The sequence below is a fragment of the Cupriavidus sp. 86D6 genome, from assembly GCF_057815095.1.
Genome location: NZ_JBYPSB010000008.1, coordinates 1 through 188429, shown reverse-complemented (window position 1 = coordinate 188429; position 188429 = coordinate 1). Strand labels below are relative to the sequence as shown.

171 protein-coding genes, 2 tRNA genes and 1 pseudogene are annotated in these 188429 nt (G+C 65.6%); 102 read left to right on the top strand and 72 right to left on the bottom strand.

What is annotated here, in order from left to right:
• Positions 1–528: 528 nt before the first annotated feature.
• The 10 genes from AC3G88_RS19520 to AC3G88_RS19475 all read left to right on the top strand — a co-directional run bounded on the left by AC3G88_RS19520 (position 529) and on the right by AC3G88_RS19475 (position 10647).
• Entirely contained in the window at positions 529–1467 is a 939-nt protein-coding gene (locus AC3G88_RS19520; RefSeq protein WP_488773336.1) for an intradiol ring-cleavage dioxygenase, read from the top strand.
• Positions 1468–1522: 55 nt separating this feature from the next.
• Positions 1523–2272 carry an SDR family NAD(P)-dependent oxidoreductase gene (locus tag AC3G88_RS19515; protein ID WP_488773337.1) on the top strand — a complete coding sequence of 250 codons (750 nt, stop codon included), beginning with the start codon at positions 1523–1525 and terminating at the stop codon, positions 2270–2272.
• 38 nt (positions 2273–2310) lie between these two features.
• Positions 2311–3195: a beta-keto acid cleavage family enzyme gene (locus AC3G88_RS19510; RefSeq protein WP_488773338.1), complete on the top strand. Its 885-nt coding sequence runs from the start codon at positions 2311–2313 to the stop codon at positions 3193–3195.
• A 47-nt stretch (positions 3196–3242) separates the two neighbouring features.
• Positions 3243–4220: a quinone oxidoreductase family protein gene (locus AC3G88_RS19505; protein WP_153948875.1), complete on the top strand. Its 978-nt coding sequence runs from the start codon at positions 3243–3245 to the stop codon at positions 4218–4220.
• Entirely contained in the window at positions 4217–4567 is a 351-nt protein-coding gene (locus tag AC3G88_RS19500) for a cupin domain-containing protein (protein WP_153948874.1), read from the top strand. Before AC3G88_RS19505 ends, AC3G88_RS19500 begins: the two co-directional genes overlap by 4 nt.
• A 91-nt stretch (positions 4568–4658) precedes the next feature.
• Positions 4659–5759 carry a porin gene (locus AC3G88_RS19495; RefSeq protein ID WP_488773339.1) on the top strand — a complete coding sequence of 367 codons (1101 nt, stop codon included), beginning with the start codon at positions 4659–4661 and terminating at the stop codon, positions 5757–5759.
• Between the two features lie 33 nt (positions 5760–5792).
• Positions 5793–6791, top strand: coding sequence for a tripartite tricarboxylate transporter substrate binding protein (locus AC3G88_RS19490; protein WP_488893785.1), 999 nt, complete (start codon positions 5793–5795; stop codon positions 6789–6791).
• A 65-nt stretch (positions 6792–6856) separates the two neighbouring features.
• Positions 6857–7894 carry a LacI family DNA-binding transcriptional regulator gene (locus tag AC3G88_RS19485; protein ID WP_153948871.1) on the top strand — a complete coding sequence of 346 codons (1038 nt, stop codon included), beginning with the start codon at positions 6857–6859 and terminating at the stop codon, positions 7892–7894.
• Positions 7895–8448: 554 nt separating this feature from the next.
• Positions 8449–8574, top strand: a complete 126-nt coding sequence (locus tag AC3G88_RS19480) for a hypothetical protein (protein WP_488893784.1) — start codon at positions 8449–8451, stop codon at positions 8572–8574.
• Positions 8575–8625: 51 nt separating this feature from the next.
• Positions 8626–10647: an FUSC family protein gene (locus AC3G88_RS19475; protein WP_488773341.1), complete on the top strand. Its 2022-nt coding sequence runs from the start codon at positions 8626–8628 to the stop codon at positions 10645–10647.
• Positions 10648–10761: 114 nt separating this feature from the next.
• Here the strand turns inward: AC3G88_RS19475 and AC3G88_RS19470 are convergent, their stop codons facing one another.
• From AC3G88_RS19470 to AC3G88_RS19460, 3 genes are all read right to left on the bottom strand, one after another.
• On the bottom strand, positions 10762–11796 hold the full coding sequence (locus tag AC3G88_RS19470) for an MBL fold metallo-hydrolase (RefSeq protein ID WP_488773342.1): 1035 nt from the start codon (positions 11794–11796) through the stop codon (positions 10762–10764).
• Positions 11797–11880: 84 nt separating this feature from the next.
• On the bottom strand, positions 11881–12603 hold the full coding sequence (locus AC3G88_RS19465; protein WP_488773343.1) for a nitroreductase: 723 nt from the start codon (positions 12601–12603) through the stop codon (positions 11881–11883).
• A gap of 3 nt (positions 12604–12606) precedes the next feature.
• Positions 12607–13155, bottom strand: a complete 549-nt coding sequence (locus tag AC3G88_RS19460; RefSeq protein WP_488773344.1) for a 4-hydroxylaminobenzoate lyase — start codon at positions 13153–13155, stop codon at positions 12607–12609.
• Positions 13156–13268: 113 nt separating this feature from the next.
• On the opposite strand from AC3G88_RS19460, the gene AC3G88_RS19455 reads away from it, so the two are divergent.
• Entirely contained in the window at positions 13269–14249 is a 981-nt protein-coding gene (locus AC3G88_RS19455; RefSeq protein ID WP_488773345.1) for a LysR family transcriptional regulator, read from the top strand.
• A 35-nt stretch (positions 14250–14284) separates the two neighbouring features.
• Here the strand turns inward: AC3G88_RS19455 and AC3G88_RS19450 are convergent.
• Positions 14285–14653: pseudogene (locus AC3G88_RS19450) on the bottom strand (type 1 glutamine amidotransferase family protein); the annotation flags it as partial.
• 394 nt (positions 14654–15047) lie between these two features.
• On the opposite strand from AC3G88_RS19450, the gene AC3G88_RS19445 reads away from it, so the two are divergent.
• On the top strand, positions 15048–16115 hold the full coding sequence (locus AC3G88_RS19445; protein ID WP_488893783.1) for an SGNH/GDSL hydrolase family protein: 1068 nt from the start codon (positions 15048–15050) through the stop codon (positions 16113–16115).
• 17 nt (positions 16116–16132) lie between these two features.
• Here AC3G88_RS19445 and AC3G88_RS19440 read toward each other — a convergent pair whose 3' ends face one another.
• The 7 genes from AC3G88_RS19440 to AC3G88_RS19410 all read right to left on the bottom strand — a co-directional run bounded on the left by AC3G88_RS19440 (position 16133) and on the right by AC3G88_RS19410 (position 22205).
• Positions 16133–16864 carry an amino acid ABC transporter ATP-binding protein gene (locus tag AC3G88_RS19440; RefSeq protein ID WP_488773347.1) on the bottom strand — a complete coding sequence of 244 codons (732 nt, stop codon included), beginning with the start codon at positions 16862–16864 and terminating at the stop codon, positions 16133–16135.
• The gene (locus tag AC3G88_RS19435) at positions 16845–17501 is read right to left on the bottom strand and encodes an amino acid ABC transporter permease (RefSeq protein ID WP_488773348.1); all 657 of its coding nucleotides are present in this window, start codon (positions 17499–17501) and stop codon (positions 16845–16847) included. The genes AC3G88_RS19440 and AC3G88_RS19435 overlap by 20 nt, the downstream gene beginning before the upstream one ends.
• On the bottom strand, positions 17498–18166 hold the full coding sequence (locus AC3G88_RS19430) for an amino acid ABC transporter permease (protein WP_488773349.1): 669 nt from the start codon (positions 18164–18166) through the stop codon (positions 17498–17500). Before AC3G88_RS19430 ends, AC3G88_RS19435 begins: the two co-directional genes overlap by 4 nt.
• A 22-nt stretch (positions 18167–18188) precedes the next feature.
• Positions 18189–18950 (bottom strand): transporter substrate-binding domain-containing protein, encoded by a 762-nt coding sequence (locus tag AC3G88_RS19425; RefSeq protein WP_488893787.1) that lies wholly within the window; start codon positions 18948–18950, stop codon positions 18189–18191.
• Between the two features lie 56 nt (positions 18951–19006).
• On the bottom strand, positions 19007–19789 hold the full coding sequence (locus AC3G88_RS19420) for a GntR family transcriptional regulator (RefSeq protein ID WP_488773350.1): 783 nt from the start codon (positions 19787–19789) through the stop codon (positions 19007–19009).
• A 309-nt stretch (positions 19790–20098) separates the two neighbouring features.
• The gene (locus AC3G88_RS19415) at positions 20099–21100 is read right to left on the bottom strand and encodes a Bug family tripartite tricarboxylate transporter substrate binding protein (RefSeq protein ID WP_488773351.1); all 1002 of its coding nucleotides are present in this window, start codon (positions 21098–21100) and stop codon (positions 20099–20101) included.
• A 10-nt stretch (positions 21101–21110) separates the two neighbouring features.
• Positions 21111–22205 (bottom strand): porin, encoded by a 1095-nt coding sequence (locus AC3G88_RS19410; RefSeq protein WP_488893782.1) that lies wholly within the window; start codon positions 22203–22205, stop codon positions 21111–21113.
• Between the two features lie 470 nt (positions 22206–22675).
• Between AC3G88_RS19410 and AC3G88_RS19405 the strand changes: the two genes are divergently transcribed.
• The 17 genes from AC3G88_RS19405 (at position 22676) to AC3G88_RS19325 (ending at position 40747) form a co-directional block, all read left to right on the top strand.
• Positions 22676–23557, top strand: coding sequence for an alpha/beta fold hydrolase (locus tag AC3G88_RS19405; protein ID WP_488773353.1), 882 nt, complete (start codon positions 22676–22678; stop codon positions 23555–23557).
• A 221-nt stretch (positions 23558–23778) separates the two neighbouring features.
• Complete coding sequence (locus tag AC3G88_RS19400; RefSeq protein WP_488773354.1) at positions 23779–24084, top strand: recombinase-like helix-turn-helix domain-containing protein; 306 nt, start codon at positions 23779–23781, stop codon at positions 24082–24084.
• A gap of 33 nt (positions 24085–24117) precedes the next feature.
• On the top strand, positions 24118–25173 hold the full coding sequence (locus tag AC3G88_RS19395) for an aromatic ring-hydroxylating dioxygenase subunit alpha (protein WP_488773355.1): 1056 nt from the start codon (positions 24118–24120) through the stop codon (positions 25171–25173).
• A complete protein-coding gene (locus tag AC3G88_RS19390; RefSeq protein WP_488773356.1) occupies positions 25166–25936 on the top strand; it encodes an SDR family oxidoreductase in 771 nt (256 codons plus the stop codon). Before AC3G88_RS19395 ends, AC3G88_RS19390 begins: the two co-directional genes overlap by 8 nt.
• Before the next feature lie 24 nt (positions 25937–25960).
• Positions 25961–26497 (top strand): cupin domain-containing protein, encoded by a 537-nt coding sequence (locus tag AC3G88_RS19385; protein ID WP_488773357.1) that lies wholly within the window; start codon positions 25961–25963, stop codon positions 26495–26497.
• 19 nt (positions 26498–26516) lie between these two features.
• Positions 26517–27377 carry an IclR family transcriptional regulator gene (locus tag AC3G88_RS19380; RefSeq protein ID WP_488773358.1) on the top strand — a complete coding sequence of 287 codons (861 nt, stop codon included), beginning with the start codon at positions 26517–26519 and terminating at the stop codon, positions 27375–27377.
• A gap of 16 nt (positions 27378–27393) precedes the next feature.
• Positions 27394–28197, top strand: coding sequence for an SDR family oxidoreductase (locus AC3G88_RS19375; RefSeq protein WP_488773359.1), 804 nt, complete (start codon positions 27394–27396; stop codon positions 28195–28197).
• The gene (locus AC3G88_RS19370) at positions 28190–29887 is read left to right on the top strand and encodes a thiamine pyrophosphate-binding protein (RefSeq protein ID WP_488773360.1); all 1698 of its coding nucleotides are present in this window, start codon (positions 28190–28192) and stop codon (positions 29885–29887) included. Before AC3G88_RS19375 ends, AC3G88_RS19370 begins: the two co-directional genes overlap by 8 nt.
• Positions 29888–29899: 12 nt before the next feature.
• Complete coding sequence (locus tag AC3G88_RS19365; protein WP_488773470.1) at positions 29900–30706, top strand: aspartate dehydrogenase; 807 nt, start codon at positions 29900–29902, stop codon at positions 30704–30706.
• Between the two features lie 15 nt (positions 30707–30721).
• Positions 30722–32197 (top strand): aldehyde dehydrogenase, encoded by a 1476-nt coding sequence (locus AC3G88_RS19360; RefSeq protein WP_488773361.1) that lies wholly within the window; start codon positions 30722–30724, stop codon positions 32195–32197.
• 42 nt (positions 32198–32239) lie between these two features.
• Positions 32240–33205: a VOC family protein gene (locus AC3G88_RS19355; RefSeq protein ID WP_488773362.1), complete on the top strand. Its 966-nt coding sequence runs from the start codon at positions 32240–32242 to the stop codon at positions 33203–33205.
• Between the two features lie 34 nt (positions 33206–33239).
• On the top strand, positions 33240–34196 hold the full coding sequence (locus tag AC3G88_RS19350) for a PDR/VanB family oxidoreductase (protein ID WP_400391972.1): 957 nt from the start codon (positions 33240–33242) through the stop codon (positions 34194–34196).
• Between the two features lie 284 nt (positions 34197–34480).
• Complete coding sequence (locus tag AC3G88_RS19345; protein ID WP_488773471.1) at positions 34481–35788, top strand: MFS transporter; 1308 nt, start codon at positions 34481–34483, stop codon at positions 35786–35788.
• A gap of 336 nt (positions 35789–36124) precedes the next feature.
• A complete protein-coding gene (locus AC3G88_RS19340; RefSeq protein ID WP_488773363.1) occupies positions 36125–36946 on the top strand; it encodes an IclR family transcriptional regulator in 822 nt (273 codons plus the stop codon).
• Positions 36947–36995: 49 nt separating this feature from the next.
• Positions 36996–38006, top strand: coding sequence for a tripartite tricarboxylate transporter substrate binding protein (locus tag AC3G88_RS19335; RefSeq protein ID WP_488773364.1), 1011 nt, complete (start codon positions 36996–36998; stop codon positions 38004–38006).
• Between the two features lie 133 nt (positions 38007–38139).
• The gene (locus AC3G88_RS19330) at positions 38140–38580 is read left to right on the top strand and encodes a (2Fe-2S)-binding protein (RefSeq protein ID WP_488773365.1); all 441 of its coding nucleotides are present in this window, start codon (positions 38140–38142) and stop codon (positions 38578–38580) included.
• Positions 38564–40747 (top strand): xanthine dehydrogenase family protein molybdopterin-binding subunit, encoded by a 2184-nt coding sequence (locus AC3G88_RS19325; RefSeq protein WP_488773366.1) that lies wholly within the window; start codon positions 38564–38566, stop codon positions 40745–40747. The genes AC3G88_RS19330 and AC3G88_RS19325 overlap by 17 nt, the downstream gene beginning before the upstream one ends.
• 52 nt (positions 40748–40799) lie before the next feature.
• Here AC3G88_RS19325 and AC3G88_RS19320 read toward each other — a convergent pair whose 3' ends face one another.
• The 4 genes from AC3G88_RS19320 to AC3G88_RS19305 form a co-directional block, all read right to left on the bottom strand.
• Positions 40800–41648: an IclR family transcriptional regulator gene (locus AC3G88_RS19320; RefSeq protein WP_488773367.1), complete on the bottom strand. Its 849-nt coding sequence runs from the start codon at positions 41646–41648 to the stop codon at positions 40800–40802.
• Positions 41649–41677: 29 nt separating this feature from the next.
• Positions 41678–42808 carry an FAD-dependent monooxygenase gene (locus AC3G88_RS19315; RefSeq protein WP_488773368.1) on the bottom strand — a complete coding sequence of 377 codons (1131 nt, stop codon included), beginning with the start codon at positions 42806–42808 and terminating at the stop codon, positions 41678–41680.
• A gap of 158 nt (positions 42809–42966) precedes the next feature.
• Positions 42967–44349: an amidohydrolase family protein gene (locus AC3G88_RS19310; protein WP_488893786.1), complete on the bottom strand. Its 1383-nt coding sequence runs from the start codon at positions 44347–44349 to the stop codon at positions 42967–42969.
• The gene (locus AC3G88_RS19305) at positions 44350–45711 is read right to left on the bottom strand and encodes a nucleobase:cation symporter-2 family protein (protein WP_488773370.1); all 1362 of its coding nucleotides are present in this window, start codon (positions 45709–45711) and stop codon (positions 44350–44352) included.
• A gap of 211 nt (positions 45712–45922) precedes the next feature.
• On the opposite strand from AC3G88_RS19305, the gene AC3G88_RS19300 reads away from it, so the two are divergent.
• Positions 45923–46876: an AraC family transcriptional regulator gene (locus AC3G88_RS19300; protein ID WP_488773371.1), complete on the top strand. Its 954-nt coding sequence runs from the start codon at positions 45923–45925 to the stop codon at positions 46874–46876.
• Between the two features lie 100 nt (positions 46877–46976).
• On the opposite strand, the gene AC3G88_RS19295 is transcribed toward AC3G88_RS19300, so the two are convergent.
• Genes AC3G88_RS19295 through AC3G88_RS19275 form a run of 5 tightly spaced genes read right to left on the bottom strand, consistent with a single transcriptional unit; the run spans position 46977 to position 52327 of the window.
• Positions 46977–48050, bottom strand: coding sequence for a CobW family GTP-binding protein (locus tag AC3G88_RS19295; protein ID WP_488773372.1), 1074 nt, complete (start codon positions 48048–48050; stop codon positions 46977–46979).
• Positions 48047–48673: a UbiX family flavin prenyltransferase gene (locus tag AC3G88_RS19290; RefSeq protein ID WP_488773373.1), complete on the bottom strand. Its 627-nt coding sequence runs from the start codon at positions 48671–48673 to the stop codon at positions 48047–48049. The genes AC3G88_RS19295 and AC3G88_RS19290 overlap by 4 nt, the downstream gene beginning before the upstream one ends.
• The gene (locus AC3G88_RS19285; RefSeq protein WP_488773374.1) at positions 48670–50955 is read right to left on the bottom strand and encodes a xanthine dehydrogenase family protein molybdopterin-binding subunit; all 2286 of its coding nucleotides are present in this window, start codon (positions 50953–50955) and stop codon (positions 48670–48672) included. The genes AC3G88_RS19290 and AC3G88_RS19285 overlap by 4 nt, the downstream gene beginning before the upstream one ends.
• A complete protein-coding gene (locus AC3G88_RS19280; protein ID WP_488893781.1) occupies positions 50952–51467 on the bottom strand; it encodes a (2Fe-2S)-binding protein in 516 nt (171 codons plus the stop codon). Before AC3G88_RS19280 ends, AC3G88_RS19285 begins: the two co-directional genes overlap by 4 nt.
• Complete coding sequence (locus AC3G88_RS19275) at positions 51467–52327, bottom strand: FAD binding domain-containing protein (RefSeq protein ID WP_488773376.1); 861 nt, start codon at positions 52325–52327, stop codon at positions 51467–51469. Before AC3G88_RS19275 ends, AC3G88_RS19280 begins: the two co-directional genes overlap by 1 nt.
• Positions 52328–52517: 190 nt before the next feature.
• On the opposite strand from AC3G88_RS19275, the gene AC3G88_RS19270 reads away from it, so the two are divergent.
• Positions 52518–53417, top strand: a complete 900-nt coding sequence (locus AC3G88_RS19270; protein ID WP_488773377.1) for a LysR family transcriptional regulator — start codon at positions 52518–52520, stop codon at positions 53415–53417.
• A gap of 78 nt (positions 53418–53495) precedes the next feature.
• On the opposite strand, the gene AC3G88_RS19265 is transcribed toward AC3G88_RS19270, so the two are convergent.
• The 4 genes from AC3G88_RS19265 to AC3G88_RS19250 all read right to left on the bottom strand — a co-directional run bounded on the left by AC3G88_RS19265 (position 53496) and on the right by AC3G88_RS19250 (position 58532).
• Complete coding sequence (locus AC3G88_RS19265) at positions 53496–54884, bottom strand: nucleobase:cation symporter-2 family protein (protein ID WP_488773378.1); 1389 nt, start codon at positions 54882–54884, stop codon at positions 53496–53498.
• Between the two features lie 218 nt (positions 54885–55102).
• Positions 55103–56542, bottom strand: coding sequence for a UbiD family decarboxylase (locus AC3G88_RS19260; RefSeq protein WP_488773380.1), 1440 nt, complete (start codon positions 56540–56542; stop codon positions 55103–55105).
• Between the two features lie 123 nt (positions 56543–56665).
• The gene (locus tag AC3G88_RS19255; RefSeq protein WP_488893780.1) at positions 56666–57589 is read right to left on the bottom strand and encodes an amidohydrolase family protein; all 924 of its coding nucleotides are present in this window, start codon (positions 57587–57589) and stop codon (positions 56666–56668) included.
• Positions 57590–57629: 40 nt separating this feature from the next.
• Positions 57630–58532, bottom strand: a complete 903-nt coding sequence (locus AC3G88_RS19250; protein ID WP_488773382.1) for an amidohydrolase family protein — start codon at positions 58530–58532, stop codon at positions 57630–57632.
• A gap of 387 nt (positions 58533–58919) precedes the next feature.
• Between AC3G88_RS19250 and AC3G88_RS19245 the strand changes: the two genes are divergently transcribed.
• From AC3G88_RS19245 to AC3G88_RS19220, 6 genes are all read left to right on the top strand, one after another.
• On the top strand, positions 58920–59753 hold the full coding sequence (locus AC3G88_RS19245) for a p-hydroxycinnamoyl CoA hydratase/lyase (protein ID WP_153948269.1): 834 nt from the start codon (positions 58920–58922) through the stop codon (positions 59751–59753).
• A gap of 61 nt (positions 59754–59814) precedes the next feature.
• Positions 59815–61266: an aldehyde dehydrogenase gene (locus AC3G88_RS19240; protein ID WP_488773383.1), complete on the top strand. Its 1452-nt coding sequence runs from the start codon at positions 59815–59817 to the stop codon at positions 61264–61266.
• 61 nt (positions 61267–61327) lie between these two features.
• Positions 61328–63238: a feruloyl-CoA synthase gene (locus AC3G88_RS19235; protein WP_488893779.1), complete on the top strand. Its 1911-nt coding sequence runs from the start codon at positions 61328–61330 to the stop codon at positions 63236–63238.
• Positions 63239–63285: 47 nt separating this feature from the next.
• A complete protein-coding gene (locus AC3G88_RS19230) occupies positions 63286–64389 on the top strand; it encodes a porin (RefSeq protein ID WP_488773385.1) in 1104 nt (367 codons plus the stop codon).
• Between the two features lie 89 nt (positions 64390–64478).
• Positions 64479–65468, top strand: coding sequence for a tripartite tricarboxylate transporter substrate-binding protein (locus tag AC3G88_RS19225; RefSeq protein WP_488893778.1), 990 nt, complete (start codon positions 64479–64481; stop codon positions 65466–65468).
• Positions 65469–65487: 19 nt separating this feature from the next.
• Positions 65488–66348 (top strand): amidohydrolase family protein, encoded by an 861-nt coding sequence (locus AC3G88_RS19220; protein WP_488773387.1) that lies wholly within the window; start codon positions 65488–65490, stop codon positions 66346–66348.
• 138 nt (positions 66349–66486) lie between these two features.
• Here AC3G88_RS19220 and AC3G88_RS19215 read toward each other — a convergent pair whose 3' ends face one another.
• The 9 genes from AC3G88_RS19215 to AC3G88_RS19175 all read right to left on the bottom strand — a co-directional run bounded on the left by AC3G88_RS19215 (position 66487) and on the right by AC3G88_RS19175 (position 76333).
• Entirely contained in the window at positions 66487–67824 is a 1338-nt protein-coding gene (locus AC3G88_RS19215) for an MFS transporter (protein ID WP_488773388.1), read from the bottom strand.
• Between the two features lie 80 nt (positions 67825–67904).
• Positions 67905–68843 carry a PDR/VanB family oxidoreductase gene (locus AC3G88_RS19210; protein WP_488773472.1) on the bottom strand — a complete coding sequence of 313 codons (939 nt, stop codon included), beginning with the start codon at positions 68841–68843 and terminating at the stop codon, positions 67905–67907.
• Complete coding sequence (locus AC3G88_RS19205) at positions 68843–69907, bottom strand: Rieske 2Fe-2S domain-containing protein (protein WP_488773389.1); 1065 nt, start codon at positions 69905–69907, stop codon at positions 68843–68845. Before AC3G88_RS19205 ends, AC3G88_RS19210 begins: the two co-directional genes overlap by 1 nt.
• A 78-nt stretch (positions 69908–69985) precedes the next feature.
• On the bottom strand, positions 69986–70762 hold the full coding sequence (locus AC3G88_RS19200) for a GntR family transcriptional regulator (RefSeq protein WP_488773390.1): 777 nt from the start codon (positions 70760–70762) through the stop codon (positions 69986–69988).
• 253 nt (positions 70763–71015) lie between these two features.
• Entirely contained in the window at positions 71016–71519 is a 504-nt protein-coding gene (locus AC3G88_RS19195) for a MarR family winged helix-turn-helix transcriptional regulator (protein ID WP_488773391.1), read from the bottom strand.
• Positions 71520–71764: 245 nt separating this feature from the next.
• On the bottom strand, positions 71765–72268 hold the full coding sequence (locus AC3G88_RS19190; protein WP_487523920.1) for a hypothetical protein: 504 nt from the start codon (positions 72266–72268) through the stop codon (positions 71765–71767).
• 232 nt (positions 72269–72500) lie between these two features.
• On the bottom strand, positions 72501–72947 hold the full coding sequence (locus AC3G88_RS19185; protein ID WP_488773392.1) for a GNAT family N-acetyltransferase: 447 nt from the start codon (positions 72945–72947) through the stop codon (positions 72501–72503).
• 441 nt (positions 72948–73388) lie between these two features.
• The gene (locus tag AC3G88_RS19180; protein ID WP_488773393.1) at positions 73389–76064 is read right to left on the bottom strand and encodes an excinuclease ABC subunit UvrA; all 2676 of its coding nucleotides are present in this window, start codon (positions 76062–76064) and stop codon (positions 73389–73391) included.
• 47 nt (positions 76065–76111) lie between these two features.
• A complete protein-coding gene (locus AC3G88_RS19175; RefSeq protein ID WP_488773394.1) occupies positions 76112–76333 on the bottom strand; it encodes a hypothetical protein in 222 nt (73 codons plus the stop codon).
• Positions 76334–76577: 244 nt separating this feature from the next.
• Between AC3G88_RS19175 and AC3G88_RS19170 the strand changes: the two genes are divergently transcribed.
• Entirely contained in the window at positions 76578–77447 is an 870-nt protein-coding gene (locus AC3G88_RS19170; RefSeq protein WP_153948281.1) for a DUF72 domain-containing protein, read from the top strand.
• Between the two features lie 290 nt (positions 77448–77737).
• Positions 77738–78655, top strand: coding sequence for a manganese catalase family protein (locus AC3G88_RS19165; RefSeq protein ID WP_488773395.1), 918 nt, complete (start codon positions 77738–77740; stop codon positions 78653–78655).
• A 221-nt stretch (positions 78656–78876) separates the two neighbouring features.
• Here the strand turns inward: AC3G88_RS19165 and AC3G88_RS19160 are convergent, their stop codons facing one another.
• The 4 genes from AC3G88_RS19160 to AC3G88_RS19145 all read right to left on the bottom strand — a co-directional run bounded on the left by AC3G88_RS19160 (position 78877) and on the right by AC3G88_RS19145 (position 81907).
• The gene (locus tag AC3G88_RS19160) at positions 78877–79422 is read right to left on the bottom strand and encodes a DUF4142 domain-containing protein (protein ID WP_488893777.1); all 546 of its coding nucleotides are present in this window, start codon (positions 79420–79422) and stop codon (positions 78877–78879) included.
• A 100-nt stretch (positions 79423–79522) separates the two neighbouring features.
• Entirely contained in the window at positions 79523–79708 is a 186-nt protein-coding gene (locus AC3G88_RS19155; RefSeq protein WP_153948283.1) for a hypothetical protein, read from the bottom strand.
• 58 nt (positions 79709–79766) lie between these two features.
• Complete coding sequence (locus AC3G88_RS19150; RefSeq protein WP_488773397.1) at positions 79767–80231, bottom strand: hemerythrin domain-containing protein; 465 nt, start codon at positions 80229–80231, stop codon at positions 79767–79769.
• Between the two features lie 359 nt (positions 80232–80590).
• The gene (locus AC3G88_RS19145) at positions 80591–81907 is read right to left on the bottom strand and encodes an Nramp family divalent metal transporter (protein ID WP_488773398.1); all 1317 of its coding nucleotides are present in this window, start codon (positions 81905–81907) and stop codon (positions 80591–80593) included.
• Here AC3G88_RS19145 and AC3G88_RS19140 point away from each other — a divergent pair.
• The 4 genes from AC3G88_RS19140 (at position 81906) to AC3G88_RS19125 (ending at position 85409) form a co-directional block, all read left to right on the top strand.
• Complete coding sequence (locus AC3G88_RS19140) at positions 81906–83969, top strand: RecQ family ATP-dependent DNA helicase (RefSeq protein ID WP_488893776.1); 2064 nt, start codon at positions 81906–81908, stop codon at positions 83967–83969. The two genes, AC3G88_RS19145 and AC3G88_RS19140, sit on opposite strands and share 2 nt — an antisense overlap.
• A 178-nt stretch (positions 83970–84147) precedes the next feature.
• Positions 84148–84582, top strand: coding sequence for a BON domain-containing protein (locus tag AC3G88_RS19135; protein ID WP_488773400.1), 435 nt, complete (start codon positions 84148–84150; stop codon positions 84580–84582).
• A 343-nt stretch (positions 84583–84925) separates the two neighbouring features.
• A complete protein-coding gene (locus tag AC3G88_RS19130) occupies positions 84926–85126 on the top strand; it encodes a hypothetical protein (protein ID WP_488773401.1) in 201 nt (66 codons plus the stop codon).
• 1 nt (position 85127) lies between these two features.
• Positions 85128–85409: a hypothetical protein gene (locus tag AC3G88_RS19125; RefSeq protein WP_488773402.1), complete on the top strand. Its 282-nt coding sequence runs from the start codon at positions 85128–85130 to the stop codon at positions 85407–85409.
• Between the two features lie 46 nt (positions 85410–85455).
• Here AC3G88_RS19125 and AC3G88_RS19120 read toward each other — a convergent pair whose 3' ends face one another.
• The gene (locus AC3G88_RS19120) at positions 85456–85692 is read right to left on the bottom strand and encodes a hypothetical protein (RefSeq protein ID WP_488773403.1); all 237 of its coding nucleotides are present in this window, start codon (positions 85690–85692) and stop codon (positions 85456–85458) included.
• A gap of 108 nt (positions 85693–85800) precedes the next feature.
• On the bottom strand, positions 85801–86970 hold the full coding sequence (locus AC3G88_RS19115) for a zinc-dependent alcohol dehydrogenase (RefSeq protein WP_488773473.1): 1170 nt from the start codon (positions 86968–86970) through the stop codon (positions 85801–85803).
• 535 nt (positions 86971–87505) lie between these two features.
• Here AC3G88_RS19115 and AC3G88_RS19110 point away from each other — a divergent pair.
• Positions 87506–89800 carry an FdhF/YdeP family oxidoreductase gene (locus AC3G88_RS19110; RefSeq protein WP_488773404.1) on the top strand — a complete coding sequence of 765 codons (2295 nt, stop codon included), beginning with the start codon at positions 87506–87508 and terminating at the stop codon, positions 89798–89800.
• A gap of 311 nt (positions 89801–90111) precedes the next feature.
• Here the strand turns inward: AC3G88_RS19110 and AC3G88_RS19105 are convergent, their stop codons facing one another.
• Positions 90112–90321 (bottom strand): hypothetical protein, encoded by a 210-nt coding sequence (locus tag AC3G88_RS19105; protein WP_488773405.1) that lies wholly within the window; start codon positions 90319–90321, stop codon positions 90112–90114.
• Positions 90322–90382: 61 nt separating this feature from the next.
• On the opposite strand from AC3G88_RS19105, the gene AC3G88_RS19100 reads away from it, so the two are divergent.
• The 3 genes from AC3G88_RS19100 to AC3G88_RS19090 all read left to right on the top strand — a co-directional run bounded on the left by AC3G88_RS19100 (position 90383) and on the right by AC3G88_RS19090 (position 96025).
• Positions 90383–93661 (top strand): autotransporter outer membrane beta-barrel domain-containing protein, encoded by a 3279-nt coding sequence (locus tag AC3G88_RS19100; RefSeq protein ID WP_488893775.1) that lies wholly within the window; start codon positions 90383–90385, stop codon positions 93659–93661.
• 63 nt (positions 93662–93724) lie between these two features.
• Positions 93725–94420, top strand: coding sequence for an HD-GYP domain-containing protein (locus AC3G88_RS19095; protein ID WP_488893774.1), 696 nt, complete (start codon positions 93725–93727; stop codon positions 94418–94420).
• A 159-nt stretch (positions 94421–94579) separates the two neighbouring features.
• Positions 94580–96025 (top strand): DUF1254 domain-containing protein, encoded by a 1446-nt coding sequence (locus tag AC3G88_RS19090; RefSeq protein ID WP_488773408.1) that lies wholly within the window; start codon positions 94580–94582, stop codon positions 96023–96025.
• A 107-nt stretch (positions 96026–96132) separates the two neighbouring features.
• Here AC3G88_RS19090 and AC3G88_RS19085 read toward each other — a convergent pair whose 3' ends face one another.
• From AC3G88_RS19085 to AC3G88_RS19070, 4 genes are all read right to left on the bottom strand, one after another.
• Positions 96133–97287, bottom strand: a complete 1155-nt coding sequence (locus AC3G88_RS19085; RefSeq protein WP_488773474.1) for a DUF3300 domain-containing protein — start codon at positions 97285–97287, stop codon at positions 96133–96135.
• Positions 97288–97292: 5 nt separating this feature from the next.
• Positions 97293–98201: a DUF2950 domain-containing protein gene (locus AC3G88_RS19080; protein WP_488773409.1), complete on the bottom strand. Its 909-nt coding sequence runs from the start codon at positions 98199–98201 to the stop codon at positions 97293–97295.
• Between the two features lie 153 nt (positions 98202–98354).
• A complete protein-coding gene (locus tag AC3G88_RS19075) occupies positions 98355–99590 on the bottom strand; it encodes an NADH:flavin oxidoreductase/NADH oxidase family protein (RefSeq protein WP_488773410.1) in 1236 nt (411 codons plus the stop codon).
• Between the two features lie 151 nt (positions 99591–99741).
• Entirely contained in the window at positions 99742–100572 is an 831-nt protein-coding gene (locus AC3G88_RS19070; RefSeq protein ID WP_153948297.1) for an alpha/beta fold hydrolase, read from the bottom strand.
• Between the two features lie 254 nt (positions 100573–100826).
• Between AC3G88_RS19070 and AC3G88_RS19065 the strand changes: the two genes are divergently transcribed.
• A complete protein-coding gene (locus AC3G88_RS19065; protein WP_488773411.1) occupies positions 100827–102131 on the top strand; it encodes an MFS transporter in 1305 nt (434 codons plus the stop codon).
• A gap of 43 nt (positions 102132–102174) precedes the next feature.
• On the opposite strand, the gene AC3G88_RS19060 is transcribed toward AC3G88_RS19065, so the two are convergent.
• The 5 genes from AC3G88_RS19060 to AC3G88_RS19040 form a co-directional block, all read right to left on the bottom strand.
• Complete coding sequence (locus AC3G88_RS19060) at positions 102175–102954, bottom strand: DUF2894 domain-containing protein (RefSeq protein WP_488773412.1); 780 nt, start codon at positions 102952–102954, stop codon at positions 102175–102177.
• A complete protein-coding gene (locus AC3G88_RS19055) occupies positions 102947–103612 on the bottom strand; it encodes an OmpA family protein (RefSeq protein ID WP_488893773.1) in 666 nt (221 codons plus the stop codon). The genes AC3G88_RS19060 and AC3G88_RS19055 overlap by 8 nt, the downstream gene beginning before the upstream one ends.
• On the bottom strand, positions 103609–106224 hold the full coding sequence (locus AC3G88_RS19050; protein WP_488773414.1) for a DUF802 domain-containing protein: 2616 nt from the start codon (positions 106222–106224) through the stop codon (positions 103609–103611). The genes AC3G88_RS19055 and AC3G88_RS19050 overlap by 4 nt, the downstream gene beginning before the upstream one ends.
• Before the next feature lie 6 nt (positions 106225–106230).
• Positions 106231–106929 carry a DUF3348 domain-containing protein gene (locus AC3G88_RS19045; protein WP_488773475.1) on the bottom strand — a complete coding sequence of 233 codons (699 nt, stop codon included), beginning with the start codon at positions 106927–106929 and terminating at the stop codon, positions 106231–106233.
• 218 nt (positions 106930–107147) lie between these two features.
• Complete coding sequence (locus AC3G88_RS19040; RefSeq protein ID WP_488773415.1) at positions 107148–107876, bottom strand: IclR family transcriptional regulator; 729 nt, start codon at positions 107874–107876, stop codon at positions 107148–107150.
• 222 nt (positions 107877–108098) lie between these two features.
• Here AC3G88_RS19040 and AC3G88_RS19035 point away from each other — a divergent pair, with 222 nt between their 5' ends.
• The 7 genes from AC3G88_RS19035 (at position 108099) to AC3G88_RS19005 (ending at position 114663) form a co-directional block, all read left to right on the top strand.
• A complete protein-coding gene (locus AC3G88_RS19035) occupies positions 108099–109022 on the top strand; it encodes a tripartite tricarboxylate transporter substrate binding protein (RefSeq protein WP_488773416.1) in 924 nt (307 codons plus the stop codon).
• 48 nt (positions 109023–109070) lie between these two features.
• Positions 109071–109769 (top strand): RraA family protein, encoded by a 699-nt coding sequence (locus AC3G88_RS19030; RefSeq protein ID WP_488773417.1) that lies wholly within the window; start codon positions 109071–109073, stop codon positions 109767–109769.
• Positions 109766–110710, top strand: a complete 945-nt coding sequence (locus AC3G88_RS19025; RefSeq protein ID WP_488773418.1) for a hydroxyacid dehydrogenase — start codon at positions 109766–109768, stop codon at positions 110708–110710. The genes AC3G88_RS19030 and AC3G88_RS19025 overlap by 4 nt, the downstream gene beginning before the upstream one ends.
• Before the next feature lie 126 nt (positions 110711–110836).
• Entirely contained in the window at positions 110837–111841 is a 1005-nt protein-coding gene (locus tag AC3G88_RS19020; RefSeq protein WP_488773419.1) for a Bug family tripartite tricarboxylate transporter substrate binding protein, read from the top strand.
• Positions 111842–111850: 9 nt separating this feature from the next.
• Complete coding sequence (locus AC3G88_RS19015) at positions 111851–112774, top strand: SMP-30/gluconolactonase/LRE family protein (RefSeq protein ID WP_488773420.1); 924 nt, start codon at positions 111851–111853, stop codon at positions 112772–112774.
• Positions 112771–113628, top strand: a complete 858-nt coding sequence (locus AC3G88_RS19010; RefSeq protein ID WP_488773421.1) for an amidohydrolase family protein — start codon at positions 112771–112773, stop codon at positions 113626–113628. The genes AC3G88_RS19015 and AC3G88_RS19010 overlap by 4 nt, the downstream gene beginning before the upstream one ends.
• A gap of 27 nt (positions 113629–113655) precedes the next feature.
• Positions 113656–114663 (top strand): Bug family tripartite tricarboxylate transporter substrate binding protein, encoded by a 1008-nt coding sequence (locus AC3G88_RS19005; RefSeq protein WP_488893772.1) that lies wholly within the window; start codon positions 113656–113658, stop codon positions 114661–114663.
• Between the two features lie 39 nt (positions 114664–114702).
• Here AC3G88_RS19005 and AC3G88_RS19000 read toward each other — a convergent pair whose 3' ends face one another.
• Positions 114703–116265 (bottom strand): serine hydrolase, encoded by a 1563-nt coding sequence (locus tag AC3G88_RS19000; RefSeq protein WP_488773423.1) that lies wholly within the window; start codon positions 116263–116265, stop codon positions 114703–114705.
• Between the two features lie 305 nt (positions 116266–116570).
• On the opposite strand from AC3G88_RS19000, the gene AC3G88_RS18995 reads away from it, so the two are divergent.
• From AC3G88_RS18995 to AC3G88_RS18980, 4 genes are all read left to right on the top strand, one after another.
• On the top strand, positions 116571–117716 hold the full coding sequence (locus AC3G88_RS18995) for a DUF4382 domain-containing protein (RefSeq protein ID WP_488773476.1): 1146 nt from the start codon (positions 116571–116573) through the stop codon (positions 117714–117716).
• 28 nt (positions 117717–117744) lie between these two features.
• Positions 117745–117906, top strand: a complete 162-nt coding sequence (locus AC3G88_RS18990; RefSeq protein ID WP_488893788.1) for a hypothetical protein — start codon at positions 117745–117747, stop codon at positions 117904–117906.
• A gap of 373 nt (positions 117907–118279) precedes the next feature.
• Positions 118280–118873 (top strand): tetratricopeptide repeat protein, encoded by a 594-nt coding sequence (locus AC3G88_RS18985; protein ID WP_488773424.1) that lies wholly within the window; start codon positions 118280–118282, stop codon positions 118871–118873.
• A gap of 65 nt (positions 118874–118938) precedes the next feature.
• On the top strand, positions 118939–119766 hold the full coding sequence (locus AC3G88_RS18980) for a CsgG/HfaB family protein (protein WP_488773425.1): 828 nt from the start codon (positions 118939–118941) through the stop codon (positions 119764–119766).
• 61 nt (positions 119767–119827) lie between these two features.
• On the opposite strand, the gene AC3G88_RS18975 is transcribed toward AC3G88_RS18980, so the two are convergent.
• Positions 119828–120562 carry an ABC transporter substrate-binding protein gene (locus AC3G88_RS18975; protein WP_488773426.1) on the bottom strand — a complete coding sequence of 245 codons (735 nt, stop codon included), beginning with the start codon at positions 120560–120562 and terminating at the stop codon, positions 119828–119830.
• A gap of 258 nt (positions 120563–120820) precedes the next feature.
• Here AC3G88_RS18975 and AC3G88_RS18970 point away from each other — a divergent pair, with 258 nt between their 5' ends.
• Positions 120821–121198, top strand: a complete 378-nt coding sequence (locus AC3G88_RS18970) for a hypothetical protein (RefSeq protein WP_488773427.1) — start codon at positions 120821–120823, stop codon at positions 121196–121198.
• Here AC3G88_RS18970 and AC3G88_RS18965 read toward each other — a convergent pair.
• Positions 121192–121779, bottom strand: a complete 588-nt coding sequence (locus tag AC3G88_RS18965; protein WP_488773428.1) for a histidine phosphatase family protein — start codon at positions 121777–121779, stop codon at positions 121192–121194. The genes AC3G88_RS18970 and AC3G88_RS18965 overlap by 7 nt on opposite strands.
• Before the next feature lie 254 nt (positions 121780–122033).
• Here AC3G88_RS18965 and AC3G88_RS18960 point away from each other — a divergent pair, with 254 nt between their 5' ends.
• From AC3G88_RS18960 to AC3G88_RS18940, 5 genes are all read left to right on the top strand, one after another.
• On the top strand, positions 122034–122258 hold the full coding sequence (locus AC3G88_RS18960) for a CbtB domain-containing protein (RefSeq protein ID WP_488773429.1): 225 nt from the start codon (positions 122034–122036) through the stop codon (positions 122256–122258).
• Between the two features lie 12 nt (positions 122259–122270).
• Complete coding sequence (locus tag AC3G88_RS18955) at positions 122271–123008, top strand: CbtA family protein (RefSeq protein ID WP_488773430.1); 738 nt, start codon at positions 122271–122273, stop codon at positions 123006–123008.
• Between the two features lie 127 nt (positions 123009–123135).
• Complete coding sequence (ydfG, locus tag AC3G88_RS18950) at positions 123136–123891, top strand: bifunctional NADP-dependent 3-hydroxy acid dehydrogenase/3-hydroxypropionate dehydrogenase YdfG (RefSeq protein ID WP_153948318.1); 756 nt, start codon at positions 123136–123138, stop codon at positions 123889–123891.
• Positions 123892–124009: 118 nt separating this feature from the next.
• Positions 124010–125092: a catalase family peroxidase gene (locus AC3G88_RS18945; RefSeq protein WP_488773431.1), complete on the top strand. Its 1083-nt coding sequence runs from the start codon at positions 124010–124012 to the stop codon at positions 125090–125092.
• Positions 125093–125104: 12 nt separating this feature from the next.
• The gene (locus AC3G88_RS18940) at positions 125105–125656 is read left to right on the top strand and encodes a cytochrome b (RefSeq protein ID WP_488773432.1); all 552 of its coding nucleotides are present in this window, start codon (positions 125105–125107) and stop codon (positions 125654–125656) included.
• A 36-nt stretch (positions 125657–125692) separates the two neighbouring features.
• Here the strand turns inward: AC3G88_RS18940 and AC3G88_RS18935 are convergent, their stop codons facing one another.
• A complete protein-coding gene (locus AC3G88_RS18935) occupies positions 125693–126442 on the bottom strand; it encodes a creatininase family protein (protein WP_488773433.1) in 750 nt (249 codons plus the stop codon).
• A 57-nt stretch (positions 126443–126499) separates the two neighbouring features.
• Positions 126500–127786, bottom strand: a complete 1287-nt coding sequence (locus AC3G88_RS18930; RefSeq protein WP_488773434.1) for an MFS transporter — start codon at positions 127784–127786, stop codon at positions 126500–126502.
• Between the two features lie 163 nt (positions 127787–127949).
• On the opposite strand from AC3G88_RS18930, the gene AC3G88_RS18925 reads away from it, so the two are divergent.
• Positions 127950–128867 (top strand): LysR family transcriptional regulator, encoded by a 918-nt coding sequence (locus tag AC3G88_RS18925; protein WP_488773435.1) that lies wholly within the window; start codon positions 127950–127952, stop codon positions 128865–128867.
• Positions 128868–128903: 36 nt separating this feature from the next.
• Here AC3G88_RS18925 and AC3G88_RS18920 read toward each other — a convergent pair whose 3' ends face one another.
• Positions 128904–132032: an efflux RND transporter permease subunit gene (locus AC3G88_RS18920; RefSeq protein ID WP_488773436.1), complete on the bottom strand. Its 3129-nt coding sequence runs from the start codon at positions 132030–132032 to the stop codon at positions 128904–128906.
• 408 nt (positions 132033–132440) lie between these two features.
• On the opposite strand from AC3G88_RS18920, the gene AC3G88_RS18915 reads away from it, so the two are divergent.
• The 6 genes from AC3G88_RS18915 to AC3G88_RS18890 all read left to right on the top strand — a co-directional run bounded on the left by AC3G88_RS18915 (position 132441) and on the right by AC3G88_RS18890 (position 139968).
• Positions 132441–133745: a dicarboxylate/amino acid:cation symporter gene (locus tag AC3G88_RS18915; RefSeq protein ID WP_488773437.1), complete on the top strand. Its 1305-nt coding sequence runs from the start codon at positions 132441–132443 to the stop codon at positions 133743–133745.
• 4 nt (positions 133746–133749) lie between these two features.
• Positions 133750–134664, top strand: a complete 915-nt coding sequence (locus AC3G88_RS18910) for an amino acid ABC transporter substrate-binding protein (protein WP_488773438.1) — start codon at positions 133750–133752, stop codon at positions 134662–134664.
• A 327-nt stretch (positions 134665–134991) separates the two neighbouring features.
• The gene (locus AC3G88_RS18905) at positions 134992–137304 is read left to right on the top strand and encodes an FdhF/YdeP family oxidoreductase (RefSeq protein WP_400396113.1); all 2313 of its coding nucleotides are present in this window, start codon (positions 134992–134994) and stop codon (positions 137302–137304) included.
• 22 nt (positions 137305–137326) lie between these two features.
• The gene (gene fdhD, locus AC3G88_RS18900; RefSeq protein WP_488773439.1) at positions 137327–138157 is read left to right on the top strand and encodes a formate dehydrogenase accessory sulfurtransferase FdhD; all 831 of its coding nucleotides are present in this window, start codon (positions 137327–137329) and stop codon (positions 138155–138157) included.
• Positions 138158–138208: 51 nt separating this feature from the next.
• A complete protein-coding gene (locus AC3G88_RS18895) occupies positions 138209–139645 on the top strand; it encodes an aminotransferase-like domain-containing protein (RefSeq protein ID WP_488773440.1) in 1437 nt (478 codons plus the stop codon).
• On the top strand, positions 139642–139968 hold the full coding sequence (locus AC3G88_RS18890) for an ArsR family transcriptional regulator (protein ID WP_488773441.1): 327 nt from the start codon (positions 139642–139644) through the stop codon (positions 139966–139968). Before AC3G88_RS18895 ends, AC3G88_RS18890 begins: the two co-directional genes overlap by 4 nt.
• A 55-nt stretch (positions 139969–140023) precedes the next feature.
• Here the strand turns inward: AC3G88_RS18890 and AC3G88_RS18885 are convergent, their stop codons facing one another.
• Genes AC3G88_RS18885 through wrbA form a run of 3 tightly spaced genes read right to left on the bottom strand, consistent with a single transcriptional unit; the run spans position 140024 to position 142454 of the window.
• The gene (locus AC3G88_RS18885) at positions 140024–141448 is read right to left on the bottom strand and encodes an FAD-binding oxidoreductase (RefSeq protein WP_488773477.1); all 1425 of its coding nucleotides are present in this window, start codon (positions 141446–141448) and stop codon (positions 140024–140026) included.
• A gap of 14 nt (positions 141449–141462) precedes the next feature.
• Positions 141463–141861, bottom strand: coding sequence for a DUF2069 domain-containing protein (locus tag AC3G88_RS18880; protein ID WP_488773442.1), 399 nt, complete (start codon positions 141859–141861; stop codon positions 141463–141465).
• A complete protein-coding gene (wrbA, locus tag AC3G88_RS18875) occupies positions 141858–142454 on the bottom strand; it encodes an NAD(P)H:quinone oxidoreductase (RefSeq protein ID WP_488773443.1) in 597 nt (198 codons plus the stop codon). Before wrbA ends, AC3G88_RS18880 begins: the two co-directional genes overlap by 4 nt.
• 282 nt (positions 142455–142736) lie before the next feature.
• On the opposite strand from wrbA, the gene AC3G88_RS18870 reads away from it, so the two are divergent.
• The gene (locus AC3G88_RS18870; protein ID WP_488773444.1) at positions 142737–144068 is read left to right on the top strand and encodes a YihY family inner membrane protein; all 1332 of its coding nucleotides are present in this window, start codon (positions 142737–142739) and stop codon (positions 144066–144068) included.
• A gap of 34 nt (positions 144069–144102) precedes the next feature.
• Here AC3G88_RS18870 and AC3G88_RS18865 read toward each other — a convergent pair whose 3' ends face one another.
• Genes AC3G88_RS18865 through AC3G88_RS18855 form a run of 3 tightly spaced genes read right to left on the bottom strand, consistent with a single transcriptional unit; the run spans position 144103 to position 146582 of the window.
• Positions 144103–144420, bottom strand: coding sequence for an Mpo1-like protein (locus AC3G88_RS18865; protein WP_488773445.1), 318 nt, complete (start codon positions 144418–144420; stop codon positions 144103–144105).
• A gap of 36 nt (positions 144421–144456) precedes the next feature.
• A complete protein-coding gene (locus AC3G88_RS18860) occupies positions 144457–145272 on the bottom strand; it encodes an alpha/beta fold hydrolase (protein ID WP_488773446.1) in 816 nt (271 codons plus the stop codon).
• Positions 145272–146582 (bottom strand): O-acetylhomoserine aminocarboxypropyltransferase, encoded by a 1311-nt coding sequence (locus AC3G88_RS18855; protein WP_488893771.1) that lies wholly within the window; start codon positions 146580–146582, stop codon positions 145272–145274. The genes AC3G88_RS18860 and AC3G88_RS18855 overlap by 1 nt, the downstream gene beginning before the upstream one ends.
• 234 nt (positions 146583–146816) lie before the next feature.
• Between AC3G88_RS18855 and AC3G88_RS18850 the strand changes: the two genes are divergently transcribed.
• The 5 genes from AC3G88_RS18850 to AC3G88_RS18830 all read left to right on the top strand — a co-directional run bounded on the left by AC3G88_RS18850 (position 146817) and on the right by AC3G88_RS18830 (position 152551).
• Complete coding sequence (locus AC3G88_RS18850; RefSeq protein WP_092595912.1) at positions 146817–147272, top strand: CBS domain-containing protein; 456 nt, start codon at positions 146817–146819, stop codon at positions 147270–147272.
• Positions 147273–147432: 160 nt separating this feature from the next.
• A complete protein-coding gene (locus tag AC3G88_RS18845) occupies positions 147433–149337 on the top strand; it encodes an MFS transporter (protein WP_488893770.1) in 1905 nt (634 codons plus the stop codon).
• A 2-nt stretch (positions 149338–149339) separates the two neighbouring features.
• The gene (locus AC3G88_RS18840; RefSeq protein ID WP_488773449.1) at positions 149340–150116 is read left to right on the top strand and encodes a glutathione S-transferase family protein; all 777 of its coding nucleotides are present in this window, start codon (positions 149340–149342) and stop codon (positions 150114–150116) included.
• A 120-nt stretch (positions 150117–150236) separates the two neighbouring features.
• Positions 150237–151340, top strand: coding sequence for a chorismate synthase (gene aroC, locus AC3G88_RS18835; protein ID WP_153948339.1), 1104 nt, complete (start codon positions 150237–150239; stop codon positions 151338–151340).
• Positions 151286–152551, top strand: a complete 1266-nt coding sequence (locus tag AC3G88_RS18830; RefSeq protein ID WP_488893769.1) for an MFS transporter — start codon at positions 151286–151288, stop codon at positions 152549–152551. The genes aroC and AC3G88_RS18830 overlap by 55 nt, the downstream gene beginning before the upstream one ends.
• Here the strand turns inward: AC3G88_RS18830 and AC3G88_RS18825 are convergent.
• Both AC3G88_RS18825 and AC3G88_RS18820 read right to left on the bottom strand, forming a co-directional pair.
• Positions 152548–153651 carry an NAD(P)/FAD-dependent oxidoreductase gene (locus AC3G88_RS18825; protein WP_488773451.1) on the bottom strand — a complete coding sequence of 368 codons (1104 nt, stop codon included), beginning with the start codon at positions 153649–153651 and terminating at the stop codon, positions 152548–152550. The genes AC3G88_RS18830 and AC3G88_RS18825 overlap by 4 nt on opposite strands.
• A 39-nt stretch (positions 153652–153690) precedes the next feature.
• Complete coding sequence (locus AC3G88_RS18820; RefSeq protein ID WP_488773452.1) at positions 153691–154392, bottom strand: FadR/GntR family transcriptional regulator; 702 nt, start codon at positions 154390–154392, stop codon at positions 153691–153693.
• A gap of 301 nt (positions 154393–154693) precedes the next feature.
• Here AC3G88_RS18820 and AC3G88_RS18815 point away from each other — a divergent pair, with 301 nt between their 5' ends.
• The gene (locus AC3G88_RS18815) at positions 154694–155659 is read left to right on the top strand and encodes a flagellar brake protein (protein WP_488773453.1); all 966 of its coding nucleotides are present in this window, start codon (positions 154694–154696) and stop codon (positions 155657–155659) included.
• A 71-nt stretch (positions 155660–155730) separates the two neighbouring features.
• Here AC3G88_RS18815 and AC3G88_RS18810 read toward each other — a convergent pair whose 3' ends face one another.
• Positions 155731–157410, bottom strand: a complete 1680-nt coding sequence (locus AC3G88_RS18810; protein ID WP_153948345.1) for an electron transfer flavoprotein-ubiquinone oxidoreductase — start codon at positions 157408–157410, stop codon at positions 155731–155733.
• Between the two features lie 433 nt (positions 157411–157843).
• On the opposite strand from AC3G88_RS18810, the gene AC3G88_RS18805 reads away from it, so the two are divergent.
• The 5 genes from AC3G88_RS18805 to AC3G88_RS18785 all read left to right on the top strand — a co-directional run bounded on the left by AC3G88_RS18805 (position 157844) and on the right by AC3G88_RS18785 (position 162108).
• Positions 157844–158629: an SDR family oxidoreductase gene (locus tag AC3G88_RS18805; RefSeq protein WP_488773454.1), complete on the top strand. Its 786-nt coding sequence runs from the start codon at positions 157844–157846 to the stop codon at positions 158627–158629.
• Positions 158630–158737: 108 nt separating this feature from the next.
• The gene (locus AC3G88_RS18800) at positions 158738–159337 is read left to right on the top strand and encodes a TRAP transporter small permease (RefSeq protein WP_488773455.1); all 600 of its coding nucleotides are present in this window, start codon (positions 158738–158740) and stop codon (positions 159335–159337) included.
• Complete coding sequence (locus AC3G88_RS18795) at positions 159334–160638, top strand: TRAP transporter large permease (protein WP_194946531.1); 1305 nt, start codon at positions 159334–159336, stop codon at positions 160636–160638. Before AC3G88_RS18800 ends, AC3G88_RS18795 begins: the two co-directional genes overlap by 4 nt.
• A gap of 40 nt (positions 160639–160678) precedes the next feature.
• On the top strand, positions 160679–161707 hold the full coding sequence (locus tag AC3G88_RS18790) for a DctP family TRAP transporter solute-binding subunit (protein WP_488773456.1): 1029 nt from the start codon (positions 160679–160681) through the stop codon (positions 161705–161707).
• Positions 161707–162108, top strand: a complete 402-nt coding sequence (locus AC3G88_RS18785; protein WP_488773457.1) for an acyl-CoA thioesterase — start codon at positions 161707–161709, stop codon at positions 162106–162108. Before AC3G88_RS18790 ends, AC3G88_RS18785 begins: the two co-directional genes overlap by 1 nt.
• A gap of 241 nt (positions 162109–162349) precedes the next feature.
• Here the strand turns inward: AC3G88_RS18785 and AC3G88_RS18780 are convergent, their stop codons facing one another.
• Positions 162350–162895, bottom strand: coding sequence for a PAS and helix-turn-helix domain-containing protein (locus AC3G88_RS18780; protein ID WP_153948350.1), 546 nt, complete (start codon positions 162893–162895; stop codon positions 162350–162352).
• A gap of 157 nt (positions 162896–163052) precedes the next feature.
• Here AC3G88_RS18780 and AC3G88_RS18775 point away from each other — a divergent pair, with 157 nt between their 5' ends.
• Complete coding sequence (locus AC3G88_RS18775; RefSeq protein ID WP_488773458.1) at positions 163053–163751, top strand: CoA transferase subunit A; 699 nt, start codon at positions 163053–163055, stop codon at positions 163749–163751.
• 11 nt (positions 163752–163762) lie between these two features.
• Positions 163763–164401, top strand: a complete 639-nt coding sequence (locus AC3G88_RS18770; protein WP_153948352.1) for a CoA transferase subunit B — start codon at positions 163763–163765, stop codon at positions 164399–164401.
• Positions 164402–164542: 141 nt separating this feature from the next.
• Here AC3G88_RS18770 and AC3G88_RS18765 read toward each other — a convergent pair whose 3' ends face one another.
• Together AC3G88_RS18765 and AC3G88_RS18760 are read right to left on the bottom strand one after the other, a co-directional pair.
• Positions 164543–165025: a DUF411 domain-containing protein gene (locus tag AC3G88_RS18765; protein ID WP_487523869.1), complete on the bottom strand. Its 483-nt coding sequence runs from the start codon at positions 165023–165025 to the stop codon at positions 164543–164545.
• A 10-nt stretch (positions 165026–165035) separates the two neighbouring features.
• Positions 165036–165812 carry a 3-hydroxybutyrate dehydrogenase gene (locus tag AC3G88_RS18760; RefSeq protein WP_153948354.1) on the bottom strand — a complete coding sequence of 259 codons (777 nt, stop codon included), beginning with the start codon at positions 165810–165812 and terminating at the stop codon, positions 165036–165038.
• Between the two features lie 180 nt (positions 165813–165992).
• On the opposite strand from AC3G88_RS18760, the gene AC3G88_RS18755 reads away from it, so the two are divergent.
• The 16 genes from AC3G88_RS18755 (at position 165993) to AC3G88_RS18680 (ending at position 179414) form a co-directional block, all read left to right on the top strand.
• The gene (locus AC3G88_RS18755; protein WP_488773459.1) at positions 165993–166874 is read left to right on the top strand and encodes an alpha/beta fold hydrolase; all 882 of its coding nucleotides are present in this window, start codon (positions 165993–165995) and stop codon (positions 166872–166874) included.
• A gap of 27 nt (positions 166875–166901) precedes the next feature.
• The gene (locus AC3G88_RS18750; RefSeq protein WP_153948356.1) at positions 166902–167264 is read left to right on the top strand and encodes a RidA family protein; all 363 of its coding nucleotides are present in this window, start codon (positions 166902–166904) and stop codon (positions 167262–167264) included.
• A 15-nt stretch (positions 167265–167279) separates the two neighbouring features.
• Positions 167280–169511: a RelA/SpoT family protein gene (locus tag AC3G88_RS18745; RefSeq protein WP_153948357.1), complete on the top strand. Its 2232-nt coding sequence runs from the start codon at positions 167280–167282 to the stop codon at positions 169509–169511.
• A gap of 21 nt (positions 169512–169532) precedes the next feature.
• A tRNA-Val gene (locus AC3G88_RS18740) sits at positions 169533–169609 on the top strand.
• Positions 169610–169957: 348 nt separating this feature from the next.
• A complete protein-coding gene (gene thrS / locus AC3G88_RS18735; protein WP_488773478.1) occupies positions 169958–171865 on the top strand; it encodes a threonine--tRNA ligase in 1908 nt (635 codons plus the stop codon).
• A 47-nt stretch (positions 171866–171912) separates the two neighbouring features.
• Positions 171913–172434 (top strand): translation initiation factor IF-3, encoded by a 522-nt coding sequence (gene infC, locus AC3G88_RS18730; RefSeq protein ID WP_092595869.1) that lies wholly within the window; start codon positions 171913–171915, stop codon positions 172432–172434.
• A gap of 180 nt (positions 172435–172614) precedes the next feature.
• Complete coding sequence (gene rpmI / locus AC3G88_RS18725; protein ID WP_006575466.1) at positions 172615–172812, top strand: 50S ribosomal protein L35; 198 nt, start codon at positions 172615–172617, stop codon at positions 172810–172812.
• A 28-nt stretch (positions 172813–172840) separates the two neighbouring features.
• Positions 172841–173197 carry a 50S ribosomal protein L20 gene (gene rplT, locus AC3G88_RS18720; RefSeq protein ID WP_092595867.1) on the top strand — a complete coding sequence of 119 codons (357 nt, stop codon included), beginning with the start codon at positions 172841–172843 and terminating at the stop codon, positions 173195–173197.
• A gap of 253 nt (positions 173198–173450) precedes the next feature.
• Complete coding sequence (gene pheS, locus AC3G88_RS18715) at positions 173451–174476, top strand: phenylalanine--tRNA ligase subunit alpha (RefSeq protein WP_194946536.1); 1026 nt, start codon at positions 173451–173453, stop codon at positions 174474–174476.
• Positions 174477–174542: 66 nt separating this feature from the next.
• Complete coding sequence (gene pheT / locus AC3G88_RS18710; RefSeq protein ID WP_488773460.1) at positions 174543–176990, top strand: phenylalanine--tRNA ligase subunit beta; 2448 nt, start codon at positions 174543–174545, stop codon at positions 176988–176990.
• A 75-nt stretch (positions 176991–177065) separates the two neighbouring features.
• Positions 177066–177482 carry an integration host factor subunit alpha gene (locus AC3G88_RS18705; RefSeq protein WP_066738541.1) on the top strand — a complete coding sequence of 139 codons (417 nt, stop codon included), beginning with the start codon at positions 177066–177068 and terminating at the stop codon, positions 177480–177482.
• A 196-nt stretch (positions 177483–177678) separates the two neighbouring features.
• Entirely contained in the window at positions 177679–178116 is a 438-nt protein-coding gene (locus AC3G88_RS18700; protein ID WP_488773461.1) for a MerR family transcriptional regulator, read from the top strand.
• Positions 178117–178172: 56 nt separating this feature from the next.
• Positions 178173–178249, top strand: a tRNA-Pro gene (locus tag AC3G88_RS18695).
• A gap of 247 nt (positions 178250–178496) precedes the next feature.
• Entirely contained in the window at positions 178497–178643 is a 147-nt protein-coding gene (locus AC3G88_RS18690) for a hypothetical protein (protein ID WP_488773462.1), read from the top strand.
• Between the two features lie 188 nt (positions 178644–178831).
• Positions 178832–179254, top strand: coding sequence for a PH domain-containing protein (locus AC3G88_RS18685; RefSeq protein WP_488773463.1), 423 nt, complete (start codon positions 178832–178834; stop codon positions 179252–179254).
• Positions 179255–179315: 61 nt separating this feature from the next.
• Positions 179316–179414 carry a DNA methyltransferase gene (locus AC3G88_RS18680; RefSeq protein WP_488773464.1) on the top strand — a complete coding sequence of 33 codons (99 nt, stop codon included), beginning with the start codon at positions 179316–179318 and terminating at the stop codon, positions 179412–179414.
• Positions 179415–179444: 30 nt separating this feature from the next.
• Here AC3G88_RS18680 and AC3G88_RS18675 read toward each other — a convergent pair whose 3' ends face one another.
• From AC3G88_RS18675 to AC3G88_RS18655, 5 genes are all read right to left on the bottom strand, one after another.
• The gene (locus AC3G88_RS18675) at positions 179445–179870 is read right to left on the bottom strand and encodes a hypothetical protein (protein WP_488773465.1); all 426 of its coding nucleotides are present in this window, start codon (positions 179868–179870) and stop codon (positions 179445–179447) included.
• A gap of 564 nt (positions 179871–180434) precedes the next feature.
• Positions 180435–181670, bottom strand: a complete 1236-nt coding sequence (locus AC3G88_RS18670) for an alginate O-acetyltransferase AlgX-related protein (RefSeq protein WP_488773466.1) — start codon at positions 181668–181670, stop codon at positions 180435–180437.
• A 79-nt stretch (positions 181671–181749) separates the two neighbouring features.
• A complete protein-coding gene (locus AC3G88_RS18665; RefSeq protein ID WP_488893768.1) occupies positions 181750–183198 on the bottom strand; it encodes an MBOAT family O-acyltransferase in 1449 nt (482 codons plus the stop codon).
• Between the two features lie 224 nt (positions 183199–183422).
• Positions 183423–183569, bottom strand: a complete 147-nt coding sequence (locus AC3G88_RS18660) for a hypothetical protein (protein WP_488773468.1) — start codon at positions 183567–183569, stop codon at positions 183423–183425.
• 620 nt (positions 183570–184189) lie between these two features.
• Entirely contained in the window at positions 184190–188404 is a 4215-nt protein-coding gene (locus tag AC3G88_RS18655) for an autotransporter domain-containing protein (protein WP_488893767.1), read from the bottom strand.
• Positions 188405–188429 lie beyond the last annotated feature (25 nt).

Genomic DNA, 188429 nt, shown 5'->3' with positions numbered 1-188429 from the left:
TAAATGTAGTTCGGAAGAGGGACGCAGCCAAGCTCCGGAACGGTAGTGTTTACCCTTGCTCACGTCTTTCCAAGGGGAACCTCAGGGGGCGTGCTGGGACATGGCCACCGGCATCTTGGACGCCATACCGGGCCAGTGCCACACTGCTGGCCGATGGCCGCTCGAGATTGGCTGCGCCGCCAGCGACTTTGTGCCGCGCGCCCCGTGGGCCCTTGATGAATATGGCCGCCTAAGGGGGTGTAACAACCTCCGACAGGCTGCGGCACGCCGGATCGTCAGCTAGCAGGTCGCGGTTATCGGCATGACACACTTTTCTCTTCAGCTTTCGAACAACGGTCCGCGTGACTGGCGTAATCCTGCCGAGACCTCGATCAGCACTAGGGATTGTCCGGATGCTCCCGTAAGTGTTTGATTTCCATGAACTGTCATCCTGAATCGGATGGCTCGCCACATGCTCCTGCGGTTGTCCCCCTTGCCCTCAGACCGAATTCGACCATAATGCAAACGTTTGCATAAACGGGAGACGGTATGGAGACACATCACCTCGCTACGAAGGCAGAGTCCTTGCGTACGGTTGCGCTAATCGAGGGAGAGGATTCCGTGACAAAGGTCGTTCTGGAGGCTATGGCAGGGACAGAAGACCCGCGTCTGCGTAGAGTGATGGCCGCGTTGGTATCGCATTTGCACGCCTTTTTGCGCGAGGTTCGGCCCTCCGACGAGGAGTTCGAACGAGCGCTCGCATTCGTTGCCGCATTGGGCCAATCCACCCATGCGACAAACAATGAGGTAGTGCTGGCCGCCGATGTGCTCGGCTTGTCGACTCTGGTCACCACCATTAACAACAGCACCCACGATGGTCGTACCCCCGGTGCATTGCTGGGACCGTTCTATCGTGCCAATGCCCCGCGCTACGACTGCGGCGACTGCGTTGTCCAGGACGATCCTCCCGGCTTACCGCTGTTCGTCAGCGGTAAGGTGCGCGCGACGGATGGCTCGACGCTGGCCGGAGCGATGGTGGAGGTCTGGCAAGCCTCGCCTGTCGGCCTTTATGACAACCAGGATCCCCAGCAGCCCGACCGCAACTTGCGGGGCGTGTTTCATACGGACGCCAGCGGCAACTATCATTTCCGAACTGTCCGCCCGGCAGGCTACCCGGTTCCTACCGATGGGCCCGTCGGCACACTGCTTGCCGCCCAGAAGCGCCATCCATATCGCCCCGCGCATATCCATTTCATCGTCGCTGCACCTGGATACCGCACCCTAGTGACACAGGTCTTCGCCGACGACTCCGACATCCTGGAAACCGACGTTACGTTCGGCGTCCATCGCCAGTTGGTCGGCGCCTTCAGGCTGGTGGAAACAGGCTTGAGTCCATGGGGAGGGCTGCCGGCCCCGTTCTACACGCTGCAGTTCGACTTTACGCTCGAACCGGGCGAGCAGACGTTTCCCACACCTCCCATTGACTGAATCATCCCCACCAACTCACAAATGGGGCCATCTCGGCCACTCACTATCCCAAACCATGACTATTTCCAATCTCTCTGGCAAGGTTGCCGTCATCATCGGAGGAACCGGCGGCATTGGCTTTGCTGCTGGCCGCGCGCTGGCCAACGTGGGCGCCAGCGTCGTACTGACCGGGCGTGACGCCGAACGCACGGCAAAGACGGTCGAAGACCTCCCGGCTGGCAATCATATGGCCGCGCGTGCCGAAGTGGCCGATAGCGCCTCGCTGCAGGCGCTGGCCGCCGATGTGCTGCACCACTACGGCCGCGTGGACATCCTCGTTAACACGTCGGGCTTCACGCGCGCCATTCCCCACGCCGATCTCGATGCGCTGGACGACGCCCTGATCGACCAACTGTTCGCGGTCAACTGGCGCGGCCAGTTCGCGGCAATCCGGGCCTTCGCGCCGGCATTGCGGGCCGGCGGCGAAGGGCTGGTTGTCAACGTCGGATCGATTGCGGGGCGTACGGGGCAGGGCAGCAACGTGGCCTACTGCGCCGCCAAGGCCGGCCTCGACGTGATGGCGATGTCGCTGGGCCGGGCGCTGGCCCCCGAGATTCGCGTGCTCAATGTGTCGCCGGGCGTGGTCGACACGGGCTTCGTGCCGGGTCGCGACAGCTCGTTTAACGATCGGGCCGCCAAGACCACGCCGCTGCGGCGCATCGGGCATGCGCAGGACGTGGCGGACGCCATCGTCGCGTGCGCCACGTCGCTGCGGTTTGCCACCGGCACCACCATTGTGGTCGATGGCGGACGCCAGCTCGGCTGATCTTTTTTCCTTACGTGTTTTCCTTTTTCCAATCATCCATGCACGCCAGAAAGACCATCATCACCTGCGCGGTGACCGGCAATATCGTCACCCCAGAACAGCACCCCGGGCTGCCGGTGACACCGGCGCAGATTGCGGAAGCCGCGCTCGAAGCCGCGGAAGCCGGTGCCGCTGCCGCGCACATTCACGTGCGCGATCCGGCCACCGGGCGGCCGTCGATGGAACTCGACTACTACGCCGACGTCATCGACCGCATCCGCGTCCGCAATCGCAGCCTGATCATCAACCTCACCACCGGGCCGGGTGGGCGCTTCGTGCCCGACGAGAACGAGCCGCGCGTGGCCGCGCTCGGCACCACGCTGCTGCATCCGCTCAAGCGCGTGGCGCATATTGCCGCCTTGCGGCCGGACGTCTGCTCGCTGGACCTCAACACCATGAATTCGGGTGCAGACGTGGTCATCAACACGCCCACGAACGTACGCAAGATGGCCGAGGTGATCCGCAGCGCAGGTGTCATGCCCGAACTGGAGATTTTCGACTCCGGAGACCTGAACATGGCGCTCGACTTCATGCGCGACGGCGTGCTGGACGGCCCCGGCCTCTGGACCTTCGTGCTGGGCGTGAAGTACGGCTTTGCCGCCACGCCGGAGACGATCTTCTATGCCCGCAACATGCTGCCGACCGGCGCGCAATGGTCTGCGTTCGGTATTGGCCGCGCGGAATTCCCGATCGTCGCGCAGGCGTGGCTGGCGGGTGGCCACGTCCGCGTTGGCCTGGAAGACAACATCTATCTGGAAAAGGGCGTGCTGGCACCAAGCAACGCCGCGCTGGTGGCCAAGGCGCGCGACATCGTCAAGTCGCTGGGCGGCGAAATCGCGTCCGCGTCCGACGCCCGTGCGCAGCTTGGCCTGCGTGAAGCCTGAGGCCTGAGCCCTTCCGTATTCAATTTTCTATTGTCACGACATTTATCATGAATACCATTCAGGTTCACCAGAAAGCCCCGACCATCGACGCGCTGGAACTGTCGCTGATTGGCATGCCACGCCCGGAGGCCGGCGTCGGCCAGTGCATTGTTGAAGTGGCCAGCGCGGGGGTGAATCCCAGCGACGTGAAAGCCACGCTTGGCCTGATGCCGCATGCCGTGTGGCCGCGCACGCCGGGCCGCGACTATGCCGGCGTGGTCGTCGACGGACCGAGCCAATGGCTCGGGCAACAGGTTTGGGGCAGTGGCGGCGAGCTCGGTATCCGTCGCGATGGCACGCATGCCAAGTACTTGCGCATCGGTGTGGAGGCAGTTCGTGCCAAGCCGCCAGCGGTGTCGCTGATCGAAGCCGGCGCGGTGGGCGTACCCTTCATCACGGCATATGAAGGCCTGCGGCGCGCTGGCATGCCCAAGGCGGGCGATGTGGTGCTGGTGGGCGGCGGCAATGGCAAGGTAGGGCAGGCGACGATCCAGATTGCCACCGCGTTGGGCGCGCGCGTCTTCGCCGTGGAGCGCGGATCGGAACCGTATCGCGGTCACGCCAGCGGCCCGGTGCGCATGATCGATGCTAGCCGCGAAACCATTTCCACGGTGGTTCGGGACGAGACCGGAGGCCATGGCGCCGATATCGTCTATAACACCGTAGGCAGCCCGTATTTCGAGCAGGCCAACCTTGCCATGGCCATCGGCGCCACGCAGATCTTCATCTCGACCATCGAGAAGCCGGTGCCGTTCGACATCTTTGCGTTCTACCGCGGCCAGCACACCTACGTGGGCGTCGACACCCTGGCGATGGACAGCCAGGCCTGTGCCGCGATCCTGGATGCGCTCGCGCCGATGTTCGCCGCCGGCCAGCTCAAGCCGTTCCCGGTGTTGCCTGACTATACGTACACGCTGGCCAACGCCAAGGACGCCTACCGCGCCGTGCTGCAGGGCGCCACCGAACGCGTGGTGCTGACGCCATGAATACGACCCGATTCGACCAGGCGCCGGCCTACTACCCGGCCAACCACGAGGGCATGCACTGCCTGCGCCTCCAGGGGCACGAGGCGGGTCCTTCCGAAGCCCTGTGGCTGGGCGTCTCGGTGATCCTGCCAGGTGGTCACACGTCGCTGGACGCGTCACTCGTCGAAAAGCACTACGTCGTGCTGCAGGGCGAGGTCTGCATCCGGACCCCGTCGGAGAGCGTCACCCTGCGGCGCTTCGATTCCGTGCGGCTGGCGCCCGGAGAAGCCCGCCAAGTCAGTAATCCATCCAATCTTCCGGCCATGCTGCTGCTGGCCATGCCGTATCCCCCGCCCGTGGCACCGTAATTTTTTGATCCGGTTTTGCAAACGTTTGCAAAGCATCCATAACAACGAGGAGGAGACCCCCACGATGCGAAAGACCTTCAGGCGACACCGCATGGTCCCGCCAGCCCTGGTACTGGTGTCCGCCGGCATAACTGCCGGGACAACCGCCCCCGCAATGGCCGAAGATGGCGTGACGATCTACGGACGGCTCAACACGGCTTTCGAATATTCGCGCGCCAGCACGGCCACCGATGGCACCAGGCTTGGCAGCACGGCGCGGGTGACTAACAACCGGTCGGTGTTCGGCTTTCGGGGAGAAGAGGGCTTGGGCGGCTCGCTCAAGGCCGTCTGGCAGATCGAAAGCAACGTTTCGCTGGATACCGGGCAGGGGCAAATCGCCGGCCGCAATTCGCGGGTCGGCCTGCAGGGAGACTACGGCCTGGTATTCATGGGGCACTGGCAGACGCCCTATACCGAATCGACGGCGGGCTACGACCCCTACTACCCGACCACTGCCGGCTACATGGCGCTAATCGGCAACGGGTCGACGTCCAGCTCGGACAACGTGCAGGACACAAGTTCCTTCGACCGCCGCCAGAAGAACATCGTGCAGTACCGGTCGCCGCAGTTCTGGGGTGCCAGCCTGTGGCTGGGCTGGGGGCTGCCGGAGGAAAAGAACGCCGTTCTGCGCAATCCCGCGCTCTATTCGGCTGCGCTGGTTTACGACCAGGGGCCGCTCAGTGCAACGTTCGCCTACGAAATGCACCAGCACTATCAAGCTGCCGGGCGCAACGACAACGCACTGAAGGTGGCACTGGCTTACCAGTTACTTCCCGGCACCCGTCTGGCGGCGGTCTACGAACACCTGCACTACCGTACCGACACGGGGGACCTGCAGCGCAACGGCTACTACGCGTCGCTGGTGCAGAAGCTGGGGCCGGGCAGCGTGCGCGTGGGCGTTGCGTTCGCGCCCAACGGCACTGGATCGTCCACGGACACCATCGGCTTCTTCCGGAGCGGCCCGGAAACCGGTGCCACGCAGTTCACCGTGGGGTACGACTACCCGTTGTCCAAACGCACGACGCTTTACGCGTACTACAGCCGTATCAACAACAGGAAGAACGCGATCTACGACTTTGCCATCAACGAGCTTGGCGTCAGCGCCGGTGCCGATCCGCAAACCTTTGCGCTTGGCATGCGGCATTTTTTCTGACGCTGGCCCGGACATTGTTGCGAGGAGACCATCATGATTCGACAGTTTTTCAGCACCGTTGCCGTTCGCCCCATTGCCGCACTGGCGCTCGCGGTGGCTGCCGCCATGCCGATGCAGACGAGCGCCCAATCGCAGTTTCCGGCCAAGCCGATCCGTCTGGTCGTGCCGTTTTCGGCTGGTAGCGCCACCGATATCCTGGCGCGCATCATCGGCGCCAAGATGGGCGAGTCCGGCCCATGGCAGGTCGTGGTCGATAACCGGCCGGGCGCAGGCGGCACGCTGGGTGCCACCACGGTGGCAAAGGCTGTACCTGATGGCTATACGCTTGTCCTGGTGTCCGTGGGGCATGCCATCAATGCCACCTTGTACCCGAAGCTGAGCTATGACACGCTGAAGGACTTTGCCCCGGTATCGCTGGTGGCTTCGGTACCGAACGTGCTGGTGGTCAATGCTGCCAGTCCGTACAGGTCGGTGCGCGACATCGTTGCGGCGGCCAAGGCCAGGCCAGGCGCCTTGAACTTCGATTCTGCCGGGTCGGGCAGCTCCACGCACCTGAGCGGCGAGATGTTCAAGATGCAGGCAAAGATCGACATTGTGCATATCCCGTACAAGGGAACTGGCGAGGCCTTGACCGATGTGATGGCCGGGCGGGGCGACATGATGTTTGCGCCCAGCGTGTCGGCGATGCCGTTTGTCAGGCAAGGCAAGCTCCGCGCACTGGACGTCACCACGGCCAAGCGCGCTGGTGTGCTGCCCGATATCCCCACCGTGGCGGAATCGGGGCTGCCTGACTACGCCTTCGACTCGTGGTTCGGCGTGCTGGCGCCGGCGTCGACCCCGAAGGAGATCGTCAACGCCCTCAATGCCGAAATTGGCAAGGCGCTAGCCGCTCCCGACGTGCGGGAGCGGCTGGCCGCGCAGGGTGCGGAGCCACGGGCCAGCACCCCGCAGGAATTTGCCAGCTATATCCAGGCCGAGGTCGTCAGGCTGGCTCCGGTGGTCAGGCAATCCGGGGTGCGCGCGGGAGAGTGACGTAAGCCTGCCGGCAGACGCTAGAATGGCGCATCTCAATGATCCAGCCTGGCGTCCGCCGTTCCATGTCCGATAGAAAGCGCGTGACTATCAAAGACCTTGCCGCAGAGGTGGATGTGCATTACTCCACGGTGTCGCGGGTGATGAATCCCGCGACGCGTCACCTCGTCGGCGAAGAGGTGGCGACGCGCATCCTCAAGTTGGCCGAGGCGCGCGGCTTCCGCCCGAACCGCATTGCCGCGGGACTGCGCACGCAGCGCTCGGGGATGGTTGGCGTGATTCTGCCCGATATCGCCAATCCGGTGTTTCCGCCCATCCTGGCGGGCATCGAGTCGGTGCTGGCCCGGATGGGCTATGTGCCGATCGTGGTAAATGCCGGCATCGAGCGCACGCGGCAGCGCTTTGTGGTCGACCAGTTGTTGGCGCGCCAGGTGGAGGGGCTGATCCTGGCAACCGCCGAGCGCGACGACCCTTTGCTTGAGTACTGCGTGAAGGTGGGCATCCCCGTGGTCATGGTGAATCGCGGCGAACACACGGGCCGCGCCTCGTGCGTGGTCAGTGACAGTGCGCTCGCAATGGCGTTGACGGTCGATCACCTGGTCTCGCTTGGCCATCGCTGCATTGGGCACATCGCTGGTCCGGCTAGTACTTCCACCGGCGAGTCGCGCCGCGAGGGTTTCCTGCGAGCGGTCAAGCACCATCGACTCCGGCGTAGCGAATATGGTGTGGTTGAGGCCGAAAGCTATGCGCGCGAAGCGGGTCGCAAGGCTTGCGCCCAGTTGTTCGATGCGCTGCCCGGCTTGACCGCTATCGCCGCTGGCAATGACCTCGTTGCCATGGGTTGCTACGACTACCTGCGAGAGCAGGGTATCCGCTGTCCGGACGACGTATCGATCGTCGGCCACAACGACATGCCTTTCGTCGATGCGCTGACGCCTCCACTCACTACCGTCCGTATTCCAGTGCATGACATGGGTGAGCAGGCGGCAGAATTGCTACTTCGGCGGATCGCCAGACCGCTGACGGCCAGTGTCGTGATCGAACTGCGTCCAGAACTTGTGGTGCGGGGGTCTACAAAAGCACCTCGGGCAGCAGCGAGCTAATTGCTAGTAAAGCGAACTATCCTCTTTCGTCAAACTTGGGTGGGCCTTTGAGGCTGAAGGGCATTCACCGCGTAACGCGATCCGTACACCGACGGCGCCTGAGTGCAATACCGATTGCAGAAATAGGAACGGCGTCAACCCAAACGTTGACGCCGTTTTTCTTATGCCGGTTGCGGATACCGTGCAGCCATTCAGGTTTCGCACGATGCGATGCCCCTCCCTGCACAGTTGCGCCGCCGTGTCGCCCCGGCCGGTCCAGAGCGTGGACATCACCGCGTACTCGGTTCGGACGCCAAACCGATCCTGGCGAACATGAGGCACGAATTCTGGATTAATTGTTCGGCGTTTCCAAAAATAGCAATGGCTTCTTGTCGCCAACCCCATGTCGCATTCCCGGGAAAAACCCTAGGATGCCCCACTAGATTGCTGCTGCCCGCCAGCACGACCTGTGTCCGCGATGGGTCTTCCTGCCGACGCCTTCACGCGAAGGCGTCGACGGCGTTTGATGACCCTGTCGCGCGATCGAACCCTTCACATTGCAAGAGGAACGCACAGTGAAAATTGAAGACATCCGTCGCAACGCCTTTGCCATGCCGGTCCACAATCCAGCCGGCTCTGACGTCACCCCAATCGAACACCCTGTTGCTCGCGCCGGCAATCGTGAGGTCCGGGCGGCATGAACGCGAGGATATGCGGCATGTACGCCTGGCCGCACTACTTCTGAATCCGTGATGAATGTTCCACGATTAATATCCCTCGACCTGAAGGCGCTGGCCCGCTTGCCGTCGGACCCTGCATGGTCCGGGTGGATATTTGCCATCCGTACCACGGCAGCCTCGCTGATCGCGCTTTACATCGCCTTCCTGATGAACCTGGACGATCCGAAGTGGGCGGCGATGACCGTATGGATCGTGGCGCAGCCCCATCGGGGCATGACACTCTCGAAAAGCCAGTACCGGATCGTCGGGACGGTAATCGGGGCCGTGGTGGCGGTTGCACTCACCGCGCTCTTCGCGCAGACGCCTGAGTTGTTCCTGCTGACGCTGGCAGCGTGGATTGGCATCTGCACCGCCGTGGCGACCTCCCTGCGGAACTTCCGGTCCTATGCCGGCGTGCTTGCCGGCTACACAGCCGCTATCGTTGGAATGGGTGCTGGCACTGCGCCACTGCACGCATTCGATATCGCCGTCGCCCGGTGCCTGTACATCATTCTGGGCATTGTGGTGGAGGCGGCGCTGACCAGTTGCTTCGCGATTGGTGAGCCGGATCGCGACCTGCGCAACCGGTTTGACCGCTACGTGGCGCAAGCCTCCGGCATGTGTGCCAGATTGCTGCGCCGGGATCAGGATGGCGAGGCGATGCACCGGCTCTTTGCCGGGGCGATGGTGCTCGATACCGCAGCGGAGTTCTCCGCGGCGGCGTCGTCCACGGCCAGGCGAAAGCTCGGGCACTTCCGCGAGCTGGCCGTGTCCGTGCTCGCGCAATTGGCCGCTGCGCAGACGCTGGGCGAGCAGTTGGCTCGGCATCCCGAGATCGACAACGGGCTGGTGGAGGACACCGCGTGTCTGCTCGATCGCGTGACCAAGGCGCCGGATGGCCTGCAGACGGACATTGCCGCAATGCAGTGGCGGGTTGACCAGGCGCTGCAGCGCGAGGGCTCGCGGACCGATGGCGACGCCGCGCCGCAACTGATGGTGCTGAATCGGATCCGCCTGCTGCTGGCCGCCCTGCAGGACGTGACGACGCGTGCCGCGCAGGTCGACCAGCCCGAGGTGGGGGCGTCGCGCCAGCGCCTGACCTATCACATCGACGCTGTCCTGGCATGGAGAAACGGCATGCGGGCCTTCGCCGCAGTGCTGGCTGCCTCGGCGTTCTGGATCTTCAGTGCGTGGCCGTCCGGTGCAGGCTTCGTGACGATTTCGGGGGTGGTGAGTGCGTTGTTTGCGACCCGACCAAACGCCGTGGGTGTCTCACTTGCCTTTCTCAAAGGAGCGGTGTGCGCGGCGCTGGTGGCGGCGTTGTGCAACTTTGCGTTGTTGCCTGCAATCTCGGGGTTCGTACCGTTTGCCTGCGTGGTGGGGTGCTGCATGGTCGCCGCGGGGGTGGCGATGTGCAATCCGCGCATCGCCGCGATCGGCAATGGCGCGGCGGTCTTCTTTTGGAACTTCATTTCCCCGCTCAATGGTGCGCGTATCGCGGATGCGGCATTCCTCAACGGGGCGGTCGCCACCCTGATCGGCATTGCCTTTGGCGCCGCCGCGTTCTCGATCCTGTTGCCCGCGGACCCGGATGCCGTGCGACGGCGGCTACGGCGTGCCGCCTACCAGGACCTGATCCAGATCGCCGACCGCCGCAGGGGATGGCGCGCCAAAGCATGGCTTGGTCGGACTGCGGACCGGTTGAACCGCCTGACGGCGGTGGGCAGCACCGATGGCGCCGTCGGGGAAGCCGACGTTCGTGGCCATATCGCCGCCTGGGCAATTGGCTACAGTTTGCTGGCCATGCAGGAGTTGGCCAATACCAGCGGCACCGTGCGCCGTCTCCTGGCGGTGGTGCAGCGGCACATTCAACAAGGGGATCTGGATCGCGTGGTGCGTGTCTGCCGGTCGGCGGCAAGTCGACTGCAGGGCAGGGGCAGTGGACTAAGCGATGACAGACGCGAACGGCTGACAACGGCCATCCTGCTGCATTCCATTGCGGACCGGGCCAGTACGCACGGCGCGTTCCTGCAGGGCCAGGCGCCGGCGCACTGAGCCTCGAAACGGCAGTCACGCGCACTGGCGATCGGATCATTCTGCCATCGACGCACTTGCTCAGGAACGCTACCCCAAGACACCGAGCGGGGACCAACCGCTTGACAGCAGAGGCTAGATATCGGCCTGCAGTCCTGCGTAGACCATTCTCGTAAATTGATCGCCATTGAAGACGAAGTTTCCCCATTTGGCATCGAAGTCTGCTGTTGGCTTGGCTGCGACGATCTCCTCTAGCGTCTTTCCGGCCTTCTTGAGCGCCGCTACGTTGTTGCGCACAGTCACCAGCATGTCGCGAAACTCGATGAGCTGAGCCCGCGTGCCTACGGCCCCATGCCCAGGAATGACGATCGTGTGGGAGGTCGTCCGGGCTACCGCCTTGCTGGCCCATTTGATCGCGCCGTCGATGCTGCCCCCATCTTCGTTGTCAATATACGGATATAACCCGTTCCAGAAAGTGTCGCCCAGCACCAGCACGTCGGCGTTCCTGAAGTAGACCCATAGATCCCCGTCCGTATGACCTTGGCCAAAATTCTCCACTTCGATCATGGCGCCGCCAAAGTTGAACGTCATCCCGTCGTCGATCAACAGCGTTGGGCGTGCTGATTGTTGGACCGGGTCAAACGTCCAGTTCCAGGCATTCACATGTGTTCTTTCGGTAAGGTGCTTATAGGTATTCCTATGCGCCACGATCGTGGCACCTGCCTCATGCATCCAAGCATTGCCATCCGTGTGGTCCCAGTGCCAATGCGTATTCACTACGTACCTGAGCGGGCGTGGTCCGATTTCCTTGATGGCTTCCTGGAGCTTTTCCTGTGACTTGCTGATGCCGGCATCGACCAGGAAATTGCCCTCCCGAGTCGCGAGCACAGTGATGTTGCCGCCGGAGCCCATCAGCACGGTGATATTGCCACGCACCGGCTTCCTGACGAGATCCTTGTCGGCGCGGCGCAAATATCTTGCGCCAGCCCCCGTATGAAAATAGTCGTCAGCCGTCACCTTGGCATCGGCGACGATCTGTTGGGTGAAATCGGAGGCCGATGCAGCGGTGGGGGCGAACGCAGCGGCGGCAAAGCTGATCCCTGTCAGCAAAAGGCTGAGCAGAGTGTTCACGTTGGATCGGAACGTCTTGAACTTGAAAAGGGTGGTCATCTTGATACGTGTTGTGCAGTGTCGCCATCCATGTGTGGCGGAGCGGCGTCTGTTCGGACGAACATTGGGATAGCCGCGATGGGATTACCGACCGGCAGTGCCGGGAAAGCCCAATAGGCGCGCGAAGTCCCCCACGCGTGCGCGTGGCATCCTCGTCTGATTGACCTCGGCTTCGGTGTCACCGAAGCCCAACGCCATACCGAAAGCAGTGACTTCCTCGGTAGGCATATTCAAGTACGATGCAATCTGCTCGTGGAACGGTGCGAAGGCGACCTGGGGACATGTGTCAATGCCCCGCGCCTTCGCGGCAATCATGAGGTTCTGCGCGAAAAGCCCGATATCGATCCAACTGTGCGGCTTCAGTCTGCGGTCGATGCTGATGATGAGACCCACCGGAGCGCCGAAGAACGAGAAATTCTTTTCGGTCTGGCGCGAGCGCGCCGCCGTGTCGTTGCGATCGATACCAAGCGACGCGTAGTAGCGTGCGCCGAAATCAATTAGTCTCGTGCGAAAAAGGTCAGGCAAGGGCTCAGGAAAGTGAGCGGGAGCGGGAGCCAACCCGCCCCTGTGAGCCGCGACCAGGATGTCGGCAAGTTCGTCCTTGACGGTACCTGTAACCACGTACACGCGCCAAGGCTGAATGTTGGCTCCGCTCGGCGCGGCGGCCGCTTCCTGCAGGATCTGCTCGACCACGTCCTGGCGCACGGGCTCTGGCTTGAACGCACGGACTGACCGCCGCGAGGTGACTACTGAGGCGACACATTGCGTGATCGCGTCCTGGGACCATTTACTAATCGTCTGGACCATGACTCACTCCTGCGGGGCTTCGTGATAGGAAATGCGCCCGGAAGGCAGGAAGAACAACGCGATCACTGCACCCCCTTTTGCTTCGGGGTAGTGATGGCTCCCAGGAGCGGGGGCGGTCCAGCCACCCGTACACCAGCCATTCGGACCGTTGAGTGCCGCGCCAGCATTCAAAGGCACGACCATGTTGAACTCCCCATATGGATGGCCGTGGTATTGCCCGCGGAACCGACCGTCCAGATGTCCCTGGGCATTGCCAGTGCTGTCCATATACACCGCAGTGATGCTGAAGTGCAGCGTGCGCTCGGAGGGCTCCGCGATGCGACTACGGCGATAGGTTGGGCCTTCAATATCGATGTTGGCCGCCCAGCCATCCTCCACACCCTTGCGCACCAGGGAAGACAACGTTCGGTACAGCTGGCTGGCAGGTCCGTATTTCCGGTTGAGCCAGCTTTCCACCTCGGTGCCGGTCGTGAGGTCCTTCACTTCCTCAAGGAAGGGGATGCATCGCTCGATCAATGCTTCGCGATCGCTGTCCAGTGTTTCTGAAGTCATGGTTCGCTTCCTGTCCAATAGTGGAAGCCATAATGCGCCGCCAGTGAATGGAATGGAATTGATGTCTGTGCATCTGCATAATGAAGGCAATTCAATGAGCGAGCGACACCATTATGAGCATTGGACGTACGGATCTGAACCTTCTGAAGGTTTTCGAGGCCGTCTATGAGGAGCGGAATCTGATCCTGGCCGGCAAGCGTCTGCACCTCACGCAATCTGCGGTAAGCCATGCGCTACGCAGGCTTCGCGAACTGGTGGGTGACGAGCTTTTCATACGGAGGGGCAAGGGCATGGTGCCTACCGGGCGTGCCCTGTCGATGGCGCCAACGTTGCTGGATTCGATTCGCCGTATCGAGAACGCCTTGGGCACGGAGCCGTTTTCTCCAGGCCAGTCCAGGCGTAGGTTTGTCATAGCGGCGAACGACCACGTTACGGAAGTAGTCGTAGCGCCACTTTCGCGGGAGTTGCAGAAGTCGGCGCCCGGCGTGGACCTCGTCATTCGGCCGTCGACACGACTGGATCTCGCGGAGCAGATCGACTTGGGGCGTATCGATATCGCCATCGGCATCTTCTCCCAGGTTCCACATCGCCTGAACTCGTGCGAGCTGATGTCCCAGGGTGAGTCGATCTTGATGTGCAAAGGACATCCGGCCTCACGAAGAAAGCTCAGACTCGAGGATCTGGCGACGTACCCGCTTGTCACGCTGTCAGTGGGCGGGCAGGAGGAAGGGGCGGTGGGGGGATTCATCGTCGAGCGCGGGTTGGCTCGCCAGTCCGAGATGTTCGATCGACGAGCATTGGAGGAGGCGCTCCTTGCGTCCGGTGCGACGCCGCGGCTGAGAGTCACGGTCCCACACGCGCTCGCCATTCCGGCCATGCTTCGCCAGACGGACATGCTGTCGATCGTGCCGGCGTCGCTCGCCTTGGCACTCGCAGATCGTGGGGGCCTGACTCGTCGCGCACCACCTTACCCATCACGCACGGAAATCATGCGCGCGGTCTGGCATGGCCGTGACGATGACGATGTGGGGCATGCCTGGCTGCGCGAGATGATTGTGAAGATTGCGCAGACTTCAGAAGCAGCGCTGAAGTAGGCAGAAGGCGGCCGCCTGGACCGGGTCGTCGCTCGCTTGCCGTCGAGCAGGCCAGCGTCTGCCAGTACGAAGACACCGGTGCAGAGGCCGGCGGTTCGGCGCGAGCCCTCCGACGCCGCGCGGACGAAGGTCAGTTCCGCAGAGGTGCTGGCGCGCTGGGTTGGATTGACAATGCCACTGATCATCCAGGTATCGGCGTCGGTGGCGCGGTGGACGGGTTCGGTCTTGACGGAGACGCCGAGCGATGCATGGACATCTCCACCCTGCATCGAATAGACGGTCGTGCTCAGCAAGCGTGCGGCCGCTTGGCGGCTCCTTCTTCGCCAAGTTGGGCCGCCAATAACAGTGGCTTCCTTGGGTATGCAAGGCGTGCTCCGGGCAACGCCGCGTTCACGGCGGCCCACGATGGTGTCCCCAGAGCAATCGGCGGCGGCCTGCTGATTCCAAAGTGTGAAGCCTAATCAGATTTAGTTAGGCCACTAGTCGGATATCCGATTCCGTCCTCTGGCGGAGTTTCTCGTCGACTTCCTCCGTGTAATTTTTACGAAAACGGAGAAATCAATGAAAAGACGCTATGTGGCATTTGCAACGATTTTGCTAATTGTCTTCCTTTCGGGATGCGGAGGAGGTGGCGGCGAAACTCCGACACCGGTCGCGAGCGGCGGCGGGTCCCCGCCATCAGAGCCGAGTGGACCCGCCGCGCCCCCCAGGCCCTCCTCGCCGTCACCGTTGACAGATCTGGAGGCCACGAAGGCTTTGCTCAAGGCGGCCATGTCGGCTGGCGGAGCGCCCGCCACGATGGCATCGCCTCCCATCGTTACGCCGGGCATTGCCAATATGCCGTCCAGCATCAAGGACAGCAGGCTGGTGCCGCCGGACAGCCCAGCGCTGCGATACATCGGCGCAGTAAAACAAGCAGGGCCCGACTATCCGGACGACCAACTGGTCAAGAACACAGCGGTGAACTACGGCGTGCTCGGTCCCGACTCCAACATCTATTACATCGAGTTCGTGACCGACGCTCCCACCTTCGAGATCATGGTTAAAGGAAACGTGGAGGCTTCCGCGCACCGGCTTCTCGTGGATGGCGCGTACGCCACGACCTCGGCCGTCGCTTATCCTGACGATGGCAACCTGTACCTCACGCGAGTCGACTTCCAAGGAGGTCGGAAGTCGAGGAACATTCGGATCGAGACGCCCAACATGCGATTCGGCGGGCTACGGATTGCCCCGGGCGACTCCATCTCAGCCCCGCCCGCTGAGCCGAGGCTGCGCGCAGTCATTTTGGGTGACTCGATCACGGAAGGGATGGCCGGGCAAGGATATAGCTTTGACAACTACGCCACCCGGCTTGGATATCTGATGGGCTGGAAGGACATGTATCAGTCCGGTGTCGGCGCTACGGGATACCTGGAGGCCCCCGACGGCAAACTTAAACTACGCGATCGACTTTCCACCGACGTCCTGCCATTCAGCCCACATGTGCTGGTTATCGCGGCCGGCACTAATGACACCGGTCATCCGAAGGCCGAGTTGCAAGCCGAGGCGACAGCTCTCTTTGATGCCGTGGAAAAGCAACTGCCGTTCACTGTTGTTTTTGTTCTAGGCCCCTGGTCACCAGGTTCCACATTTATCGATCAACGGGATGCCATCAAGGCGGCGGTTGGAAGTCGCGTCAATTTTCACTTCATCGACAATGTCGGCGAGCGCTGGCAGACCGGCACGGGGAATGCTGGCGATCTGAATGGAGATGGCAATGGCGACATCTATGTGTCTGAGGATGGCACGCATCCCACACCCGCCGGCCATGTGTATCTAGCAGGCAAGGTCGCCGATGCGGTGATGAAAGTTGTGAAAGGGTTCTGACATCCTAATCTGGCGTGTCAGGCCTCCACCATCCCCAGGAACTGCTGGAGTTCCGACGTTTGGGGACGGTTAAAGACCTCCTCCGGGGCACCGATTTCGTGGACCTTCCCCTGGTGCATGAACACCACGCGGTCGCACACCTCGCGCGCAAAGCGCATCTCGTGCGTCACCATCAGCAAGGTCATGCCGTCGGCGGCCAGGCCCCGCACCACCTGCAGCACCTCGTTGACGAGTTCGGGGTCCAGCGCGGACGTGATCTCGTCGCATAGCAGTGCGGTGGGTTGCATGGCCAACGCGCGGGCGATGGCAACCCGTTGCTGCTGCCCGCCGGACAACTGGTCAGGATAGGCGTCGAATTTTGCGGACAGTCCCACGCGCGCCAGGTTCAGTTCGGCGAGTTCCCGGGCCTTGGCCTCTGGCACGCCCTTGACGATCATTGGCGACAGCATCACGTTGCGCCCGGCGCTCAGGTGGGGGAACAGATTGAACTGCTGGAAGATCATGCCCACCTTCAGCCGTAGCGCGCGCAGCTGCAGTTCGCTGTCGGCCAGATGAGCGCCTGCTACGGTGATGGCCCCGGCATCGATGCGCTCCAGCCCGTTGATGCAACGCAGAAGGGTGCTCTTGCCCGAACCGCTCTTGCCGATGATGGCAATGACCTCGCCGGGTTCCACGGAAAGCGAGATACCTTTCAGGACCTCGTTGCTGCCAAACGACTTGCGGACCTGATCAATGGCGATGAGCGGCATGAAATTTCCTCTCCAGCATCTTGCTGTATTGCGAAAGCGGCCAGCACAGCGCGAAATACATCAGCGCGACGGCTGCATAGACGGTAAACGGTTGGAACGTGGCGTTCACGATCATCGTGCCCGCCTTGGAAAGCTCGGTAAAACCGATGATGGATGCAAGGGCCGTTCCCTTGATGACCTGGACCCCGAAGCCAACGGTGGGGGCCACGGCTATCCGAAGCGCCTGCGGCAGGATTACGTGGCGCATCTGCTGCACGTAGCCCATGGCCAGGCTGCCGGAGGCCTCCCACTGACCGCGCGGGATGGCTTCCACACAGCCGCGCCAGATCTCGGCCAGGAAGGCCGAGGTCCACAGCGTCAACGCCAGCCCCGCAGCCAGCCAGGCCGGCACTTCGATGCCGAACAGCGCAAGTCCGAAGAACGCCAGGAACAGCTGCATCAGCAGCGGCGTGCCCTGGAACAGCTCGATATAGCCCTGTGTCAGCCGCCTTGCCCACGGCCGCTTGCCTGTGCGCAGCAACAGCACGAGCAGGCCCACGATGCCGCCGCCTACGAAGGCGACCAACGACAGCAACACGGTCCAGCGCGCCGCCAGCAGCAGGTTACGGACGATATCCCACAACGAAAACTCGATCATCCCACCCTCCGGACGAATAGCTGCCGGCCGATGCCGCGCAGCAACTGCCGCAGGGCAATCGCAAGCAGCAGGTAGATGCAGGTGGTGACCAGATACACCTCGAACGCGCGGAAGTTGCGGCCCTGTATGAAATTGGCCGCGTACGTCAGGTCCTGGGCGGCAATCTGCGAGCACACCGCGGACCCCAGCATCACGATCACCACCTGGCTCGAGAGCGCGGGCCAGATCTTCTGCAAGGCCGGGCGCAGCACCACATGGCGGAACACCTGGAACGGTGACATGGCAAGACTGGCCCCCGCCTCGAACTGTCCGCGCGGCGTTGCTGCCAGGCCGGCGCGCACGATCTCGGTTCCATAGGCGCCCAGATTGATGACCATGGCCAGCGACGCCGCCACCATTTCCGGCAGATGCACACCGAGGCTGGGCAGCCCGAAGAAGATAAAGAACAGCTGGATCAGAAACGGCGTGTTCCGGATCAGCTCCACATAGGTGCCGACGACTGCGCGCAGCCAGGCTAGGCCCTGGGTCTTGGCCCAGGCGCCCGCCACGGCGACGGCCACGCCAAGCACCCCGCCGGTGAGCGTCAGCTGCGCCGTGACGGCGATGCCTTTCACCAGCACGTCGGTGTAGTCCAGCACCGAAACGAAATCGAACGCGTAAGCCATGCTATTACCCGGGCGGCGCGTGTCAGAGCTGGGCCGGCAGCGGACGCAGCAGCCACTTGATCGACAGCGTATTGAGCGAGCCGTCCTTCTTGGCTTCGGCGAGGATGGCGTTGACCTTGTCCTGCAAGGGTTTTTCGCCCTTGTTCATGCCGATGAAGCACGGCGAATTCTTGATCAGGAACTTGGTCTCCGGCGCCTTGGGCGGGTGCTTGGCGATCAGCGACGAAGCTACCACGTTGCCGGTGGCAATCAGCTGCACCTGTCCGGACAGAAAGGCCGAAATCGTGGCGTTGTTGTCTTCGTAACGCTTGATGTTCGCGCTGGCCGGCGCGATCTTGCTCAATTCCAGATCTTCGACCGCACCACGCGTGACGCCAACGGTCTTGCCCGCCAGGTCAGCCGCACTTTTCACGGGAAGGTCCGCCGGTCCGAACACGCCGTTGAAGAAGGGCGCGTAGGCCTCCGAGAAGTCGAGCACTTTTTCGCGCTCAGGGTTCTTGCCCATGCTCGAGATTACAAGATCCACCTTGCGCGTCTGCAGATACGGCACGCGGTTGGTGCTGGTTACCGGGACCAACTGGAGCTTGACGCCCATCTTCCTGGCCATCAGCGCGGCCACGTCGATATCGAGGCCCTGCGGCGTCATGTCGGCCCCCACCGAGCCGAACGGCGGGAAATCCTGTGGCACGGCCACGCGCAGCACGCCGGCCTTGGTAATGTCGGCGAGCGTATCGGCCTGCGCGGGCAGCGGGGCCACGCAGAGGGCGGCCAGCAATGCGCACATCACGCCACGACGGGAAGACTTGGATTGGGACAGGGCTTGGAACATCGCGTGTTTCCTCAGTTTCGGGATGGGGATGGGGATGGGGATGACATTGGCTGTGCCGCGGAAACCTCCGCGGCGGGCGTTGTGGCGTGGGGCGTGCGCGTGGGATCGACCGGGGCCAGCGCCTGCCGCAGGTGCGCAAGCGGGTCGGCGGGCCCCACGGCATCAAGGCTGGTATGCACTTCGCCAAGATGTTCGGCCATCAGCCGCGCGGCCAGCGCGCCATTGCCCGCGGCCAACGCATTGACGATGTCTTCGTGCTGGCTGCAGGAGCGGTCGGCATCGGCGGCGGACTGATTGCGGCTGGCCACCAGCGTCGTGCGTGCCGTCAGGTCACGCAGCGTGTCGACAAGCAGGCCATAGCCCAGCGAGGCGCATAGACAAACGTGAAAATCGCCCAGCAGAAAGCTGCGCATGCTGGCGTCGTCGCCCTGGAGCGCAGCCTTCTCGCGTGCGATATGCACCTTGAGCGTGTGGATGGCCTGGGCGCCGGGCGGGCGCTCCGGCCCGATCTCGCGCAGCAAGCCGGTTTCGATAATGCGCCGGGCGTCGAACGCCGCGCGAATGTCGTCGGCACCCGGTTCCACCAGGAACCAGCCGCGCCGGGCGCTGACGGTCACCATGCCGCGCGCCGCCAGGCGCGACAGCGCCTCGCGCACCAGCGTGCGGCTCACGCCGAACAGCGTGGCGAGCTCCTGCTCACCCAGGCGCGAGCCGGGCAGCAGCTTCTGGCCAAGCATCGCCTCGGTGATGCGATTGGCAATATCGGCGGGAGAGTTTTCAGTCGTTGCGTTCACGGGTACCACTTGAGCAAGTGGTATGCCATGCTTGTATGCAAGATTTGTCGCCAGAATGCGGCCTATGCGGCCATTCGGGGGCGGGGCGGATGTCGGTGTATCCCCAGCGCGGGGCGCTGCGCGCCAAGACGGTGCGACGCGTTCCGGGGCCGGGGGCGGATGCCCCAGAAACGGACCGCCAACGGGCCCGATACTGGCTCCCGCAGCTGGATATGCCGTGGCAGTACTGCCACCACGAACGAAAATGCCCCGCATCGGCGGGGCGTCAGTGCTGCGGTCTCTTCGAAGGGAAGCGCGGACGCGTCCGGCTTAGTCGGCCTGGATGCCAAACTCCTTGACCAACCGGGTATAGCGCGCGTAGTCGGCGGCGATCAGCTTCTGCAGCACGGCCGGCTCGCCGCCCACAGGCGTCACGGCGATCGTGGCCATGCGCGCCACCACATCCGGCTGCTTCAGGATGTCGTTGACGTGGCTGTTCAGCAAGCGAACGATTTCCGGCGGCAGGTTCCTGGGCCCAAGCAGGGCTTGCCATGCGCCGATCTCGACGTCCTTGTAACCCAGTTCGCCCAGTGTCGGCACGTTCGGCGCAAAGGGGGAACGCTTCGGGTCGGCCACGGCAAGCGGTACCAGGGTTCCGTTGCCCACGTACTGCACCACCGCGCCGTAGGTGACATAGGTCATCGGCACCTGGCCGCCCAGCACGTCCACGATGGCGGGTGCGGTGCCGCGGTAAGGCACCTGCGAGATCTTCACGCCGGCGGACTTGTTGAAGAGTTCACCCATGATGTGCATTGGCGATCCGTTGCCCGGGGTGGCATAGGTTTCCAGTTTGCCGGCTTTTGCGCGCGCCACCAGGTCACCCATCTTCGCGATGCCGCTGTTCTTGTTCACCACCACGAACAGGGATTGCGTGCCAAGCTGGGCGATGGGGGTGAGATCGTTGAGCACGTCGTAGCTGGCGCCGGTGCCGGCCTTCAGCACCAGCGGTGCGATCGACACTGTATTAGGGGCCAGCAGTAGCGTGTAGCCGTCGGCGGCCGCGCGTGCCACATAGGCACTTCCGATCGTGCCCGCCGCACCCGTGCGGTTTTCCACGACCACTGACTGCTTGAGGCGCGCGGCGAGCTTTTCGGCCATCAGCCGGGCCAGCACGTCGGTGTCGCCGCCGGCGGGGTAGGCCACCACGATGGTGATGGGCTTGTTCGGATAGTTGCCCTGGGCCATCGACGGGGCCGTGGCAAGCAGTGCGGCCGTGCCGATGGCCGCGCCAATCGCGCCCATGACGACGCGGCGGATAACGTTGGGTTGCATGTCGGCCTCCTTAGAAAACGTGCTTGATGCCGACCATGGCGCCAAACTGCTGGCCGCCCGGTTTCGGGTTTGCGCCAGCCTGCGCGCCGCTCACGGACATCGCCAGCGTGCCGTCGTTGTTGATATAGCCCGCCGTCGCGTACACCGCCGTGCGCTTGCTGAAGTTGTACATGCCGCGCACGGCGTACAGCATCGCCTTGTTGTCGCTGTTCTGATAGTTCAGGTAGTAGACCTGGCCTGCCAGCGTGAAGGCCGGGGTGATGTCGTAGGCCGCCCCGATGTAGTAGAGCTCCGAGAGCGGCGTCGGGCTGCCCTGGTTTTCGCGGCGGATCACGCCGGCGCCAATCTTCGTGCGATCCAGCAGGACGTAGCCGGCAATCGACGCGCGGTCGTCGCGCAGGCTGCTGCTGGTCAGGCCGCCGAAGGCGCCCGGGCCGCCGCGCTGGGAGTCATACGCGGCCGTGATGCCCCACCACTTCTGGTCCCAGCCAATCATGGCCGACCATTCGCGGCACTGGCTCTTGTTGGCGGGGTTTTCGCCGGCGCAGTTGGTGCCGGAAGGGCTGGGGCCCGCGTTGGCCGTATCGCGTCCAAAGCTGTACGTGGCGCCCATGGTCAGCCCGCCAAACGTGCCCTTGTAGGCAATGGCGTTGTCGGCACGGGTGTTCGGCAGATAGCTGTCCAGTGACCCCGAGCCGAATGAGTTCGGCCCCAGGATGTCGGTGTCGAGCGTGGCCCAGAACAGCATCGTGTACTGGCGGCCAAACGAGATCTGGCCCCACTGGTTCGATTGCAGGCCTACCAGCGCCTGGCGGCCGAACAGTCGACCGCCCTGGTTGGCATTCCCGGAATCGGGGGCGAATCCGCCTTCGAGCACAAACACGCTCTTCAGCCCGTTGCCGAGATCTTCCGTGCCGCGCAGGCCCCACCGCGACGGTACGGTGCCGGTCAGCGTGTTCATGCGGACCACGCTGTTACCGGCCGCGCCGACGTTGTTGACGAATTCCACGCCCGTGTCCACCACGCCATACATGGTGACGGACTGGGCGCAGGCCAGCAGGGGCGCGGCTGCGAGCAGGCCCGCCGCGTACTTTGCGATCTTCATCTACCGTTTCCTTCTCTTGTCTTGTGGGCTTCTCATGGACGTTTCCGTCGGCAACGGTATGGTGGCTGCCGCATTGTCGTGTTTCATTAGTAAAACAATGAACTACATAGGAAACGATGAGCGGAATATAGGCAGAGGGCGTGAGGCCGTAGATAGGGGCGAACCCTAATGAGGCTCCGGTGTGACAAGGCGGCGTTGTCCGGATACCGCGGCTGATGTGGTGCGCGCCGCACCGCCTCGGCGCATTCCGATGGGCGGCGTTCCGGCACCTCGGTCGGGCGACTCAAGCCCGGCGCGGTTCTTTGCCTGCCGCCACCCCAGCCCGCTGGCGAGGCGGATTTCACGTGTTTCGCACCGCTTTCGGGCGTCCCGCAAACACCGCGGTTCTTCTCCCTGTTTACCCTGATCGCCCCCCACAAAGATATGCGCCTATAGTCGAGAAGTTTTATTTGCAAACCTACATTTCATATATGGAACAAAGTGCGACCCCTTCTGCACCCGCTCCAGGCGTCGACCTGCTGGCCGCGCTCGACAGCCATTTCGCCGAACGTCTGGTGATGACTGGACCCGACGGCGCCCGGGTGGCCTGCCGCATCGGCGGAACACGTGGCCCGGTGGTCGTGCTGTTGCACGGCATCAGTTCGGGGGCGGCGTCGTGGCTGCCATGCGCCAGCCTGCTGGCGGCGCATGCGCGCGTGATTGCCTGGGATGCGCCCGGCTACGGCCAGTCGTCGCCATTGCCGACGCCGGCGCCGACGGCGCGCGACTACGCGCTGCAACTCGGCGCCATGCTGAGTGCGCTGCAGGTGCGGCCCGATCTGATCGTCGGGCACTCGCTCGGCGCGCTGATGGCGGCCGGCTTTGCGGCCAACGTGCCCCCGTGGCTTCAGCCGGACAGGTTTCTGCTGTTAAGTCCCGCCTTGGGCTACGGGGCGCCAGGCAAGGAAGACAAGGCGCGCGAAGTGGCGGGGCAGCGCATTGCGTCGCTGGAATCGATGGGGGTGGAGGGCCTGGCGCAACGCGGCCCAGCCAGGCTGCTGAGCCCGGCGGCCACGCCCGATGCCCAGGCATGGGTGCGCTGGAATATGCAGCGGCTCAATCCGGATGGCTACCGTCAGGCCGTGGCGCTGCTGTGTGGCGACGATATCGGCCGGTATCTCGCAGCGCAGGGGCGACCTGTGGAGGTGGGTTGCGGCGCGCAGGACGTGGTCACCACGCCCGAGGCGTCCGCTGCGCTGGCCGACCGCTTTGGCCTGCCGTTCCATCCCATCCCCGACGCCGGTCACGCGTGCTACATCGAGCAGCCACAAGCCGTGGCCCGCCTGATTCGCAGCACGCTTTCTCGTTCCTGAGCGTTCCGCCCGCGCCAGCCTGGCCGGCTATCAGCCAGCGCCCCGCCCTCGGCGCGGGTTAACCCCGATCAATCTTTAAACCGTCGTTGTCTATAGTCGTACCTGTGTTCAATATTTAAACTCGTGTTTCATAGGTAAAACGACTAGCGTGTCTACCTGAGGATCGCGACAGTGGATTGAGCCAGCCGTCCCCCACCAAGCAAGCCATGGAGCAAAGCGCAATGGAAAGCGTCGCGTACAACCCGAACCTGGTTCCCTGGGAGCGTCCCGCGCCCAACAACGTTGCGGGCAAGGGTCATATCGAAAAGCCGGGCCACGTCACCAACATCGTCTGGCAGACGCGCGCCGCCGTGCCCACCGCCTACGAGAACGCGCTCGGCGACGCGCTGGAAGCTGCGTTCGCGGGCGGCGCCAAATCCCCGGAAGACGTCGTGCGTGCGTTCAATCACGCCGGATTCCTGGCGGCCGACGGCCAGTCGTGGACCGAGGAACGCTTCCTCTCCGAAATGCGCCGCCTGGGCGCCTGAGCGCCGGCCGAGACGACAAGCGAGAAGACAGACATGGAATCGAACAAGCAAGCACGCGCCGAAACGCGCCTGAATACCGGCCTGCGCAACTACTGGTATCCGGTGGCGGCGTCGTGGCAGGTCACGCATGCCCCCATCGGCATCACGCGGCTGGGCCAGAACATCGTGGTGTGGCGTGACAACGCCGGCAAGCTGAACGCGCTGGAAGACCGCTGCCCGCACCGTGGCGCGCGTCTGTCGATGGGCTGGAACCTGGGCGACCGCGTGGCCTGCTGGTACCACGGCGTGGAAGTGGGCGGCGACGGGCAGGTGAAGAGCGTGCCGGCCGTCGAGAACTGCCCGCTGGAAGGCCGCACGTGCGTGCGCAGCTATCCCGTGGAAGAACAGGCCGGTGCCATCTTCCTGTGGTTTGGCGATCGCGCGCCCACCGACGCCGACGCGTTGCGGCTGCCCGAGGAACTGGTCAGCGCGGAACACAGCAACTTCCTGTGCGTGGCGCATTGGGACTGCAATTACCGCTATGCCATCGACAACGTGATGGACCCGATGCATGGCGCATACCTTCATGCGGTGTCGCACTCGATGGCCAGCGGCGAAAAGTCCGCCGTGATGCAGGTCGTGGAAACCGATCACGGCCTGGTCTTCGAGAAGACCGGACAGCGCGGTGTGAACTTCGACTGGGTGGAATTCGGCGAGACCGGCACGCTGTGGCTGCGCCTGTCCATCCCGTATCGCGACAAGGTCGGTCCCGGCGGGCCGTTCGGCATCGTTGGCATCGCCACGCCGGTCGATGAAGAGCACTGCATGGTGTTCTTCTGGCGTACCCGCCATGTGCAAGGCTGGGAGCGGGACGTCTGGCGCTTCCTGTATCGCAATCGCCTGGAAGGCCTGCACTGGGACGTGCTGGAACAGGACCGCGTGGTGCTGGAATCGATGGCGCCGGCTGCGCGCGATCACGAGATGCTCTACGCCCACGATGCCGGCATCACGCGGGTACGCCGCCTGCTGAAGCGCCGCGCCGAAGCAGAGGTCGCCGATGAGCCTGTGGCGATGCTGCAACCGGTGGCCGGAGCCCACAGCCATGCCTGATCGTCAGTACGCCAACCTGCTGGCCGGCCGCAAGGTGCTGATCACCGGCGCCGCGCGCGGCCTGGGCCTGGCCTTTGCCACGGCCATCGCCGAAGCCGGCGCCAGCGTGGCCATGGCCGACATCCTGGTCGACCGTGTCGAGGAATCGGCCGCCGCGCTGAAGGCGCGGGGTTTCCACGTGGTGCCGCTGCAGCTCGACCTGAACGATCCGGCATCGGTGCAGGCCTGTGCCAGCGCCGCCGCGGAGGCGCTCGGCGGCCTGGACGGCCTGGTCAACAACGGCGCGGTCACCGACTCGGGGGGCCGCAACCTGACCGAGCTGGACATCGCCACGTGGGACCGCGTGATGAACGTCAATGTGCGTGGCACCTGGCTGATGACCGCCGCCTGCACGCCGGCGCTGCGCGCCAGTGGCCGGGGCGCGGTCATCAACCTGGCTTCGGACACGCCGCTGTGGGGTGCGCCCAACCTGCTGGCCTACGTGGCCAGCAAGAGCGCCATCATCGGCATGACCCGCTCGCTGGCGCGGGAACTTGGCGATGCCAATGTCACGGTCAACGCCGTCGCGCCGGGCCTGACGCTGGTGGAAGCCACCGAATACGTGCCGCAGCACCGGCACGACCTCTACCGCGACCAGCGCGCCATCCAGCGCGAGCAGGTTCCCGATGACGTCTGCGGCGCCGTGCTGTTCGCGCTGTCCGACCTCGCCCGTTTCGTGACCGGCCAGACGCTGGCGGTCAACGGCGGCTTTGTCATGCATTAACCAAACACTCCAGAGGAAATGGAAATGAGCGATCTGTCGCAACAGGAAAACATCAAGCGCAGCTGGGAACAACCTGAAGGTGCCTCGTTCGACAAGTGGATGGAATCGCGCGTGGCGCGCTTCAGTACCCGCCGCTACGACTGGGACGCGCTGAAGTTCCAGGCGGACTACGACCCGAAATACCGTCGCGCGCAGATGCGTTACCTGGGCACGGGTGGCACCGGCGTATCGGCCGACACCAATACGGTGCCGTCGGAGCACTTCACGTTCTCCACGATGATCATCCCCGCTGGCCACGAAGGTCCTTCGCACCTGCACACCGACGTGGAAGAGGTGTTCTTCATCCTGCGCGGCAAGATCAAGCTGATCCTGGAGAAGGACGGCGAACGCTATGAAACCATCCTGACCGACCGTGACCTGGTGTCGGTGCCGCCGGGCGTGTACCGCGAGGAAATCAATATCGGCGAGGAAGACGCGCTGATGTGCGTGATGCTCGGCGCCAAGAAGCCGGTCACGCCGACGTACCCGCCCGAGCACCCGCTGACCAAGGTCAAGCGATAAGCCGCGAGCGAGCCGAGCGATGAGCGCCAACCCTGAAACCGCAGCCGCATTGAATGCCGAAGGCCTGGACAAGTACATCGTGCCGGGCCTGGAGCGCGGACTTCGCCTGCTGGCCGAGTTCAGCGCACGCGACCGCGTGTTGAGTGCGGCGGATCTGTCGCGCCGGCTCGATGTGCCGCGCTCCACGGTGTTTCGCCTGCTGGCCACGCTGGAATCCACCGGCTATGTGGAACGCGCCGACGGCGGGCGGGAATACCGGCTCGGACTGGCGGTGCTGCGGCTCGGTTTCGACTATCTGGCGTCGCTGGAACTGACGGAGCTGGGCGGTCCGCTGCTGAACCGGCTGCGCGACGATATCGAGTATCCCTGCAACATCGTGGTGCGCGATGGGCGCTCGGTGGTCTACGTGGCCAAGGCCGCGGCCTCACGGCCGTTTGCCAGCAACGTCAACGTCGGCGCACGGCTGCCCGCGCATGCCACGGTGCTGGGCCACGTGCTGCTGGAGGACCTGGATCTGGAGCAGCTGCGAACGTTGTATCCGGAAGCCCAGTTGCAGGTCTATTCCGACAGTACGCCCCGTACGGTGGAAGCCCTGCACACGCTGGTGCAGCAAGTGCAGCAGCGCGGCTACCTGCTGCAGGAAGGCTTCTTCGAAGCCAGCATTTCCACGATTGCCGCGCCGGTGCGCGACCGTACGGGCAAGGTGGCCGCCGCGCTGGGAGCCACGATTCCGGCGTCGCGCCTGCTGCAGGAAGAACTCGACCGCATGGTCGGGAAAGTCAGGGAAACCGCGGGCGAACTGTCGCGCCTGCTCGGATACCGGCCGCATCGGCATGCCAGGCGCGTGCCGGGCCAGGCGGTAGCCATCTATCGCGAATGAGGGGAGAGGGGATTCGATGTCCATGATTGAACTCGACGGCAAGGTCGCCGTCGTGACCGGCGGGTCCTCCGGCATCGGCCTGGCCACGGTCGAATTGCTGCTGGAGGCGGGTGCCGCCGTTGCCATGTGCGGCCGCGACGCCGCGCGCCTGCGCAGCGCCGAAGCCTTGCTGCGCGAGCGTTTCGCCGGGTGCCGGCTGTACGCCGCCACGTGCGATGTCTTGCAACCCGAACAGGTCAATGCATTCGCCGCAGACGTTGCGCGCGAACTGGGTCCGGCCGACATGCTGGTCAACAACGCCGGCCAGGGCCGGGTGTCGACGTTTGCCACCACCGAGGACGCTGCCTGGATGGAGGAACTGCAGCTGAAGTTCTTCTCGGTGATTCATCCGACGCGTGCGTTCCTGCCGCAGCTGGCGCAATCGAAGCAGGGCGCAATTGTTTGTGTGAACTCGCTGCTGGCCACGCAGCCGGAGCCCCACATGGTGGCCACGTCGGCCGCCCGTGCCGGCGTGCACAACCTCGTGCGGTCGCTTGCCACCGAATTCGCGCCCCGCGGCGTGCGCGTCAACGGCATCCTGATCGGCCTGGTGGAATCGGGTCAATGGCGTCGCCGCTTCGACGCGCGCCCCGAGGAAGACCGTCATCTGGACTGGACCGCGTGGACCGCGCGTCTGGCCAAACAGAAGCACATTCAACTGGGCCGCCTTGGCCTGCCGCAGGAAGCCGCGCGCGCCATCCTGTTCCTTGCCTCGCCGTTGTCTTCGTACACCACGGGCAGCCATATCGATATTTCCGGAGGACTCTCCCGTCATGCGTAACGAGCAACAACAAGTCACCGTGGGCTGCGCCATTGCAGCCTTCCTCGAACAATGCGGCGTCAAGGCTGCATTCGGTGTGATCTCGATCCACAACATGCCCATCCTCGACGCGATGGGAGAGCGCGGCAAGATCCGCTTCGTCCCGGCGCGCGGCGAAGCCGGTGGCACGAACATGGCCGACGCCTATGCCCGGACCACCGGCAGCCTCGGCGTGTGCCTGACCAGCACCGGCACCGCCGCCGGCAACGCCGCCGGCGCCATGGTGGAGGCGCTGACCGCCGGCACCCCGCTGCTGCACATCACGGGCCAGATCGAAACGCCGTACCTGGACCAGAGCCTCGCCTATATCCACGAAGCGCCCGACCAGCTCACGATGCTCAAGGCCGTGTCGAAGGCGGCCTTCCGCATCCGCAGCGCCGATACGGCGATCTCGACGATCAAGCTTGCCGTGCAGACCGCGCTGACGGCACCGACCGGCCCGGTCAGCGTGGAGATCCCCATCGACATCCAGGCGGCGCTGATTCCAATGCCGAACGACCTGAAGCCGCTGCCGGTGCCGCAGCACCAGCCGTCGGCCCACGCGCTTGATGCGCTGGCCGAGCGCCTGCTGAAGGCCAGGCGTCCGATGCTGTGGCTGGGCGGCGGCGCGCGCCACGCCAGCCAGCAGGTCAGGCGTCTGATGGACATGGGCTTTGGCGTGGTCACCTCCACCCAGGGCCGTGGCATCGTCCCCGAGGACGACCCGCGTTCGCTGGGTGCCTACAACCTCCACAAGCCCGTCGAGACGTTCTATCAGACCTGCGACGCGATGGTCGTGGTCGGCTCGCGCCTGCGTGGCAACGAAACGCTCAAATATGAACTGAAACTGCCGCGCCCGCTGCTGCGTATCGACGCCGACCCGGCATCGGAAGGACGCTGCTACCAGAGCGACTATTTCGTCAGCGGCGACGCCGCGCTGGCGCTGGACGGCCTGGCCGACCGCCTGGAAGGCCGCATGCAAATCGATGGCGGCTTCGCGGCCGACCTGCGCCGCGCCCATGAAGCCGCCGCGGGCGCGCTGGTCGAGGGCCTGGGGCCTTACAGCGCGCTGGTGCAGGCGCTGCAGCAGGCCGTGGGCCGCAACTTCAACTGGGTGCGCGACGTGACCGTTTCGAACAGCACCTGGGGCAATCGCCACCTGCAACTGTTCGATTCGCGTGCCGGCGTGCATGCGCTGGGCGGCGGCATTGGCCAGGGCCTGGCCATGGGGATTGGGGCCGCCGTCGGCGCGGCTGCCACGGCGTCGGGCAAGAAGACGTTCACGCTGGCGGGCGACGGCGGCTTCATCCTGAACCTGGGCGAGCTGGCCACGGCCGTGCAGGAACGTGCCGACATGGTCATCGTGCTGATGAACGACAAGGGCTATGGTGTCATCAAGAATATCCAGGACGCGCAGTACGGCGGCCGTCGCCACTATGTCGACCTGCACACGCCCGACTACGCCCAGCTGTGCCAGTCGCTGGCGCTGCGCCACCGTCGCGTAAGCAACCTGGCAGACATCGGCGCTGCGCTGGAAGCCGCCACGGTGGAGCCGGGCCCGTTCCTGCTGGAAATCGACATGCTGTCGATTGGCAGCTTCAAGACGGTGTTTGCCGGCCCGCCGGTCAACAAGCAGGCCCCGATCGCCAATACGGCGGCGGCAGCGGCCTGAAGGGGGATGTCCATGCTGCATGTGTCGATGGTGGGCTGCGGCGCGATTGGCCGTGGCGTGCTGGAGCTGCTGAAGTCCGACCCCGATGTCGCGTTCGACATGGTGATCGTGCCGGAAGGCGGGATGGCCGCGGCGCGCGGCGCGCTGTCGACGCTGGCGCCGAACGTACGCGTGGCGACCCGGCTGGCCGACGGCGACCGGCGGCCGGATCTGCTCGTCGAATGCGCGGGCCACCAGGCGCTGGAGGAACACGTCGTGCCGGCGCTGGAACGCGGCATTCCGTGCCTGGTGGTGTCGGTGGGCGCGCTGTCCGAGCCCGGCATGGCCGAGCGTCTGGAAGCGGCCGCACGACGCGGCCATACCCAGGTGCAACTGCTCTCGGGTGCCATTGGCGCCATCGACGCCCTTGCGGCGGCCCGCGTGGGCGGCCTCGATGAAGTGGTCTACACGGGCCGCAAGCCTGCGCGCGCCTGGACCGGTACGCCGGCGGAGCAGTTGTTTGACCTGAACGCGCTGACGGAGCCGACCGTGATCTTCGAAGGTACGGCGCGCGATGCGGCACGGCTCTATCCAAAGAATGCCAACGTGGCGGCCACGGTGTCGCTGGCGGGGCTGGGGCTGGACCGCACCGCGGTGAAGCTGCTGGCCGACCCGTCGGCGGTGGAAAACGTCCACCACGTGCTAGCGCGAGGCGCCTTCGGCGGCTTCGAGCTGACCATGCGCGGCAAGCCGCTGGCTGCCAACCCCAAGACGTCCGCGCTGACCGTGTTCAGCGTGGTGCGTGCGCTCGGCAACCGCGCCCACGCGGTGTCGATCTGAAGCGAGTAATCCCCCATGACGACGCAACAAGTCCTTCCCATCCTGATTGCCGGCGAATGGCGCCTGGGCGGCGGCGACCGCTACGCCACGCGCTATCCGGCGACGGGTGAAGTGGTGGCAGAACTTAACGCGGCCAGCCTGGCTGACGTCGAAGAAGCCATCCAAGGTGCCGATCGGGCCTTCCGCCAGAGCGGCTGGGCCCGGCGCAAGCCGCACGAGCGCGCTGCCGTGCTGTACCGCGTGGCCGAATTGATCCGCGCGAAAGCCGAAGGGCTGGCCCAGCGCCAGCGGCTCGACAACGGCAAGCCGATCAGTGAAACGCGGGCCCTGGTCGCCAGCGCCGCCGGTACGTTCCAGTTCTTTGCCGCCGCGCTGGAAACGCTCGAAGAGCACATCACGCCGCAACGCGGAGACTGCCTGACGATGAGCGTCTACGAGCCGATGGGCGTGGTCGCTGCCATTACGCCCTGGAATTCGCCGATTGCCAGCGAGGCGCAGAAGATGGCGCCCGCACTGGCCGCGGGCAATGCCGTCATCGTCAAGCCTGCCGAAGTCACGCCACTGATGGCACTGGAACTGGCTGCCATCTGCGAGGAAGCCGGCGTCCCGAAAGGGCTGATCAGCGTACTGCCGGGCAAGGGCTCCGTGATCGGCGACGCTATCACGAAGCATCCGTTGGTGCGCCGCGTGTCGTTCACCGGCGGCACCACCACCGGCAAGCACATCGCGCATATCGCGGCGGAAAAGATGATGCCGGTGTCGCTGGAACTGGGCGGCAAGTCGCCGACCATGGTGTTCGACGATGCCGACCTGGACCATGCAGTGAACGGCGTGCTGTATGGCGTATTCAGTTCGTCGGGCGAATCGTGTATCGCCGGTTCGCGCCTGTTCGTGGCGCGCTCGCAGTATGAGCCGTTCATCGAACGGCTGGCGGCTGGCGCGGCAAAGCTGCGCGTGGGCGACCCCGCCGACGAGCGCACCCAGATGGGGCCGCTGATCACGGACCGGCACCGCGACAGCATCGAATCGTATGTGGCGGTGGGTGTGGAAGACGGCGGCCAGTTGCGCACCGGCGGCATCCGCCCCGACGTGGCGGGCCTGGCCAATGGCTATTTCTATACGCCGACGATCATCGAGGGTCTCGACAACCGCGCACGGATTTGCCAGGAAGAGATCTTCGGGCCGGTGCTGGTGGCGATGCCGTTCGATGACGAAGACGACCTGATCGAGCAGGCGAATGACAGCGTCTACGCGCTGGCGGCAGGCATCTGGACGCGCGACTACAAGCGTGCATGGCGGGTGGCACGATCCGTGCAAGCCGGCAATGTCTGGATCAACACGTACAAGCAGTTCTCGATCGCCACGCCGTTCGGCGGCTGGCGAGACAGCGGCCTCGGCCGCGAGAAGGGGCGGCTTGGCATCCTGCAGTACATGGAGCAGAAGAGCGTGTACTGGGGCTTGAACGAACAACCGCTGCCGTGGGCCAACTGAGGCCATCGCACATCATTGCAACCGGCAGGACGGAGACTGGAAATGAAGGTAGTGGGAATTGACGAGATCGTCTACGGCGCCGACGACTTCGATGCATGTCGCGGCTTCTTTGGAGACTGGGGTCTGACGATCAGGCGCGACGACGCGCAGGGTCTGGACTTCGAAACCCTGAACGGTTGCCGCGTGCTGGTACGCAAGGCTGGCGACCCGGCGCTGCCGCCGGCCATCGAGGAAGGCCCCACGCTACGTGAAGTGGTATGGGGCGTCGACAACGAAGCATCGTTGGCGGCGCTGCGCGACCGCATCGGCAGTGAGCCGACCTTCGTGTCGCTGGAGAACGGCGCCCGTATCGGGTGCACCGACCCGAATGGCCTGGCCGTGCGCTTCCAGGTCACGCGCAAGCATGACGTCCAGGTGGACTGTGCGGTGATGAACACGTGGAACGACAAGCCGCGCATGAACCAGCGCAGCCCCATCTACGAGCGCGCCATTCCCATCGAGGTGGGCCACGTGGTGTTCTTCGTGAAGGACGTGAAGGCCACCGAGCGGTTCTACATCGATAGATTCGGCTTCGTGCAATCCGACAATTACCCCGACCGTGGCGCGTTCCTGCGCTGCACCGCCGAAGGGGGGCACCACGATCTGTTCCTGCTGCAGCTGCCGCATGGCAAGGCTGGCCTCAATCACGTGGCGTTCACGGTGCGCGATATCCACGAGGTATTTGGCGGGGGCATGAACATGTCCCGCAAGGGCTGGGATACGCAGCTCGGACCGGGCCGCCATCCCATCTCGTCGGCGTACTTCTGGTACTTCAGGAATCCGGCGGGCGGGCTGATCGAGTACTACGCCGATGAGGACCAGCTCGATGCCCATTGGGAACCGCGGGCATTCGAGCCCGGCCCCACCATGTTCGCCGAATGGGCGATCGAAGGGGGCATCGATGGCAATACCCGTCGTCAGAAGAATGCCGGCGGTCCGGAAGGCAAGTTCCTGACGGAAAAGCGTTAAGCATCCGGAAAGTCTTGAAGTAGAAGGAAGTCCCATGAGTGCGAGCCCATCTTTAACCCTGCGCGTGCAGGCCATGCGCTACGAGTCGCGTGGCGTCGTCAGCGTGGAACTGCGTGACCCCGACGGTGCGCCGTTGCCCGAATTCGCGCCTGGCGCCCATATCGACCTGCACCTGGCCAACGGCCTGGTGCGCAGCTACTCGCTGTGTGGTGCCCCCGAACAGCGCGACCGCTATACGGTGGGCGTCCTGAACGACCGCAACAGCCGCGGCGGCTCCCGCTTCGTCCACGAGCAGTTGCGCGTGGGCGCCACGCTGACGGTGGCGGCGCCGCGCAATCACTTCGCGCTGAACGAGGATGCCGCGCATACGGTGCTGGTGGCCGGCGGTATCGGTGTGACGCCGATCGTATGCATGGCGCGGCGCCTGGCCGAACGCGGCCGGGCGTTCACGCTGCTGTATTGCGCGCGTTCGCGTGCCGAGGCGGCGTTTATCGAGCCGCTGTCGGCCTACGGCGATGCGGTGCGCTTCCACTTCGACGACGAAGTGGGCGTGCCCCCCGACCTGAACGCCATGCTGGCAGGACAGGACGCCGGCACGCACTTCTATTGCTGCGGTCCGGGGCCGATGCTGACGGCGTTCGAGTCGGCCTGCGAGATGCACGGTTACGCGAACGTGCATATCGAGCGGTTTGCCGCCGATCCGGCGACGGAAGCGGTGCAGGAGGGGGAATACAGCGTCCAGCTACAGCGGTCGGGCAAGAACGTGCGCGTGCCGTCCGGCAAGTCGCTGCTGGACGCCCTGCTGGAGTCTGGCGTGGCTGTGGAGTACAGCTGCCGCGAAGGTGTGTGCGGATCGTGCGAGACGGCTGTGCTCGACGGTTGTCCGGATCACCGCGACAGCGTACTCAGTAGCGGCGAGCGTGCATCGAACAAGACCATGATGGTTTGCGTGTCCGGTTGCAAGGGCCAGCGCCTGGTGCTGGACCTTTGACCGACCCACGCCGCGCCATGACCGGTGCGGCGACGAAGACTGCCCGCCGGCAAGGCAGAGCCGCACGTTCAGGGACGAAGCGGCCACGCGGGTAACTGCCCTACACGTTTCAGGAATAGATACCCGTGTTGATTCAGAGACAAGACGCCGCACCTTCGCTGCAGGGTGCACAGGCGGGCGCTGTGGCCTGCGGCGGCGCAGCAACCGGCGAGACCGCCGCCACATCCCAGACGACATCGGCCGCCAAGGTCACGCGTGGCCAGATCGTCGCGCGCATCGAGCGCATGCCCGGCAACATGATGCATGTGCGTGCGCGGCTGCTGATCGGGCTGGCGACGTTCTTCGATGGCTTCGACGTGATCGTCATTGCGGCAACGCTGCCGCTGCTGATCGCGAAATGGTCGCTTTCGCCTGGCCAGATCGGCTTGCTGATCGCCGCGCCGTCGGTGGGGCAGCTGGTTGGCGCGCTGCTGTTCCCTGCATTGGCCGAACGGTTTGGCCGCTTGCGTTCGATTGGCTGGAGCGCCGGCATCATCGGCCTGATGAGCCTGGCGTGTGGCTTCGCCCCGTCATTCGAGATCTTCCTGCTGCTGCGCATCGTGCAGGGGCTGGGCCTGGGCGGCGAGTTGCCTGTGGCGGCCACCTACATCAACGAGGTCACGCGTGCGCATGGCCGTGGCAAGTTCGTGCTGCTGTACGAGATCGTGTTCCCGATCGGATTGATGGTGTCGAACGCGCTGGGCGCGGTGCTGGTGCCGCGCTACGGCTGGGAGGTGATGTACTTCCTCGGCGGCGTGCCGCTGGTGCTGTTCTTCGTGCTGCCCCGGCTGATTCCCGAGTCGCCGCGCTGGCTGGCGGAAAAAGGCCGCATGGCCGCAGCCGACGATGCGCTGCGCCAGTTCGAAGCGCGGGCCACGCAGCCATTGGCGCCCATCGGGGATACGTCGAGGTTCGATGCGATGGGCGACCGTCCGCGCCGCCGCGTGCGCGATCTGGTGGGCAAGGCCTATCTGGGACGAACGCTTGCCGTGTGGATGTTGTGGGCCACCTGCGGGTTTATCCAGTATGGGCTGTCGACCTGGCTGCCGACGGTCTACCAAACCATCTACCACGCACCGCTGCAGCTTGCACTGAACCTGGCGGCAGGGGCCTCCGTGCTGGGCGTGGTGGGGTCGTTGATCTGCGCGCTGGTGGTGGACAAGGTGGGGCGCAAGCCGGTGATCAACGTGTCGTTCGTGCTGTGTGCGGCGTCGCTGATTCTGGCAGGCGTGTTCCACGCGTCGTCGGTTTATGTGGTGGCCACCTTCTGTGCGCTGGCGATGGGCTTCCTGGCCTGCGGCTTCATCACGGCCTACGTCTATACCCCCGAGCTTTACCCGACGAGCGTGCGGGCCATGGGGTGTGGCCTGGGCGGGGCGTGGCTGAAGGTATCGGCGATCTTCGCGCCGGGCATCATCGCCTCGACCATCGGCACCGGCAATCTGAGCACCGCGTTCTTCGGGCTGGCGGTAGTGCCCCTGCTCGCCGCGGTCACCGTGTTTTTCCTCGGCATCGAAACCAAGGGCCAGGTTCTGGAAGAACTGGAGGTGTGACGCCGCCCGGCGTTGAACGGTGAGCCTACGCTTGTCATTGCGCCCCGCTGCCGACTGCCCCGGCATGCGGGGCGTTGTGGCTTGGCGAGCGGTGCGTGGGAGGCGAGGCCCAAAGATCCAAAGAGCAAAAGATCAGGGTTTTCCTTAAGTTGATAAATCAACAAAGGCGTTTACAGTGAAATCGTTCCTGTTGTGGATCTTGGTTTTATATATGGAACAAATCTGCTAGTGTTCGGAAGAGCGCCGAGTGCCCGCGCGTCGGGCCACGGGCGAAGCATGTTATATCGACATGCCTTGCTGATCATCGGCAAACCGAACGTCAAGCAGAGAGAGACCATGAATACAACCGCTCCCACGGAGGAGACGCAGGACAAGTACATCGTACCGGGGCTTGAGCGCGGGCTCAGGCTGCTGGGCGAATTCAGCAGCAAGGACCGCACGCTGTCGGCGGCGGAGCTGGCGAGGCGACTGCAGGTGCCGCGTTCAACGGTGTTCCGGTTACTCGCCACGCTGGAAATGATGGGATTCGTGGAGCGCACGGACGGTGGGCGCGAGTTCCGGCTGGGGATGGCGGTGTTGAGGCTGGGGTTCGATTACCTGGCGTCGCTGGAACTGACCGAGCTGGGCCGGCCGTTGCTGGACCGGCTGCGCGACGAGATCCACTATCCGTGCAATCTCGTGGTGCGCGATGGCCGGTCGATCGTGTACGTGGCGAAATCCGTGGCGGCCCGGCCGTTCACGAGCACGGTGAACGTGGGCACGCGCCTGCCTGCGCACGCCACGGTGCTGGGCCGCGTGCTGCTGGAGGACCTGACGCTGCCGGAGCTGCGGGAACTGTATCCCGAGACGCGGCTGGAAGTGTTCTCGGAAAGCACACCGCGCACGGTGGAGGAGTTGTACGAGATGGTGCAGCGTGACCGCCAGCGCGGCTACGTCCTGCACGAGGGATTCTTCGAGGCAAGTATCTCGACCATTGCCGCGCCGGTACGCGATCGCACCCGGCGCGTGGTGGCGGCACTGGGCGCGACGATTCCGGCAGCACGGATCGATCCTGCCCAGCTCGAACCGATGGTGGAAAGAGTGCGGGAGGCGGCAGCGGAATTGTCGCGCCTGCTGGATTACCGGCCAATGCCCGAAAGCACGGTGGCCGGCCAATGACAACGCGACGCTAGCGATCGTAACGATCGAAGGGACAGGCAGGAACAGCATGCAGCACCGCAGCCACAACGCAAAGGCAACCCAATGGACCCGGCGGTGGCTGGGCGCAGCGGCAGCAACGGCGGCCTTCGCCACGGCTGGCGCAGCGCAGGCCGATCCCTGCTCGAGCGTGCGGATCGTGGTGCCGTTTCCGGCCGGTGGGGCGGCCGACCAGCTTGCCCGCACGCTGTCCGTGGGGCTGCAGCAGCGCAGGGGCATGCCGCTCATCGTGGACAACAAGCCCGGTGCCAACGGCAACATCGGCATCGATGCGGTGCGGCGCGCGGCGGGGGACGGCTGCACCTGGCTGGTCGTGCCGGCCGGCAACCTGACGATCAATCCAACGCTGTTTCCGCAGCTTTCCTATCACGTCGCCCGCGACTTCCGGCCGGTATCGCTGCTGGCCAGTTCTCCCAACGTGCTGGCCGTGCATCCTTCGGTCAAGGCGCACACGGTCCCGCAACTGATTGCGCTGGCAAAACAGGCGGACCAGGCCGGGACGCCGCTGGGCTATGCCAGTCCCGGGGTCGGCAGCGGCCTGCATCTGGCCGGCGAACTGTTCCACCACAAGGCAGGCGCGAACATGCTGCATGTGCCGTACAAGGGCACCACGCAGGCCGTCAACGACGTCGTGGGCGGGCAGGTGCCGGTGCTGTTCGGCACATGGCCGACGCTTGCGCCGTTCATCCAGTCCGGGGCGCTGCGCGCGATCGCCGTGACGCAATCGAAGCGGTCGGCGGCGGCGCCCGATGTGCCATCGCTGGCAGAGCAGGGCATGCCCGGCATCGACGTGAGTTCGTGGTATGCGCTGCTCCTGCCCTCGGCGACGCCCAAGCCGCTGGCCGATGCGCTTGCCGTTGACGTACAGACCTTGTTTGCCACGCCGGCGATTCGCGCCGATCTGCAGCGCCAGGGCCTGGAGCCCGTGGCGAGCACGCCAGATGCCCTCGCGGCACGGATTCGCAGTGAAACCGCGTCGTGGGCCACGCTGATTCGCACGTACCACATTACGGCGGACTAGCGGAAATCGTTCCAGGGCGCCCAGCCGGCGCCATCCCAATCCTTTATTGAGTCGTATCCGGCCGCACCGCGCGCAGTGCGCGGTGGCATGCGGCCGTCTTTTCTTGCACTGTCGAGGCCAAAGCGAGGCAACCATGGATTTTGTGTTGAACGGGAAGGCGACACACTTCGCCGGCGACGGCGATACGCCGCTGCTCTGGGTGATACGCGACGATGCCGGGCTCACCGGCACGAAGTATGGCTGCGGCATCGGCGCATGCGGGGCATGCACGGTCCATGTCGACGGCCACGCGCAGCGGTCGTGCGTGACGCCTGTGTCCGCCGTGGCGGGGCGCAACGTGACGACGATCGAAGGGTTATCCCCGGATCGCTCGTCAAAGGTACAACAGGCGTGGATCGCCAAGGATGTGCCGCAGTGCGGGTACTGCCAGTCCGGGATGGTCATGGCGGTCAGCGCGCTGCTCAAGCAGAACCCACATCCCACCGACAAGGACATCGACGCGGCCGTGAGCAACCTGTGCCGCTGCGCCACGTATCACCGCATCCGGGAGGCGATCCATGCCGCAGCAAAATGACATGCCGATGCGTGCCACACGGCGCGGCTTCCTCAAGGGCAGTATCGCGGTTGCGGGTGCACTGTGCATTCCGCTGCCGGTCCTGGCCAGCCGCACCGTGGACAGCGGCCCGCATGGTACGAACGAGATCACCGACTGGATCTGGATCGAGCCCAATGGCCGGATCACGCTTGGCTTGTCCCAATGCGAATGCGGGCAGGGTGTCTACACGGGCATGCCGCAGGTGCTTGCCGACGAACTCGATGCGGACTGGCAGAACATCGCGGTGACGTTCGTCACCGGGCGCGATGCCTACCGTACCGGGGCGGCGTACGAGGAGCCGCAGCAGTTCGTGGGCGCGTCGATGTCCGCCACGCTGTTCTACCAGCGCCTGCGGATTGCCGGCGCGCAGGCGCGCGAAGTGCTGATGATCGCGGCGGCAAGGCGGCTGCAGGTGCGCCCGGGCCAGTGCCATACCGACAAGGGGCGCGTCTACCATGGCGCCACGGGGCGATCGCTGTCCTATGGCGAACTGGCCGAGGAGGCCGCGAAGCTGCCGCTCAATCCGACCCCGCGCCTGAAGAACGAGGCCGCGCACAAGCTGATCGGCAAGGATCTGCCGCGCATCGATACCCCGGCCAAGGTCGACGGCTCGGCCCGGTTCGGCATCGACGTGCAGGTGCCGGACATGCTGTACGGCGCCCTGAAGATGCCACCCACGGTCACCGGCAAGGTGACAGGCATCCGTAACGCCGATGCGGTGAAGGCGATGCCGGGAATCCAGGCCGTGGTGCAGGCGCCCGATGCGGCGATCGTCGTGGCGACAAGCTACTGGCTCGCAAAGAAGGGCGCTGACGCGCTGGAGATCGATGTGGACCCGGGCGCGTCAAAGGACCTGGACAGCGACAACATCATGGCCGCACGCCAGGCTGCGCTGGGCGCACCCGAAGCGGTTGTCGCCACCCGGCTTGGCGACCCCGACGCGGTACTGTCGGCGGGTGGCCGGATCGTCGAGGCCGACTATCACACGCCATACATTGTTCACGCGACGATGGAGTCGGTGAATGCCACCGTGCATGTGCGCGATGACGCGATCGAGGTCTGGGGGCCGATCCAGGGGCAGGACTTCGTGCGAAACGCGCTGGGCAAGCTGTACAGCCGCAAGCCCGAGACGGTGATCGTGCACACGACGTTCCTGGGCGGAAGCTTCGGCCGCAAGTTCCTGCCGGACTTCGTGATCCATGCCGCGCGCGCCTCTGCCGCGGTCGGAAAGCCCGTCAAGGTGATCCGCTCGCGCGAGGACGATATCCGGCATGGCTTCTACCGCCCTGGTGTCTCTGGACGTTTTCGCGCGGTGCTCGACGACAAGGGCATGCCGGTAGCCATGCACGCGCGCATGACCGGCCAGTCGCTCTATGGCGTGATCAAGGCCGAGCGCATGGCCAGGCAAGGTGGCTGGGACGAGACGATGCTGGAGGCCATCTACGATTGCGTCTACCGCGTGCCGAACCTCAAGGTCGACATGATCGACGTGAAGCAACCGATTCCCGTGAGTTTCATGCGCAGTGTTGGCTCGACGTCCAGCGTTTTCATGCTGGAGAGCTTTGTCAACGAGATGGCGGATGCCGCCGGCATCGATCCGTATCGCTACCGGCGGGCGCTGCTGGCCCACAACCCGTTGGCACTGCGCACGCTCGACGCGGCGGCAAAGGCCGCCAACTGGGATCGCAAGCCCGCGGCCAATGTCACACGCGCCTTCACGTTCAATCTCTACACCGGCCGTGGCGAGGCATTCCAGACCTACGTGGCCATGGCGCTGGAGCTCGAGCGCGCGGGCAAGTCATTCGCGGTAAAGCGGGTGGTGTGCGCGGTGGAGTGCGGCAGGGCCATCAATCCCAATCTGATCCGGGGCAACATCGAGGGCGGGATCGGCTTTGCGCTGACGAATACGCTCAATAGCGAGATCACCTTCAAGGCCGGCGTGGTGCAACAGAGCAACTTCCACGACTATCCGTTGCTACGTCTGTCGGACATGCCGAAGATCGAAGTCGTCATCGTCGACAGCGATCGTCCGCCGCAGGGCTGCGGAGAGGTTTCGCTCGGGCCTGTCGCCCCGGCCGTGGCCCATGCGCTGTACAAGGCAACCCGGTCGCGACATCGGTCGATGCCGATGAAGATGGAAGCCTGAAGCCGGGCGGCGCAGCGTGACGCGCCGCCCGTTATCTCGTGGCCCTCTACCTCTAGGGCTTGCGATACCCCAGTAGCGCCGACAGATCCCTGGCAGCGGCCTTGACCTCCTTCTCGGCCCGTTCGCGCAACGCGCCATCGACTTCGAAACGCTGCTGTGGACCCGCCACGCTGATCGCCGCGATGACATTGCCGCCGGCGTCGCATACGGGTGCCGCGCACGAATCAATGCCAGGTTCGAAGGCCGAGAAGCTCCATGCGCAGCCGCGTTCGCGGTCGGCCGCGAGAATGTCGGCGAGCCGCGCATGGGTGGCCGGGCTCTGCCGCGTGACCGTCGGCAGGGGATCGTCGCCGAGCCGTGCCCGCAGCTCTTCGGCGGAAAGATGGGCAAGCAGCATGCGGCCAGGGGTGGTCAGGTGCGCCGGCACGCGGCTTCCCACCTGGATGTTGCTCACCAGCCCGGTGTCAGGCATGTCGCGCAACAGGTAAAGGACGTCTCCGCCATCCGGCACCGCGAGATAGGCCGAAAGCTTGAGCGAGCTGCTCAGTTGCGCGAGTATGCGCCGCGCGAAGGTCGTCAGGTCGTTGGCAGCCAGCACGCGCGAGGCCATCTTCAGGAACGCGAAGCCAACCGTGTGGCCGCCCTGCGGAAGGCGCTCGACCATGCCCTCGTGCTCCAGCGTGTCGAGCAGCCGCATGACGGTCACGCGGTTGACGTCGATGCGCCGGCCCACTTCACTGAGGTTGGCAGTGGAACCGCCCTCGGCGATGAAGCGCAGCAGGCGCAGGCCGCGCATGACCGGTGTCACCAGTTGCGGCGATGCGCCGGCTGCATCGGCGGCGGCGTCGGCGTCGGCGTCGGATTCGGAAGGGCGGTTGCGCAAGGAAGCGGACGTGGGCATGAATGATCGGGCGATGACGGGGAACGGCCTCAGTGCAGCGCCGTGTTCCAGGCGTCGTAATCGTACACCCAGTCGGCATTGCCGCCGGCCTTGAGCCACTCATTGCCGCGCGATCCGATCTGGATGCGGCTGGTACGTGCGTGACGGGCTGACTGGTAGCGCGCCAGCGCAGCGGGAACGTCGGCAGTGCTGGCGTCGGCGAGGCAGCGCGCCAGGACCACGCCGTCCTCGATGGCCATGCCGGCCCCTTGCGCCATGAATGGCATCATCGGATGGCAGGCGTCGCCCATCAGGGTGATGTGCCCCGCGGACCATGCGGGCAGTGGGTCGCGCACGTACAGCGCGGAGATAAGGACGTCGTCGCAGGCGTCGAGCAGCGCCCGTGCATCGGGATGGAAACCCGCATAGGCGGCACGCAGGTCTTCCACGCGGCCCGGCGTGGTCCATGACTCGTTGCGCCAGCTCTCCTGTGCGACGGTGGCAAACACAAAGATCTCGCGGCCCCGGTTCAGCGGGAACGTCACGATCTGGCTGGTCGCTTCGGGTCCCCACCATTTCGTGAACGCCCCGATGTTCGGAACGCCTGCAAGGCGCTCGGCAGGCACCACCGCCCGGTAGGCGACGACACCGGTGAACGTGGGATGCTCGTCGCCGAGGATCGCCCGACGCACGACGGAATGGATGCCGTCGGCGCCGATCAACACGTCCACGTCGTCGCTGGACCCGTCGGAAAATTGCACGGTGGCACCGCGCTCGCGCGGGACGATCGCAATGGCCTTCGATGCCAGCTTCACATTGGCCGCGGGGACTGCCGCTTCGAGTGCCGACATGAGGTCGCCCCGGTGCATCGTCAGCTGAGGGGCGCCATAGCGGCGCTCGGCTTCATCGGACATGGCCAGGCGCGATGTTTCTTCGCCGCTGTCCCAGATCCGGCTGATGCGATGCGTAGGGCGAGCGGCCGTCTCGCGGAGTGCATCGCCGATGCCGAGCCCGTCCAGTGCGCGCACCGCGTTGGGGGTCAGGTTGATGTCCGCGCCGACACGCGCAAAGCGGGGCGCCTGCTCATACACGACGACGTCCATGCCGAGCTTGCGCAGGGCAATGGCCGCCGCCAGCCCGCCAATGCCGGCGCCATTGATGCCGATCCTTCCTTGAATCATGGGATGCTCCTGTCTGTTCAAAAATGAACGTAATGTTCATAAAACAGTCGCATGTTTGCGGGGGGCCGTCAAGCGCTGCGGGGGATACACAGCCGTTCCGGCTTCCGGAACCCGGGGCTCGGCCGGTAACGGCCGTTGACGGCCCCGGGGCGCGATGGCTAGGGCAGCAAGGTTTGCAAGGCCGCCTGGGCGTCGCGCCGCAGGCGTTCGATGTCGAGCCCGACCACGGCACCGTCACGCACCACGTGCCGGCCGCGCACGAACACGTCGCGCACCGGCGTTGGCTCGCCGGCCGCAACGGGCGCCGTGGCAATGTCGTGGAAGCCGGCAAAGCGCAAGCCGCTGACGTCGTAGATGGCCAGGTCGGCGGACTGGCCCGGCTGGAGCGTGCCGATGCCTGGCAACCCGAGCACCTGCGCACCACCGGCCGTGCCCCAGTGGATCACCTCTTCGACGCGTGTCTGCGATGCGCCGCCCAGCGCACGATGGATCAGCCAGGCGAAATTGGCTTCGTGGACCATGCTGCCCGATTCGTTCGACGCGACGCCATCGACCCCGATCGACACCGGCACGCCGGCGTCTGCCATGGCACGCACCGGCGCGATACCGCTGCCCAGCCGCGCGTTGCTGACCGGGCAGTGCGCCACGCCGGTCGCCGTCTGGCCGAGCATGCGGATCTCGTCGGGTGTCACGGTGACCAGGTGGGCGAACCACACGTCGGGGCCCAGCCAGTCGTGATCGGCCACGAACTGCACGGGCGTGCAGTGGAATTTTTCGGCGCAGAAGCGCACATAGTTGTCGGTTTCCGACAGGTGCGTATGGAGCCGCAACTGCATGCCGCGCGCGAACGCCGCCACTTCGCGCAGCATCGCGGGGGGCATCGAGAACGTGGGTGTGGTAGGCGCCACCACCACGCGCCGCATCGCGTCGGGGCTGGCATCGTGATAGCGCGACTTGAGGCGTTCTATGTCGCCCAGCATTTCGTCGAACGTTTCGGGCACCAGTGCCGTGGCGCGCATGCCAGGATGATTGGCCTTCGATTGCACGGCGCCACCGCGACACAGCACCAGGCGCATGCCGAACTCTTCGGCCACGTCGAACAGCACATCGCCCGTTTCGGCGCCATGGCCGTGGTGATACAGGTAGTGGTGGTCCGCGCAGGTGGTGGTGCCCGACAGCAGCAGTTCCGCCATGCCCAGCCGGACGGCGGTGCGGAAGCTGTCCGGCGTGAAGCGGTCCAGCCGCGGATACGGCACGCTGGCCAGCCATTCCTGCAGATCGGCGTTCATGCCCGCGGGCACGGCCTTGAGCAGGTTCTGGAACAGGTGGTGGTGCGTGTTGACCCAGCCGGGATAGATCACGCAGCCGGTGGCGTCGATCACGGCTTCATCGGACTGCGGCGTCAGGTTGGCGGCCAGTTCGGCCACGCGGCCGTCGCGGATGCGGATATCCACGGCACCGGCCCGGGCGTTGGCACCGGCGCGGCCGGTCATGACGGCGGCGGGGCCGCGGATCAGCATCGGACTTGTCGTCGTCATGATTCAGACCTCCGGAAAGTGTTCGGGCACCACGGCGTGCTGGGCCGGCTCGACGCTGTCGTCGCGCGCCGGAATGCCGTTGAGGACGAGATTCAGAAGCACCGACACTACGCACGAGATGATCACGCTGCTATGCAGGAACGGCTGCAGCGGGGCGGGCAGCTTTTCCAGCAGGTTCGGCATGATCACGGGCATCAGCGAGCAGGCCAGCGTGATGGCCACCACGCTCAGGTTGGCGGGTTCGCGTTCGTAGTCGACCTGGCCAAGCGTGCGTATGCCGGCGGCTACCACCACGCCGAACATGACGATGGTGGCGCCGCCCAGTGCGGCGGCCGGAATCGACGAGAACAGCGCGCCGATCTTCGGCACGAGGGCCACGGCGCACAGCATGACGCCGCACACGGCCACCACCCAGCGGCTGCGCACGCCGGTGACGATGACCAGCCCGACGTTCTCCATGAAGGCGATGAACGGGAAGGCGGCGAACATGCCACCGATGGCGCTGGCGAGACCGTTCGCGCGCAGGCCCGCCGTGGCTTCCTGTTCGGTGACAGGCCGCTTGACGATGTCGCCGATGGCGACGAACAGGCCCATCGATTCCACCATCTGCACGACCATCACGATCACCATCGTCACGATAGCGCTGGCATGGAACGTCGGCATGCCGAACGCGAACGGCGTGACCATGGTGAACCAGGGCGCGCGGGCCACTTCGTCGAAGTTGCCCATGCCCATGAGCCAGGCGGCCGCGCCGCCCAGCATCAGGCCGATCAGGACGGCAAGGCTGCGCACCAGCCGGCCGCCGTGGCTGTTGGTGAACAGGATCAGCGCTACTGTGCCGAAGGCGACGATAAAGAACAGCGGCGAGCCGAATTCCTTCGCGCCATGGCCGCCGCCAGTCCATTGGTAGGCCACCGGAAACAGCGACAGGCCCACCGAAGTGATGATGCAGCCGCTGACCACTGGCGGAAAGAACCGCTTGAGCCGTCCGATCACGGGCGCGAGGAACATCGTCACCACGCCCGCTCCGATCACCGCGCCGCAGACGCCGGTAAAGCCCAGCGACGGATCGGTGCCGATGGCGATGACCGGTCCTACCGATCCGAACGCCACACCCTGCATCAGCGGCAGGCGCACGCCGAACTTCCAGAAGCCCACCGTTTGCAGCAGCGTGGCAATGCCGGACGTGAACAGCGCGGTACTGATCAGCAGTGTGGTTTGCGCCGGCGTCATCTTCAGCGCGCCGGCGACGATCATCGGCACGGCGATCGCGCCAAGATAACTCACCAGCATATGCTGGAAGCCCAGCGAGATCATGGCCCGCGCGGGCAGGATCTGGTCGACGGGATGGACGGGGGTTGACATGGCTCTCTCCTGCCTTGGACGTGTGGGGTGTGCACCCAAGGTAGCGAGCCCGCAACCGCGTGCGTAGCAACATTGCGAAGGCGGGCGCACGGAACCGAAATACAGCGGGTTTTCCTTAGCTTGCATGAAACGTGCATGGCTCCCTAGCATGCACACATTCCCTGCCGTTCGTCCCTCCGTTTGCACCATGGGCCATCATGCTGCACCAAGAATGAACACTGCGAGCCATGCGCGTGCACTGGATCACGTGCAGGCGCTGTCCGCGCGCGTGTTCGGTCCCACGCGGCTGCACACGGACGATGCCGACCCGGAAGTGGCGCTGCAAAGCTGCCAGATCGGCCACCTGACCCTGGCCACCACGCGCTATGCGCGCGACATGATGGTGGAGCCGGTGCCCGGCAAGGACGAGTACGTGATCCAGACCGTGATCTCGGGCCAGTGCAACGTCGAGGTCGAAGGCGTATCGGTCACGATGGAGCCCGGTAGCACGTGGGTGTTCTCGCCATCGCTGTCCGTGCGGCTGCGGCTGGAAGCCGGATGCGAACGCTTCAGCGTTGTGGTGCGGCGGCATGCGCTGGAGGATGCGTTCCGTGCGTGCTTCCACTTCGATCCACCGAGCCCCATGTTGTTTGCATTGCAGCCGTTGCCCGATGCCCAACGCGCCGGACGCTGGCGCGCCTTGATGACGTGGATGCGCACCGAAGCCGCAATGCGCGAGGGCCGCCACGGCCTGCCCGCCGTCGATGCGGCCATCGAACAGCTTTGCCTGAATACCTTGCTGGTGGACCATTTCGGCGAGGACGGCAGCCTGCTGCCGCGCGGCTATCTGCCATCGTTGCCGGCCTATGTGCGTCGTGCCATCCGGTACCTGCGCGCCAATCTGGACAAGCCGGTGATGATGCAGGAACTTGCCGCCCATTGCGGCGTGTGCGAACGCACATTGCAGCTTGGCTTCCGCAAGAGCAAGAACACCACGCCGATGGAATACCTGCGTGTGCTGCGCCTGCAGGGGGCGCACGCCGACCTGCAACGCGCGATACCCGGCCCGGGCGTGGTGTCGACCATCGCATTGCGGCACGGGTTTACGCACCTGAGCCTGTTCGCGCGCGAGTACCGGCGCGAATTCGGTGAATCGCCTTCGGCCACGCTGCGTCGCGCGGGATAAAAAAATGACGCAGCCGACGTGAGACGGCTGCGCCATCAAAACACCCGCCAGTATCGTGGCGGGGTCCCAGAGCGGGTCTGGCCGCGTTGGCGGCTGCGTGCTATGCGGGTAGTGGCGTGGGCTGGCACACGCCCAGCAGCGTCTGCAGCCGCGCCCGGTCGAGATTGCGGCCGATAAAGACGAACTTGCTTTCGCGAGGCAGGTCGCCCCATGCGTCTGCCGGATGGAAGTCCATCAGCCGGTGCACGGCCTGGAGCACGTACCGCCGGTCGTCGTCGTGCACGGCCACGATGCCTTTCATGCGGAAGACGTCGTCGCCTTGCGCGGCCAGCAATGCGCGCAGCCCGTGTTCCAGCCGCTGGCGGTCGAACGGCGTGTCGAACACCAGCGAAACCGACGTGACCGACGGATCATGTCGATGTGCGGGGTCGTTCTCGTCATGGCCGTGGTCGCAACGTTCGTCGCAGACGTGGTTGGCGTCGTGGTGATGGGCGTGGTCATCGTCGGGCAGTCGCGCGGCACCGGTCGTGAAGCCGCCAATGCCGAGAATGCGCGACAGATCCACCTGCGCGTAGTTGGACGGCAGGATCTGCGCGCCTTCGTTCAGGTGATGCAGCCGGTGCGCCAGCGCGTCCAGCCGCTCGGCGCTCACGAGGTCGGACTTGTTCAGGATGATGCGGTCGGCGGCTACGATCTGGTCGAGGGCCTGGTTGTCGAAGCCGGACAGCTGCGGATCGTCGAGATGGTCTTCGATGTGCACCGCATCGACCAGCGTCAGGATGCCGTCCAGGGTGACCTGCTTGGCCACGTCGTTATCCATGAAGAACGTGGCGGCCACCGGTGTCGGGTCGGCCAGGCCACTGGTTTCCACCAGGATATGGTCGAATCGCTTGGGACGCTCCAGCAACTTCCGCAGGATGGCCACCAGATCGGTCCGTACGTCGACCACGCAGCAGATGCAGCCGTTTGTCATTGTGTAGATTTCTTCGTCGGACGTCATGACCAGATCGGAATCGACATCGACCTCGCCAAACTCGTTCTCGATCACCGCGATGCGGTGCCCGTGCTTCTGCGTCAGGATGTGGTTGAGCAGTGTGGTTTTTCCCGACCCCAGAAAGCCGGTCAGGATGGTGACGGGTACCGGCGGCTGGGTGTGGCGATGCAATTCGTTCATGGTGTCTCCCGGGTGATGACTTCGGCGTTGACGGCGGCAAGTGTGGTGCGCATGCCGGCCCAGCGCGAGAGCAGGCCTTCATGCGGAATGTCGAACAGGTCCAGAACGCGGCCCACGGTGTGGTTGACGATGTCGTCGACGTGCTGCGGATGGGTATAGAACGCTGGCATCGGCGGCATCACGATGGCCCCCATTTCGGTGACGGTGGTCATGTTGCGCAGATGCACCAGGTGCAGCGGCGTTTCCCGCGCCAGCAAGACCAGCCGGCGGCGTTCCTTGAGCATGACGTCGGCCGCGCGCGTGATTAGGTTGTCGGCCAGCCCGGTGGCCACGGCGGCCAGTGTGCGCATCGAGCAGGGCGCCACCACCATGCCGTCGCAGCGGAACGACCCGCTGGCCACGCTGGCGCCGATATCGCGCACGTTGTGCACGACGTCCGCCAGCCCTTCCACCTGGGCGCGTTGCAGGCCCAGTTCGTGATGCACGGTGAGCAGGCCGGACGGCGAGCAAACCAGGTGCGTTTCCCAGCCGTCGATCATCCCAAGTGCCTGCAGCAGCCGCACACCGTACGCCGCGCCGCTGGCGCCGGTGATGGCTACCACCAGCCGGCGCGTCGTGTTCATGGGCGGGCCTCCGTCGCGCGCTTTGCCGCCAGCGCCTGCAATACCTGCTCGGGCTTGATCGGATAGTGGCGGAAGCGTACGCCGATGGCGTCGAACACGGCATTGGCGATGGCTGGCCCGATGGCGACGATCGGATCTTCGCCGACGCCCTTGGCACCGAACGGGCCGCCCGGGTCGGGCGCGGCTTCCAGCAGCACGGTGTGGATCTCCGGCATGTCCATGGCCAGCGGCATCTTGTAGTCGACGAAATTGGCGTTCAGCGACCGGCCCGTCGTCATGTCGATCTGGTAGTCCTCGTAGAGCGTGTGACCAATACCCTGCTGTATGCCGCCCTCGATCTGGCCCGCGGCGGCAATCGGATGAATCACCTTGCCGATGTCGTGCACGGGAACGACCTGCTTCACGGTGACAAAGCCGGTTTCGGTATCGACTTCCACTTCGACGAAATGGGCGGCAAACGAGTACGACTTGGTGGGGTGATAAGTGGCGGTGCCCACCAGTTGTGCGGCGGGCAGGCCCTTGCGCGGCATCACCGCTTCGCGCACGGTCATCGTCGGGCCCAGGCGGCCGCGCACCGAGATCACGCCGTTCGCGATATCGAGGTCGGCCGGTTCGGCTTCCATCTGTTTCGCCGCGCGCGCCAGCAGCTGCGTCTTGATGTCGCCGGCCGCCATCTGCGCGGCGCGTCCCACCATGTAGGTGGTGTGGCTGGCGAATGCGCCGATGTCCCACGGTACGACGTCGGTGTCGCCGTGTACCACGCTGACCGATTCGAACGGAATGGCCAGTTCTTCGGCCACGATCTGCGCCAGCGCCGTATGCGCGCCTGTGCCCAGGCCGGCCGCGCCGGTCAGCAGCACCACGGTGCCGTCCTCGTTCATCTTGACAATCGCATTGGCCTGCTCCTTGATGCCCGGATACGCGCTGCTGCCGTGCATCTCGCAGCCGATGCCCCAGCCGCGCCGGAGCACGCCGCGCTGCTGGCGCGTTTCGGCACGGCGAACGTTCCAGTCCACCACGTCCATGCCCTTGCGGATGCAGGCTTCGAGACCATGGCCGATGAGCGGGTGATTGGACGGTGCGATATCGCCGTCACGCACCGCGTTGCGCAGCTTCAGTTCGGCCGGATCGACGCCCAGTCGTTCGGCGGCCTCGTCCATCTGGATGTCAAGCGCGTAGTACGTCTGCACCACGCCATAGCCACGGAATGCGCCGGCAATGGGGCTGTTGGTGTAGACGCAGCGGCCTTCCAGCCTGATGTTCTCGCATCGATACAGCGACACCATGGCCGCCGTGCCGACATTGGTCACGCCGGGCCCGTGCGAACCGTACGCACCGGAGTTGAAGACCACCTTGGCTTCGCGCGCGGTGATGGTGCCGTCGTTGCGAAAGCCCTGCCGCAGCCAGACCTTTGCCGGATGGCGCGTGCGCCCACCCAGGAAGGTCTCTTCGCGGGTGTATTCCATCCGTACCGGACGATGCGTCTCGCGCGCGAGCAGCGCGCACAGGAACTCGGCCTGGAAAAGATCCTGCTTGGCGCCGAATCCGCCGCCCATGTGGTCCACCAGCACCCGCACCTTGTGCAGCGGCAGGCCCAGCACCTCGGCCATGATGCCGCGCACCATGAACGCGGTCTGCGTCGAGATCCACACCGTCAGGTTGCCGTTGCCGTCCCACTTGCAGGTCAGCACGTTCGGTTCCATGTAGGCCGGCGTGGGACGGCCGCCTTCGTAGACGCCTTCGAGGATGAAGTCGGCTTCGGCAAAGCCCTTGTCCACATCGCCGCGTTCGATCCTGACCGGCGGAAGTACCAGGTTGCCGCCCGGTTCGCGATCGTGGATCAGCGCGGCGCCTGGCGCCGCTGCGTCTTCCACGGTGAAATACGCCGGCAGTGCTTCGTACTCGACCTGGATCAGTTCGATGGCGCGTGCCGCGATGTCCTCGCTGGTGGCCGCAACGGCCGCGACGCCTTCGCCCCAGTAGCGCACCTTGTCGTCCAGGATGTACTGGTCGCACGTGACCGACGCCGAGCGCGGATGCGGCGAGCCCGCATGCAGCACGCGCGGCACGTTTTCATGCGTGAGGATCGCCTTGACACCCGGCAGCGCCAAAGCGGCAGACGTGTCGATGCCGACGATGCGCGCATGCGCCACATTGCATCGCTTGAGCCTGGCGTGCAGCAGGCCAGCCATCGGCATGTCCGATACGTACTTGGCGTTGCCGGTGACCTTGTCCAGCAGGTCGGTACGCTTGACGCTGTGTCCTATCACGGCGTGGGTCATCGTGCGTTCTCCGTCAGTGCGCGAGCGGCGTCGCCATCCGGACGGCGCATGGCCTCGGCGGCCCGTTCCACCGCTTCGATGATCCGGGTGTAGCCGGTGCAGCGGCAGATGTTGCCCGCGAGGGCAAAGCGGATTTCCTGCCGCGTTGGCTGCGGATTGGCGTCGAGCAGTGCCTTGATGGCGACGATGAATCCGGGCGTGCAGAAGCCGCATTGCGCGGCGCCGCAGCGCATGAACTGTTCCTGTATGGGATGCACCCGATCGGCGGCGGGCTGGATGCCTTCGATGGTGACGATCTTGCGGCCGTGGGCTTCTGGGGCTAGCATCAGGCAACTGTTCATCGGCGCGCCGTCGACCAGGATCGTGCACGACCCGCATTCGCCCACATCGCAGCCCTTCTTTGTGCCGGTCAGTCCGGCGTCGTCGCGCAGGGCGTCCAGCAGGGTACTGTTGGGTTCCACGGCGAGCTCGCGGACTTCGCCGTTGATATCGACTTCGATCAGCTTGCGCATCACAGCATCTCCAGGGCTTGGGCGATGGCGCGGCGCGTCAGCACCCCCACCATTTCGCGGCGATATTCGGCGCTTGCGCGCACGTCGCTGATGGGCCGCGCATCTTCCATGGCGGCATGCGCGGCCTGCAGGACCAGCGCGTCGGTGACGGGGCGATGGCGCAGCACCGCTTCGGCATGTCGGGCGCGAATCGGCGTGGGGCCGACTGCGGCCAGCACGATGCCAACGTCGGTGCAATGCCCGCCATCGACCGTGACCGACACGGCCACGCCGACGGTGGCCAGTTCCATCTGCACGCGCCGTCCGTGCTTGATGTAGGCCTTGCCGGTGTGCGGGGCCGGCGCGGGAATGGTGATATACGACACGAGTTCGTCGGGTGCCAGCGCGGTCTTGCCGGCGCCAGTCACAAAGTTCTCCACGGACATCGAACGCGAGCCTTGCAGGCCGTACAGATGCACCGACGCGTGGTCGGTCATCAATGGCGCGAGCGAATCGGCCGATGGCGATGCGCGGCACACATTGCCCACCACCGTGGCGCGGTTGCGTACCTGGATCGATGCGAAGTCCGTGACGGCCTTGGCCAGGCTGGCGTAGTGGCGGCGCACCGCGTAGGACGTTTCCACCTCGCGCGTGGTGACCAGCGCCCCGATGCGCAGGCCATCGGCCGGATGGAACGCCAGCACGTCCATGCCGGGAATTTTCTTGATGTTGATGACGTGCGAGGGCTGGCGGTGCGATTCCTTGATCTGCACGAGCAAGTCGGTGCCCCCGGCCAGCACGCTGGCACGGCCGCCACAGCGATGCAGCAGCGCCGAGGCCTCTGCAAGCGTGGCGGGTTCGAGATATTCAAACGCTCTCATCTTCGCTCCTTTGGGGGTGCTCGCGGCCCGTGCAGCGCATGTGTTTGCGGCTGACCGTGCTTGCATCATGGTTCGCGGCCCATCATCGGTAAATACCCATAACGGGATTTATTGATCGTGTTACCCTCTGAATCACTGCCGCGACACCGTTGAGGCGGACCACAGAGCAGGGGGAGACATGCCGGTCAACATGAGCGTTTCGCTGCGGCAACTGCGCGCCTTCGTGGCTGTTGCCGAAGAACTGCATTTCACGCGCGCGGCGGAGAAGCTGAACCTTTCGCAGTCATCGGTCAGCGCGCTGATCCACGAACTGGAAGGCAACCTGGGCATCAAGCTGTTCGACCGCCACACACGCCTGATGCAAATCACGCAGGCCGGTGCGGAACTGCTGCCAATGGTCAGGAAGGCCGTGGCCGACATCGACAGCGTGATCGACACTTCGGCCGAGTTACGGTCGCTGGGGCGCGGGCGAGTGTCGATTGCCGCGTCATCGATCCAGGCTGCACTGATGCTGCCGCGTTTCATTCGTGAGTTCTGCGTGGGCCATCCGGGCGTGAAAGTGGAACTGCATGACGTCGCCGAAGACGAAGTGCCCCGCATGGTCAGCGCGGGCGAGGTCGACTTCGGTATCGGCACGATTCCTGAAGGTCAGCCCGACCTCAGCGCGCACCGGCTATCGTCCGACGCGTTCGTGATCGTGATGCCGCCCAGTCATCCGCTGGCACGCCGGCGAGCGCTGACGTGGGAAGACGTGGCGAAGCTGCCGGTCATCGGGCCGCACCGCGGTAATCCCATTCGCGACTGCCTGGATGCCGCACTGGCCATGCGCGGCATCTCGCTGACGCGCGTGCACGAGGTGTTCCTGCCGCTCACGATGGTAGGTATGGTCGATGCCGGATTGGGCATCGCGGTGATGAGCACGGCCGTCACGCGCCTGACGTCGGCGCTGGGCCTGGTAACAGTCATGCCGCAAGACCCCGTCATCTCGCGCGAGATCAGCCTGCTTGTGCATACGGACCGATCCCTGTCACCACCCGCGCAGACGTTCCGCGATCTGTTGATGCGACATCGCAGCGATCTGGGGAAATAGAAAGGACGCGTGCAGCCGCCGCGCCCTTGCTTCCGGCCCGTCTCACGTACGTGGGGCACGAGCGAAGGCCACGCGCCGCTACGCCACGTTCTTCGCCAGCAACTGGGGGGCACGCTCGGTGCGGACGTTGAACAGCAGGTTCAGCAGCACCGCGCACAGGGTGCCGAGCAGGATGCCGTTCTGGCAGAATCTGGCCAGCAGTTCGGGAAGCTGTGCGAAGAACCTGTCCGCCACCAGCGGAATCATCCCCAGCGCCACGCTCACGGCAACGATGTACGCGTTCTTCTTGTTTTCCACGAAGTCCACGTGCCCCAGTATGCGCACGCCCGTGGCCGCCACCATGCCGAACATCACCAGTGCGGCGCCGCCCAGCACGTATTGCGGAATCGACGCGGCGAAGAACGCGAGTTTGGGCAGGCAACCCAGCACGATCAGGATGCCGCCGGCCGTGGCGCATACCCAGCGGCTGCGTACGCCGGTTACCTGCACCAGCCCCACGTTCTGCGCATACGACGTGTAGGTGAACGTGTTGAACACCGCGCCCACCAGCGCGCCCACGCCATCGGCGCGCAGGCCGCGCGCCAAGTCCTCGGGCGTGACCGGACGTTCCACGATTTCGCCCAGCGCCAGGAACTGACCCACACCTTCGATCATGATCACCACCATGACAACGCACAGCGTGATCGACGTCATGGGGTCGAAGGTGGGCCATCCAAAGTGGAACGGCGTGATCAGTGCCACCCAGTCGGCCGCATGCACGCCGGCAAAGGTGACCTTGCCCAGCACCACGGCGATCGCGAATCCCACCGTGATGCCGATCAGCACGGCAATATTGCAGAGGAAGCCCTTGAAGAACGCGATCATGCAGAGCACCGTCAGCAACACCACGGCAGCGATGCCGATATGCAAGGGCAGGCCGTAGGCGGGATTTGGCACAGGGCCTGCGGCTGTGTTCAGCGTGGGGTTGCCGCCCGCTGCCCAGTTCACACCGACACGCATCAGCGAAATGCCGATCACCAGTACCACGGTGCCTGTGACCACGGGCGGAAACCAGCGGATGAGCCGGCTTACGTACGGTGCGGCCAGCAACGTAAACACGCCGGCCACCATCACTGCCCCAAAAACGGCCGGCAGCCCCAGCGACGGGTTCGTGCCGGTGGCGATGATCGGTGCGATGGCCGTGAACGTCACGCCCATCATCACAGGCAGGCGGATGCCGATCTTGCCGATGCCGATGCTCTGGATCATCGTGACCAGGCCGCAGCAGAACAGGTCCGCCGCGATCAGGAACGCGATCTGGTCCTTGGGCAGATGCAGCGCACCGCCGATGATCAGCGGCACCGCAATTGCGCCCGCGTACATCACGAGCACGTGTTGCAGGCCAAGCGCGGCGAGCCTGAGCGGGGGCAAGACTTCATCGACCGGGTGCGCCGGGCCGAACCCATGGGGGGTGGGGTTGTGGGTCATGCTGTCTCCTTCGTCTTCCAGGCCGGTGTTGCCCGCGCGGTTGGTTCGGAAGGGGACAGCAGCTGTATCCCCATGGTCTGCGCCACGTGTTCCCGCCACCTGCGTGTCATTGTCAGGGCAGCATGCCAGCGTCCGGACATTGGGTAAATGGGGCGTTTGGATGAATGGATCGGGTTGTCCGATCAATGCCGCGCGCCTTCGATCAAGTGCTGTGAGACTCAGTGTTTTCCCGAATCCATGCGCGCGAGCAGCGCGGCGGCACGCGCCATCGCATCGTCATCGATCCGTGCGCGCACGCCGTCGAAGTGCGGCCCGCGCGTGGCGTCGAGTCCCATGCGCGACGTCGTGCCGACACCCGAAGCCGACGGGTCCAGCGCGCTGCCGGGCAAGCCGTCCACGATCACCACGTCCAGATGCGGCTGCAGATGCGTGGCCAGGGCCCAGAGCACCTGCTCGTCGTTCGTGATGTCGATGTCGTGATCCACGGCAACCACGGTTTTCAGGTACGGGTCCCAGCCAAGGAGGCCCAGCATGACCTGGCGCGCCTCGCCCGGGCGCGACTGCCGCAGTGCCACGTACGCATGAAAATGCGTGCCCGAGCTGGGATAGTGCACGGCGGTGACCGACGGAAATCGCTCCTTGAGCTTTTCCACCATCTCGGATTCGCGCGGAATGCGCCCCAGGTTCAGGTGCTCTGCCGAATTGCCGCCGACCACGTCGACCAGCCACGCGTCGCTGCGCCGCATCACGGTCTCCACGCGCAGCAGGTTGTTGGTGGAGCGATCGGACGAGTAGCCGGTGAACTCGCCGAACGGCCCTTCGTCCACGCGCGCGCCGGGATCTAGCACCCCTTCGAGCACGATTTCCGCATGCGCCGGGACCTCGATGCCGTATCGCGGCGTGCGCACGACTTCGAGCGGTGCACCGAACAGCCCGCCCGCCACCTGCCGCTCATCCACGCCATAGGGCAGACGTGCGGCGCCGGCCAGCATGAACAGCGGATGCGCGCCGATCACCATGGCCACGGGCAGCGGCTTGCCCAGTTCGGCCGCACGCTGGTACATGCGCCACAAGTGGCCGCGCGAATGCAGGCTCGTGGCGATCTCGGTGGGCGAATGCAGCATCGAACGGTGGTAGCTGGCGTTGCCGATGCCCAGCTCCCGGTCTTCGGCGATCAGGATGGCGTTGGTGATATACGGCCCGCGATCGGTGGCGAAATGCCGGATGGCAGGCAAGGTGGTCAGGTCCACCTGCTCCTGCACGATGCCGGTTACCGCGCCCGCATCCAGCACGCGGGGCAACAGCAGGCGTCGCGCGCGCGCCTGGTACTCGGCATGGATGCCGCTGGGCGAGACGCCGAGCATGCGGCCCACGCGTTCACGCGATGCGAACAGGTTGGTCACCAGCGGCGCGCCCAACCGGGCCACGTCGTCGAACTTCACGACGGGATGACGCTGTTGCGCGGCCAGCGCCCATACCAGCGCGGTGGGGTCCTGGTTGGCGGTGACCGGCTCGCGCACGGTCAGGACATCGTCGGGAAATGCCGCGCAATAGGCGGCCAGGAAGGTGTGAAAGTCCTGCGAGGTGTCTTCGAACACCGGGCCGGACCCCTGGCCGGCATGTCGCGCGATACCTGGCAGGGAAGTTGAGGCAGTCATGGCATGGCTCCGCTTGGGATGCTTCAACGGGACACCGTTGCCGCGCACGGGCGCGCGTCGAGGTTGACGACGCGCCCGTGTGTGACCAGACGGGAAGGAAAAACGTCAGTGGCTGCGGCCGGATCAGGCGTAGATGTGCTTGCTGGCGTAGGTGTCTTTCAGGCGTGCCTGAGCGTCTTCCTGGGTTTTCGGCGGCGGCGTGGTCTCGATGCCGACCAGGCGGGCGATGTTGTTGCCCATGTAGTCCTCCAGGCCGTCCTCATCGAGATCCATGCCTTGCGGCGCGGGGCCGCACAGCATCTCCAGCTCGCGCAGCCACATGCCGGGTTCGTTTGGCGGCGTGTCGGTGCCGAACACGATCTTGTCGCGCGGCAACTGGCGTGCGAACTCGACAATGCGCGACTGGAAGCACCAGCCCGATTCGCAATACACGTTCGGCGTGTCCATGGCCATCCAGAACGCCTCGAACGAATAGTTGCCGCCGGTCTGGATGCCGAAGTGTCCGATGATGAAGTTGACCATCGGAAATTCGCGGATGACCGGATAGAACATCGTCGGAATAGTGTAGGGTCCGTCGCCGGTATGGATCAGCACCACGATGTTGTATTTGGCGCAGACCTTCATGGCGGGACGCAGCCAGTCCAGTGCGCGGTCCGGGCGGTAGCCGTGCATGTTGGCATGCAGCTTGAGCATCTTGAAGCCATATTCCTTGACGTGGAATTCCAGCTCCTGCGCGCCTTCCTCCGGGCCCCAGCGCGGGTTGAACGTGAAATTGCCGATAAAGCGGTCCGGGTACTTCTGGCACAGGCTGGCCACATAGGCCATGTAGTCGCGAATGCCCTCGCGGCCGCGGCGGTTGCCATCGCGATAGCCGGTGTTGCCCGGCGGCGGCTGGATGAATCCCATGTCGATGCGGCGCGGCTTGCCGTTGATGATGTTGGGGCCGTCCATCATCTTGAGCAGGCGTTCGCCGGTGAACGGCTCGCCCGTGTGCCGCCAGGCCTCGTCGACAAGGTTGGTCGGGTGCAGGTGGGTGTCGATGATCATGTTCGTATGCTCCGTCGGAATCTCTTGGGGGTGTCCGCGTTCATGCGGCCAGGCGCGCTTTCGCTTCTTCCAGCGAACGCGGCACCGGCGTCGGCGCCAGGCCGATCATGCGGGCAACGTTGTTGCCGAGGTAGTCCTCGAGCGTGTCCTCATCGAGATTGAGTCCCTGGGGCGGTTCGAAGCACAGCACCTCCAGCAGGCGCAGCCACATGCCGGGTTCGTTCGGGGGCGTGTCCGAGCCGAACAGGATCTTGTGCCTTGGCAGCACCTTCGCGAACTCGACGATGCGCGATTGCAGGCACCAGCCGGATTCGCAATAGACGTTAGGCATGTCCATGGCCATCTGGAACGGCTCGAAACAATACACGCCGCCGGTCTGCACGCCAAAATGGGCCATGATGAAGTTGATGGTCGGAAACTCCTTCATCATCGGCACCCACTCGGTGGGAATGCTGTAGGGGCCGTCGCCAGTGTGCAGCTTCACCAGCACGCCCAGTTCCGCGCATTTCTGCAGGGCGGGGCGCAGCCAGTCCAGCGCGCGATCCGGCCGGTATGCGTGCATGTTGGCCTGGAACTGCACCATCTTGAAACCGAGCTTCCTCACATAGTGCTCGATGGCATTGACGCCATTTTCCACGCCGCACCGCGGGTTGTAGACAAAGCAGCCGATGAAGCGGTCCGGATACCTGGCCACCATCTCGCGCGTGTAGGCCATGTAGGCGTCGATGGATTCGCCGCCCGACTTCACGCCATCGGTATAGGTGTAGATCGTGTTGCCTTGCGGCGGCTGGATGAACGCCTTGTCGATGCGACGCGGCTTGCCGTTGATCGTGAACGGGCCATCCATCATCTGGATCAGACGTTCGCCCGTGAACGGGTCGCCGTCATGGCGCCAGGCCAGGTCGACCAGATTGGTCGGATAACAGCTGGTGTCGATGATCATTGAGATTCCCTAACGAAGACTCTGGTGAAAGGCTTGGAGTCCTGCCAGGGGCGGTGGGACCGGTCGGGTCATGGCGCCACTGACGGGAACTCCGTCAGTGAGCAATCTCCAGATGAACCTCGCGGCATTGCGCCGCTGCTGTTCGATCGACCGCTTCTACCCACGCGTTCGTTATATAGCGTGCCGCCGACGCACGTCAAGCGCGACGTGTGGTGCGATGCACGAAGCGCGAGCGCGCCATCCTCGGCATCGGCGGCGCCGTCTCCTTGCGCTCATCATGGCCGCATCGGGGTTTACGCGCAGAACGGAAATTCCGCTTGAGATATCAGGTAGGTTGATAATACACTGACAAACATCGCGAAACCGGATTACCGAGGAGAAGCAGAGATGGCTGATTACGAAGGGCGCTGGAAGGCTGTGAAGGTCAGTGTGGAAGCGGGCATTGCGTGGGTGACGTTCAACCGTCCCGAGAAGCGCAACGCGATGAACCCGACGCTGAACGCCGAGATGGTTCAGGTGCTCGAAGCGCTGGAACTGGATGCCGACGCCAAGGTGCTGGTGCTGACCGGCGCGGGTGACGCCTGGACGGCGGGCATGGATCTGAAGGAGTACTTCCGTGAAGTGGATGCCGGTCCGGAGATCCTGCAGGAGAAGATCCGCCGCGATGCGTCGCAGTGGCAATGGCGGCTCCTGCGCATGTACAGCAAGCCGACCATCGCCATGGTCAACGGCTGGTGCTTTGGCGGCGGCTTCTCGCCGCTGGTTGCCTGCGATCTGGCCATCGCCGCGGACGAGGCCACCTTCGGCCTGTCGGAGATCAACTGGGGCATTCCGCCCGGCAACCTGGTCAGCAAGGCCATGGCCGATACGGTCGGTCACCGCAAGGCGCTGCACTACATCATGACGGGCGACACCTTCACCGGCAGCGAAGCCGCCGCGATGGGCCTGGTCAACGAGAGCGTGCCGCGCGCCCAACTGCGCGAGCACACGATTGCGCTGGCCGCAAAGCTGCTCGAGAAGAACCCGGTGGTGCTGCGGGCGGCCAAGATCGGCTTCAAGCGCAGCCGCGAACTGACGTGGGAGCAGAACGAGGACTACCTGTACGCAAAGCTCGACCAGGCGCAGCTGCGCGATCCCGAGCACGGCCGCGAGCAGGGCCTGAAGCAATTCCTCGACGACAAGTCGATCAAGCCGGGCCTGCAGGCTTACAAGCGCGCCTGAGCGGCCGTCAACCCCCGATCGAGACGGCGGCCCAAAGAGCCGCCGCCAGGAGACAACGCTGATGAACGAACTGACCATGCTGATTGGCGGGCAGGATCGGCCCGCCGCCAATGGCGCCACCTTCGCGCGCCGCAATCCGCTGAACGATGCCGTGGTGTCGCGCGCCCCGGCCGCCACGCTCGCGGATGCCGATGCCGCCGTCAATGCCGCCGCGGCCGCCTTCCCGGCGTGGGCCGCACTGCTGCCGGGCGAGCGCCGCCGCCGGCTGCTGAAGGCGGCCGACCTGATGGACCAGCGTACGCAGGACTTCATCCGCATCGGCGTGGCCGAGACCGGCGCCATGCCGAACTGGTACGGCTTCAACGTGATGCTGGCGGCCAACATGCTGCGCGAGGCCGCCGCGATGACGACGCGCATCGAGGGCAGCGTGATTCCTTCGGACGTGCCGGGCAGTCTGGCCCTGGCCGTGCGCCAGCCGTGCGGCGTGGTGCTTGGCATCGCGCCGTGGAACGCGCCGGTGATCCTCGGCACCCGCGCCCTGGCGATGCCGCTCGCGTGCGGCAACACGGTCGTGCTCAAGGCATCCGAGGCGTGCCCTGGCGTGCATCGTCTGATCGGCACGGTGCTGCAGGAGGCGGGGCTTGGCGACGGTGTCGTAAACGTGGTCACCAATGCGCCGGAGGATGCGGCGCAGGTGGTCGAGCGGCTGATCGCGCATCCGGCCGTGCGCCGCGTCAACTTCACCGGCTCCACGCACGTGGGCCGCATCGTTGCCGAGCACGCGGCCCGGCACCTGAAGCCGGCGCTGCTGGAGCTGGGCGGCAAGGCGCCGTTGCTGGTGCTCGACGATGCGGACCTCGATGCGGCAGTCGATGCCGTGGCCTTCGGTGCGTTCTTCAACCAGGGGCAGATCTGCATGTCGACGGAGCGTGTGATCGCCGACCGCAAGATCGCCGACCGCTTCGTCGAGAAACTGGCCGCGAAGGCGAAGACACTGCGGGCTGGCGATCCCGCCGATCCGGCCAGCGTGCTGGGTGCGCTGATCAGCAAGGATGCCGCGCGGCGTATCGCCGCATTGGTGGAGGACGCGCGCGCGCAGGGCGCAAACCTGCCCGTGGGCTTGCACGCAGACGGCGCGATCCTGCAACCGGTCATCGTCGACGGCATTGCACCGGGCATGAAGCTCTACCGCGAGGAATCGTTCGGTCCGGTAGTGACGGTCGCGCGCGTGGATGGCGACGACGAGGCGGTGCGTATGGCCAACGACAGCGAATATGGCCTCTCCGCGTCGGTATTCAGCCGCGATGTGTCGCGGGCGATGTCGGTTGCCCAACGGATCGAATCGGGTATCTGCCACATCAACGGCCCTACTGTGCATGACGAGGCGCAGATGCCGTTTGGCGGCGTCAAGTCGAGCGGCTATGGGCGCTTTGGCGGCCAGGCGGCCGTGGCCGAATTCACCGACCTGCGCTGGATCACGATCCAGAACACCCCGCGCCACTATCCGGTCTGATCCGGCGGCCGACCCACAGACTCCCCGTAGAGGGAGGCAACACTACAGTGAGGAGACAGACGTGAAAAACGTCTCGACGCAAGGCCCCCCCGGCCACGGGGGCGCTGCCGTGTCCTACCGCGACGTCGCCATCGGGCGCACGGAGGCCGAGTTCCGCCGCGATGGCGAGATCTGGCGCGTGCGTTCGCGGGAAACGCTGCAGGGCTATCCGGAACGGATGTCGGATTGCCTCGCCACCGGCGCCGCCCGTCACCCCGCGCGCGTGCTTGCGGCGCAGCGCGGCCCCGACGGCAACTGGATCAACATCACCTATGCCGAGATGCTGGCGCGTGCACGGTCGATCGGGCAGGCGCTGCTGGACCGTTCGCTGAGCGCCGAGCGGCCGCTGCTGATTCTCTCCGGCAACGATCTCGAGCATCTGCAACTGGCGCTCGGCGCGCTGTGGGCTGGCGTGCCGTTCTCGGCCGTATCACCGCAGTATTCGCTGGTCTCCGGCGATTTCGGCAAGCTGCGGCACGTGTTCGATCTACTGACGCCTGGCCTGGTCTACGCCGCCGATGGCCCCGCGTTCGCGCGCGCTATCGAAGCCGTGGTCCCTGCCGGCGTCGAGGTCGTGACCCGTGACGGTCATCTGCCCGGCCGCGCCGCGACGTCGTTCGATGTGCTGGTACAGACGCGTCCCGGCAGCGTTGACGCTGCCAACGCGGCGGTGGGTCCCGATACGATCGCCAAGTTCCTCTTCACCTCTGGCTCCACGCGGCAGCCCAAGGCGGTAACGACCACGAACCGGATGCTGTGCAGCAACCAGCAAATGCTGCGCCAGGCGATGCCGGAGCTCGGCCGTGTACCGCCGGTCCTGGTGGACTGGCTGCCCTGGAGCCATACGTTCGGCGGCAGCCACAACGTCGGCATCGTGCTCTACAACGGCGGCACGCTCTACATCGACGGTGGACGTCCGTTGCCGGGCGGCTTCGATGAAACGCTGCGCAATCTGCGCGAGATTGCGCCCACGATCTACTTCAACGTGCCGAAGGGTTGGGAGGAACTCGGCAGGGCGCTGGAACAGGATGCCCGGCTGCGCGAGACGTTCTTCTCGCGCGTCAATCTCTACTTCTTCGCCGCCGCCGGCCTCTCGCAGGAAGCGTGGGACCGCCTGGAGCGCGTCACCGAGGCGCATTGCGGACAGCGCATCCATATCATGTCCGGCCTCGGCATGACGGAAACCGCACCGTCGAGCATGTTCACCACGGGTCCGGTCGCGCGCTCGGGCTATGTCGGCCTTCCGGCCGCGGGCTGCGAGCTGAAGCTGGTGCCGGCCAACGGCAAGTTCGAGGCGCGTTTTCGCGGGCCGCACGTCATGCCGGGTTACTGGCGCGCAGAGGCGGACCCCGACCGGCAGGTGTTCGACGAGGAAGGCTACTACTGCACTGGCGATGCGCTGCGCTTTGTCGATCCCGAACGGCCGGAGCTGGGTTTCCAGTTCGACGGGCGCATTGCCGAGGACTTCAAGCTCAGCACCGGCACGTTCGTGAGTGTCGGACCGCTGCGCGCGCGCGTGATCGGCGCCGGCGCGCCTTACGTCCAGGACGTGGTGATCGCGGGCGCGGACCGGGACGAGATTGGTCTGCTCGTCTTCCCGCACCTGGCGGAATGCCGCCGCCTGGCTGGCCTGCCGGCGAACGCGGGCACGCGCGAAGTGCTGGCGTCCGCGCCGGTGCGCGAAGCGTTCTCGACGATGCTGCGCAAGCTCGACCTCACGGCCACGGGCAGCGCCACGCGCGTCAGGCGGCTGCTGTTGCTCGAAGCGGCGCCGTCGCTCGATGACGGCGAACTGACCGACAAGGGCTCGATCAACCAGCGTGCGGTGCTAACGCGCCGCGCCGCGCTGGTCGATGCGCTCTACGACGACGCCGGCAGCGATAGCCGCGTGATCCGTTTGCACGAAGCCGCGCCACAGAGCCGGCAAGCATGACAACAGCAACGCCGACAACGATCGGCCATGACAAGAGGAGACAGCAGATGAAGTTTGGACGGGCAGGTCTGGCAGCGCTGGCGGCAGCGCCGGCCATCGCGGGCGCGCAATCGGTGACGCTCTATGGCGTCGTCGATACCGGCGTCGAGTACGTCAACAACATCGGCACCGCGAAGAACAGCGTGGTGCGCATGCCAACGCTGACCGGCACGGTGCCGTCGCGTTGGGGGCTGCGCGGCACCGAGGATCTCGGCGGTGGCCTGAAAGGCGTGTTCGTGCTCGAGTCCGGGTTCACGCCCGACGCCGGCGCGTCGGGGCAGGGTGGGCGTCTGTTCGGCCGGCAGGCGCTGGTCGGACTCTCCGGGCCCTGGGGCCAGGTCGGGTTCGGTCGCCAGTACACGATGCTGTTCTGGGCGACGCTGGACGCCGACATTCTTGGCCCGAACGTCTATGCATCGGGCTCGCTCGACAGCTACCTGCCGAATGCCCGCGCCGACAACGCGATTGCATACAAGGGCACGTTCAACGGCCTGACGGTGGGGGCCACCTACAGCTTCGGCCGCGACACGGTCAATGCCGGACCGAGCCCGACGGGCCAGAACTGTGCCGGCGAGAACCCGGCGGACAAGCGGGCGTGCCGCGAATGGTCGGCGATGCTGCTGTACGAATTCAAGGGGCTCGGTCCGACGATCGGCCTGTCCGCCGCCTACGACTCGTTGCGGGGTGGGCCCGGTGCGTTCGGGGGGCTCACAAGCAGCAGCTTCACGGACGACCGCCTGTTTGTTGGCGGCTACGCGATCTTTTCGCGGACCAAGGTCGGCCTCGGCTGGATTCGCCGCGACAATGATGGCAGCCCCACGCCGCGCAGCGACATGATCTACGGCGGCGTGTCCCACGACGTGACCCCGGCTTTCAACGTCGCCGGACAAGTCTATTACTACAAGTTCCACAACAGCGATAACAAGGCGATGCTCTACGCGCTGCGCGGCACCTACGCGTTCTCGAAGCGCACGTCCGTCTACGCGACAGCCGGCTACATCAATAACAGCGGCCAACTGACCCTTTCGGTCAGCGGCGGCGCCACGGGTTCCAATACCGGCCCGGGCGGCCAGCAGTTCGGCGTGATGACCGGCATCAAGCATATTTTCTGACCTCCGCCTGCAGGAGGCAGACCGGGGCGCCACGAGGCGGCGACGAGATACGCCAGGGCGCCCGACACACGACAACGAGGAGACAAGTCATGACAACACGCCGCGATCTTCTTCAGGCGTTGATGGCCGCATCCGCATGCGGTGCGCTGGCGCCCGTGGCCGCGCTCGCGCAGGCGGTCCAGCAGGCAAAGGTACTCTATGGTTTCCCGGCCGGCAGCGTGGGAGACCAGGTCGCCCGGCGCGTCGGCGAGAAATTTGCCAACACGGCGTTCTCGCGCAGCGGCGCGGTGGTGGACAACCGCCCCGGCGCGGGCGGGCGCATCGCGCTCGAACTGCTGAAAGCGTCCCCGGCCGACGGTAGCGTGCTGGCGCTCTCGCAGGCATCGGCGCTGTCGACATATCCGCACGTCTATACGAAGCTCAGCTATTCGGCGGCGGATTTCGCACCGATCTCCACGGCCGCATACATGACGTTTGCGCTCGCCGTCGGACCGGCGGTGCCGGCCAACGTGCGGACAGTGAAGGACTACATCGCGTGGGCGAAGGCTCACCCTGCGGACGCCAACTACGGCTCGCCGGGCGCGGGCTCGACACCCCATTTCGTCGGTGCGCTGTTCGGCCTCAACGCAGGCCTGGACTTGCGCCACGTACCGTATCGTGGCTCGCTGCCCGCGGTCAACGACGTGGTGGCCGGGCAGATCGCCTCGAGTTTCACGCTGACTGGCGATTACCTGCCGTTCGTCAAGAGCGGCAAGCTGCGCGTCCTGGCCACCTCGGGTGCCACGCGTGCGCCATACCTCCCGGAAGTGCCAACGTTCGCGGAACTCGGCTTTCCGGAAGTGGTGGCCGACGAGTGGTTCGGCTTTCTGGCGCCGGCCAGGACGCCGCCAGCCGTTCTGGCCGCGGCCGGCACCGCGATCAACCAGGCGCTCAAGGACCCAGCCATCGTCGATGGCTTCCTGTCGATTGGCCTCGTGGCGAAAGGCTCGTCCGCCGACGACATGAAACGCGCGATGGACGCCGAGTACCGCAAGTGGGGCGTGCTCGTGAAGAAGGTCGGCTTCACGGCCGAATCCTGATAGCGTCCCGGAGCCCATGATGGATCACCAGAACCTTGTGGCGATCGACTTCCATACGCATGCGGAAGTCAGTTGCTGGAACCCGTTCGACAACTACGGCGAAGAGTACGATGCCGCCGCCGACAAATACTTCGGCAACAAGCGCCGGCCGACGATCGAAGAAACTGTCGCCTATTACCGCGAGCGAAGGATCGGCCTGATCATGTTCACGGTGGACAGCGAGTCGAACCTTGGCCGGCGCCGGATTCCGAACGAAGAAATCGCTGCGGCGGCGAAGGCCAACGACGACATCATGATGGCCTTCGCCAGCATCGACCCCCACAAGGGAAAGTTCGGTGCACGCGAAGCGCGCAGGCTGATCGAGGAACACGGTGTGAAGGGCTTCAAGTTCCATCCGACCGTGCAAGGCTTTCATCCGAACGACAGGATGGCGTGGCCGATCTATGAGGTCATCAACGGGCACGGCCTGCCCGCGATCTTTCATACGGGACACAGCGGCATTGGCTCAGGCATGCGTTGCGGTGGCGGGCTGCGGCTCGAGTACAGCAATCCGATGCACCTGGACGACGTGGCGATTGCCTTTCCCGACATGCAGATTGTGATGGCGCACCCGAGCTTCCCGTGGCAGGACGAGGCGATCAGCGTGGCGATGCACAAACCTAACGTATGGATCGACCTGTCCGGCTGGAGTCCGAAGTACTTTCCACCGCAGCTCGTGCGCTACGCCAACACGCTGCTGAAGGACCGGGTGCTGTTCGGCAGCGATTTTCCGCTGATTACCCCGGAGCGGTGGATGGACGATTTCAAGCAGGCCGGATTCCGGCCAGAGGTGATGCCCGGCATTCTGAAGGACAACGCCGTCCGGTTGCTGGGGCTTTGACAGCGCGGCGCATTGCGAAGATCGTCCGGACGCGCATTTCTCTCGCGAACTAGCACGCGGCACGTAGGCCCGAACCGGCCTGCGTGCCGCTGTCGTTGAGATAGCCAGTACGCGGCCGGTATCGGGTCACTGCGCGGATCAGTGCGCGCCGACCCGCACGGGTTGGCCAACGGACGCCGTCAGGCGCCCGAGCAGGCCTACGCTGGCGATACCCATCAGCAGGGGGATCGCAAACACATAGTACAGATGCGCCGAAGGCCAGCCCGCATCGAGCAGCGACCCCGCCACGAGCGGGGCAAGCACCGCGCCGAACCGCCCCATGCCAATCGACCAGCCCATGCCCGTGGTGCGCGTTTGCGCCGGGTACAGAATCGGCGCGTAGGCATAGAGACCCACCATGCAGCCAAAGATGCCGGCGCCAATCACGACCGCCAACGCCAGTGCCGCCGCCAGCGTGCTCGCGTACAGGCCAAAGGCGATCATCATCAGCGCGGTCAGGATAAAGCAGCTCCACAGCAGCGGGCGCAGTCCGATGCGCGCGGAGAGGAACGCGAACGCTGTGCCGCCGACGATGCCGCCCACGTTGAGCAGTACCCCGCCCGTAATGCCTTGCTGCGCCGACATCCCTGCTGCCACCAGCAGCTTCGGCGTCCATGAGAGCACGAAGTAGAAGGTGAACATCACGAGGAAGAACGACATCCAGATCATCAGTGTCTGCATGGCCAGGCTGCCTCGGAAGAGGCTGCGCACGTCGCCGGCCTCGCGTGCTTGTGTCGCCTCGTGCGCCGGTAACGCGGCGACGGTCGGGCGTCCCATGCGTGCCAGGAGCCGGTTGAGCTTGTCGAGCGCCCCCTCGGGGCGCCGCGCGATCAGGAAGTCGAGCGATTCCGGCAGCCGCGCAAGCACCACCGGGACCATCGCCAGCGTGACCAGGCCGCCAAACACGAACACGCTGCGCCAGCCGTAATGGGCGAGCAGTATGCCGGCGATGGCACCGCCGATCGTCGCGCCAACCGGATAGCCCGTCGCCTGCAGCACGATCGCCGTGCTGCGCCACTTGTCGGACGCGTACTCGCCCGTGATCACGTTGATGCTGGCGAGCATCCCCCCGATGCCGAGCCCGGTCACGGCGCGCAGCGCCGCAAGCTGCGGCACGTTTTGCGCGAGCGCCGAGCACAGCATGCCGGCCGAGATCGTGCCGAGGCAAATCAGGATCAGCGGTCGGCGGCCGATACGGTCCGCCCACGGCGCGAGGAACAGCGAACCGGCGGCCATGCCGAACAGGCCGGCGGAGAGCAGTACGCCGACCTCCTTGCCGGTCAGGTGCCAATCGGTGGAAATGTGCGATGCCGTGAAGGCCATCGCGAGCACATCGAACCCGTCGAGCATGTTGAGGACGATGCAGATGGCAATCGCCATTACCTGGGCGGGGCTCATCGTGCCGCGGTTGATGGTTTCCCGGATCTCTGGCTGCATTTGTCTACCTCCTTGTGTTTGTTGAAGTACCGCCACGGACGGGCGGTTTTCGGGGGACGGCGTCTTGCAATACAGCGTAGCTACAGGTCCAGGACCAGCATCCCGGTCCTGGCGCGGGAGCAGCAGGGCAGGAACTGATCATTGGCGGCGCGCTCCTCATCGGTGAGGTAGGCGTCGCGATGATCGGGCGTGCCAGACAGCACGCGCGTGAGGCATGTGCCGCAGACACCTTGCTCGCAAGAGGTCTGGATCTCCACACCGTTCGCGGCCAGCGCCTGCACCACGGTCTCGTCCGCGGCGATGTCGATGACGCGGCCCGTGCTCTGCACGGTTACCTGGAAGGCGCCGCCTGGCTCGGATGGCGTTTCGGGCGCCGCGAAGTACTCGCGGTGCAGGTTCGACTCCATCCAGCCTGCGGCGCGCGCCGTGTCCAGTACGGCCGCCATGAAGCCGCCTGGCCCGCAGACGTAGAGATGCGTATCGGCACGGGGCACGGAGAGGAGACGCTGCAGGTCGGCGCGCTGGCCGTCGTCGTGGTACAGGAACGTGCGTTCGCGCAAGTCGTCGCCGGCGATCCGGTCCTGGAATGCCGTGCTGGCGGCGCTGCGCGTGCAGTAGTGGAACTCGAACGATGCGCCGCTGCGCGCGAGGCTCTGTGCCATGGCCAGGATCGGCGTGACGCCAATGCCTCCAGCGAGCAGCACCGAATGCCTGGCGTCCGCATGCAAAGGGAAGTGATTCTTCGGCGCGCTAATCTCCAGGATGTTCCCGGCCGCGAGCGCGTGCATGGCTACGGAGCCGCCGCGCGATGCGGCATCGCGCAGCACGCCAAGCTGGTAGCGGTGCGTCTCGGCCGGGTCGTTGCAGAGCGAATACTGGCGTACCAGCCCGTCGCCGAGATGCACGTCGACATGTGCGCCGGCGGTAAAGGGCGGCAGCGCGCCGCCATCGGCGGCCACCAGTTCGAACAGGGCGATGCCGTCGGCGGCCGCCGTCTTGCTTGCGATCCGGACCTGCATCATGCCGCTCCCGCCTGTGCAACCGCTTGCGCGTCCTGCGCCTGTTCCTGCGCGAGCAGCCGGTCCAGAATGCGGCGGGCCTGCACGCCTCCGGCGTCGATGTTCAGCTTTAACAGCTTGCGCGCGGGATTGGCCAGCAGGTTGCGCTGTTGCGCTTCCAGCATTTCCAGGTCCTCGCCAAAGATCTTGCCCTGGCCTTCGCGGATGGTCGCGGTGAGCGCCGCGTCGTCCGGCTTGAAGTTGCGCGCCATGCCCCAGAAATACCAGATCGACGTCTCCGTCTCCGGGGTGATGAAGTCTACGACGATGCTCGAAGCCTTGTGCTCGGCGGGCGCATCGTAGCCACCCTTGCCTGCGTGGGCCACGCCGACTTCGATCATCACGTGGCTGGGCGGTGTGAAGCGGCAGATCTGCCAGCGGTCGCAGGGCACGTCGTCGGCAAGACCGTTGCCGCGCAACGCCGCGGCCCAGAATGGCGGTGGCAGTATGCCTTCCATATGGCGGCTGGTGATGACCGAGTCACCCTCCACGCGCGTTGCCGGTGCGGATTCCTCGATCTCGGCCTGGCCGATGCTTGACGCGTGCACATACGTCTCGTGCGTCAGGTCCATCAGGTTGTCGATCATCAGGCGATAGTCGCAGCCGATGTGGTACAGCCCGCCGCCGTGGGCCCACTCGGGGCTCACCGCCCATTCGAGATGCGGGATCAGCGCGTCATCGGCCAGCGCGGCATCGCCGGGCCAGATCCAGACAAAGCCGTATCGCTCCACGGCGGGGTAGTTGCGGATCGACGGAAAACCGCCCACGCGCTGACCGGCCATGGCCTTGCATTTGCCATCGCGGCCCATGGTCAGGCCGTGATAGCCGCAGACCAGTTGCCCCTCGCGCACGAAACCCAGTGACAGGGGTGCCCCGCGATGCGGACAGAAGTCCTCCAGCGCGGCGACGCTGTCGGTGCCATCCCGGTACAGCACCATCTTTTCGTTGCAGATGGTGCGGCCGAGCGGCTTGCCATCGAGTTCATCGGGTGTGCAGGCGACATACCAGGTGTTTTTCAGGAACATGACTTTCCCCTCCCGGCGCGCGCGGCGCCAGGATACGTTGGTTGACGAAGAGAGTGGTGAAGGAACCCGCGGTGCGGGTCAGGCGGTACGGCGGGCGCGCCGGATCAGGCTGCCGCCAAGTACCTGTGACATTGCCTGCTGGTTCTGCAATGCGAACTTCAGGTTTCGGTTGGCGATGCGGCTGTGCTCGCGCATCAGCGCCTCGGCCCGCGCGCCTTCGCGCTGCTCGATGGCCTCGACCACCGCGCAGTGCTGAGACTGCGCCAGCAGCAGCATCTCGCGCGCGCTTTCGTCGATCGACTGCACCATGACGAAAGCGCTCGCGGAAGCGAACGGCAGGCTCGTCACCTTGTCGATCTGGCGCGCGACGAGCCCACTGCCGCAGGCCGCGGCCAGCAATTGGTGAAACCGCGCGTTGAGGTCGACATACTGCGAGAATTTCACGGCGGTCAGTTCGCCGGTCAGCGCGCTGTCGATCTGCGCGATGACATCGCGCATGGCGTGAAGAAGGCGCGTGCTAACGCCACGCTCGGCGGCCAGGCGCGCGGCCAGGCCCTCCATCGTGCCGCGCAGTTCGATCGCGTCGCTGATTTCGTTCTCGTCGAACGAGCGTACGGCGAAGCCGCCGGACGGGATCGGCTCGACGAGTCCTTCCTCCTGCAGCCGGATCAGTGCCGCGCGGATTGGCGTGCGAGACACGCCCAGGCGTTCCGAAACCCATACTTCCGAAATGCGTGCACCGGGCGGCAGTTCGCCGCCAAGCACCAGCTCGCGAAGACCGAGCAGGGCGCGCACTGCCTGGGACGTGCTGGCGCCCGCCTTGCTGTCGCCGAGGTTGTGATTGTCCGTATCCATCAGGGTTGTCTCCGTGGGGGCGAGCCGCGCAGGACCAGGCGGCGTTTCATTGCTTTGTTGTATACAGACTGTATTCAGTCTGCCTTGCAATGACAAGAGAAGACCCGGAAACCGAGGGTAAACGTGGATGAGATTGCGGGAGTTTCAGGCGGGAAAGCGGTGGTGCCCAGAAAGCTGGATACAGCGCCCGGTCGCGATGGCGCTGTTCGCTGCTGTCCAGCGCCGTCCTCGACTGAGCGAGCGGTATGCGCTTTCAGCGCAGGTTACGCGCGCACGTTTTCAGCAGCTCTTGCAGCATGGCAGCGTGCGCGGCATCGATGCCCTCCAGCATGTCGCGCTCCATCGCTGCAACCGTGTCATCGCATTGCCGAAGCAAATGCCGCGCGCTCTCGGTCAGGCTTAGCAGTACGATGCGCCCGTGCAATGGGTCGGGCTGGCGCACGATCCAGCCGCGCGCTTCCATCGTCTTGACCACCTCGTTCGCCGACTGAGGCGAGATCAGCGAGCGCTCGGCCAATTGCGCGTTGGAAGTCGGGCCTCGCGCATGCAACACGGAAAGGGCCGTGAACTGCGGCAGGGTCAGCCCGTGCGGGGCCAGCACCTCGCCCAGGCGGCGCTTGACGATCCGGTCGGTGCGCCCAATCAGGTAAGGCAACCGACTAGGCAATGCCGTCGGGGCCTGCGCCGCCGACTGCGCGCCTTCTTTTATCTGCTCGGTCGTTTGTGCCGAAGATGCCTTCGTGGTCCGGCGTGTCATTCTTGTCGTTTGTCCTGTCTTGGGCGGGAAGGTCGTTCCTTCTCCGATTCAAAGGTGCCGGTCAAGGCAATCGCGTCGGGGTTCCCAAGTGTGGATGATATGCCAATGGCAGGTGGCCTGACACCGGGTTGATGCCGATGTGGGTCCTTCGGGCGGCTTGTTTTTGGGCGGGGTTCAGGCGGCAAGTATGCGGCGCAGGGGTTGCACCGATACCTGTGAGAACCCGCGACAGGGCACGCGCGGCACTACTGCAATTTCTTGTCTTCGCGTTTCGCCTCTTCCATGGCCTCTGGTTCCAGCTCTTCCGCCGATCGATTCAGGTAGACGAACAGACCCCAGGCGGCCAGGAGCAAGGCTGTCGAGGCAATCAGTCCGGCCGCATAGCCGAGCTGCGACGGATCCTGGTGCAGCGCCTTGAAGGTCGCCACGAGCCCTTCGATGGCCAGCGCGACCACGACGACCACCAGGAATCGCGACAGGAAGCGTCGTACCCGTGTCGGGGCACTCACGTCAGCCTCCCGTATGACCTCTTCCTCGACGATAGTCTCGGCGATCTGCAATGCGACCACGGCTCCCGCCAGCAATCCAATGGCTTCAATAACAGCTTGCGCGCTGGCCTGGTCCCACTGGCTCACAAACACGGTCGAGCCGATGCGAGCCGCAATTGCAATCAACATCAGCGTTGCGCAGGTGAAGAGCAGGGCCATCAGACCATGGATGACCGTGAAGATGCGCACCGGGATCTTCATGGGGGCTCCGTCGATAGGTGGATCCGAAGGCAGATGCAACAAGCACGCCCGATTGGCGGTGCAGGTCCGGAAAGGGCGCGGGCGTTGCGTGGCAACGTCAGCGTGCGGCGGCCCCAGTCTTTTGCGGTTCTTTGTTCGTGCATGACGCCGATGGCGGCGACCGCAGAAGTTTCGTCGGCATGCAGTATTGACGTATGAAAATTACCGGGCAGTGCCGCGGAGCCCGGACCGCTCAATCAAGCCGCCGGCACATGCACAGCATTCGCGCCCCAAACCGTCTTTGGAATTCACGCGACAGTTTTAGTTTTCGCGATACGGCATCCAGCGATGTCAGCGAAAAACCATGACGGGCAAAAAAGGTGGGATGGTCCGTGGTGAGTAATATTGCTGTCGTGCAACGATGGGTGCGGGCGCGCATCAGCAAAGCGCCCACCAGAAGCGTTGCAATGCCTTGCTGTCGGAGTTCGGGCAGGACGAACACCGCACGCACGACAAACGTCTCGTCAAGGCATTCGCCGAATGCCCATGCGACGATTCTTCCTTGCAGGCGGCCCACATGGTGAAGCCGTGTTTCATCCGCCGTGTCTGTCTGTGCCTCGATTTCCCAGGCGGTACAGAATTCCGCCACGGCATGCATATCTGCAGCGCGGGCTGCTCCAAACCTGATTTCTCTCAACATCTCGATTTCGCAAAAAGAGGCGTTATCCGCGCGGAAAACTGACACCACGTGAATTCAAGTGCTCTCTTTGGAGCATCTCATGCGCATTCGACGTCGCGATATCAATGTAGCGTACGCTTACATCGTGGCTGTATTATGGTTAACACAAATACGCGAAATAGGTGAGTTGGTATCGCTTAAATTCGGAGAGATTTTGTGACGGGAAGAGCCCCAGCCACAGCAGTTTAGGATTTTTTTGCGGTTTTTGCTGCGCAGAAACCCAGCGTTTTTATCGGGAATGGCGGATAAACGGGAGCAAAAACAGACGTCCGCAGCCATTCGTTTCGAAAAACCCGGGCGATTCGTGTCAGGAAAGGGCGCAATCAGGACAGCAAAATACAAACGATTATCACTGCGCCGCCAATAACATACCCCTCACGATAATCCAGCTGCTTGCTCGGCTTAGCCCAGTTCGTTCGCAAGGTAATCCGCGGTCACGCTGGCGGGGGAGGTGGCGACGACATCGGGACGGCCGCTTGCGACGATGCGTCCACCTTCGTCGCCGGCGCCGGGTCCGATGTCGATGACCCAGTCGGCCTGCGCCACCACCCGCATGTCGTGTTCGACCACAACCACGGTGTTGCCAGCATCCACCAGCGCCTGCAACTGTACGAGCAGGCGGTCCACATCGGCGGGATGCAGGCCATTGGTGGGTTCGTCGAGGACGTACAGCGTGTCGCCGCGCTGTGCGCGCTGGAGTTCGGTGGCCAGCTTGATACGCTGCGCCTCGCCGCCCGACAGTTCCGTGGCCGGCTGTCCGAGTCGGAGGTAACCGAGCCCGATGTCGCGCAAAGCTGTTAGCGCGCGCATCGCGGGGGCTTCCCTGGCAAAGAATTCGCAGGCAGCGTCGACGGTCAGGTCCAACACTTCGGCAATGTTTTGCCCCTGCCAGGTGATTTCCAGCGTCTGCGGCCGGTAGCGCGTGCCGTGGCACGCCGAGCACGGCGCGTAGACGCTTGGCAGGAACAGCAGCTCCACGCTGACAAAGCCTTCGCCTTCGCAGGTCGGACAGCGGCCCTGGGCCACATTGAACGAGAAGCGGCCGGCCGTGTAGCGCCGCTTGCGCGCCGCGGGCGTCGCGGCGAACAGCTTGCGCACGTGGTCGAACAGGCCGGTGTAAGTGGCCAGGTTCGAGCGAGGCGTGCGTCCGATCGGCTTCTGGTCCACGCGCACCAGCCGGCGCACCCCCTCCATGCCGCCAGCGATACGGCCCTCGGTCGGCGTGTCGGTGACGGCGAACAGCGGGTCGCGCTCGTCGTCGGCGTCGCTGTCGTCGGTGCGTCCCAGATGCCGGTTCACGAGTTCGGGCAGCGCCTGACTGATCAGGCTGGACTTGCCGGACCCCGAAACGCCGGTCACCACCGTAAAGCTGCCAAGCGGGATTTCCGCATCCACGCGGCGCAGGTTGTTGCGCGAGACATGGGCCAGCTTCAGCCACCCTGCCGGTTCGCGCGGCGCACGATGTTGCCGCGCCGGTGCGTCGAACAGGTAGGCCGCGGTGCGCGACGCCGTGATCCCCAACAGGCCAACGGGCGGCCCGCTGTAGAGCACGTGCCCGCCATGCTCGCCGGCGGCTGGCCCGACATCGACGATCCAGTCCGCCTGGCGCATGGTCTGCGTATCGTGCTCGACGACAAACAGCGAGTTGCCGGCGGCCTTCAGACGACGCAATGCCACGAGCAACGCCTCGCCATCGGCGGGATGCAGTCCGGCCGACGGTTCGTCGAGCACGTACACCACGCCGAACAGTTGCGACGAGATCTGCGTGGCCAGTCGCAGCCGCTGCAGTTCGCCCGAGGACAGCGTCGGCGTGCTGCGGTCGAGCGACAGATAGCCCAGGCCCAGATCGATCAGCGTGGCCAACCGTTCCATCAGTTCCTCGGCGATGCGTTGCGAGGCCAGACGCTTCTCGTCGGACAGATTGGGCGTGCGCCGCACGTCGGGGGCGGCCTTGTGCGCCGACCCGCCCGCCGCCACACGCCGCGCCGTATCCGCGCGCGCCGCCTTGCGGCTCAGTACCGCGGCGGCCCCAGCCGGGCCGGGCGATTCGCCTTGCGCGACCGGATGCATGATCTCGGCCACGCGGGCCAGGGGCAGGTGCGTGAATTCGCCGATGTCCAGGCCGGCGAACGTTACCGACAGCGCCGCCTTCTTTAGCCGCTTGCCGTGGCATGCCGGGCAATCGCGCCCGATCATGTATTGCGCCACGCGCTTCTTCATCAGCGCACTTTGCGTGGTGGCGAAGGTCTGCAGCACATAGCGCCGCGCGCCCGTGAACGTACCCTGATAGCTGGGCTCCAGCTTGCGCTTGAGTGCCGCGCGCACCTCACGCGGCGTGAAGCCGGCATAGACCGGCACGGTGGGCTGGTCCTCGGTAAAAAGGATCCAGTCGCGGTCCTTCTTCGGCAGGTCGCGCCAGGGCGTATCGACGTCGTAGCCGAGCGTGACGAGGATGTCGCGCAGGTTCTGCCCATGCCAGGCCGGCGGCCAGGCGGCCACGGCGCGTTCGCGGATGGTCAGGGAATCGTCGGGCACCATCGACCGCTCGGTGACATCGTAGATGCGTCCGAGCCCGTGGCATGTCGGGCAGGCGCCCTCCACGGTGTTCGGCGAGAAGTCCTCGGCGTAGAGCATCGGCTGGCGTGCCGGATAGGTGCCGGCGCGCGAGTACAGCATCCGTACCAGGCTCGACAGCGTGGTGACGCTGCCCACGGTAGATCGTGCGTTCGGCGCGCCGCGCTGCTGCTGCAACGCCACGGCGGGCGGCAGGCCTTCGATGCTGTCGACTTCGGGCACGCCCACCTGGTCGATCAGCCGCCTCGCATACGGCGCGACGGATTCGAAATAGCGCCGCTGCGCCTCGGCGTAGAGCGTGCCGAACGCGAGCGATGACTTGCCGGAACCGGACACGCCGGTGAACACCACCAGCGCATTGCGCGGGATATCGACATCTACATTCTTGAGATTGTGCTCGCGCGCGCCGCGTACGCGGACGAAGTTGTCGCCCTCGAGTGACGCGGGCGCCGTCGCCGGGGCATCAGTGTCCGAAGGCCGAACTGGCAGGATATCGTCGGTCATGCGCACCTTCGCTTGCATAAATTGCCGCTCGAACCCCGGTACATCGGCTATTTGCGACGCCGTTGGGTTGTGCGCTTGCGCGCGGGCTTGGGCGGCGTCAGCGCGGCAAGCCACGCATCCGTTGCCGCCTTCGTGACGGCCGCGGCGGCCGTGGCCGTCTGGCGCCTGCCCTCGGACTGCGCGCGTCCGCGCGCCGCGCCGATCACGCCGTTGGCGCCGCTGAGCCACATGCTAAGCAACGGATTCTTCTTGAGCCAAGGGTTTTTCATCGCAGGGTCCTTTGAACGATGTCCAGCAGCGATGCAAAAGGGCAGCAGGAAGCATGCCACGCACGGACCATCCCGTTGCTGGCGAGTGGCCGTTGCGGTACTGTCCCATGCAGCCCTGGCCGCATCCGCCGTCGGGACACGATCCGGGAATGAAGATTGCGAACGGTCGAGAGATCCAGGTGGACACGACAGCTCACATGATCGCTTTCCAGGGTAGTTCGAATTCGAGTCAAGCGCGCACGCAATGACAGTCCGCATCGGCATATCGGGTTGGCGCTATGCGGGGTGGCGGGGCGTCTTCTATCCGCCCAAGCTTCCCCAGCGCCGTGAGCTGGAGTATGCGTCGCGCCAGGTGGACACCATCGAAATCAACGGCTCGCATTATTCGCTGCAGTCGATAGAGAGCTGGCAGGCCTGGCACGATGCGGTGCCCGACGATTTTGTGTTCGCGGTGAAGGGCCCGCGATATTTGACGCACCTGCTGCGCTTCCGCGACGAGAAAGCCGTACCGGCGATGGCCAACTTCTATGCGTCCGGGGTGCTTGCGCTGCGTCGCAAGCTGGGACCCTTCCTTTGGCAGTTTCCGCCCAACTTCCGCTTCGATGCCGAGCGGTTCGACAGATTCTTGTCGCTCTTGCCAAAATCTTCGCGCGAAGCGCGGGCGCTGGCGGCCCAGCACGATACCCGTGTCAGGTCGCCGTGGTATGGCACCAAGGGAAACAGCCGCCTTCGGCACGCGGTGGAGGTGCGACACGACAGTTTCTGCACCGCGGAGTTTCCCGCGCTGCTCCGCGAGCATCGGGTGGCATTGGTGGTGTCGCACGCCATTGCTGACTGGCCCTACGCGGAAGACGTGACCAGCGATTTCATCTACATGCGCCTGCACGGCGCCGACGCGCTGTACAGCGGCGCCTATCCCGATGCATCGCTGGACCGCTGGGCGGCCCGCATCTACGCCTGGGCCCATGGGCGGGAGCCTGCCGACGCGGTCCGCATCGCCCCACAGCCGCCGCGACGGGCTACCCGGCGCGACGTGTACTGCTATTTCGATAACGACAAGAAGGTGAACGCGCCTTTCGATGCCAAGCGGCTGCGCGAGCGCGTCATCCCCTGATCTACAACGTCTCCATACGCGACTTGCAATTCGCCGCGCCTTCCGGGATGGCGCATGCGGTGCTACGTCCCGCGCGCTGGCCGGCTCCGGCGGACGTTGCGCAGGTACGTTCCATGCGGAACGCCTCACGGCGGCTCCCGGCGGAGCCGTTCATATCGTCTCCTCTCCTTTTGGCCCGCGTTCGCGCGGGCCTTTTCTTGCCGGGCGCGTCGGGCGTGAAGGTGGCACAACCGTTGCGAACGCCGGTAGGCGCGTTTGCCATCATTGGTGATCTACCTGGAGGATTCGTCATGTTTATCCACAACAAGCGATTGCAGTACACCGTGCGCGTTTCACGTCCCGATCCGGGCGTGGCGAATCTGCTGCTGGAGCAATTTGGCGGTCCGCAGGGAGAACTGGCAGCTGCGTGCCGGTACTTTACCCAGGCGCTGGCGGAGGAAGATCCCGGTCGCAAGGACATGCTGTTCGACATCGCGACAGAGGAGCTCAGCCATCTGGAGATCATCGGCTCGCTGATCGCCATGCTGAACCGGGGCGCCAAGGGGGAACTGGCGGAAGGCGTGCAGCAGGAGGCGGAACTCTATCGCTCCCTGCAAGGTGCGGGCAACGACAGCCACGTGACGCAGATCCTGTATGGCGGGGGTCCCGCCCTGGTGAACTCGGCCGGCGTGCCGTGGACCGCGGCGTATATCGACACAATTGGTGAGCCGACCGCCGATCTGCGGTCGAACATCGCTGCCGAGGCGCGGGCGAAGCTGATCTATGAGCGGCTGATCAATGTCACTGATGACCCGAGCGTGCAGGAAGCCCTGGGGTTTCTGATGACGCGGGAGGTGTCGCACCAGAAGTCGTTCGAGAAGGCGTTGTACTCGATCACGCCAAGCTTCCCGCCGGGAAAAATGCCCGCCGATCCCAAGTTTGCCAGCGTGTATTTCAAGATGTCCCAAGGCGGCGAGGTGATTCGCGGACCCTGGAATGCGGACAGTACGTTCTCCTTTGTGGATACGCCTGCGCCCGCCGTCGATGGCGGAGATGGGTCGGCCAGCGTGGCCCTGCCGGCAGACCAGCAATCGACGCTCGAAGCATTCGCGATGCGAGGGCAGTCGGATGTCAATAGCGATCCGGTCACCGGCGCGGATCTGGGCAAGGCGGACGGCGATGTGGATGGCGTGGGAGATGCCGCAGCCGACGACGCGCCGGCACGCTAGGAAGCCATCATGTCCCTCGCAGATTCTGCCGCTTTCCATTGGCGTCGGCACCCCGTCCGGATGTTGACAGGGATCGCGATCACCTTGGCCGGGATGATTGCCGCTGCCGGCCTGGTCTAGCCGGCGATCGCTGGCCAGCCACCCCTGTCGCTGCTGCGCGGTGACAGGGGTGACAGGGGCGGCAGCGGCATATACGCTAGGCCGGGGCGGTGCTAGGGCGGTCAGTCGCCGACCTTCTTCTTCAGATCGCGCGCCATCTGGAGATGGCCTTCCAGGTCGGGCAGATGCTTGGCGGCAAACGCCTTGACGTCGGCGTCCTTCGCGGTGTTTGATGCCTCGCGGAATGTCTTCACGGCGCTTTCGTGCGCGGCGACGCCGATGCGGCTTGCGTACATCTTGTCGAATTTGGAACCGCTGAGCGCGCTCAAGGCCTTGATCTCGCCCTTCTGCGCGGCGGAGGGTTCCTTTGGTGTCGTGACGCCTTTCCTGGCAGCCAGGGCATCCAGTTCATCACCCACCTTGCCATGGTCCTGGATCATCCTGTCGGCAAACGATTTGACATCCGCGTTCTGACTTTTTTGCTGAGCGAGCTTGCTCGCCTCGATTTCGGCGTGGCCCGAGTGCGCGGCGTCTTCGATGAATTTGCTATCGCTGTGAGCCGGTCGTGATGCACCGGCCGAGACGCCCGCCGTGGTGCCTTTCGTGCTGTCCGGCGTGACGTTGCCGGTGGTGCCCGAGGCCGGCGACAGGCTGGAACCTTGCGCCACGGCCGCCGACGACCAGACGAGTACGCTGGCAATGGCGACCAGCGGACGCCAGAAGTGACTTTGCATAAGAGCCTCCGTTTCAGTGTCCTCGGCCCCGGATTTATTTCGGACCGTGGCGTTGTTTGGCGCCGCCGCCCGCACCGTGCGTCTTGCCCGCCTTCACGTGGCTCGCGGCGTGGTGGCCGCTAGCGGGTTTCTTGCTCGGTGTCGTCGCGGCTTTGCCCGACTTGTCTTCTGCCCGGGCGTCCTGCTCCGAGCGGTTGGACGGTGATGCAGTCTTGGTCATGATCGATGACTCCTGTTGCGGTACGGATCGCTCCGAAGCGCGGGCGGCGGGTGGGGGATCAAGCCGGCTGGCCGGTGAGTTCGGCCTTGCGCGCTTCAAGCTGTTGCGCCACTTCCTTGAGATCGACCTTGGCGCGGATCACGGCCTGGAAGAGTTCGTTCTCTTCTTCCTCGACGTGGTGGCCCACGTACTCCGACAATACGGTGTAGTGCGCCTCCAGCATCTCGCTGTTGCCGGCCTCGATCTTGGCGATCAGGTCCTTCGCCACAGCGTGCTCGACCTTGGCCTCGTCGAGCATGTCGTCGATCTTGTCGCTGGCGCCGCGCAGGGCAGGGTAGAAGATCTCTTCCTCGATCTGCGCATGGACGGTCAATTGCTGGCAGGTCTCGGCCGCGATCGACTGCTTCTCGGCGTCGTCCTTGGCATCCTGAAAGGCCTTGAAGAGTTTCTTGACGCTGCGGTGATCGTCCACCAGCAGGGAGAGTGCGGCGCGCTGTTCGACGGGTAGTTTGGATTTGTCCATGATGTCTCGTGCTGTGGGGTGGTTTGATGGTGAGACGGCCAAACCGAGCGCCGTCCCGCAAGGCCCCTGCAAGACGTATTCCAGCTATGCCGCACGGCGCCAGAGCGCGCAGGGTTGCAGCCATACAGTGACGCGGCGCCTCGGATTTGTCGGCTGCGCCGCCATAAACGCCACGAATTGAAAGAATGCCAGTCGGCCCGAGTCCCGGACATGTGGCGTGAGACGGCGGAGCCGTCCGATGGTGCGGTGCAAAAAATCAGACAGTCACCGACAGGGAACGCAACGCCGGCACGCTAATGTGCCGCCATGCAGTCGTGAAGCTTGGGCCCGATCCATCTCCAGTGGCGGGCTTCTTTTTTTCAACCCGAAACGGCCGTCACGCAGAGAACGAGCACCGTCAGCCACATCACGCCCGTGGCGCACCATGCCAGGCGATGTACCCACGGCGACGGCGCGAATGGCCCCACGATCCGGTGGTCGCGGGACATCAATTGCAGCATGACCATCGCGGGCGCGGCGGCGATTCCGTTGAGGACGGCGCTCCATACCAGCAGCCTGGCCGGCTCGATCGGCGCGAAGCAGAGCGCTGCGCCGATGATCATCGAGACCGCAATGACCGCGTAGAAGTGCCTGGCCGACAGCGGCTTTTCTTCGAGGCTTCGTCGCCAGCGCATCGCCTCGGCCGCCGCGTAGCCGACTGAGCCAGCCAGCACCGGCACGGCAAGCAGGCCCGTGCCAATGATGCCGAGTGCGAACAGCAGCACGCCCCACTTTCCGGCAACCGGCTCCAGCGCCTTGGCGGCGTCGACGGACGACGCGATGTCGAGCACACCGTGCGCGTGCAGCGCGTAGGAGGCTGTCAGCATGATGCAGAGCGCAATCACCGCCGACACGACCATGCCGGTCATCGTGTCGATGTTGATGCGGCGAAGTTCCTGCCTGGCCTGCTCCGGCGCGTCGCGTAAAGGATGGGCCGTGCGGTCCGCTTCGAGTTCCTCGACCTCCGATGCCGCCTGCCAGACAAAGAGGTACGGGCTGATGGTAGTGCCGAAGACCGCGACCAGCACCAGCAGATAGCCGTTGGATAAATGGACGTGCGGCAGGATGAGGGAAACCATCGCGTCGCGCCAGTTCACCTTGAGCAGGAACATGGCGACAACGTAGACCAGCAGCGACAGGCTCAGCCAGCGTAGATACCCGGCATAGCGTCGGTAGGGGACAAAGAGCTGGAGCAGGAGGGAGACACCGGAAAACGCCAGCGTGTAGATCCAGCGATGTCCGCCTGCGACAAGCGCCAGCGCATCGCCCATCGCAGCCAGATCGGCGCCGATGTTCAACGTGTTGGCCAGGACCAGCAGCACCACGAACCCGTAGGCCAGCTTTTGTGACTTGTGCCGGCGGACGTTCGCCACGATGCCGCTGCCAGAGATCCGGCCCAGCCGTGCACAGACAAGCTGGATCGCAATCATCAGCGGCAAGGAAAACAGCAGGCTCCACAGCAATCCGTTACCGAACTGGGCGCCGGCCTGCGCATAGGTGACGATGCCGCTGGGATCGTCATCGGCCGCCCCGGTCACGAGACCCGGCCCCATCAACTTGTACCATGGGGCGCCCCCTTGGCCTTTCGGATCGCTGGCGGCGGAATCACGGCTGTCCTCTGGCGTGTGCGCTTGCATGGGTATCTCCCTGTACGGTCTGCCCGCGGCGCCAGGACGGGAACGACATGCACGCAAGGCGGGGACGGTTCGAGACCAAGGGATACGTGGTTGCGTGGCATGCCGATGTCGGACGGACGCTGAAGCCGATGCCGGACTGCGGCGCCTCTTGATCTTCGCGGAGGGACTGCCCGATGACGCATGGGCAGGCATCGACATACCGGACGCGCCAGTCGTGCGTGGAACGCAAGTTGCGTGGGGTGCGGGATCGGGCGCGTACAGCGGTGACGTACCCATGCGCTGCGCCCCGCTTCAGGAGGTTGTGCGGAGACTTCATGGATATCGCTACCGAATCGCCCGAGCCGTGCGCGGCGGCATGTTCCGCCCCCGACCAGCAATGTCCCCGACGCTCCCGCCCGCTTTGATGCGGGTGCTACGGCGCCGCTTTGGTGTCACGCACTTGCGCCCTGGCCAGGCGGAGGTACTGGCCAGCGTGCTGAAGGGGCGGGACACCATCGCCGTCATGCCGACCGGCAGCGGCAAGTCACTGTGCTTTCAACTTCCGGCGCTGATGCGCGACGGCCTGACCGTGGTCGTATCGCCACTGATTGCGTTGATGCAGGACCAGGCGACGAAGCTGGGCGCGCTCGATCTTGCGCCTGCCGTGCTCAATAGCGCGGTAGGCGATGCGGCGCTCGACGATCTGGCGCAGCGCCACGAGCGCATCCTGCTGACGACGCCCGAACAACTGGAGAACCCTGAAGTTCTGGATGTCCTGCGCCGCAATCGGATCGCCCTGTTCGTGGTGGACGAAGCGCACTGCATTTCCCAGTGGGGCCATGACTTCCGGCCTGCCTACCTGGGTCTGCGTGACGCCGCCGCCGCGTTGTCCCGGCCCCCGTTGCTGGCGTTGACGGCCACGGCCACGGAAGCGGTCATTGACGACATCGTCCGGGAACTCGGCATGCGGGACCCCCGCGTCGTGCGCGCACCGCTGTTCCGGCCGAACCTGGCCTACGCGGTCGAGCATGTGTCCGGGGACGCCGCCCGGCTTGACGCCGTAAGGCGTCTCGTGTCCGCGCAAACGGGCGCGGGCATCGTCTATACGGCGACGGTCGCCGTGGCCGAACGGTTGCATGGCGCCTTGCAGCAGACCGGCAGTCGCGTGGCGCTCTATCACGGGCGCCTGGCGGCGACGCAAAGGCGCGATGCGCAGGACGCCTTCATGTCCGGCGAGGTGGATGTGATGGTGGCCACCAACGCGTTCGGCATGGGCATCGACAAGCCCGACGTGCGGTTCATCGTGCACGCCCAGTCGCCGGGCAGCCTCGATGCCTACTATCAGGAATCCGGCAGGGCAGGGCGCGATGGCGATCTTGCGCGCTGCACGCTGGTATTCGACGAAAAGGACAAGCGGATTCACCAGTTCTTCCTGGCGGGCCGATATCCGTCCGCAGCGGATCTGCGCCGGATGGCGACGATGGTCCGCGAGACGCCAATGGACATGTTGTCGCTGCGTGCGGCACTGGACGATATCGGCGTACGGCGCCTGCAGGCCGGCATGCGCATGCTGCGCGAATTTGGCATTGTGCAGCGCGACGGCCGCGGCCAGTTTTCGTTGCGCGATCGCGATGAAGCCGGTGTCGACAAGATCGCCGATTGCTACGCGGCGCGCAGTCGGGAGGACCACGCAACGCTTCAGGCGATGCTCGATTACGCGCGGAGCGGAAGCTGCCGGTGGGCGACGTTGCTGGCGTACTACGGCGAGACGGACTGGCCGGAACGCTGCGGCATTTGCGATAGCTGCCAGCGCCTGGCCGAGGTGGCGTCGAATCCGGCCAGCGACACCGCGCGTGCGCCGGCAGCGTTGCCGGCGTTGCCTTTCGCGAAGGGAGACGCCGTGCGGGCGCGCCGGTTTGGGGATGGCGTCGTCGTTGACGTATCGGAGGAATGGGTCGACGTACGGTTTCCGGACGACAGCGTGCGGCGCTTCCTGCCGCAATTCCTGAGGCGCCCACGCAGGCGTGCAGCATCGAATGCCAGCACCATGCCCCTGCAAGGCGTCCCGGAACCGCGCGAATAACAGCCGATGCGGTCAGCAGGCAGGTAGGGGGCGTTCGAGCCATGGGCGAATTTCAGCGCACTTTCTGGCCCTGGGCGCTCCATCGACGTTGGTGCCCCAGTCACGGTTCTTGCGTCGATCCGAGGTTTCGGCGCCATTCAGGCCGCGCCGAAGGAACGTGCAACAGGAGATCGCAGCCATGAATGAATACCCACAGCATACGAGGGCAGCCCCCAAGGGCTACACGCGCCCTGACGAGAGCATTCGGGAGGATCTTTGCCGGCGGCTGGCATACAGCGATACCGTGGATGTGCGCGATGTCGAGGTCGGCGTCGATGGCGGCGTCGTGGAACTGAGCGGATCTGTCCAGGACCGGCGCCAGAAGCGGTGGATCGAGGAACTGGCTGCGCAAGTGCCTGGCGTGCGCGATGTGTTGAACCGGATACGGATCGCGCAGCAGCGTGCCAGCGCAAGCGAGGGCGGGCATGTCAGCGGTATCAGCCATTCCAGCCCTGCCACCGGCTCTGCCGCAAGCAGTTATGGCGGCGGCGTCGAGCGGGGGGATTCGAACGAATTTCCGAAGGGGCGTGATCCGTATGGCGGCACGACCAATCCCATGAAATCCGTGACGTGAACCGTAGCGGTGATGCGTCAGGGAGCCGCGCGAATCTACAACGTCTCCCGTCGCGAGTTGCAAGGTTCGTCGCGCCCGCACCGCGCATGCCGCCCGCCGGAACTGTGTCGGCGCCGCACCGATAGGGGTTGGGGCCGGGTACATTCCATGCGAGATGAACCCCGACGGCGCCCCGGTGCCGTCCTTATCGTCTCCTCTCCTTTCGCCCGCGTGCGCGCGGGCTTTTTGTTGCCGGCCCGGCCCCGACTGTACGGAATGCTTGCCTTCCCTAACGCGCAGGCGCCGTGCCGATGGCGTAATTTTCAAAATAAAAAGAGCGAATTGCCATCGTTCCGGACAGATCATGAAAAACTTCAAAAGCGCCTTGCTCATCCACCGCTACATTGGCGAACTGGAAGGCCAGATCTCGGCGCAGGAGCGCCGTATCCGGGCGAGCCTGCAGGCCGGCTCACCGGACGTGGATGCCGAGCGCCAGCTGGCCGCGCTGCGCGGGTCTCTGGCGGCGCTGCGTTTCCGCGCGCGCAGTATTCCTGGAGGGCGCTGAAATGTTTGCCGATCGGCCGCGGTTTCTCAGCGATGTGGTGCTGGACGTGACGCTGTATCGAGGCGCGCGCCGCGCGCTGCTGGTGCGCTCGGGGGTCGAACTGGAAAATCTGCCGACCCATGTCCTGAAGTGGCTCGGCGAGATTCAATCGACGGAGAAAGCGGAATTTACCGAAACCACCTCGATGATCGGTATTTCGGCGCCAGCGGTCATGTACGACCTGCTCATCCACGGCTTCTACCTGATGGAGCAGGCCGCCATCGACCCCGCGCCGAAGCCGTAGGCCCAACGCCGGGCCTGTCGGCATGAGGTCATTGGGGGGGAGCGGATCAGCCACTCACGTGGGGCTTGTCGGACTGGTCGCGATTGCCTTGCTCGTCTCGCGGCGACACTTGCTCGTTCATGATCTCGTTGGGCGTCGGCTGCTTGCCGCCTTGCGACGCGCCGGGCCCCTTGGTCTGGGGATTGCGCCCCGGAATGGCCTCGGCATCCGTCGATGGCTTCTGCCGTTCGGCGTTTGTGGGCTGGCGCGCCGGGTGGCGGCTGCTGGTTTCTTCGTGCTTCATGGCGGGTCCTCCAGGAAAACGTTCGGGCGGTCAAGGCAACCGCGATGGCTGGGTGGCAGGCCGCCCAGCCAGGTGTTGCAAGACGCATTCCATCGCCGCGGTGGCGCGCTACATGGTCATGACGACCTTTATGCAGCCGTCCTGCTTGTCGCGGAACGTCTTGTACATGTCGGGGCCGTTTTCCAGTGCCACGCGGTGCGTGATGATGAAGGAGGGGTCGATCTGGCCGTCGAGGATGCGCTGCAGCAGGTCGTCGGTCCAGCGATTCACATGGGTCTGTCCCGTGCGGATCGTGAGCCCCTTGTTCATCAGGGCGCCCATGGGGATTTTGTCGACCAGGCCGCCATAAACGCCAGGAATTGAAAGAATGCCAGCCGGCCGGCACACGTAGATCATTTCGCGCAGCACATGCGGCCGATCGGATTCCAGCATGACCGCCTGCTTGATGCGGTCGTAGACGGAATCGAGCGACGCCGTGGCGTGGGCTTCCAGGCCGACCGCGTCGATGCACTTGTCCGGCCCCTTGCCGTTGGTCAGTTCATTCAGCGCCTCCACGACGTTGACCGCATCGAAATTCACCGGCGAGGCGCCAAGCTGCTGGGCCATGGCCAGCCGTTCCACGACGTTGTCGATGGCGAGAATCCGCTGCGCGCCCATGATCTTTGCGCTCAGGATCGCGAACTGGCCCACGGGGCCTGCGCCCCATACGGCAACCACGTCGTCTGGCTGGATGTCGCAGGCGGCTGCCGCCTGCCAGCCGGTGGGCAGGATATCGCCAAGAAACAGCACCGATTCGTCGCTGATGCCCTGGGGTATCTTGACCGGCGCAACGTCGGCATACGGCACGCGCACGAATTCGGCCTGGCCGCCCGCATAGCCGCCTGTCAGATGGGTGTAGCCAAACAGGCCGGCCGTGGCGTGTCCGAACACCTTGTCGGCAGTGGCCTTGTTGCGGTTGGTCCGTTCGCAGACCGAGAAATTGCCCCGGCGGCACTGATCGCATTCGCCGCAAATGATGGTGAAGGGAACGACCACGCGGTCTCCCACTGTCAAGCGCCGGTTCTCCGCGCCCACCTCGACGACCTCGCCCATGAACTCGTGGCCCATGATGTCGCCCTTTTCCATGCCGGGCACGAAGCCGTCGAACAGGTGAAGGTCCGAGCCGCAGATGGCGCAGCTGCTGACCTTGATGATGGCGTCGCGCGGATGCTCGATGGTCGGGTCGGGGACGGTGTCACAGCGGATGTCGTGCTTTCCATGCCAGCAAAGGGCTTTCATGTTTGGCTCCAGGCGGTGGGGGTCGGCAGGGCCGGCCGTCATGACCGGCCCCGGATGCGGTCGCGGCACGCATCGAATGTGCCCGGCGGGTCCGGCGGGCCCGCCGGTGCGCGAGATGCGAATGAATATCCGCCGGGCACGCAATTTGCGCGCTTCCGGGGGATCATTTGCCGACTGACGGAGATGTCCATGCCAACCATCGTTGCCGGATTTGCCGAGAGCGCCGCGGCCGGGGCCGCGTGTCAGGCGCTTGTCGAGACGTACCCGGGGCTCAACGTGGCCTTGCGGCTGGCTGCCGAGAATGAAAGGGAAGCGGGAGGCGAAGGCCTTCTGGCTGACCTTCGGAGCCTGATGGTGGAAATCGTAGGGGTGCAGAGCGCCGACGGCGCCGAGCACCCGGATGGATACGCGGCACGACTGATCGTGTCCGATGTGCCGGTCACGCAACTGGACGCCGTAAAGGCGCTGCTGTCGGGGCACAGCGCCGTCTTTATCGGTGAATTCGCCGACGGGGACGCACGCGAAGGAGCGCCCCATGGAACACGGTAAGGCAGAAGCCAATCCGACCGGGTCCGCCGGCGGGTGGGGATCGCTCAAGGCCGTGGCGAAGATCCTGGTGCTGGAGCATGTGCCGGTCCGGGCGAGCCACGCGCTGGCGCATCAGAACAAACCGGACGGCTTCATGTGCGTCAGCTGTTCCTGGGCGAAGCCGAGGGACCCCCACACCTTCGAGTTCTGCGAGAACGGTGCCAAGGCGACAGCCTGGGATTTGACGGCCCGCAGCATCGCCGCCGATTTTTTCGCGCGTCACACCGTTGCGGAACTGGAGCAATGGCATGACCACGATCTGGAGGATGCTGGCCGGGTAGCCGTGCCGCTGCGCTGGGACGCAAGCACCGACAAATACGTCCAGGTAACGTGGGCACAGGCATTCGACGAAATCGGGCGGGAACTCCGCGCGATGGACCCGAAGTCCGTGGTGTTCTATACCTCCGGGCGGGCATCGCTGGAGACGGCGTACATGTATCAGCTGTTTGCGCGCATGTATGGCACCAACAATATGCCGGACAGTTCGAACATGTGCCATGAAAGCACGTCGGTCGGGTTGACGGCGTCCATCGGGGTTGGCGTGGGCACCATCACGCTGGATGACTTCGAGAAAACCGACCTGATGTTCTTCTTCGGGCAGAACGTGGGCACGAACAGCCCGCGCATGCTCCACCCGTTGCAGGACGCCCGCAAGCGCGGCGTGCCGATCATCACCTTCAATCCGATTCGCGAACCGGGCCTGGTGAGCTTCGTCAACCCCCAGTCGCCGGCCGAGATGCTGACGCCGGGTGCCACGCAGATCAGTACGCAATACCACCAGGTGAAGGCCGGCGGTGACATGGGCGCCATCATGGGCATCTGCAAGGCACTCCTGGAGGCCGATGCCGACGCCATCCTGAATGGCGGCACCGGCCTGCTGGACCGCGATTTCATTGCGCAGCACACCGTGGGATTCGACGCGTTCAGTGACTGCGTGCAGGCGACGGCGTGGGAAGACATCACGCGCGTGAGCGGACTGACCCGTGCAGCCCTGACGGAGGCGGCAGCGGCGTATGGCAATGCCAAGGCCGTCATCGCGCATTTCGGGATGGGGCTGACGCAGCACCGGCATGGCGTACAGAACGTGCGAATGGTCGCCAACCTGCTGATGCTGCGCGGGAACCTGGGCAAGCCGGGTGCCGGAGCGTCGCCGATCCGGGGGCACTCGAACGTGCAGGGCCAGCGCACCGTGGGCATTACCGAGAAGCCTGAGCTGGCCCCGCTCGACAAACTTGCGGCGCAGTTCGGCTTCGAGCCGCCGCGCGAAAAGGGGCTGGATACCGTTGGTGCGTGTCGGGGCATCATCGATGGCAGCGTGCAGGCCGTGGTGCAGCTGGGCGGCAATCTGGTGCGCTCGGTGCCCGACCGCTACGTGGTCGAGCCTGCCTGGCGCAAGCTGCGGCTGACGGTGGGCATCACCACGAAGCTGAACCGGAGCCACCTCGTCCATGGCGCGATTTCCTATGTGTTGCCATGTCTGAGCCGCATAGAGATCGACCAGCGCGCGCAAGGCGCCCAGGCGGTATCGATGGAAGACAGCACGGGGTGTTTCCACGGTTCCCGGGGGGTGGCCGAACCGGCCAGCCCGGACCTGCTGTCCGAGCAGCAGATTGTCGCGGGCATCGCCCGGTCGGTGCTCGGTGCAGGCAGTCGTGTGGACTGGAATGCCTGGGCCAATGATTACGCGCTGGTGCGGGACGCCATCGAGCAGACCTATCCGGACATTTTTCGGGGCCTTAACGAACGCATGTGGGAGCCCGGCGGCTTTCACCGGCCGATGCCCGTGGCCCAGCGGCAATGGAAGACAAAAAGCGGCAAGGCCGAGTTCTTTACGCCCGCGTCCCTGCTCGAAGATCCGGACGCGCCCGAGACCGGCGCAGACGCGCTGCGGCTGTTCACGCTGCGCAGCGACAACCAGTTCAATACCACGATCTATTCGCTCGATGACCGGTTCCGGGGGATCAAGGGCACGCGAATGGTGGTACTGATGAATGACGGCGACATCGCGCGCCTTGGGCTCTCGGCGGGGCAGCGCGTCAGCCTGGAAGCCGTGACGACCGACGGCGTGACACGGCGAGTCGACGGCTTCGAACTGGTGCCTTTCGATATCCCGGCCGGATGCGTGGCGGGCTATTTTCCCGAGTGCAATCCGCTCCTGCCGCTTTGGCACCATGCCGAGGAAAGCCACGTTCCGGCTGCCAAGTCCATCCCAGTGCGGGTGTGCCCTGTGACGGCCGCCTGATCACGCCATCGCCGCCATCCCGTCATCCCGCCATCCCGCCATCCCGCCAAAATCCCGTCGTCGGGAGCACGCCCGCCGCACGCACCGATTCTGACAACGCAGAAAACGTCAGAAACGATAATAGCGGTTAAAGGTTCCTCTTAATACGTTTTTTGAAATATTTCATGTAGGTTGCCGGGACGCGGATTGTATTCTGAACCCATCGCGATTCCGGCCAGCCGTGCTGGCTCCCTGCATGGGGAAGCATGCCCGTTCGGGCGCGTGATGCCGCCGGCCAGTATCGGGCGCAGCATGCATGCCCGGCTCGCCATTCACTGCAATCGTTCCAGCGAGAGGTTTGCAAGCATGGTCAGATGCCGGTCCTGCGCCCGATACCCATTCCTGATCGTCGCCATGTGCATGGCGCCCGGTGTTGTCAGATCGGCGCTGGCCGCCACGTACGGCCCGGGGAACATCACCACGCCAATCATTGTCAGCACCGCCGACGGGACGGTCGCCGGGTCGACGACGATAACGGTCACGGGCAACGGTGTCAGGATAAATGCCGGCCGGACGGCTACGCTGGACCCGACTTTCGGTACTTTGCCCGGCCCGATCGTCCTCAATACCACCGGCTATGGCCTGTATGTGTATGGCGGAACCGGTGTCATCCGCCCTGGGACGGGCGGGGTATCGATCACGACCAGCGGAACCGGCACCAGTGCCACGGGCATCCTCGTCCAGACCGCTGGAGCAGCCGGCGGCACCTTGAATGCAGACGGTGTGTCGATCGCGACGAGCGGCAACAGCGCGAACGGCCTTTGGGTGTACGGTACCGGCGCCAATGCCACGGTAAGCCATGCACGCATCGCGACGGGCGGGGCCAGCGGCGCATCGACGCTGGCATTCGGCATGATGGTGAACGGCGGTGCCAGCGGATCGATATCGAACTCGACCATCTCGACGACCGGCCCGGGCGGGTTTGGCGTCTACGTAGCGGGCGCCGGCAGCAGGGCATCCGTCACCAACGTCGATATCACGACGGCGGGCAGCACGTTCCTGTCGGGCTCCGAGAACGGCGCCTACGGCGTCGTGGCGTCCGGCGGTGCGGCGGTCACGGTCAATGGCGGCAGTGTCACCACATCGGGCGCGTTTGCGGGCATTACGGGGGCCTACGGCGTCTTCGTCAAGGATGCAGGATCGAGCGGCATCGTATCGGGCACGACGATCACGACCACGGGCCAGATCGGCGGCGCCATCAGTGCGCGGCTTGGCGGGACCGTGCAGGCCGATCACGTGACACTCAGCACCTCCGGCGAGGTCGCCGCCGGAAACATCGGTTCCTATGGCTTCAACATGCAGGAAGGGTCCAGCGGCACGCTCACTGCCAGCTCGATCAAGACCTATGGCACGACGGGCGTCGGCCTGCGGGCCTCGGAGTCGTCGTCGATCAACGCAAGCACCACAACCGTGGAAACGTTCGGTACAAACGGCACCGCGGCGTCGGCATCCGTCGGCGGCAATATCACGGTGAACGACACACGGTTTCAGACCCACGGCACGAGCGCCGCCGGGTTGCTGGCCTCGGGCACCAACGCGGCGGGCAACAGCCCATCGCGTGTGACGGCGACGGGTGGCAGCATTGCGACCAGCGGTGCCTGGGCGCACGGGGCCTTGGCGCGGGGCGGCGGTGCGATATCGCTCGACACCGTTCCGGTCACGACATCGAACCAGCACGCTATTGGCCTGGCCGCGACCGGCGCGAACAGCCAGTTGCAGGCGAATGGCGGCAGCGTGACGACCACGGGGCTGGACGGCCACGGGGCCTATGCGGAGCAGGGCGGCCTGCTGACCCTCAATGGGACGACGATCACCACCAGCGGCGATGGCGCCCATGGTCTGGTGGTGGATACCACCGCCACCGCCATCGTCCAGCCTGCCGCGGGAGGCGGCAATGCTTCGCTTGCCACCGCCGGCGCCAATGCCGACGTCGTGCGTGTCGGCAGCGGGGGAATCTTCACCGCGACGGGGGCCACGCTCCATGCGTCGGGGACTGGGGCCAATGGACTGACACTGATGGGTGGCACCGGATCAGTCGGCCTTGGCACGACCCTGACCGGTGCAAGGGACGGCGCGGCCGATGCCAGTGGCGGGGAATCCGAGCTGCTGCTGGCGCCCGCGTCGGTGATCGCGCCATCGCTGCTGCCGAAGGCCACCACGCCGCTGTCCGTGGAAACGGCCAACCTGACGGATACCGTGCTGAAGTCCGATCAGGGGGCCGCCATCGCTGTCATCGGACCGGACGCCACCGTCAACCTGACGCGCTCCACGGTCTCCGGCGCCACGGCGCTGCTGACCGTCTCGGCCGGTGCGGCCGGCCCCGGCGTGGGCGTGGTCAACGCCGACGCTTCCACCTTGACCGGCGCCGCGCTCACCGATGCGGCCAGCACATCGACACTCAATCTGGCAAACGCCAGCACCTGGCATGTCACGGCGAACTCCACGCTGACGAACCTTGCCAACAATGCCAGCCTGATTGCGTTCACGCCGCCGGCAACGGGAGGATTCAAGACGCTGACTGCCCAGCACTACAGCGGCACGGGTGGCGTCATCGCGCTGAACACGGTGCTTGGCGCGGACGGCTCCGCATCGGACAAGCTGGTGATTCATGGCGGCACGGCCACCGGCACGACCGGCCTGCGGGTGACAAACGCTGGCGGCGCCGGGGCGCTGACCGTCGCCAACGGTATCCAGGTCGTGGACGCCATCCAGGGCGGCACCACTGCCGCCGATGCCTTTGCGCTCGATGGCCGCGCCGTCGCCGGTGCCTACGAGTATCGGCTGTTTCGTGGCAGTGTGGATGGATCCAACGCGGATGCGTGGTATCTGCGGTCGGAGGCGGCGTCGCCAGCCCCCGATCCGCTCTATCGCCCGGAGATCGCCGCGTACCTTGCCAACCAGCGGCTGGTGGGCGAGATGTTCGTGCATAGCCTGCACGACCGCCTGGGAGAGCCGCAGTACGTCGAGGGCCAGGGCTTCAACCCGGAGCAGGACAAGCCGCGCGCCGGCTGGCTGCGGGTGGTGGGCAACTGGCAGGGCAGCAAGAGCGCCAACGGCATCTTCACCGCGCGCACCAACTCGTTCCTGTTGCATGGCGGCGCCGAGCTTGCCAAGTGGAAGGTGTTCAGTGACGGGGCGGATCGCGGTCACCTGGGCCTGATGGGCAGCTACGGCTACGCCAATACCAATGCGTCCGCGCAGGGGAACCCGTTCTCCGCAAAGGGCACGGTCGAAGGCTGGAGCGTGGGCGGGTATGGCACCTGGTACCAGAACGACGAGCACAAGCTCGGGGCCTACGTGGACACGTGGTTCCAGTACGGCTGGTTCACCAACCATGTCGACGGGCAATACCTGCCATCGGTCCGTTACAACGCCCAGGGCTGGGCCGCGTCGGGCGAGACCGGCTATGCCGTGCCGCTTCGCAATGACTGGGTGATCGAGCCGCAGGGGCAACTGATCTATGTGGGCTACAACGAGTCGGACGTCACCGAGCCGAACGGCACCAGCGTACGGGGTGCCAACGCCCACGGCTGGATCACGCGCCTGGGTGCGCGCTTCCACCGGACCTTCGTGCGTCCGGAGGATCGCAAGATCCAGCCGTATCTGACGCTGAACTGGTGGCACACCAGCGTATCGAGCAGCATATCGTTCAACGACCTGCCGCTGGGCAGCATGTATCCGAGCAACCGTTATGAAGTGAAGCTTGGCGTGAATGCCGATCTGGGCAAACGCTGGACGGCATGGAGCAATGTGTCGGGCGCGTGGGGCGCGCAGAGCTTCTACCAGTATGCCCTCAGGGTTGGTGTGAAGTACGCGTGGTAGGCGTCGCCGGGGCCCAATCCCGCGTGTCGGGTGCAGTGATATTGAACGATCCGGGGGATCTCAATGACGACTGCAAATGAAATGCTGATCAGGCATGCGCTGTCCTATGCGCGACGGATTGGGCGTCCGATCGGGCCCTTCCATCGCGACACCCGCCTGCATCTGGACGACGTGGAGATCGCGCGCCATGGCTACAGGACTTCCCAGATTGTCCGCGTCATGCTGAAGGTATTGCGAACATGGAACCTGGATGGGTACGTCATCAGCGCCGAACAAGCCAGCTTGTTCGTGGTGGGTGCCCGCCATCACGACATCGGAAAGATCGGGGTGCCGCCGGAAGTCCTGCATAAGCCCGGGAAATTGAGCCAGGCCGAATACGGTGCCATGAAGCGCCACACGACGATGGGCAGCGATATCGCCGGGGCGACGCGGCGCGATTGCGCCACGCTGGCCGCGCAACTGCAATCCGTGGAGGAAGTCGCGCACTACCATCACGAGCGATGGGACGGTTCGGGGTATCCCGCCGGCCTTCGCGGGCGGGACATCCCGCTCTCCGCCCGCATCGTGGCGCTCGCCGATTCCTACGATGCGATGGTGAGCGCGCGGGTCTATAAGCCGGGCATGCCACACGAACTGGCCATGGCGGCCATTTGCGACGGGGCGGGAAGTCTGTATGACCCGGCGCTGGTCGACGTGTTTGCCGTCGCACTGGCAACGCCGCCGTTTCGTCCGGACCCGTTACCCGCTGGCCGGCCATGATGGCTCTGGCACCTGTCCATTTCTCTTAAATCTCTCCATCAAAACATTCAACATCGGGCCGTCATGGGGCAGGTGTGCCTTGCGATATGCTCGATCGGCAATTGCCATGCCTGCCATGATCCACATGGCGCGGCATGCCAACTTCCACGGAGAATCCGCATGACACGTTCCAGGATGATGCTGTTCACGCTGCTGGTAGCGGCATCGGCCAGCAGCTTCGCCCAAGGCGCCACGGGGTATGTATTCGAGCGCGGCTATCCGACGGCGCAGACCACACAGGCCGCACGCAACGATGCGGATTTCCAGCGCGCCATGACGGCGTATCGGTTCTGGTATCCGACGGTCTCGGTGGAAGGTATCTTCAACGGCAACCGGGAACTCGGGATCAAGGATGGAGAGTCGTGGGGCATGGCGGCGGCCGGTCCGAGGCAGGTCGGCTTCACGCTGAATTCCGACACGCCCTATGCATCGGCCGTGATCGACCTGAGTCAGGGCCCGGTCGTCATCGAGCTGCCGCCCGGCCCCTATATTGGCCTGGTAGACGATCACAACCAGGGTTGGGTGCAGGACGTGGGTATTCCGGGGCCGGATGCCGGCAAGGGCGGCAAGCACCTGGTGGTGCCGGCCGGCTACAAGGGAAAGATCCCCAAGGGCTACCACGTTGGCACGTCGCCTTCAGTAAAGAACCTGTTCGCGGTGCGCGCGCTGCCGGTCGGCGGAGACCTGCCCCGCGCGCTCAATGCCCTGCGGGCGATCCGGATCTACCCGCTGTCGTCGGCGGCGAGTCCGGTGCCGCTGAAGCTGGTCGATACGACCGAGCAGCGCATGGACAGCTCGTCGCTGCGCTGGGAAGGCAATCTCCAGTTCTGGCAGGTGTTGCAGAAGATCATCGACGAGGAACGGATCGTGCCGCAATTCCTGCCCATGTACGGCTTGCTGGCCGAACTGGGTATCGAGAAAGGCAAGCCGTTCCAACCCGATGCACGCATGAAGGACATCCTGGAGCGCGCGGCCAGGGCCGGGCGTGACCAGATGCTGGTGTCGGCCTTCGACAGCGCCCGCCCCGACCGGGTGAACTGGCCTGACCGGAAGTGGGAGTGGGTCGGCCTGACGCCGGGCAGCGCGCAGTTCGAGACGCCGGCAGGCATGGACCTGGAATCGCGCGACCGCTGGTTTGCCCAGGCCATCGTCACGTCGCCCGCCATGTTCCGGCGCAGTGCCGGCGCTGGTTCGCTGTACTGGATGGCCGTGCGCGACGGCAGCGGGGCATTCCTCGATGGCGGCAAGCACTACAAGGTGACCTTGCCCCAGCCGGTGCCCGGCAAGCTGTTCTGGTCGGTCACCATCTACGATGCCGAAACGCGCTCGCAGGTGCAGACCGACCAGGACAAGGCAGCGCTGCGCTCCTTGTTTGAACTCAAGGATGTGCCGACTGACGCCCCGCTGGATCTCTATGTGGGCCCGACCGCGCCGGCCGGCAAGGAAGGCCGCTGGATCAAGACCACGCCGGGCAAGGGATGGTTTGCCTACATCCGCATCTACGGCCCGGAGGCGGCGGCATTCGACAAGAGCTGGAAGCCGGGCGACTTCGAACCGGTGAAGTGAGCCGGTCGCTGCCTGCAGGCCCGGTATGAACGAACGGGGCGCGGCGATGCCGGCAGCGACGCCGGCAGTGACGCCGGCAGTGACGCCGGCAGCCGCAGGGGCTTCGCCTAGCGCCGCCCACCCCGGCCGCCGCCGCCGAATCCACGCCCACCACCGCCGCCGCCACGGAAGCCGCCGGCATTTCCACGATTCGAGCCTGAGCCCAGGCTCGAATTGCCGCGGTTCATGTCGCGTTGCATCTCGCCACGGCCATTGCCGACCCCGTTGAACCCGCTGTCACGGCCCGCGCTGCCGTCGCGGCCCCGGAACCCATTGCGGGCTTCCGCGCCGGGCGAACTGCGTCCGAACCGCTCGCGCGACGCGCTATCGCGGTAGGCCACGCCCTGGCGATGGCGGGCGTCATGCTGCCAGCGGTCTCCGCTCAGCTTGCTGGCATCGAAGTTTCGGTCGATATTGCGGGCCTTGTGATGTTCGACATGGACGTTGTTGTTGTTCCAGTCGCAGTTGCCGAAGATCGCCGCTGCCGTGATCAGCCCCACGCCGAACGCGATGCCCGAGCCGTAGCCGGGATAGTAGGCGGGGTAGGGCGGCCAGTAGTAGTACGGGTACGCGGGATAGGCCCACGGGCCGTACACGACGCCGGGGTCGTACGCCGGCACGTAGATGGTCTGCGGGTTGGCGGGCTCGATGATCACGACGCTCTGGCCCGCCGCGGTGGTCTGGGTGGTGACCGTCTGCTGGGCGTTGGACTGCAGGTTGCCGGCCTGCCGCGCCTTGGCGCGCAGCCGCTGGATGGCATCGAAGACATCCTTCTGCTGCGCCAGGAAGGCATCGCCCAGATTCTGCGTCCAGTCGATCTTGTCGTTCATCGGCGCCAGCACCTGCGGAAAGGCCAGCATCGACTTGACGCTGGCGTCCCACGGCTCGCTTTGCGCGGCCTGGATGGCGGCGTCGCCTTTCAGGTCCGGATGGGCTTTGAGCCAGCGGGCGGCCAGGACGATTTCCATCGGGTAGGTGGATGCCATCAGCACCTGGGACAGCAGGCTGTCCGGATACAGGGCGATGGGCGCCACCAGCGCCTCGATCTCCTCGGGCTTGTACGCGGCACCGGCCGGTTTCTGCACGGCGGCCAGGCGGGCCTGGTCCAGTTGGGCCTGGGCAGACGCCGGCGATGGCGCGGCGCTGTCCGGGGCGCCCGTGGTTGGCGGGTGCGTCTGGCACCCCGCCAGCATCAGCGCGACGCAGCCCGTTGCGATGGCCATGCGCTTCATGGGGATACCCGCCTCCAGCCCGGGGCTGGATCGAAGGTCTCGGTGCCGGACGCCTTCATGTCGGTCTGCGGGCCGAGATTGCGTTCATAGACGATGCCGAGGTGATTCACCATGAACGTCATCACGCCGGTGTCGCCATAGCGCACGGGCCAGGCGATCACCGCGAAGCCCCCGAAGAGCTTGCCGTCCACCATGTAGTTCATTGCGCCGGACTGGGCATGCTTGCCCTGTGCCCTGAGGAGCTTGAAGCGGTATCCGTTGTAGCCGTCCTCGCCCTGGTTCGGGCGGCTGGCATGGCTGAAGGCCTCGCCAAGCGGGCTCGGCGGCTCGCTGGGCCCGGTCGGCCAGTACAGGCCGTCGTGCCTGCCCGGCGAACTCGCCAGCTTGCTCGCGTAGACGTGGAGCTTTTCGCCGTCGTGCGTGGTCTCGGCGTAGTCGTCCTGCGCGTCCCGGATGGCCAGCAGGGTTTGTATCGCGGCAAGTTCGTTGCGGCCAATCCGGCGCACGCGCATTTCCTGCAGGCCGGCCCGGGTGTCGAATTGCCAGCCCGCCGGGCGTTTCACCAGCGGGACGGGCAGGGTCCAGCCGTCGTCGCCCACGACGATGAATGCATGGCCATCGGCCGTTCGAACGGTGTGGGACACGTTCCACGCGCGCACGAACGTCTCGCGGGCCGCGTCGCCGACGGGCGGGACGATGGCCCGGAAGTCATCGCCGAGCATTTGCGTGAGCGCGGGCTGGTCGTCAGCCAGCACGGCCTGGCCGAACGCCAGCATGCCGTCCTGGGCGGTGCCAAAAAGCTGCTGGGCCAGCGCCACGGGGGCCAGCAGCGATAACACCGTCGCCAGGCCCCACGATCGTGGCGAACCCAGGCGCATCCGAAATGGTCCCGGCCGCATGGTCATGTCATGGCTTCCTTTGCGCGTGGTGCCGGACATCGGCTGGCGCGGGCGGCGACGTTCCCGGCGGCCCGGCGGCCCGCCCGCTACTTCATTTTATGGGCGGGCGGACGGGGCGCAATGGCACTTTGGGGTAACCCGTGCGGGCCCCCGGGACACTCAGGCCCTGACGCGCTGCGCCGCCCAGCGCCGATACTTGCGTGCGCGGCAGGCATCGGACATCTGTTGCAGGATCAGCGCGCGCAACGGCGACACCCCGGGGTGGGTGGCCTTGCCCCGGCTCAGGTTGCGCAGCTGGAACTTGACCGCCGCCATGTTGGCCAGCGACGCCAGCGCCTTGTTTTTCCACGTGATCGGCGGCAGCGCCGGTGCGCTGTCCTTGCCGGCCAGCCAGTCGCGCGGCAGGTTGGGGTTGATGGCCAGGGCGGTGCCGATGCCCACCATGTCCACGCCGCTGCGGATCACCTGCTCGGCCACCGGCTGGCGGCGGATGCCGCCCGTGACCATCACGGGCATCGTCGCCACGGCGCGGATGTCCTGCGCGAACTCGACAAAGTAGGCTTCCCGGGCCAGCGTGCGGCCGTCGCGCGCCTGACCCTGCATGGCCGGCGCCTCGTAGCTGCCGCCCGACAGTTCCACCAGGTCGACGCCCAGGTTGTCGAGCATCTTCACGACCTCGCGGGCGTCCTCGACGCTGAAGCCGCCGCGCTGGAAGTCCGCGGAATTGAGCTTGACCGCGACGGCGAACCCCGGCGAGACCGCCGCCCGTACCGCCTTGACGATCTCGACCAGCAGGCGGGCGCGGTGCTCCAGTGGGCCGCCCCAGGCGTCGTTGCGCAGGTTGGTCAGCGGCGACAGGAACTGGCTAAGCAGATAGCCGTGCGCAGCGTGGATCTGGACACCCGTGAAGCCGGCCTGTTCGCCCAGTTGCGCGGTGCGGGCAAAGCGCCGGATCACATCCTCGATGACGTCCTGGGTCATCGCCTTCGGCGGGCTGAAGTGCCTGGACATGTTGCCCAGCGCCATCGGCACGGCGGAGGGCGCCCACGTGGGCTGCCGCAGGCTGGCGGGCATCTGGCGGCCGGGATGGTTGATCTGCAGCCAGAACTGCGCCCCGTTGGCGCGCCCGGCGCTGGCCCAGCGCCGGAACCTGTCGAGGTGCGTGGCGTCTTCCAGCACAACGCCCCCCGGCCCCGTCATGGCGCGGCCGTCCACCATCACGTTGCCGGTCAGCAGCAGGCCGGCGCCGCCGTCTGCCCACGCCCGGTACAGGCGAATCAGCGCGTCGGACGGCGCATGGTCGGCGTCAGCCATGTTCTCTTCCATCGCGGCTTTGGCGATGCGGTTCGGAATGCTGGAACCGTTGCGAAGGACGAGCTTGTCGAACACGTTCATGAGGTCACCTCGTTGGATCGAGGCTCGACTCTAAGATTAAAGTCAACTTCAAGGTCAAGGCCTTTTTGTGCGACCGGTCCGGCCGCGCCATGCAAAAGGCCCGCCTCGGAAATCGGGGCGGGCCTGCTGGAGGGATCGATGTTAAAGGTGATTAGCTGCGCACAAACGCCAGCAGGTCGGCATTGATCGTGTCGGCGTTGGTCGTGGGCATGCCGTGTGGAAATCCCGGGTAGGTCTTCAGCGTGCCGTTCTTCAGCAGCTTGGCCGACAGCGGGGCCGAGTCGGCATAGGGCACGATCTGGTCGTCGTCGCCGTGCATGACCAGGACCGGGATCGTGGCGCGCTTCAGGTCCTCGGTGAAATCGGTCTGCGAAAACGCCACGATGCCATCGTAGTGGGCCTTCGCGCTGCCCATCATGCCCTGGCGCCACCAGTTGCGGATGACCCCTTCGGACGGCTTGGCGTTGGGCCGGTTGTAGCCATAGAACGGTCCGGTGGGAATGTCGAGGTAGAACTGCGCGCGATTGGCCGCGACCTGCGCCTGGAAACCGTCGAAGACGTCCTTGGGCAGGCCGCCCGGGTTGCTTTCGGTCTTGACCATCAACGGCGGCACCGCGCTGACGAGCACGGCCTTGGCGACGCGGTCCTCGCCATGGCGGGCAACGTAGTGGATGACCTCGCCGCCGCCCGTGGAGTGGCCAATATGGACGGCCTTCTGTACGCCCAGGTGTTTCACCACGGCCGCCACGTCGTCGGCGTAGTGGTCCATGTCGTGTCCGTCCCAGACCTGGCTGGACCGGCCATGGCCGCGTCGGTCATGGGCCACGACCCGGTATCCCTGCGCCAGGAAGAACAGCATCTGGGCGTCCCAGTCATCGGCGCTCAGCGGCCAGCCGTGATGAAAGAAGATCACCTGTGCGTCGCGTGGTCCCCAGTCCTTGTAGAAGATATCAACGCCGTCGCTGGTTGTGACGTATCCCATGATTCGCTTCTCCTGAGTGGTGCGGCCATCAAGCCTCGATGCGGGAATCCGGCGGGCGGCGCTGGTACGCCGCGGCCGGGCGCGGCCCGTCGTGCCGGGAATTGTCCAGCGCATCGTTCGGGCCAGAGACCACTGTAGGATTGAAGTCCACCTCAGGGTCAAGCTTTTTCAGTTGGTGAGAACTGGCGACCGCCGGGGCCGGTGCCCCGATTTTTTCCTACACTTACTCCGGGCAGGCTCAGGCAGGTGCGACGATGCGGGCCGATTCTGGTCGTGGGGACGACACGGGCAGCGACCGAACGCTGGTGTATTTCGGATGGCTGACGTTGTTCGTCTACCTGGCGACGCCGGCCGGCGCCCTGGTCGACATCCAGACGTCGTACATGCTCAAGAACGAGCTGCACGCCACGGCCACGCAGATTTCCACGTTCCGGCTGGTGACGGGCATCCCCGTCTATGTGGCGTTCGTGTTCGGGCTGGCACGCGACCAGTGGAGCCCGTTCGGCATGCGCGATCGCGGCTATTTCCTGGTCTTTGCGCCGCTGACGGCGCTGGCCTGCGTCTGGATGGCCCATTCGGGCTTTTCTTATCCGGGCCTGCTGGTGGGCACGCTGATGGCCATGCTGGCATTCCGCTTCGTGGCGGCGGCCTGTCAGGGGCTGATCGCCCTGGTCGGCCAGGAAAAGCTGATGTCCGGCCGGCTCAGCGCGCTGTGGAACGTGATCAGCGCCGTGCCGGTGGTGGCAGGCGCCTTCGCTTCGGGCTACGTGTCCGACCACCTGGCCGCCAGGCAGGCCATCTACCTGGTGGCCGTCTTCAACCTGATGATCGTGGCGTTGGCGCTCTGGAAGCCGCCGTCGGTGTTCGGGCAGCTCTATGACCGGAGGCAGGCCCGCGCCACCGACTTCGTGGGGAACATCAAAAGGCTGGTCCGGCACAAGGCCGTCTATCCGGCGGTGCTGATCTGCTTCCTGTGGAACTTCGCCCCGGGTTCGGCCACGCCGTTGCAGTTCTACCTGACCAACGAGCTGCATGCGTCGGACAGCGTGTACTCGTACTACAACGGCATCTTCGCCGCCGCCTTCGTGCCGACTTTCCTGATCTACGGCTACCTGTGCAAGCGGGTCGCGCTGGGCAAGCTGCTGTGGTGGGGCACGATCATCGCCGTGCCGCAGATGATTCCGCTGGCGTTCATCCAGTCGGCCGATCTGGCGCTGGTGCTGGCGGCGCCGACCGGGCTGATGGGCGGCATTGCCACCGCCGCCTACCTGGATCTGGCGATGCGATCCTGTCCGCCCGGCCTGCAGGGCACGCTGATGATGCTGGTGGATGGCGTGCTCGCGCTGTCCGGGCGTGCCGGCGACCTGCTCGGGTCGTGGATCTACAACAGCGCGCCGTCGCACGGATTCGTGTACTGCGTGATGGCCACCACAGCCGTGTACGCGCTGATCCTGGCCTTGATTCCGCTCACGCCCAAGGCGTTGATTGCGACGCGCGATGGCGAGCCCGTCGCGGAGGACCCTGCGCCCGCGTCGCCGCCTGGCCGGGAGCCCGCCTGACCGGCGTCACCTGCTGGCCTGAGGGCGGTGCGGGCACCGTCGCTCAGGCCGTGCCGCTCCCGGACCGGGACGACCTGGTCCGCGCCTTGCGCGGGGCAGGGGCGCGTGGCGCCTCGCGGTCGGGCACGAGCGAGATGGCGTGCATGCCCTCCAGCCAAGACAGCGCATCGACGTACGACAGGAACTGCTCCAGATAGCCGGGCGACACCTCGCGCATCAGCGACAGCGAGCGATGCACCAGGTGATTCGTGTTCAACGGCCCGGCGTTTTCCGGCACACCGGCCTGCGAATCGCGCAACTGTCGATCGACGCTGACGCGCGCCCAGGTGTCGCGGAAATAGTCGGCCAGCGCCGGCTCGGCGTGTCGGGCGCGATGCGCGTTGACGGCAGCCGGCGTGCCGGATGCGCCCGGTACCTGGGACGCGGAGCGGGTGCCCGGCGGTGCGGCCGGATCTGCCGCCGGATGCGGGTCCGGAAGAGCGTCCTGCGGATAGGCCCGGCCAAGCCGCGCCGTGAGGGCGGCCAGGCCGGAGTGGGCGTCGGCCCGCTGCAGCGACGTGCCGGACGCAGGCGCCTCGATCCCGGCGCGCGACAACCGATCGCCAAAATCGGCAACCAGCGCAGCCAGGCGCTGCTCCAGCCGTCGCCGCGGCTCGCCATCGTAGGCCGATGCGCGCCGGGCCAGTGCGTCGATAAAGCGGAAGCGAACCGGATCGGCGCGGTCGGCGCCGCTGTCGCGCCAGCCGTCGATCCGGGCGCGGGCGTCGCGGCGTTCCTCGCGCGGGTCGGCGGTTGGCTCGTCGCGCAATTCTTCGCTATGCATCGGGTTTGGACTGGGCTGCCGTGGCGCCGCCACCGGCCGAGATGCGCGGCACTGGCGCAATTTCCACGCGGCGGTTCTTCGCCCGGCTGTCTTCCGTGGCATTGGGCGCAACCGGCTGCTGCGATCCAAACGCCGCCGAGAACACCGACGCTGGCGGCACGCCCGACTCGATCAGCGCGCGGGTCACGGTCAGCGCCCGCTGGGCCGACAGTTCCAGGTTGTCGGCGAAGCGCCGGTTACCTTCCCTGACCTGCTGGTCGTCGGTGAAGCCGCTCACCATCAGGATCTCGTCGCGCGCGCCCAGATAGGCCGACAGCGGCGCCGCCAGGCTCTTGAGCAGGGTGCGGCCCTCGGGCTGCAACTGGTCGGAGTTCAGCGCGAACAGCACGTTGCCGCTGATGCCGATGCGGCCATCCTTGAGCGTGACGCGGCCGGCTGCCAGCGGCCCGGCCAGCGCCTGTTCCAGCGTCTGGCGGCGCTTGAGCTCCGCCTGCCGCTGCTTGACCTCGTTCTCGAGCCGTGCCGACAGCTCCATCTGCACGCCGATGACGCCCAGCAGCACCAGCACGAAGGCGCCCAGCATCACCGACATCAGGTCGCCAAACACCGCCCAGGCCGGGACGGTCGGCTCCACGCCGGCGTCGATATCGTCCGTCATGCCGCCTCGACCCCAGACTGTTGCGCGGAAAACTGCTGCAGGTTCTCCAGGATCTGCTTCTGCGACAGCATGCTGAGATCGACCACCTCGCGGGCCTGCGCCACGTAGTAGGCCAGTTGCTCGTCGCTACGGGACATCGACTTGTCGAGCGCGGCCTCGATGCGGGCCAGGTGCTCGGCCAGCTTGTCGTTCGAGGCGCCAAACAGCTGCACCGCCGCGCCGAATGCTTCGCCCAGGCTCGCCACCTCGACGGCGCTGCTGGTGATCTGCGCGGCAATGCCGTCCAGCTTGCCGGTCTCCTGCGCCACCTGCTCGGTGAAGCGCGTGCCCACGCGTTCCAGCAGGTCGGCCGTGGTCGTGACCAGGCCATCCACCGCCGTGCGCTGTTCGGTGGAAGCGTGGTTCACGGCGTCGAGCAGCGTGCCCAGTGTCTCCAGCAGGCGGCCACGTTCCTCCAGCATCGCGTTGTCGCGCGCCATGCCGTCGGTCAGCTTCTGGCGCAGTTCGGCGATGACGTCGGCAGCCGCCTTGGGCGCCTCCGTTGCCACCTGGGCCAGACGGGCCACCTCGGCGATGGTCTCGCTGGCTTGCTGCTGCGTGTGCGTGGCGATGTCGTGGGCGGTCTGCGACAGGGCGTCGCGGATTTCCCGCTGATGATCGGCCGATTGCGTGCTGGCCTGCTGCCATTCGTCGCGCATGGTTGCGGCCATGGCGGCCAGCGTGTCGCGCCATGCGGTCAGGCGGGCTTCGTCGCGCGATGCCAGTTCGGCCTGCAGCGCGGATGCGGCCTGCAGCAGGCGGTCGATCTCGGCCACGGTGCCGGCGGCGTGGGCCTGGGCGTGCGTGGCGATGTCGCGCGCGCTTTGCGACAGGGCGTCGTGCACGTCCTGCTGGCGGGCCGCCGCCGTGGCGCTGGCCTGCTGCCATTCGTCGCGCATGGTTGCGACCATGGCGGCCAGCGTGTCGCGCCATGCGGTCAGGCGGACTTCGTCGCGCGATGCCAGTTCGGCCTGCAGCCCGGATGCGGCCTGTAGCAGGCGGTCGATCTCGGCCACGGTGCCGGCGGCGTGGGCCTGGGCATGCGTGGCGATGTCGCGGGCACTTTGCGATAGCGCATCGTGGACGTCCTGCTGGCGGGCCGCCGCCGTAGCGCTGGCCTGCTGCCATTCGTCACGCATGGTCGTGGCCATGGCGGCCAGCGTGTCGCGCCAGGCGGACAGGCGGGCTTCGTCGCTGGCGGCCAGTGCCGACTGGCGCGCTGTCTCCTGCGCGGCCAGTTGCGCTTGCAGGTCGGCGTGCGACTGGCTGACCGTGGCGGCGATGCCGGCGGCGTGTTGGGCAAAGGCGGACGAGGCGTCGGCCATGGCCTGGCGGCCGGCGCCGGCGAGTGCGGCACCCGATTGCTCCAGCCGCGACAGCGCCGCATCCCACGTACGGGCCGCGCCGGCGTTGGCGGCGTCGAGACGGGCAGCCACTGCGTCGACCATTGCCGACGAGCGTGCCGTGAAAGCTTCCCCGAAACCGTCAAGCGATGTCCGCAGGTCGGACGTCAGCGCCGTGTTCGCCTGCTGGTGCTGCACCAGGGCCTGCTGCCAGGTGTCGGTCACGGCGGCCGTCGTGGCCGCGAAGCGCGCGGACAGGCTGTCCAGATGCTGCTGCACGGTCTGCGTGACGGTGTCGCGCACGGTGGCGGCTTCGTGGGCAAGACCGGCCATCGTGGTGTCCACGGCGGGCTGGATGGCCGCGCTGGCGGCACGCGCGCTATCGGCGATGCCTTCCTTGAGCGACTGCCCCACGGTGTCGGCCAGCCGCGCATAGGCGGCGTCGGTGCGCGCGTGAAAGGCATCCTGGTTGGCTGACAGGCGCTCGCCAAGGGCTTCGTTCTGGCGGGCCATCGCGGTGGTCATGGTTTCCAGCCGGTCCACGAGCACGGGCATCAGCTCGGCCTGCCGCTGCAGCAGCGCATACACGGCGTCGTGCTGGTGATGGCGCGAATGCACGTGCAGCGTGGTGGCGATGCGTTCATCGAGCATTTGCGCCGCCTGCACCCGCTCGCGGCGGACCAGCGCGGAAAGCAGCCCAAGCATGGCGGACGTGGCCACGCCGGCCACCGACGTCCCGAACGCGAAGCCCAGGCCCTTGACCGGGGCGGCCAGCGACGCGCGGATGGCCTGCAGGTCCGCGGCGCTTTCCAGCGCCACGCCGGTGGTGCGCAGCGTGCCGACCATGCCGAGGAAGGTGCCGAGCATGCCCAGCAACACCAGCAGGCCCACCAGATACGGCGTCATGGCCGGGCCGGGCAGGGCCACGCGCTCGCCTTCCACGCGCAGGCGCACCGCGTTGCGCAGGCTCGGATGCAGGCGGTCCAGCCACGCTGCAAGGCTCGCTGGCGGCGTGGCCAGGTCGGCTAGCGCGGCGGTCAGCGTGGGCGTGGCGTCGCGGTAGCGGCGCAGTTCCAGTGCGCCGCCCACATAGAAGCCGCCGATGATCAACGTGACGGCCAGCGCCAGCGCGTTCGTGCCGGCGTAGCCCGCGCCGACCCAGCCGACGACGGCCAGGCCCGCAAGAAAGACCGCCAGGGGTGCGGCAACGGTTGTGAAAGGTTTCTTCATGTCGATTCAGCTTTCGCGCAGGGCCGCGAGCAGCGCATCCACCGGCTGGAAGCGGATCTCCAGTTCGGCCAGCAGCACACTCTGCATATCCCTGCGAAATTCGTTGAGCCACGCGCCCTCAGCGCCGCGCAGCCGTGTGAAATGCGGTTCCAGCATCCCAGGCACGGCGGCCAGCACAGCCTGTTCGCGCGGGCCGAGCACCTGCTCCATGACGGCATCCAGCATGGCCAGCCGCCCCGCCGGCGCCGTCCGCGCCGCCAGGGCCGTACGCAGCCGCGCACGCAGTCCGGCGATCTCGTGTTCCATTTGCTGCTGCAGCGTCACGTAGCGCTGGCGATGCACGGCGAAGTCGGCTTCGGCCGGATCGGGCGCGGCGGCGCGCGACGGCATGCGGCGACGGGTATCGGCCGACGAGGCCTGGCCCGTGATCGCCGCGGTCAACTGGGCGCGCACATGGGCGCCGGCGGCGTCACCCATCGGTGAAGGCCTGCCATGGCTTACCCGCGCCGGTGCGCCGGACGGCACTTCCGGCGGATTGCCGTTGAGCGCGGCCGATAGCGCGATGGCGTCGGTCCAGCCCAGCCACCGGCTCATCACCGCAGACAACGACGGCGCGGCGCCAGAGGCACCGGCATCCGTCAGGCGAGCCAGCAGGCGTAGCAGTTTCGGGCCGCTGAGACCCGTGCGCTGTGGCACTTGCATCATGTCGCCAGGATGAAAAAACGGGGAGTTTACACGGTCGGGGGCCGGTAGCGCCGGCAAATCAGGGAAGACGATGAAGATCGCCAGCTTGGTCTGGCGGACACGCCACCTCTCGCCGAGCGTGCATCCGGCAGGCGGACCCAGGCCATCCATTGCGGAAAGCCCCTTCGCCCGGGCGGGAATGCCGGGGGAGGGCGGCGGCCGATGTCACGGCACAGGCTTCAGTCGTGCGGGACGTTCCCCGTGCCGTAGATCTTCTCGCACCATGCCGGACTCGCGCCCAGCAGCCTTGACAGTTTGGTGGCCGCCACGAGCTGCGCGCGGCTGATCTCGGCGCGATCCGCCGCCTCCAGGCGCGAGGCCGGGCCGGAAAGCGCAAGCGCGGCGATGAACTTGTCGCCGGCGCCGAACAGCGGCGTGGCGAAGGCTGCGGTGTAGATGTCGCGCACGCCGGCGGTGAACCACGGCAGCGGCTCGTCGCGCCGGGCCGATTCGTCCGCCTTGCCCCAGTACTTGAGCACCGACGCGATGGCCGTGTCGTCGAGCGGAAGGATGGTGCCCGGCAGGCGCGTCTCGCGCAGGCCCTCGCTCGGCTCGGCGCGATACGGGCACATGCGATGCTCGTCGCCGTGCAGCACGTAGTACGACGCGCTTTCGCGGGTGGCCAGCGCCAGTTCCTGCAACACGGGTTCGATCAGCGAGCCGAGCTGGAACGATTGCTCGTACAGCTTGCCCAGGTAAAGCACACGCGGCCCCAGCGCATAGCGCCCGTCGGCCGTGCGCACCACATAGCTCATCCGCTCCAGCGAATTCAGCAGACGGAACACCGTCGTCTTGTGCATGCCGGAGTTGCTGGACAGTTGCGCCAGCGACTGGACCTCCGCGCCAAGGCGGAAGCAGTCCAGCAAACCAAGCGCCTTTTCGACGGCGGCTACCCCGTGGTTACTCATTGTTGGTTCCGGTACGTAATTTCGATGATTGTACTGTGTACAACGCCGTTTTGTACCGTACACGGGTATACGCCAAGTGGAGTCGCGACCTTTACGGACTATAGTTGTCTCAAATTTATGAAACGCTGTTGTACATCGTACAACGCAGCAAAACGGAGACAACCAATGCGTCAAGTCCGGTCCCCCCGATCCTTGCGATCGCTTTTCGTCGCGGCATTTGCGATGACCGCCATGTCCGCGCACGCGGCCTGGCCCGACGACCGGCCCATCGAGGTCTACGTCGGTTTTGCCGCCGGGGGCGGCACGGACCTGCTGGCGCGCGCGATGGCGCCGTACCTGCAGAAGCATCTGGGCGGCAAGGCCCGCATCGTGGTGGTGAACAAGCCGGGCGCCTCGGGCGAGATTGCCTACTCGGCGCTGGCGCGGGCGGCGGCCGATGGCTACACGATCGGCATCGTGTCGACGCCTTCGCTGCTGACGATTCCGATCCAGCGCAAGCCCAAGTACGACCCGGCCGGCATCGTGCCACTGGCCCGCGTGGTCGACGATCCGGCCATGTTCGTGGTGGCGGGCGACAGCAAGCTGGGGTCGCTGGCCGATCTGGTGAAGCAGCTCAAGGGCAACCCCGAAGGCTTGTCGATGGGCAGCAACGGCATCGGCACCAATGGCCATATGGCCGCGCTGGCCTTGCAGCAGGCCACTGGCGCCCGCGTCAATCACATTCCGTTCGCCGGCACGTCGCAGACCAAGACGAGCCTGCTGGGCCACCACATCGACGTGATGGCCATGAGCACGACCGAATTCACCGAGGCCGACCGGGCGTCGAAGGACGTGAAGGTGCTGGCGCAACTGGGCACCGAGCGCCGCCCCGGTCTGCTGGCCGATGTGCCGACGGCCCGCGAGCAGAAGCTCGACATCACGATCTCGTCCGAGCGTGGCTTTGCGGCACCGCGCGGCCTGCCACCCGAGATCGCCAGGCGTCTGCAGGACGCCATCGAGGCCACGACGAAAGACCCCGAATTTCTGGCCCGCGCCGTCAACGAGGCGCGCGGCATCTCCTACCTGTCCGGCACGGCGTGGACCCAGCACATGGCCACGCAGCGCGGCAAGTTCGAAAGCCTGTGGAAGCTCGCTTCCACAAAGTAATCCCCCGAGTTGGACCCCCTTGTTTGTCCGTCATATCTGGAGTCGTACATGAGCACCCAAGCCAAAGCATCCCCCGCCATCCGCCGTGATTTCGAGCGCGTTTCGCCCGAACTGGTGGCGCGCGCGTCGAAGTTCCAGGCCGCCATCCTGGCCGATGTGGTGGGCCGTCGCGGCACGCTGAATGCCCGCGTGCAGGGCCTGTCGCCGGCCATGAAGGTGTGCGGCCCGGCACTGACCGTCGAAGTGCGTCCCGGCGACAACCTGATGTTCCACGTGGCGCTGGCGCTGGGCAAGCCCGGCGATGTGATCGTGGTGGACGGCAAGGGCGACCAGACGGCCGCGCTGTGCGGCGAGATCATGGCCACGCAGGCGCAGGCTTCGGGACTGGCCGGCTTCGTGATCGATGCCGCCGTGCGGGATTCGCACGAACTGGCCCATGGCAAGTTTCCGATCTTCTCGGCCGGCACCAATCCGTGCGGCCCCACCAAGGCCATTGGCGGCCTGGTGAACTGGCCCGCTTCGGTGGCGGGCGTGGCCGTCAATCCGGGCGACCTGATCGTGGGCGACGCCGACGGCGTGGTCGTCATCCCGCGCGAAGACGTGCCGGCCATCCTGGAACTGGCGCAGAAGAAGGTGGATGCCGAAGCCAAGCGCATTGCCGCCATCAAGGCCGGCGACCTGCGTCCGGGCTGGCTCGACAAGGAACTGCGCGCCGCTGGCGTGCTGGCCGAAGGGGAATCGCTGTGAGCATCGCGAAGAAACCCGTACTGCTGGTCACGGGCAATGACCTGGCGCCGCAGGCGCTGGAACTGCTCAAGGATTTCGAGGTGGTCTTCGCCGGCAAGCAATGCAGCGAGGAAACCGTGCTGGCGCTGGCCCTGGAAAAGGACCCCGTGGCCATCATCGTGCGCTACGGCAAGGTGGGCGCGACGGTCATGGATGCCGCGCCGTCGCTGAAAGTGATCTCCAAGCACGGCAGCGGCATCGACGTGATCGACCAGAACGCCGCCGCGCAGCGCGGCATCGCCGTGAAGGCGGCGGTGGGCGCCAACGCCGCCGCGGTGGCCGAGCACGCATGGGCACTGATCCTGGCCTGCGCCAAGGCCGTGCCGCACCTGAACGCGCGCATGCGCGCCGGGCATTGGGACAAGGCGATCCACAAGAGCATCGAGCTGAACGGCCGCACGCTGGGCATCGTGGGCCTGGGCGAGATTGGCCGTCGTGCCGCCGTGACCGGCGTGGCGCTGGGCATGCGCGTGATGGCGTTCGATCCCTATGCGAAGACGGTGCCCCAGGGCGTGACGCGGGTGGACAACCTGCCGCAGCTGTATCGCGAGGCCGATGTGGTGTCGCTGCATTGCCCGCTGACCGACGACAACCGTGGCATGCTGAACCGCGAGACGCTGGCCCAGTTCAAGGACGGCGCGATCCTGGTCAACACGGCGCGTGGCGGCCTGATCGACGAACCGGCGCTGGCCGAGGCGCTGGCCAGCGGCAAGCTGTATGCGGCCGGCCTGGACAGCTTCGCGGTGGAGCCGATGACCGTGCCGCATCCGTTCCAGCAGATCGAGAACCTGATCCTGTCGCCGCATATCGGCGGTGTCAGCGACGCGGCCTACGTGAACATGGGCGTGGGCGCGGCGAAGAACGTGCTGGCCGTGCTGCGGGACGCCGCCACGGCGGTATAACGGCGTAACGGTGTAACCGTGTAAGGGTGTCACGGTGTAAGGGAAGCCCCGGCTTCCACAGACAGAAACAGGCATCGCGGCGGGTTTGGCGTCAGCCATACCCGTCACAGTTGCCAGGAGACAACGATGTTGCATCGCGCATTTTTTCCCTCATTGTTCCGTTCGTGTGCCCGTCTGGCGGTACCGCTGGCCGCCGCCGCGACACTGGCCGGCCTGGGCGTGCCAGCGCTGGCGGCGTATCCCGACAAGCCGGTGCGGATCGTCGTGCCCAACCCCCCGGGCGGCGCCGTCGATGTGGTGACCCGCAAGGTGGCGCAGAAGCTGACCCAGCAGACGGGCCAGAGCTTCGTGGTCGAGAACAAGCCGGGTGCCTCGGGCACGATCGGCACCTCGCAGGTGGTGAACGCGCCGGCAGACGGCTACACGCTGCTGGCCAACGACAATTCGTACACCACGCTGCCCTATGTCTTCAGGAAGCTGAACTGGGACCATCAGACCGCGCTGGTGCCCATCGCACCGTTTGCGTTCTCGCCGGTGGTGGTGGGCGTGAAGGCCGATTCGCGCTTCAAGGACCTGCAGTCGCTGGTCAGCTACGCCAAGGCGCATCCGGGCGAAGTGACGTTCGGCTCGGGCGGCCCCGGCAGTTCTCCGCATTTTGCCGCCGAGGCGTTCCAGCAGGCCGCCGGCATCAAGCTGATGCACGTGCCGTACAAGGGTGCCGGCGAGGCCATGGTGGGCCTGCTGGGAGGCAGCGTCGACCTGCTGGTGGTGTCCACGCCAACCGCGCTGGCGCCGGTCAAGGGCAATCAGATGCGCTTGCTGGCCATCAGCGGCAAGAGCCGTGTCGATGTGTTCCCGAATGTGCCGACGTTTGCCGAAGCCGGCCTGCCGGCCTTCAGCCTGTTCAACTGGTCGGGCCTGGCCGCGCCGAAGGGCACGCCGAAGGAAGTCGTCGACCGCCTGCAGGCCGAAGTCCACAAGGCGCTGCAGTCGCCCGACATGAAGGACTTCCTGGCCAGGATGGGCTCGCAGCCGGGCAATCTGGACAGCCCCGCGTTTGCGCAGCTGATCCAGCGGGAAACTGCGCAATGGGCCACCGTTGCGCAGAAGGCCAATATCGAAAAGCAATAAGGGGTCGCGATGCTGCTGCTTCAGCCTCCCACCGTCCGTGACGCCGCAGTGCTCACCCGCCTGCCCGACGCGTTTCGCCGGCACGATCGGGACAACGCCTGGTCGCTGGCCAATCGCGGCGGCGCGGCCACCGATTCGTTCCTGGAAGGGCCCGTCTGGTCGGACGGCCATCTCTGGGTGACAGACATTCCCTACGGCCGGATTTTTCGCGTATCGCTGCAGGGCGACTGGGAACAGATTGCCGAGTACGACGGCGAGCCCAACGGCATGAAACGTCTGGCTGGCGGCGATTTCCTGATTACCGACTACCGCAATGGCTTGATGCGCCTGGATGCCCGTACCGGCACCGTCACGCCGTTCCTGGCGCGGCGCAATTCGGAGCGATTCCGGGGCGTCAACGATCTGACCTTCGATTCGGCCGGCAACCTGTATTTCACGGACCAGGGCCAGACCGGCATGCACGACCCCACGGGGCGCGTGTATCGGCTGGCGCCCGATGGCAGGCTGGATGTGCTGCTGGCCAACGCGCCCAGCCCCAACGGCCTGGTCCTGTCGCTGGACGAGAAGGTGCTGTACGTGGCCATGACGCGCGGCAATTGCGTGTGGCGCGTGCCGCTGCAGGCCGATGGCTCGGTCAGCAAGGTCGGCCAGTTCTTCACGTCGTACGGGCCGAGCGGCCCCGACGGGCTGGCCATGCGCGCCGATGGCTGCCTGCTGGTGGCCAATCCGGGGCTGGGCTATGTCTGGGTGCTCAACCACCGCGCCGAGCCGGTCGAAGTCATTCGCACGCCGATCGGGGCATCGCTGACCAACCTGTGCTTCGGCGGGGCCGACGGCAAGACGCTGTTGATGACCGAATCCACCACCGGTTCGATCCTGTGCGTGCCGATGCCGGAAGGCGGTGCCCCGGTGCATGGGGGACGTCTGGCATGAGCACCGGCGCAAGCCCCGCCGCCGCATTCGCAGGGGCCTGCGACTGCCATGTGCACGTCTATGACAGCCGCTATCCGGTGGCGCCGGGCGCGACGTTGCGGCCGCCCGATGCGTCGGCCGACGACTATCGCCAGGTCCAGCGCCGGCTGGGCACGCAGCGCGCGATCGTGGTGACGCCTTCGACCTATGGCACCGACAACGCCAGCACGACAGACGCCATCGCGGCACTGGGCCCGTGCGCACGGGGCGTGGCCGTGGTGGCCGCCAATGTCGCCGACGACGAACTGGCGCGGCTGCACCGGGCGGGCGTTCGCGGCATCCGGCTGAACCTGACGCTGGCCGCGCCCGTATCGCTCGACGATCTGCCCAAGCTGGCCGCGCGGATTGCCGCATACGGATGGCATGTCCAGCTCAACCTGCCACCCCAGTGGCTGCCCGACGCGGCCGGCATGCTCGCTGCGCTGCCGGTGCCGATGGTGTTTGATCACTACGGCCACTTGCCGCCTGGCAAGCCGGAGGCAGAGCCGGCCTTCCGCGTGATCGCCGGCCTGGTGGCGGCCGGCAAGGCGTGGGTGAAGCTGTCCGGGCCCTATATCGAATCGCTGGAAGGCGCGCCGCACTACGGCGACATGCGGCCGCTGGCTGCGCGCTTCCTGAAGCTGGCGCCCGAGCGCATGCTTTGGGGGTCGGACTGGCCGCACCCCACGGCGCAGGCCAGAGGCAGTCGTCCGATCGACGATGCCGCCGTGCTGCACACATTCGTGGATTGGTGTGGATCGTCCGATACGGCGCAGCAGGTGCTGGTTCGCAATCCGCAATCGCTTTACGGGTTCGGGGACATGGCCCCAGCCTGAGTCGTACCGCAAAAAAGAACTGGAGACATGATGTTCACATCGCTTTGCCTGTCGGCCCGCATGCGCAAGCTGGGCCTGTCGGTCTGCCTGACCGCCGCATCGTTCGCTGCTGGCGCGGTCCATGCGCAGACCGACTGGCCTGCCGGCAAGGTCATCAACTACATCGTGCCGTACCCGGCCGGTGGCACGACAGACATCCTGGCGCGCCTGGTCGCGCAGAAGGTGGGCCAGGCGCTGCACACCACGATCGTGGTCGAGAACCGGCCCGGTGCCACCGGCGCCATCGGCTCGGCCTTCGTGGCCCGCGCCGCGCCGGACGGCTACACGCTGCTCGGGGCATCGACGGCCTCGCACGCGATCCACCCGGCGCTCAATCCCAAGCTGCCGTATGACGCGGTGAAGTCGTTCACGCCGGTGGCGCTGCTGGGCACCATCCCCAGCGTGCTGATCGTCGGACCGAACAGCCCGTACAAGAGCGTCAAGGACCTGGTGGCAGCCGCCAAGGCCAAGCCCGGCACCGTGAGCTATGCGTCGGGCGGCAACGGCACGATCCTGCAGATGTCGGCGGAACTGCTGCAGCAGCAGGAAAACGTGCGCATGAACCACGTACCGTACAAGGGTGACGTCCCGGCGATCCAGGACGTGATGGCCGGCCACGTCGATTTCATGTTCGCGCCCACGGCGCCGATCCTGCCGCATGTGCAGGCCGGCAAGCTGCGTGCGCTGGCCGTGGCTACCGCAGCGCGGGTGCCAAGCCTGCCAGCCGTGCCGACGATGGCCGAAGCCGGCGTGGCGAACTTCGAGGCCGAGCAATGGCAGGGCATTTTCGCGCCGGCCGGCACGCCGCCCGCCGTCGTCCAGCGGCTCAACGCCGAGATCAACCGCGCGCTGCAGGACCCGGACGTCAAGGCGCAACTGGCCAAACTGGGGATCAAGGTGGTGGGCGGCGCGCCCGAGCGGCTGGCCGAAATCCAGAAGACCGATATCGCCAAATGGAGCCGCGTGGGCAAGGCCGCCAACATCACGCTCGAATAACGCCGCGCGCGCCGTAGGGCCTGGCGGCGTGTCTTCCCCTCACCGCGAAAACACCCCTAGCCCCTCGTGATCGTAGTACTCCAGCCACACCCGGTCGCTGCCAAAGACGGCTTGCGAGATCGTGCCGGGTGTGGCGTTTTCGTTGTGGAGGGTGAACGTGAAGTTGTCGCCGTCCCAGTGCGTGAGCGGCAGCGTCAGCGGCCGGGCGCCAAGCGTCATCACCAGTGCGCCGCCTTGCTCGGTGACCTGCAGCGACCCGTAATAGTCGTTGCGATAGGTGCCGGTGTAGGTTGACAGGGCCCGTGCCGGCAGCGGGCTGGCTGGCGGCGGCTGGCCGACCAGGCGGCCCTCCGGCAGCAGCAGTGACGCCAGGGCATCGGTGAAGATGGCGCCCCAGTCGCGGCGGAAGGCGCCGTATTGCACCAGGTCGAAGAACTGCGCGTTCAGTGTCTCGGGGATGCCGATGGGGTAGCCGTTGGTCAGCGTGACGATGGCCAGGTTCAGCGACGGCACGGCCGTAAAGGCGGTGGCCGCGCCCACCGCGAAGGCGCCCGAATGGCTGTAGGACGTCAGGCCCAGCTCGGTGGTGCCGACATTGAAGCCATAGCCGTACCAGCTTGCCGGCCGGCCGTTGACGGGCGGGCCGCTTTGCATCTGCTGGTCCAGCGCGGGCGCCAGCGCAGCGGCATCGACGATGCGCTGGCCGCCGAACTCGCCCCTGGCCAGCAGCATGATCAGCCATTTCGCGAGGTCGTTGACCGACGAACTGACGCCGCCGGCCGGCGATTGGGCATCGGGCATGGTTCCCAGCCCCTGCACCCAGGCGCCGTTCACCTTGACGTGGCCAAGCGCACGGTTGTCGCGGGCGGCAAAGTCGGCGTAGCGCGAACTGGTGCGTGTCATGCCCAGCGGCTGGTAGATGGCCTGTTCCGACAGCGTGGCCCAGTCGATGCCGGCGGCGGTTGCCACGGCTTCGGCCCCGGCCGTCATGCCGAAGTTGGTGTACGCGTAGGCGGTGCGCAGTGGGTGGACGGGCAGGAAGCGCAGGCGTGTCAGTACCTGGCGGCGGTCGTAGCCCATGTCTTCGAGCCGGTCGCCGGCATGGTCGGGCAGGCCCGACCGATGCGCGTAGCAGTCGCCGACGGTCACGGCCTGGGTGGAATCGGCATCGGACAGGGCAAACCACGGCAATTGCGCGATGACGGGCGTGTCCCAATGGATGCTGCCGCGCCCCACCTGCCGTGCCACCACCGTGGCGCCGATCGGCTTGGAAACCGATGCCAGCTGGAACACGGTATCGGCATCAACGGGCGCGGGGTCGGTCACCAGCCGCCGGCCGAATCCCCTGGCATACACCGTCTGGCCGCCGTGCACCACGGCGACGGCCATGCCGGGCACGCCGGAGCTGGTCATCAGGTTGGTCGCCAGCGTATCGACCTGGGCGATGGCCCGCGTGATCTGCGCATCGGGAACGGGAGAGGGCGCTGGCGCAGGCGCGGGGGCCGGGGCGGAATCGCCGCCGCCGCAGGCGGGCAGGGCGGGGATCAGCACGCCGCCCAGCGCGGCACCTAGGAAGCGGCGACGATCTCGCAGTGTGCCCACGGCGGTTCTCCTGGCTGGAAATGCTGATAACGCTGCAAAAGGGGGCGCGGCTCGCGCACGTGGATAAGCATCACTGTAGGCGAGCCGGTCGGTGGCGAACGTGCTGTGGCCCACTTAGGGCCTGCGGGCGATGCCGATCTGTTTCATTTTCGTTACGAATCGTTGCAAAAGCAGGTCCGCGCTGGCGTGCGCCGAGCCTATGCTTTGGGCACCACCGCGCCCTGAGGAGAGGCCCTGTCATGACAATCAGAAGCCAGCAGCTCGATCTGCCCAAATTCCTGGCCCGTAGCCTGGCCATATTGCCGATGCCGTTCCTGGTCGTCGCGTGCGGCGGCGGCGACGGCGGCAACGACAACACAACGTCCACCAACGGCACGTTGCATGTGGCGATGACCGATGCCCCGGCCTGCGGCTTCGACCACGTCTTTGTCACGGTCAGCAAGGTGCGGGTCAACGCCAGCAATGCGGCAGGCGACAACGACAGCGGCTGGACGGACATCGCCCTTGCCACGCCGCAGCGGGTCGATCTGCTGTCCCTGAGAAACGGCGTGCTGTTCGACCTTGGGCGGGCGCCGCTGCCCGCCGGGCAGTACCAGCAGGTGCGGCTGGTGCTGAGCGCGAACCAGGGCAATTCGTTGGCCAATGCGGTGGTGGTGTCCGGCACGACGGCCGAACTGCCGCTGGCCACGCCCAGCGCCACGCAGAGCGGGTACAAGATCATCCAGCCCTTCACTGTGCCGGCCAACACGCTGGTCGACCTGATTCTGGACTTCAACGCTTGCAAGTCGATCGTCCAGCAGGGCAATGGCGGATACAGCCTGAAGCCTGTGGTCACGGCCACGCCGATGACCGTCAGCGGGTCGATTACCGGCTTTGTGGCGCCCGCGCAGGCTGGCGCCACCGTCTACGCGGAGCAAAACGGCAAGATCGTTCGCGGCACCGTGGCCGATGCCAGCGGGAAGTTCGTGCTGACGCCGCTGGTGCAGAGCAGCACAGGCGGCAACTACGACGTGGTCATCGTCGACAACAGGCTGCCGTCCGGCCATGCCACCGGCATCATCGGCGCGGTGCCGGTGACGGCCAGTGCCACGACATCGGTCGCCACGGCCGGGTCGCCGATCACGCTGCCGGCTTCGACGACCAACACGGTGTCCGGCAAGGCCACGGCTTCGGCGCAGGCTGACGTGCGCGCACTGCAGTCCATTGGCTCGGCGTCCTACGAGATTGCATCGACCAACGCCAACCTCGATACCGGCGCGTACTCGCTGGCCTTGCCGGCCGCGGCGCCGCTCGCCGGCACCTACAGCACGACGCTGCCGATTGCGTTGTCGGCCGTGTCGTCGGCCGCCGGCCAGTACTCGGTGCAGGCCACCAGCGCGGGCGGCGCGACGCAGACCAGTCCTGTCAACGTGTTCAACGGCGGCCAGTCCGGCGTCAACTTCAGTTTTTAAACCCGGTGACTGACAGGCTCAGTCGCCCATGCAAACCATGAAAACCATCCTCATCATGCTTGTTACCAGCGCCACACTACTCGGCGGCTGCGCCTACTACGTGCCAGACAGCGGGCCGGCGGCCCGTCCGCAAGGCGGCCCCGGCAACGGATTCTGTCCGCCGGGCCAGGCGAAGAAAGGCAACTGCTGATCCGCGGCAAGGCCCGGACGCAACGGCAGGCCGGTCACTCGACCGGCCTTTTTGTTTTGCCGCGCAGCAGCGTAGTGCAAACGAGAAGCGGCGGCCGCAGTGCAACCATACATAAGCGCCGCTCGACCAGGCAGGGGCGCGCGCCGGAGCGTTACCCACAGGGTGGGTAGACGGCTGGCTACATGTTCCCTGGATGCAAAAGCGAATGATTACTGTTGCGTATTGGGCACGCCCGTCTGCTCCGGGTGCTGGCAATGGGTACAAAGTATTGCAATCGCTACATGTACTATGGTTACAATCTAAACGTTTGCTTACAATGTGCTGTTGTAGCAAAACGAATAAAAACTAAACAAATCTTCGGGGTGGTCGTTTCATGCGTTTCTTTACTCATTTGGTATTTACGGCAATTGTCGGCCTGGCCGCCTGTGCCCAGACGCCGGAATCGCAGTTGTCGCGGTCGCCCACCGTACGCCTGTGCAACGGCAACGCCTGCGCCGAGCAGGACCGCCGTGTCGCCACTTTCACCCCGGCAGGCCCGACCGAATCGGACCGGCGCATGCAGGCGCTGGCGGAAAAGGCGGAAGGTAATCCCAACGCCGCCTACGACCTGGGACTGCGCCTGCTGCGCGGCGACGGCGTGGAGCGCAACACCTACCAGGCGCTGGAATGGATGCGCAAGGCTGGCGACAACGGCCATGTGCAGGCGCAACTTGCGCTGGGCCGCCTCTATCTGATGGGCTTCGAGGAAATGGGCGCCGACCCGGCCGAAGCCGAGGCATGGCTGACCCGTGCCGCTTCCAAGGGCAACAAGGAAGCCGCGGCGCTGATTCCGCAGGCCCAGGCCGCCAAGAAGGATGAACAGGCCCTGTACCGGGTGCGCGAAGCCTATCGCACGTCGTGGTACGCGTGGTACAGCAGCTATCCGTATTACTGGGTCTGGGGCCCCTCCGGCTGGTACCAGCGTTAAGCGCCGGTCGCCATTTCTTCCCTTCCCGATTTTTCCCTTACTTCCGTCAACAGGAACGCGATTTCATGTCCAAGACAATCTCTCTGCGCGCGGCCGCACTGGCCGCGTCGATGGTGCTGGCCGGCTGCGCCAACATGGGTGGTGGCTCGATCAGCACCGGCACGGCGCCTACGGCGGCCACCGGCGCAGCAGGCGGCGCAACCAGCGTGAACGCCAACCCGACGCTGGAGCGTTGCGACACGCCGCTGGGCACGCTGGCCGTTGACGATGGCCGGGGCAAGGAATGGTATGCAAGCTTTGGCGCCGCCACGAAGATCACGACCATCGAGCCGCTGATCCGCCTCGCCGTGCAGCAGTCGAACTGCTTCGTGATCACGTCGGTGGGCAACAACCGCACGGAAAGCAAGCTGTCGAACATCACCGACAAGCAGCGCAACTCGGGTGAATTCCGCGCCGGCTCGAAGCAGCAGAAGGGTCAGCGCGTGGCCGCCGACTACTACATGGAGCCGGCCATCATCATCGACAACGACGCCACGGGCCAGCTTGCCGCCGGCGTGGGCAGCCTGTTCGGCGGCGTTGGCGCGCTGGTGGGTGGCGCCATGGCCAGCAAGGCTTCGGTGGTGACGCTGACCATGTTCGACATCCGCTCGGGCGTGCAGCTGTCGATCTCGGAAGGCAATGCCACGGCGACGAACTTTGGCGCGGCGATGGGCGCGTTCGGCGGCGGTGCGGCCGGCGGGCTGGGCGGTTTCTCGCGCACGCCGGAAGGCAAGGCCACCGTGGCCGCGTTCATGGACGCCTACAACAACATGGTGGTGTCGCTGCGCAACTACAAGGCACAGGAAGTCAAGGGCGGCCTGGGTCGCGGCGGCCAGCTGAAGGTCGGCTCGTAATCCTGCCGGCGCGGGAAGCCAGGGCCACCCAGCTTTCCGCATCCCGCTCCTGGCGGCGGTTTCAGCCTTCCGCCGGGGCCACGTTGGCACCCTGGATGTTGTGCTTCTGCAAGGCGGCGGCCACCTGGCCCGACGCCTTCATCTCCTCGACGAATTTCGCCAGATAGGCCGCAGCGGCCTCGCCGCGCGACTTGTGCACGCCCATCGCCTGGCGGATCACCATGAACCGCTCGTCCAGCAGGCGCAGGCCCGTCATGCCGGCGGTGTCGGCCTCCAATTGCTGCTTCACGCCGGCAGCCACATCAAGCCGCTCTTCCAGGAAGGTCTTGACGACCGCCTGCGACGACGGTGCGCGCACGATTTCGGCGTGTTGCAGTTCGCGGGTCAGGTAGAGGTCGTAGGCGCTGCCCTTGCCAACCACCACGCGGGTGCCGGCACGGTCCACGTCGGCGTTGGCGCGTACCGGCGAGTCGTCGCGCACCATGTAGTAGCCTTCGATCAGCACGTACGGCGCCGTGAACGCAATGGTCGCGCCGCGCTTGGGGTCGATGGCGAAGAAGCCGATGTCGGCTTCCTCGTTCGATACCACGTCGACGGACTTGCCCGCCGTTTCCACCACCACCAGTTCCAGCTTCACGCCAAGCCGTGCAGCCAGCGCCGTGGCCAGGTCCACGGAGACGCCGCCGGCACTGTTGCCATCCTTGCGATGCGCCAGCACAGGGTTGCCCAGATTGATCGACGCACGCAGCACGCCGGTCGGCGCGAAGGCATCGAGAATGGCCTTGTCAGCAGTCATGTCGTTCCTGTCGATCGTCGCTTTCAACGGATGCGTCCGAGGTGTCGTGCATCACCACGCGGCCCGGCAAACATACCGAAGTGATGTTGTAGGCGCAAAACGGGCCTTCGGGAGCGGGGGGACGTCGTTTGCATCGCGCGATATTGCATAGCCATTGATAAAAACGCAATGAAGGTTGGCCTTCAGGCCAATGGAGCGCCGCCCGGGTGGGCAGTAGAGTGCATCGCATCAAAGGCGCCCAACGTGCGGGAGATATCGATGATCCGGCCCTTGCGCTTCACCATCCTGGCGTGTCTGGCTCCCGTGCTGCTCGCGGCGTGCAATACCGCGCCGATTCCACCTGGCAAGTCGGTATCCGTGCAGGCGGCGCTCGACAACATTACGCGCGACATGTGCGCGTTCCGCCAGAAGTTCGCGCAATCGCCACAGGGCACCGCGATCGATAGCTATACCGTCGAACTGGTGCTGACCGTCGATGCCGAGCGGCAGCCGCCGGTGGCCGTGGCGCCCGATATCGCGTTCATGCCGACCGTGACCTACGGCAACACGCTGATGATGGCCAAGGACAGCCGGCTGGTGGTGACCTTCCGCAATACCGACCAGGGCGGGGCGGCGAACTGTCCGCCGACTCAGTAACGGGGCGCGTCGGGCTGTGCCACGACCGGTACGGCGACCGACGTCAGGCGCCACGCATCGCCATGGCCTGACAGCGTCGTCAGCGTCAGCGGCGCGATATCGATTTGCATGATGGCCCGCGCCGGCGCGCCGAGGGCGTGCGCGACGACGGCCCGGATCACGCTGGCGTGGGTCACGGCCAGCGTATGGCCAGGGGCGCGGCGCGACAGCCACAGGCCGGCACGTTCGTAGACACCGGCCAGCGATTCGCCACCGTGCGCGTGCATGTCCGGATCGGATAGCCATGCCGCCAGCGCGTCGGGCTCGGCGGCGCCGATATCCTTGAGCGACTGGCCGCGCCAGCGGCCGTAGTCCACTTCCCGCAACGCGTCTTCCGCTGTCACGGCCAGGCCGAGGGCCCGCACGGTGTCGCGGGCACAGGCCATCGGGCTGCACAGCACGCGGTCAGGCTGCCCGAGCTTGCCCGCCCTGCGGGCGATCTGCACGGCGGCGCCTTCCTCCAGCGCGTCGTCGGCCGGAAAGCGTCCGGCGCGCAGGGCGGCCGTGGCGGGTACGCAGAGCAGGGTGAGGCGGCGGGTCATGTTGGCTGGCAATGGTCTGGCTGATGCGGATGGCTGACGGCTGATGCGCAAGGGCGGCAACGATTAGGTGGATCGGCAGCCCCTCGACTAGAATGCACGGATTCCGAAGAGAGGAAGCCGGTGAGATGCCGGCACGGTCGCGCCACTGTATCCCGGGCTGCCCGCGTGTGATCGCGGGGGGTGCCGGCAAGTCAGACCTTCTCCTCGGGCACAACCATCCGTCTCGGGACGCGTCATCCTCAAGGAGAATCCTCATGCACGCAAGCGCCACTCTCGCGCCGGCCATCGCGCCGACCATCGCGCCGGTCACGATCCCTGTTCGCGAACTGCTGCCCTGGGCCATCTTCGGCGGCATGCTGCTGCTCCTGGCCATCTATTTCGTGGGCGTGGAAGAGGGCGCCGCCGCCATCTTCAACACCATGTACGTGCATGAGTTCGTGCACGACGGTCGCCATCTGCTTGGCTTTCCCTGCCACTGACAAGGCCCCCTCATGGTGAGAAGTCTGCTGGTCCGCGGCATGATCGCGGGCTTTCTGGCCAGCCTGCTGGCCTTTGCGTTCGCGCGCGTGGTGGGTGAGCCGCAGGTGGAGGCGGCCATTGCCTTCGAGGAACAGGCGACCCACGCGATGGGCGGCAGCCATGCGCACGAGATGCCGGAACTGGTCAGCCGCGACACGCAGTCGGGCGTCGGCCTGTTTGTCGGGCTGGGTGTGTTCGGCGCCGCGCTGGGCGGCCTGTTCGCGCTGGTCTTCGCGTTTGTCCACGGCCGTCTGGGCGCCCTGGGCGTGCGGGCCACCTCGGGCCTGCTGGCGCTGCTGGGCTATATCGCAATCGTGCTGGTGCCATTCTTCAAGTACCCGCCGAATCCGCCGGCCATCGGCGATCCGTCCACCATCGGCCTGCGTACGGCGCTGTTCTTCACGATGATCGGCGTGTCATTGGCGGCCATGGTGGTGTCGGTGGTGGCGGCACGCCGGCTGGGCGCGCACCGCGACGGCTGGACGGTGAGCCTTGCGGCCGGCGCGATCTTCGCGGTGCTGGCCACGCTGGCGCATGCGCTGCTGCCGGGCATCGACGAGGTGCCTGCGCATTTCCCGGCCACGCTGCTGTGGCAGTACCGCGTGGCGGCGTTCGGCATCCAGGCGGTGCTGTGGGCGGCGCTGGGGCTGTTGTTCGCCCGTCTGGCCGATCCGGTCATGGCGCCGGGCCGCCGCGCGTCGCGCGCGTAAGGTCGGCCCGCCCCCGGGGTCATCCTGCCGCGCGCCGCGTAATATCGATCTGCATCCGCTGACACGCGGGTTTGCGGGCAACGGTGTAGTATCCGGGGCCCAACCTGATTCAAGCTGGAGAGCCAACATGATCGTATTCGTCACCGGAGCCACTGCCGGATTCGGCGCCGCCATCGCCCGCCGCTTCGTCAACGCCGGCCATCGCGTCGTCGCCGCCGGCCGCCGTGAAGACCGGCTGCAGGCCCTTGTCGACGAGCTGGGTCGCGACAACGTGCTGCCGCTGGTGCTGGACGTGCGCGACCGTGATGCCGTATTCGCCGCCGTGGCGGGCCTGCCGGCCGACTATGCCCAGATAGACCTGCTGGTGAACAACGCCGGCCTGGCCCTGGGCCTGGAGCCCGCGCACCGGGCCGACCTGGACCAGTGGGAAACGATGATCGACACCAACGTCACGGGCCTGGTGACCATGACCCGCGCGGTGCTGCCGGGCATGGTCGAGCGTAACCGTGGCCACGTGATCAACATCGGTTCGGTGGCGGGTGCCTATTCGTACCCGGGCGGCAACGTCTACGGCGCCACCAAGGCCTTCGTGCACCAGTTCTCGTTGAACCTGCGTGCCGACCTGACCGGCACCCGCGTGCGCGTGACCGATGTGGCCCCGGGGCTGGTCGGCGGCACGGAGTTCTCCAATGTGCGCTTCAGCGGCGACCAATCGCGCGTGGACAAGGTCTACGAAGGCGCCGACGCGCTGACCCCCGAGGATATCGCCGAGACCGTGTTCTGGGCCGCCACGCTGCCGGCGCGCGTCAATATCAACTACCTCGAAGTGATGCCGGTGACACAGTCGTTCAGCGCCCTGTCGATTACCCGCGAGAAACCGTAAGCGGTTTCGGATTCGCCCGGCCTCGTCAGGCTGCCGGGCGATTTTTTTTCGGGCGGGGGGAATAGCCGCCTGGTGTTGCGCGTATACCGGATGAGTTCTCACACATCGGGAGTACGCATTGACCGACAACACCCCCCCATCACCATCGCGCACGCGCATCTGCGTGCCGTGCCGCCTGGGCGCCATCGGCGCCGTGGTGCTCGTCCTGGCCGGCGGCTTCGCCTATACCGGCGGGTGGATCGCGCCGCACCGGCTGTCCTCCCAGGCCATCGTCAACCAGTTCCAGCGCAACGACGGCGTGCACGAAGGGTTTCGGCGCAATCACGCCAAGGGCGTCTGCGTCGAAGGCTATTTCGACAGCACGGGCGCGGCCGCGCAACTGTCGAAGGCCGGCGTGTTTGCCCAGGGCCGCACGCCCGTGATCGGGCGCCTGGCCATTCCGGGCGGCAATCCGCAGGCGCCCGACGGCAGCGTGCCGATCCGCAGCTTCGCGCTGATGTTCAAGCAGGCGGACGGCCAGCAGTGGCGTACCGGCATGAATTCGGTGCCACTGTTCCCGGTGCATACACCCGAGCAGTTCTATGGGCTGCTGCAGGCCAGCCAGCCCGATCCGGCCACGCACAAGCCCGATCCCGCCCGCATCAAGGCCTTCGCCGAAGCCAATCCGGCGCTTGGCGCGTTCCAGGGCTGGATCAAGAGCCATCCGCCGTCATCGAGCTTCGCCAATGGCGCCTACTACAGCGTCAACGCGTTCTATCTGGTCGATGCGGCCGGCAAGCGGCAGGCCGTGCGCTGGTCGGTGCAGCCCGAGCTGCCTTATGCACCGGTCACCGACGCCGCGAAGGGCGAGGCATCGTTCCTGGCCGCCGATCTGACGCAGAAGCTGGCCGCCGGCCCGTTGCGCTGGCGTCTGATGCTGACGCTGGGCGAGCCCGGCGACCCCGCCGACGATGCCACGCAGGCCTGGCCCGATGACCGCCGGCAGGTGGACGCCGGCACGCTCGTGATCGAGCGCGCCAGTTCGCAGGCCGATGGTGGCGTTTGCCGCGACGTCAATTTCGATCCCACCGTGCTGCCGTCGGGCATTGCCGCGTCGAACGATCCGCTGCTGGCGGCGCGCTCGGCGGCCTATGCGGTGTCCTACCAGCGCCGCACACGCGAGGAAGCCCTCGACGCGCACGGACAGCAGGCATCCCGATAAAAGGAACCAGGCATGAAGGCTACGCATACACAATTCAGCGGCTTGCAGAAGCTGTTGCACTGGCTGATGGCCGTGCTGATCCTGTCGATGCTGTTTGTCGGGGTCGGGATGGTCTTTACCGTTTCGCGCGCGCACGACACGCTGGTGGCGCTGCACCGGCCGCTGGGCATCGCCTTGCTGCTGCTGGTGATCGTCCGCCTGGCGGTGCGCCTGCGGCGTGGCGCGCCGCCGCTGCCGGACAGCATTCCCGCCGCGCAGCGCGTCGTCGCCAAGGCATCGCACTACGTGCTTTACGCGCTGATGCTGGCCATGCCGCTGATCGGCTGGGGCATGCTGTCGGCCGGCGGCTATCCGGTGACGATGGCCGGCGGCTTCCACCTGCCGCCGATCCTGCCGGCCAACGTGACGCTGTTCGCGTGGCTGCGGACCTTGCACACGTGGCTGGGGCTGACGCTGTTCGCGGTGGTGCTGCTGCACCTGGCCGCCGCGCTGCTGCATGCGCTGGTGCTGCGCGACGGCGTGTTCCAGGCCATGGCCCCGGGCGGACGCCGGCAGTATCGATGATCGGGCTGTTGGCTTCCGAAGCCACCGGGGATCCCATCAACCCGGCACGGCTTCGGTCCCGAACGCCGCCAGTTCCTTGACCAGGCTGCTGGCCGCCAGCTCCACCAGGGCGCGGCCTTTTTCCGGCGTGGCCTGGTTCGGGTCCGAACCCATGCGGCCGTCGGGGAAGCGGGCGCGGAAGTCCAGCGCCTCGCGGATCGGGCCGGACGGCGCGATGCGCGGCGAATAGTCGGCGTGCTTGATCGCATGCGCGTACGCGTACTGCGTGACGGCGATCTCCGATGGCGTCGCGTGCGCGCCGTGGCCGGTCGGGAACATCTGCCTGGCCAGTTCGTTCACGCCTTCCAGGTCCCACCAGTTGGTGAGCTTCATCGCAAAGCCGGCACGGCGCCCGGCGAAGCTGGACTCGGCATAGATCTCGGAAAACGCGGCTTCCACCGACGCGATATTGCCGCCATGGCCGTTCAGGAACAGGATTTTCTCGAAGCCGTGGCGGGCCAGCGAGCGGGTCCAGTCCACGATGGCCGCAATGAACGTCGTCGGGCGCAGCGAGATGGTGCCGGCAAAGCCCAGATGATGCTGGGCCATGCCGATGTTGAAGGTGGGGGCCACCAGGATGTCGGCCTGCTGCTCGGCCGCGCGGCAGATGATCTCCGGACACATCCAGTCGGTGCCCAGCAGGCCAGTGGGCCCGTGCTGCTCGTTGGAGCCGATCGGGATGACGATGGTCCGGCTGCGCTTCAGGTATTGCTCGATTTCAGACCAGGTGGACAGGTACAGCAGCATGTTTGACTCCTTGTCGTACGTGGGGTGTGGCGGGGAGGGCTTCGGATTGGGTGGGGCTCAGTGTCGTGCGGGCAGCCGGTTGGCCAGGATGATCAGCGCGGCGGCGAGCGGCATGGCGGCGATGATCAGCACGCCCGGATGCAGGCTGCCGCTGGCCGACTTGGCCCAGCCGATGATGGCGGGGCCCCAGAAGCCGCCGGACAGCCCGATGGTGTTGATCAGCGCGATGCCGCCGGCAGCCGCCGGCCCCTTGATGTATTCGGACGGCATGGCCCAGAACACCGTGTAGGTCATCCACAGCGTGGTGGTGCCCAGCGTCAGCAGTGCGATGGTGGCCGCCAGGTTGCCGTCGGCCAGGGTCGAGCCGGCCAGCAGCGCGGCGCCGGCCAGCGCCGGCACGGCGGCGTGGTAGCGGCGCTCGCGCTTGCGGTCCGAGCGGCGCCCCATGTAGAGCATGCCGATGGCACCGCCCACATAGGGCAGGGCCGTGTACCACCCCAGCCGCACGGTGTCGTTGACGCCCTGTGCCTTGATCAGCGTCGGCAGCCAGAAGCTCAGCGCATAGATGGCGGCGATCACGCAGAAGTACGCAAACGCCAGCACATAGACCCTGGGGTCGCGCGCCACGGCGCCAAACGCATGCTTGTGCGCGGCGGGCACGGCCAGTTCCTGTTCGAGCCGGCGCTTTTCGTCGGCGGTGAGCCAGTTCGCGTCGGCGGGCCGATCGGGCACCAGCTTCCAGGCCAGCACGCCCAGCACCAGGCAGGGCAGGCCCTCGACCAGGAACATCCATTGCCAGCCGGCCAGCCCGGCATGGCCAGCCAGCGCGGTCATCAGCCATGCCGACAGCGGACCGCCGACGATGCCGCCGATCGGACCGGCCAGGAACACGATGGCGATGGCGCGTGCCATGCGCTGCGGGCCGTACCAGCACGACAGGTAATAGATCATGCCCGGCGCAAAGCCCGCTTCGAACACGCCAAGCAGGAAGCGCATGGCGTAGAACGTGGGCACGTCGCGCACGAACAGCATGCAGGCCGACGTAATGCCCCAGAGCACCAGGATGCGGCTGAACGTCTTGCGCGCGCCAATGCGCGGCAGCATCAGGTTGCTCGGGATCTCGAACAGCACGTAGCCGATGAAGAAGATGCCGGCGCCCACGCCGTAGGCGGCATCGGAAAAGCCCAGGTCGCCCTGCATCTGGAGCTTGGCAAAGCCGACATTGACGCGGTCCAGGTACGCAAACAGGTAGCAGACCAGCAGGAACGGCAGCAGCCGCAGGTTGATCTTCTGGTACAGCGCGGCGGTGCCGTCTACGGCGGCGGGGTTCGACATCACTAACATTTGCCAGTCTCCAGAGCGTTGTGATGGTTGTGGGATTGGCTTCGATAGTGGCAGCCGCGTAGACTGACACCAACAGCAACAAAGTTCACACTTCGTTCTTCTGAAGGCAACGCAGAGGCGCTTCGCGCACTGAAAGTGGCGTTCGGATAACAAAAGGCAAGCGATGCGCGAAATCAATCAGCAGCGGCTGCGATATTTCCGGGAAGTGCTGGCGCACGGCACGATCCGGGGCGCGGCCGAGAGCCTCAATACGTCGCCGTCGGTCATCACGCGCCAGATCCGGCTGCTGGAAGAGGAACTGGGCACCACGCTATTCGAGCGGCAGGCGCGCGGCGTGCGGCCCACCGAGGCGGCCGCGCACCTGCTGGAGTTCTGGCGCGGCTACCGCTCGCACCAGGAAAAGCTCGAAGACCAGCTGCATGCGCTGATGGGGCTGCAGCAGGGCATGGTGCAGATCGTGCTGAGCGAGGGCTATGTCGATGCACTGGTCAACGAGGTGGTGGCGCCGTTCTGCGCGCAGTACCCGATGGTCGATATCCGCATGGAGATCCTGCCCGTGGACGACGTGCTCAACGAGGTGGCCGAAAGCCGCGCCCATATCGGCCTGGCCTACAACCCGCCGCTGCACCCGCGCATCGAATACCGGGCCAGCTCGGCGCAGCCCATCGTGCTGCTGACGCGTCACGACCACCCGCTGGCGCTGCGGGGCGGGCCGGCCACCATCCACGACGTGATGGACTATCCGCTGGCGCTGATGCCCGAGTCCTACGGCATCGGGCACGCGGCCAGGATGCTGGAATTCGCCGAGAACATCCGCATCCGGCCCACGCTGGTCACCAATTCGCTGTCGGCGCTCAAGCAGTTCGTGGCCTGCGACGATTTCGTGACGCTGATCGGCCAGTTCGCCGCCTACCGCGAGGTGGCCGCCGGCAGCCTGGCCACCGTGCCGATCGACCATCCGCTGTTCCGGGGCACGCAGGCCCGGCTGCTGGTCAAAGCCGGCCGCCCGCTGCCGGCGGCGGCGCTGGAGGTGCTGGCCTTTATCCAGCAGCGCATGGGCATCTTCGCCGAAGGGGGCTGAGCGGGGCCGCGGAAACGCTGGCCAGCCCGCACGGCGTCAGGCGCCGGTGGTGTCGGCCGTCGGGGCGGTTGTCGCCTTCCTGGCCGCCGACCATCGCGCAATCCACGCATACAGCAGCGGAATCACCAGCGTGCCCAGCAGCGTGGCGCCCAGCATGCCGCCCAGCACGCCGGTGCCCACCGCGCGCTGCGCGCCGGCGCCGGGCCCCGTGCTGATGGCCAGCGGCACCACGCCCAGGATGAACGCCAGCGACGTCATGACCACGGGCCGCAGCCGCTGACGGGCCGCCTGGGTCGCGGCCTGCACGCGCTCCATGCCGCCGCGCCGCAACTGCTCGGCGTACTCCACCACCAGGATCGCGTTCTTGGCCGCCAGTCCCATGATGACGACCACGCCCACCTTGAAGTAGACGTCGTTGGGCAGCCCGCGCAGCCAGACGGCGGCGGCCGCGCCCATCAGGCCCGTGGGCACGATGGCCAGCACGGCCAGCGGCAGCGTCCAGCTTTCATAGAGCGCCACCAGGCACAGGAAGATGAACAGCAGCGACAGCGCGAACAGCCACGGCGCCTGCGTGCCGCTTTGCTGCTGCTCGAACGCGCGGCCGTTCCAGCGTACCTCGTAGTCGGCGCCCAGTTCCCGGACCATGGTTTCGAGTCTGGCCATCGCCGCGCCAGTGCTGACGCCGGGTGCCGTATCGGCGTTGATCCGCACCGATGTCAGGCCGTTGTAGCGTTCCAGCGTCGATTCGCTGTTGCCCCATTCCAGCGTGGCGAATGCGCCCAGCGACACCATCTGGCCGCTGGCGTTGCGTACGTGCACGCGCGCCAGGTGGGCCGCCTGCATGCGGAACGGCGCATCGGCCTGCAGGATCACCCGGCGCACGCGGCCTTCGCGGGCCAGTTCGTCGATATAGCGCGAGCCGATCGTGGCCGACAACGCGTGATGGATCGCCTCGGCGTCCACGCCGAAGCTCTCGGCCTTGCGATAGTCGATGGCCAGGTCCAGCGCCGGCGTGGGCTGGCCGGCGGTGGCGCGGACCTCCGCAAACAGGGGATCGGCCTTGGCGCGCGCGATCAGCTTGTCGCGGGCGGCGTAAAGGTCCTGCCGGCCACCTTCGCGGCGCGTCACCAGGCGCATGTCGAGGCCGCTGGTGCTGCCCAGTTCGGGCAGGGCGGTGCCGTTGTACGGATAGAGCTGGGCTTCGCCCCGGCCGGGCCACGCTTCCAGGCCCTTGCTCAGGCGCGCCAGCACCACGTCGGCCGCATTGGCGCGGCCACGCTGCTGCCAGTCGTCGAGCGACAGGAACACGCTCGCGCGCTGTTCACCGGAACCGCCATTGTTCCAGCCCAGCAGCGAGAACGTGGTCTTGATCGGGAATTTCTCCTGCGTCATCCACTGTTCCAGCCGGGCGATGGTCTCGCGCGTCTGGGCCTGGGTGCTGCCCGGCGGCAGTTCCACGTCGATCACCAGCTCGCCGGTGTCTTCCTCGGGCAGGAAGCCGCCCGGCAGCTGCCAGAGCACCAGCGCGCAGGCCGCCGTCATGGCCAGGTAGACCGCCAGCCAGCGCAGGCGCCGTTGCTGCAGCCGGTGGACCCAGCCGGCATAGCGCGTGGTAAAGGCGGCGAAGCGGGCCTCGAACCAGGCCAGCGGGCCGCGCGCGGGGGCGGCGCCGTGGCGCAGCAGCGTGGCGCACATGGCGGGCGCCAGCGTCAGCGCAAAGAACAGCGAGAACGCGATCGAGATGGCCAGCGTCATGGCGAAATGGCGGTAGATCACGCCCACGGCGCAGTCCATGAACGTCATCGGCACGAACACGGCGCACAGCACCAGCGTGACGGCCAGCAGCGCGCCCGAGACCTCGCGCATCGAGCTCGACGCGGCCGTGAAGGCATCCACGCCGTCCTCGCGCATGATGCGCTCGACGTTTTCCACGACCACGATGGCGTCATCCACCAGGATGCCGATGGCCAGCACCACGCCAAACAGCGTGATCACATTCAAGGACAGCCCGAACGCCTGCAGGCAGGCCACCGTGCCCAGCAGCGACACCGGCACCACGACGCACGGGATCAGCGTGGCGCGCAGGTTGCCCAGGAACAGCCACAGGATCAGGAACACCAGCACCGTGGCCTCGCCCAGCGTCACCAGCACGCGGGTGATCGAGTTCTGCACGAAGTGGGCGGTGTCATAGGAGATGTCGTACGCCACGCCGGCCGGAAAACCCCGCGCGGCCTCGTCCAGCGCCGCGCGCACGGTGCGCGAAGTGGCCAGCACGTTGGCGCCATCGGCCAGTTTGAGGCCCATCGATGCGGCTTCGCGGCCATTGAGCGACGAGGTGTAGCGGAAGTCGGCGGCGGCCATTTCCACGCGCGCCACGTCGCGTAGCAGCACCGCCGAACCGTCCCTGGCTGGCCGCAGCACGATCCGTTCGAACGATTCCGCGTTGGCCAGCGGCGCGGGGGGACGCACGATGGCCTGGAACGGTTGCCCGGGCGCGGCGGGCGCGCCGCCAAGCTGGCCGGGCGTGACGCTGCCGTTACGGGCGCGGATGGCAGTCTCGACATCGGCGGTGGTCAGGCCGTAGGCGTGCAGCTGGTCGGGGTTGAACCAGACACGCAGCGCGTATTCGGCGCTGTACGGCTCCACCTTGCCGATGCCGGGCAGGCGACGCAGCATGGGCAGCACCGTGCCGGCCGCATAGTCGGCCAGCGCGGTCTCCGACATCGTGCCGGTCTTCGAGATCAGCGACACGTACATGAACGGGCTGGCGCTGGCCTGGTCGACGTAGACGCCGCTGCGGCGCACCACCTCGGGCAGCAGCGGCTCGGCCTGCGCCACGCGGTTGCGCACGTTGACCTGCGCCAGTTGCGGATCGGTGCCCTGTTTGAACCCGATGGTGACCGTGGCCGTGCCGGCCTCGCTGTTCGAGTCGATGTAGAGCAGCCCCGGAATGCCGTGCATCTGCTGCTCCAGCACGGCGGTCACGCGGTCTTCCACGGTGCGCGCGGTGGCACCCGGGTAGTCGGCGTACAGGATCACCATGGGCGGGGCCACCGCCGGGTATTGCGCCACCGGGATGCGGTTCAGCGCGACCAGGCCCGCGACCATGGTCAGGATGGCCAGCACCCACGCAAACGCGGGCCGGCGGAGGAAGAAATGCGCCATAGATGACGAACGACTGCTAACACCGTGCATCGCGCCCGGCCATGCGGCGGCGCGCCGAGACTCGGCGGGGGTTGGGTGGGTATCGCAATATCTGCCGCCGCTGGGCGGATGGGGGCCGGGCGGTCGGTGGGCCGGTGAGGCCCGGGGGCACGGTCAGCGCGGCCCGATGGCTCGGTCGGGCGGCGCAGCGCGCGCTTTTGGGTATGACGCTCCGGCCGCATCGGGCCGGTGGCGAGTGTGGCGAATTATAAACATCGCCCTGTGTTGGTGCAATCAAAGGAAATGCGATGCGCAGGCAGGCGGCGGCATGGGCTGTTTCAGGATTTGCCCATGGCACACCCGCGACCTATCGTTACAGGTGCAGACCTCGGCGCAGGACTTCCATACGGCCGCCCCCAAGGAGACGTCATGAGCAAGAAGTCGAATATCACGACCTGGATCCTGATCGCGATGATCCTGGGCGCAGTGGTTGGCTATGCCTGCAACACGGCGTTTCCCGATCCGAAGGTGGCCAAGGATATCGCCGGGTATATCTCGATCATCACCGACGTCTTCCTGCGGCTGATCAAGATGATCATCGCGCCACTGGTCTTTTCCACGCTGGTGATCGGTATCGCGCACATGGGCGATGCCAGCACGGTAGGGCGCGTCGGGGTCAAGGCGCTGGGGTGGTTCATTACCGCGTCGCTGGTATCGCTGACGCTGGGCCTGATCATGGCCACGCTGCTGCATCCGGGCGTGAACATCGGCCTGCCGCTGCCCGACGTGGGTGCCGCCACCAACCTGAAAACCAACGCGTTCACGCTCAAGGATTTCGTGGCCCACCTGGTGCCCAAATCGGTGGCCGAGGCCATGGCCAACAACGAGATCCTGCAGATCGTGGTGTTTTCAATCTTCTTCGGCACGGCGATTGCCACGCTGGGCGAGCGCGGCGCGCGCATGGCCGCCGTGATCGAGGATCTGGCGCAGATCATGCTGAAGATCACCGGCGCGGTGATGTGGCTGGCCCCGGTCGCGGTGTTCGCGGCGATTGCATCGACGGTCACCACGCAGGGGCTGGGCATCCTGATCACGTTTGCCAAGTTCATGGGCAGCTTCTACCTGGCGCTGTTCGTGCTCTGGGGGCTGCTGACGCTGGCCGGCTTCGTGTTCCTGGGCAAGCGCGTGTTCGAACTGGTGCGGCTAATCCGCGAGCCGTTCCTGCTGTCATTCTCGACGGCCAGTTCCGAAGCCGCCTATCCGAAGCTGCTCGACTCGCTCGACCGCTTCGGCGTGAATCGCAAAATCTCCAGTTTTGTACTGCCGCTGGGCTACTCGTTCAATCTGGACGGCTCGATGATGTACTGCACGTTCGCGGTGCTGTTCATCGCCCAGGCCTATGACATCCACCTGCCGATGGGCACGCAGATCACCATGCTGCTGTTGCTGATGCTGACCTCGAAGGGCATGGCGGGCGTGCCGCGCGCGTCGCTGGTGGTGATCGCGGCGACGCTGAACCAGTTTGGCATCCCCGAGGCCGGGCTGCTGCTGATCATGGGCGTGGACCAGTTCCTGGACATGGGCCGCTCGGCCACCAACGCCGTGGGCAATTCGATTGCGGCGGCCGTGGTGGCCAAGTGGGAGGGGCAACTGACCACCGGGCCGGTGCCCGAGACCGAGAAGGACATTCCGGGCGAGGAACCCCGCGTCAAGCCCGGCACGGCGGAGGCCTGACACCATGCGCGCCCCTGTCTGGAAGGTGGCGGCAAGGCGCCTGGCCGCGCTGGTGCTGCTGGGCTGCGGCGCGCTGGCCGCCCACGCGCAGGATGCCGTAGCGCTGTCCGGCACGCTGAAGAAGGCCAGGGACACGGGCGTGCTGACCATCGGCTACCGGGAATCGTCGCTGCCGTTCTCGTATCTGAACCAGGCCAGGCGGCCGATCGGCTATTCGATCGATATCTGCCAGGCCATTGTCGAGGCCGCCGCGGCCGAGATCAGCCGCAACCTGACCGTGCAATGGGTGCCGGTGACGTCCGAAAATCGCTTCGACGCCATCACGTCGGGCAAGGCCGACCTGGAGTGCGGATCGACCACGCGCAATGCCGAACGCATGCGCACGGTGGCGTTCTCGCCGGTCATCTTCGTGGCCGGCACCAAGCTGATGGTGCCGCGCAATTCCCCGGTGAAGACGTTCCGCGACCTCAAGGGGAAGACCGTGGTGGCCACGGCCGGCACCACCAACGCCAGCGCCATCGAGGATCTGTCCACGCGCTTCAACCTGGGCATCAAGCTGATCCGCGCTCGCGACCACGCCGATGCCTTCGAGGTCATGCGCCACGGCGGCGCCGATGCCTACGCCGGCGACGACGTGCTGCTGTACGGCTTCCTGGCCCACTACAACGCCGGCAAGCAGTTCATCGTGACCAGCGAATTCCTGTCCTACGACCCCTACGGCATCATGCTGCGCCGGGGCGACCCGCAGTTCGCCGCCGTGGTCGACAAGGCCGTGCGCGACCTGATTACGTCGGGCGAGCTGGGCCGCCTCTACAAGCAGTGGTTCCTGAACCGGCTACCCACCGGCGAGCGCCTGGGCATCCCGATGAGCGCCCAGCTGGAGGACATCATCGACGCCACGCCGCAGCAGCCGGAGTAGGGGATGAGCGTGGCATAAGCAGCAGTAATCGCCATAACGCTTCCTATAACAAGCATATCGAGCGGGTGTAATCGATAACGCACACGTCTTTGGCGGCTCAAAATGATGAGGAATCGGCGTGAATGCCCCCCTCTCATGCCAAATCGATAAGCACAGTTTCGGGTTTGTGCACTGCGATGGCGCAAACTGTACTCTTCCGGCTGTGCCTGTTCTGTACGTCCCCCGCGTCACATTCCGGGCCTAGTCTGCAAGCATCGCAGCGAGCGCCCGGACATCACACGGAAAACCGGGCCGGGCACTCGGGCCATTGTTCTGGAAGTCGCCCCCATGAGTACTCCCACGCCCGAAAAGGGGCATATCGCCCCCTATACGCACCCGGCCGCCGGCTGGGGTGCGCTCAAGCAGGTCGCCATCAATCTGGTCAAGGAAAAGGTGGCCGGCGGCAAATACCGGACGCTGTTCAAGCAGAACCAGCCGGATGGTTTCGACTGCCCGGGCTGCGCCTGGCCCGACCGCCAGCACGCGTCCACGTTCGAGTTTTGCGAGAACGGCGTCAAGGCCGTGGCCGCCGAGGCCACCAGCAAGCGTGTGACCAACGCGTTTTTCGCGCAGTACACGGTCACCGAACTGATGCAGCAGTCGGACTACGAACTGGAACAGCACGGCCGCCTGACCCATCCCGTGCGCTACGACGCCGCCACCGACAAGTACGTGCCGGTGGCCTGGGATGACGCGTTCCGCCTGATTGCCGATCACCTGCGCCGCCTGGACACCCCCGACGCCGCCACGTTCTACACCTCGGGCCGCGCCAGCAACGAAGCCGCGTTCCTGTTCCAGCTGTTCGTGCGCATGTACGGCACCAACAACTTCCCGGACTGCTCGAACATGTGCCACGAGGCCACCAGCCGGGGCCTGCCGGTGACGGTGGGCGTGGGCAAGGCCACCGTGCTGCTCGACGACTTCCAGCTGGCCGACACGATCATGGTGTGGGGCCAGAACCCGGCCACCAACCATCCGCGCATGCTCAACGAACTGCGCGATGCGTCCAGGCGCGGCGCGAAGATCGTGTCGATCAACCCGCTCAAGGAGCGTGGCCTGGAGCGTTTTGTCAGCCCGCAGCATGTGACGGAGATGCTCGGCGGCAGCGGCACGCAGATCGCGTCGATGTTCGTGCGGCCCAGGCTGGCCGGCGACTTCGCGCTGCTCAAGGGCATCGGCAAGCGCGTGATCGAGCTTGACGACGCGGCCGTGGCCACGGGCGGCAAGCGCGTGGTCGATATCGCCTTCGTCAACGAACATACGGCCGGCTACGAGGCATTCGCCGCCGACCTGCGCGCCGAAAGCTGGGCCGACATCGTGGCCGAATCGGGCGTGACGCGCGAGGATATCGACGCGCTGGCCGACGTCTACGTGAACAGCGAGCGCACCATCATGTGCTGGGGCATGGGCCTGACCCAGCACAAGGAAAGCGTGCGCACGATCCAGTTGCTGTCCAACGTGATGATGCTGCGCGGCAATATCGGCCGGCCCGGGGCGGGCCTGATGCCGGTGCGCGGCCATTCGAACGTGCAGGGCGACCGCACGATGGGCATCGAGGAACAGCCCGACGATGCCTTCCTGGACCGCCTGGGCGCCACGTTCGGCTTCGAGCCGCCGCGCCACCATGGCCAGGATGTGGTGGCCGCCATCAACGCGATGCTCGAAGGCAAGGTCAAGGTGTTCGTGGGCCTGGGCGGCAATTTCTCGATCGCCACCCCGGATACCCCGCGTACCTGGCAGGCGCTGCGCCAGTGCGACCTGACCGTCAATATCGCCACCAAGCTGAACCGCAGCCACCTGGTGATCGGGCGCGATGCGCTGCTGCTGCCGACGCTGGGCCGCACCGAGGTGGACGAGCAGGGCGGCGTGCCGCAGGGCGTGACCGTGGAAGACTCGGTCTGCATGGTGCATATCTCGTATGGCATGAACAAGCCGGCGTCGCCGCACCTGCTGTCGGAAACCATGATCGTGGCGAAGATGGCCGACGCCACGCTGGGGTCGAACAAGGTGGACTGGCTGTGGTTCGCGCAGGATTACGCACGCATCCGCGACGCCATCGAAAAGGTGATTCCGGGCTTCGAGCGCTACAACGAGCGCGTGGCGCAGCCGGGCGGCTTCCACCTGACGCCGGCCTCGCGCAACCGCGTGTGGCGCACGGCCTCGGGCAAGGCCGAATTCCTGGTGCACGCCATCGACCGCGACACGCCGATCAAGCGTGCCCGGGCCAGGTACGGCGACGACCTGCTGGTCATGATGACCACGCGCTCCCACGACCAGTACAACACCACGATCTATGGCCTGGACGACCGTTATCGCGGCGTGTTCGGCCTGCGCCGCGTGGTGTTCATCAACCGGGCCGACCGCGAGCGGCTGGGGTTTGCAGAGGGCGAACGCGTCAATATCACCAGTGTCTGGGAAGACGACGTGACGCGCCATGTGCAAGACTTCCTGCTCGTCGACTACGACATTCCGGCCGGCTGCCTGGGCGCCTACTATCCGGAGACCAATCCGCTGGTGCCGCTGGAAAGCATCGGCGACCGGTCGGGTACGCCCACGTCGAAGTCGATTCCGGTGCTGCTGCAGCGCGCCGGCCAGGGCTGAAGACCACCGCAGGGGGAAGTACATGGCCGAACGCGGCTATATCGCGCGCGAGATCCGCCGCCACCAGGGCGACGCCGTCGCGCTGGAGATCGACAACGTGGCCGAGGAAGTACCGGTCGCGCTGGTCTACAACGACATCTCGCACGCGGTGATGATGGCCACGCCGCTGGACCTGGAGGCGTTCGCGGTCGGCTTCTCGCTGACCGAGGGCATCGTCGACAGCGTCCGCGAGATCTACGACGTCGAGGTGCAGCCCGGCTGCGATGGCATCGAGGTCCGCCTGCGGATCAGCCAGCGTGCCTTCATGGCCATGAAGGCACGGCGCCGCACGCTGGCCGGCCGTACCGGCTGCGGCGTCTGCGGCATCGAGAGCCTGGCCTTGCTCGACCTGGTGCCCGAGCCGCTGGCGGCAGTGCGCACCATCGCGCCGACGGCGGCCATGATCCGGCACGCGGCCGATGCGCTGCGTGCCCGCCAGCAGTTGATGGCGGCCACCGGCGGCGTCCACGCCGCGGCGTGGTGCGCGCCCGACGGCCAGTTGCGTGCCGTGTTCGAGGACGTGGGGCGCCACAACGCGCTGGACAAGCTGATCGGCCATCTGGCCCGGGCGCACGAAACCTTCGGCGACGGGTTCGTGTTCCTGTCCAGCCGGGCCAGCTACGAACTGGTGCGCAAGGCCGCCCGCATGCAGATTCCGATGCTGGCGACGATCTCGGCGCCGACCTCGCTGGCCATCCGCATCGCGGAACAGGCCGGCGTGCGGCTGCTGAGCTTTTGCCGCCAGGATGGCTTCGTCGAATACACTTCGCCTGAATCCGTATTAGCATCCGATTCGCTGGTGGCCGCAGGCTGACGCCTGGGTTGTCCGGCGCCCCCCGGACCCTCCAGTAAAGGCGAAGACCCGTTGGCAACCGCAACCCTGTACGAAAAGCTCGCGGCCGATATCGAGGCCCTGGTGCAGCAGGGCGTGCTGCTGCCCGGCGAAAAGATCCCGTCAGTGCGCCAGGCGGCCCAGCACCACCGGCTGAGCATCACCACGGTCATCCGCGCCTATCTGCTGCTGGAATCGCGCGGCATCCTGGAAAGCCGGCCCCAGTCGGGCTACTTTGTGCGCGCCCGGCCCGGCGAGCCGGCCATCGACCTGCAGCCCTCGCGGCCGGCCGCGCGGCCGTCGGCTGTCGATGTCAGCGCGCTGGTGCTGTCCACGCTGCGCTCGATCCGCGCCGACGACGCCGTGCCGCTGGGCTCGCCATACCCCGACCCGAAGCTGTATCCGTGGCAGCGCATCATCCAGTACGCCAACGCCATCGGCAAACGCTATGACACCTGGAGCGTGCTCGATGACCTGCCGCCGGGGTCGCCCGAGCTGATCCGGCAGATCACGCGCCGCTACCTGGAAAACGGCTACACGGTCGATCCGAACGAGGTTGTCGTGACGATTGGCGCGACCGAGGCCATCAACCTGTGCCTGCAGGCCGTGGCCAGGCCGGGCGACACGATTGCCGTGGAGTCGCCCACCTACTACGCGATGCTGCACGCCATCGAACGGCTGGGCATGCGCGCCGTGGAGGTGGCCACCGATCCCGTGGAAGGCATCGACGTCCAGGCGCTGGCCCGGCTGATCGACGAGCGGCCCGTGGCCGCCTGCATGGTCATGCCGAACTTCCAGAATCCGCTGGGCTTCCAGATGTCCGACGCGCGCAAGCAGGCGCTGGTGGCCCTGCTGACCGAGCGCGACATCCCCGTCATCGAGAACGACGTCTATGGCGAGCTGTACTACGGCGACGCCCATCCAACTTCGCTGAAATCCTATGACACGGCCGGCATCGTGCTGCACTGCTCGTCGTTCTCGAAGACGCTGACCAACGCCTACCGCATTGGCTGGGCACTGCCCGGGCGCTACAGGGAGAAGGTGGAGCGGCTCAAGTTCCTGAACACGCTGACCACCTCGACGATTCCGCAACTGGCCATCGCCGAGTTCCTGCGCCGCGATGGCTACGACTATCACCTGCGCCGCGTGCGCAAGGCCTACGCCCAGCAGGCCAACATCATGGCGGCCGCCGTGCGGCGCTTTTTCCCGGCAGGCACGCGCGTGTCGCGCCCGGCCGGCGGCTATGTGCTGTGGGTGGAACTGCCCGAAGAGGTGGACGCCATGGCGCTGTACCACGCCGCGCTGGAGCGGCGCATCACGGTGGCGCCGGGGCATATCTTCTCGCCCGTGCCCACCTACACGAACTGCATCCGCCTGAACTACAGCGGCGCGTGGTCCGAAGCCATGGAATCCGCCGTGATCACGCTGGGCAAGCTCGTGGCGACATTACAAGAAAGGGAGACGACATGACCAACGACGCAGCAGACGACATGCCGGAAGGCGAGGACGATGCCCTGGACCCCGTGGTGGGGGCGATCCTCAAGACGCTGTGGGACCACGGCCAGCGCGGCGCGGACAAGGATCTGTCCCTGGCCCGGCTGAGCAAGCGCGCCAGCGTGCAGATGAGCGTACTGCGGCGCGTGCTGACCCAGCTGGGCGCCGCCGAACTGGTCGACACGGTCATCGAGGAAGACGGGCGCGGCACGGCACGGCTGACCGAGGAAGGCCAGGCGGTGTGCGCGCAGCTGTTTGGCGAGCCGGATGGGGACGGCGCGGCACCGGTGCTGCATTGAAGCCGGCGATGTCTCCCCCCTCCCGTTGGAGGGAGAAAGGGGCGCCGATCTCCCCTCACACGACCTTGCCCGGATTCATCAGTCCCTGCGGGTCCAGCGCCTGCTTGATCGCGCGCATCATGGCCAGTTCGACGTCGCTCTTGTAGCGGCGGTTTTCCTCCAGCTTCAGCTGGCCCAGGCCGTGTTCGGCCGAGATCGAGCCGTTGTGGGCGTGGACGCTGTTGTGGACGATCAGGTTGATGGCGTCCTGATGCTTGAGGAACTGGTCGTTGTCCACACCGACCGGCGGCGACACGTTGTAGTGCAGGTTCCCGTCGCCCAGGTGCCCGAACGTGACCATGCGCGATCCGGGGAAGGCGTCCTGCAGCAGCGCGTCGGTGGTCTCGATGAAATCGGCCACGCGCGAGATCGGCACGGCGATGTCATGCTTGACGTTCTTGCCTTCCTCCACCTGGGCCAGCGGAATATGCTCGCGCAGGTTCCAGAAATCGCGCGACTGCTGCACCGATTCCGCCACCACCGCGTCGGTCACCACGCCGGCGTCGAAGGCCGCTTCCATCATGGTCTCGAAGATGTGCCGGGCGTGGTCTTCGCTCTCGCTGTCGGACAGTTCCAGCAGCACCAGTTGCGGATGGTGCTCGCTGAACGGATAGCGCAGCTGCGGAAAGTGCCGGGTCACCAGGTCGATACACAGGGCCGACATCAGTTCGAAGCCGGTAAGCATGGCGCTGGCGTGCGACTGGGCGATGGCCAGCAGGGCCAGCGCGGCGCGCGGGCTCTTGACCGCGGCCAGCGCCGTCACGCGGGCGCGCGGCGCCGGGAACAGCTTCATCACGGCGGCGGTGATGACGCCCAGCGTGCCTTCGGCGCCGATGAACAGGTCGCGCAGGTCGTAGCCGGTATTGTCCTTGCGCAGGCCGCGCAGGCCGTCCCAGACCTCGCCGCGCACGTTGACCACCTCCAGCCCCAGGCACAGTTCGCGCGTATTGCCATAGCGCAGCACGGCCGTGCCACCCGCGTTGGTCGACAGGTTGCCGCCGATCGTGCAGCTGCCCTCGGCCGCCAGCGACAGCGGAAACAGCCGCCCATGCTCGCGCGCCACGTCCTGCAACTGCTGCAGGATCACGCCGGCTTCCACGGTGATGGTGTTGTTGAGCGGGTCCACCTGGCGCACGCGGTTCATGCGCTGCAGCGACAGCACCACCACGCCCTGCGCGGCGGATTCGCCAGCTCCGGGCGTGGCGCCGCCGCACAGGCCCGTATTGCCCCCCTGCGGCACCACGGCCAGCCGGTGCGCGTGGCAGGCGTGCATCACGGCGGCCACTTCCTCGGTGGTCCCGGGGCGCAGCACGGCCAGCGCGTCGCCGGTATAGCGGCGGCGCCAGTCGGTCAGGTATGGCGCCTTGTCGGCCGCATCGGTCAGCACGTTTTGCGGACCGATGGCGGCGCGGCAGAGATCGAGGAACGAGTCGGAATGCACGGCGGTCATGGCAGTCAGGAGGGTTGGGACGTTTTGGCGATGGCCTTGGCGCGGCGCTTGTAGGGCCGCAGGTACAGGATCGTGGCGACAAAGAACACCAGCGTCAGGGCCACCTCGCCCCAGGCCAGCCACGACGACGGGGCGCGGTCGCTGGTGGCGCGCACGATGCCCTCGGTGAAGTACAGCAGGATCAGCATCGACGACCACTGCATGGTGTAGCGGTTGCGTGTCCAGACGCCGCGCAGCACCGGCAGCAGCAGCACGCACTTCAGGACCAGCCACGATCCGCCCGGGCGCAGCGGCGCCAGGAACCATTCCCAGGCAATGCACAGCGCGATCAGCGCGATCAGGCTGGCCAGGCTCAGGCGCCAGAGCGGCTGGCTGTGCAGCGCGCGATCGTCGGGCGTCTTCATCGTGCGGCCAGCTTCAGGGCCGTCTGCGCCAGCCGGCGGCCCATGGCCGTGGCCAGCGCGGCTTCCTGGTCGGTGACCGGGCCGTGGTTGTCGACGTGCGCGTGGTGGCTGGGGCCGTAGGGCGTGCCGCCGGCCGTGGTGGTCATCAGGCCGGGCTCGGAATAGGGCAGGCCGACGATCACCATGCCGTGGTGCAGCAACGGCAGCATCATCGACAGCAGCGTGGTTTCCTGGCCGCCATGCAGGCTGCCGGTCGACGTGAACACGCAGGCCGGCTTGCCCGTCAGCGCGCCCGACAGCCACTGGGCGACCGTGCCATCAAGGAAATACTTCATCGGCGCGGCCATGTTGCCGAAGCGGGTGGGGCTGCCCAGCGCCAGGCCGGCGCATTCCTCCAGGTCGCGCAGTTCCGCATAGGGCGCGCCTTCGGGCGGAATGTCGGGCGCGGTGGCCTCGCAGACGGTGGATACGGGCGGCACGGTACGCAGGCGGGCCTGTGCGCCGGAGACGCTCTCGATGCCGGTGGCGATCAGTTCGGCGAGTCTGCGGGTGGCGCCGTGGCGGCTGTAGTAAAGGACGAGGATGTCGGTCATGAGCGGGACAGGCGCGCCGGGCAGGGACCGGCAGGGGCCGGCGCCATGGATAAGGGTGGAGAACGGCGCAAACGGCGCAAACGGTGGAATCAGCGTGAATCGGCGTGAATCGGCGTGAATCAGCGGAATCGGCGCCGCGGGACGATCCGCGTATTATAGTTGGGGCGCCGCCGGAAGTGACGCCCCCGATGCCGTGCCGGCCATGCCGGCGCCCCTGGCCCGGCGCGCAAGCGATGGACCGGCGTCGCATCCTTATTTGAAATCCACGGAGAAAGCCCCCGCATGTCCGCCGTCCGCATTGCCCGCCTGCGCAGGGAATGGAACCTGCAGAAGGTGCGCGCACTGGCCCGCTACGCGCTGCGCCGCGCCGGCGAAAACCGGCTGCCCCAGGTGGCCGCCAGCCTGACATTTACAACGTTCCTGTCCGTGGTGCCCGTGCTGACCGTGGCATTCGCGCTGCTGGCCGCGTTCCCGGTGTTTCGCGAGTTTCGCGGCCAGATCGAGGGCTTCCTGTTCCAGAACCTGATCCCGGGCGGCAATATCAGCGATTCGGTGTCGCGCTACCTTGGGCAGTTTTCCAAGAGCGCGCGCGGGCTCACCGCCCTGGGCCTGGGCGGCCTGATGGTGACGTCGGTACTGACCATGCTGACCGTGGAAGACGCGCTCAACGCCATCTGGCGCGTCAAGCGGCGCCGCCCGCTGGCGCAGCGGGTACTGGTGTTCTGGGCGGTGCTGACGCTGGGGCCGGTGCTGATCGGCGGCAGCCTGTCGGTCAGTTCGTACCTGATTTCGGTCTCGATGGGCTACGTCGGCAACCTGCCCTTCGGCATGAGCCTGCTGGTCGGGCTGATACCGATCGGCCTGACCGCGCTGGCCTTTGCCTTCCTCTACATGGCGGTGCCGTATGCCTACGTGGACTGGCGCGACGCGATCTTCGCCGGCATCGTGGCCGCCGTGGCCTTCGAAGTGGCCAAGCGCGCCTTTGGCTATTTCATTACCCATATTCCGACCTACACGGCCGTCTACGGCACGTTTGCCGTGCTGCCGCTGTTCCTGCTGTGGATGTATGTGAGCTGGCTGGTGACGCTGCTGGGCGCAACCATCGCGGCGAACCTGCCGGTGATCCGCGAAGGCCACTGGCGCCGCCGCACGTTCGCGGGCAGCGAGTTCTTCGACGCGCTGGGCGTGCTCTACGTGCTGTACCGCGCCCGCGAGGAAGTGCCGCGCAGCGTGGGAGAACTGGACATGGGGCGCAAGCTGCGGGTGGAGGCCGACTACCTGGCCGGGCTGCTGGCCAAGCTCAAGGCGCTGCACCTGGTGGGCAAGCTGCAGCAGGACCATGGCCAGGCGCACTGGGCGCTGCTGTGCGATCCGTCGCAGGTCACGCTGCGCACGCTGCACGACCGGCTGGTGCTGAACATGGCGCGCCTGCCGCGCACGGCGCTGGCGCAGCAGATGCAGGGCGTGGAAGTGCTGCGCGGCATCCTGGACAACCCGCAGCTGGACCAGCCGCTGGAAGCCGTGTTTCGCCAGCAGACCGCAAATGCGGCCGCCAACGAAGCGGCCGGCCCGGCAATCCAGGCGGTGCCGCCCGGCCGGCACGGGCAGGGCTGAGCGCGCCGCCGACGCCCCGCGTGCAGGCCCGGATTCAGAACGGGATCTTGCCGCGCAGGATATCGGCGTACATGACCCAGTCGCCCATCAGGCTGTAGAACGGGTGCCGGAAGGTGGCCGGGCGGTTCTTCTCGAAGCCGAAATGCCCGACCCAGGCAAAGGCATAGCCCGATACCAGCGCCGCCAGCAGCCACCAGGCGTTGCCGGTGACCACCAGCGTGACCAGGCAGGCCAGCGCCAGCGTGGAACCCGCGAAATGCAGCCGCCGGCAGGTGCGGTCGCGGTGCTCGCTCAGGTAGTACGGATAGAAATCGGCAAAGCTGGCGAATTCCTTGGCATGGACCTGGGCCATCGCAGTCTCCTGATTTTTGGTCTTTTTCCCATCTTTCTACAGTGTAGACCTTGCAAACGCGGCCAGCGCGTCGAGCACCTCGTCCGGTCTTTCGCCCATCATCGCGTGGCCGCTCGGCACCGTCACGACGCGGGCCTTGGGCATCTTGCCGGCCAGCGCCTGGGCCGCCTTCGGCGAGGTCATCATGTCCTTGCTGCCGACGATGAACAGCGCCGGGCAGGTCACGGCCGCGGCGGCTTCGTCGCCGTGGGCATAGCCATTGCAGGCCGAGAAATCGGTGTGGAACACATGGGCGCCGGGGTTGCGGGCGCTGACGCGCTCCATCAGCCGCTGGCTGCCGCCATGCATCCACGCGCCGGGCCCCGGCGACGACGGCTTGCTGGCCAGGCTGGAAATGGACCACTGGTTGACCATCGCGATGGCATCGCCTTCGCGGTGCAGCGCGGCGTCGAGCAGGGCGTCGGATACCTTCATCGGATACGCGGTGGCCAGCAGCCCGATGCCGCGCACGGCCTGTGGATGGCGGGCCGCGCATTCAAGCGCGATCAGCGACCCCATGCTGTGGCCGAACACCAGCGCCGGGGCCGTGACGCCGGCCGCGCCGGCCAATGCCATGACCCAGTCGGCCATGTCTTCGACGGTGGTCAGCGGCGCGCCCGCGCTGCGGTTGTGGCCGGGCAGGTCCACGGCCAGCACCGAGAAGCCGTGATTGGCGAACCAGCGCGTCTGCAGCCCCCAGACGCTGTGATCGTTCTGGGCGCCGTGGACGAAGATGGCACAGGGCAGGGCAGGGTCGAACGGCTTGCCGCCCGTGTAGGCATAGGCCGGGTGGCCGGAGACGGTCAGTTTCATTACGCCTTGCCCCCCATGGCCTTTTCGGCGGCCTTGAGACCGCGTTTCAGATCGTCGATCAGGTCGTCCGGATCTTCCAGGCCGATCGACAGCCGGATCGTACCTTCGCCAATGCCGGCGGCTTTCAGCGCGGCGGCGTCCATGCGGAAGTGCGTGGTCGATGCCGGATGGATCACCAGCGAGCGGGCATCGCCCACGTTGGCCAGGTGCGAGAACAACGCCAGGCTTTCGATAAAGCGTTGCCCGGCCTTGCGGTCGGCCTTCAGGTTGAAGCTGAAGACCGCGCCGCAGCCGCGTGGCAGTAGCCGTTTCGCCAATTCATGGTCGGGGTGCGATTCGAGTTCGGGGTAGGCCACCGATTCCACCATCGGGTGTCCGGCCAGGAACTGCACCACGCGGCGCGTGTTGTCGACGTGGCGGCTCATGCGCAGCGGCAGCGTCTCGATGCCCTGCAGCAGTTGCCAGGCGGCCATCGGATTCATGCACGCGCCAAAGTCGCGCAGCCCTTCGCGGCGGGCGCGCAGCAGGAACGGCGCCACCGTGCTTTCCTCGGTGAACACCATGTTATGGAAGCCCTCGTACGGCTCGGACAGTTCCGGGAATTTGCCCGAGGCCTCGAAATCGAACGTGCCGCCTTCGGCCAGCACGCCGCCGATGGTGGTGCCGTGGCCGCCCAGGAACTTGGTGGCCGAGTGGTAGAGCAGGCCGGCGCCATGGTCGAACGGGCGCAGCAGGTAGGGCGTGGTGAACGTGGAATCCACCAGCAGCGGAATGCGGTGGTCCTGGCCGATCTGGGCCACGGTGGCGATATCGAGCACGTCCAGGCCCGGATTGCCCAGCGTCTCGCCGAACAGCAGCTTCGTCTGCGGACGGATGGCGGCGCGCCAGGCGTCGATATCGCGCGGATTGACGAAGGTGGTCTCGATGCCGAAACGGCGCAGCGTGTAGTGCAACAGATTGTGCGAGCCGCCATACAGCGCGGTGGACGCGACGATATGCGAGCCGGCCCCCATCAGCGTGGCCACGGCCAGGTGGAGCGCAGCCTGGCCAGAGGCCGTGCCGATGGCCCCGGCGCCGTTTTCCAGCGCGGCCACGCGTTCCTCGAACACGGCGACGGTGGGGTTGCTGATGCGCGAATAGACGTGACCGGCGCGTTCCATGTTGAACAGCGACGCCGCGTGCTCGCTGTCGCGGAACACGAACGACGTAGTCAGGTGGATCGGTGTGGCGCGGGCCCCGGTGGCGGGGTCGGGCGCGGCGCCGGCGTGCAGGGCCAGCGTGTCGAAGCGGCTGCCAGACGATGTGGACATGGCGGGAAGGGGCCCGGTTGGCCGGACCGCGGGTGGTTGTCTCCGACCGGCATCCTAGCACCATGCGCCACACGGGGCAGCCCGGGTTTTTCCCGCCGCCCGGCGGCCACGGGCCCGCCTGGCAGGCCTCTGGAGGCCGCGCTCGCTTTACTTGAGACGGCGGTTTGGGCTAGCATCGGCCATCAAACCTGCGCCACAGACCCTGCAATACAAGGCAGCCCCGGAGACACCATCATGAAAGTCAGCGACATCCTGCAGATCAAGGGCAACACGCTCTTTACCGTCACGCCGGATACGCCGCTGCAGCAGGCGATCCAGACCATGGCCGAGCACGACATCGGCTCGCTGGTGGTCATGGAGTACGGCGACCTCGTCGGCATGCTGACCTTCCGCGAAATCATCGAGGTGCTGGCCGCCAACAACGGCACGCTGGGCCCCGTGGGCATCCGCAAGGTCATGGACGACGCGCCGCTGACCTGCACGCCCGAAACCGACGTGAACGAGGTGCGCCGCATGATGCTCGAGCGCCACACCCGCTACCTGCCGGTACTCGAAAAACGCACGCTGATGGGCGTGATCTCGTTCTACGACGTGGCCAAGGCCGTGGTCGAAGAGCAGAGCTTCGAGAACAAGATGCTCAAGGCGTACATCCGCGACTGGCCGGAAGAAAAGGAACAGCCCGCGCGCTGAGCCCATGCCCGGTCCGGTGCCGCCCTGGCATCGGACTTCCTTCGGCGTGAGACTTGTCTGATTTAAGCGTCTCCCCATAGCCGATCCTGCCCGCTGCTGGCATGATGGCGGCGAACTGATGCCCCGGCGGGTCACCGGGGTCAACTCCTGTTTGCCATTGATGAGCCAACAAAGCCAGTTTCGCCTGCTTGGCGTGCGCCGTTTCGCCCCGTTTTTCTGGACGCAGTTCCTGGGGGCCATGAACGACAACGTCTTCAAGGTCGCCTTCACCTCGCTGGTCACCTATCACGCCGCGCTGTTCGACGGCGTCGATCCACATAGCGCCGCCTTTCTGATCTCCGCCATCTTCATCGCGCCGTTCGTGCTGTTTTCGGCCACCAGCGGGCAGATCGCCGACAAGATCGAGAAATCGCGGCTGATCCGGCTGGTGAAGTCGCTGGAGATCGGCATCATGCTGCTGGGGCTGGCCGGCTTCTACCTGCACAGCGCCACGCTGCTCTACATGGGCACGTTCCTGATGGGGCTGCACTCGACGCTGTTCGGGCCCGTCAAGTTCGCCTATCTGCCCCAGCATCTGGACCAGACCGAACTGGTGGGCGGCAACGGGCTGGTGGAAATGGGCACCTTCGTCGCCATCCTGCTGGGCACGCTGCTGGGGGGCGAACTGGCCGGCCTGACCGGCGCCGACGGCAAGGTGGTCGGGCCGCTCTACGTGGGCATGGTCTGCGTGGTCATCGCGCTGGCCGGGCGGGCCGTGTCGCAGGGTGTGCCGCTGTCTCCCGCGCCGCAGCCGGACCTGCGCATCAACTGGAACCCGTTTACCGAGACGTGGCGCAACCTGATCCTGGCGCGCCAGAGCCGTGTGGTGTTCCAGAGCCTGCTGGGCATTTCCTGGCTCTGGTTCCTGGGCGCCACGTTCCTGACCTCGTTCTTCAGCTTCGCCAAGGATGTGCTGGGCGGCGACCAGAACGTGGTCACGCTGCTGCTGGCCGTGTTCTCGGTCGGCATCGGCATCGGGTCGCTGCTGTGCGAGCGGCTGTCGGGGCGCCATGTGGAAATCGGCCTTGTGCCGTTCGGGTCGATCGGCATGACGGTGTTCGCGGTGGATCTCTATTTCGCCACGCATGGCCATGCCACGAGCGGCACGCTCAGCGGCGTGGGCGGCTTCCTGGCGCAGCCGGGCCACTGGCGGGTTCTGATGGACCTGTTCTGCGTGGCGATGTTCGGCGGCTTCTACAGCGTGCCGCTCTATGCGTTGATCCAGAGCCGCTCGGCGCCGACGCACCGGGCACGTATCATCGCCGCCAACAACATCCTGAACAGCTTCTTCATGATCGCCGCGTCGCTGCTGGGCGTGTTCATGACGCAGGCCGGCTATTCGATCCCGCAGCTGTTCCTGGTGGTGGGGCTGCTCAATGCCGTGGTGGCCATCTATATCTATACGCTGGTGCCCGAGTTCCTGCTGCGCTTCATCGCCTGGCTGCTCGTGCATACGATCTACCGGCTGCGCCGCGTGAATGCCGAGCGGATTCCGGAAGCGGGCGCCGCCGTACTGGTCTGCAATCACGTGAGCTTTGCCGATGCCGTGGTGCTGATGGCGGCCAGTCCGCGTCCGGTGCGCTTCGTGATGGATCACAATATATTCAAGGTGCCGGGGCTGTCGTGGTTTTTCCGCCAGGCCAAGGCCATTCCAATTGCGCCGGCGCGCGAGAACCCCGCACTGCTGGCGCGCGCCTACGACGCCGTGGCAGCCGCGCTGGAAGACGGCGAACTGGTCTGCATCTTCCCTGAGGGCAAGATCACGGCCACGGGCGAGATCAACCCGTTCAAGACCGGGGTCACGCAGATCATCCAGCGCACGCCGGTGCCGGTGGTGCCGATGGCGCTGCGTGGTCTGTGGGGCAGCTTCTTCTCGCGCAAGGGCGCGCCGGCCATGACCCGGCCGTTCCGGCGCGGCCTGCTGAGCAAGCTCGAACTGGTGGTAGGCGAGCCGGTGCCACCGGAGTCAGCCACCCCCGAAAGTCTGCAACAGATGGTGCTTGCCCTGCGCGGCGACTGGAAATAACGATGATCACCCTGTTCACGTTTGGTCCCGCGTTTGGGTTGCCCGACGCCAGCCCGTTCGTCATCAAGGCCGAGATGCTGCTGAAGCTGGCCGGTCTGCCCTACCAGACACGGCGCGGCAACGTGCGCCGGGCGCCCAAGGGCAAGCTGCCGTACCTGGACGACATGGGGCGGCAGGTGGCCGATTCGACGCTGATCCGCTGGCATATCGAAAAGACCTACCACGTGGATTTCGACGAGGGGCTGACGCCGGCCGAGCGCGGCGCGGCCTGGGCGGTGGAAAAGCTGCTCGAGGACAACCTCTACTGGGCCGTGGCGCGCGTGCGCTGGCTGGAAGGCGACAACTTCGAGCGCGGGCCGGCGCAATTCTTCAACGTGGTGCCCGGGCCGCTGCGCGGCATGGTCAAGGCGCTGGTCAAGCGCCGCGTGCGCCAGATGCTGTGGTCGCAGGGCCTGGGGCGCCATAGCGTGGACGACATGACCGCGATCGCGGTGCAGGGCGTGCAGGCCGTGGTCGACATCCTGGGCGACAAGCCGTACCTGATGGGCGACCGGCCATGCGGCGCCGACGCCACCCTGTTCGCGTTTGCGGCCAGCCTCCAGTCGCCGGTGTTCGAGACCCCGATCCGGGCCGCCGCGCAGTCGCACGCCAACCTGCAGGCCTACCTGGCACGCATGCGGGCGCAGTTTTATCCCGATTTCGTGGGCAGCGGCGTGTTCGCACCGGATTTCGGCCAGCCGGCGGCCGGCATTGGGGCCACCGCCGCCGCAAGCGCGTGAGTTGGCGTCGGGACCGGCGTCAGGCCGGCGTCCGGCGCCGCATGCCGCCGCCGAGGCGTCTGTCCGGACGCTAATGGCCGTACAATGTAGCCCGTCCCCCAATTCCTGCGCATTTCAACCATGTCTGGCAATACCCTCGGCCTGCTTTTCACAGTCACCACGTTCGGCGAATCGCACGGACCGGCCATTGGCGCGGTTGTGGATGGCTGCCCGCCGGGCATGTCGCTGACCGAAGCCGACATCCAGATCGATCTGGACCGCCGCAAGCCCGGCACGTCGCGCCATGTGACGCAGCGCCAGGAGCCGGACCAGGTGGAAATCCTGTCGGGGGTGTTCGAAGGCAAGACCACGGGCACGCCGATCTGCCTGCTGATCCGCAATACCGATCAGCGCAGCAAGGACTACGGCAATATCGTCGAGACGTTCCGCCCGGGCCACGCCGACTACACCTACTGGCACAAGTACGGCATCCGCGACTATCGCGGCGGCGGCCGTTCGTCGGCGCGCCTGACGGCGCCGGTGGTGGCCGCGGCGGCCATCGCCAGGAAGTGGCTGCGCGAGCAGTACGGCACCGAGATCCGGGGCTACATGTCGCAGCTCGGCGAAATCGAGGTGCCCTTCACTGACTGGAAGCATGTGCCGGAGAACCCGTTCTTCGCGCCGAATGCCGACATCGTGCCCGAGCTGGAAACCTATATGGATGCGCTGCGCCGCGATGGCGATTCCGTCGGCGCGCGCATCGAGGTCGTGGCCAGCGGCGTGCCGGTGGGCCTGGGGGAGCCGTTGTTCGACAAGCTCGACGCCGATATCGCGCACGCGATGATGGGCATCAACGCGGTCAAGGGCGTGGAGATTGGCGCCGGCTTCGACAGCGTGGCGCAGCGCGGCACCGTGCATGGCGACGAACTGACGCCAGAGGGCTTCCGCACCAACAATGCGGGCGGCGTGCTGGGTGGCATCTCCACCGGGCAGGACGTGACCGTGTCGCTGGCGATCAAGCCGACGTCGAGCATCCGCACCGCGCGGGAATCGATCGACAAGGCCGGCCAGTCGGCCAGCGTCGAGACGTTCGGCCGCCACGACCCGTGCGTGGGCATCCGTGCCACGCCGATTGCCGAAGCGATGCTGGCGCTGGTGCTGATGGATCACGCGCTGCGCCACCGCGCCCAGTGCGGCGACGTGCGCGTGGAGACCCCGCGCATCGCGGCGCAGGCCAAATCCTGAGTACCGCCTCATACCGGCCGGGGTCGATCGACCCGGCCACCTATCTCCGTTTCGGACTTTTCTACCTCGGCTACTACGGCTACGTCGGCGTCATCTCGCCGTATGTCAGCCTGTTCTTCGCCGATCGCGGCTTCTCGCCGGTGCAGATCGGCGTGCTGATGGCCTGCTTCCAGCTAAGCCGCATCGTCGGGCCGTATCTGTGGGGCTGGCTGTCGGACGTTACCCATACGCGCGTGAAGCTGCTGCGGCTGGCGGCCGTCGCGTCGCTGCTGGCGTTTCTGGCCGTGCCCGGCGTCCACAGTTATGGCGGCATGATGGCGATGATGATCGGGCTCAACCTGATTACCAGTGCCATGTCGCCATTGGGCGATGCGCTGACGATTTCCACGCTGCGCCGCCATGGCGCGTTCGACCACCGCTATGGCCGCGTGCGCATGTTCGGCTCGGTGGGGTTTATCGCGGCCGTGCTGCTGGGCGGCGCGCTGTTCGAACACTTCGGCATGCCGGCTTTCCCATGGCTGGCCAGTGCGATGCTGGCGCTGTTCGCCGTGGTGGTCTTCGGGCTGCGCGATGCCGAAGACGAAGGTCCGCGCGTGAAGCCGCCCCCGGCGTTGCCGCTGCTGCGCCGCCCCGACGTGGCGTGGTTCCTGGCGTCGGCCTTCCTGATGATGTTCGCCCACGCGGCGCTCTACGTGTTCTATTCGCTGTACCTGGAGCAACTGGGCTATAGCAAGATCGCCATTGGCGTGATGTGGACCATCGGCGTGGTGGCCGAGATCGTGTTCTTTTTCTATCAGGGGCGGCTGTTTGGCGCGCTGGCACTGCGCACGATCCTGGCGGGCACCTTCGTGCTGGCGGCATTGCGTTTCGGGGTGACCGGATACTTCGCGCAGTACGCCTGGCTGATGGCGGCCGTGCAGGTCCTGCATGCGGCCACGTTTGCCGCGCACCACAGCGCCAGCCTCAAGCGGCTGCAGCGTTGGTTCGCCGGGCCGCTGCAAGGGCGCGGGCAGGCACTCTATACAGGCATTTCCTACGGTCTGGGAGGCACGCTCGGCGGCCTGGTCATGGGGTGGACGTGGAAGACGCTGGCGCCGATGCACACGTTCGGCCTGGCGGCGCTGGCCGCGGCCCTTGGGGCCGGCTGCGCCGCGATGAGCTTCCGGGATGAACGCCCGGAGGCCCACCCGGAAGCTGCGACGCAGGCCTAGGCCAGCAATCCGGCCACTTTCTCGGCAATCGCCAGCGACGACGTCAGCCCTGGCGATTCGATCCCGAACAGATTGACCAGTCCCGGTACGCCATGCACCTGTGGGCCGTCGATGCGGAAATCGGCGGCGGTCTCGCCCGGGCCGCTGATCTTCGGGCGGATACCAGCGTAGCCCGGCTGCAGGGCGCCATCGGCCAGGGCCGGCCAGTAGCGGCGCACCTCGTCATAGAAGCTGTCGGCGTCGTGCGGTGGCACGCTGTATTCGATCTCGTCGATCCAGCGCACATTGGGGCCAAAGCGCGCCTGACCGCCCAGGTCCAGCGTCAGGTGTACACCCAGGCCGGCGGCTTCGGGCACCGGGTAGATCAGGCGCGAGAACGGCGCCCGGCCAGCCAACGTGAAATAGCAGCCCTTGGCGTAGAACTGGCCAGGAATGTGCTCGGGCGGAATGCCGTCGATGCGGCGCGCCAGTTCGGGCGCGGTCAGGCCCGCCGAGTTGACCACCGTGCGGGCCAGCAGCGTCGTTTCGCCATCTTCTCCGGCCACTTCCAGCCGAATGCCATCGGGCGTGACGGCGCCCGATGCCACGGGCGACTGCACGGCCAGCATCGCGCCGGCCTGTTCGGCATCGCCCAGCAGGGCGGTCATCAGGCCGTGGCTGTCGATGATGCCGGTCGATGGCGACAGCAGGGCGGCATGGCATTCGAGCTGGGGCTCCAGGGCGCGCGCTTCGTCGCGCGTCAGCAGGTGCAGGTCATGCACGCCATTGGCCTCGGCCTTGGCACGGATGCCGGCCAGCGTGGCCACCTGGGCCTCGCTGGTGGCGACGATCAGCTTGCCGCAACGCTGGTGCGTCACGTGGTGGCTGGCGCAATAGTCATACAGCATGGCTTTGCCGCGCACGCATAGCTCGGCCTTGAGCGAGCCGGCGGGATAGTAGATGCCGGCATGAATGACTTCGCTGTTGCGGGCGCTGGTGATCGTGCCGAACGCGTTTTCGGCTTCGAGGATGATGACCTCGCGGCCCTGCTGCGCCAGCGCGCGTGCCACGGCCAGGCCCACCACACCGGCGCCAATCACGACGCAATCCACGTTTTCCATCTGTCTGCTCCTTGTTCGGTCTTTTCCGATGTCTGGTGTTCAGTCGAGGCCCATCCGTTGCGCAGCGGCGCTTAGGTGGGCGGATGCGGCGGCGCGCGCGGCTTCGGGGTTGCTGGCGGCGATGGCATCGACCAGTGCCGCATGTTCGGCGTCGGCGGCACGCGGCGCCCCCTGGGCAGCGTGGAGCCGGGCGCTGTTTTCCCATGCGTGCTGGCGCGCCACCAGCAGCTGCTGGCTGACGAAGTCGGTCAGGCCCGTGAAACACGGGTTATGGGCGGCCTGCGCGATGGCGTGATGAAACGCGATGTCGGCCGCCGCCGCACTGGGGAAATCGGCGCCGTGGCGCTGCATGCTGGCCAGGGCGTCGCGGATCCGCCGCAAATCGGCGTCGGTCCGGCGCAGCGCCGCCATTTCAGCGCAGGCCGTTTCCACGACCCGCCGCAGTTCGAACAGTTGCGCCAGGGTGGGGCCGCCGTCCGGCGTGCTGGCCACGCGCCAGACCTGGCCGCCGGGCGTCTCGGACACATAGGCGCCGGAGCCCTTGCGCGTGATCAGCACGCCGTCGGCCTTGAGCAGGGCAATGGCCTCGCGCACGATGGGCCGGCTGACATCGAATGCATCGGCCAGCGCCGCCTCGGCTGGCAGGCGCGCGCCGGCGGCAAAGCGTCCGGCGGCAATGTCGTCGCGCAAGGTCTGGGCGATGCGGCTGGCAAGCGAAGCGGGGCGAGGCAGGCGATCCATGTTGATCCGGTATGCTGTCAGGCTGTCTGACAGCTTTTCGTCGAACGCTGATTCTGCAAGGTCGAATGACGGCCGTCAAGCGGCGATTCACCTGCCGGTGGCCGAATGACGGTGACGGCACATAAACGGTCTCGAAAGCGAACGCCCCCAAGGTGGGGGTCAAGGTTCTGTCACATTGGTCGATAGCTGACGCATCAGGATCGGTGTGTCCGTCACAGGTGATGGCAGGCAACGGTCCGTCACGATTTCCTCGCGTCGGCGCACCGTGTGCCGGCGCGTTTCATGGAGAGTCCGCTACGCCATGATTCCGCTTACGCCGCAAGACCTGCCCGTTGGGCAGCCGCTTCCCTGGTCCTTGCTGGACGGACAGGGCAACCTGATGCTGGGCAGCGGCAGCATCATTCCAGATGCCCGCGATCTGGCGCTGATGTTCCGGCACGGCACGGTTTGCCGGCCTGACGACATGCCCGAAGCCGGCAACGAGCCCGACGCCCTGGCCGGCACGCGCCTGAGCGCAGGACCGCTGGGCCTGCAGGTGGGAACGCTGCTGCACGTGAAGACCCCGGGAGAGCAGTCGCGGGCCGCCGCAAGCCGCCTGATCGGCTTTATCGAACAGGGGCTGTTTGTCACCTGGCCGACGCTGGGCGGGCGCGAACTGGCCGTGCGTGCCGGCGAAGACCTGCTGCTGCGCGGATTCTCCGGGCACGCCATCCACAGTTTCACGTCGACGGTCACGGCGGTATGCCGCAGCCCGTTCCGATACCTGGTTCTGTCGGCGCCGGCCCAGACGGAGCAGATGCCGGTGCGCCGCGCCGCGCGCGTCCCCACGCGGCTGGCGGCCTATCTGGTCGATGCCGATGAGGCGGGTGCCGAGGCGGACGAAGGTGGCCACGGCGGCGACGCTGGCAACGGTATCGACAACGCCCCCGGCCAGACCGTCCCCGATCTGACCGTCGACCAGCGCATGGGCGAGGGCCTGGCGCGGCTGGGACTGCTGTCCGACCTCAGCACCGGCGGCGCGCTGGTGCAGACGTCGTCCCCAGCCCCAGCGGTGGGACAGAAGGTGCGGCTGCGCTTCCAGTTGCGCACCGGCGCGCTGGACGCCGAAGTCCTGATCGATGCCACGGTGCGCAGTGCGCCGGGGCAGGAAGATGAGGAGTTCCCCGCGTTCGGCGTGGCGTTCGACGCGCTGGGCGAGCGCGAGCTGACGCTGCTGCAGTGCTTTATCTACGAGCAGCTGCTGGCCACGACCTGCATGCCGGTCTGATCCGGCGGTGCGCAAAGCGAAACGCCGGCCACTGGCCGGCGTTCTCCGTGACTGCGCGGGGGCGCAGCGGCTTACATGCCCACGTAGTTCGGGCCGCCACCACCTTCCGGCGTGACCCAGACGATGTTCTGCGTCGGGTCCTTGATGTCGCAGGTCTTGCAGTGCACGCAGTTCTGCGCGTTGATCTGCAGGCGTTCCTTGCCATCGTCGTTCTGCACGAATTCGTACACGCCGGCCGGGCAGTAGCGCGACTCGGGGCCGGCAAACTTGTCCCAGTTGACGTTCACCGGCACGCTGGCGTCCTTGAGCGTCAGGTGAGCGGGCTGGTTTTCTTCGTGGTTAGTGTTGCTGATGAACACCGACGACAGGCGGTCGAACGTGAGCTTGCCGTCCGGCTTCGGATACTCGATCTTCTGGCACTCGGCGGCCGGCTTCAGGTACACGTGGTCCGGCTTGGTGCGGTGGATGGTCCAGGGCGGGTTGCGGATGCCGAGCTTCGGCAGCAGCCACTGCTCGATGCCGGTCATCAGCGTGGCCGTGGTGCGGCCCTTCTTGAACCATTGCTTGAAGTTCTTGGCCTGCAGCAGTTCCTTGTGCAGCCAGCTCTGCTCGAAAGCCGCCGGATAGGCCGTCAGTTCGTCGTGCTGGCGGCCGGCTTGCAGCGCGTCATAGGCGGCTTCGGCGGCCATCATGCCGGTCTTGATCGCGGCGTGGCTGCCCTTGATGCGCGATGCGTTCAGATAGCCGGCATCGCAGCCAACCAGCGCGCCACCCGGGAACACGGTCTTGGGCAGCGACAGCAGGCCGCCAGCCGTGATGGCACGGGCGCCATAGCCGATGCGCTTGCCGCCTTCGAAATACTGGCGGATTTCCGGATGGGTCTTGAATCGCTGGAATTCCTCGAACGGCGACAGCCACGGGTTGGTGTAGTCCAGACCCACCACGAAGCCGACGGCGACCTTGCCATCTTCCATGTGATAGAGGAACGAACCGCCGTACGTGGCCGGATCGAGCGGCCAGCCGGCCGTGTGCACCACCAGACCGGGCTTGTGCTTGGCCGGATCGATTTCCCACAGTTCCTTCAGGCCGATGCCGTAGCTCTGCGGATCGCGGCCGGCGTCGAGCTGGTACTTCGCGATGAGCTGCTTGCCCAGGTGGCCACGCGCGCCTTCGGCGAAGATCGTGTACCTGGCATGCAGTTCCATGCCAAGCTGGAAGTTCTCGGTAGGCTCGCCTTCCTTGTTGATGCCCATGTTGCCGGTGGCCACGCCCTTGACCGAACCGTCGTCGTTGTAGAGCACCTCGGCTGCCGGAAAGCCCGGGAAGATTTCCACGCCCAGCGATTCGGCCTGCTGGCCCAGCCAGCGCACGAAGTTCGACAGGCTGACGATGTAGTTGCCTTCGTTGTGGAAGCACTCGGGCAGCAGCGGGGCAGCCTTGGAGCCGGATTCGTCCAGGAACAGGAACTTGTCCTCGGTGACGGGCTGGTTCAGCGGGGCGCCCAGTTCCTTCCAGTTCGGGATCAGCTCGTTCAGCGCGATCGGGTCCATGATCGCGCCCGACAGGATATGCGCGCCGGGCTCCGAGCCCTTTTCCAGCACGCACACATTGACGTCGCCGCCTTTTTCCGCGGCAAGCTGCTTCAGGCGGATGGCGGTGGCCAGGCCGGCGGGACCGCCGCCGACGATGACCACGTCATATTCCATGGCTTCGCGCGGGCCGAACTGCTCGACGAGCTGTTGCTGATCCATTGTCTCTTACCCTCAGTTTCTTCTGGGCGGCAATACTGCCGCATGGTGCAGCCCTCTCCAGGCGTGCGGATTGTGGGATGCGGTAATCGTGGCTCTGCGGAACCTGGGCCGTCCGGGGGTGCGAGGCGGGTTCGACGTATGGCGGCACGCGCCTGCCCGATGCGGGCGCGGCGCGGCATGCGCGCTGACCTGGCTATCGGCGGGTGACCGGGCCGGATCTAGGCGTTTTTCCTCTTTCCCTTTGGGGACCAAGTTCTTAGAATCTCCGGCATTGTCCGGGACTCGACACCCTCAGGCAAGACATTTTTTTGAACGACCGTTCTTTTTTTTGATAAGCTGCGGCCGTATATCGGCAGGTGCCTTGCCAGGCGCCCGCGATGCGGAACAGCGGGCCGTGCCGGGCCGGCGCGGCTGCTCCCACACCGAGGTAACTATGGGTTTGTCGATCAATCTGGAAGGCAAGGTCGCGCTGGTGACCGGGGCGTCGAGCGGACTGGGTACGCGGTTTTCCCATGTTCTGGCTGCGGCCGGTGCCAAGGTCATCCTGGCCTCGCGCCGCGTGGAGCGACTCAAGGAGTTGCGGGCAGCGATCGAGGCCGATGGCGGCAGCGCGCACGTGGTGCGGCTGGACGTGACCGACCCCGACAGCATCCGCGCCGCCGTGGCGCACGCCGAAACCGAGGCCGGCTCCATCGATATCCTGGTGAACAACTCGGGCGTGTCCACCACGCAGAAGCTCACCGATGTCACGGCCGACGACTTCGATTTCGTCTTCGATACCAACACGCGCGGTGCGTTCTTCGTGGCCCAGGAAGTGGCCAAGCGCATGATCGCGCGGGCCAAGGGCGCCGAGAAGACGGGCAATCCGCTGCCGCAGGCACGCATTATCAATATTGCGTCAGTGGCCGGTCTCAAGGTACTGTCGCAGATTGGTGTCTACTGCATGAGCAAGGCCGCCGTGGTCCACATGACCAAGGCCATGGCTCTGGAGTGGGCGCGTCACGGTATCAACGTGAACGCGATCTGCCCGGGCTATATCGACACCGAAATCAACCACCACCACTGGGATACCGACGCGGGGCAGAAGCTGATCCAGATGCTGCCGCGCAAGCGCCTGGGCCAACCCGAAGACCTCGATGGCCTCTTGCTGCTGCTGGCGTCCGATGCATCGCGCTTTATCAATGGCGCGGTGGTCACTGCCGACGATGGCATGGTCTGACCGCTGACCCTTTTGGGGCGGGGGTGGGCCTAGAAGAATAAGCAACAGGAGAAACGTCTCGGACGGCCAACTGGCCAGAGGCGGCCCGGAACCGGAGGCCGGGTTTTGATGGCTCAAGAAGAACAGGCACGGCGCGACGCCGGGCCGCAGCACGTCGTCGATTCGGTGATCGTTCCCGAAGCCGCCGACGAGGCGCGCGACAGCGAATTCCGCATTTCACCGCGTATCGAGGACTGGGTTGGCGTCATGGTGATGGTGTTGCTGGTGGCCATCACGTTTGCCAACGTGGTGGTCCGCTATTTCACCGACGAATCGTTCGCGTGGACCGAGGAATTCTCGGTCTTCCTGATGATCGTGCTGGCGCTGGTGGCCGGCAGCGCCGCCGTGGCGCGCGACCGCAATATCCGTATCGAGTATTTCTTCGAGCGGGGCAGCGCGGCGCGCCAGAAGCGGCTCGCCGTCCTGTCGGCCCTGGCCGTGGCGGTGATGTTCCTGGCGCTGGCGGTGCTCGGCGCGCGGATTACCTGGGATGAATACGCGTTCGGCGAGACCTCGCCGGGCATCGGCGTGCCAAGCTGGTGGTATTCGATCTGGCTGCCCGTGCTGTCGGGCGCCATCGCGCTGCGCGCGCTGGCGCTGGCCCTGCGCAACGTGCGCGCGCTGAAGGCCCTCCATGCAGCGAACAAGGATGGAGGCCAGCCGCAATGACGCTGGTTGCCATCATTCTCTTCGTGGTGTTCATCGGCCTGATGCTGTTGGGCGTGCCGATCGGCGTGTCGCTGGGGCTGGGCGGCCTGGTGGCCATCGGCCTGTCGAACCTGGACACGCAGATGTTCGGCCTGCTGGCCGTGCCGCAGAACTTCTATGCCGGGCTGGCCAAGTATCCGCTGCTGGCGATTCCGATGTTCGTGCTGGTGGGGTCGATCTTCGACCGCTCCGGCGTGGCGCAGCGGCTGGTGACCTTTGCCATCGCCATCGTCGGGCGTGGGCCGGGCATGCTGCCGCTGGTGGCCATCCTGGTGGCGATGTTCCTGGGCGGGATTTCCGGCTCGGGCCCCGCCAACGCGGCCGCCGTGGGCGGCGTGATGATCGCGGCGATGTCGCGCGCCGGGTATCCGGGTTCGTACAGCGCGGCGGTGGTGGGCGCGGCGGCGGCCACGGACATCCTGATTCCGCCTTCGGTGGCCTTCATCATCTATAGCGTGCTGGTGCCGGGCGCGTCGGTGCCGGCGCTGTTCGCGGCCGGCATGGTCCCGGGCATCCTGGCCGGCGTGGCGCTGATCGTGCCGGCCGTGTGGCTGGCGCGCAAGCACAACATGGGGCATATCGAGGCTGCGCTGCCGCGCCCGCCGTTCTGGAAGAGCCTGCGCGAGGCCGCGTGGGGGCTGGTGGCGCCGTTCCTGATCCTGGGTGGCATGCGCGCGGGCTGGTTCACGCCCACCGAGGCCGCCGTGGTGGCGGTGGTGTACGGCCTGTTCGTCGGCATGGTGATCTACCGCAGCATTGGCATGCGCGACCTGTTCACCATCTTCCAGGAAGCGGCCGAAACGTCGGCCGTGATCCTTCTGGTGGTGGCGCTGGCCGGCATCTTTGCCTACGCGCTGTCCACGCTGGGCGTGATCGACCCGCTGGCCAACGCCATTGCGCATTCTGGCCTGGGCGAATACGGCGTGCTGGCGCTGATCGTGCTGCTGCTGATGACGGTGGGCATGTTCCTGGACGGCATCTCGATCTTCCTGATCTTCGTGCCGCTGCTGCTGCCCATCGCCAATGCCTTCCACTGGAACCCGGTATGGTTTGGCGTGGTGCTGACGCTGAAAGTGGCGCTGGGCCAGTTCACGCCGCCGCTGGCCGTGAACCTGATGGTGTCGTGCCGTATCGCCCGCGTGCGCATGGAAGAAACGGTGCCCTGGGTGATCTGGATGCTGCTGGCGATGTTCATCGCCATGCTGATGGTGCTGGCTTATCCGCCGCTGGCCACCTGGCTGCCCGACTACCTGGGCTACTGATTTGAACGACAAGACGAAGATGAAACGAGGAGATTCCCGCATGAAACGCCGTGCCCTGATGCTGTCCGTTGCCGCCTCGATCGCCGCTGCTGCCTTTGCCGCGCCGGCCGCCATGGCCCAGACCTACAAGCCCGAATACAAGATGTCGCTGGTGCTGGGCCCCGCGTTCCCGTGGGGCAAGGGCGGCGAGATCTGGGCAGACCTGGTGCGCCAGCGCACCAGCGGCCGCATCAATATCAAGCTGTATCCGGGTACGTCGCTGGTGGCCGGCGACCAGACGCGCGAATTTTCGGCCATCCGCCAGGGCGTGATCGACATGGCTGTGGGCTCGACCATCAACTGGTCGCCGCAGGTCAAGGAGCTGAACCTGTTCTCGCTGCCGTTCCTGATGCCCGACTACAAGGCGCTGGACTCGCTGACGCAGGGCGAAGTTGGCAAGTCGATCTTCGGCACGCTGGAAAAGGCAGGCGTGGTGCCGCTGGCCTGGGGCGAGAACGGCTTCCGCGAAGTGTCGAATTCGAAACACGAGATCCGCAAGCCCGAAGACCTCAAGGGCCTGAAGCTGCGCGTGGTGGGTTCGCCGCTGTACATCGAGACCTTCAACGCGCTGGGCGCCAACCCGACGCAGATGAGCTGGGCCGATGCGCAGCCGGCCATGGCGTCGGGCGCGGTGGACGGCCAGGAGAATCCGCAGAGCGTGTTTGCCGCGGCCAAGCTCTATACGGTCGGCCAGAAGTACGTGACGACCTGGGGTTACGTGGCCGATCCACTGATCTTCGTCGTCAACAAGCAGATCTGGGAAAGCTGGACCCCGGCTGACCGCGAGATCGTGAAGCAGGCCGCCATCGACGCCGGCAAGCAGGAAATCGCGCTGGCCCGCAAGGGTCTGGTGGAGCCCGGTGCGCCGGCCTGGAAGGACATGGAGCAGCACGGCGTGAAGGTGGTCTCGCTGACCCCGGCCGAGCACGACGCGTTCAAGAAGGCCACGGCCAAGGTCTACGACAAGTGGAAGAAGCAGATTGGCGCCGACCTGGTGACCAAGGCCGAAGCGTCGATCGCCAAGCGTTGATGAAGCACGTCTTCACCTGCGTGATGCCAATCCGGTGGGGTGACATGGACGCCATGGGCCATGTCAACAACACCGTCTACTTCCGCTACCTGGAGCAGGCGCGGATCGAGTGGTTCGCGTCGATCGGCCGCAATGGCCGGGACGGCAACGGCCACGGGCCCGTGCTGATCAACGCCCACATGACGTTCCTGAAGCAGCTGCGTTACCCCGGCGATATCGAATGCCGGGTGTACGCGGGCCAGTTGGGACGGTCGAGCTTCGAGACGAAGATCGAAATCCGCCGGACCGACCTGCCCGATGTGGTCTGGGCGGAAGGCGGCGCCAAGGTGGTGTGGTGCGACTACGCGGTGGAGAAGAGCGTGCCGGTGCCGGCGGAGATACGGATGCTGATTGCCGAGTAACGACAGGCGCAAGCAAGGCTGCCGGTTGTTTGACAGCCAACGCCGCGAGTCACCCCCAAGTGGCGTCAGAGGGTAGTGTCCTGGCTTTCTCTCCCCTCATGGGGAGAGAGTGGGAGAGAGGGGTGGTACAGCAGGGAGCCACATCGAGCGAAGCTGTCGGTGTGTTCCAGCACGGCAGCATCTGATACGCCTGCCCTCTCCCCCGGCCCCTCTCCCGCTCGCGGGAGAGGGGAGCACACCCTCAGTGGTTCACCAGCCGCTGCACCAGATCGACTGCGGTATGCGCCCCATACTTCTTCATCAGCCGCGCCCGGTAGATATCCACGGTGCGCGGGCTGATGGCCAGCAGCTTGCCGATCTGCTTGCTGGTCTTGCCTTCCACCAGCTGCGCGGCGATGTCGCGTTCCCGGGCGGTCAGCTCGGCCGTGACCGGCCGCTTTTGCGACAGGTCCTCGAACGTCCAGATGCCGGCGCCGAGCGGATCGTTGCGGTCCAGTGCGCGGCCCGTGACATGGCACCAGAACAGCTCGCCGCTGGCGCGCTTCATGATCCGTTCGTCGGAATACAGTCCCTTGGTGTTCATGACCGGCACGATGCGCGCGCCGGTGCGCTCGAATTCGTCGGCGGTGGGGTAGAGCACCTGGAACGACTGCCCCATCAGGGCTTCGCGCGTGGTGCCGAAGATCCGGCAGACCTCGCTGTTGCAATCCTCGATCATCCGGGCGCGCGAGAGCACCAGGCCGACCGGAGCCAGCTGGAATGCGGTCTGGTAGTCGATGGCCGGCATTATCCCTTATGTACTTTTACGTAATGGCGTTCGCGGCATCCGTTGACGTATCCTTTGGGTCGTCAACGGCGGCGCCTGACCGCCGATTGTACCGTTACAATTTCCGCGTGTGGCCAACCGGCCGCGCAAGAGCGGGACTACCGAGGAAGGAGCGAACATGAACAAGGTCTACGCCAGCGCCGCCGAGGCGCTCGCGGGCGTCGTACGCGACGGCCAGACGATCGCCGTGGGCGGTTTCGGTCTGTGCGGCATCCCCGAGGCACTGATCGCCGCACTGCGCGACAGCGGCGTCAAGCAGCTCACCTGCATCTCGAACAACGCCGGCGTGGACGGGTTCGGCCTGGGGCAGCTGCTGGCCACCCGCCAGATCAAGAAGATGATCTCGTCGTACGTCGGCGAGAACAAGGAGTTCGAACGCCAGTACCTGGCCGGCGAACTCGAGCTCGAATTCACGCCGCAGGGCACGCTGGCCGAAAAGCTGCGTGCCGGTGGCTCGGGCATTCCGGCATTCTTTACGAAGACCGGCGTGGGCACGATCGTCGCGGAAGGCAAGGAAACGCGTGAATTCAACGGCGATACCTACGTGATGGAGCAGTCGCTGGTGTCCGACGTGGCCATCGTCAAGGCCCAGAAGGCCGACAAGGCCGGCAACCTGGTGTTCCGCCGTACCGCGCGCAACTTCAACCCGGTGTGTGCCATGTCCGGCAAGATCACCATCGCTGAAGTGGAAGAGATCGTCGAAACCGGCGAGATCGACCCGGATGATGTTCACCTGCCCGGCATTTTTGTGCACCGCATCGTGCTGAACACCAGCCCCGAGAAACGCATTGAACAGCGCACCGTGCGTGCCAAGTAAGGAGACAGATCATGGCATGGACACGTGATGAAATGGCCGCACGCGCGGCCGCCGAGCTGCAGGATGGCTTCTATGTCAACCTGGGCATCGGCCTGCCGACGCTGGTGGCCAACCATGTGCCGCAAGGCATGGAAGTGTGGCTGCAGTCGGAAAACGGCCTGCTCGGCATCGGCCCGTTCCCGACCGAGGACGAAGTGGATGCCGACATGATCAACGCCGGCAAGCAGACCGTGACCACGCTGCCGGGCTCGTCGATCTTCTCGTCGGCCGATTCGTTCGCGATGATCCGCGGCGGCAAGATCAACCTGGCCATCCTGGGTGCGATGCAGGTCAGCCAGCGCGGCGACCTGGCCAACTGGATGATTCCGGGCAAGATGGTCAAGGGCATGGGCGGCGCCATGGACCTGGTGGCCGGCGTGGGCCGCGTGGTGGTGCTGATGGAGCATACGGCCAAGAAGAAGGACGGCACCGAGGACGTCAAGATCCTCAAGGAATGCAACCTGCCGCTGACCGGCCTGGGCGTGGTGAACCGCATCATCACCGACCTGGCCGTGATCGACGTGACGCCGCAAGGCCTGAAGCTCGTGGAAACGGCGCCGGGTGTGTCGCGCGAGGAAGTCCAGGCGAAGACCGAAGCCGAACTGATCTGAGCGCCGCAGCCTCAAGCACGCAGCCTCAAACAAAAACCCCCGCCGGTTCGCGCCGGCGGGGGTTTTTGCTTCGGACGGAACCGAGGTGCCGGCTAATCGCCGACTGATCGCCGGCTCATCGCCGGCTCAGGCGCCCATGGCTCAGGTCTTCGGCTTGTTGTAGCTGGAAAAGACCGACGCTGCGCCATCGGATTTCACCAGCAGCACGTCGAACGGATCCTTGCGCGGACCGTACTCCATGCCCGGCGAGCCGACCGGCATGCCCGGGACGGCCAGCCCGGCGGCCTTCGGCCTGGCTGCCAGCAGCTTCTTGATATCGGCCGCAGGGACGTGGCCCTCGACGCCGTAGCCCTGGATGACACCGGTGTGACACGAGCCGAACCGCTCGGGAATGCCGTATTTCTGACGATACACGCCAGTATCTTCCACATCGTGCGTGGCCACGGTGAAGCCGTTGTCGCGCAGGTGCTTGACCCAGTCCTCGCAACAGCCGCAGGTCGGGCTCTTGTAGACGTCGATCGCCAGCGCCTTCGGCGCCTGGGCCACCGCCATCAGCGGCGACAGCAGCAGGGCGCCTGCGCCAAGGGTGCGCAGGGCATGGCGTCGCGATTGACTACGCTGCATCGCTGCCTCCTTATTGCGCCACCCAGCCGCCATCCATGTTCCAGATCGCGCCACGCACCTGCCTGGCCGCTTCGCTGGACAGGAACACGGCCAGCGCGCCCAGTTCCTCGGGCGTGACGAACTGCCCCGACGGCTGTTTTTCCAGCACCAGCTCGCGCTTGGCCTGTTCCACCGGGATGCCTTCCTTCTGCGCGCGGGCTTCCACCTGTTTCTGCACCAGCGGGGTCAGCACCCAGCCCGGACAGATTGCATTGGCCGTGACGCCGGTCTGCGCGGTTTCCAGCGCGGTCACCTTGGTGAAGCCGACAATGCCATGCTTGGCCGCCACGTAGGCCGACTTCTCGGCCGAGGCCACCAGGCCGTGGGTGGACGCCACGTTGATGACGCGGCCCCAGTTCTTGGCCTTCATCGACGGCAGGGCGAGACGGGTGGTATGAAAGGCGGAGGTCAGGTTGATGGCGATGATCGCATCCCACTTGTCGACCGGGAATTCCTCGATCTTGGCCACGAACTGGATGCCCGCGTTGTTGACCAGGATGTCCACGCCGCCGAAGTCTTTCTCGGCGTAGCGCATCATGTCCTCGATCTCGGCGGACTTGCTCATGTCCGCGCCGTGGTAGCCCACCTGGATGCCGCTGCCGGCACGGGCGATTTCCGCCTTTGCGCCGTCGGCATCACCGAATCCGTTGACAATGATGTTGGCGCCCTGCGCAGCCAGAGCCTGCGCGATGCCGAGTCCGATACCGCTGGTCGAGCCCGTGACCAGTGCCGTCTTGCCTTTGAGCATGTAAGCCTCCGTCGGGAGTGTCAGGATGTGCTGTGGCATTGTACTCGCAGGGCGTACAATCCGGCTTTGGCCTGGCGCCGTATTTCGTCGCGTTCTGCCCGGTGTTTCATCGTGGGCAAGAAATTCCGAAAAAACTCGCACGCCGCAGGGGATGCGGTGGCACCAGCAGGGGAGTCCCAGATGTCTTCCAGTCCGCGCCTCGGGTTCGTCCAGTGCATCAGCCCGGCGGGCCTGCATCGCATGGCCTATCACGAATGGGGCGATCCCCTCAATCCGCGCGTGCTGATGTGCGTGCATGGCCTGACGCGCACCGGCCGCGACTTCGACGCGCTGGCGCGGGCGATGTCCGACGAGTATCGCGTCGTGTGCCCGGACGTGGTGGGCCGCGGACGCTCGGAATGGCTGGCCGACCCGCATCACTACGTGGTACCGCAGTATGTGTCCGACATGGTCACGCTGATCGCCCGGCTCAACGTCGAACAGGTGGACTGGTTCGGCACGTCGATGGGCGGGCTGATCGGCATGGGCCTGGCTGGCCTGCCGAAGTCGCCGGTGCGCAAGCTGCTGCTCAACGATGTGGGGCCGCGCGTCGCCGCGCAGGCGCTGGAGCGCATTGGCGCCTACCTGGGCCTGCCGGTGCGGTTCAAGACCTTCGAGGAAGGGCTGGCGTACCTGCAGACGATCAGTACGTCGTTCGGCCGGCATACGCCCGAGCAATGGCGCGAGCTGAACGGCGCCATCCTCAAGCCGGTGCAGGGCGCCGAGGGGCTGGAGTGGGGGTTGCACTACGATCCCGCGCTGGCCGTGCCGTTCAAGGAGACGCCCCCGGAAGCGGTGCAGGCCGGCGAGCAGGTGCTGTGGCACATGTTCGAGGCGGCGCCGGGGCCGACGCTGATCGTGCGCGGCGCCCAGTCCGACCTGCTGCTGCGCGAGACGGTGGCGGAGATGGTGGCGCGCGGCAAGCAGGTATCGACCGTCGAAATCCCCGATGTGGGGCACGCGCCCACGTTTATCGATCCGGCCCAGATTGCCATTGCCCGGGACTTCTTCCTGGGTACGTAACGAATTTTTTGCTGAGAAGAATCTGATATGAGCACCAACCCCCTGAAGCGCGCCCACGTGGGCAAGCGTCTGTCCGAATACGCGGTCTACAACGGCGTGGTCTACCTGGCCGGCCAGGTGCCCGAGGTCGACCCCAAGGCCGACCTGCGCGGCCAGACCCGCGAGGTGCTCGGTCATATCGACCGCCTGCTGGCCGAGGCCGGCAGCGACAAGACGCGCATCCTGATGTGCCAGATCTTTCTGACCGACGTCACCCGCATTGGCGAGATGAACGAGGTGTGGGACGAATGGGTGCCCCAAGGCAACACGCCCCCGCGTGCAACCGTGGAAGCCAGGCTGGCCAATCCCGACTATCTGATCGAAGTGGTGGTGACGGCCGCCCTCAATTGATGCAGGCGTTGTGACATGGTGACGTCAACGGAGCTGACGGGCCAGACCGCAGGCATTCCGGATGCCGGGCTCGTCGAGCGCGCCCTGGCCTTTGTGCGCGACGTGGCAGACGGCGATAACCCCGTGCTGTTGCCGACCGGCGAGAGCGTGCTGTCGCACGCCGAAGGGATGCTACGCATCCTCGACGGACTGCGGGTGGACGATGCCGCGCGCGCGGCGGCCTGCCTGTTCGCGGCGGCGGCCTTCGTGCCCGACGCCGAGGCCCAGATCGAACCCAGATTTGGCGAGGAGGTGGTGCGCCTGGTGAAGGGGGTGCGCCAGCTGCTGCGCATCGGCGCCATCGCGGTGACGCAGGCCGACGTGTCGGAGGCGTCGAAATCGCAGGTGGCCGCGCGCCACGAGCAGGTCGAGGCGTTGCGCAAGATGCTGCTGGCGTTTGCGCAGGACATCCGCGTGGTGCTGGTGCGGCTGGCGTCGCGCCTGCAGACGCTGCGCTGGCTGGCGCAGACCAAGACTCCGCCGCTGTCCGGCGTGGCCCGCGAGACGCTGGACATCTACGCGCCGCTGGCCAACCGGCTGGGCATCTGGCAGGTGAAGTGGGAGCTCGAAGACCTGGCGTTCCGCTTCGAGCAGCCCGATACCTACAAGCGCATTGCGAAGCTGCTGGACGAGAAGCGCATCGAGCGCGAAGGCTATATCGCGCAGGCCATCGCGCGCCTGCAGTCGGAACTGGCCTCGGCCGGCATCCGCGCGGAGGTGACGGGCCGGCCCAAGCACATCTACAGCATCTGGAAGAAGATGCGCGGCAAGGAACTCGATTTTGCCGATCTGTACGATGTGCGCGCGTTCCGCGTGATCGTCGACGACATCAAGGACTGCTACACCGTCCTGGGAATCGTCCACCATATCTGGCAGCCGATTCCACGCGAATTCGACGACTATATCTCGCGGCCGAAAGCCAACGGCTACAAGTCGCTGCATACCGTGGTGATCGGCGACGACGGGCGCGCGTTCGAAGTGCAGATCCGCACGCAGGAGATGCACCACTTTGCCGAATACGGCGTGGCCGCGCACTGGCGCTACAAGGAGGCCGGCGGCAAGGGCTACAGCGGCCAGTTTGCGGCCGACAATACCTACGACGAGAAGATTGCCTGGCTGCGGCAGCTGCTGGCCTGGAAGGACGAGGCCGACCACACCGTCGCGCACGAGGATTCGCCGTGGGAGCAGCTCAAGCATGCCGCCATCGACGACCATATCTATGTGCTGACGCCGCAGGCGCGCGTGGTGGCACTGCCCCAGGGCGCGACGCCGGTGGACTTTGCCTATTACCTGCACAGCGATCTGGGCCATCGGTGCCGCGGGGCGCGCGTGGACGGATCGATGGTGCCGCTGAACACGCCGCTCAAGAACGGGCAGACCGTCGAGATCGTTGCGGTCAAGCAGGGCGGCCCGTCGCGCGACTGGCTGAACCCCGAGCTTGGCTACCTGGCGAGCAATCGCGCGCGCTCGAAGGTGCGGGCCTGGTTCAACGCGCTCGATTCGCAGGAAACGCTGGCGCAGGGCCGGGCACTGATCGAAAAGACACTGCAGCGCGAGGGCAAGACGGCCGTCAATCTGGACGACCTGGCCACCCGGCTCAACTTCAAATCGACCGACGATCTCTACGCGGCCGTGGCCAAGGAGGAGTTCAGCCTGCGGCATGTGGAGCATGCGCTACGTCACCCGGAGGGCGAGGCGCAGCCGCAGTTCAACGAGGAAGAGGCCGTCACCAAGAAGAGTCGCGCCACCAGCGTGGCGCGCGGCGCCAAGAGCGGCGTTCTGGTGGTGGGCGTGGATTCGCTGATGACGCAGATGTCGCGTTGCTGCAAGCCGGCGCCGCCCGACGAGATCGTCGGGTTTGTCACGCGCGGCCGCGGGGTGTCGATCCATCGCCGCAACTGCAGCACATTCCTGCAACTGTCGGCGCGGGCGCCGGAGCGGGTGATCCAGACGGAATGGGGCAAGCGCAGCGACGCGGTGTATCCGGTGGACATCCAGGTGGAAGCGGTGGATCGTCAGGGCCTGCTGCGCGATATCTCCGAAGTGCTGTCACGGGAGAAAATCAACGTGACCGGTGTGAAGACACTGTCGAGCAAGGGCGTGGCGCGCATGCAGTTTACGGCGGAAGTGTCCGAGGCCACGCAGTTGCAACGGGCGCTGCAACTGATCGAGGAAGTGCAGGGGGTGTTGCACGCCAGGCGAAAATAAGGTTATACTCTGCGCTTCGCTAGGCTCGTAGCTCAGCTGGTTAGAGCACCACCTTGACATGGTGGGGGTCGTTGGTTCGAGTCCAATCGAGCCTACCAACGAACATGCAGTACAACGCCGGAAGCGCGCCATGAACATGACAACTCGAACTACTACCGCTGGTTAGCGACAGTAGTCGAGGTGCGCCTTCGACCCGTGCAGGATGCGGGGAAACACAGAAAAACGCGGCCTTGGCCGCGTTTTTTTTCGTCTGTCGTTTGCCAGCGTGCTGCTAAGCTGCCGCGTCGCCCGAAGTTGGGCGCGGGTCAGCCCGAGAGATTTCCGTTTGCCGGTGTTGTCCGATGCGCGCGTGCGCCGCATCGGGTGGCCCGGCGCCACAAAAGTTGCTTTGTCCGCCCGCCTGGTGCCCAGACGCCGGCGCGGCGGCATCCACAAGAGGTGCAATGATGATCGCAATCACGCTGCCGGACGGTTCCCGTCGCGAGTACCCCGGCCCCGTCACGGTGGCTGAAGTGGCGCAGAGCATCGGCTCGGGCCTGGCCAAGGCTGCGCTTGCCGGCAAGGTCGATGGTCGCATGGTCGATACGAGCTTCACGATCGACCGCGATGCCTCGCTGGCCATCGTCACGGACAAGGACGCCGACGGCGTCGATGTGATCCGCCATTCGACGGCCCACTTGCTGGCCTACGCCGTCAAGGAACTGTTCCCCGATGCGCAGGTGACGATCGGTCCGGTCATCGAGAACGGCTTCTACTACGACTTTTCCTACAAGCGTCCTTTCACGCCCGAGGATCTGGCCGCCATCGAGAAGAAGATGACGGAACTGGCCCGCAAGGACGAGAAAGTCACGCGCGAAGTGTGGAACCGCGACGAGGCGGTGGCGCTCTTCGAGTCGATGGGCGAGAAGTACAAGGCCGAGATCATCGCCTCCATTCCGGCCGACCAGGAAATCGGCCTGTATCGCGAAGGCAACTTCGTCGATCTGTGCCGTGGACCGCACGTGCCGTCGACGGGCAAGCTCAAGGTCTTCAAGCTGATGAAGGTGGCCGGCGCCTATTGGCGCGGTGACTCGAACAACGAGATGCTCCAGCGCATCTACGGCACGGCCTGGGCCAGGAAGGAAGACCAGGAAGCGTACCTGACGATGCTGGAGGAAGCCGAGAAGCGCGACCACCGCCGCTTGGGCAAGACGCTGGACCTGTTCCACCTGCAAGAGGAAGCGCCGGGCATGGTGTTCTGGCATCCGAAGGGCTGGAGCGTCTGGCAGGCCGTCGAGCAGTACATGCGCGGCCGCCTGACGGAAGCAGGTTACCAGGAAGTCCGGACGCCGCAAGTGATGGATCGTTCTCTCTGGGAGAAGTCGGGCCACTGGGAGAACTACAAGGAAAACATGTTCGTCACGGAATCGGAAAAGCGCGACTACGCGATCAAGCCGATGAACTGCCCGGGGCATGTCCAGATCTTCAACCACGGCCTGCGCTCGTACCGCGACCTGCCGCTGCGTTTTGCCGAATTCGGCTCGTGCCACCGCAATGAGCCGTCGGGTGCGCTGCATGGCCTGATGCGCGTCCGGGGTTTTGTGCAGGATGATGCGCATATTTTCTGCACGGAAGAACAGATCGTCGAGGAGGCGAAGGCGTTCAACGAGCTGGCGTTTTCGGTGTATGACGATTTCGGCTTCAAGGATGTCAAGGTCAAGCTGTCGCTGCGCCCGGAAAAGCGCGCCGGCTCGGATGCCGTCTGGGATCACGCCGAAGACGGCCTGCGCCTGGCGCTGCGTGCCTGCGGCGTGGAGTGGGAGGAACTGCCGGGCGAGGGCGCCTTCTATGGGCCGAAGGTGGAATACCACATCAAGGACGCGATCGGCCGTTCGTGGCAGTGCGGTACGCTGCAGCTCGACCTCGTGCTGCCGGAACGCCTGGGCGCCGAATACGTGGCTGACGATAACGGCCGGAAGCGTCCGGTCATGCTGCATCGGGCCATCCTGGGTTCGTTCGAGCGATTCCTGGGCATCCTGCTGGAAAACCATGCGGGTGCGCTGCCCGCCTGGCTGGCTCCGGAGCAGGTGGTCGTCATGAATATCGCCGAATCGCAGTCGGAATATGCCGAAAACGTCGTGCAACTCTTGCAAAAACAAGGGTTTAGGGCCAAGGCGGATTTGCGTAACGAGAAAATTACGTATAAAATCCGCGAGCACTCGCTCCAGAAGATTCCCTACCTGCTAGTGGTGGGCGACAAGGAGCGGGACGCCAATCAAGTGGCCGTGCGTGCCCGTGGCAATGTGGATCTGGGTGTCATGCCTGTTTCCGCGTTTGTGGAACGTCTTCAGAACGACGTTGCCAGCAAAGCCTGAGGGTGTGAAGCACGGCTTGTTTTTTTGTCTTCTTGAGGTAACGGAACATCGCTACAGACAAAGGTCACCGTATCAACCGGGAAATCAGCGCGCCTGAGCTGCGCCTGGTAGGGGTTGATAACGAGCAGCTCGGCATCGTCAAGTTCATGGACGCTCTGCGCATGGCCGAGGACAAGGACTTGGATCTGGTGGAGATCGCGCCTAACGCGGCTCCTCCCGTAGCCCGCATCATGGACTACGGCAAGTTCAAGTACGAGGAAGCCAAGCGCGCCCATGAGGCCAAGCTCAAGCAGAAGATCATCCAGGTCAAGGAAGTGAAATTCCGTCCTGGCACGGATGATGGCGACTACAACGTCAAGCTGCGCAACCTGCGACGCTTCCTGGAGGATGGGGATAAGACCAAGATCACGCTGCGTTTCCGCGGTCGTGAGATGGCCCACCAGGAAATTGGCGCGCGCATGCTCGAGCGTCTGAAGGCTGACCTGGAAGAACTGGGTCAGGTCGAGCAGATGCCGAAGATGGAAGGTCGCCAGATGGTGATGGTGCTGGCTCCCAAGAAGAAGAAGTAATTCCTGTGCGGGGCGGCGGCCGGGATGCCGGGGGTATCCCGGCGTCGCCCTGCGCGGAAACCGTGCGTGGTGTAAGGGGTTTGCGCCCCGGCGCTGCGTACAAAAACAAGTGGATGCGGGTTTTGCAAGTGATGGCGTCAGTCATCCACCTGCATGCATGTCATAGAGCTGGAGTTATTCATGCCTAAGATGAAGACCAAGAAAAGCGCCTCCAAGCGCTTTACGGCACGCCCGAACGGTTCGTTCAAGCGCGGCCAGGCCTTCAAGCGTCACATCCTGACGAAGAAGACCACCAAGAACAAGCGTCAACTGCGCGGCACCCAGGACGTCCATGAGACGAACCTGAAGTCCGTTCGCGCGATGATGCCTTACGCATAACCCCAACCGATAACGAAAGGAGTATTACATGCCTCGAGTAAAGCGTGGGGTCACTGCACGGGCCCGTCACAAGAAGGTTATCGACGCTGCCAAGGGTTACCGCGGCCGTCGCAATAATGTCTACCGTATCGCCAAGCAGGCGGTCATGCGTGCTGGCCAGTACGCGTACCGCGATCGTCGCAACAAGAAGCGCGTGTTCCGCGCGCTGTGGATTGCACGTATCAATGCCGCGACGCGTGAGCATGGCATGACCTACAGCGTGTTCATGAACGGCCTGAAGAAGGCTTCGATTGAACTGGACCGCAAGGTGCTGTCGGACATGGCCATCCATGACAAGCCTGCCTTTGCCGCCATCGTCAACCAGGTGAAAGCCTCCGTTGCCTGATGGCCGTTCGGGAAGCGCGTAACGCGCTTCCGGGCAAGCACCGACCGCAAGGTCTGCTGAAACGGGGCTCCTCACCGAGCCCCGTTTTCATTTCGAATGCCATGCCGAACCGGGGCTTCCCCGGGCCGGGACGGCATCCGAAATGACAATGCATCGCCGCGTGCGACCAACCGTGTATCGCGCATCGCCCGGCGGCAGTGCCTATCCTTCCTATGCACCATCCACGTACCGTCCACGTATAGCCGTCATGTCCCTGGATCTGGATCAAATCGTCGCCGACGCACAGGCCGCCTTCGCCGCCGCCAACGACAACGCCACGCTGGAAAACGAGAAGGCCCGCTTCCTGGGCAAGACCGGCGCGCTGACCGAACTGCTCAAGGGCCTCGGCAAACTGGACCCGGAAGCCCGCAAGACCGAGGGCGCCCGTATCAACCAGGTCAAGCAGCAGGTGGAGGGTGCGCTGCAGGCGCGCCGCCAGGCGCTGGCCGATGCGCTGATGAACGCACGCCTGGCCGCAGAGGCCATCGACGTGACGCTGCCCGGCCGCGCCGTGGCGCGCGGCAGCGTGCACCCGGTGATGCGTACGTGGGAGCGTGTCGAGCAGATCTTCGGTTCGATCGGCTTCGATGTGGCCGACGGCCCCGAGATCGAAACCGACTGGATGAACTTCACCGCGCTGAACAACCCGGACAACCATCCGGCACGGTCGATGCAGGACACGTTCTATGTGGACGGCCGCGACAGCGACGACAAGCTCCTGCTGCTGCGTACCCACACCAGCCCGATGCAGGTGCGCTACGCCCGCATGCACGTGCAGAAGTACGCCGGCAAGCCGATGCCGCCGATCAAGGTGATCTGCCCGGGCCGCACCTATCGTGTGGACAGCGACGCCACGCACTCGCCGATGTTCAACCAGGTGGAAGGCCTGTGGATTGGCGAGGATGTCAGCTTTGCCGACCTGAAGGGTGTCTATACCGATTTCCTGCGCAAGTTCTTCGAGCGCGACGATATCCAGGTGCGCTTCCGCCCGTCGTACTTCCCGTTTACCGAGCCGTCGGCCGAAATCGACATGGCCTTCGGCAATGGCAAGTGGCTGGAAATTTCCGGCTCGGGCCAGGTTCACCCGAACGTGCTGCGCAACATGGGCCTCGACCCCGAGCGTTATATCGGCTTCGCGTTTGGCTCCGGCCTGGAGCGCCTGACGATGCTGCGCTACGGCATCAACGACCTGCGCCTGTTCTTCGAGGGCGACGTGCGCTTCCTGCGCCAGTTCGCCTGATCCTCGCAGGCCGCTGCCCGCATATCGTCAAAGACATCACAGAATACCTACCGGATCAGAAGCGCCATGCAATTCTCGGAATCCTGGCTTCGCACATTCGCCAATCCTGAAAAGATCTCGACCGACGCGCTGTCGCACAGCCTGACGATGGCCGGCCTCGAAGTGGAAGAGGTTGGCCCGGTTGCGCCGCCGTTCAACAAGATCGTGGTGGCCAGCGTGCTGGCGACCGAACGCCATCCCAATGCCGACCGCCTGAACGTTTGCCAGGTGGACGCCGGCACCGGCGAGACGCTGCAGATCGTTTGCGGCGCGCCCAACGTGAAGCCGGGCATCAAGGTGCCGTGCGCGCTGGTGGGCGCCGTGCTGCCGCCGGCCGAAGAGGGCGGCAAGCCGTTCGAGATCAAGGTGGGCAAGCTCCGTGGCGTGGACAGCTTCGGCATGCTGTGCTCGGCCCGCGAACTGAAGCTGTCGGAAGACCACGGCGGCCTGCTGGTGCTGCCGGACGACGCGCCGGTGGGTCAGGACATCCGCCAGTACCTGGACCTGGACGACCAGGTCTTCACGATCAAGCTGACGCCGAACAAGGCGGACTGCCTGTCGATCCACGGCGTGGCGCGCGAGGTGTCGGCGCTGACCGGCGCCGCCCTGACGCTGCCGGACATGTCGCCGGTGGCCGTGACGTTGCAGGACAAGCTGCCGGTCAAGATCTCCGCGCCCGACCTGTGCGGCCGTTTCTCGGGCCGTATCATCCGCGGCGTGAACGCCCGTGCGGCCACGCCGGCCTGGATGGTGCAGCGCCTGGAGCGTTCGGGCCAGCGCAGCATCTCGGCACTGGTCGATATCTCCAACTACGTGATGCTCGAACTGGGCCGTCCGTCGCACGTGTTCGACCTGGACAAGATCCACGGCGGGCTGGACGTGCGCTGGGGCCGCAAGGGCGAACAGCTCAAGCTGCTGAACGGCAATACCGTCGAGGTGGACGAGCAGGTCGGCGTGATTTCCGACGACAAGGAAATCGAAAGCCTGGCGGGCATCATGGGCGGCGACAGCACCGCCGTGTCGCTGGATACCACGAACATCTATCTCGAAGCCGCGTTCTGGTGGCCCAATGCCATCCAGGGCCGCGCGCGCCGCTACAACTTTTCGACAGATGCCGCCCATCGGTTCGAGCGTGGCGTGGACTACGCCACCACGGTCGAGCACATCGAACGCATCAGCGCGCTGATTCTTGAGATCTGCGGCGGCCAGGCCGGCCCCGTGGACGACCAGATCGTCAACCTGCCGCAGCGCAAGCCGGTGGCCCTGCGCGTGGCGCGCGCCGAGCGCGTGCTGGGTATCGAACTGTCGTCGGCGGAAATTGCCGATGTGTTCCAGCGCCTGAACCTGCCGTTCACGCGTTCGCAGGGCGCGGATGGCGAGGTGTTCGAGGTTACGCCGCCGAGCTATCGCTTCGACATCGAGATCGAGGAAGACCTGATCGAGGAAGTGGCACGGATCTACGGCTTCGAGCGTATCGTGGCCCGTCCGCCGATCGCCGAAAGCGAAATGCGCCCGACCAACGAAGGCCGCCGCTCGCAGCACGTGGTGCGCCACGCGCTGGCCGCGCGCGACTTCAACGAAGTGATCAACTTCGCCTTCGTGGAAGAGCAGTGGGAGCGCGACTTTGCCGCCAATGACAACCCGATCCGCCTGCTGAACCCGATCGCCAGCCAGCTGGCCGTGATGCGTTCGACGCTGATCGGTGGCCTGGTCGACAAGGTGCGCTACAACCTTAACCGCAAGGCGGCGCGCGTGCGCCTGTTCGAGGTGGGCCGCGTGTTCCATCGCGATCCCAGCGTGGCCGATGGCGGCCTGACCGTGGCGGGCTATCGCCAGCCGATGATGGCAGCGGGTATCGCCTACGGCCCGGCGTTCGAGGAGCAATGGGGTGTGGCAACGCGCCCGGTGGACTTCTTCGACATCAAGGGTGACGTGGAGGCGCTGTTCCATCCGCGCACGCCGCGCTTCGAGCCGGTGGCGCATCCCGCGCTGCACCCGGGCCGCGCCGCGCGCGTGATCGTCGACGGCAAGCCCGTGGGCGTGGTCGGTGAAATTCACCCGCGCTGGCTGCAGGAGTACGAGCTGACCAACGCGCCCGTGGTGTTCGAGCTGGAGCTCGACGCGCTGCGGGACGTGGGCCTGCCGGTCTACACGGAAATCTCCAAGTTCCCGGCCGCCGTGCGTGACCTGGCCGTGGTGGTCAAGCAGCAGGTGCGCGTTCAGGACATGATCGATGCCATGCGCGCGGCGCTGGACAAGGCCGGCTCGGGCCACTTTGTTCAGAGCCTGGTGCTGTTTGACGAGTTCCGTCCCAAGGCGGCGTCGGCGTCAATTGGCGCCGACGAGAAAAGTCTTGCCTTCCGGGTAACGTTGCAAGATACTGGGGCGACCCTCCAGGACGAGACAGTCGACAGCGCGGTGCGTTGCATGGTCGACGCGCTGACAGCGGGCTTCGATGCCCGCCTGCGCGGCTAAGCCACCATCGCAGTTGGAGCGCCCGGGCACAGCTCCCGGGCGGATCGCCAGACAGATGCAAGAGAGCGATCAAGGATGAACGATCGAGACGCGATTTCCATGAATGCTGCAGACCTGGGTGAGGCAAGCGACCGGCATGCTGCCTCCTTCGACGATGCATCGCCGGAAGCCCGCGCTACCGAGGTGCCTACCCTGACCAAGGCCGAACTCGCAGAAATGCTGTTCGACCAGGTTGGCCTGAACAAGCGCGAATCGAAGGATATGGTCGAGGCTTTCTTCGACGTGATTCGCGAAGCCCTGGAGAAGGGCGACAGCGTGAAGCTGTCCGGCTTCGGCAACTTCCAGTTGCGCGACAAGGCGCAACGTCCCGGCCGTAATCCCAAGACGGGCGAGATCATTCCGATCACCGCGCGCCGTGTGGTGACGTTCCACGCCAGCCAGAAGCTCAAGAGCCTGGTCGAGGAACGCGCCGACGTGGCGCTTCCGGGCTGACGACGTGGCAGGACTGACGCCCCGCGCGTCAGTTGCCTGCCGAACGAAGACCGTCGCGGCGCACAGACACCTGTATCAATTTGCCACATCGGTTGGATTGCCCGGGGCGATGGCTGTCTGTATCCTGCAATGCCGCGCGCGCGTCGCGCCAACCGCGTCTGGCCCTCGAGGGGCCTGACATCAGCTTCTCCATCGCATGACGGAAAAATCCAGCGAGCGCGTCTCGCTGCCGCCGATTCCCGCAAAACGCTATTTCACGATTGGTGAAGTCAGCGAGCTTTGCGCCGTCAAGCCGCACGTCCTGCGCTACTGGGAGCAGGAGTTCACGCAGCTCAAGCCCGTGAAGCGCCGCGGCAATCGCCGCTACTACCAGCACCATGAAGTCCTGCTGATCCGGCGGATCCGCGAACTGCTCTACGAGCAAGGCTTCACGATCAACGGTGCGCGCAACCGGCTGGACGAAGGGCGTCATCATGGCGTCGGAGCAGCCATGCCGGACGAAGCCGTCGCGGTGCAGTCCGCCGCGGCAGTGCAACCGCCTGTGCTGTCGGTCGACCTGAACACGCTGCGCGGCGACCTGGTGGAAGTCCAGCATCTGCTGGCGCAACTGAAGCAAATCGCGAAGCCCGAATAAATTCACTGCAAACCACTAGCCATTACGGTCGGCTCTGATATAATCTCGTTCTTCTTCGGGGCGTAGCGCAGCCTGGTAGCGTACCTGCATGGGGTGCAGGTGGTCGGAGGTTCAAATCCTCTCGCCCCGACCAGAATAAAACCCGCACAGTCATTGGCTGTGCGGGTTTTTCATTTCTGGTGTCTGCATCTCAGTGTATGGAACGGTGTCCGGGCCCTGAATCCCCGCATTTTCGTCCACCCAAAGTCCTCTGGACCTCGAGCGCCGTTTCAAAGTCGATGCGGCAATAGATGTCACAGGCGGTCCCCGGTTGCCGAGGAAGGCTCGGAGGTCCAGGCTGGCCCGTCAATCGCTATCGTGGCGGCCATATGGGCTGACGCATGCCGGCGGTGCTCAAGCATCTGCATCGGCTGGTGAGCAGCACGGCCACCATCAATTCTGATGCCGTGCGCGAAGTCGTCGGTAGCCTCGTTGAGGACAAGAACCGCGAACAACCAATCGGCGCAGACGGCTTTACAGTCGTGTGACAGACGACCTACATTAGCGCCAGAATTGCCGTAACTGCGTCTGAAGAAGCCCGCGCAAGCGGGCTTTTTGCGTTTCGGCCACTCTCCTCCTGAAGTGGGGTTTAGGATGTTCGGTGCCCGCCGTCGCGTCCAATATGACTTTCGGTCGGTTAAGATTCCCGCTCCAATAAATCGAAAAGGGAGCAGTAATGGGGTCGTATGTAAATGCGAGCATCGGGGCAAATGAGCAGATCGTTTATGAGGCCAAAGTATCCTGGCTCTCGCAACTGCCGCTCGTCATCCTCGGTGTGGTGACGTTGCCGTTCATGGGGTTCGGGCTGCTGTTCCTCCTGATTGCTTTTATCAAGATCTGGACGACTGAGCTCGCAATCACGAACAAGCGGATCATTGCCAAGTTTGGACTGATCAGCCGTAGCACCATCGAGATGCGTCTGGAGAAAGTTGAGACGGTGCAGGTCGATCAATCGATTCTCGGCCGTATCCTGAATTTTGGCTCGGTGGTCGTATCGGGCGCGGGCGCTCCGCGCGCACCTATTCCGGGTATTTCGGCGCCCCTGAACTTCCGTGGTCGTCTGAATGCCATTTTGGAAGAGCAGACTGCAAAGGCCTAAAAGCCGGTAGTCTCAAAAGAATCGAAGCCCCGCCGGTTCCAGCTGCGCGGGGCTTTTTCCGGTGGAGATGCGGGAATACCTGCTGACCAACAGCTCGAAGGCTGGCGACATGGTGCTCGATCCGTTTGCTGGGTCCGGCTCAATGCTGATCGCGACGTGAGTGCATGAAAGATTAGGATGTGCCGCAAGCTCATGGAATTATTTTTCCCCTGATGCCCAGATCCATGAGCGGTCCCATCATGCCTAGGCACATTGATGTTAGACCGCAAAGAAACAGAAAGAGAGCACGTATCCTGGACCATTCGAGGGTTTTGCCTTTCGGGAGTTCAGCAACTTGGCGACCACGGGCGACATGGCCATTTATGTACGCGGCATGCTCGTTAGCCAAATCACGTAGATGCTCGAAGCCCTTGACCATGGTGATGTAGGCGAATCCGGCACTGAACGAGTAGGCAATGATCGAGAGAACGGCAAAGTGCCCGCGACCATCAAAAAAGTGGCCGCCGGCCAGAGCGATCGAGCCCGCCACGCCTGCTACGTTCAACACTACCAGTTGTCTCAGGGCTTCCAATCCCCATGTACAGTGCTGGAGCACGATTGCGGCGTGAATCTGCAAGGCTTCCGCGCGGGCAGACTCCTCTGAAGGATAAGGCGGCGATGGGGGAAGGCTTGGATATCGTCTGGACATTTCGTGGCGGTAAGATTGCTCAATGGTTATCGGCAGACGAAGGAGAAGACTGTGCCCTCCAACCCGAGGGGTTGACGCACTGACGGAGTTCCGGCGATGCCAGGCCGAAGACCCGTCATCGCCACCGACAAGCAACGCATCACCGTCGCCGCCATGTCCTGAGGTACTCGTCGCGACCGACCAGGCAGGCGCACAGGTGTGCCCCGGCCACGCAAAGTTGAGACGAGATGAAGATGCTGCCGCTGATATCGCGCCTGACGCTAACAGCGCGCTGCACGACGAGCGGGGCAAATTAGCCCGAGCCAGGGGTTGACGCAAGCAAGGATCGTGGACACCGCCTCCGACTGGACCGCGCCAATCTATATGGACAAGGCCGATGTGCTGAGCGACGACACGGCCAAGTCCATCCTTGCCCACACGCGCCGGAGCAAAGGTGTGTGGGTTGGAGGCGAGAAGGAACTAAAATTGCGGAATCGGATGTTTCCCGAAGCGTCAGTCAAGAACTGCCGTACTGCGGCCAGGGCCATCGGCACCGTCGAGAGATTTAGCCCCTGCAGTGGCAAGTCCTCCGGGGGGCGTATTTGAGATCCTATGAAGGGTGGCGTTTAATGTGTTCTCAGGCACCGCTTCCATAAAACGCTCAACGCGCTCTTCGATCACGACGTCAGGCTTTTCTTGCAATACCATTCGGACGAATAGCTCGTCGGTCGGCGTTCCCCATATTGAAACGACCCGGCCGAACGTCGCGTTGAAGTATGGGCTGATCGCAGAGCCGAACGAGTCATGGAAGATCAGCAGGGTTTTTGTTCGCGACGGACATTCGTGTCCGGCGAACCGCAGAATCCGGCTGACGTCGACGCCAGCTGGGGGCTGTACCGCCACTGCCCGGCCGCACGGTTTGAAGCTTGCGGCTACCTTTTCGGTCTCGAGTTTCGGGCTGCGGCTCATGATCGCCAGGTCACGAGCACGGGGCGTTCCGTCGTCAACGAACTCAGCCTCGGCTATTTCCAGCGGCGCGGGTCCATTCGCTTCGCCAAGCGAACGCATAATAGTGCGATAGCCGATGTATGCACCGTAACTCGTCCAATGCGTGTCGGTTTCGAAGTAGAGGCGCTCGGCACCGGCCGCTTTCTTTTTGGCCAGGTCAGGAAGTAAGTCCACAAGAGGGGCTGACGTTCCAACATGCTGCTTGATGAGCGCATAGCGCGAATCACCTTCCCACTGGTATCGACTGGGAAGCTTCTCAGGGAACAGACTGTGTTTGTCCGGCGCCGTGACGAATCTGTATGTGATGCCTCGATTCGCCAGCCAAGTGGACCGATCCGATAGCGAGCCTTTCCAGTTGCCTAGGCTCGCTTCCGCAGGGGAGGCCAACCGCTGCATGTCTGCAAGGGAGTTGTCCCCCGTGTAGAAAAGCCAGCCGCTTGACCCCAGAATGACTCGAGGGGAGCCCGATGTGCGGAACACGTTCCGGCTGATATCGGAATGCAACGTCAGGAAGTGATCCCGCAGGCCGAAATTGTCATTGACGAAGGCTTCCATCTTGGCCGGATAGGCTTTGACCGCTTTAAATGAGTCCGGCAACGATGGCCTTTCGGCAAGCGTTCGCTTTTCCGCGCCACCGTCATGGGTGCGCCAGAGTCCCAAAAATGGTACGGCGATCGTCGCCGCAAAAAAGGTGGCCAGCGCGGCGTTAATGATGTTCCTCGAACCGATCGATTGCATCATCAGAACCTGAAATAAATGAATGGGTTATAGGTGCTGAGAGCGAGCTGGGAAATGCTGACGATCAGGACCATGGATGCGATCACGCCGCGAGCGGTGAGCATGGGCAGCGAAGTCGCGTTGACCGGTTGCATTCGTACGCACCAGCCCGGCAGCGGCTCATTCGCGTGCGACGGGAATCGACGCATACGGCACGCGCCAGGAACGTGAACATTGGTGTGGACAAAACAATCGCGGCCGCGAGCGTTGTGAAGGCAATCGGGTCCATGGCCGCAGCAAGTTGAGGTGAGAGACCATGCCCGCTGCCTTGGAAGGACATCGCCTTGAGATATTCAACGGCGCTCGAAAACGTCTCTGCCCGAAAGAAGACCCAGCCGACCATGACCACCAGGAGGGTATAGGTGCTGGACAAGACAGTCGGGGCTGCATCAATCCATCGCCCAAACCTGCCTCGTTCCAGGACAAGCATCACCCCGTGGAATACGCCCCAAATGGCAAAGTTCCAACTCGCGCCGTGCCAGAGCCCACATAGAAAGAAGACGATAAACAGGTTCATTCTCACGCGGAAGCCTGAGCCACGATTTCCGCCCAGGGGGATGTAGAGGTAGTCGCGGAACCAGGTGGAGAGCGAAAGGTGCCAGCGGCGCCAGAACTCTCGCACTGACCGCGCAATGTAGGGATAGTTGAAATTCTCAGTAAGTTCAAACCCGAACATGCGAGCCAAGCCAATGGCCATGTCGGAATATCCTGAAAAGTCAAAATAAATCTGCAGCGTGTAGCATGCTATCCCCAACCAGGCTGCGCTGGCGGAAAGAGTTCCGGGCGGCGCACTGAAAGTTTGATCCGCAATTTGGCCTAGGGTGTTGGCGATCAACACCTTCTTTCCAAGGCCAAAAGCAAATCGTTCGACGCCAGAGGCGAATCTCTCCACTGTATTGCTGCGACGGAGAATCTGCTCAGCGACATCGTGGTATCGAATGATCGGGCCGGCCACCAACTGCGGGAACATGGATATGTATAACCCCATGTCGAGAGGGCTCTTCAGGGCTTCGGCTTCGCGACGGTAGATGTCCACCAAATAGGAGATCGCGTGGAACGTGAAAAACGAAATGCCGACGGGCAGCGGTAATGGCTCTGTTGCGAAGGTGTGGTGGAGGATTGGTCCCAGTGCCTCATTGAAGCTGGTGACTAAGAAGTTGGCGTACTTGTAGTGGGCTAATACCAGGAGGTTGATAACCACTGCTACAGAAAGTATGGCGAACTCTGACCTCCGGCCCCGGGCGGCCGACATGCCTAAGGCGATTCCCCAGTTAAAGAGGATGGATGCCAGCATCAGCCCGATATAGACGGGTTCTCCCCAAGCGTAGAACAGCAGGCTGGCTGCAAGCAGTAACAGGTTCCGGTACCTGGGCGCCAGCAGGTAGTAAAGCGCTAGCGTGATGGGAAGGAAAAGGAAAAGGAAGGCAGTTGAGCTGAAGACCACGGCAATCTCTTGTTGTTTTCCGAGTGGCTCGGAATGCTCATGTGGCAAATTTGTCAATCCGCGATTCTATCCCAGTCTGTTGGCACTTCTGCGGGAACCCGCATATCGCGAGGGAACGGGACGAGCGAACGGTGAAGCAGCGCATAGCGCCGGAGGCTAGGGAATGACGACCGAGGAGACCCGCCGGTAGTGCAGGAGGCGAGCGAGGGACGCGCGGTCCGGTAGGCGGAGGGAGAAACGTCGCTTTGCAGGGGGATTCGACGTTAGCGCATCTACCGAGCGCACTTTCCCAAATGATCTGGATAGGCCTTGGTCCATTCGAGGCAGGCCTTGTAGTCGTCGTAGCGATCCGCCGCATAGAGGCCTGCGAACAAGGCCAGAACAAGGAAGCTGAGGATAACTCGGCGGAGCGTGCTCATTTGTGTTCCTTCCAGAGGTGAAAACCGGCGGGTCAGTCTAGTACTCTAGTAAGTAAATAATAAATGCGCAAAGAAAAGGCGCGCTACCGTTTGAACCGCTCAGGCGGCACGGCGCCGGGTCGCTTCACCTTGATCCAATCCGATGACCAGATATCGTGTGTTGGCAGGTCGAGCCTACGCGCTTCCAAACGACCCCTACAGTTGCAGATACGGCGCGCACAGGTTCTTTCCCTTGTCCACCAGCACGTCGAACACGCACTAGACGACCAGGTACGCGGGCAAGGACCAGTCTAGTGACGGACGGGGATAAGTCCGCTAGTCCCGCGTGCGAAACGACGCGCAAAACTGTGCCAAAGTCAGCGCGACGTTACATCTGCGTCTCAGTCTCAGTATGGAACGGTGTCTGGACCCTGAATCCCCGCATTTTCGTCCACCCGGAGCATTCTGGACCTCGAGCGCCGTTTCAAAAGTCGATGCGGCAACAAATGTCACAGGCGGCCCCCCGGCTGCCGAGGATGTCTCGGAGATCCGGGCTGGCCCGTCAATCGCTATCGTGGCGGCCACATGGGCTGACGCACGTTGGCGGCCATGCCCGGCGGAGCTCGGACCGCGCCAAGGGGCTAGAACTGGATGGAGAGCCTGCCCTGCACAGCCCGGGTAGTGGTCCCTCCACCAAGCCGGCTGCTGAACACCACGCCGAGTGACGCCCTGCGGGTGAACTGGAAGTCCAGCCCGGCCTCGATGACCATCGAATTGCGTCCCTGGGGTACGCCGGCAACGGTGAAAGGATTGCTGTCGGCAAACGACAGGTTCGCAACGGGCACGGAAGTGCCGAACGTATGCTGCCAGCCAAGCATGCCGCGCGCGGTCAGTTTTGCACCCTTGGGCATGTCGATGGTGGTCGAACCTCGCAGGCCCAGTGTCGTGTACGTTGAGCTGATGCTGTTGCCGTCGCCGGCCAGCGCCGCGGCGCCGCCGTTCTCCTTGAAGCTGTTCGTGCGCGTGTTGGCGAAGGCGACGTTGACGAACGGTTCCAGGTTCATGCGCCGCATGGCGAGCTGGTACCCCATGTCCCCGAAAATCTGCATCGTGCGGCCGTTGTAGTTGGCCTTCAGGTTGTCAGAGTAGCCCGTGAAGACCGGTGATCGATGGGTCTCGATGGTGTGCCAGGAAAATGCTGCACCCGTGCGGATGCCAAGGGGGCCCAGCTGCGTGCCACCGTAAATCCCCGCGTGATAGTTGTCGCTGCTGGCCGAGGAATTCCTCGTGTCGGCGTTCATGCCATTGTGGGTGTAGCCGAGTAACGCACCGACGTTCCATCGTTCGCCAATCGTGGTGTCCGTACCCATCAGGATGCCGGAAACGTCCTGACTCAGGCGCGCCGCATTGCCATCGCCAGCAGTCTTTCCCCACGAACCGAAAACGCGGGCCCATCCCGCGGGCCTGGTGGTGCGGCGATAGCATCCACCGTCTTCCGGCGCGTCCGGCACATCTGAGCTGGCCCCCACCATATCCGATGCCGCGATGCCATTGTCGAAGCCTGGCCCGCAGAATCGTTGTCGAATGCGATCGATGGCGGTGTCGCGGATCTGGCGGCTATCGCCCAGCAGTGCGTTCTTGATCGATGCATGAATCTCGCCGGACAGTTGATTGAAGGCAAGCCTGGCCTCGTCGTCAGTCTCCAGTCCGGTGACCACGGTCTTGATGACATTGCTGTCCGGCATGCTGTCCAGCGCGCCGGCCGTGGCCATCTCGTTGCGCGTTCCGGCCGCGTCGATAAAGCTGCGTACCCGGGTGGCTCTCAGATAGACGTTGTTGGCGTCATAGACATCCTTCAGGAGATAGAACGCGCCACCCGTGTCGCCGGCGAGCGTATAGGTGCCAGTCACGCCATGGGTCGCGGACAGCACCGTGTAGTTGGAGTCCACCGAATACTCGCCCGGGGTGATCTTGGCGACTTCCAGGATCGCGCCCGGTGCCAGTGTGGCCGCCCCATTGACCTGGATCCGGTCAGACCGGGTACTGGCCGGTTCCACCTGCGCCTGATATGTAGAGCCTCCAGCCTGCGAATAGGCGCCATTGACGGTCAGGGTGCCGATGGAATTTCCCGGCGCGATCTTGGCACCGGAGACAATGCTGGTCTGTCCGACAGACCCATTGCCACGGAGTGCGGTGCCGCGCTGCATGGTCACGGCGGAATTGCCCAGGAAGCCATTGACGACAAGGTCTCCGCCTTCCACGGAAGTTGCGCCGGAGAGCTTGCTGTCGCCGGTCAGCGTTAGGCTGCCTCCGCCAGACTTGGTGAAGGTGCCGGTGCCGTTGATGGCGTTGGCCAGGGTGGCATTGGTGGGTTGGTCGATGATCAGCGCCGCGTTATTCAGGATGGCGCCGGTACCGAAGCTGGTGGCGGTGCCAACCAGCGATCCGGTCGAAATGGTGGTGCCGCCACTGTAGGTGTTGTTGCCTAAGAGCGAGAGCGTGCCGGTGCCAGTCTTGGCGAACTGGCCGGCACCGCCGATGACCCCGGAGAAGACCGCGTCGATGGTGTTGTTGGCCGTCAGCTTGGTGGCGGCGGCCTTGCCCAGGCTGATGGTACCGGCCCCAGACAGATTGTTGGCGGTCTGACTGAAGTCGTTCAGGGCCAGGGTGGCGCCCGGGTTGACCGTGACCGCGCTGCTTGTGGCAAACGCATCGGCGATGCCGGTGGCCAGTGTACCGGCGTTGATCCCTGTCTTGCCGGTGTAGGTGTTCTTGGCCGACAGGGTCAGCGTGCCGGTGCCGTTCTTGGTGAGGTCCTTGCCGTTCCACCCCGTGTCGGAGGCAAGCTGATCGGCAAGCACAACGTCGGCATTGAAGGTATCGGTTGCCGCGGCCAGCGTGAAGGCGCCATTGCCCAGCCTGGGGCCGGCTCGCCAGGCGAGGCCAAAGCCGACGTTGTACTCGAGGTTGTCGGCGCTCTTGCGTCCGCCGACGACCAGATAATCCACCGGGCTCGACGCGCTGCCGAGATTGATGCTGGAGAAGTCACCGGTGATGCCGCCGGTAGTGCGGAGTACCGTGAACCGCAGATCGGTTAGCGCGCTGGCGGTGTGGGGCGCGGATGCGGAGAACCCGGCAATGTCCAGAACGCCCCCAAGCGTTGCCGAGCCCGCGGTGATGGCGGGGCTGTTGTTGGCGCCGAGGGTCATATTGAGCTGCGAGCCAGTCGCCTGCGTGAGTGCGTTGGCTATGTTGAGCTGCGCATTGCCGTCGATGGCAGTGGTGGCGCCGCTGGCAGTGGTGAGGCTGTCCGCGGTGAAGACGCCATCTTGCGCAAAATACAGCGTACCGGCATCGACCGCGACAGTACCCTGCGTGCCGCCGCCGGTCAGCGTGGCGGTGCCGGCACCGGTCTTGGTGAGGCTGCCGGTGCCGGACAGGGCGTTGGCCAGGGTACTGTCGTCGGCGAAGGCAAGTTGCAGGGCGGCGGTGTTGGCCACGGCGCCGGTTCCCATGGCGTCGCCGCTGGTGGCAATCAGCGTGCCGTCGGAGAGGGTGGTGCCGCCGGTGTACGTGTTGGAGCCAGAGAGCGTGAGGGCACCGGTTCCCGTCTTGGTGAGCTGGCCGGCACCGCCGATCACGCCGGAGAAGGTGGTGTCGCTGGTGTTGTTGGCGGTCAGCGCGGTAGCGGCGAGAGAGCCCAGGGTTATCGTGCCGGCGCCGGACAGATTGTTGGCGGTCTGGCTGAAGTCGTTCATGGCCAGGGTCGCGCCCGCTTTGACCGTGACCGCGCTGCTCGTGGCAAACGCATCGGCGATGCCGGCGGCCAGCGTGCCGGCGTTGACGGTGGTCAGTCCCGTATAGGTGTTCTTGGCCGACAGCGTCAGCGTACCGTTGCCGGCCTTGGTCAAATCCTTGCCGTTCCATCCCGTTGCCGATGCGGCCTGATCGGCGAGCACGACATCGGCATTGAAGGTATCGGTCGCCGCGGCCAGCGTGAATACGCCACTGCCCAGGCTGGCGCCAGCCTGCCAGGTGAGGCCGAAGCCGACGTTGTAGTCGAGGTTGTCGACGCTCTTGCGTCCGGCCAGCGTCAGGTAGTCGACGGCACTGGCAGCGCCGCCGAGGTTGACGGTGGTGAAGTCGCCGGTGATGCCGCCGGTGGTGTGGATGACCCGGAACAGGGTGCCGGTCAGTGCGCTGGCGGTGTTGGGTGCACTGGCGGAGAAACCGGTGATGTTCAGCGTACCGGCCAGGGTGGCGCTGGCGGCGGTGATGGCAGGGTCGTTGCTTGCACCCAGGGCGACACCGAGCGTGGAGCCAGTCGCCTGCGTGAGGGCGTTGGTCACGTTGAGCTGCGCGTTGCCGTCGATGGCGGTGTTGGCGCCGCTGGCGGTGGTGAGGCTGTCCGCGGTGAAGACGCCATCTTGCGCAATATTCAGCGTACCGGCATTGATCGCGACGGTACCCTGCGTGCCGCCGCCGGTCAGCGTGGCGGTGCCGGTGCCGGTCTTGGTGAGGCTGCCGGTGCCGGACAGGGCGTTGGCGAGGGTACTGTCGTCGGCGAAGGCAAGTTGCAGGGCGGCGTTGTTGGCCACGGCGCCGGTTCCCATGGCGCTGCCGCTGGTGGCAATCAGCGTGCCGTCGGAGAGGGTGGTGCCGCCGGTATAGGTGTTGGTGCCCGAGAGCGTGAGCGCACCCGTCCCCGTCTTGGTGAGTTGACCGGCGCCGCCGATCACGCCGGAGAAGGTGGTGTCGCTGGTGTTGTTGGCGGTCAGCGCGGTAGCGGCGAGAGAGCCCAGGGTTATCGTGCCGGCGCCGGACAGATTGTTGGCGGTCTGGCTGAAGTCGTTCATGGCCAGGGTCGCGCCCGCTTTGACC

Coding starts and splice junctions, on each gene's coding strand:
- AC3G88_RS19520 (WP_488773336.1), top strand. CDS start 529: ATGGAGACACATCACCTCGCTACGAAGGCAGAGTCCTTGCGTACGGTT.
- AC3G88_RS19515 (WP_488773337.1), top strand. CDS start 1,523: ATGACTATTTCCAATCTCTCTGGCAAGGTTGCCGTCATCATCGGAGGA.
- AC3G88_RS19510 (WP_488773338.1), top strand. CDS start 2,311: ATGCACGCCAGAAAGACCATCATCACCTGCGCGGTGACCGGCAATATC.
- AC3G88_RS19505 (WP_153948875.1), top strand. CDS start 3,243: ATGAATACCATTCAGGTTCACCAGAAAGCCCCGACCATCGACGCGCTG.
- AC3G88_RS19500 (WP_153948874.1), top strand. CDS start 4,217: ATGAATACGACCCGATTCGACCAGGCGCCGGCCTACTACCCGGCCAAC.
- AC3G88_RS19495 (WP_488773339.1), top strand. CDS start 4,659: ATGGTCCCGCCAGCCCTGGTACTGGTGTCCGCCGGCATAACTGCCGGG.
- AC3G88_RS19490 (WP_488893785.1), top strand. CDS start 5,793: ATGATTCGACAGTTTTTCAGCACCGTTGCCGTTCGCCCCATTGCCGCA.
- AC3G88_RS19485 (WP_153948871.1), top strand. CDS start 6,857: ATGTCCGATAGAAAGCGCGTGACTATCAAAGACCTTGCCGCAGAGGTG.
- AC3G88_RS19475 (WP_488773341.1), top strand. CDS start 8,626: ATGAATGTTCCACGATTAATATCCCTCGACCTGAAGGCGCTGGCCCGC.
- AC3G88_RS19470 (WP_488773342.1), bottom strand. CDS start 11,796: ATGACCACCCTTTTCAAGTTCAAGACGTTCCGATCCAACGTGAACACT.
- AC3G88_RS19465 (WP_488773343.1), bottom strand. CDS start 12,603: ATGGTCCAGACGATTAGTAAATGGTCCCAGGACGCGATCACGCAATGT.
- AC3G88_RS19460 (WP_488773344.1), bottom strand. CDS start 13,155: ATGACTTCAGAAACACTGGACAGCGATCGCGAAGCATTGATCGAGCGA.
- AC3G88_RS19455 (WP_488773345.1), top strand. CDS start 13,269: ATGAGCATTGGACGTACGGATCTGAACCTTCTGAAGGTTTTCGAGGCC.
- AC3G88_RS19445 (WP_488893783.1), top strand. CDS start 15,048: ATGGCATCGCCTCCCATCGTTACGCCGGGCATTGCCAATATGCCGTCC.
- AC3G88_RS19440 (WP_488773347.1), bottom strand. CDS start 16,864: ATGCCGCTCATCGCCATTGATCAGGTCCGCAAGTCGTTTGGCAGCAAC.
- AC3G88_RS19435 (WP_488773348.1), bottom strand. CDS start 17,501: ATGATCGAGTTTTCGTTGTGGGATATCGTCCGTAACCTGCTGCTGGCG.
- AC3G88_RS19430 (WP_488773349.1), bottom strand. CDS start 18,166: ATGGCTTACGCGTTCGATTTCGTTTCGGTGCTGGACTACACCGACGTG.
- AC3G88_RS19425 (WP_488893787.1), bottom strand. CDS start 18,950: ATGTGCGCATTGCTGGCCGCCCTCTGCGTGGCCCCGCTGCCCGCGCAG.
- AC3G88_RS19415 (WP_488773351.1), bottom strand. CDS start 21,100: ATGCAACCCAACGTTATCCGCCGCGTCGTCATGGGCGCGATTGGCGCG.
- AC3G88_RS19410 (WP_488893782.1), bottom strand. CDS start 22,205: ATGAAGATCGCAAAGTACGCGGCGGGCCTGCTCGCAGCCGCGCCCCTG.
- AC3G88_RS19405 (WP_488773353.1), top strand. CDS start 22,676: ATGGAACAAAGTGCGACCCCTTCTGCACCCGCTCCAGGCGTCGACCTG.
- AC3G88_RS19400 (WP_488773354.1), top strand. CDS start 23,779: ATGGAAAGCGTCGCGTACAACCCGAACCTGGTTCCCTGGGAGCGTCCC.
- AC3G88_RS19395 (WP_488773355.1), top strand. CDS start 24,118: ATGGAATCGAACAAGCAAGCACGCGCCGAAACGCGCCTGAATACCGGC.
- AC3G88_RS19390 (WP_488773356.1), top strand. CDS start 25,166: ATGCCTGATCGTCAGTACGCCAACCTGCTGGCCGGCCGCAAGGTGCTG.
- AC3G88_RS19385 (WP_488773357.1), top strand. CDS start 25,961: ATGAGCGATCTGTCGCAACAGGAAAACATCAAGCGCAGCTGGGAACAA.
- AC3G88_RS19380 (WP_488773358.1), top strand. CDS start 26,517: ATGAGCGCCAACCCTGAAACCGCAGCCGCATTGAATGCCGAAGGCCTG.
- AC3G88_RS19375 (WP_488773359.1), top strand. CDS start 27,394: ATGTCCATGATTGAACTCGACGGCAAGGTCGCCGTCGTGACCGGCGGG.
- AC3G88_RS19370 (WP_488773360.1), top strand. CDS start 28,190: ATGCGTAACGAGCAACAACAAGTCACCGTGGGCTGCGCCATTGCAGCC.
- AC3G88_RS19365 (WP_488773470.1), top strand. CDS start 29,900: ATGCTGCATGTGTCGATGGTGGGCTGCGGCGCGATTGGCCGTGGCGTG.
- AC3G88_RS19360 (WP_488773361.1), top strand. CDS start 30,722: ATGACGACGCAACAAGTCCTTCCCATCCTGATTGCCGGCGAATGGCGC.
- AC3G88_RS19355 (WP_488773362.1), top strand. CDS start 32,240: ATGAAGGTAGTGGGAATTGACGAGATCGTCTACGGCGCCGACGACTTC.
- AC3G88_RS19350 (WP_400391972.1), top strand. CDS start 33,240: ATGAGTGCGAGCCCATCTTTAACCCTGCGCGTGCAGGCCATGCGCTAC.
- AC3G88_RS19345 (WP_488773471.1), top strand. CDS start 34,481: ATGCCCGGCAACATGATGCATGTGCGTGCGCGGCTGCTGATCGGGCTG.
- AC3G88_RS19340 (WP_488773363.1), top strand. CDS start 36,125: ATGAATACAACCGCTCCCACGGAGGAGACGCAGGACAAGTACATCGTA.
- AC3G88_RS19335 (WP_488773364.1), top strand. CDS start 36,996: ATGCAGCACCGCAGCCACAACGCAAAGGCAACCCAATGGACCCGGCGG.
- AC3G88_RS19330 (WP_488773365.1), top strand. CDS start 38,140: ATGGATTTTGTGTTGAACGGGAAGGCGACACACTTCGCCGGCGACGGC.
- AC3G88_RS19325 (WP_488773366.1), top strand. CDS start 38,564: ATGCCGCAGCAAAATGACATGCCGATGCGTGCCACACGGCGCGGCTTC.
- AC3G88_RS19320 (WP_488773367.1), bottom strand. CDS start 41,648: ATGCCCACGTCCGCTTCCTTGCGCAACCGCCCTTCCGAATCCGACGCC.
- AC3G88_RS19315 (WP_488773368.1), bottom strand. CDS start 42,808: ATGATTCAAGGAAGGATCGGCATCAATGGCGCCGGCATTGGCGGGCTG.
- AC3G88_RS19305 (WP_488773370.1), bottom strand. CDS start 45,711: ATGTCAACCCCCGTCCATCCCGTCGACCAGATCCTGCCCGCGCGGGCC.
- AC3G88_RS19300 (WP_488773371.1), top strand. CDS start 45,923: ATGAACACTGCGAGCCATGCGCGTGCACTGGATCACGTGCAGGCGCTG.
- AC3G88_RS19295 (WP_488773372.1), bottom strand. CDS start 48,050: ATGAACGAATTGCATCGCCACACCCAGCCGCCGGTACCCGTCACCATC.
- AC3G88_RS19290 (WP_488773373.1), bottom strand. CDS start 48,673: ATGAACACGACGCGCCGGCTGGTGGTAGCCATCACCGGCGCCAGCGGC.
- AC3G88_RS19285 (WP_488773374.1), bottom strand. CDS start 50,955: ATGACCCACGCCGTGATAGGACACAGCGTCAAGCGTACCGACCTGCTG.
- AC3G88_RS19280 (WP_488893781.1), bottom strand. CDS start 51,467: ATGCGCAAGCTGATCGAAGTCGATATCAACGGCGAAGTCCGCGAGCTC.
- AC3G88_RS19275 (WP_488773376.1), bottom strand. CDS start 52,327: ATGAGAGCGTTTGAATATCTCGAACCCGCCACGCTTGCAGAGGCCTCG.
- AC3G88_RS19270 (WP_488773377.1), top strand. CDS start 52,518: ATGAGCGTTTCGCTGCGGCAACTGCGCGCCTTCGTGGCTGTTGCCGAA.
- AC3G88_RS19265 (WP_488773378.1), bottom strand. CDS start 54,884: ATGACCCACAACCCCACCCCCCATGGGTTCGGCCCGGCGCACCCGGTC.
- AC3G88_RS19260 (WP_488773380.1), bottom strand. CDS start 56,542: ATGACTGCCTCAACTTCCCTGCCAGGTATCGCGCGACATGCCGGCCAG.
- AC3G88_RS19255 (WP_488893780.1), bottom strand. CDS start 57,589: ATGATCATCGACACCCACCTGCACCCGACCAACCTTGTCGACGAGGCC.
- AC3G88_RS19250 (WP_488773382.1), bottom strand. CDS start 58,532: ATGATCATCGACACCAGCTGTTATCCGACCAATCTGGTCGACCTGGCC.
- AC3G88_RS19245 (WP_153948269.1), top strand. CDS start 58,920: ATGGCTGATTACGAAGGGCGCTGGAAGGCTGTGAAGGTCAGTGTGGAA.
- AC3G88_RS19240 (WP_488773383.1), top strand. CDS start 59,815: ATGAACGAACTGACCATGCTGATTGGCGGGCAGGATCGGCCCGCCGCC.
- AC3G88_RS19230 (WP_488773385.1), top strand. CDS start 63,286: ATGAAGTTTGGACGGGCAGGTCTGGCAGCGCTGGCGGCAGCGCCGGCC.
- AC3G88_RS19225 (WP_488893778.1), top strand. CDS start 64,479: ATGACAACACGCCGCGATCTTCTTCAGGCGTTGATGGCCGCATCCGCA.
- AC3G88_RS19220 (WP_488773387.1), top strand. CDS start 65,488: ATGGATCACCAGAACCTTGTGGCGATCGACTTCCATACGCATGCGGAA.
- AC3G88_RS19215 (WP_488773388.1), bottom strand. CDS start 67,824: ATGCAGCCAGAGATCCGGGAAACCATCAACCGCGGCACGATGAGCCCC.
- AC3G88_RS19210 (WP_488773472.1), bottom strand. CDS start 68,843: ATGCAGGTCCGGATCGCAAGCAAGACGGCGGCCGCCGACGGCATCGCC.
- AC3G88_RS19205 (WP_488773389.1), bottom strand. CDS start 69,907: ATGTTCCTGAAAAACACCTGGTATGTCGCCTGCACACCCGATGAACTC.
- AC3G88_RS19200 (WP_488773390.1), bottom strand. CDS start 70,762: ATGGATACGGACAATCACAACCTCGGCGACAGCAAGGCGGGCGCCAGC.
- AC3G88_RS19195 (WP_488773391.1), bottom strand. CDS start 71,519: ATGACACGCCGGACCACGAAGGCATCTTCGGCACAAACGACCGAGCAG.
- AC3G88_RS19190 (WP_487523920.1), bottom strand. CDS start 72,268: ATGAAGATCCCGGTGCGCATCTTCACGGTCATCCATGGTCTGATGGCC.
- AC3G88_RS19185 (WP_488773392.1), bottom strand. CDS start 72,947: ATGTTGAGAGAAATCAGGTTTGGAGCAGCCCGCGCTGCAGATATGCAT.
- AC3G88_RS19180 (WP_488773393.1), bottom strand. CDS start 76,064: ATGACCGACGATATCCTGCCAGTTCGGCCTTCGGACACTGATGCCCCG.
- AC3G88_RS19175 (WP_488773394.1), bottom strand. CDS start 76,333: ATGAAAAACCCTTGGCTCAAGAAGAATCCGTTGCTTAGCATGTGGCTC.
- AC3G88_RS19170 (WP_153948281.1), top strand. CDS start 76,578: ATGACAGTCCGCATCGGCATATCGGGTTGGCGCTATGCGGGGTGGCGG.
- AC3G88_RS19165 (WP_488773395.1), top strand. CDS start 77,738: ATGTTTATCCACAACAAGCGATTGCAGTACACCGTGCGCGTTTCACGT.
- AC3G88_RS19155 (WP_153948283.1), bottom strand. CDS start 79,708: ATGACCAAGACTGCATCACCGTCCAACCGCTCGGAGCAGGACGCCCGG.
- AC3G88_RS19150 (WP_488773397.1), bottom strand. CDS start 80,231: ATGGACAAATCCAAACTACCCGTCGAACAGCGCGCCGCACTCTCCCTG.
- AC3G88_RS19140 (WP_488893776.1), top strand. CDS start 81,906: ATGGGTATCTCCCTGTACGGTCTGCCCGCGGCGCCAGGACGGGAACGA.
- AC3G88_RS19145 (WP_488773398.1), bottom strand. CDS start 81,907: ATGCAAGCGCACACGCCAGAGGACAGCCGTGATTCCGCCGCCAGCGAT.
- AC3G88_RS19135 (WP_488773400.1), top strand. CDS start 84,148: ATGAATGAATACCCACAGCATACGAGGGCAGCCCCCAAGGGCTACACG.
- AC3G88_RS19130 (WP_488773401.1), top strand. CDS start 84,926: ATGAAAAACTTCAAAAGCGCCTTGCTCATCCACCGCTACATTGGCGAA.
- AC3G88_RS19125 (WP_488773402.1), top strand. CDS start 85,128: ATGTTTGCCGATCGGCCGCGGTTTCTCAGCGATGTGGTGCTGGACGTG.
- AC3G88_RS19120 (WP_488773403.1), bottom strand. CDS start 85,692: ATGAAGCACGAAGAAACCAGCAGCCGCCACCCGGCGCGCCAGCCCACA.
- AC3G88_RS19115 (WP_488773473.1), bottom strand. CDS start 86,970: ATGAAAGCCCTTTGCTGGCATGGAAAGCACGACATCCGCTGTGACACC.
- AC3G88_RS19110 (WP_488773404.1), top strand. CDS start 87,506: ATGGAACACGGTAAGGCAGAAGCCAATCCGACCGGGTCCGCCGGCGGG.
- AC3G88_RS19095 (WP_488893774.1), top strand. CDS start 93,725: ATGACGACTGCAAATGAAATGCTGATCAGGCATGCGCTGTCCTATGCG.
- AC3G88_RS19090 (WP_488773408.1), top strand. CDS start 94,580: ATGACACGTTCCAGGATGATGCTGTTCACGCTGCTGGTAGCGGCATCG.
- AC3G88_RS19085 (WP_488773474.1), bottom strand. CDS start 97,287: ATGGCCATCGCAACGGGCTGCGTCGCGCTGATGCTGGCGGGGTGCCAG.
- AC3G88_RS19080 (WP_488773409.1), bottom strand. CDS start 98,201: ATGACCATGCGGCCGGGACCATTTCGGATGCGCCTGGGTTCGCCACGA.
- AC3G88_RS19075 (WP_488773410.1), bottom strand. CDS start 99,590: ATGAACGTGTTCGACAAGCTCGTCCTTCGCAACGGTTCCAGCATTCCG.
- AC3G88_RS19070 (WP_153948297.1), bottom strand. CDS start 100,572: ATGGGATACGTCACAACCAGCGACGGCGTTGATATCTTCTACAAGGAC.
- AC3G88_RS19065 (WP_488773411.1), top strand. CDS start 100,827: ATGCGGGCCGATTCTGGTCGTGGGGACGACACGGGCAGCGACCGAACG.
- AC3G88_RS19060 (WP_488773412.1), bottom strand. CDS start 102,954: ATGCATAGCGAAGAATTGCGCGACGAGCCAACCGCCGACCCGCGCGAG.
- AC3G88_RS19055 (WP_488893773.1), bottom strand. CDS start 103,612: ATGACGGACGATATCGACGCCGGCGTGGAGCCGACCGTCCCGGCCTGG.
- AC3G88_RS19050 (WP_488773414.1), bottom strand. CDS start 106,224: ATGAAGAAACCTTTCACAACCGTTGCCGCACCCCTGGCGGTCTTTCTT.
- AC3G88_RS19045 (WP_488773475.1), bottom strand. CDS start 106,929: ATGATGCAAGTGCCACAGCGCACGGGTCTCAGCGGCCCGAAACTGCTA.
- AC3G88_RS19040 (WP_488773415.1), bottom strand. CDS start 107,876: ATGAGTAACCACGGGGTAGCCGCCGTCGAAAAGGCGCTTGGTTTGCTG.
- AC3G88_RS19035 (WP_488773416.1), top strand. CDS start 108,099: ATGACCGCCATGTCCGCGCACGCGGCCTGGCCCGACGACCGGCCCATC.
- AC3G88_RS19030 (WP_488773417.1), top strand. CDS start 109,071: ATGAGCACCCAAGCCAAAGCATCCCCCGCCATCCGCCGTGATTTCGAG.
- AC3G88_RS19020 (WP_488773419.1), top strand. CDS start 110,837: ATGTTGCATCGCGCATTTTTTCCCTCATTGTTCCGTTCGTGTGCCCGT.
- AC3G88_RS19015 (WP_488773420.1), top strand. CDS start 111,851: ATGCTGCTGCTTCAGCCTCCCACCGTCCGTGACGCCGCAGTGCTCACC.
- AC3G88_RS19010 (WP_488773421.1), top strand. CDS start 112,771: ATGAGCACCGGCGCAAGCCCCGCCGCCGCATTCGCAGGGGCCTGCGAC.
- AC3G88_RS19005 (WP_488893772.1), top strand. CDS start 113,656: ATGATGTTCACATCGCTTTGCCTGTCGGCCCGCATGCGCAAGCTGGGC.
- AC3G88_RS18995 (WP_488773476.1), top strand. CDS start 116,571: ATGCCGTTCCTGGTCGTCGCGTGCGGCGGCGGCGACGGCGGCAACGAC.
- AC3G88_RS18990 (WP_488893788.1), top strand. CDS start 117,745: ATGCAAACCATGAAAACCATCCTCATCATGCTTGTTACCAGCGCCACA.
- AC3G88_RS18985 (WP_488773424.1), top strand. CDS start 118,280: ATGCGTTTCTTTACTCATTTGGTATTTACGGCAATTGTCGGCCTGGCC.
- AC3G88_RS18980 (WP_488773425.1), top strand. CDS start 118,939: ATGTCCAAGACAATCTCTCTGCGCGCGGCCGCACTGGCCGCGTCGATG.
- AC3G88_RS18975 (WP_488773426.1), bottom strand. CDS start 120,562: ATGACTGCTGACAAGGCCATTCTCGATGCCTTCGCGCCGACCGGCGTG.
- AC3G88_RS18970 (WP_488773427.1), top strand. CDS start 120,821: ATGATCCGGCCCTTGCGCTTCACCATCCTGGCGTGTCTGGCTCCCGTG.
- AC3G88_RS18965 (WP_488773428.1), bottom strand. CDS start 121,779: ATGACCCGCCGCCTCACCCTGCTCTGCGTACCCGCCACGGCCGCCCTG.
- AC3G88_RS18960 (WP_488773429.1), top strand. CDS start 122,034: ATGCACGCAAGCGCCACTCTCGCGCCGGCCATCGCGCCGACCATCGCG.
- AC3G88_RS18955 (WP_488773430.1), top strand. CDS start 122,271: ATGGTGAGAAGTCTGCTGGTCCGCGGCATGATCGCGGGCTTTCTGGCC.
- ydfG (WP_153948318.1), top strand. CDS start 123,136: ATGATCGTATTCGTCACCGGAGCCACTGCCGGATTCGGCGCCGCCATC.
- AC3G88_RS18940 (WP_488773432.1), top strand. CDS start 125,105: ATGAAGGCTACGCATACACAATTCAGCGGCTTGCAGAAGCTGTTGCAC.
- AC3G88_RS18935 (WP_488773433.1), bottom strand. CDS start 126,442: ATGCTGCTGTACCTGTCCACCTGGTCTGAAATCGAGCAATACCTGAAG.
- AC3G88_RS18930 (WP_488773434.1), bottom strand. CDS start 127,786: ATGTTAGTGATGTCGAACCCCGCCGCCGTAGACGGCACCGCCGCGCTG.
- AC3G88_RS18925 (WP_488773435.1), top strand. CDS start 127,950: ATGCGCGAAATCAATCAGCAGCGGCTGCGATATTTCCGGGAAGTGCTG.
- AC3G88_RS18920 (WP_488773436.1), bottom strand. CDS start 132,032: ATGGCGCATTTCTTCCTCCGCCGGCCCGCGTTTGCGTGGGTGCTGGCC.
- AC3G88_RS18915 (WP_488773437.1), top strand. CDS start 132,441: ATGAGCAAGAAGTCGAATATCACGACCTGGATCCTGATCGCGATGATC.
- AC3G88_RS18910 (WP_488773438.1), top strand. CDS start 133,750: ATGCGCGCCCCTGTCTGGAAGGTGGCGGCAAGGCGCCTGGCCGCGCTG.
- AC3G88_RS18905 (WP_400396113.1), top strand. CDS start 134,992: ATGAGTACTCCCACGCCCGAAAAGGGGCATATCGCCCCCTATACGCAC.
- fdhD (WP_488773439.1), top strand. CDS start 137,327: ATGGCCGAACGCGGCTATATCGCGCGCGAGATCCGCCGCCACCAGGGC.
- AC3G88_RS18890 (WP_488773441.1), top strand. CDS start 139,642: ATGACCAACGACGCAGCAGACGACATGCCGGAAGGCGAGGACGATGCC.
- AC3G88_RS18880 (WP_488773442.1), bottom strand. CDS start 141,861: ATGAAGACGCCCGACGATCGCGCGCTGCACAGCCAGCCGCTCTGGCGC.
- wrbA (WP_488773443.1), bottom strand. CDS start 142,454: ATGACCGACATCCTCGTCCTTTACTACAGCCGCCACGGCGCCACCCGC.
- AC3G88_RS18870 (WP_488773444.1), top strand. CDS start 142,737: ATGTCCGCCGTCCGCATTGCCCGCCTGCGCAGGGAATGGAACCTGCAG.
- AC3G88_RS18865 (WP_488773445.1), bottom strand. CDS start 144,420: ATGGCCCAGGTCCATGCCAAGGAATTCGCCAGCTTTGCCGATTTCTAT.
- AC3G88_RS18860 (WP_488773446.1), bottom strand. CDS start 145,272: ATGAAACTGACCGTCTCCGGCCACCCGGCCTATGCCTACACGGGCGGC.
- AC3G88_RS18855 (WP_488893771.1), bottom strand. CDS start 146,582: ATGTCCACATCGTCTGGCAGCCGCTTCGACACGCTGGCCCTGCACGCC.
- AC3G88_RS18850 (WP_092595912.1), top strand. CDS start 146,817: ATGAAAGTCAGCGACATCCTGCAGATCAAGGGCAACACGCTCTTTACC.
- AC3G88_RS18845 (WP_488893770.1), top strand. CDS start 147,433: ATGAGCCAACAAAGCCAGTTTCGCCTGCTTGGCGTGCGCCGTTTCGCC.
- AC3G88_RS18840 (WP_488773449.1), top strand. CDS start 149,340: ATGATCACCCTGTTCACGTTTGGTCCCGCGTTTGGGTTGCCCGACGCC.
- aroC (WP_153948339.1), top strand. CDS start 150,237: ATGTCTGGCAATACCCTCGGCCTGCTTTTCACAGTCACCACGTTCGGC.
- AC3G88_RS18825 (WP_488773451.1), bottom strand. CDS start 153,651: ATGGAAAACGTGGATTGCGTCGTGATTGGCGCCGGTGTGGTGGGCCTG.
- AC3G88_RS18820 (WP_488773452.1), bottom strand. CDS start 154,392: ATGGATCGCCTGCCTCGCCCCGCTTCGCTTGCCAGCCGCATCGCCCAG.
- AC3G88_RS18815 (WP_488773453.1), top strand. CDS start 154,694: ATGATTCCGCTTACGCCGCAAGACCTGCCCGTTGGGCAGCCGCTTCCC.
- AC3G88_RS18810 (WP_153948345.1), bottom strand. CDS start 157,410: ATGGATCAGCAACAGCTCGTCGAGCAGTTCGGCCCGCGCGAAGCCATG.
- AC3G88_RS18805 (WP_488773454.1), top strand. CDS start 157,844: ATGGGTTTGTCGATCAATCTGGAAGGCAAGGTCGCGCTGGTGACCGGG.
- AC3G88_RS18800 (WP_488773455.1), top strand. CDS start 158,738: ATGGCTCAAGAAGAACAGGCACGGCGCGACGCCGGGCCGCAGCACGTC.
- AC3G88_RS18795 (WP_194946531.1), top strand. CDS start 159,334: ATGACGCTGGTTGCCATCATTCTCTTCGTGGTGTTCATCGGCCTGATG.
- AC3G88_RS18790 (WP_488773456.1), top strand. CDS start 160,679: ATGAAACGCCGTGCCCTGATGCTGTCCGTTGCCGCCTCGATCGCCGCT.
- AC3G88_RS18785 (WP_488773457.1), top strand. CDS start 161,707: ATGAAGCACGTCTTCACCTGCGTGATGCCAATCCGGTGGGGTGACATG.
- AC3G88_RS18780 (WP_153948350.1), bottom strand. CDS start 162,895: ATGCCGGCCATCGACTACCAGACCGCATTCCAGCTGGCTCCGGTCGGC.
- AC3G88_RS18775 (WP_488773458.1), top strand. CDS start 163,053: ATGAACAAGGTCTACGCCAGCGCCGCCGAGGCGCTCGCGGGCGTCGTA.
- AC3G88_RS18770 (WP_153948352.1), top strand. CDS start 163,763: ATGGCATGGACACGTGATGAAATGGCCGCACGCGCGGCCGCCGAGCTG.
- AC3G88_RS18765 (WP_487523869.1), bottom strand. CDS start 165,025: ATGCAGCGTAGTCAATCGCGACGCCATGCCCTGCGCACCCTTGGCGCA.
- AC3G88_RS18760 (WP_153948354.1), bottom strand. CDS start 165,812: ATGCTCAAAGGCAAGACGGCACTGGTCACGGGCTCGACCAGCGGTATC.
- AC3G88_RS18755 (WP_488773459.1), top strand. CDS start 165,993: ATGTCTTCCAGTCCGCGCCTCGGGTTCGTCCAGTGCATCAGCCCGGCG.
- AC3G88_RS18750 (WP_153948356.1), top strand. CDS start 166,902: ATGAGCACCAACCCCCTGAAGCGCGCCCACGTGGGCAAGCGTCTGTCC.
- AC3G88_RS18745 (WP_153948357.1), top strand. CDS start 167,280: ATGGTGACGTCAACGGAGCTGACGGGCCAGACCGCAGGCATTCCGGAT.
- thrS (WP_488773478.1), top strand. CDS start 169,958: ATGATCGCAATCACGCTGCCGGACGGTTCCCGTCGCGAGTACCCCGGC.
- rpmI (WP_006575466.1), top strand. CDS start 172,615: ATGCCTAAGATGAAGACCAAGAAAAGCGCCTCCAAGCGCTTTACGGCA.
- rplT (WP_092595867.1), top strand. CDS start 172,841: ATGCCTCGAGTAAAGCGTGGGGTCACTGCACGGGCCCGTCACAAGAAG.
- pheT (WP_488773460.1), top strand. CDS start 174,543: ATGCAATTCTCGGAATCCTGGCTTCGCACATTCGCCAATCCTGAAAAG.
- AC3G88_RS18705 (WP_066738541.1), top strand. CDS start 177,066: ATGAACGATCGAGACGCGATTTCCATGAATGCTGCAGACCTGGGTGAG.
- AC3G88_RS18700 (WP_488773461.1), top strand. CDS start 177,679: ATGACGGAAAAATCCAGCGAGCGCGTCTCGCTGCCGCCGATTCCCGCA.
- AC3G88_RS18690 (WP_488773462.1), top strand. CDS start 178,497: ATGCCGGCGGTGCTCAAGCATCTGCATCGGCTGGTGAGCAGCACGGCC.
- AC3G88_RS18685 (WP_488773463.1), top strand. CDS start 178,832: ATGGGGTCGTATGTAAATGCGAGCATCGGGGCAAATGAGCAGATCGTT.
- AC3G88_RS18670 (WP_488773466.1), bottom strand. CDS start 181,670: ATGATGCAATCGATCGGTTCGAGGAACATCATTAACGCCGCGCTGGCC.
- AC3G88_RS18660 (WP_488773468.1), bottom strand. CDS start 183,569: ATGAGCACGCTCCGCCGAGTTATCCTCAGCTTCCTTGTTCTGGCCTTG.
- AC3G88_RS18655 (WP_488893767.1), bottom strand. CDS start 188,404: ATGAACGACTTCAGCCAGACCGCCAACAATCTGTCCGGCGCCGGCACG.